Genomic DNA, 230686 nt, shown 5'->3' with positions numbered 1-230686 from the left:
GAAATACTTTAAAGGCTATATCCGACCCTCAGTAGAGTTCAGGAGTTATACCATAGCCAATGAATTTATTTCTGCGCAGCACAAGTACACCGTCTTCAGTATTGACTTAGGTTTGCTGTTGAAATACCCAACATATCCGAGAAATAAGTATAAAGCTGATCAAGTGCAATTAGAGCACGTTTTTGAAGGGAAAATCTACCGTGGAAGACCGTTTTATCGAAAACAAAACCCTCGATATGGCGAAAATAGAATTAGAAGAAAACCCCGAGGATACTCTTTCGCCAAACCGAAAAAAAAGAAGACGAAGAAAGGCAATTAAAGCCCCAATTTTTAGCCGCCAAAACCGATTATTTTTGGTATCTTGCTGCCTTAATTAATTAGACTTTTTAAGTTATTTATGGCAGAAGGAGATAACGAAACAATCATCCCGATTAACATAGAAGATGAGATGCGTGGTGCATACATCGACTACTCTATGTCGGTGATTATTTCAAGAGCATTACCTGACGTTCGAGATGGCCTTAAACCCGTACACAGAAGGGTTTTATACGGTATGTTGGACCTTGGGGTAAACTGGAACAAATCATATAAAAAATCAGCTAGAATTGTAGGAGAGGTCTTGGGTAAATATCACCCACATGGAGACTCTTCCGTTTACGACACCATGGTGCGTATGGCCCAAGAATGGTCCCTTCGTTACCCACTAGTCGACGGACAAGGAAACTTTGGTTCTGTAGATGGTGATTCACCCGCCGCGATGCGTTATACCGAGGCGCGTTTACGTAGAATTGCCGATGAGTTACTAACGGACATTAACAAGGATACAGTTGACTTTCAATTCAACTTTGATGACTCCTTAAAAGAACCAACAGTACTACCTGCTAAGTTGCCAAACTTGTTATTAAACGGTAGTTCAGGAATTGCAGTAGGTATGGCCACAAATATGGCACCACATAACCTGAGCGAGGTAGTAGATGGGATCAATGCCTACATTGATAATAAAGAAATAGAGATAGGGGAGTTAATGCAGCACATTACTGCGCCTGATTTCCCTACTGGTGGAACTATTTATGGCTACACAGGTGTAAAATCTGCCTTGGAGACGGGTAGAGGTAGAGTAGTATTACGTGCTAAAGCAGATATTGAAACTACCAAAACCGGACGCGAGCAGATTATCGTAACCGAAATCCCTTACCAAGTGAACAAAGCCAGCATGATCGAGAAGACTGCTGGATTGGTAAATGAGAAAAGAATCGAAGGTATATCTGATATTAGAGATGAATCTGATAGAAATGGTATGCGCATTGTCTATGAGTTAAAGAAAGACGCCATAGGCAATGTAGTCTTAAACAATTTGTTTAAGTATACCCAGTTACAATCTTCATTTAGTGTAAATAATGTAGCCTTAGTAAATGGGAGGCCATATACGCTTAACCTCAAAGACCTCATTAAGCACTTTGTGGATCACAGGCATGAGGTAGTGGTGAGAAGAACAGAGTATGAGTTAAAAGAAGCTCAGAAACGTGCCCACATTTTGGAGGGTTATTTAATAGCCCTAGATAATCTAGATGAGGTAATTAACCTGATTAGAAGCTCAAGAGACCCTGAAATTGCCAAGGCAGGATTAATAGAGAACTTTAAGCTTTCTGAAATTCAAGCTAAAGCGATTCTGGAAATGAGACTCCAGAGACTGACAGGTCTTGAAAGAGAGAAAATCCAGAAAGAGTACGACGAGATCATGCAATTGATCGCCCGCTTGGAAGAAATTCTTGCAAAAGAAGAGCTCAGAATGGGAATCATCAAAGACGAATTGATCGAGATTAAAGATCGTTATGGTGATGAGAGAAGAACGGATATTATTCACTCTGCGGAAGACTTTACGACAGAGGACATGATTCCAAACGAGGAAATGGTCATCACTATTTCTCACCAAGGATATATCAAAAGAACATTACTATCAGAATACAGAACACAAGGTAGAGGTGGTGTTGGTTCGAAAGGAGCAGGCTCCAAAGAGGACGATTTCACAGAATACCTCTTTATGGGTATGACGCATAACTACCTGCTGATCTTTACAGAGTTTGGTAAAGTGTTCTGGAAAAAGGTTTGGGAGCTGCCGGAAGGCAGTAAAACTTCTAAAGGTAGACCAGTACAAAACCTTATCAACATTGAACCAGGTGATAAAATCCGTGGTGTAATTAGTGTTGGCGACTTGAAAGACGAAGATTACGTGAATAACAATTACGTAATTATGTGTACTGAAAAAGGTACCATTAAGAAAACAAGTCTTGAGGCATATTCTAGACCTAGAACGAACGGTATTAATGCAATCACCATTAACGAAGGCGATCGTTTATTGGCCGTTAAGCTCACCAATGGCGATAATCACATCATTATTGGTAAACGATCAGGTAAAGTAGTTCACTTCCATGAAGATCAAACTAGGGCCATGGGTAGAACAGCCGCTGGAGTAAGAGGAGTAAGGTTAGAGGGCAATGATGATAGAGTAGTTGGCATGGTATGTGTAAACAGGGAAGACGCTAACCTACTAGTAGTGTCCGAAAAGGGCTATGGAAAGCGCTCTGCCATAGAAGACTACCGAATTACCAAAAGAGGAGGTAAGGGAGTCAAAACCATTAACATTACTGAAAAAACTGGTAACTTGGTTGCCATTAAAGAAGTTGTCGATACCGATGACCTTATGATTATCAACAAATCTGGTATAACAATCAGAATTTCTGTTGCAGGATTAAGAGTTATGGGGCGTGCAACTCAAGGAGTCCGAGTGATTCGTTTAAACGAAGGAGATGAGATTTCATCTGTTGAGAAAATTGAGCGAATAGAAGGAGAAGAGGAAGAATTAGAGACTCCAGCTAATACCGATGATTCGGGTGAATCATCTCAAGAAGACAAAAAAGAAGATTAAACTAGAGACTGAAACTCATGAAAAAGTTAGTATTTACCGTAGCACTATCAATTCTGGCAATGGGCGTTTATGCTCAGAAGAAAGTATTGAAAAGTGCAGAGAAAGCCTTGAGAAAAGGTGATTATGAACAAGCTGCGACCTTGGCTAAACAAGCCGCAGATAATGCAGAAACACAAGAAAATCCATCAGTATACACTGTATTGGGTAAAGTAAGCCTTCAAAATTACATCGCTGGTGGGTTTGATAACATTGCCGATGCTGAAGAAAGCTTAAAGCAATTCAACAAAGCGATTGAATTGTCTGACGAGAAAAACAAGGCTAAACTAATGGAGAACCCAATTTTTAATCCATTAGATCCAACAAAGCAAATTGATGGAGGAGAAGCTTACGGTTTGTTAGAGCACCATTTAACAATGGAAAGCAACAAAGCTCTCGACGAAGAGAATTTCGAGAAGGCACATCCGATGCTAAACTTGCTTTATGAAATGGACCCAACGCAAATTGAAAGAGCATTCTTTGCAGGATACTCTGCTCAAAACGCAGATCTCGATGAAGTTGCGTTGAAATTCTACAAGATTGTGATGAACCACGAAGGTGAGTTCGATAACAAAGAATATGCTTTAAAATCTGTGATCTCTATGTCTGCAGAAAGTAAAGACTATGATACTGCATTAGCCGCGATAAGAAAAGGTAAAGAGGCTTACCCAGATGATAAGTGGTACTCAACAAACGAAGTAAACCTATTATTGGAGTCAGATAGAATTGACGAAGCAATTTCAGGTTTAATGGATATTGTAAATGCTGGAGGAGCAGCGAAAGAGAATTACTACACCTTAGCATTCTTAATGCTGAATAAAGACGATTTTGTTCAAGCTGAGAAATATGCAAAAGTAGCCTTGGAAATGGATCCTAATTATTCTGAAGTATTCTACGTGTTAGGTTCTGCGATTTACAACCAAGCTGCTGATATCATGACGAACGCTAATACTGAAATTGATGATGACGCGAAATATGAAGCGTTGAAGAACCAAGCATTAGAGAAATTCAAAGAGTCAATGCCAATGTTCCAAAAGATGTTAGAGCTTGACGGTAATGATCTTTATGCATTAAGACCATTAAGTACTATCTACGACCAGTTAAAAATGACTGAGAAGAGAGATGAGTTACTTGACAAGATAGACAAATTAGAGGGCGGTAACTAAGCTAGAAAAATTTCAAAGTAAGGGATACAGATTGTGTCCCTTTTTTTATGCCTAAATGGAATGCCTAGAGTAGAGGATAGAGTAACAGTAAAGAAATTAGCGAATGATAATATTCAGACAATCTATTTTACATAATATTAATTATATAACTAATATAGTGTTTTGCGGCCACAGCGTGGTTTACATAAGATCAGTTATCGTCACTCCAGTGCGATAACGGTAATGATCTTATGTTAAAGCAAAACACGGCCAGCACCACCGCCCGCTGTGTCTGTTCCAGACAATGACCAGCCCTTCACATAAGATTTGCCAGGCAAAGCTGATGATCTATTTTCTTGTGTACGTCCTGTTGTAAAGATTGATTTCAAATATACGATGGTCGCGCGTTTCGCTTAATATCTTTATAGAGTGCAACGAATGCTTCACATTTCTCAGACATTGGTCCTGAATTATCATGATCAACCTCTAAAACATGCATGCTAATACGTAGCCCTTGTATAAGCCCTTATCCGGTGTGTTTCCAGCTGTAGCTTATTTTAGAAAGGTCATTATGAGCATCGCCGGTAACCTGTCTACCGACAGGCAGATCTCCTTAACGCAGTGCAGAGACTGTGTAAGACTGTAATGCTGTTCAGTAGCTTCTGTGAACGCTCAAGTGTACCTGTTGAAGATATGGTCGTCCCGAGACTTGGGGACGGACGCTGCCCCCTCAATTCCTTCATCCCACCCGCCTTGCTAAACGAATATTCTAATTAACATAATGTCTGAAGCATCATGTAAATTCCTCAATACTCAAACTATCTAATTCTGTCTTTATAATCTTAGCTCCAAGAGTAACTGCTAGTTCTTCAACTGCCTTTCCTGCGTACGGATCAACTATAAAAGCCGGTTTCTTCTCATAATCAAAATGTTCAATCAGCATTCGATTGATCTCTTCATCTTTTGCTCCATAGCCTATTATTACAAGGCTTTCCGATTCTTCTAGATTTTTTCTGAAATGGTCAAAAAGCCGATTGTAAAGCAAGGGCTCCTGATACCTCTCGATTTTAGATGTTGTTCCGGTTAAAAAATCAGCATGGTAGTTGACCCAACACTTTTCGTATTTAAGCGGTTTCCCATTTTCATCCATTAATTCCTTATAGAATTCACCAAAACCCACGCCATATCTAGTCTTCAAATATACTTCTGGCCTTAATACTCCATCGCTGGCTTCAGTGTAATATATTCCATAGTCACGACTACCATGAAGTTTGTAAAGGCGATACTTTGTGTTGTAACCTTCAGAATAGTAAGATAGCTTGACTAAATAAGATCGATCATCATGAAGCAATTTTCCATAATAATTAGATCCGATTTCCTGAAAACCGTCAGACAGTTCACCTTGAATCCAATCACTAACTGATAGCCTTTCAAAGTATAAGTCATGGTTCAAAGTATGGACATGAACAATTGACGTTTGCCCCCAAATTTCAAGACAATTAAGTATTCCAGTATAGCCTGTCAATGTGAATTTGCCTGCGTGTTCCTCATTGTCATGGTAGATCTTACCTTCACGGTCCTTAAGATAAAATCCTACCATTTGTGCATAAATTGACGGAGCATTGTTTAGAAGGCTATCAATTTCCTGATCCTCTCGAAGGAATTTTTTCCCGACTGCCTTTATGTTTTCATCTGAATATGCTTTTTCAACCAAGTAATCATAAAACTCCTCATAGTCGAAATACTTGACATTCTCACTGTAGAATTTGATCAGATCGCGTAAGAAGTCAAATGTAATTTCATAATGATTCCTATAGTTTTGAGTGATTTCCCCGACTAAAACTCCACTTGTGTGAAACGTAAATTCGGTTCCATCACAGGCTAAAATCATTTCGTTCAGTTCATTTCCGATTGGATAGCCTTTTGGAGCGGAGAAACCTGCTCCTAGTAATAAAGATACCGATTTTGACATACTTTAATTTCTTTTATAAAGTTGTGGAATGAATAAAACTCAACTCCCCTACTCATTCCTATTATCTATTGCCTCCTGAAGGTTAGTTAAGAAGTCTAGAAGGTTACATTGGTTATCTCTGACTTGTTTAAATTATACAATGAGTCATTCCAGACCCACATTTGTAGACTTAATCGTTCTTTAAATTTAGATTTGCCTTGATAGTATTTTGAATAACTTCCCAATCTTTCTTAGTGATATTTAGCAAGCCTAGATCTATTTGGCTTAAACTATTTTCTAAAGTATTTTCCGACATCAATTTATCTGTTCCAAATTTTGATTTTACAAAACCAGATAAACTACCATTGAGCTCTATATTTTGTTGAGTCCAGGTTAAGAATTGATATTTAGATTCTGTATCTAACGAGTTAATATAGCTTAATCGAGCCTCTGGGGACATGAAATGACTGGCCAGAACTGATGCCGGTAGAACTGCTCGAACTTCATTATTAGGGGGATTATTAAGCGGGCTAAACTTAAAAGTCGTAAAACTACCAACATTACTTCTACCAGGGTTTGATTGACAATTTTGATTAAATATTTCTAGCTCAAGAGCGCGTACCTTTTTATTGATGCTATTGAAGATGTCATCATAGACTAGTGCCAAGACCTCATATGCATTATAAAGCTCAAGAGCACTTATGAGACCACTACATGACTTTGACTCTATGTTTTTATTAGCTTCAGCAATCAAGGTTGTTGCCGTTACAATCAATTCATCCTTGTTCCTTTGTGCCTTTGATTCATAGCAAATCAGACCAATTAAAAGGAAAGAATAAAGCCATTTATTACTTTTTAATAATTTCATTAATATTTGTGGTTAGGTTATCTGTGTTAGTATCAAGACGCTCTTTATTTGGTGGGTTATTTGATAGATCCGAATCTGTTATACTATAACTATCTCTTGACGCAATCGCGATTACAATAATTGCACAGCCAAGGGTAGTAATAATCAATCCAGGTGAATTAGAGACCAAGTTGAATTTAAAGAATTCATTGCCGGCATCAAGACTACTCGCTTCAGTCTTTACTCTCCGAATAATTATCATTGCTCCTAAAATAGAAAGTACTGCCCCAACCATAAAACTCATATTATTCCTGGCTGAGTTTGAAATTAATACCCTTGTAGCATATATGTATCTCTGTTCAACTTGATATATTTCAGGCAGCTCACTCAATTTATCATTCAGCGGACTCTGTTTAGATAACTCTGTACTTATATTTGAAAGCGAATTATTGAGGTATATTGCAAGAAATATTAGGACCCCAATACTGACAATGTAAAGTAAGAGATCTTCTGTGTTAATCTTGGGAATTACCATATTACTGTATAAGAAGGTTTATTAATCATAAATTAAAAATATATCTTTTTAATTGTAATTAAATTGTGATTTATTCTTTTCCAGAAGTTTTTCTTGAACCTCACACCAGTCTATTTTGAATTTATTATCACATAGATTCCAGACGTGAATTCTACCTTCGTGTTACTTATTGAAAAAACTATAATCCTGAATATTGGACACAGCCACATCCCAAGTATTCGGGAGATCTGTTAAAACTCATCTATTTTCATGGTGCCAAGGAGATGGCCAAGTCACTAAAACTGGTTCATCATATTGCACTTTATCATTCGGATTATCCCCTCGAAGACATTGAAAAGAACTCTCTTTATGATGTGATTTCGTTGTCGAAGAGTTTGAAGCGGATTAAGGAGAGATAACTTCTTAAAGCTATTCTTGTAAGAGGGTGCTGAAAAGCACCTTCTAACTATTAAAACTGAATTAGTTTGATAAACTGATTTGAATATACTCCTTAGGACTTATGCCTGTCTTTTTCTTAAACAGTCGTGAGAAATATTGCGGGTATTCAAAGCCAAGACGATAAGCCGTTTCCGAAATAGAAGCATTGGGCGCCAAAAGCATGTTCTTGGCTTCATCTATCAGAAAAAGGTTGATTTGATCAATGGCCGTCTTGCCTGTTTCAGCCTTGATCGTATCACTCATGTAGCGATGACTGACTTCGAGTTTACCAGCCAGCCAGTCTACTGTTGGTATGCCCTTGTTGAGTAGTTCGCCAGCCTCAAAATAGTCATTCAAAATATCCTTAAACCTCGAAAGCATAGTTTGATTGATAGTCTTTCGATTCAGGAATTGCCTTTTGTAAAAACGGTCCGAATACTTCAGTAAGGTTTCCAGTTGAGAAAGAATGATCTCTTTGGAGAATTCATCCTGATTGTTCTGATATTCGGCTTCAACATTTTTGAAGATGGTCTTAAGTTGCTCTTCTTCCTTCGGAGAAAGGTGCAAGGCCTCATTAACTCGGTATTCAAAGAAATGGTACTTCTTGATTTGCTCGTGAAGTGCCGTGCCCTGAATAAAATCGGAATGGAAGCAAATATGATAGGCTTCTGAACTAAACACGAGTCCTTTAAAGATTAGACTTTGTCCAGGAGCGGTAAAGAGCAACGTTCCGTTAGTACAATCGTAATGAGTTCTTCCATAGACTAATTCGCCAGCGACAATATGCTTAAGGCTGATACTGTAAAAATCACATGTCAGGCTTATCTCCTCACCTGTCGTCTCATCACAATTTTGTGATTTATCTTCCTTCACTCTAGTGTGAGATGCGCTGAACAAAGGGTTCTCTGGTTCTGGCATTCCGTTATAGGCATGGAAGTCACTAATGCTATTGAAAGCTAAATTCTTCATGTTTGATCAAATTAATCATAATTTTGGAATCAGTTCGAGAGTTGAAGCTTCATGCTTTTTTCTATTGTAAGTCAACCTCATCAAAGGATAGATGATGTTGAGTTTTTTGAAATAAGCCTTGTTCACTTTTCGGTTGATTTCATCCAAGTCCTTAGGTACTACGCCATTGATTGGCACTACCATCTCTCCCGCTTTCATGGCTCCATCGGAGCTGTCAAGAAAGGCATGGTACCAACTTCGTTTCCCGAATTTATACTGACGCACAAAAAACCTGCCCTCGGTCTCAACTATGGTGATGTCAATAAACCGATGGTCACCACATCGAATTTGATGTACCCAGCGTTTATTTACTTCCTTTGCAATTTCTTGAATGGTCATTGTTACTTTATTCAAAAAAATAGAGGAGCCACATTGGCCCCTCTTCTTGAAAATATGATTAGTCCTTGTTGAAGAATTCTGCTACCGCATCAGTAGATGCTTTTACAGCCTCTGGTTTGAAATAGAATTGAACGTGGCTGAACTCTGGAAAAGTAAGAACTTCAGGATTATTTGTTAGCCTCTCGATCCAGTTAGTAGAGCAGATTGCTGTAGCTGCGTTTGGACTATAAATAACAAGAGTTGGCTGAGTGATCTTATCCGCGTAATGCTCTCCAATTGAAATTAGAGATTGCATACCTTGATCAGCGATATGCTCGTTAGTAAAGTTTTCAACTGTATTAGGACCTCTAAATCCATCTTTTCCATAGTAACTATATGTATCAGCAGCCATTGGCGTTCCAGTCGCAACAAACTCTTCTTCTGTCATACTGTCGTCTATGACATTAACCCAGTGATAATCTGGTTCGCCCGTTTCAAACATTTTTTGTTTGGAAGCATTCGAGGAAGCGATAATATAATTTGCAATATTTGGATCACCCCACTGGAAAGCGTCTGCTGCCATCATTCCAGAAACAGTCGCAAGCTTCTTAATTCTACGGTCTGTCACACAAGCTGAAGCTAGGATTGAACCACCTTGGCATACACCTAGCCCGTAAACCTCATCTACAAACGAAAGTGAAGTTAAATAAGAAACAGCATCCCAAGTGTTTTCAATCAGCCTAAACATGTATCGAGATTTCATGTGCTCACCTGGAAGGTGAGGCGATTCTCCCATGCCTATGAAATCAAAACCTAGGTATATAAATCCTCTCGCTGCCATCTCTGGTCCATAAGTTGCCGGAACTTGCTCTTTTACCTGTGGAAAAGGACTCGTACCAATAATGGCTTTGTATTTTTTATTTGAGTCAAAACCTTCCGGAAGGTATAAGTCACCCGCGAGGTCTAATCCGAAAGACTTGAATGTAACACTGTTTTTTCCTGCTTTTAAATTTTCCATTGTATTCAATTTTATCTGTTGCTGTTTGAATTATTAACTGTTACAAAGGAACAGCAATAGACCCTTTCGGGACGTATACATTTCGGTAGAAGACTTGCACATTTTGGAAACATGGATCATGGGGTAAGATGAAAGAATTAAAAGAAACTTGGCAGACCAAAATGCCACACACATGCGCCAGCAAAGCCATGCCTACATTGCATTTCGGCAGGCAGGCTGTGTCACATAAGTATGCCTGCTCACCCTACAAGCTGGCTAGTCGCTAAATTGATGTGCTAGATCAATTCTTAACGCTCCTCCCTCCTCCTGCTCGTATAATTGCGCCAGACGCTGCTTAGATTCCATGCCGTGAAGACGATTGCTGGTGGCAAGCTTTAGGCAATGAAAAGCCTGTGGGTGGCTACCTCTGCTGCCCCAAGGCTTCGGGGCCGAAGCTTTGTAACTCTGCATAGGGTGCGAGTGTGGCTGACAAAACTGAGTGTAGCTCATAGAATAGGAAATAAAAGAGGCGCAAAAAGCGCCTCTTTCAACCATCAAGAAATGGGTTAAAATAGGAATACCCACTTCTTTTACCTTAGAACAGTTTACTTCGATGCTTTGGCAGCAGATGCAACTTTATCTGCCATTTCTGTAACGTTCATTTTCATAAAGCCATGAAACTGATCCTTGGTCATGTTCGGGTTTTTCACAAACTCTTCATAATTCGTCCACCACACGATCTTCGACTTGTTGTAGCCTATATCTACCACCTTAAAAGTGTTGATCATTCCCTTTACTGGTGCCCCTTCTAATAAAGAATAAGTATAAGATCTGTTAGCATCATCGAAGCCAACTATTCGTTCTTTGAAATAACCTTTTCCATCAGGCGTCCAACACACTCGAATGCCTCCGATTCCCTTGTTTCCTTCCCAGTCTACTTTCGCAATGCTTGATGAGTATTTATCTATATCATCCATTTTCCTTAAGACCCTCCAAACCTCGTCAGCAGATTTATTTATCTCTTTACTGTGTATCATTTTGGCATCCATATTTTGAGCGTTAGTGCTAACGCTTACGCCTGTTAGCAGTAATACTGCCAGTACTATTGATTTAATCGTTTTCATATGATTTTTGTATTTAATTGATTTGATTCTAGTGTTTTTCTTTATTCGAAGAGCCCTTTAGCCAATGGTGCAAAAGGCTCATCTATTGCTGTGATAGCTAATTGATTGGACAGGTTAGAAAGCACTTTCACAGCTATATTGGTTACTACTTCAATTGCTTGCGCTTTCGAATATCCTTTTGCCAGAAAAGCGTTGAGAACATCGTCAGAAACCCTCCCTTGATTACGATAAATTGCCAATGCGAATGATCTAAGTGCATCGAACTTTTCATTAGAGATTTGTGATTCATTCCTGAGCGCAATCAAATCATCTTCAGCCGAACCAAAAAAAACTTCACCGGCCATCTGATGCCCCGAGGCACAATATTTACAGCGATTTTCTACCGCTATAGCCATTTGTATGATGTTATGCTCTTCGGCGGTCAACAAGCCATACTGGCTTAGCTGAGTCTGCGTAAGCCAATAAGCCCTTAAGGTAGCGGGTGATGCGCTCAACACTTTTGCCAGATTCGGTACAAAACCAAAATTCTCTTTGTACCAGTCAAATACTTCTTTTACTTCCTCGGGCTCATTGGATGCTTCATCCATTTTGAACCCTCTCACTGTTTCATTCATTGTTGTCTTTTCACGGCGATTTGACTATTCGAAAACAGTCCGCCTAGTTTTTTCAACCTTAGACTCAGACCTTCAGAAACTGTGACAATGTTTTGTGATCTTATATTAAGTCGTAACACATTTGACTCAAGTGCATCTAATTATAAAAACTAATTATGAGCCCTTTTTTGAAAGAGTACGAAGGAGATGAAGACGATGACACCTTAGTAAATGAGGCGAATTCAGGAAATAGAAAGGCACTGGAAAAGCTGTTATTAAAGCATCAACCTTACATCTATAATATTGCCTGGCGGATGGTTCGACAACCTGATGATGCCGCTGATCTTACACAAGAAGTCAACATAAAGGTCATTACAAAGCTCTCTGAATTTAGAGGAAAAAGTTCATTTCGAACCTGGCTATATCGCATTGTTACCAACCACTTTCTTATGTCACAAAGAAAACCCATGGAGGTAAAAATGACTGGGTTTGAATCGCATGCTAATGCATTAGCTGGATCTAAGAATGTAGAATTGACTCAGGAAGAAAAAGAAGAGAAGAAAGAAGTAATCAAGGAAGTTACTGCAGGCTGTATGAGCGGCATGTTGTTATGTCTGACACGAGAACAACGATTAGTATATATAATTGGAGATATGTTCCATGCGGATCATACGGTTGGTTCTGAAATACTCGAGATCTCAAAAAGTAATTTTCGACAGCGCCTCACAAGAGCCAGAAAGGACATGGCCAATTATATGGAGAATAAGTGTGGACTTGTTAACCCCGATAATCCTTGCCGCTGCCATAAAAAGGTGACTTTCACCCTAAAAAATAAAATTATAGACCATCGAAACCTTCTATTCAACAGAAAGGAGTATGTGGATTTTCATCATGAAGTAGTTCTTCCCAATGTAGGGAAGACAATAGACTTAATGGAGGATAAATACGATCAGCACCTTCGAAACCTACCATTCAAGAAGGATTTTGACAAAAAGAGCATAATAGACGATGTGGTCAATGACGATAAATTCAAATACTTGTTCAATTTAAATTAGTTGTAAGAACGATTAAGATTTTGACCAACGACTGTCACACCGTGACTTTGATTGAATCTAAGAGTAAAAATATTACTATGATCATCAATAAAAATATATCAGTAAATGCTCCAGCAGACAAAGTTTGGGAGTTGGTTTGGAATCAGTTTGGACAAGTAGGTGATTGGGCAAGTACCGTTAATCTATCCGAAGACAGAGAAGCCTTCGGGTCAGTCAAAGGCAGAACCTGTACATCGACATGGGGAGAAATTGATGAAATTGTCGAACGCGTTGACCCTGATAGCATGAGCTTCACCTATTACGCAGATGGACTACCTGCCATGATGAAGAAGGCTAGGTCAACTTGGAAAGTTATCACAAAGAATGGAGATACATCAACAATCTCAGCTCATATGGAAATCGAATTTGCAAGACTGCCTGGGTTCTTTTTGGGATGGATGATGAAACCCAAAATGCGCAAAGATATAGACCAGACTTTCAAAGATTTAAAACAATTTATCGAAACCGGTAAAAAGACAGAATCGAAAATTAAATCTGATCTCAAATTCTTTAAGAAACAGAAAAATGCTGCTTAATCACATGTGATGCAAGAGTTAGTGAATAAGTTTTATCCTTAAATAGCTTGTTCGCAATTAGAAACTGAGGATCTTTTAAATACTTAAAAAGCTGACTAGTTTGGGTTTCTTATAGTTTACCCTGCAATAGATACAGGGCAAACTGAGAACCTCTTGATATTATAAATTTATAAGTCAAGCGGTTTTTTCCTGATACCAGATACCCGTGGCGACTGTTTTTTCAACGTAATCTGAAAAATCAGTGGCCGACCTACCTAGCACTCGCTGTACATCATTGGAGACTTCCTGATTGTCCGGGTTGCCTAGGACTTCTTGGAACAAATAGCCAAACAACCATACATAAGAATCTGGTAAGCCTGCAGCCTTCATTTCCGCTTTGAACTCTTCAATGGAAATCGGAATGTATTGAATTTCTCGACCTATTCCCTCTGACATGACCTCTACCGCCTCTTTGAAAGTCATTTTTCGTGGACCCGTCACTGTAACTGTCTTTCCATTATAGCTGTCATCTACCAGTACTTTGGTAACCACTTCTCCAATGTCATCGGCATCCACAAACGGGATTTTTGCCTCGGGCATTGGTAGGGCCACTTGACCGGCCAATACAAAGTCTAAAAAGGATCCTTCGCTAAAGTTCTGATTGAACCATGAGGCCCTAACTAAGGTATAGTTGAGTCCTGAATTCGCGATAATTTTTTCGCAGGCTTCGGCCTCAGCCTCTCCTTTTCCCGATAAGAGTACTACTTTTTCGAGCCCTTCATTCAGAGCCGCCTCGGCCAAGGCAGTGATGGCTTCTTTCGCCCCAGGAACTGCTAGGTCTGGATAATAGACAATATAGGCTCGGTTCATTCCCTTTAGTGCAGGTGCAAAGGTGGAGAAATCGCCCCAATTAAAAGCGGGAGACCCATTTCTCGATCCTATGGTTACGTTATGACCCAATTGAGTGAGTCCTTTTACTACTCGGTGACCCGTTTTTCCGGTTCCTCCGATTACTAAGATGTTGTTTTTCATAATTGATTTACTATTTGAGTTTAGTGCCTTGGGCTCTATCGTTGTTTTCAGAGTCTGTGGCATATTATTAAGCATTTATTATTCTATAATTGGTAGTTGATCATAAAGACCAAAGTCTTCTGAGTAGAAGAACCATACTGTCGAATCAAATGAGAGTCTGAAGCCACATTCCCTAATCGGTTGTAGCGCAGAAAGGTGATGGCTGAAAGCTTCTCATTGATTGGAAATATGATTGAACCGCTGATTCCGTAAGACAATAAGCCAGACTCACTTTCAAATACAGCCAGATCGGTGTTTGAGGACTGCTCTTGATTTATTCCAAAGAAGGTATTGTTGAAATTTGAGCCTGCAAACCTAAGTTCCGGCCCAATGGAATAATAGATGGATTTTAACTTTGACTTAAGCGTACCTCTATACTCACTTTTTAGTTCACCAATTATTCCTTTGTGCCCCCCTACTCCTTGTCTTAATTCCAGCTTAGTGGCAATAGATTTTTTGGTGTACTCAATAAAGACTCCTGGTTCGATTGTGGCATCTATGTCACCGAAACCAATCAGATCATCGGTTTTGTTAGTGATACTTGATGGCAACGAGCCGTCTTCAAATCGACCAATATCAGATTTAAGTACCGGACCCATTCTCCAAGTATTGGTATTTATTAAATGATAACTCGCGCCTTCCAGAAGTGAGAAAAAGAATTTATTTCCATCCGTGGCTGTAAAATTTGGAAAGAGCAATATCCGTGATTCATCATCTCCCAGATAAGAAGGTATGATGGCCATCCCTAAACCCACCGAATATGTCCATTGATTTTTGGGCTTTTGTTGCGCCATCCCTTGACAATGAAGGAATAGCAGACTGAGTATAAGAAATGTGTTTTTCATATGATTGATTTATTTGAGTTTAATTTTTGTATTGAATATGGAGTGCTAGCAGTGTCATAATGAATGACAATACCGAGAAGAACATCCGATAGGAATGAAACCTGTTCCATTGGGACTCATAATAATCTCGGAAATCAGAAATTTCCGTACTCATGAGCTCCGCAATCTTCAGTGCCTCTAGCTCGTTGTTAAGTGGTACATTACCCATGCCCGTAACACCAAGTGTACCAATCAGGTATATCAATGTAGCGATGAGTAGGACACTAAACCCTGTTATACTGATAGGATATACAAAGTAGGTTGATAGCATTAAGGCGATAAGGCTTCCGAAAAAGACGATGAAGAAACTAGGGTTTAAAATCTCCTGATTAATGCTCTGCATCGTATTTAAATAGCTGAGGTCATCGATCTTTTGTGTACCCGGAATCACCGATACCGACCAACCAAAGAACAAACCTGCAGAGAGTCCTGTAAGCAAAAGCGATACGCTGATTAATGAGTTTTGAATTGATATTTCCATAATCATCTGCGTCTAGCTTCCCTTTGGTATATTCTCATTTGTAAAACCCTCCTGTAGATTGTTCTAGCCCCTATTAAGGCACTTGATTTTTTCAAGATTATAAAGGGATCCTTAACCTGTTGGCAGACTCGGCATTTCACCTCGAAAAGCTTTAATGCCTCTTTACTGGATGTTTCACCATACAAAAGAGTACCTGTGACACGGTTCGTAGAGGAATCTCCGAAAGAAGACTGCAATACAAAGCAGGCAATCAAAAAGCCTAGTGTCAGTATGAGTTTCGATAGCCGTTTCATACTACTCGATTAACGACTTTTCAAAAAGCGCTACTTTCTCGTCAAGCCTAGCTGCCAACTCCTGATTGGTAATACCAGTATTTGAGAAGTTGTCGTAGAATGATGGAAGAGAAAAATCTGCAACCACATTGCCTCCCATATAAGGGAAACCTGTCTTAGCAGTAGCCAGTACACTTGCCCCGCCTTGCCCGCCCGGGGAAGTAGCCATCAGAAGCATTGGCAAGTCTTTCCATACTTTTATATCTATTCTAGAAAGCCAGTCAATTAGGTTTTTAAATATAGCAGTGTAGCTCCCGTTGTGCTCGGCCAAAGAAATTATCAGCCCATTTGCACAGGCAATCTTCTCGGCAAACTGATGTGCGTCTTCCGGAATACCCAATTCATTTTCAGCATCTACACTGTAAAGAGGCAATACATAATCATTCAAATCAAGGGCCGCCACTGTAGCATCAGCTACTTTGCTGGCTGCGTGTATGGCCAATGTTTTGTTGATGGAGTTTCTGCTACTACTTGCTCCAAGTGCTATTATCTTTTTCATCTTTCTAAGCGTTTTATTAATTGAGTATCTAGTGCATATTTTCCACTGCCATTAATCAGAACGGCAACGGCAATTCCCACGATCAAAAGCGCGTACTCATAGCCTTCACCTGTCTTGTTTCCATACCAGTTCATGAAAAAGCCGTGTTCCAGGTGATTCGTAAAAATGATCCCTGTGAAGAGACCTGAGATGGCCAGAGACCATAGCCTACTTGCTAAGCCCAAGATCAAAGAAATGGATCCAAAGAACTCGATAAGGATCACTGCAAAGGCGACTATCCAAGGAAGCTGCATCTGATTGGTAAAGGCATCTATAGTGCCTGTAAATCCATAACCTCCGAACCAACCCAGCATTTTCTGAGCTCCGTGAGGAAATAGAACTATTCCTAGTGTAAGGCGAGCGGTTAGTGCTCCCCAATTACTTTCTGTGTTTAGAATTTTATTAATCATATTATTTATGGTTTATGGTTATTTGTGTTTAAAATTTTGCGAACGAACACGCCTAGTGAGGTGACGTGATTATCACCGAACTGATCAAAATCAATGGCTAGTCCATACTGTATGTTTTCATGGGCTAGTCCGGCCCTGATCTGCTGAAAGCTTCTGGTATGATGGGAGAATTGATCCCAATTAGCGAACATCTGTGTACTGAGCAGCAATTTCAAATCACCCTTTAATGATTTGGTCCATTGCATCTGCAAAAAAAGCTCACCATTGAGATAGCCCGTTTTTTCAGAATGAACCAATGTAGGAATTGCAGAGAGTACAAAATTGGTCCACTGTACCTTGTACAAAATGGATAGCCCTTCAGATAGGCCCGTTTCACTATTGTAATAAAGCCTGGACCCAACAGATATGCTTTGGTTGAGATTCCAGTAAAGTGTAGACTGAACACCTGCTTCATCAAAGATGATTTCTTCCTGCCGATGAAATTTCTGAAAGAAGGCCAGCGTGGCTATCGTAAACCTTTCATTTGAGACGAGAGGCCTGAATGAAAAAGAAGTGAAGTCCGTCTTGTCAGGTCCGGATGCCAGCTCCAGCTGACTGACTTGTGCATGGCCTCCATAGACAATGGTTAGCAATAGAAGGCTAAAAAGGGTGTTTCTCTTAAGCATGAAACAAAGAACCCTAGAAATATCACCTCGAAAAATAAACTAGTTTAAGAAAACAGCCAGGAGCTATTCGTCAGCGACCAATAGCAGTTGATCCTTCCAATAGGATCAAAAAAGGATCATAAATTCTTGCTGATTTTGCTTCTAATCATGCTTAAAAACTCAGGGGTAATACCGAGGTAGGCAGCCAAATCTTTTTGTTTAATACGATTGGCAATTTGAGGGTATTTGTTCAAAAAGATTTCATAGCGTTCTTCGGCAGTCAATGAAATACCCTGATTTGTTCTACTAATATAACTTACGAGGGAACGTTGGTATAAATTTCTATAAAAACGCTCAAACTTCGGTAGTTCTTCAAAAAGACGTTCGAAGTTTTGTTTGGAAAGCATTAAAAATTCAGAGTCTTCTAGTGCCTTGATAAAATAAGTAGAGGGTTGCCGAAGCATAAAACTCGCCATATCCCCCGTCCAGAAATCTTCAATGGCGAACATTGACACATGCTCCGCCCCATTATTGTCCACAGAATATACCTTTAAACAACCTTTGACCACAAAGTACTCATAATTTGTAATCTCACCAGGTTGTAAAATGAACTCTGTGCGTTTGGCATTTCCTTCTTTTAAGAATGATTTGAACAAGCCTTTTTCTTCATCAGTCAGGTCGATAAAACGAGCTACATTTTTATAAATTAAGTCGTAAGCGTTTGGCAGGTCTTGCATTGATTTAATTTAGAAAGATATTAACTCATTGACCAACAATTTTTTTATTGTGATTTATTGTTTGACATAGCAAGTCTAAGGCTTATCAGAAATGCTTGAATTGTCAATCGCGATTATTAAATAAATATTGCCATTGACATACGCCTACGCCAGCAGAGCCATGCCTACATTTCTTTTCGGCAGACAAGCAGTGTCACATGAGTGTGAATGCTCACCCTACTAGCTGGTTACTCGCTCAATTGATCTACCAGATCAATTCTTTACGTTCGTCATTCTTCCTTCCTGTATAAAAAAGTCAGCACCTACTAAATAAATGCTGACTCAATTCTTAAGGTATTAACTTCTTAATCTTGATCGGCTGAAGAACGATTAATCGCCTCTTTACCATTGTAAACCAGCCTTGTAGACCAAGGAATTGGATTTCTTAGGGCAAAATGTGCCATACAGCCATTTTCAGCTTCGTTAAGCAAGTCTTTGATATTCTCCTCAGGTTCTGGACTATCTATGATCACATGCGTCTCTACCATGTCACAACGGCCATCAGTCATGTAGCCATGCTCGCGCATATGCCCTAGGTTAGTCGCGAAAACTATTCGCTGTTCGAGTTTCAAACTGTCTACTTGGATTTTTCTAGCAGTAAGAATATCCGTAAGATGCGTCATTAAGCAAAAACCGATACCCGCTGAAAAGAAGGCCAATGGTGGCGGTGCCGTGTCCTCTCCTACAGGCGGCTGTTCATCACAATACAACTTAACGGGGCTAAATCCAGGAATATTGACAGAGACTACTCCTGTTTTGCTTTGCATATTGCCTGCCTCGGCACTTAGATTTACCTCAAATCGATAAGGTTCGGGATGACGTGCTTTAGCAAATTTAGTGGATTCGTATTGTGTTTTGGCAGGTTGCTCATCGCTCAGCTCACCAACATGATAGAATTTCTTTTCAGACATATGATTAGTGCTTTTAAAGGGCTAAATATCTATGCTTGATTCCTCTAATCCAAGATAAGATTGACATCTTAATGACACCTTCGAGAATCATTCATCAAGCATGAAATTGAATGAGATAAATATGATATGCTTTTAACATCCCAATAAAAAAGGCCCGTTTCAATTCAGAAACGAGCCTTTCTTTTTACGACTGTGATTTTACTCACTCCTCAATTTCTGTGCAGGATTGGCAGTAGCGGCTTTTCGTGCATGATAACCTGTCGTAAGCACTGTTACCAAACATGTGCCGATCAAAACCGATGAGAAAATGGTTACGCCCGGTGTAATGTGGAACTGGAAGTTCTCTAACCATTCATTCATGGAAATATAGCCCAAAATACAGGCAGGAATAGCAGCAATCACAATAAGGATTACAAAGTCTCTGATCAATAAATTCACTAATCCTTGAGTATTGGCACCAAGAACTTTTCTTATACTAATTTCTTTGGCACGTTGCTCGGCAGTGAAAGAAGCCAAGCCTAAGAGTCCCAAACAGGCAATCAAAATGGTCATCCCCGAGAAGCCCAAAAACAATTGACCTCGGATTTGATCGGCCTCGTAGTTCTCCATAAATTGTTCATCAAGGAAAACATATTCAAATGCAGTCGTTGGATATGTTCTCTCCCATGCCGCTTCAATAAAGTCTATCGTGGCATCAATATTACCGTTAATCTTAACTATTGCCGAAGGGTTAAGTCTGCTCGGCATAAACATTAAGGGTGTAATGGGATCATATAAAGATTCTTGATGAAAGTCCTTCACTACGCCAATCACCCTTGCTCCTGGCAAAGAATCATTTCCAGTTAGATTAATGCGTTTACCGACCGGATTGGTCCAATTCATCCTACGAACCATTGCTTCATTGACCATTACTGCCTGAGCGGTATCAGAAGGATAATCCAGAGAGAAATTTCTACCCTGAACGACTTCTACGCCTAAGGTCTCGAAGAATTCATAGTCCACGCTATAATTATCTAGACCGCGATCATCCATCGCACCCTCTTCAGTCTCAATAGAGAATACATTTTTAGAGTAGCCATTGCCTGGCGTCACCGCTGCTGAACCAGTACCACCGATATTGGGGTTTTGAAGTAGCTCATTTTTCAGGACGTTCCATTTTTCTACGTCTGCCCGACTCCTAAAGTCAATTTGCATCATCTGTTCCTTGTCGAAGCCCAGGTCTTTGTTTCGGACAAATTGCATTTGAGCATAAATGACGAATGTGCCGATCAACATGAACATTGAAATGGCAAACTGAAGTGTTACTAGGCCTTTCCTTAAGATTTTACTACCTGATTTTGCCGCGCCACCTTTGAGAACTGTCGCTGGTTGAAAAGACGATAAAAAGAATGCAGGATAGCTACCACCAATGATACCCGTGATAAAGACAATTCCTAAAACCGCCAAGACAACATTGGTTTCAAGCAAGGCTTCTACCTCCAGACTCGTTCCAACTAGGTTATTAATCGATGGCACAACGGCTATCATAATACCAACACTTAAAATCAACGATATTAGTGTAATCAAGATTGATTCTGTAAGAAACTGGCCGATCAACCCGCCTCTTTGAGCACCCATTACCTTTCTTAAACCCACTTCCATAGCCCGTTTGGTAGATCGCGCTGTGGCTAGATTCATATAATTAATACTGGCTATGATGATCAAGAAAATCGCTATAGCCGTAAAAATTTGAACATATTGGATGTCTCCGGCAGCGACAGGCTCGCCATCGAAGTCTGACTTCAAGTGGATGTCCCGTAATAGCACAGGAACCATTTTGACATTGATATTAATTGGTTTGAAAATAGGATCGAGGTATTTGGTTACGGTAGAATCTAGCTTGACTTGTAATGCAGCTTTACTTACACCTTCATTGACAAGAACGTAAGAGTAAACGCCCCATCCGCCCCAATTACCTTCTCTTCCTTGAAAAATTGTACTCCAAGAAATAAGGGCTTCAGCAATTAGGTGTGAACTTTTAGGCATATCCCTATAAACCCCAGTCACTTGTAAAGACATTTCCCTATTTCCGCCACTTTGGATCGTCTGACCAACAGGATTTTCCTCCTTGAAAATTTTCTTGGCCATGGATTCATTAATAACAATTGAATTAGGCGCGTCCAAAGCTGTTTTTGGATCTCCAGCAATAAAATCGTAATCGAATAAATCGAAAAGCGTTGAGTCGGCCGCATATACATTATCTTGAAAGTAGTCTACCTGGTTTAGGGTGAACCTTCGCCCTCCCTGACCGCTCAATCCAGAAAGCCGAGCGGCTTGCACCACCTCTGGGTTTTCATTTTTGATCGTGAAAGCCGCAGGAAATGTCATATTTGCCCATTTAAAGGCATTGTCTGGCTCCGTTATTTCCGTAGAGAGCCGATAAATACGATCTCCATTTGAATGTCCCTTATCGAAACTTGTTTCGTGAAAAATATAGAGTAAAATAATTAAGCTGGAGGCTATACCCACTGTAAGACCGATAATGTTTAGAGCAGTATAACCCGGTTGCCTCAGCAAACTTCTGAAAGCTACCTTAATGTAATTTTTGAGCATGAACGTTGTTGTTTTGTTTTTTGACGCTGTAAAACCGCAAATAGTTTCACCTTATAATAACTAAAGATAAGTAACCGATTACGAAAAAGCGTATAAGTAGTCTCACAATTATGAATCTTTAACTAAACGCCTCCCCAGACCCCTTTAGGATTTTCTGATACTCGATAGTTTTAACCATAGACATAAAATCGCAATGTCGCCGTACCGATTGTGACTTTATTTGAATCGTATAATCAATTCTGGATATGAGAAGTGTTTTTATTTTTTGCATCATGATCGCGGTTTCCCAACTCGCCAATAGTCAATCCACAGCATTTTTTAAGGATGTAACGAAAACCAATTTGCCCTACCAAGATTTGCAAAGATTATCTATGGATGCAGGAATTGCGGATTTTGATGGTGATGGTGACATGGACATTCTCATCGCCAATGAACATAGGCCTAATATTTTACTCATTAATGATGGTAAAGGTAATTTCACAAATGAAAGTATCTCTAGAATACCTCAGGTGAACCACGACAGTGAAGATATCGGCATAGCGGATTTTGATCTTGATGGTGACTTAGACATCATTGTGGTAAGCGAAGACGATCAAACAAACGAACTCTACTTAAATAATGGAGATGGTACTTTTTCCGATGCGGGAAGTCGTATTCCCGTTACTGGTACGTCAAACTCCGTCGTTATTTATGACCTAAACAGCGATGGTGCGCCTGATATTTTAATTGGGAATAATGGACAAAACAACGCTTTAATCAATAATGGTAATGGGCAATTCAAAGATGAAACTGCCCAAAGATTGGGACAATTTACTGATGTCACCCAAGACTTAACGCTTGCTGATATTGATAACGACGGAGATCAAGATCTTTTGATCGCGAATGAAGACGCAAACCGTATCATGATCAATGATGGCAATGGCTTTTTTAAAGATGAATCGCTTGAAAGACTCCCCTTGCGTAACACGCCAGAAGAAACGCGCGAAGTAGACGTTGCTGATATTGACGGTGATGGTGATTTAGATATGCTTTATGGCAACGTACAGGCTTTCGTGCCCAATGCAGTCCGTCAGAATAGATTACTCATTAATGATGGCAAGGGAAATTTCTCTGATATAACAAATACTCATTTACCTAAAGATGATAATCGGTGTTTTGGGGTGGCTTTCGAAGATGTAGATGCCGATGGCGATGCAGATATTATAACAGGCAATACAAATGGGCCTAGCTTTGCAGGTATGACACCGTTTAGTGTCTATTTAAATGACGGCAAGGGGAAGTTTACAGATAAAACAAGCACCATACTTCCAGAAAGCATTAAAGGACGCGGTTTTGACATCGATTTTGTTGATTTCAATGGGGATGGCGTTAAAGACTTGTTCTTAAGCAATCGCGGTTCTCAAGACTTTTTGCTTTTTGGAATAAAGCATGAGTAAGTAGCCTTTTATCCGATCGAAGTGTGAATCCGACCTCATTTAGAACTGTATAGTTGCATAACTACCAAATAGGTGACATATTGGTTAAATTTTTTTAAGATATGTTACAGCGCAAATTTGATAAAGTCGTCAAGCAATTTTTTCCAGATGCAAAAGACGCAAAGGATACTTCAATCCATTTTTTAGGTAGAATGCAAATTGAACATGAGCTTGATATTTCTCGAATTCTGATGGCAACGTCAGTCTGTTCAGATGATATCAATGTTCCTTCTACTACATTCTTCAACGTTCTATTTGGACCATTTATCATGGGAGGCTTAGGCGGTTTACCATTTGCTGGCCAAACTGGTATGACGGCATTTGCTCATCATATCCCTGACGAAGGAAGTGCATTTATTTTCTACGGTCCGCACATTGGAATCACACTAGAAGGAGAACTTGGTAAGATGTATCGTCCGCGTCAAGAAGATACCGGGAACTCTTGTGGAGCCTTGATGCTTGCTTTGGACAGACTTCAAGATGAAAATTACAAGCCGAAGATCAACGATGATGATTACCAGCAAATGAGGCTAGAAGATAGTTTGCTGCCATATAGAGAGCAAATTCTTGAAAGTAGTAATCAGGCAAAAGCCATTACAGAGGCTGCTTATGACATTATCAATAAAAGGATTCATAAGTACATAGCCGCTTGTAAGGATGAGTTTCATGTGAATAAGGTGACGCTTCTCGGCGGGATCATCATAAACACGGATTACGGTTTAGATGACTATTTCGACGCCAGAAACTTCGAAGTGATCGATTTAAGAAGCATATAGTCTTTTGACCGCTTCGGTGGAAAGCATAAACTTCACGCGGTGCTTATCGTTAGGTGTTTCAGCATAAGAGAATGGAAAAGATGGAAGGTATAATTACCGTAGTTGGATTCTTGGGAGCTGGAAAGACTACCCTGTTGAAACATTTGACGACTAGCGCTATTGCTAAAGGCTTGCAGCCCTATATTATTCTAAACGATTACGAAAACGCAGGTTTAGATGCTCAACAATTCTTAGAACAACTAAATCCGAGTTCTGTAAATGCCTTAAATGGTAGCTGTATATGTTGTTCGGGCATCGGGGAACTTCGAAATCTAATCAATAACGTTCCAAAGCGACCAGCAGGCATCACTTTAATTGAAGCGAATGGAACATCGGATGCATGTGCGCTCATGGGCTTTTTAGGTGTAGGTGTTGACAGTAGATTCCTATCTCCCATTCAAATTTCTGTTGTGGATGTCATGAATTGGCAGCGCCGAGGAGAGCATAATGTACTAGAAGCTAATCAAATTCAAGTATCATCGCTAGTTGTCTTAACGCATTTAGATGAATGCTCGAAAGAACGAAGGTTGATCGTGGAAAATGACATCAGACGATTCAATCCTCTGGCCAAAATCATCACCACGGACCAAATTAATGTTACCCTCCTTTCAAAATTAGAACCATCTGACAATCAGGCAGAAAAACTAGATCATCTCAAGGCGCATTGGTCGTCTAGTTCCACTGATTTACCCATTTTACCAAATAAGGAGAGCATATTTAGTATCTGTAATGCCTTGCCACGAAGCATACTACGCGTTAAAGGTTGTGCAAGATTGAAAGATGATGAAGGCTATACTTATTTTGAGCGTACCCCAGATGGAAAAGTAAGCATAAGGCCGTTTCACGGAATACCGACTACCGGTGCCAAATTGCTGACAGTCGGCCCTGGCAGTGATATAAAGCTTTTAAATAGTATTATTGAACACTCCTTAAAAGGGCAAGAAGTTTAGCTGGCTACCTCAATATCACTCGTCTATGACCTATTTGACCAGATCAAATAGCCTTTAGCCATTATAGAGAGTTAACTCGAATCCTAGAGCAGACAGTTGTTTATAATGGTCTAGAGTATTATAATTGCAACATTGTTGCACGTAATCACACTCCTTGAAACTACAAATCCAAACACTACCAAAGCCTGATCTTATTGGATCGCTTGTTAGTACGCTTTGTGCCATACACTGTATGATAACACCGTTCATATTTATCGCTAAAGCGGGTACTGAAATAGGTAGCATAGAACCTCCGTTTTGGTATCGAACATTTGATTATCTGTTCGTTGCCATTTCTTTATTAGCGGTATATTTCGCCACTCAAAACTCTAGCAAATCATGGATTAAAGTAGCGATGTGGGCGACCTTTAGCCTACTCTTTCTGGCTATTATGAATGAGAGCTTCGAGATATCGCACTTACCAGAAGCGAGTGTTTATGTGCCTGCACTCATACTCGCGGGCCTACATATTTACAATAAAAAGTACTGTCAATGTCAGGATGAAACCTGCTGTACAACAAATACTTAATCATGAAAGACGAGTTGCTCAATCAGATCGAAGATATTGGAAATAACCACCTTTCTACCAGTGTAGAAACTCCACTGAGACCAGATGCCTTTGATAAGCCTGATGACGTGAAGATTCAGAACATTCAGAAACACTTTATGGCCATTATGGATGAGCTGGGTCTTGATCTTAAAGATGATAGTCTGTCTGGCACCCCCTATCGTGTGGCAAAAATGTATGTCAAAGAACTATTCTACGGGTTAAATCCAGCCAACAAACCAAAATTATCTTCATTCGAAAACAAATACGGTTACGGCAAAATGCTAGTGGAAAGCAACATCACGATAGATTCTGCCTGTGAGCATCATTTCTTACCCATTACGGGTTTTGCTCATGTGGCTTATATTCCCAATGAACGAGTAATTGGTTTGTCTAAGATTAATAGACTAGTAGACTATTATGCACATAGGCCACAAGTTCAAGAAAGGCTTTGCCTACAGATAATGAAAGATTTACAGCAGGCCTTAAAAACTGAAAGCGTTCTAGTGATGATTGCTTCTAAACACTTGTGCGTCTCGTCTCGAGGAATTAAAGATAAGTCAAGCTATACCACCACAATCGAGTATGGCGGAGCCTTCAATGACATAGAAAGACGGAAAGAGTTTTTTAGTTGCTTAAACCAAGAGATTGATTAACAGAGGTGAAGTTTTTTTGATTGTTCAATAAAACGAACAGGTAATCACTCCTGTAACCCAAGTCCCCTGTTTAAGTCGATTATTGAGGCTTGAAAGCTAGTAACCAATAATTTATGGAATACCGTTCCCAGTAATCAAAGTCCAATTCGTATATTAATCGGATAAAGTTACCTCATGAAACCACTGCATTTTTTTAATTCAAAGCGTACAAACTCTACTTTTTTTACCTGTCTATTAGCAATCAGTCTTTTCCTTTTTGGCGGTTGTCAGCTTCAAGATAAAGAGAAGCCATTTCTAACAGGAGACGGCATGGGTATTAATGATGCTACCCTAATGGTGAAAGACTTAGAGTCAGCTATTAAGTATTATAAAGACACATTAGGCTTTACTATATACGGTAATGGAACCGCTGGAACATTCGACGAGTCGGTTAGCGCTTCTGTCAGCCTAGGAGATATGAGCTCGTTCCAAATAATGTCAATAAGTGATTCAGCCGATCAGCAAAAGGTACCTCAATTCATTGGGGATTATCTAGCTTCCAATCAAGGCGTGAGGTTGTTTTCAGTGAGTAGCTCATCGGTCGATTCTACGTTCAGTAGTTTGACGGCCCAAGGCTATGCCATGGATTCGGCAGTTTCTTATAGAACTAATTCACAACCTGCCCAAGGTTGGTCGAGAGATGATGGTGACCCACAACGTAGAAGCCTTGACTTTAATCGATCCTCACCACCGCAAAATCTGCCAAGATTTATTCAAAATACAAATAGTAACTACGCCGAATTACTCGACGATTGGAATACGTGGTATGTCTATACCCGTATGTTTAGCAATCATGCCAATGGAGTGGTAGGTATTTCTGCCTTAAAAATGGCGGTAAACGATTTGGAAGCTTCTACTGATCAATATACCAATATGGGTTTTGAAGAAGTCGAGCAAAACGATCAGCTGACTAAATACAGCCTATTCGATAATCAAGAGTTACACCTAGTTTCAAGCATTAGTAATCCAAAAGCTTTGGACTTTATCAGCAACCAAGGGGAAGGTATTTATGCCATTCAATTTGACGTAGTCAATCTAGATTCTACCTTCAACTATTTCGAAAAAGAACTCCCAGAGGATGCCATTATTCGTGATACAGATCGGATTACGATTCCTGCTGAATATGCTTTAGGTGTTCAACTCGAATTTGTAGCTGAGCCTGAGGCACAAGCCATTTTAGCTAGAACACTGATGCCAAGTCAAGAATTGGATACCCTCGCCATAAAGCATGCTGGAGAATTGTATACTAAATATTGCGCGCTCTGCCATGGTGATGAAAGACAAGGATATGCCGCTGATAACGCTCCTTCCCTCCGATCAAAATCTCTTTTGGCGACGAGTATGAATAATAATTTCATGCGGTACACCATTCAGTTTGGAAGAGCAAATACGGCCATGGCAGGATATTTAAAGGCCCAAGGCGGACCGCTAGACTATATTGAAATAGAATTATTACTCGAATACCTCAAACAAACTGCAGGAGTAACAGAAGCAATTGATGTATCAAGAGAACCAGTTATAGGAGATATTCCAAGAGGTGAAGGACTCTATAACCAAAACTGCGCTACCTGTCATGGAGTAAAAGGCGAAGGAGTATCCGCACCAGCTTTGGCTAACCCAATGTTACTAGCTACTGCCACAGATCATTTCTTGAGGTATGCCATTGCAGAAGGTCGTGATGGTACGCCGATGATTGCGTTTAAAGATAGTTTAAGTGATAATGATATCGATGCATTGACAGCATTCCTAAGAACACGAGCATCTGGCTGGGATATCCCTAGACTAGATACAGTAAGAGTACCAACTCCTGACGAGTATATCTTGAACCCTGATAGTGAAGCTCCAGAATTTAAGCTACGTGCTGGCCGATATGTATCCGCAGAACAGGTTAATCAAGCTTTAGCTGACGGTAAAAGAATGGTAATCTTAGATGCTAGATCAGAAGTAGCCTGGCGGCAGATGCATATTCCAGGCGCTGCACCAGTACCATATTATGAAGACCCTGAAAACTTTATTGATGATATTCCGAATGACGGTACCCAGATCGTAATCTATTGTGCCTGCCCGCATGCGGCCTCTGAACGTGTCCAAAGCACATTGAAACGTTATGGTTACGAGAATACAGCCATTATAGATGAGGGTATATTAGTTTGGGCTCAGATGGGTTTTCCAGTTAGAAATGGTACCTAATAATCGGTCCTTTCAAAACACTGCCGAACTACTTTTTTGCGGCTATCCTTGCCCTTGTCAAAAGCATGTGGCATAATCATATCGTTTAGAAGGTTCTCGTCTAATCCACAGTATCAGTTGTACTCACTAAACCTTATTTTCTTACGTGATTTCTGTTTAACGTAAGGTGTCAAGCTCTATTGGGAGTCATTATCATCATGGATGTACTTATGATAGAATGGTCTTAGTTTTGGCTCAAATTGTTCTCGGCAGTAAACTATTTATCGGCGATTTAACTTCACCGATTACGTATTAACTCAATAGCTTTACTCAAGGCATCTTCTTCTTTGGTCAAATAATCTGGCTGCACGCCCTTGCCTTCCCAGCTAGTATTAGTATCCGGTAAAAATGGAGCTGAAGTTGAAATGGCTATAATGAAATCTTCATTTACAGGAAAGTATGTATTCATGAACGCTCCACCAGACGTAGGTTGACCAATAGCTATGCACCTATTGTGACTTTTCAATGCAAAAACGAATGCTTCTGCTGCCGAAGCTGTCCCCTTATTTACTAGTACGTAGAGCGGCTTCAAGTATCGATTCTCAAGTAACCAACCCACTGTATACTCAATTTTCGGTTTACCATTTCTTGATCTAAACTCAAGTAATGGTTTATAGCCCTCTAAGAAATATGTCTCTAACACGGATCCGATGGTACTACCGCCTCCGCCGTTATTTCTTAAATCAATAATAAGTGCATCAGTATGTTCAACTAAAGCCATGGATGCATATAATTTTTTAAGGCTGCGGTCGGAAATATTGATTTGGTTCAACTTGATATAGCCAATGTTACCACTGAGAACATCTACTTTTTCAAACCCAAAGTTTGCGTTATAGGCATCCGAATCATTAAAGAAATTAGTTACCTCTTCCTCGGCTTCAATCTCTTCAGAATTCACCTTAAGTTGTTCAACTATCTTCTTGTTATTCCACGTGTACAAGTGATAATCATTACTAGACTCCCTTAGAGTTTTTGTCATAATAGAGTCTAACTGTTTAAGGGTCTTTGCCTGGTAAAACCTTCCCGCTCTCAAGTTTTTCAGAAAGTAATCAGCTATCTCGTAACCCTTTTCCTCTAATACATAATTATCTTCAATGAGTTTAGCTATGGTTTTAGACATATCGTCCACCATAGTTTTTGATGGTTTCTGCCCAAAGCTTGTTGTCGTACTCAGTACGCATATGAAAAAGATCAATATTGGCTTCATGGTTTTTGATATTTTAATTGTTGTAATTCTCTTGTAAGAGATGCTTAAATCTTGATTGATTCTCTTGGCTCAACACGCGTATATGACCTGGGGTATATCCCATATAAGATTTGACGAGCCTTATCATATGGCTTTGGTCAGAAAATCCACATGCAAATGCTATTTCAGCCATTGTTTTTTCTGTATTTAGAATCACTAGCACGGCACGTTTTATTTTAATCTTCCTTACATATTCAGAAATGGTTATGCCGATGGCTTTTGAAAAATATTTTGATATTGTTACCGGGTGAATCTTCAAAACAGATGAGAGCTCAGCTAATGAGGGAAATTCATTCCACCGATCATTTAAAACAGCTTTTATTTCATTTGCCCGTTTATCGTATTCCGTTGAGACTTGCCCTTGAAATGCCAATCTTAATTTTGACACTAGATCCTTAGGTTGCATAATCCTTTTCGTGATCAAGTCTAAATACATCTGGATAAGGTCAAGATTGACTAATTCATCAAGAGTAAAATTGTTTCGACTTATTTGATCGTTAAAAAAGCGGTCTTCAAGCTCCACAATCAGAACAACAGAATGCAGGTCTATTGGAATGTTTTGATGGGCCTCTCCTTTTTGATAACAGCGTATTTTACCGGGGGTTAATTCTTGAATATGCTTAGTGCTGACATCACGATAACTTCCAATTACAACCGTACAGATAAGCGTTTTATCATGAAAGTGCCAATCATTCGATAAGCAACTATCAAAGTGTATTATTGAAATAGTAAAATCATCGAATTTTTGTTTTTCAACGACCCGACCAGAAAATTCTTGACGAAGTTTTGCCCCCATTTATTGACCTTATTTTCATTTGATGGGGCTTGGACACCTAAGTCGAGCAAATGGTTACAAACAATTAAACTTTGTGGGGTAGAATCAGAGTTTAATTCGCATTATAGATGAGACTAATATTTTTGACAATACTTATAACTACATGTTAATCAATTATATAGATCAATGTCTCTTTAATTCGATAGGATCAAATTTTTATTTTTGATAAGGTTGATTAAATGGAGAACAGTAAGAAAACCTAGCAAACTGATAACCATTAATAACCCGTTTTTAGGTAGTTCGAGTGATAGACCGAATAATTCGGGTTTCATGAGCATTAGCGTAATGACCATAAAAAACAAAATGCTTAAACCTGTTAAAAGGTATAGCCGCTTTGCAATTTTCTTACTTTGCTTGGCTTCAAATTTTTGAAATAAGTCATCTGTAAAGCTGGAAGATGTTTCTAACCTACTCTCCTTGATTAATCGTTTGATCGGATCTTCACTCATAAGTCTTCAATTTCTTTACCAAGTTGTTTCTTTAGAATTACTGCTAAACTCTTTCTTGCTCGATGTAGCGTCACCTTAACCTTCGACTTACTAAACCTAGTTATTTCTTGAACCTCATCAATTTTTAATTCAGACAGATAGAATAACCTTAATACAAGCGCTTCATCTGGTTTCATAAGATTTAGGGCTTGAGTAATTATTCTATTTAAATCGTTTGAGTCGACTTCGTCTGTCGATTCTATTGCAGTTAGCGTTTCTTCCTGTGGTTGAGTAAAACTTTTATTCTTTGTTTTTCTTAATTCATTATATGATCTGTTGACAACAATACGATACAGCCAAGTATAAAAAGTAGACTGATACTTAAACGACTTTATCTTCTCATAAACCTTAATAAAAACCTCTTGAAGGACATCTTCAGCCACTGCTTGATTCTTCAAAATCGAGGTTGCCAAGGTCAGTGCATCATCTTTATATTTTTCGATTAGTTGTCTAAATGCAAAATGATCCTCTTCCTTAATTCTTTCAATTAGTAACCTATCATGTTCTTCGTTTGTCAAGCTAAATAGGTTTAACCTTACTAATACAAATCATTTTGCGCGTTCTAAATTTAAACTAAGTGTCTACCGACGTTGAATATCTTTTTAGTTTTTCCTAACACGGTATTTATATGGCAAATGTCTGAAATCTGAAAAACTAGGATAGAACGAAATTAGTCGCTGTAATATCCAGTTTATTGAAAGACTATTTGATGATATTAAACCATAGAAAACTAAGACCTTAGCCCATATGGCTAAGTATTAATTTCTTTTATTTCTAGTAGCTGCAAGTAAGCCAATAGATCCAGAAATCAGGACAATACCCCAGCCCAGCAAGTCCATCAAATTCTCACTTAAATTGAGAAGCGAAAGGCCAGCGGTTATCAATAAGCCAACACCTAAACCTAGGGCAACATAAGCGACATCTCGTTTTGAGATTTGAGAGTCGGACTTAGACTTTGCCAAGCCCTTCTCTACAAGCATTTTTTTAACCATAAAGGTATATTTGGCTATGAAGTAAGTAATGGCGACAAATCCACTTACGAGGATTAACCCTCCTACTAGTTCATTAAGCTCTTCCATTTGTTCTTTTCATCTTAAAATTGTTTCCCGAGAACACCCTCGAGCCCTTGAATTAATGGAATCATCTTTCCTGAATTTGTAAACAGCACAATTCCATATTCTTGATCAGGTACAAACATAGCATAAGACTGAAAATCATGATTGTTTCCAGTATGCAAATGCATGAGCCCGTTTCTTGTTTCTTTTTGAGCAAAACCTAAACCCCATCCAGTCTGACCTGTCTCCTTTCTCAATGGATTTGTTTCATCAAACTTATTTTGAGTTGCAAGCATTTCATCAAAACCATCAGCGGATAAACCCTCTCTTTTAAGCATAGCTTGTATAAATAGGGCATATTCAGAAGCCTCAGAATGAATACTTGAAAAGGCGTTGAATGTTTTACCACTCCATCCTCCTAGACCATTATCTGTAGGCTTTCCATTCTTATGGCCATATACCTTATGCTCAGCCAAATGATCGTTCCACAAAAATGAGGTATTCTTCATTTTTAATGGTTCTGTTACCTCTCCTTCAAATATAGCATTGAATTTTTCTCTCCATTGAACACCATTCTCTAATCCAATGATTGCTGCCAAGTATTGATAGGCCTCACCTGAATATAAGAAGTCGGTGCCGGGTTTGAATGGGATACTTATGATTTTACCTTGTGCATGATTAGGAAAACCAGTGCTATGCGATAGCACCATTCTTGGTGTGATAAGTTTATACCAGTCACGTGATGCGCTATCAATTGCCGGGTGATTCCAGTATTCATAAAGTGGCCTATCCAAGTCAATCATACCTTTTTCAACCATTTTCATGACAAAATAGGCGAAAATCGGTTTTGAAAGTGATGCGCCTTCAAATATGCTTGACTTACTAATTGGTGTTTCATTTTCAAGATTTTGGACCCCATATACTTGGTGGTGCACAATTTCATTATCGTTAATGATCGCAAGCGATAAACCTGGCATTTTAACTGAATCCAGCAGGAATTGAATTCGTTCATCTAGCACTTTAATGTCGACTTTATCTCCATTTACGTTTTTTATTGTTTGTGCCTGGCCTATCACCGCGACGACCGACAATAGGACTATAAATAATCTAGTTTTCATGACTTTTAAATTTTGAGTTTTAATTGACTTTTGTGAATTCACGGGGCTTTGACACAGGAGAGCAACAGAAGGTTACAAATGCGTATGATTTGACCTAGTACCACATTTTTTTTTATTACTAACACTCCTTATATTTAACTAACTACTTAGTTGATTATGTTGAAGAGGATACTATACGCATTTATTACTGTGTCAATCATGGGATGTAGTTTTTCAGAAAATGAAAACAGTATAGCAGCAACAAATGGCATATTGAAAGTCAAAATTGACTCAAAATCTCCCAAAACAGAATTTTCAAAACAAATAGCCACACTTAGTATTCTTGGGTTAGAGGAAACTGAACGTTCACTTTTAGACGGTATATCACGATTGATTCAAACGGAAGAAGATATTATTATTTTTGACGATCAACTATTAACAGGTTACAGGTTTAATAAACAAGGAAAGTTTCTTAATAGCATTAACTCGGTAGGCAAAGGGCCAAATGAATATGAGCAGATTACAGATGTTATTTACAGAAACAATAATATAGAAATATATAATGGACTCAGAGAGGAATTGCTCAGATACGATAAGTTTGGAGTGTTCCAAGATAAATTGCGTATCCCTTATACCCCAGATAGAATACTTTTCATTGAAAATCACTATCTACTCAGTAGAAGCAATAAGCCGTCATTAGATTCAATGAATTACCATCTGATATGGTTGGATGATAAAATGAACGAATTGAAAAGATCCAATCCATACGACAAGCCGAACCCTTTTCCACTACCGCTTTTTTTCAGTGATTTTAGAACATTTAAGAATAAAACTTTCTATAGTCTACCATTTAACGATACAATCTACGGTGTAAGCAATGGAACCGCCAAACCCCTTATTCATTTCGATTTTGGAGAGGACTGGTTATGGACGGAAGAACTACTAAATAAACAAGTGGCAAGCATGCGTACAGTTGCTCAAAAGAATGCACCATGGTGGATTTACAGCTGGTTAGTCAGCGATAGTCGTATAGAAGTCAGTTACTACATTGGTTTCGAAGAAATAAGAGATGGTTTTTTTAATCGAGAAACCAATAAATTCTATTTGTACAGCTATCCGTGGGAAATTCAAGACGCAGAACCTCCTCACCGATGGCTGGGATATGAAGGTGACCAAACATTGATGGCCATATCAACTGACGCTCTTGAATTGCTTTTAATGGAACTTGAAAGCGACAAATACAAGACTATAGGTTATTTGAGTCTAGAACAGATATTGAACTCAGAAAATCCGGTTGTCCTCAAAATTGAGTATGAGAACTAATAGATTCTGACTAAAAACTATTTTCAAAGAGAGATTCATTTTAAAGTAAATGATTCTTTATTTCGAGAATTTAGTCGATCTTAAGTCAGCAGAATGTAATTGTTTACATTCCATTTTTTGCACTGACACACATAATGGACTCAATAATGACCGAGTTTTTACTCGGTATTTTTTAGCAAGTATTCAGATTTGTGTGCGTGTCGTAAAACACAACCAATGAACCACACATGAGATTTAAGCTAATCTTGACACTTACCTTTACCTGCTTAGTTCTTGCACTCAAAAGTCAGACCATTGTAAAAGCCCGTTTACTGGATAAGACTAATGGAGATGCGGTACCTTTTGCCAATATCAAAACCTCTCCCAGAGAAGGCACTATAAGTGATGTAAACGGTTATTTCAAGCTCAATCTTCCTTCAGGCTATAGCGGTAATATTAGTATTAGTCATGTTTCTTATGAAACCATATTCTTGTCTATCAGTGACTTACAAAATCGCTCAAACATCTACTTAACGCCGCTAACTACAGATTTGGGTACTGTTGTAGTAAATGCCGAAGAAAACCCGGCAGATGCTGTTATCAGAAAAGCAATAGCAGCTAGAAATTCGAATGACCCCACCAGATTACGATCCTATCAGTACAATTCGTACAATAAATTTCTGTTTACCATTGAAGGTAAAGACGGGTTTCTTGATTCTATTAAACGAGTTACCACTGCAGAACAAAGGAGAAGTCTCGATGCCGAGACACAAGGTAAATTAGAGGTAGATTCAATTCAAGATGAACATCATCTATTCCTAAGTGAATCGGTCACCGAAAAGAAGTTTCTGAAGCCAAACCGGCATTATGAGAAGGTTTTAACCACAAAAACTTCCGGTTTTAAGGTGCCTTTCCTCACTACTTTAGCGACTTCCTTCCAACCATTTACATTCTATGAAGAAACCATTACAATTCTGAATTCAGATTTTGTAAATCCAGTTAGCCCTGGGACGTTTAGTCGTTATTATTTTGATTTAGTAGAAACCAGTCCAAACGGTACAGATTCATTATACGTCATCAAGTTCTCTCCCCTTAAAAACAGAGACAATTTGCTTAGCGGCATTTTGTACATAGAAAGTGGCAATCATGCAATTGAAAGGGTTATAGCAAAAGGTTCGTCGCCCATTTTAGAGACAGATTTTAATATTCGACAGCTTTATAAAAAGATCGATAATGCATGGTTCCCCGCTCAGCTCTATACAGATTTCTTACTTAACGAAACCGATGAACTGTTTTCCAATAAAAGGTTAAAAGTAATTTCTGACAGCTACATTTCTAACGTTCAAATAGCACCTAGTCTTAAGGCTAGTGACTTAAAGAAAGTAGCTATCGAATACGCGACAACAACAGAAATTGAAAGCGAAACTCTTTTAACTGAGTTTAGAAACGAAGTACTTACTCGCAAAGAAACACGAACATATGAGGTGCTCGATTCCATCATGTCACAGCCAAAGCTTACATGGATAAACAAGGCCTTAGAGGCCTTCGCAACATCATACTACCCTATCGGATGGGTCGATTTAGAATTGAAGCGAATATTGGCATTTAATGATTATGAAGGATTTCGGTTAGGAATTGGCTTAAGAACGAATGAAAAAGTATCAAAGTCAATTTCACTCGGTGGATATTGGGCTTATGGCCTTCGAGATAAAAACTTGAAATTTGGTGGGGACTTAACCTACATCTTTAACCAACCAGAAAGTTTTATTAAGCTCGCGTATATCAAGGACTTTTTTGAGCAAGGTCAAGAAAGATCACCTTACAAAAGAGTGTTTTTCCGAAACTATGTAAGCAGCCGCTTTAATAGCTACGAAGGTGTTAAAGCCACGATAAGCAAAATGATAAGTAGGCCACTTGTCTTCAATACATATATTTCAAACCAGACTGTTACAGCGCGCTATCCATACGCATTTGACAGCCCTAGTGATTTTGACCTTCAATCTCAATTTGATTTTACCGAAACTGGTGCACAGCTTACTTATCATCCCGCTAAATATGCGCGACTAGGAAACAGGTTCATCAAGTCATCGTCACAATACCCCTTCATTAAAATTAGTTATGCCAAAGGATGGTCGGACTTTTGGGACGGAGGGTTTGACTATCAAAGATTAGATTTCAACCTCGAAAATGAGTTCAAATATAGAGCAGGAGGCCGTCTTAAGTTTCAAATAAATGCAGGATACGTTGAAGGAGATGTGCCTTATCCCCTCTTATTTACAGGCCATGGAACGTCTACATCCGACTTCTTTGCTTTTGGATATTTCCAAACCATGCGTCCCTACGAATTCACATCAGATCAATATGTTAATATTTTTATTGGTCATACTTTTGGATCATACCTTTGGAAAAATACGATTTCGAGCCCGGTGATAGAGTTACACCAAAACATTGGTATTGGAAACCTTAGTTCAGCCGAAAGACATCGAGAAATTGATGTAAACATCCCTTCACAACCCTATTTGGAATCTGGAATAAAACTGAACCGAATCATTAACCTAGATTTGAATGACGCTAAATACAATATTAATATTGGTGTTTTCTATCGCTATGGGGTTCATGCACTAGATACCTTTGGTGACAACATCTTCTTTACACTCGATATTAATTAGGCCGTTTACCTTGTAATATCTCTGCTTTTAATCTGAACGGATTTCAAATCAATTGTAGATGAAAAAGGTCACTTGACGACCATTTTTGTCCGTTTCATCTGTTTTTTTCTACTTTATTAACAGATTAAAACACAAATTCGAATTAAAGAAATTGGTCTAGCTATGATTAGAACTGCACTCAAATTTCTCTTTTTAATTATTCCACTCTTGATTTTTGATTCCGTGCAAGGACAGACGGGCGGAATTGTTACGTACAAAAAAATCGTCGAATATGGTCTAGAACCAATTGGTCGTCCGCGATGGGATAACTTTATTAAAGACCTTCCAAAAACCGGGACATTCGCTTATACCCTTTCATTTAACAAAGAAGAATCGCTTTTCAAGGAAGATGTTGCACAACGTGAGGAAGCTGGTCCTATGCTCCAACGCGCTTTGAACGGACTTAATTCTCTAAACCCACCCAAAGAAATCGTCCTGGCGGTCTACCATAACCTAACAGACCAACAAAGATTAAGGCAAGTAGAATTTATGACTCGTGACTTTGTCGTTTATGAAGCGACAGATTTACCAGCATGGAAATTGACTACGGAGAAAAAACGAGTCCTGAATTATATTTGTACAGGAGCTCAATTGGAAACTGAAGATGGTATAATCACCGCTTGGTTTACCGTAGAAATCCCAATACCCTTTGGCCCAGATAATTTTCACGGATTGCCCGGCCTAATCTTAGGTATTGAAAAAGGCAATCAAATGCTTGTGCTTGCATCAGAAGTGGTCCTAAACGATCCTATTTCTATTAAAAAGCCCACTAAGGGAGAATATATGTCACAAATAGATTTTGCTCAAACTGTTGCTGATAAAGTGAAAGAATGGAAAGCCACCGGTGGTAGAGGCTCAGGCAGAGGCCGTGGTGGTAATTGATAAGACTAGAAGAAAAACCTGATGAAAACACGCTTTACATTATTCTTTTTATTGATCATTTCGGTAGGTCTTTTTGCTCAAAGTGAGTCAAGTGGAAAAATAACCTACGAGCAGATTACTACCTACGACTTTGGAGATTACAAAAGCGATCCACTGTGGGAAGCATGGCTAGCTGATCAACCAAAACAGGGTAAATATAGATACCTACTAAGCTTTGCCGGTAATACCGCTTTTTATGAAAAGGATCCCAACGACAATTTAAAAACGTCTGAGAAACTACAATCGGCTTTAAAAAAAGCTAACTGGGGAAAAGGCCCCAAACCTGAAATACAAAAAGTCTATTATGACTTTAATGAAGGCCTGCAAGTAGAACAAACAGAGTTCATGACCCGAAAATTTCAAGTAAGCTCAAGTATTGAGCCTTTGGCTTGGAAACTATCAGCCAAGAAGAAGAAAATACTTAATTATATATGCTTTGGGGCAGATACAGAAAAAGATGGTATTAAATACACGGCATGGTTTACTTCAGAAATACCAATTTCAGGAGGACCAGCTGGTTACATTGGTTTGCCTGGTTTAATACTAGCGATTGAAAAAAATGAGGAGGTTTTCATACTAGCTACTGATATCGATTTATCATATGAAAGTAAGGACCTAGGCGCCCAATTGGAAGATGGAAAAAAAATGAGCAAGGAAGCCTTTGACCAAATAGTAGCGGCAAAAACCGAAGAGTTCAAAGAGAATATGAAAAATAAGTCTAAAGCCGGCGCGAAAGGTTTTGGTGGCAAAGGTCAAGAATGAAGAAATCTCTCCTTATAGCAACTCTTTTAGGCTGTTTCATATATCAAGCACATGCACAGCAAGATCTGACAGGGCGAGTCTTAGATTCTGCCAGAAAGCCCCTCTCCTTTGCTACCGTGGTATTGTTGCAACCAACCGACTCTGTAATGAAATATTTCGGCGTTACCAATGACAAAGGAGTTTATCAAATGAAACGAGTTAAGTCTGGAGAATACTTGATACAGTTTTCTTTTACTGGCTTAAAGACCATTTATAAGCCGATAATCGTTCCGCTCGATAAACCTAATTTAGGAGATCAGCTACTTTTCATAGATCCTAAAGCGCTAGATGAGGTTATTGTAGAAGCTGAGTTAATTCCCATTAAGTTTAAAACTGATACGATTGAGTACAATGCCAACGCTTTTAAAACACGCGAAGGCGCCGCTGTAGAAGAACTATTAGAACAACTGCCAGGAGTAGAAGTAGACCAAGAAGGGAATATCAAAGCACAAGGTGAAGATGTTGTAAAAGTACTAGTAGATGGCAAAGAGTTTTTTGGAAATGATCCTAAAGTGGCCACAAAAAACCTTCCCGCTAAAGCGATCGATAAGGTACAAGTACTAGACCGAAAGACAGATCAAGCAGTATTTACAGGGATTGAAGATGGCGAACGTGAAAGAACAATCAACCTCTTGTTAAAAGCCGATCATAAAAAGGGATATTTTGGAGAGATAAAAGCCGGTGCGGGTACCAATAGTAGCTATACTGGAGAAACAAAGATTTACCGTTTTTCCGACAAGATTCAAACAGCCGTTTTAGGCTTGAAGAATAATATTAACCAATTCGGCTTCACCTATAAAGGAAATGATACATTCGGCCAAAATTCAAAAGGTATCAACGAATCATTTGCTGGAGGACTGAACCTTTCCTTGAATAAAACTAACGGTAACCGATACTTTGCTAGTTATTTAGGCAATAGTCGTAAGAAAAACCTCTTAGAAACAGCAGCAACACAAAATTTTCTTGAAACAGGAAATTACGATCAAACTTCAAGACTTACTGAAAGTGAGCGCGATCGGCCAAACGATATTGATTTTGGTGTCAGACATAAAATTGGAGATAACCAGTTAATCGTAATCGATGGAGATGTCACCATAGGTGCTAACCGAACTACGAGCCAAACCAGCGCTAACACTGCTCTGGGTACTATGGACCTCAATACATTTATAAACAATACTTTGAATACTGCGGATGAGTTCGCGTTGGTTTCTAATAACAGTTACTCTTTGAAAATAAAAGGAGATGACTTACAACTCGGCTTTAAATTTGGCATTAACTATACCGATAACGAAAACGCGCTAGATTGGACAAATATCACCACATTTTTCGAGCCTGAGATAGCTAATACAGTACATCAGTTGAGAACTGATCGTGTAGATCGCCTAAATGCTACTGCTAACCCTACACTTACTAAGAAAATAAATAACTACTGGTCGACGGACCTTGGCATTACAATTTCTTCAAACAAAAGAAACCTAAACAGAGAAGAAGGTACATTTAATGACCGGAATGAACTAGTTGGCATTAATATTCCGGCCTTCAACACCCTAGAAACGACACTTAAACCAACGTTTACATTACGCAGAGCCACTAGTAAATTCGTTGTTAATTTCTCGCTGGGCGCCAGAGGCACCCGCTTCGAAAAATCGCTCAGTAATACGATCGGCGAGTCGCCAGAATATTTATTCTTTACCCCAAGATTAATCTATCGGAATCAATATAGAAGCGGTAGAAGAATAGAATTTAGGTATAATACAAATGCTAACTTCCCAAGCCCCAATCAACTATTTCCAGTTGAGAACAACCTGAACCAAGTCAACATTTATCAAGGAAATTTCGATCTAAGACCAGAATTTAGTCATAATGTAAGCTTCTTATGGTCTGTTTTTGATGAGTTTTCTTTTACCTCCTTTTTTATCCGGGCTATGGGGAATTATACCAATAACAAAATCAATAACTCAGTCACTGTCAATGATCAATTGATTCAGACTACTACCCCTGTCAATACAGATGGACAAACACTGCTCGCTTTGAATGCTGAATTATCGGCCCCAATAAGATCTTTAGGGCTCAATTATAGTGTATCGGTTTTAGAAAATTGGACGAACGGATTTACCCTCGTTAACGGTCAGGAAAACGAAACAAGTACTTTCAATCATAGTCTCACAATGAGTTTTGAAAATAGAAGTAAGGAAAAGGTAAGAATCAACTTTGGCGGCACAATCAATTATACGCAGTATGACTTTTCCATCGCTGAAATATCAGATGATAACTTCTTCAATATCAGTTACTTTTCTAGTTTAAGATATACACCTACCAAAAAATGGAATTTTACGGCTAATGCTAACGTGACAAACTTTAATGCACAAAGTTTCGATGAATCAGTGACCATTCCGCTGATTTCTGCCAGTGTAAGCTATGGGTTTCTACAAGCCGAAAAAGCGACAATTGGCATCAGCACTTTTGACCTACTGAATAAGTATCAAGGTTTTCAGCGAATAAGTACGGGAAATTTCCTTTCTCAAACGGAATGGAATACAATTGGTCAATACTTTATGCTCACACTAGCCTATAGATTTAGATAACATGCGGCGCACAAAGGATTGGTCAGTAGCATTGATAGTAATCTCAGGAGTAATTATTACAGTATTATTGAATCTTGGTACTTTCAAGTGGGCCTTCTCAGACGACTTCACTACGCAGGGTATTATCTCGCAAAAACGTTTACAATTTGGCGTACTTTCGATTGTTACCCATTTCATCCTTTTCCAATTACTTGGAATATTTCATTTCCGATGGAAGGATCATTTAGCCAAAACGACTTGGCCACTTACCCTAAATGTCTCAATAATCATTTTATTGACATTGCTTCTTTTTTTCGGACTTACTTATATCCAAGACTTATATAGCAGCGAAAACTTCATTACCATCAAGAAAGAAATAGCGCTAGAATATTACATTTGGAATAACCTACCTATTGCCTTAATTGCTATAGCAGAGGCCTATTTCTTAATTTTATGGCGCAAATTAAGGCGGTCTGAAGTTGAAAAGATTCAGCTTAAAGAGGAGAAATCAAATGCAGAGTTAGCTGCCTTAAAAGAACAAATCAGCCCACATTTCTTCTTTAATACACTTAGCTCTTTGAGTAGTATTGTTAGAAACGAACATAAGGAAGCCGGCCTCGAATTTATCCAAGCTCTATCCAATACTTATCGATATACCTTAGCCAGTAAAAGAGAAGAATTGGTCAACTTAAATGCAGAATTAGATTTTGTAAAATCTTATTTGTTCGTTTTGAACAAACGTTTTGGTGAAAAGTTGAAGTGTCAGTTCGACGTGAGTGACGAACATCTATTAGAGAAAGTCCCTCCTATGTCTATTCAGTTACTGGTTGAAAATGCAACACAACATAATATCATCACAAAAGACAAACCTCTCACGATTAGTGTCTATAGTGATGGCAAAATGATTTGTGTTGAGAACAACTTACAAGAGAAACCCGCATCAGATGGTTTAGGTTTAGGGCTATCGAATCTAAAAGAACGCTATCGACTTATTGCTGAAAGAGATATTATTATCTTAAAAACTGAAGAAACGTTTAAGGTCAAAATTCCATTGTTGTGAAAGTATTGATCGTTGAAGACGAACAAGGTGGTGCGCAAAATCTTTGCGACATATTACTTTCTATTAATCAGGAAATAGAAATTCTTGCCATTGTAGAAAGTGTAAAAGAAAGTGTTGACTGGATAAAGTCGAACGTTAAACCAGACCTTGGTTTCTTTGATATTAGACTGGCAGACGGTGATTCGTTTGAAATTTTTGAGCAAATAGAAATCCATTTTCCCATAATATTCACTTCAGCCTACGACGAATATGCTTTAAAAGCCTTCAAAGTAAACAGTGTAGACTATCTGCTCAAACCGATCGAAAAGGAGGCTCTGAAGGCAGCCTTAGACAAATTCCACACGATTTATGCCAACAAAACTTCGACCTATCATGAGTTGTTAGCAACCATCACTGAATTACGGAAAACAGCGTCAAGGCGCTATAAACAAAACCTATTAGTCTATTATCGAGACCAAATCATTCCGCTTTCAATTTTAGATATCGCCTATTTTCAATTGGAAAACGAAATGGTTTATTGCTTAACACATCGAGGAGACAAGTATCAAATAGATCAAACTCTAGAGAGAATTAGTAGTCAAATCGATCCCGAACTTTTCTTTAGGGCCAATAGACAGTTTATCATATCGAGAAAATCGGTGCAATCGGCTTCACAACACTTTAACAGGAAGTTAAAAATCAAGTTGAGTCCAGCACCAAAGGAAGAACTTGCAATCAGTAAAACGAAGGCTGTTCCATTTAAGACTTGGCTCGAGTCCTAAAAAACCTCCTGCTTCAGAGTTATCCAAAACCTATATCTTCGCGCTAAAGAAATAACATGCTGAAAGCTGTAATATTTGATATGGATGGAGTCATTATTGACAGTGAACCGCTGCATCAAAAGGCATACTACGCCATGTTTAAAGAGGTTGGTATTGTCGTTTCCGATGAACTATATGATACATTGAGGGGCAAGTCGACCATTAATGTCTGTCGCGAACTGATCGAGATATTTCAGTTGAAGCATTCGGCCACAGAAATGGTGGCCATCAAGCGACAGCATTTCGATGTAATCTTCAAAACTGACAAAACATTTGACCTCATTAAAGGAGTCAGAAATATCATTGAGGACTACCACCAAAACGGTTTGACACTCGTTCTAGCATCTTCTGCTTCTATGCAGACCATCAACAGGATTTTCGATCGTTTTGATCTCAACAAATATTTCAAGGCCAAACTCAGTGGTGCCGATCTGAAGGCTTCAAAACCACATCCTGAAATCTTTGTCAAGGCTACTCAAGCCACAGGGTTTGAGCGTTCAGAATGTTTGGTGATAGAAGATGCCACAAATGGCATTGAAGCTGCTAAAAGCGCTGAGCTCTTTTGCATTGGTTTTGAGAGTATACATTCAAAAAACCAAGACTACCGTAAGGCAGACTTGGTTATCAAAAGTTTCGAAGAGATTTCTTTCAGCCGCATCAAGGACATTCTCTCTTAAGCACTCCTACTCTATTTGGAGTGTTTCCGCCGGGTTGGTTCTTGCCGCTTTCAACGAAATGTAACCCACTGTGAGCAACGTTAAAGTAAAAGTGACTAGAAGACCGAAGGCAAAGAGCTCCCAGCTCAACGATATTCTGTATTTGTAATTATCCAACCATACTTCCATGGCCTTGTAGGCTAGTGGGGCGCTGAGCAAAAAGGCTATGAAGGTAAGTACATAGAACCTTCGTGAGAAACTAAAGAGAATCTGACCGAATGAAGCACCCAATACTTTGCGAATTCCAATCTCCTTAGTTCTTTTCGTCGCCATAAAGGAAACCAAACCATATAGTCCTAGACAACCGATTATAATGGCAACTAGTGAGAAGATTCGAACACTCTTCAACATAATATCTTCGACGATGTAGCTATCAGTAATGTAGTCATCCACAGTACGGTATCGGAAAGCTCTAGTTGGAAAAACAGTCAACCAAGCTTCTTCCAAGGTTTTCAGGGCCGAAGGAAGATTACTTGAGGCGATCTTTAAATCCACACTGTTGACTTGTTCACACCATGGGAACATAATAAGAGGTTCGATTTCTAAGTCTAATCGATCTAAATGAAAATCTTTGGTTACGCCAACGATTCTTGCACGAGTACCATAGCAGTCTATCAACTTGCCGATCGCCTCTTGTGGGTTTTCTACAGAAAGTTCCTTTACAAACCTTTCGTTAACGATAAATGCCTCAATCGTATCATTGTATTCATCGGCGCGGAAATTTCTACCAGCCACTAGTTCTATATTATAATTGCTGATAAAACGATGATCTACAAACTTATTTCGTGATCTAATTTCTCCTTTTTCGTCATGACCTACTTCTCTGAAAGTAGTGCCATAACTACCGGCATCCATCGCCGGACCAGAACCGAAGTTATAAGAAATAACTTCTGGCATAGACTCAATTACTTGGGTCAATTGATCTACTTTGTTACGATCAGGCTGGTAAGCCGTAATCGTTAACATCTGCTCTTTATCAAAACCTAAGTCTTTGTTAATGAAATACTTCATTTGTACAGAGACCACGATAGTACCGATAATCATCAATTGGGTAATGCTAAATTGAGTCACTACCAATATTTGGCGCATATTTAAGCCAGACTTTTTAGCGGTTAAACCTGAAAATCCACTGCGTAATGCTTCCGAAGGCTTATAGGCGGATAATTTAATCGCTGGATAAATTCCAGCCAGTAAACTGATCCCGAAAATGAGCACTATACCGAATAACCAAGCCGATTGATCGATTTGCATGTTCATTTGTACAATCGTGAGCAAACCATTCCATCCTGTTAAGGCCAATTCAGTGATCCAAATAGCCAAAAAGAACGAGATTGTAGTTAGGAAGACTGTTTCTACCAAAAACTGCATAATTAACTGACCACGACTTCCGCCTAAAACCTTTCTAACACCAACTTCTTTAGAACGAGTGATCACTTGCGCCGTTTGAATATTGATAAAGTTGATGCAAGCCGAAAGCGCAATAAAAATGCTCAGTGCCCAAAAGGCTATCGCCATCGTAGGGTCGTTCGTATAGTTTCCAGAAAATCCCCACTGTGGATCATTATGGACATCTTTTAGGTTAATCAGGCTGTAAGTGCTGATCTCTGCATCATCTTTAGTTCGGTACTTATCCACCATTTGAGGAAAACGCGATTCAAAATCCTCTGGCTTTTGACCATCCTTCAAGACAATCCATGTCAAACCTGACGACAGGTTTCCCCAATTATCTCTATCCCAAGGGTTAATTCTATAGTAAGTTTCGGCAGTGGATAACAGTTGAAATGGAATATTGCTATTACTTGGTGGGTTATCGATGACACCTGTGATGTACACACGAATGGAATCGAAAAGCACAACCTCTTTGCCTAATATACCAGCCTCTTTGCCTACGTACTCTGGGTAATACTTCTCAACCATTTTGGTAGAAAGTACGAGTGAGTTTCGATCATCTAGGGCCGTTCGTTTGTTTCCAGCAATAAAATCGTAGTCGAAGTTTCTTAGAAAGGCACTATCAGCCATCAATAGCTTTCTACCTTCCTCAAACACCCGCTCAGCTCTAGTACCAGGGTTGATACTCACCAAGGTATTGCTAGGCCCAAAAGTCTGAATAACACTTTTTAACTCTGGATATTCAGTCCTCAACGACTTAGCTAACATAGACTGTGTAAGTCCAGTTTTTTGTAGGCCATTTGGATAATCTATGCTCAGATTGACTCGATATATTTGATCAACCAGTGGTTGGTTTGTGTCGAAGTTTTGTTCGTATCGCTCCTGTACATATAGAAATAGAAGACTACTGAGTCCAAGCGTAAGCGCTACAACGTTAATAGCAGAAGTGACTCTGTTTTTCCAGAGGTTACGAATGATGGAAAGAAAGAATGTCTTAGTCATAATAGTTTGCGTTTGACCATTAATAGGCTAAAGGCTTGCCATAAATCGTAACTAACTGATTATCTATTGCATATACTATATTTTCTAACAATCAAGGTCGAAAGTGATCGCATAAGTACATGCTACTGTTCCAACCTAGAACAGTAAATTACTATATTTATTTGTGGAAATACTCGCAATAGACGATGATGATTTAATGCTTCACACCATAAGCATGGTATTGGAAGATGCTTTCGGTGAAATTCAAACCTTGGAGCACCCAAATAGCGCTATCTCCTTACTAGAAACTTCGGATATAAAAGTAATTCTACTCGATCTCAACTTTGCCATTGGCGACTCAGATGGTGCGGAAGGTCTGGCATGGATCAAGAAATTTAAAGACCTAAAGCCTCATATCTCTATCATTGTACTGACAGCACATGGCTTCCTTGATGTTGCCGTTCAATCTCTAAAGCAAGGGGCGACGGACTTCTTAGAAAAACCCTTCTCTAATGAAAAACTTGTAGCCACTGTACAGGCAGGGCTAAATCTGGCTAAAACGCAGGAAGATTTAGCAGAAGTAACAGATAGCAGGAATTTACTTATCCATCAATCCAACCAGCTTGGGAGCATGATTGTAGGTCAGTCTACGGCCATGCAACATATGATGAAAATGGTTTCCAAAGTAGCCAATACAGAAGCTTCAGTACTCATTACTGGTCCACATGGTACAGGAAAAGAGATGCTCGCAAGGCTTATCCATCAACAATCTGCTAGGGCCGCGCAACCATTCATTAATGCAGACCTCAGTGCCATTTCCTCAGGTTTGTTTGAATCTACCCTATTTGGTCACATGCAAGGAGCATTTACCGATGCTACTGAAGACAAAACAGGCCTGATGGAAGGAGCCAATTTGGGTACGCTATTACTGGACGAAATTGGGAACCTACCCCTAGTCCTTCAAACCAAGATGCTTTCGGCATTACAAAACAGAGCGGTAAGTCGTGTGGGTGATCACAGGCCGAGAGCCATTGATATCCGTTTAATTAGCACCACCCACAAAACGCTTGAAGAACTTAGCGATACAAGTCAATTTCGGCAAGATCTCCTATTTAGAATTAACACGGTACACATTGACCTTCCACCACTCAGAAACAGACGTGAGGATATAAAATCGCTTGTAGATCACTTTCTACAGCACTTTAATCAGAAATATGAGCGAAAATTTAAACTCGATAAAACTCAGTTAAGATCATTGGAAGATTATCATTGGCCTGGAAATATTAGAGAGCTCAAAAATACAATTGAGCGAATGGTCATTATGGATAGCCATGAATCATTTAAGGGTGCCGATGAATCAGAAAAGAAAGCTGATAACCTTTATGAAGTAGAGAAACTGAAAATTGTAGAGGTAATGGAGCGACACGCGGGAAACATTACTCATGCAGCGAATGAGCTTGGTATCGGCAGAAATACACTCTATAGAAAATTAAAGAAGTATGACATTTAAAACGAGCTTCTTTTACGTATTCATACGCGTCATCATCATTGTTGGCCTAGCGATCGGTATGTGTTATTCATATCTCGAAACTGATTTATCCGTGACCCCCGTTATGTTTGCCATGCTTATTTTGATTATGTCCATTGAGATGACTTGGTATTTGAGAAAACAGGAAAGAAACTGGGCGAATTTTCTAAATGCCATCTCATTTGGAGACTATAGCAGAACTTATCAGAAACAAACCAATAGCAAAGACTTAGAAAAGGCCTACAACTTGATCACCGAGCGAATGGAATCTCTTCAAACCAATAAAGAGGCAGAATTCAGGCTTTTGCAGACCGTATTAAGGCATGTATCGGTAGCTGTAATTTGTTTTAAAGAGACCGGAGAAGTGGTTTTCAGCAACAAGGCCTTTAGCAAGCTGCTTGAAATCACCGATTTTATTCATATCGATAAATTTGAAGCAGACTATCCTCAAATCTATCAGGTATTTAAGAAAGGCGAAGGAATAAGTACCGAATGGATCGATCATAAAAACGGACAAAAACTTTTTGTCAAGAGTGAGTCTTTCAAACTAAAAGGAAAGCCTTATCGCTTGGTTTCTCTTGCCGATATACGAAGTTCTTTGGATGCCAAAGAGTTAGAAAGCTACCAAAAACTGATGCGCGTAATGACGCACGAGATTATGAACTCGACTACTCCTATCCTTTCTCTTATTCGAGTAGTCAACAAAAAACTGATCAAAGATGAAGCGCTAGAATCACTTGCTGAAAGAGATCAGAAAAACGTTGCTAAGAGTCTTGAAGCCATAGAGGTACGCACTGAGGGTATGCTCAAATTTGTGGAAGCTTATAAGCAAATCAATCGTCCAGTGGCACCTCACTTGGAACTCGTTCAAAGCAAAGAACTCCTTGATTCTTTGTCTTCACTTATGCAGCCTGAAGATGCCATATCCATCGTGTACGAAGACAATTTCAATGGTCCATTGAAGATAGACCGTCATTTGATGACTCAAGTGCTGATTAATTTGATTAAGAATGCGCTGGATGCTGTTAGAGCAGTGAATAATGCATCGATTTGGGTGAATGTCTCTAAAATCGATGAACGTATGTTGATTCAAGTAATTGATAATGGGGCTGGCGTGTCTGAAGATAGAGTACAGGAGATATTTGTTCCGTTTTATACGACCAAAGCAGATGGTTCAGGAATTGGCTTGGCGCTTTCTCGCAATATCGTCAGAGCGCATGGAGGTACACTAACTTATAGCAGAGATAGTGGTCTGACGAGGTTTGTGGTGGGGTTGGTAAAGGAAAACTAAGCTTGGGATTTAAAATTTTATAATAGATAATTGAGGTTCAGAGGTTAAAGTAACGCACATGAGATTGTACAAGAATAGTAATGTTAAAAAACCTCGTCTAATGACTTCGCCTTTAATATTCTTTCTTTAGAAGAATAACGAGGGCTCTGAGGAGCTTTTCCTTTAATTTTTCCAATCGAAACCTTTTTAACTTTTTCAGCAGGATCAGTAAAGGTCAATATATACTTATTCGTGTCTTTGTATTGATCAATTGATTTCACCTCTGCAATATGTGTTATTGCGGATATAGGAGCTACCTGATAAGCTGCTATATATTTGATCATCGGAATCATGGAAGAATTTAGACGAATGGCATACCAACAATCTTCACCAATGAATACCTCATTGAACCCATCTTCACGGGCTGGAACAACAATAGTATCAATATCCGTAATATTCACTTTTTCAGTGTCTTCCGATAAATCATTAAGGAAAGGCTCAAAATCATAAAGAATGTCACCTTTATCACTTTTAAACCTCTTAAGGGTAACCGTCTCCACAGGAAAACGAAAGCGACTAATTAATACGGTTTCTAGTTCCTCTCCTAGTTCATCAATAATCAGTAAAGCATTAAATGAATCCGGTTTGTGGATAATCGACTCAAGTAAATAATCCACATTTTCAAATCCATTTTCTTTGGCAAATAACTCGCATTTTCTCCATTCAACTTGTCGTTTCTGGAGCATCTCTTTGATTACATTTTTTACTTTAACCTTAGATGCTTCAAAAGAAAGAGAGAATTCTAAAATTTGAACTGCTATGTGTTTTAAATGCTGATGGCTAGTCAAATCATTTTCAACAACAAAGACTTTAGGATCCTTCTGATTTGTTAAGTCTATTAAATAGCCATCAGGGAGGTTATTGGTTTTTCCTCTTTTTCCAATCTTCTTTTTGTCATCGAGATAAATACGTTTAGAACCAAATAACTGTGACTTTACTTCATTCACTGCACTTTCAAGTTCAGCCTCATTTTCATAGGGAAGATGCGTGTATCTCTCTTCTTTATTCCAAAGCATGATTTGCTATTTAGTTCTCATTTTTTTTACTCAACTCCTTATTGCACTATAGGAGACAATGTTTCTGTAATCTTGGGTGTCTCTATCTTTGTTTCAATTCTGCCGATTTAGGGTCGTAATAATAATCTCTTAAACGACCTTGCTTTAATATCTCTACCAATTCATCAATGATAAATATGGGTACTAAAAACCACTCTTTGGCTTTTACAGGCTTGCCAAAACGATCTTTCATCTCAATATCAAGCCGGGCAGGGCTTAAAACCTTATGGATAATTTGCTCAAGCTTGACCCGGTTAATATTGGCAAGCTTATAAGTAGCTACTATCTCTACCTCTGCTAAAAGAAAAGTGGGATCATTTTTAGCGTTGACAACGCGTTTCTGAACCTCTCCACCCGTCACTCCTATCTTATGAACTATGTCTCTACTTTCCTTAATAGCCGGATGATTTGATAAACTGCGAAGCACATAGATAGTACCGCTTTCTTGATCATCAGCACTGTTTTCACCAGAAAAGAGTGGCCCGGAGTTAGCGCCAGTAATAAACCTGCTGGTTTCGTCCTTATACATGGCCCGAATAAGAGACCTTAATAAGATATTGCTTTCAGTGCCATTGGCATAAATCACCCTCAATCGTGCATCGTCTTCGCCATTAGGTGCCTTGATGGTTTCTCCTACCTCGGCTATATAGGCAATCTGCCCTCCAACAATAATAAATTGCTCCCGACCTAGTGTAGTTTTGGTAAAGCCGGCATCTTTTCTAAAGCGAATGGTTGGTCTCAAGCCATCAAACATATCCCTTTTAACAGCCTCAAATAGCGGCTTAAATTGCTCAAAATCTTCACAAGCAGTACGATTGGCTATTTCTTCTGCTGCCCGCTTTTCTGCGCGGGTTTTGACATGCTTCAGCTTCGTGATGGAGTTTTCCTGATCTTCTAAACCCAGCTGGGCAAGTAGCTCTTCATCATTCAGAGTAGCTTCCGTTTCAATATTCAGAGTAGCGCCAGCGTCTAACAGATTTTGATAGTCCATGGGCTGCACTAGTTCCCTGCATTCATCTAGTTTGCGAATTTGATCTAATCTTACCGCATAAAGCCTTTCAAAAATATCTTTCTCTTCACCATGCTCAGGCAGTTTGCCGTGATCTTCCACAAACTTTTGAATCTCTTCAAAGCCCGCAATAATCCGTTCTTCACGTGGCGTATGCTTTACCGCTTTTTTTACCTCAACCTCTACGCCCAATTCTACTAACAAAGCATCATCTTCTTCGGTAAGTGTCTTTTTCTTAGTCATTCGCTTCCTCCGATTTCAGCCTGGCAAGATAGGCTATCCCTTGAGCCATTCGTTGTTCCCATGGATCAGCCGATTTTATATCTGGCAATCTGTTTCTCTCTTTTTTAAACTTCAAGGCTCTTTTTGCCAACTCTCTGGCGTCCTCTAAAGACATATTAGGGTTTCGGGCTGAAATTACCTCAGCCATCGCTTTGAGACTTTGCTCAGTCATTGCCTTGGACAAAATAGAATAAGCCTCACTAAATGGATTAATACTATCTATCCAATCCACATCTAAGTCTCTCACATCCATAGCAAACTTACGTATGCCATCGATAAGCGCTGTGCTTCCTCTTCCTTCCAATTCAGAATCATTATTGAGTACTTCTTTCGCCTTTTGAGTCAGGTTTAAGGCTGCTATAGCATGTTGACGCACAGCTTCTCTATCTTCATCATCCAACTCAGGATATTTCTCTTTTATGATTTTACCCATTCTGATCTGCGTTAATTCCTCAGGCACAGTTTCTTCGTCAAACAAGCCTCTTTCAATAGTTTGCTTATCCTGGGCAAAAGCGGCAATTACTTCATTGAGATCTTCTTTGCAGATTCGCTGTGCATCTGCACTTTTGGGTTCTATGAGTCCTTTGACTTCAATATGGTACTCACCCATCTCTTCATTGAAAGCCATGTTACAAACGTCAGGATCGTAGCCTCTTTCACCATAGTCTAATAGAGGGTTAGCCTTATTTTCTGGCCTTTTAGGTATGAAATTGAATTTAGGAACAAGTACTTGCTCCATTAATAAACTTGCTGAAATAGCTTTAAGAGTATCGTTTACAGCATCTGTGACTGCTTCTTCGGACGCATCTGGCTCTGCAATAAGATTAGTGAAGCGAGAATGAGTCTTGTCCGGTGCGTCCCTTGTAGCTCGACCAATTATTTGTACAATCTCTGTTAGACTGGACCTATAGCCAACTGTAAGCGCATGTTCGCACCATATCCAATCAAAACCTTCTTTGGCCATGCCTAATGCAATAATGATATCAACATGATCAGGATTGTTCTTGGCTTCTGGCAATTTTAGCGCTGAGGAAACTCTATTTCGTTTAGTTGGCTCATCGTCTACTAGATCAGCCACTTTAATAACTTTTCCCTTAGTTGTTTTAATCAGATGAAAACCCGTTTCTGGGTCTATACCCTGCCATTCACCCATTTCATCCATAATATGGTTGACTTCTTTGATCTTGTCTCCCATGCTTTCACGAGAATTGACATTGGGTATATGTATTATCGTTTTCTCTTCTGGGTCAAGCACATTCAGAATATCTTCTGCATACGCTCCGCTGTAGAAAAAGTAACCAATATTTAAAGTTTTTAGATACTGGTAACCATTAAGCTGTTCATAATAAGTATAGGTAACTGTATCGAATCGAGCCTCGTCTTCGGGCATTAAAACGGGAATGGCATCGCCCCGAAAATAAGAACCCGTCATAGCTACGATATGAGCCTTATCTCTGGAAATAAATTGCTTTAACTGTGTACCTAGCACGTTGTCTTCATTAGCACTAACGTGATGAAACTCATCAATTGCAATCAATCGATTATCAAATGCCTCAACTCCAAAGCGCTCAATCGCAAATCGAAAAGTGGAATGAGTACATACCAAGACTTGGTCTTCACTATCCAGAAATGATTTGACAGCAGTTACTTTGCTACCATCTTCTCCGGGTGCATTACACAAGTTCCACTTCGGTACCACCTCCCAATCGTAGTAAAAACCAAACTTACTGAGAGGCTCATTCGTAAAACTTGATCCTATTGATTTTTCTGGAACAGCAATTATAGTCTGTTGAATTCCTTGGTTGTTAAGTTTGTCAAGTGCTATGAACATTAACGCCCTACTCTTACCAGAAGCCGGAGGTGATTTGATTAGAAGGTACTGCTCACCACGCTTTTCATAAGCTCTTTCCTGCATGGTTCTCATGCCCAATTCATTGGACTTGGTAGAGTTGCCGGTAGTTTTATAATTAACCGTAACTGATGGTATGGCTTTCTTCTGAGTCATGAACTTTTCTCTTTAGTGGTCATCTTGGTATAAAAATCGAATAGTTTTTCCAAGCGCTCGGTGTCGTTTTTGAATCTCCGCCCTATATAAATTCGTTCTAGCACTTCATCATTGCGTTCATGTGCCTGGCGCAAATCTTCAGGCATTTTTTCAGGATCATATAACTCCGCTATGGTAGCTGGAAAATGCCGTTCGCGAGCTATAAGTATTTCTTCCGCACAAGTGATTAAATCTTGTTTATTCTTTTCAGTTAAAGGAGGTACTGGAAAAGTGTTCCAGCCAAGAGTATTGGAATACGAAAAATCAGTCCGCATCCTTACACAAACAGTTCCTATCCAAACCCAATGTAAACGAGAAGCAATTAAGGCCATGTTCCAAAGTGGTGCATCGTATAATGCAAACGCCTTATTATGAACGATGGCATTGGATTTTATTACTCCTACTGGAAGGTAAGGTCGATTTTCCGAACTTACTATTGGCACCACTAGAAGTTGCTTTGTAGCTTCATACTGATCTCTAAATCTGTAAGGGGTCAAAGACAACTTCTGAGCTTGAATGTCCTTCTTTTTCTCCTTTCTGACTGCCTCTACTTTATTAATCCTATCTGAAATATCAGTGTGTAACATTGCATCATCCAACTGTGATTCCTTTATCCAAATACAGTATCTTGGATTGCAAGTAATAAACTCTCTAGATCCATATAAAGGACGGATAAACTCCTGTACTTCAGGGGTACGCTCAGATAATTTACGGGCTTCTGTAGAGGTAAGCATCAATTGATTTGCATAGTATGGATGATTGCCAAACTGCATTGCAGTGCGGTTGTCGGTTACCTTGCTTCTTGGAGTTACAAATACATTTTCCGATGCAACTAAATAGGCATTAATGTTATCAACCTTTTTTACTACCGTCTCTCCGTTATCATCTGATGTAAAAAGCATCCTATTGGACTTTCTTTTAGCCAGCCCGATGATAGACACCGTTACACCTGCATTGTAACTAGCAAGGTTAGACCACTTAAAGGATGGAAAAGCAAAAGAAATGGAAATATCATGCTTAAAGATTTCTGGCCATAAAGTAGACACTTGAATACCTTGACAAATTGAATTTGTGCTTACAAATGCAACTGATGCCTCAGCTCGTAAAATGAAATCAACCGCTTTGATGAACCAACCTGAAACATAATCCAGCAACAACGTTCTTACTCCTCTATCTGCGAAAACTCGCTTTAGCTCATCTTTTTGTAAGTCTGATTGATACTTCCTCCCAAGATAGGGTGGATTTCCACAGATAAATGTTTCTCCAGACTCGTTATTAAAATCCATTTGAGTTTGATCAAGAGGAGTACTGAAAAGGTCATCAGCATATAATTTAACCCCCGCACCTCCGACACCCATTAAATTAACCCAATCCAAACGAAGAGCATTTCCTCGAATTATCCAATTTTGAGCATCCAATGGAAGAAATTCTGCAAGAGCTAATTTTTGTCCTCTGTAAATAACATCACACTGATATTCCGCAATAATAAGAGCCAGTCGTGCTACTTCAGCTGAAAAATCTCTTAACTCAATTCCTCTGAAATTGGTCAACGGTATCTCAGTAGTTCGATTGAATTCTCCTCTCCTTATATTGATTTCATTTTCAATTTCACGAAGCTGCTTATAAGCAATCACTAAGAAGTTACCTGAGCCACAGGCAGGATCAAATACACGAATTCTCGAAATACGCTTTCTGAGGTTAAGTAATTTTCGTGGATTATCTCCAGCTTGCTCTAATTGAGTTCTTAAGTCATCCAGAAACAGTGGGTTAAGTACTTTAAGAATATTGGGAACCGAGGTATAGTGCATTCCCAAAGCACCACGCTCTTCTTCATCTGCCACGGCCTGGATCATAGAACCAAAAATATCTGGGTTGATCTTCTTCCAGTCGAGACTTCCTACATGCAGCAAATACGATCTGGCAATCTTAGTGAATTTGGGAGTTTCAGTTGACCCTGAAAACAAGTGGCCATTTACATAGGGAAATTTATTGGCCCAATTCTTAACATTCTTTTCCGAGCGATCTTCCTGTCTGATGTCCATTGCTCGAAATATTTCACCAATAATTTCATGAGTGTCAGAGGAGTCCGAAGTACTCATTTGCTTTACGGTATCCGTAAATAGGTCATCGTTATTGAAGATGCCCGTGTCCTCAGCAAAGAAGCAGAATATAAGTCTTGCTAAGAAGTGGTTCATACCCTGGCGTCTATCGGCCCTCGCCCATTCAGGGTTGTGTCTTAACAGTTCTATGTAGAGCTTATTGAGTCTACTTGTTGCCTTAATATCGAAGGCATTCTCTCGAATTTCTTTAACCGTACTAATGCCGGCTAGTGGAAGGAAAAACCCAAAGTGATTGTGAAATGTACTGTAAGCACAAACTACCGTTTCTCCACTGTTCAGGTCTTCGGCCTCAAACTCATTACCGTCTGTAGCCAAAACAAATTTGGCTTTGGCCTTTGTGGTAACAGAGCTTTGTTTTAGCTCTTTGATAGTTTCTAATACCTTGCCTTCACTACAAACAGCGATATGAATATTACTATGCTGCAGCACGCCCCCTTCTACATCAGACTTATTGTTATTGCCCGCTCTCAGGCGCTTGATCGTGGTAGGCTTATTACCAAAGGCTTCCAGAAAGGCGTAGGGGAATTCTGTCGGGTCAAAGTCTTGCTCCGCCAATAAAGATATAGCCTCTTCAATTTCTACTGCGTTCATGTAATACGGGTATGCAAAGAGTTTTTCCTTGATTTAAATTCTCTTAGCCAGAGTTTTGAATGCCTACATCCAAATCTACTCAAAACAAGAGATATTATTCTTGATATTGACTATAATCTAGGTTGTAATTTTGTATTTCTAAACAACTATGCATGAACCTCAACCACCAACTCTATCTACAAGAGATGTCCTCCAAGGAGTAAGATCATAACTCCGCTTTTTGCTCACCAAAAAGCATCCCATATTAAGCCATAAAGCGCTTAAAGCATCAATGCATGCCTCACTTGATTGAGACATCTATCTAGATAGACATACTGGTACTATGCAATGGGTCAGGAATTCTAGAACTGCTTTTACAATTGACATCCCATTCACAGCAGCGGATTAAAAATCTTTCTAAAGGGTGGTAGGGTGTTTTGGGTTTAAGTGTATCTGATGGTGTAATCAGATTATTTGACACGCAAAACACTTAAAAAATGCAAAAACCATCATCAAAAAGCTTCGCAAAATTCGCGTTAATCCCCATTGTTATTTTTAGCATCTGCATTTTGGCCTGCGACAATGAAGGCGGAACTGAACCGAAAGCACCCAGCAGCTCCATTAATAAGATTTTACCATTAGGCGCTTCCCGAGTTGAAGGCGACCGGCCAGCTTATGAAAGCTATCGATACGAATTATGGAGAATGTTGACTGAGGCTAACTTTACTTTTGATTTTATTGGAACAGAAACCGATAACGCCTCTTATCCTAGTTTTAACGGCCTTGCTTTTGACAGAGATCACGAAGGCAGAGGTGGCATTACCTCAGGTGGAATAAGGAGTGGTTTGAGCAACTGGCTCAATGAACTAGGCTCCTCTCCTGACATTGTTCTTTTTAGCTCGCCTGGTGGAAATGATGGCATCAATGATTATGAGGGTTCTTTTGCTAATATAAACGCAATCATTGATATGCTTCAAGCTAACAATCCTAATGTGACCATATTGATAGAGTTGACGGCTCCACCATTAGTTGCTGAACAATCTACAGAGTTTTTAACTTTTTATAACCGTGCCTTAACAGATATTGCTGCTTTGGCGCAATCAGAATCCACTGCAACTTCTAAAGTCATTGCTGTAGATATGAGAACAGGTTTTACTGACAATTTCCTAGCCGATGATGTGCACTACAACACAGCAGGTGGAAGATTCATTGCAGAACGATATTTTCAGCAATTAGAAAGCCTATTAGAGCGATAGTTCTTCGTTTTGAGTAAGTCTAAAATGAATAAAAAAGGACTGTAGTGATCATAAAACTATCGCTACAGTCCTTCCAAGACTAATTGCCCTTTTCCATTACTTCTGGACCGATTCTCTTTTTGTCCAGGTGTCGCACTCCCTCTTTCATCCATAACGGCGCCTCAGCATCCATCAAGTAATGGTCGAAATATTGCTTCATGCGAATCTGGAAGTCTTTCTGATTGGCGAGTTTACCCAAATGATGCGGTTCATCAGGATAGGAAAGCAGAATCACCTCTTTACCCAATCTTCTGGCAGTCGAATAGTATTCAAGGCCTTGTACCCAGTCCACTGCACCATCGGCAGTACCATGTAAAATCATAAATGGGGTATTGATATTCTGTGCATGATGAATTGGAGACTGACTTCGGTATAATTCCATATTGTCCCAAGGGCTTACCCCCATTCTTCCTTGAGACCATTCTAGTATTGGGCCGTTTAAATTGCCCGTACGTTTGTAGGCTACATTGTACATACTGATCAAGTTAGTAAGTGGAGCGCCAGTCACTACACAAGCAAACATATCGGTTTGTGTAACAATAAATGATGACTCGTAACCTCCCCAGCTATGTCCCTGTAAACCAATTCGTTCTGGGTCTGCACAACCCATGTCTATTACGGCATTGGCAGCACTTGTTACATCATCTAATGCTGAAGAACCTGGTAACCCCACGTCATAGACAATATCTGGCATTAAGACAAGGTATCCGTTGCTCGCATAAGTAGACATATGAGGTCTATCATCATAAGTTGGCATAGAATATTGGTGATGCCTTTGCGACATTCGTTCATAGAAATAGATGACCATGGGGTACTTTTTACCTTCCTCATAATCAGCTGGCAATGTCAAGGTGCCTTGCAATTTGTGACCACGTTTATCGGTATAGTCTACCAAGACTCTTTTTCCCCATTTGTATTCCGATTGTTGCGGATTGGCGTTAGTAACCTGCTTTGGTCTTTTAAATGATAAATCAGAGACCCAATAATCTGGAAAATCAACAAAAGTTTGCTCAGTGTAGATCACGCGATCGGCATACTTTGCTTTTACTGGTCTGCCGATCATTTTGTCCTCGTATCTTAGTGCTTTTGGTTTCTTACCCAGTTTTACCTCATAGAAACCAGACTTTTTGGACCATTCTCCATAGGCTGAAAGTAATATTGGCTTCGACATATCGAAACCTTTGGCTTCAGGATCTAATTGCACTGCTCTAAAACGAATGCTTTCTTCATTACCTAAGCCATTTGTTAGGTTTATTGCCTCGGTACCATTTAAAGAAATGGCCCAGAGATCGAATTTATTATTGACCAAGGCCCATTTTCCATCTTTAGACCAACCGCCTATTCCGTATGTAGGCTTTTCTGTGGGCTTATCGAATTCTGTATTTAGAAAGCTGACATCCGCCTTTTTCGTTAGGTTGATTGTCTCTCCGCTCTCGAAGTTATAAACCATTAATTCAGCATTGGTGGAGAATGTTGCCCATTGTCCATTTGGCGAAATACCCGAATAGAAATAGTTGCGTCTTTTGATCAATCGCTTTTCACCCGTCTTTGTGTCTATGCTGTAAAGGTCTTCGAAACCCCGCGGGTTATTGACATCATCGCGATATGGTTTATCTTCTCTACCAACAGCCCAATTGGTCATGAGGTTGAAATTCACATTGGGCATATCGGCATTCGCAAGCTGAAAGAAAGCCTTATTTGAAAGGTTCAAAACGGCCAAATATGTAGATCTTCTATCTCGATTTGCACGGACAATCTGGGTAGATTGAACTTGCTCATCCTTCCAATGCCAAACATCAACATTAGCTTTAAGTAAATCATCTTTTTTAGGTTCCTGTTGCTGCTCTTTTACATATAAGAAGATTTGCCCGTCAGATTCATGCCAAACAGGTGCGCCAAACTCACTTATCACCATTTCCTTCGGAAAGTTGGCTGCTGAGGCTTCATAAGTGTTTTTATTAGCCGTTGACATACCTGTGGTCAAACCTGTCGCCCAGAAAAGCGCATTATCACGCTGCATATTCCCTTTTTCCTTATTTCCGTATAAGCTCAACACCTTGTCCCCAGCCTTATTCCAAGCCATTTGCGAATAGCTGAATGCGCCAGTGTGCAAAGGCCATCTTCGATTTGCCTTCAAATCCATTACATATAGACCATTGCCAACGTCTCCATCGGCATCTACTAGGTAAGCTATCAGCGTACCAGCTTTGTTAAACGCATAGCTAGAAACGTTACCGATGTTTGCGGTCACACCTTCATACAAATACATTAATATCAGATCGCTTCCACTATGTTCTGCCTTTCTATCAGCGGGGTTTTTGTGAACCGCTATAACCTTGGAATCCTTAGAAAACCGGTAAGACTTAGCATTCTTTACTTCCTGAGCTTCATTTGAGTTCAAGTCGATTATATGCAGATCACTTACGACTGGTTTTTTACTTGCCCTAAGTTTTTCAGCTTCCTTTTTGGCAGGATCTACCAAATAGGCCAGCCACTTACTGTCGTCTGAAAAAGCGATTTGTTTGGCGTTGATTGCCGTTCGAATAGTGTCACCTTCGATTTTTCTTACATGCAGTTGAGCATCACCTTCATTAGGTGCATAGGCATAAGTCATCCAGGTGCCATTCGGAGAAATAATGGCATTTCTAATGCGGTTCCACTGTTTATAGTCTTCTAAACTCAGCGCTTTTTTCTCTTGGCCAAAAGCTATGGCTCCAACAAAGAAAAACAGTAAACTGAATTGAAATGAACGTAGGTTGATCGTTTTCATAGTAGCATTTATGATTTAGCATTTTTAGCCCCTTCTATAGGGTTATTTTCAATATACTATTTATGCCAATTGCACCATGATGGTCTTTTAGGAATGGCAAACTTGTTTTATGAATTCACGAAATGCGACCATTGGCATAATCGATTTCCGTCAAGCAGATAAGATTTTGTATTTTTCAATTCAACCTTATCTCATACCGATGAAAACTAAGCAATCTTACCTGCTCGCTTTCTTGAGCATTATTCTATTCTATTCTTCAGAAGATATTTCAGCCCAAAATACAGACCCGGTAGACCCAACATTCTATCAAGGTTATTCTTGGAGAAACATTGGCCCACAGCGCGGTGGGCGGTCTTTAGGAGCTGCTGGTAGCCCTGGCAGACCTAATGAATATTACTTTGGTGCTACAGGTGGTGGACTCTGGAAAACTACTGATGGTGGTAATGAGTGGTTCCCGGTGACAGATGGTCAAATAACTTCTTCTAGTATTGGTGCTGTAGCCGTGGCCGAAACCAACCCAGACATTGTATATATCGGCGGTGGTGAAACCCAGCTTCGTGGTAGTATTACGCAAGGTGACGGTGTTTACAAAACCACAGATGGCGGTAAAACTTGGAGACATCTAGGTTTAAAAGAAACTCAGGCCATTTCCAGAATCAGGGTTCACCCGACTAATCCGAATATAGTTTATGTGGCCGCACTTGGTCACGTCTATGGAGATAATGAGGAAAGAGGTGTCTTTAGATCAAAAGATGGCGGCAATACTTGGGAAAAGGTGCTTTACGTAAGCGATAAAGCTGGTGCGGCTGACTTAATCATTGATAAGACTAATCCTGATGTGCTCTATGCTTCAACTTGGCAGGTATACCGGAAAGCATGGAAAATGTGGGGCGGTGGACCTGATTGTAAGCTTTGGAAGTCTTTAGACGGTGGAGATACTTGGGTAGACTTGACAAAAAATCCTGGGATGCCCGAGGGCCCAATTGGGAAAATTGGTGTTACGGTTTCTCCAGTTGATCCGAATAGAGTTTGGGCAGTAGTAGAAGCTAATGAAGGCGGGATTTTCCGTTCTGATGATGCGGGTTGGACCTGGAAACGTGTGAATTCTGAAAGAAAACTAAGACAACGCGCTTTCTATTACTCAAGAATCTATGCCGATCCACAGGATAAGGATGTGGTTTATGGCCTGAATGTGAATTTTTGGAAGTCAACCGATGGTGGAGAAACCTTCGACATTAGAATTAGGCCTCCCCATGGCGATCACCATGACCTTTGGATAGACCCAAATGATCCGAATAGAATGATCAGTGCCAATGATGGTGGTGGTACCGTGACAATCAATGGCGGACAATCTTGGACAGAACAAGATTATACAACAACACAATTTTATCACGTCATGACCACTAGCGATGTACCATATCATGTCGCTGGTGCCCAACAAGATAATAGTACACTTGCTATGCCAAGCGACGGCTGGCGACATATGCTAGGTCGTGGCCCTGGCCATGGCTGGCACTATCCTGTAGGTGGTGGAGAAAGTGGCTGGATTACTCAGAGTCCTACCGATCCTGATGTTTTCTACGCTGGTAGTCAAGGCGCCTTACTCACCCGCTATAATCGAAAAACAGGACAAAGACGAGACATTCAGGTTTACCCTAGATTCTTTTCAGGCGAACCGTCAAGTGCCTTGCCAGAAAGGTGGCAATGGACCTTCCCTATCATGTTTTCTCCTAAAGATCCTTCTATCATGTACACTACCTCTCAGCATGTATGGAAAACCACCAATGATGGACAGACTTGGGAGAAAATCAGTCCAGATTTAACCTATGCAGATCCAGAAACGCTCGGCGAAACGGGGGGTATTATCACCAAGGATATGAACGGGCCAGAAATTTATGCTACTGTATTTGCCTTAGCACCTTCTAATCACGATGTAAATACCATTTGGGCTGGTTCGGATGATGGTAAAATGCACATCACAAGAAATGGCGGAAAAAGATGGACGGATATTACGCCGAAAGATTTACCGAAATATTCTCGAATTAGCATTATCGATGAAAGTAAGTTCAATCCTGGCACCCTTTATCTTGCTGCTAACCGTTACCAAGTAGATGATCGGGAACCTTATGTATTCAAGACAACTGATTATGGTAAAACTTGGACAAAAATAATCGATGGTATTGCTCCAGGCCATTTTGCAAGAGCTATTCGCGAAGATTTACAGAAACCAGGCCTGCTTTATTTAGCCACAGAACACGGCGTATATGTATCATTTAATGACGGTGCCAAATGGCAGTCATTACAACTTAACCTACCCGATACGCCGATTCGAGACCTTGTATTGAGAGATGATGACGTTGTATTAGGATCTCATGGACGCGGATTCTGGATTTTAGATGATATTCGACCATTTAGAGAAGCAGCAAAGATTAATGCAGAAAATAAGGTCACCCTTTTCAAACCAGCCAATCCTATTCGGGGCATCTATAATGCCACAATTCAATATTATCTGCCAGAACAAGCCGATAGTGTGAAAATAGAAATAATGGATGCTCAGGGTCAATTAATAAAATCCTTCACGGGAAACAAGCCCAATGGAAGAAGTAATATTCCTACAACGGCCAAGGGACTTAATACCTTCACTTGGGATTTAAGGTATCCTGGTGCAACTGTTTTTGATGGTATGATTATTTGGAGTGCCAGGCCACAAAGTGGACCAACTGCACCGATTGGTAACTATAAAGTGAGAATGACCCACGGCGGAGAAACATTCATGACTGATTTTGACATAGAAATGAATCCAAATCTGGAGGGTATCACTGCGGAAGACCTACAATTGCAATTTGATCTATGTGTAGATATTCGAGATAAAACATCTGAAGCCAATGAGGCGGTTATTCTGATCAGAAAAATTCGCAAACAAGCGACAGGGTTTGCCGCTGGAACAAATAGTCAAGTGAGCGCAGCGATTAGCAGCATGCTTGAAAAGTTAACGGTTATCGAAGAGGATTTGTACCAAGTGAAGAATCAGAGCCCTCAAGACCCATTGAACTTCCCGATCAAATTGAATAATAGGTTAGCGTCGTTAAGGAGAAGCGTTCAGGGTGGTCAGTCAAAACCTACTGATGCTGCTTATGTCGTATTCGATGAGTTAAAAAAGGAATTAAAGGGTCATTTAGATAAAATGGACGCTATTCTGAAGACTGATTTAAAGAAAGTCAATCAAATGCTTGCAAGCCAAAATAAGGCGATCAAAATAGATTAAATCATTCAAAAATCGGCCGAGCAACTGGCAATATTCAAGTCAGTTGCTCGGCCTTTTTATTACTCATTTCTTAAAGTGGTCACTGGGTTATTTGTAGCAGCTCTAATGGACTGATAACTCACCGTGAGGATGGTTATGGCCAAAGCGATTAGACCTGATAAGATATACGTCTCGGCCGATAATTCGATGCGATAAGCGAACCCTTCTAACCATAAAGACATAGCGTACCTACCCACAGGTATCGAAACTGCCAATGAAATTAGTACCAGCTTAGCGAAATCATTGGTCATCAATAGAAAAAGCTTGGCTACTGATGCCCCAAGCACTTTTCGAATACCTACCTCCTTCTTTCGCTGCTCTACAGCATAAGAAACTAGTCCAAAAAGCCCCATGCAGGAAATTATAATCGCTAAAACCGCAAAATAAGTAGAAAGCTTTTTTGTGCGTTCTTCTGCCACGTATAGCTCACTAAAATCTTGTTCCAGAAAACCATAATTAAAGGATTTACTAGGGAAAACCTCTCCCCATTTTTTCTCTACTGTTTTAATGACGTCTCCAGCATAAGCGTCTTCATATTTGATTAATGCCAACCCAAGATCCTTTCTATGCAAAATCACCAAAGGTTCAATTTCGGTATGAATTGATTTAAAATTAAAGTCCTTAATCACACCTACGATGCGTCTATCGCCATAGGCACTCATCGTTTTGCCAACTGGATCATCCATGCCCATGAGTGCTTTTGCCTTCTCGTTAATCAAAACCGCAGCGGTATCGGTGTACAGAAAGTCCCTGCCTTCTAAAATGGTCATATCCATTGTTTTCACATAGTTATGGTCCATACCCATAAAATGGATCAAAACGGTTTCATCTTGATTTTTACCTGGCCAATTAAATCCAGCAGAACTTGAATAGACACGGTTTGGATGACGATTTGAAACTCCAACACCAACAATTCCTGGTTGATTTCTTACCTCATCAGCAAATAACTGTGCCTTGGCAGGATCGACTGGCAAATACATTGTATTATCTCGGTCATAACCCAAATCTGCCCCTTGAATAAAGCTCAATTGTTTATAAACTGTCAGTGTTCCGATGATTAGAATTACAGAGATGGCAAACTGAAAAACAACTAAGACTTTCCTAAAACCAGCACCCTGCTTGACCGAAATCGACTGTGTATTTAGGGTTAAAATAGGTTTTATTGAACTTAAAAACAGCGCAGGATAACTCCCGGAAACTATCCCAGTAAAAAAAGCGACTCCGAAGATTCCCAACAGTATTAACCCTACAGAGCCATCCTGAGCTATCGCCACTAGGTCGAATTCCTTATTTGTTAGCGCATTGAAAGTAGGGAGCAAAAGTGCGACAACCCCAATAGATAGCATTACTGCAATTATAGACAGCAAGACAGACTCACTCAGAAACTGAAAGATCAACTGTTCTTTACGTGCACCGATAGTTTTTCTTAAACCAACTTCTTTTGCCCTTTTCTCCGATTTTGCGGTTGACAAGTTCATAAAGTTGATGCATGAAATAATCAATATGAAAATTGCAACAACAGAGAAAGTCTGAACATAAAGCAAGGTACCTTTACGCTGAACTTCAACTACAAAATCAACGGTACCTAAGTAAATATCTGTGAGGGGCTGAAGGTATATATCAACCACCGAACCCTCATTGTTCTTTTTAATATGGCCAATGACCTTATCATTGATATGCTCTAAATTGGTTCCTTCGCCCAGTTGGACATAAGTATAAAGCGTATTACTATCCCAGTTACTACCACGCTCTGGGTCTTCTGAGATAATCTTCTCAATGTTTACGATATAGTAGAAATCCAAATGCGAATTTTTGGGGACATCTGCGATTACGGCAGATACAATGAATTCTTCCCCGTCTAACTTGAGCCCTTTACCAATTGGATTTTGATCGGTAAAATACTTTTTAGCCAAAGTTTCGGTAAGAATTAAGGTGTTTAGATTCGCTTTGAAGTCTTTAACACTACCAGTCAAAACTTCGAAGCTAAACATATCGAAAAAGTCTTCGTCTACCCTAATTCCATCATATTCGATGATTTCACGCCCATCCTGTTCGAAGATAAAGTCCTCAAAAACTATTCTAGTGAATTTCTCTACCTCTGGATAATCTGTTTTCAAAGATGGACCCAATGCATACGGCGTAACGGCTACTGGAAATACAGGCTCACCTGCATAATATTGGTTCTCTACCACACGGTAAAGCTCATTTTTGTGTTCATGGAACTCGTCGAAACTTAGTTCATCATTTACGAATAAGCCAATGAGTAGTACAATGGAAAGACCGGCTGTAAGACCAAATACATTGACAAATGAATAGAATTTGTGCTTGACGAAATTCCTGAAGGCTATTTTAAGATAATTTTTGAGCATGGTGGTATTGATAAATTGATTGTTTGATATTGGTCTTTGACTCCTGTAAGCTTCTTGAGCCATGGGTTTAATATCCCCAAATTGCTCAACGGCATGATTAAAAGCGGCTTCCTCGCTTTTCCCATCCGCTATTAAATCATCAATATGATCTCGCAGATGTAACTCCATTTCTCGGATAGCCCCTTCATGAAATGCACGGTGCTTCCGAAATTCCTTTAACCAAAGTTTGATTGATCGTTCGAGATTAAAACTGCTCATTTCGATGGCGCTATTCCCCAAACCTGCTCTAGCAATGAGTTGACCTGTGTCCATTGCTGCTGCTCCAATAAGAGTTCTTGTTTCCCCTTTTCCGTGATATGATAGTATTTCCTTGGCCTTGAATTATCGGCCATTATCCACTCCGATCGAATGAACCCTTCCTTTTCGAGTTTATGCAAAACGGGGTAAAGCATTCCATCCGACCATTTCATAGTCCCATTTGATAACTCTTTGATCTTCTTGATGATTAAGTAGCCATAGCTACTCCCTTGTTTTAATACCCCAAGAATAATTGGTCTTGTTGAGGCTGCAGTGAGGTTTTTAGATATCATGATTTTCTATATACTTTGTTATTCTATGTATAGACTTTAGAAGGAAAGAATGGTTGCACAGCTATCGTAAAAAAAATGAAATCAACCAAAACGTCTTTTCAATAGCGCGTATTGGCGATTAAATTGTAGCTAATTGCTTATTATTGATCTATGAAAAAGTTAGCCTATAGTGCTATCGGTTTAGCAGGCGTTCTCGCCTTACTGATTTATGCCGAAAGTATATTAATCCCTTTAGTCTTCGGTGTAATTCTCTGGTACCTCGGTACTTCTATGAAACAACTCGCTAGAAAGATTCCAGTTGTTGGACAGAAGCTAAATACCACCATGGTTAACGTTCTCGTCTTTGTAATCTTGGTAGTCGGCTTTGCTGGTTTATCGAAATTGATTACCAGTAGTATTGATTCTTTATTAATCTCCTATGAAAGTTATAAAGTAAACATTAACAGTCTCTTAGATAAGGTCAATGAAACTTTCAGTATAAATATTCAAGAACAATTTAACACGGCACAAGAAGGCTTCGATTACGGCGATACCTTGAGTGGTATAGCAAGTTCTATTTCGGGTATTTTGGGAGATGCCATCATCATATTAGTCTATGCGGCGTTTATGTTTTCAGAAGAAGCTAGCTTCAAAAACAAGCTTACCAAAATGTTTACGACGCCAGATGAAGAGTCTCGTGCCATGAACATCTTAAACAGAATCAGCACTTCTTTCGGCGACTATATTAGGCTTAAAACCTATGTCAGTTTACTCACGGGAGTTGTTGGCTATGTGTTTTTAGCGATCATGGGTGTTGATTCGCCCTTTTTCTGGGCCCTGTTAATGTTCCTGTTAAATTATATCCCAACGATCGGGTCGCTTGTTGCCACACTCTTTCCGGCGGTATTTAGTCTCATGCAGTTTGGCGAATTCACCCCTTTCCTCATTATTCTTGTCGGTTTAGGTGTTATAGAATGGGTCATAGGAAATGTGATTGAGCCTAAAGTGATGGGTAATTCACTTAATCTAAGCCCATTAGTGACAATTTTAGCTTTGATCGTTTGGGGCCAAATTTGGGGTATAACGGGTATGCTTTTAAGTACACCAATTACAGTCGTTATGGTGATCGTGTTTTCTCAGTTTCCAAAAACTAAGCGTGTCGCGATCATGCTTTCTCAGAATGGAGATATTGAACCAGCGACTTAGTTTGGCTCTTGGTTGAAATTTAAATGCTCAAAGCGATTATCTCGTCGAAAAATAATCACCTTGAGCAAATAGACTGAAACTGTTCTTACCTCCTACTAAAAACTATCCGACAATAAGTTCCAATTGTTTACTGCATCTGAAATTTCATAACCTAGTCTTAGGCCTTCTTCACAATCCATACTTACGTGAACACCTAATGGTACCCTTGAAAAAGCATTTTCATAGGCCATATGTGAAAATGTAGAGAAGGTTCTTGGTTCACTTTGAAATTCCGTTCTTCCTTCATGGGTTCTATCCGTAAAGCTTGTAGCGTCGCCAAATGCATCGATAAATAGTCCTGCAGCTGCAGAAGCGAACGTAGAATGACCTGAAGGATAACCCGGAAAGCTAGGATTTGGCCAATCGACAAGCCTAAACAAATTAGTTTGGAAGTCTTCATCGATAAACTCGTGGATATAAACGTTTGGTCTCATGACCATGTAGTCATATTTGTATTTCCAAGCCGAAACTGCCGCATCATTTAATGAAAAACCAAGTTTTAAATACAGCGCAAGCGTTTCATCTAGAGACAAATCATATTGCACGATAAGCTGATTAGCGATGGCAAATTGCCTAGCCGGTGGGCTGATCATAAGGCCTTCCACATCATCACTCCAAAACTCTGCTATCCAAAGTTGTTCTCCCTGATCTGCTCTAGCGGCATTGTTTACCGTATAAACTTCCATCATCTGGGCATAGTAATCACTCCCCTCGTCTTCACTGTATTCAATTGGAGCTACGGTGGTAGTTTCATCTGGCTTTATGACAAAAGTCCTTACAGTTTCTCCCCAATAGGGGTATAAAGCACGCTCTGGCTCAGCCGAGTAAGTCCAGAATCCATCACCGGTCGGTGGTTCATATGACGTAGGTTGTGGATCTAATATTTGCTCCTCGGCGTCATCATCGCTTAGGCTGTAAGAGATGACTTGGTCTGCTACATAATTACCCCACTCCTGCGAAGCCAACAGCAACTCTTCTGAAACATCAGCTGAAAGTTGCCCCTCAATTTCGGTTTCAAGTACTTCGATCTCACTCGTCAAATTTTCAGGCACCTTGATCAGAAAGTGATCAATGGCTCTTGAAAAAGCAGTATTTAGGGCAATCTGGAAATTCACCTCATCTGCTCTTTCGCTATCTCTAATTCTTAGTCCTCTGAGTCTAGCGTCATTAGAAATGTAATTTTCCATTCCGGGAACAGCGGTCTCATAAGCCGTCAGGTAGATGTACGCAAGTGCTCTGGCCGAGCCATTAGGCCTTCCTTGTGAATATTGTTCTAGCCGTAACATTAAGTCCGTCCATTCATGAGCAATACCGTTGCCAGTTATAGAAATATCCTCGCTTTGAGAATCGTCAATTCCATCAATTATTTCTTCGTCATTGTTACAGCCTTGTATAACAAAAGCTAATGACATGATTAGGGAGAGTAAAGTTAATTTTGCCTTCTTCATTGTTCTTAGTTTTAGTGAAACATTGAACTTTTCCGTCTTAGTATTCAAGTCCAATACTTTTGATCATTGTTGTTGAGATGACGAAGTCTTATGGGATACACCCAACCCCCTCTTCGAATTATTTTGGAATTTGTATGATTAATAGATTTTCACTAAATCAGTATTGTGAATAGACTCACAGATAAATTTTAAACTCTGTTATGCGAAAAATTGACCAACTTTTAGGGGAATATGGCGAGAGCCATCAGACTAAGTTTAATCGAATTGTACACTATTTCTGCGTACCAGCGATATTTTTGAGCTTAATTGGCCTATTCGCAGGAATTGCTTTACCTGCGGCAGTTCAAGATATTCTTCCTGAAAGTTTTAGACCTTTTGCTCATGTAGGAAGTGTAATAATTGTACTGGGTCTGGTTTATTATCTAAGACTTTCAGTGATTTTGTTCTTGAGTATGCTCGTGTTTTCAACATTGGTTCTTTTGGCTATCCAACAGGTGGTCTTGTTAGATATAGCGCCTTTGTGGATCGTTATGTTGGCCATTTTTGTAATTGCTTGGATAGTACAATTCATTGGGCATAAACATGAGGGTAAAAAACCTTCCTTTCTAAAAGATGTACAGTTTTTAATGATCGGTCCCGCATGGACCATGAGTCATTTGTTCGATGCCTTGAAAATCAAATTTTAGGCTTTTTGACGCATAAAAAAACATCCTAAATCATGTTCATTAGGATGTTTCTGGATATTCTAAACTATTTATTTTTCTAGAACTCTCTGTAAGGAGAATTCAAAAATTCATTGGCTTCCTTTTCGTCAAAAAGAGACGTTTCATTATTCCAGTGCAGTTTTTTGTTCGGGAATCTACCGGCAATTACACCCAACAGAATGGTTTCTGTCAACCTAGCGGAATATGTAAAAGGCGCTGTGCACTCTCCTTTTCCAAGGCAGGCATCGACAAACTGATGATAATGCTTTTCACCTTCAGGTCCATAATCTCTTACTGGCTCACCCAAACGATCGGCCTTAGGTATGATGTTCATATCGATATCCTGATATTTACCCTTGACGATTAACCTTGGCAATTGCATAAAATGAGGCAATAAGAGTCTTCCTTTCTCACCTATAAACATGGCGCCTTGATCTGGTAGTGATTCTTTATCAGGTAAACGCAGGTCTTTGTGTTTTTTTGGCGCATCTACACCATCATACCAAACCCATTTCAAATATTTATCGGTGTATTTGGTCCCTGGGAATTTATAGGTAACCGTGTTATTTTCTGGAAAGCCAAAACCAGTTGGTTTACGGCACTTATTTTGGATAGTAAGCGGTATATCCAAGGCCAAGGCATTATAAGGTGTATCAAAAATGTGTACGCCCATATCTCCCAATGTACCACATCCGTAGTCTAAAATTTTACGCCAATTACCAGGGTGATACATGTTCTCCTTGTAAGCACGTTCTTTGGCTGTGCCCAACCATAAATCCCAATTCAAATGATCTGGTACTTGGTCAGCTCCTTCGGGAGCAGGGCCGTCGTAACCCCAGTTCTTTGGAGACCAAGCTCTTACCGTCTTTACTTTCCCTATGATCCCAGCTTGGATTAAAAGTGTGGCTAGTTTATAGTCATAAAACGAGTGAACTTGAATACCCATTTGCGTAATTAAGTTCTTTTCTTCAGCCATTTTTCGCATGGCGCGAGCTTCTGAAACATGATGTGTCAGTGGTTTTTGACAATAAACAGGTTTATTCATTTCCATAGCCATGATGGAGGCTGGTGCATGGGTATGATCTGGCGTAGATACGATTACCGCATCAATCTGATCGCCCATTTCCTTTAGCATTTCACGGTAATCTGCAAATACCTTAGCATTCGGGTGCCTTTTTTGTGCCACCGCAAGATTCTTAGCGTCTACATCACAGAGGGCAGTAACTTCCACTGCTTCGTGCGACGAAATAGACTTTAAATCTTCCATTCCCATACCTCCAACACCAATGTGGGCAGTTCTTAATTTGTCGGCCTTGGCGTATTTCCATATCGAAGTAGGTAAAACTGATGCTGAGGTAAGAATTGCTGCGCTTTTTAAGAATTCTCTCTTATTCATTTTTAGGAAGGTTTACAGTTTGCGGATTTTAATGTTCTTGAACCAAAGTGGGCTATCGTGATCTTGGAGTCCAATATACCCAGTTTTGAATTTGGCATAGTCAGGATAGTCTTTCCACTTACCAGCAGCTTTTCGCTCATACCAATCCTCTGTCCATGGCTTAAATGATAGCACTTTCTTTCCATTGAGCCAGTGTTCCACTAATTCTGGTGTAAACTTGATTCTTGTGGTATTCCATTCGCCAGCTGGTTTGACAATTTTCACCTTATTATCTGGCGTGTGCATGGCATAATCTGCCGCTGTTTTTTGCCATTCGGCTAATGTCGCATTATTGATTTCTTCCCATTGTAAGTCATCAAGCAATTGATATTCTGGAGAAACTTCTGGAGGACCTGAATAACCTTCTTTTAAATGATAAAAAACGCCACTATTGCCTCCAGGGGGTAGTTTCCACTCAAGATACAATTCGAAATTATCGAATTCTTCGGCACCGTAAATTATGTCTTTACCACCGCTATGCTCTGATTCTAGCTTTTTCTCTGTGTCAAAGGTCAGGGCACCATCTTTTATAACCCATTGTTCGGGTAATTTATCGCCATTATAAGCGCGCCAACCCTCTGTAGATGTGCCATCAAACAAATAGATCCAATCATCTTCCTGATTTTCCGAAGTGGCCTGACAGCCTAAAAAGCCTAATAAGGCAGCACTAAAAAAGGTGATTCCGAAGCGTTTAATCATTATTCTACTCATGTCTTCTATTTTTCAGCGTTGATAGGTGTTAATTCTAAATTTCTCCACCGCACTTTTATTCCACCACCATCATGTATTTGTAAGGCTACTGAACCCTTTCCTTGGCCGATTTTTTCATCTTCCAGTGTGATCATTTCTTTTCCGTTAAGCCATGTAGTAATCTGATCGCCTACTACTCTTATTTTCATTTTATTCCATTCGCCCATTTTTAAGGCCTTATCCTTTTCTGGTGCTGGCTGAATGAGCCAACCTCTACCATAAGATTCATAGATTCCTCCTGTATTACTGCCAGGTGGGGCAACTTCTACCTGCCAACCACTTACTTTAGTGCCCTCTACAGTACTCCTAATAAATACACCGCTATTGCCATTAGATTCTTGAAGAAACTCCAGGTTAAGTTCAAAATCATCGTAGAACTCGTTAGTAGAAAGGTATCCATATTGAGCACTGGGGCCGCTTTCGCAAACCAATTCACCATTTTCCACATACCATTTTTCCTCTCCATGATTAGTCCAGCCGTCAAGATTTTGACCATTAAAAAGTGTGATGGTATTTGACTGGGACATACAGCCCACTAGGGATATGGCTAACAGTACAATTAGCACTTCAAATTTCAATTTCATAGGACAGATTTTAAGCAATAATATTTAATGGGTCAGTAGTTTCCCAACTCCCACGCGTAAAGTCAGGGAATGCTTGGGGTGCACCTCCGTTTGCCACAGAAGCTTCACTTAATGGACTTACAGCACTCCAAAAACAACCTTCGTACATATTTTGGTCAAGCGGTAGACCATTTCTTAAGCACTCCACTATTCTATATACCATTAGGCCGTCCATTCCGCCGTGGCCACTTTCTCGCGTAACAGCGCTCAATCTTTTGTAGAGTGGATGATCGTACTTTTCATACATAGCAGCTAAGCCTTCTCCTTGTGCCCATTGATGGTGACTATTCGTTGCACCTTCTACGCCTCCTTCTAAAGCTACACGCGTTGGAAAACCAGCCAATGTGCCTTTAGTACCTTGAATGAGGTTATGCCTCGAATATGGACGCGGACTGGTCTCGTCCCACTGTACCATAATGGTGCGGCCAAGGTTTGTTTTGATAATAGAAGTGTTCAGGTCTCCTCCTTTATATTCTAGTTGGTTCCATTTATGATCCGATGGATAGTTCTTTTCGGCATACATGGCTCTTCCCATAGAAGGTGTAGAAAAAGAAACCAATGTCTTAAATGTATCATCAGTCCGGCCAAGGTTCATGTATTGCGCTACTGGACCTAAGCCGTGAGTCGGATAAAGATTTCCGTTTCGTTTTGCATAGTGATGGGTTCTCCATGAACCTGTTCCTCTTTCTTGTTCTTCCATCTGAAAGCGGAGTTCATGGATATAAGCTGCTTCGGCGTGTAACGGAGTACCGATTACCCCTAACCTGCACATATTTAGAAACATCAACTCATCGCGACTGTAGTTCACATTTTCCATCATCATGCAGTGCTTCTGCGTACTTTCAGAAGTGTTGACTATGTCCCACATTTCTTCAAGCGTTACGGCTATTGGCACCTCTACAAAAGCATGTGCACCTTTTTTCATGGCTTCAATAGCCATTGGCGCGTGATTTTTCCAATTGGTACAGATAAATACGACGTCTGGCTTTACTTCTTCCAGCATCACTTTCCATTTATCTTCACCTCCGAAGTATGTAGCGATATTGGTATGCCGCTGTCCTTTTCCTACGTCTTCGCAGTACTTCTTTTCCTTCATGACTAAATCCTCATAGAGGTCGGAAATTGCGACAATTTCGGTGCCTTCCAGTTTAGAAAGAAATCTCAAATGACCAGGTCCTCGGGCTCCAACACCAATGGATGCTACTCTGATGGTTTCCAATTTTGGTGCAGCAAAACCGCCCATATATTGTGCATTGGCTGCTCGTTCTTGTTGCTCATCGGAACAACTGGGTATGGTGGCCAGTGCGGCTATTCCAGCAGCGGATAGAGACGATTTCTTAATGAAACTTCTTCTATTCAGGTTCTTCATGTAGTCGTAAATTAAGGTCTTATAATTTAGTCATTCACTTGACATTTCTGCAAGTGTTGTTTTATGGCTGGGGCTGTTCAGCATCAAGATAGTCTTGTAGTTCACGTAACCGCTGCTCTACTTCGGCCTTCTTTATGTCGAAGACCTCATCCTGTTTGACATTATTGCTGTAATGCAACCAATGTTTCTTGGCTTTTTTGATGACACGAGCGGAAATATCGAATTCTTGATAATCCAGTAAATTCTCGGCGACTCTGGATACCTTAAACGAGCCAAAGAGATAGAGTTTGAATACGCTGACATAGTAATGACTGATATCATAGCTTTGCAGCGTAGAAACCAAATCACCTTTAATATCTTGGTTGTCTTGATGTTCGATCGCTTCCCACAAGGCAGCCAACGCCTCGTCATTATTGGACATTCCCGCTAAAGTTTTGGCTGCAATAAATCGATTCTCTGAATTTTCATGCTTCAAAAGATCAATCATTGCTCCCAGCACTTCTTGACCACCTGCTTTGACTAAGATATTTGAAGCCTCTAGACTTTCTTCGTCTACTTCATTAGAAAGTTTAGCAATTGCCTGTTCAACAGTCATAGTTAGTCTTGATTAATTCTTACTAATCTATGGAATTTGACTGGCTAACAGAGCCTATGGATTTATAAATCCGAAGCACGGAATTATAGGTATAAACTATTGGGTGCAAATGCGAAGATATTTTCGCTGAAAATGCCGACATGAAAAATCCGATCAAAATATCCGTACTTCTCCTATTCTGGACTTTATCAGCGTTTAGTCAAACTGAATCACAAATAGATTCGATCTTCTCCAACTGGGCTAATAATCCTAATACTCCGGGTGGATCGGCCGTTATTATTCATAAAGGTGAAGTCATATATAACAAAGCTTTTGGCCTCGCTAATATTGCCGAAAATCGCCCTAACACTACAAATACTGCTTTTCAACTGGCTGGAATGTCTAAGCAATTCACAGCATTTGCTACGTTTCTTTTAGCCGATAGAGGCGAAATAAAATTAACGGATGACATTCGAAAGTACCTCCCTGAGATGAGAGTTTATGATCACACGATCACTATCAATCACTTGTTATCTTCAACTAGTGGCTTGAATGATGTTTGGACTCTAAAATCATTAATGGGTTGGCGTCCGCAGGATCATTTTACCCACAGCGATGCTCTGCGTATTATTTCTGCGCAGAAAGATTTAGGGTTTATTCCTGGAGACGATCATTCAAATACTCAAACCGAAACTGTTCTTTTAGCTGAAATAGTAGCTAGGGTGTCAGGATTAAGTTTTGCTGAATTCTGTAATCAAGAGATTTTCGACCCGTTAGGCATGGATAATACTTTTGTTTTGGATACTATCGGCATGGTTATTCCCGATATGGCTACTTCCTATCAGCAGGTTGAAAATGGCTATAGTGAAGTTCAAAACGTTGATACGTTTATTGGTGCCATCAATGTATTTTCTTCTAGTACAGATTTGAGCTTATGGGAACTCAACATGCTTGATCCGAAAATAGGTAGCAAGGCCATATTCGATCAAATGAATAGCGCTGCTGTTATGAATAATGGTCAAACGATAGACCCGCCTCTTGGACGACATACCTTGGGGCAACAATTTCTCCATAAGGAAAGGGGAATTTTGAATATATATCAAACAGGGTCTATTGGTGGATACACTAGTTCAATATTCAAGTTTATCGATGATGAGTTCACAATTATTGTTCTCAGTAATGCTGGTGAGCCTTATACTGGCTATTTAGGCATGTTCACCTGCTATTTATTCCTCAAAGATTCCTTTTTAAACCCTGCAGAAATTGCCTTTGATGTACTAGAAACACTCGATTTATCTGAGCAAGAGCTTTCTTCCTATACTGGTGCGTATTGGGACAAACTTGGAGTCGTGGGTAGAGACATCAGCCTGATTAATGATACGCTTAGATATGTCAGGTCGGCAGAGAATTCAACAGCTTTGCTTCCTATAGCGCCGCATACTTTTCAAATGATGAGTGGTGGAGATGAAGCGATCATCTTTCGGTTTAATGTAGAGAATGAACAAAAGTCTATTGATTTAATGATCGGTGATAGTGCCCCTATTCTTTTGGAGGCATATGAACCAGTAGATGATCGAGAGGATTATTTGCATTCATTTAAAGGAACGTTTGTCTGTGAAGAACTGAATACTACTTACGAGTTCCTTGAAATTGATGGCCAACTGGTTGCTCAAAGTATACGCAATGGCAATGTTTCTTTCACACCCGTAAGTCAAAATCTTTTCGAAGGGTCTACTTGGGCTTTTGGATCTATTAAGTTTGAATTAAATGAGTCAGGACAAGTAACTGGTTTCCATTTATTTACCGACTATATTAGAGATTTATGGTTTAAGAAGGTTTAATCTATTTCTGGCCGACTGGAATATACGATCGGCTGCATTATTCAACTGTATTTTGGTGGAAATCAATTCAATCCTACACGACAAAAGCAGTTCTAGTGCTTGATCTTCAAACGTAATTCATCTTAATGGATGGATTACATAATGGAGATATAAGTAAAGTGTGCAAAACAAATGGCTTCCAAGGCCAAGTTATCTATTGGTTTTCATAACTTGCAGCTTGAACAAGGCAAAACGGTTAAATTTCAGATACCGCAATTCTCAAAGGTAATCGGGGCTTGTTCTTACAATCAATAGTTAATTTACTCAAGGTATTACTTGATATAGGGTCTGTGTTAACCCTGAACTTAAACTAAAACTAACACAGCCTTAAATACCAAAAACTAATTTATGCGATACGATACACTACAGACCAGTGCCTTTTATCCTTTGTGGAAAAAATACCGTCCTGTCATGTTAAAACTTATGGTGGATGCCGATAATGAGGCACAGCAATACCAGATGTCGAAACATGAGTTTACTGACCTTGCTCCAAAGAAAAACATTGTTTATTCATTCAAATTAGAAATGTTTCAAGGCGCTCCATTGGTAGCTCCAAAGACTTCTTTAGTGGCTCAGGATTTTATCGCTGTAATCAAACAATCCGCTAAGGCTAATGAGTTAATGCAGACTGCCACTTACGCTTTCGAGCTAGATAAGCAGTTTAATCTGAATGTTTCGATTTCTGAAAGAGTAGCACAGGAGGAGGATTCTTCAGAGGCAACCGAAGAATCTGAAAGCCCTGAAAACGAAAAAAGTACCGAAGAATAGTCTCCGGTACTTTAACCACATTGGAATGTGTGTCGTTATTTTTTAAAGGAATTATCGAATTACACGTACAGAAACGGCATTCATTCCCTTCATACCTTTTTCAAGTAAAAAACCAACCTTATCCCCTTCTTGTACAGGTTCAGTCAATCCATTGACGTGGACGAAGAATCTCTCTTGCGTACCATCTTGGTTGATAAAACCATAGCCTTTGGATTCGTTGAAGAATGAAACTTTCCCTCTTCGTTCGGCAGTCATATCTTCTTTTTCCTGCTTAGGAACCCCTATTTCAATACTTGAGGCTTTAATTTCTTTCTTTTTTGCTAGAGGATCTGGCGGAGTATCGGTGATGTTACCGAATTCATCTACATAGGCCATCATTTCGTCTAGCCCACCACCTGAGGCATTCGCTCTACGTTCCTCTTTTTTCATTTCTTTTTCTTTGCGCTTTTGCAAACGCTTTTTTTCTCTTTCTTTCTTTTGGAACGTGTTCTGCGATCTTGCCATTAATTAAATAAATGTTTTGGGTTTGTTTTTATAAAGGTAGCCAAAATGAGGCGATCCTCTCTTCTTTTCGGCTGAAAGATTTATAAAATCTATCAAAATCTAATTCCTATTTCCACTTTTGGCCCTGGTCGATATCTAGATATTAGTCTTTAATAATTTTCACTAATCCCCTTCCCAACCTGTCCGATTATAATTTATAAAGTGTACAAAGCCGAACGTATCTGTAGAACTGGTGATAGCCAAAACAGCCTATATAACAGGTAATTAATGATTACTGATTTTGGCAAAGCATTTGTTATACAGAAATAGATGTAATAAAATTTAGCTTATGAGAAGAAGTGATTTAGGCGAATTTGAAGAACTAGTTTTACTCAGTGTGGCGGTACTTACGCCTTCTGCTTACAGCGTGGCAGTAGCAGAACACTTGGAATTACAAACTGGCAAAACAATCACCACAGGTGCCGTTCACTCAGCCCTACAGCGACTTGAGAAAAAAGGTTATCTCGAATCTGCCATGGGAGAAGCTTCTAAAGCGCGTGGCGGAAGACGTAAACGATTGTTTACGGTTACTATGCTCGGCAGTAAAATGCTTCATAGTGTAAAAGACATTAGAGATAACCTTTGGAGCAGCATGGGACCTCAATCACTCCCTAACCTAAGTACTAATTAAAGATCATCAACTCAAACAACGCTATTCCATGAAAAACACGCCTCCTAAGTGGATGGATCGCATTATAGAATGGATTTGTCCAGATCATTTGTTAGAGGAAGTTATCGGTGATTTACACGAACGCTATTTATCATCAGAGAATCCTAAGGCTCAATTTCGCGCAAATGGGCGATATTTTAGAGAAGTACTCTACTACGCTAGAGTTACTGCATTTCGACGAAAAAATAAATCAAAACCATCTACCTATTTCTATACTATGCTCAACCATTATCTACTCACAGCACGTCGTAATTTATTTAGGAATAAAGCATTTTCATTTATTAATGTAATGGGCCTTGCTCTAGGCATCACTTCTTTTTTACTCATTATGCTTTGGGTTAATGATGAGCGGAGCATCGATAATTTCCATGAAAATCAGAAAAACCTGTACAGCCTGTACGTCACCAAAGAGTTGCAGGGTGAAGTAACTGGCAATTACTACATCAGTGAGTACGAATTCTACAACGACTTTGCTAATAACCCCCGAACTTTTGCTGATGAACTAAAGCCTGTCTTCCCTGAAATCAAATACATTAGTTCGTATGCTACTACATATGAATTGCCTTGGGGCTACCCTACTACCTTTAGGATAGGTGATGTATCCCATAAGCTCAAAGGAGCCATTGCTGGAGGTGATTTCTTTAAAATGTTTTCATATGATATCATTATTGGTGATGGCGAAAATGCTTTAACCGAAATCAATAGCGTAGTGATTTCTGAATATATGGCCTCACTGTATTTCGATTCACCACAAGAGGCGATCGGCCAAACGATTCGCTATGAAAACACACGTGATCTAATTATTAAGGCTGTTTTCAAAAATGTAGATGCCAAAAGCTCATTGAAATTTGATTATCTGATCAGCTGGGAGAATTTAAAGGATAACACAGGAGTTACTTCTGATAACAAATGGCCAACTTTTATTCAGTTAAAGGAAAATGTAAATCCAATTGAGTTTGAGAAAAAACTAGCTAAATACCATGAGCCATTTTATAATGAAAACTTCGGAAAACTTACTCTTGGCATTCAGCCCTATGGAGATCGGTATTTAAAGTCTGGTTTTGAAAACGGAAAACCTGTTAAGGGCAGAATAGAGTACGTGAGAATTTTTAGTGGTGTGGCCGTATTTATTCTAATTATTGCCTGCATCAATTTCACAAACCTAACCACGGCAAGGTCACTCAAACGCGCCAAAGAAGTTGGTGTTCGCAAAGTAATCGGTTCAACCAAATCCTATTTAATGGGTCAGTTTTTAGGGGAATCCATATTTCTAACTACGATTGCGACAGGATTGTCTTTAGTGGCTGTCAATTTGGTGCTTCCAGCGTTCAATGCATTTACTGATAAGGCTATGTATTTACCTTTTGACAGTCTTAAGGGTTGGTTATTTATTTTCGGCCTTATTTTGACTGCGGGTTTTCTATCGGGCTGTTATCCCGCACTTTTTCTCTCTTCGCTCAAGCCTTCCAAGGTGCTAAAAGGGTTGACTCGGTTTACTCGTTCTGCCCAGCTGTTAAGAAAAGGCTTAGCCGTATTCCAGTTTAGCCTGTCAATCCTACTTTTGATAGCCACATTAGTCGTATCAAAACAAACCAGTTATATCAAAAACGCGAACCTTGGGTACGACAAAGAAAATGTCATTTATGTACGTGTAGAGGGTGATTTAGTAGAAAAATATAAGATTTTTAAACAGGCGCTATTGACAAAACCTGGAATAGCCATGGTAGATAGAAGCAGTGAGGCACCACATGATATGGGTTTTGAAATTGCAGGCCCGTTTATTTGGGAAGGCATGGAAGAAGGAAGGCAAATGAGCTTTAAACCCACTTCTGTCGGCTATGATTTTTTAAAAATGATGAACCTTGAAGTTGTTGACGGTCGTGGTTTTGATAAAAATGTCCCTACTGATTCGGCTGCTTTTATGATTAATGAAACTGCGCTTGCCGAAATGGGTTTAGAGAGTCCTTTAGGCAAAAGAATTTCGGCCTGGGACAAGCAAGGACGCATTATCGGGATTCTTAAAGACTATCATACGCACTCTTTACATGAACCTATTAAACCATTGATAGTGGATGTGAAGGAGGATTTAACCTTTGGGATTATCATGATTAAATCCTTACCTGGGCAAACTACTACGGCGTTAAGGAGCTTGGAGGAGGTTTCTGCTGAAATAAACCCTAACTACCCGCTGAACTATCAGTTCATGGATTTGGAGTACGCTGCGCTTTATAAAAACGAGCAAGTCATCAGTAGTCTTTCCAATGTATTTGCAGTTTTAGCCATTTTGATCTCTTGTCTTGGGTTATTAGGACTGGCTATGTTTTCTGCTGAACAACGAATCAAAGAAATCGGTATTAGAAAAGTACTCGGTGCATCTGTTTCCAGCATTATAGGGTTATTCTCCAAAGACTTTATCCAGTTGGTTGGTTTATCATTTATCATCGCTATGCCTATCTCGCTTTATCTGATGCAGGAATGGCTTGCTAGTTTTGCCTACCGCATAGCACTGTCTTGGTGGATTTTTGCTTTAACGGGTGTTTTAGCCCTTTTGATTGCTTTCGGAACCGTGGCTTATCAAACTTTTAAAGCGGCTAAAACTAATCCTATCGATAACCTTAGGGTTGAGTAACTGAAGCTACGAAAATATCATTTGATCAGAACCTTAAAGCGTTTAACCTCGCCTTTTGTTCCTCTTATTAACATGAAGTTCACTCCCTTGGATAGCTTATGCGTGTTGATTCGAATGATATTTTGACCAGTGATTACAGCGGCCGAATAATTGAATAATGATCTGCCCATCACATCTACAATCTGGATATTATAGTTATCCGCTGTAGATGAGTTCACTTTGAGTTCAAGGGTTTCTCCTAGGTTTACTGGGTTTGGTGCCAGAACAAATTCACTTTCTTGATATTGCTTTTCTAGGGTAAGACTTACGATTTGTGAGTATTCGAAAGAGCCGTCTAAATCAAATTGCTTTAGGCGGTAGTAATTTATACCATTTATTGGATTTAAATCCATCAAAGAGTATTCATTTATCTCTCCGCTTTCTCCTTTACTTTGTACAATACCAACTACTTCAAACGCTGTTCCGTTATGACTCCGCTCTACCTGAAAGTGACTATTATGAAATTCAGCGGCAGTTTTCCAGTCTAGCATCACGCGATTACCATTCACTATCTGACCCTCGAAACTAATCAACTCTACCGGCAATGGTGTGTCATTTACATCTGCTGTTGCCAATGTGAAGTAATCTCCATCGTTAATAGCATTTACGCCCTCAAACTTATAGATATTATCACCTTCACTTACAGCATTAGAAATACTCGTAGCACCGTCACTAAATACACCGTCACTATCTACCAGTAATACTAAATCGGCCGCATCTACCTCTCCTAATCCCGTTAAATCAAAGCTAATATCTATGGCACCAACATCACCAACTTCGAAAATATCATCTGGACTTGTATCCCTAAGCTCTGATACTCGCCACTTCCTTTCGAACCTTATGGCAACACCAGCTGGTACATCGTTAGTTGACTCATGAAGGTCTATGCCATCATGGGCCCAGACTAAAAAATCTCCATTGTCTAAAGCTTGTGGATTATTGATTCTTACCATACCTGTTCCTTGACTATCGATATGGTAATCGTCATCACTGACTTTTCCAATGCCAGCTATATCAAAGACGAAATTTTCACCATCAGCCGTACCATGTTCATAAAGCTTAAGGGTTGGTGTTATTCCATATTTAATTTCTAAATAAACCCTCAATAAGTCTTGCTGAGCTGTATTGACGCCTTTATTGAAAGCGACAAACTCTAAAAAATCACCCGAATAATAATTGCTATAAACTGGACTATCTCCTTGATTATATCTGGAAGCTAATACAAAATTAGGTGCATCTTCAGTGGTGGGTCTATCAAAGCTTGCGTAAGTTGAATTTGATATGGTACCAATAGCACCACCTCTATTAGCTAACACCGAATACGATAAGTCTCTCTCCTTCCAGATATATTCATTTATTATAAAAGCGTCATATCTTTCATTATTAAGTACAGGAATATATTGACCGTATAGATCGAACCCGCGTTCAATACCTGGGCCAGCAGTTTTGAAATAGTCGATCTCATGCTCATTTCCAAATGAATACATAGAGGCGTTAACTGGAGTTGTAGAGGCATCCCTACTCACATGAAAAAAGGAAAAACTCTGTGAGTTAAAGTTAAGAAAACCGCTACTTTCTAAATAATTGTTAGCCGTCGCAGAAAATTGAACTGCCGGCCAACCATTGGCAGCATCCTCGATAAACTTTGGCTGCAAACTTACGGTACCTTGCGTCAAATCATTTCCATTTCCAGAGTCATCTGGCCATGCACTAACAAGACCCTGATCTTCAACTAATCCAATTAATGCTTCTGGTTTGAGCCAAAGTGCCATGGTATTTGTATTGCCTATGCCCCCTGGGCCTGAGTATCCAATCTTATCATCCAGAATGGTATAAGTATAAGTAGGAACAGTTCCAATAATAACGTCTTCTGATGATAGGCTGACGGAAAACGTCTCGTCAAGTTCATCTAAGGTGTCTTCTGAAATACTTACTGAAATGGTAGCTTCTGAGGCTCCAGCCGTAATTGTTAGCGTACCATCTGCGAGTTGAAAATCAACTCCTTGAGTTGCAGTGCCCCCCAGATCGACGGTGTAAGCGATCTCCACATCATCAGATACCGTTTGATCGAGTTTTACCGTTATTTCTAATTCGGTGACACTTTCTGAACCTTCCGCAGTACTCACTTCAAATTCAGCAATTGGCAAAGTGGCGCCTATTGTAAAAAAGGACCCATCTTGTATATCTTCAACTCCAGAAAAACGAATAACACCATTTCCGTCATCTATGCCATTGCTTATTTGAGTAGCTCCACTGGCAAAAGTGCCATCGTCATCAATTAACAGGTACAAATCGCTGACGGGGATGGTCCCAATTTCACTGATATCAAAACTTATATCAATAGCTCCAACGTCCACACTAGCACTAGCATTATCTTCATCCGGCGCAATGGTTTTCTCAATACTTGACCAAGTACGGGCTAATCTTTTATTGATTCCCGAGGGCAAATCAGTTGTTTCAAATGCCATTAGGTCACCATCATGTCCCCAAAGAAAGAATTCATTATCATTCAAATCTTGTGCATTGTTTATTCGAACTATGCCCGTTCCTTGTGCATCTAAATGCTTAGATAGATCAGAGGTGCGACCAATTCCAGCTAAATCAATTCCATAATTACTCCTGTAAACCCACTCGTCTCCTTCCCAATTACGATGTTTTGCAATCTGATAGTTGAGTAAAATATGCCGTTGAGCGTCATTGAGGTAAACATTATAAATGATCGCCTCCAAATATCCACTATCAAAAAAACCGAGATTATCATCAATATTGAGTTCTGCAGGAATGAGAACACCATCAACAACCTCTTGAGCAGACGCTCCGAATCTTGCTCCAAGCACATAATTTCCGCCTGCAGTTAAATCAGTGACATTTGACAGATTTTCGAATTCTTCATTTATTATTTTATTTCCAGTAATGGGCTCTTGGGAATTCGTACGAGTCAGTGTTAAAAGGTTGGTGATTCTATTATAGGCAAAGGCAGTATTATTATCCTGAAAACCAGGAAATATCGACAAGTTCTCGACTATGATACCATTAATTGAAATATCGACCGGATCGAGAAATTCGTCCACAACATAAAATTCAATCTCGTTGCTTGTTGCACTAGATCCGTATGAAAAATAAGGCACTATACTCGGTGTATAACCAGTAGTATTCAATATAGTATAACTATGCGTAGGGAAATCTGTAAAGTTTAGCTTAAGCATCCGATCATTTACTCCATCAAATTCAATTCTTGGTCGATTGTTCCTGGATTCTTCTGCTGTTCTAAATATTGGTTGAAAATCAGTATTACTTTGTGTTAGGTCGTTGCCGTTTCCTGAGGCATCTGGCCAAACGCTGACTCTATCCCCCCCTTCCAAGTTTAGATCTTCTGCACGGGCCCACAAGACAAGTGTTGTGGCATCGCCAACTCCTCCTGGACCAGTATAACCCAGCGGAGAATCGGTAATGGTATAGGTAAACTCACTTTGTCCTCCTAAGGAGAGGCTTGAACTGCCAGATAGTGCAATGATTATTGTTTCATCAGGTTCAACCAAGGCATCTTTATACACGCTAAAGGTGATAGTACCCGTTGTTGATCCCGCTGGTATAGTAATGGCACCATCTATTAAATCATGATCGGTATCATCTGCCGTGCTGCTTCCAGAAACTACATAGTCTATTTCAGAATCAGCTGGTATACTTTCAGAGAGGGAGATTTCAACTGTCACAATCTCGTCATCTTCTCCCCCAGTAGCTGAGGATGAAGTGAAATTCATATAGATATTCGAATCGTCATTAAGAATGGTATATGTGTATTCCACTGGTTGCGAGTTGCTCAAATTGGCACCAATAGGGTTAGAAAGTCGTACCACGATAGTTTCATCATTCTCAAATAAGAAATCTGAATTAACGGTAAAACTAATTGCCCCTTGTGTTTCTCCAGTGTTAAAGGTTAAAGTACCTTCGTTGAATGTATAATCGCTGTTTATAGTAGCCGTACCACCTATTACACTATAGTCTATACTGGTATTCGAATTTGCATTCGCTAAACTGAGGGTAACTGGAATGGTTACGTTTGCCACATCTTCATTGCCACTGGCAGCGCCTGTACCAAAGTAGATTTTTCTATCATCATCATTATCCAATATAGTTACCTCAAGGCTAGCATTAGTCCCTATCGTGAGTCCATCAGGTACGTTTTCTAATAATAAATTAAATATTTCGTCTGCTTCTACAAGTTGATCATCAGTGATGGTAATCGTTAATTCTGCAGTGGTATTCCCAGCTACAATGGTCAACTGGTTTTGTGGTAAAGAAAAATCATCAACTACAATTGCACTCCCATTAGCTGAACTCAACCCTATCAGAACATCCTCGGTCAGTGGTTGGCTAATTTCAATATCAATGGTTAAATCATTTCCCTCAAAAATATTGGCTTGCGTGACGGTAAATTGTACAGTATTTGGGATAACTAGAGACACAAATTCACCAGCTGTCAGGTTTACTTCGTTTACTCCGTAAATTGTGCCACTCATGAGGGTTAGGTCATATGTGACCCCATCCGTAAAGTCCTCATTTGTGGATACTATAAGCTGGTAATTTTCATAACCATTGGGTAATTGTGGGAGTTGGCTCACATCAATTTCAATGTTTACGTTACCCACTTCTCCGCTTTCATCTACTTGCCACGCTCTTGCTATTCGATAACTAAAAGTTGCATCAGATTCACTAACCCAATTCAGAACATCTTCATTATTATGTCCAAATAATAAGAATTCATTGTCATTGAGGTCAGTGGCGGAATTTACGCTAATGATACTATCAGACATAGCTTCGTTATGTACATTATTAGCATTTACTCTACCAATACCTGCTACATCATATCCGTAACTTCCCTGATAGTCATAATAGTCATTGCTTATACTAAGGCTATACTTGGCCGCTAGATAATTCTCGACTATAATTAGCTGGGCATCATTGAGATAAGTGTTATAGAGGATCACCTCTGCAAAATCTCCTTGGTGTGTTTGACTTGAGGAATAACCATCGTCTATGCTATCTTGCTCACCGGCAAGGGCCAAAGTTCCACCAGTGGTAATGGCTGACGCTGCCACTGTCCCATTAAAAGCTGAAGTTACTCCTCCATTTGCAAAGATAGAGAGCTGATCATCGCTATCTCTCCACCTTATATCCACCAAATTAAATTGGCCATTACTAACATTAACATTTGTCTCCAAGTTGGCTGAGGCTCTGTGAAACTTCAAGTTTTCGCTATTGAAAATTAGAAATCCATTACTATCCGCCCCGGTACCATATGAGTAAGATAAAATACCATCTCCATTATCTGAAGTCTTATTAACATAAATTGCGGTGATCGCGCTGGTAGGAAAAGTATTAAATACACTTTTAACTAACCTATCATGATTTCCACTAAATCTAACCACGGGTAGACCATTGATAACATTTGTTATATAATCCGGTAGTGTCGCATTCGTAGAGCCAGATTTAGATAAGTGATTACCATTTCCTGAGAAATCGTACCATAACTTCAATTCTGAGCCGTTTAGCACATTTGAGATACCATCGGCATTAACCCACAATACATTCGTAGACATGTCACCAACGCCACCGGGGCCAGTTTGCCCAAACAGGATGAACTGTGCTTTGAACAAAATCAAACAAATAATTATTCTCCTCAATTGTTGGGTATTCTGCCTGAAGTAGCCCGAAGACAAATGAATTGTCAGCGTCTTTTTCAGACCGTTTCACATAAACACTCATAATTATTCGCCAGCCACTATCAGGTTTTAACACCCTATTTTATTTCAAAAAAATGCTAGACCCTCTGTCTAGACTTGATCAATATTTTAGTTTTTATCCCTTCACCATTTGTTACAAACTATACTGCTTAGTTGGAAAATTGCTCATGCCTTATTAAAATCAGTATTTTGTACTATGCGTCTTTAAGAATTTTAAAAAGAGCTTCGTCCTATACCTAAGTGATAAGCAAAACCAGTTTAAACGGGCTTTTTATCAAAAAATAGTTTTGGGTAAGGTTTATAGTACAGTTGCAAGTAGCAAATCCGCCTGGTTCAGATCTGTGGTGTTAAAGAAGTTTAACTCCAAGTAATGCTATACAATGATAATGAATTTTAGCCTTTCTGTATGCGCCAAATTACATTTACGTACAATATTTTTTAATTTACATTATATATTTTGCTCCTCGCATACATTTAGAGGACCTTCCCCCCACAGTCATTATCTAATCAATAGCTTTAATAGCTTTGATCCAATAGCCGAATTGTAAAGGCTTATGATATAAACTCCTGAATTGAAATTTTTAGTATTTAACTCAATCACATTACTTCCAGGTTTAACTTCGCATTGATCATCCAATACAGTTACACCTTGACTATTTATCACCTTAATGTGCATGGTCTCCATAGAATTTGACAGGTAAGAGATGTTGACTACACTATTCAACTCCGCTGGATTGGGGTATAGCGTAATGGCGTAATCGTCCAAGTTTCTGCTCAAAGAAACGCTTGCTACTTTTGAGTATTCCGCTGCTCCACTGTTATCTACTTGTTTAAGGCGATAGTAATTTCGACCATTAGAGGCTTCAAGATCTGTATAGTTGTAATTGATTCGCTCTTCACTCAATGTGCTGCCAGGGATGGTGACAATGCTTTCAAAGACAATGCCGTCGGTGCTACGTTCCACATCGAAGTAACTGTTTTCCACTTCGGCAGTAGTGGCCCAATTCAGCTTTACGTTTCTTTTGTCTATTATCTCAGCCTCAAAAAACAATAACTCAACTGGAAGTGGTGTCTCATTGGTATTACGTGTTGCAAGGGTAAAATAACTATTATCGGGTATGACTACTTCGCTGAAACCATAATCACTTTCATTGAATGTTGTGGCTCCAGTAACCTCTGTTGCTCCTGAGGAAAAGTCGCCATCGCTATCGATCAGCAACACTAAATCTTCTGGCCTTACTGAACCCAAATTTGTGAGGTCAAAGTTTAAATCTACAGCACCAACATCTACTGTAGTTCCTGATATATCTACTTGACTCACCCTCCATACACGGTCAAGCCTACGGCTAATGTTCATTGGTACATTCAGACTTGCTGCTTTCAAGTCAGCATTATTATGACCCCAAATCAGAAATTCATTATCCCCAATACCTCTTGGGTTACCAATGCTTACTATGCCAGTTCCTTGCGCTTCCAAGTGCCTATCTGAAATACTGACTTGACCTATCCCTGCGACTTCAAAATCAAAGTCTCCATTCACACCATCGTCTTTGTCGTAAATATTATTCGCCGCTAGGGCTATATCATACTTGGCAGACAGGTAATTATTCACAATTATATTCTGCGTTTCATTGAGAAAGGTATTGTACATTATAATCTCTGTGAAAGTACCCTGATGAAATTCTGACGCCAGATAACCTGTATTTAAGCCATTTTGTCTTCCTCCAATAGACAGGCTCCCCCCTGAAGTCATGGCAGGTCCAGTTAAAGTTTGAGTGCTACCGTCACCATTTTTTTCAATCTTCAAACTACCATCTGATGATTGCCAACGAAGACCAGATATAGTAAATGCGTTATTATTTACGGCTACACTTGTAGTAACCTCTGTATTATTGATATAGGTTTTAAGGCTATTGCTATTGAAAATTAAAAACTCATTACTCAGGCCAGCACCACCGACTGAATAGGATAGTAATCCATCATCACTGTCCGAAGTGGCATTCACGTATAAAGCTGTAATAGCACTCGTTGGAAAATTCGAAAACGGATTTAATAGGAGTCGGTCATCGGCACCATCGAAAAGTACGCCTTTGTATCCATTAGCAGAAACTGTGGAAACGACTGGGCTATTGCCCGTTACCGACTGAGAAACATTGTTAGCATTTCCGGATAAGTCTATCCATTCTTCAATTTTACTAACATCACTGTCATGTTTTTCAAATGAATCTGGAACTAACCAAAGCACATTAGTAGTGCTATTACCAACTCCGCCTGGGCCAGTAATTCCTATTGTAGGGCTATCAATAATAGTTAGTGTGAAAGTGATATTACTTCCCAAAGTAGCATCCTCAGGACTTTCGAGGGTCATTACAACTGTTTCTTGTGACTCTTCTATCATATCATGAATGATAGGTAGTTCAATAAAAGCCTCCGTTTGCCCAGCTGGAATTGAGATTTCCGTGGTATTTTGCATGTAATCACTACCCGAAGTAGCCGTGCTGCCACCATAGTAAATATCTACGACTGTCTCGGCCCCTGAAACTTGGCTCAAACTTACCCCTATGCTAGCCGTACCTACCGTCTCATTCACAAAAGCTGAGGTACCGCTAAAGCTTACGGCAGGAATATTTCCATTATCATTGTCCACGATTAGATATCCTGCCTCAGCGGGACTTGCAGCGCTTTGAGGGTTTAGGTTTATGAATTCTATTCTATCATCACCGTTCAGTGTTGTATAGAAAGGCTCGGGCTGTTCATATAGTTGGTCATCTATAATAGTTACGGGAATTTGAGCTGTAGTAGCTCCTGCTAGTATAGTAATAGTACCAAAACCATCAATAGTACTATAACCATCAAGGGTATAGTCTTCACCATACGCTGCGATACTGAATACATCGTCGATTGTATAAGATAACTCTAAATCGAAACCAATTGCATATTCTAGCTTAACCTCAATGCTTGGAAATATTACGTTGGTTTCATTGGCAATGTAAATTTGAGGATTGAACCATAAGTCCACCTTATCATCATTTAAAATCGTATAGCTGATTTGATCATCTAGTGTTATAAAAGCGTTTGATACACTAACTGAAATATCTTCATCACCTTCTAATATACTGTCATCCACTATATCTAGCGTGAAAGTTCCTTCATTACTGTTGGCAGGTATAATTAACTTGTTGTTTGCAGCGCTAAGGTTATAGTCTGAGTTATCCGCAGTAACATTAGTAACATCTACCTCCAACGTAAATTCCTCGCTGCTCGTGAAATTAATAGAGACCGCGAATTCAAAGTCATCTGATTCGGCACCGCTTGCAGGACTTTCAGTCGTAATGGTTAAAGTTGGCGTGATATATCCAATGGATAAAAAACTACCATCGGCTAGTGTCAGGCCTTCAAACTTATACTCACTTCCTGCGTTGGAGTTTGACAAGTAAGTAGTGGTACCTGCACTAAAATCTCCATCAGCATCGACTAACAAAACATAACTTGTGCCTTCTGGTAAATCTGGAAGCCTTTCTGAATTAATAACAACGTCTACTGAACCCATTTCTCCTGTCTTATCCAAGCGCCAATCACGCAAGAGTTTGTTGGCAGCCGTACCGTCCCAGCTTAGCGCCCCATCATTATGACCAAATAATAGATAAGAACCATCTTGAGTTAAATTGGAAGGCTTCTCAATCCTTAAAATACTATCTGACATCGCTGCTTTGTGAATATTGTCAGCATCTACTCTTCCAATACCAGCTACATCGTGAGAATAATCTGCTTCATAGCTATATAGGTCAGTGTTAGGCGTAAGACCATACTTGGCCGCTAAGTAATTGTCGATAATTATACTTTGGGCTGTATTTAAATAAACATTGAATAGCATTACCTCTGCAAAATCTCCTTGATGTGTTTGCCCCGGGTCATAACCGTCGTCAAAGTCATCTTGCTCACCCGCCAGCGCAAATGATCCACCTGATGTAATGGCAGAAGCCGCCACTGCTTGTTCTATGGCAGAAGTTCCATTTAAGAATATAGAAAGGGAACCATCACTTTCTCTCCATCTTATATTCACTCGATTAAATTGATCGTTATTTGTGGCTACACCTGTTACGTAATCAGTTGCTCCCCGGTGAAACTTCAAGCTATTACTGTCATAGATGAGAAACTCATTACTGTTCCCCCCACTTATAGCATAGGATAAAATACCATCTCCCGAATCAGTAGTTTTATTAAGATAAATAGCCGTGATCGCGCTAGTCGGAAAAGTATTAAAGGCCCTTTTAACTAACCTATCGTTGTCTCCACTAAACCTGACCACCGGTAGCCCATTAATAACTCCTGTTCTATATGTAGGTAATTCTCCTTCGTTCGATTTGGAAGTGGATTGACCTAGATCGTTGTCGTTCCCTGAAAAATCATCCCACTGCTCTAAAATCCCATCACCTGCTATACCAGTAATCTCATCCGCTTTAACCCACAACACATTGGTGGCATGATCTCCCACACCACCGGGCCCTAAATAGCCTACAGATGGGCTATCTTCTATGGTATAGATCAGGTCAGTACTGACGATATCTTGGTCATTTGGATTGGCGGGTGAAACGGTGATTTCAAATGTTTCATCATTCTCGGCTTCATCATCTTGGTTCACGCTAACAAGAATGGGCACATTACCCTCAAAACCCGATGGTATCACAATCTCCATGCTTACTCCTTCATAATCCTCACCTGCTGTTGCAGTTTCGTCTGAAGAGGTAATATTTAAAGTGACATCAGTATTAGGGATATAGTTAAGGCTAACCTCAAAGTTGGCATCGTTACTTTCAGCATTAGACGTATTTACTTGCGTGATACTAAGGGTTGGGTCTATAATGCCAATGGCCAGGTAGTCTCCGTCTGCGACATCCAGCAGATAGGAATATACCGTTGCCAGACTGGAAGTAGGCTCATATACTTTAGCGCCACTACTAAAGTCTCCATCACTATCCACCATCAACACATAATCCGTATATCCTGAAGGCAACGCAGGCATTTGAGATGCATCTATTTTAAAAGTCATTTCTCCCAGTTCACCTGTTTCACTCACGCGCCATTCACGCGCTAAACGTTGCGAATTTGCATCATTATTGGCTGCCTCTGTCGCTGTCCAAGTAGTGAAATCACCATTATCGCTCCCTAGAATAAAATACTCGCCATCAGTATCAAGACCCGCCCCTGCTTCTATACCAATACCGCTTTCCGATACGGAAATTTCATGTTTATCCGTACTAGTTTCGCGCCCTACCCCTATCACATGATACTTGTGAGTAGCTTGGTGTGCATAATAATCATTGCTAATCACAAGGTTATACTTGGCTGCCAAGTAGTTATGTATGATTATTTGCTCAGCAGAATTTAACTTATCATCAAAAACTATCACCTCTGTAAAATCACCAGCGTGTGAAGTGGCTTGAGTTGGACTAGTACTTAAGCCACCCATGGTAAAACTACCATCCTCACTTATGGGAGAAGGTGTATAGGTCTCACTACTAAAATCATAATCATTGGAGCCAGAAGTAAAGGAACCATCAACCCAATATTCAATAGTAGAACCAGCGTCCGTTACATTCATCCCAATACCAGCTATATGAAATGTATTGTCGTTTAATGCACTGCCTAGACTATAAGCCGTTTGGTTTCTGGTGAATGCAAATTCCTGACTATTTTCAAATGTGTAATAGGCATCAGCATCACCTGAAACCTCATAATTAAAGAGCCTGTCATTACTGTCTGTCGTTTTATTGACATAAATGAGCGACAGGTCATTATTACTCCATAAACCATCACTTCTGGATAGTACCGCACGGGTCAAAAGATCATTTTCTGTATCATCAAACCTCACCGCAGGGAAACCGTTGACTACACCAGTCACATAAGTGGGATTGCGGTTTGTAGGTGGGTCTAGGGCATTTTCATTGCCTGAATTATCAGGCCAACTATTAATGTCCTCGTTATCAGTCAAACCTATAAGCTCATCCACCCGAAGCCATAATATATTGTTTTTATAATCGCCAACACCTCCCGGACCAGTTGACAAGAGTTTGGGAGCATCTAGAATTGTATATGTATAGATTGTATTTCCCCCTAAAGCAGCTTGAGACGGATTGCTTAACTCAAGTATAATGGTTTCATCACCCTCTTCTAGTTCATCATGTACGATTGATACATCGATAGAGGCCATAGTGCTACCAGCTGGAATCGTGAGCGTACCATTTTGTAACGTATAGTCTGTACCCTGAGTAGCGGTACCACCTGTTATTGTATAATCTACAGTAGCATTGACACCAGATATAGTGCTCATATTAACATCAATGGTCGCATCTGACGTTTCAAAATTACTATTTGTAGTATTCGTAAACCCTAAATTGGGTTGTTGACTATTACTATTATCGTAAATTCGATAGGCTATTCTACTTATATTTCCGACGGTAATTTCAGGATTAGCCTCTTGATCTATATCTAGGTAAAAAATTTCGTATTCATTAACACCACCTTCAAAAAGACCATCATCTTGAATTTGAACGGAAATTTCAGCCGTTGTAGCTCCTGCTGGAATGGTAATGTTTCCTAAACCAACTATGGTATAGTCATCGTCATACGCTGCGGTGCTTGAAGAAGCATAAATAGTGTATGAAACCTCTAAATCCGAAGTAAGAGATTGATTTGATTCGATTGCTATGCTTGGGTTAGCATTGTTATTGTTATCAGCTGTGTTTTCAAAACCAATATATTCATTAGCACCAAAGTCCACTATTACCTGATCGTCATTTAGAATTGTATAGCTGATTTCATCATCTTGTGCTATAATAGCGTTTGATACACTAATTAAAATCTCTTCATCTTCTTCTACTATGACATCATCCAATATATATAGTGTAAAAGTTGCTGTGCTACTATTTGCGGGGATCGTCAATAGGTTGTTGGCTGAGTTAAGCGTATAATCCGAATCATCGGCACTGCTACTAGAGACACCTACCTCAACTGTCACGTCATTACCGCTCGAAAAATTAAGAGATACATCGAATTCAAAATCATTCGCTTCGATTCCACTTGTTGGGTTATTAGTAGTAATGGTTATACTTGGCGTGATATATCCTATAGATAAATAGCTACCATCAGCAAGGGTCAGGCCTTCAAACTTATACTCATTTCCTGCATTAGAATTAGGAAAATAAGTAATGGCACCTGCGCTAAAGTCTCCATCAGCATCGACCAGTAAAACATACGTTTGGTCAACGTTTGATAAAGTTGGCAGATCGACAGTATTAATAACAACGTCTACTGAACCCATTTCTCCTGTCTTATCTAAGCGCCAATCACGCAAGAGTTTGTTGGCAGCCGTACCGTCCCAGCTTAGCGCCCCATCATTATGACCAAATAATAGATAAGAACCATCTTGAGTTAAATTGGAAGGCTTCTCAATCCTTAAAATACTATCCGACATCGCCGCCTTGTGAATATTGTCAGCATCTACTCTTCCAATACCAGCTACATCGTGAGGATGATCTGCTTCATAGCTATATAGGTCAGTGTTAGGCGTAAGACCATACTTGGCGGCTAAGTAATTGTCGATAATAATATTTTGAGCCGTATTTAAATAAACATTGTAGAGCATTACCTCTGCAAAATCTCCCTGATGTGTTTGACCTGGGTCATAACCATCGTCAACGTCATCTTGCTCACCCGCCAGCGCAAATGATCCACCCGGAATAATGGCAGAAGCCGCCACTGCTTGTTCTATGGCAGAAGTTCCATTTAAGAATATAGAAAGGGAACCATCACTATCTCTCCATCTTATATTCACTCGATTAAATTGATCGTTATTTGTGGCTACACCTGTTACGTATTCAGTTGCTCCCCGGTGAAACTTCAAGCTATTACTATCATAGATGAGAAAGTCGTTACTGTTCCCCCCACTTATAGCATAGGATAAAATACCATCTCCCGAATCAGTAGTTTTATTAAGATAAATAGCCGTGATCGCGCTAGTCGGAAAAGTATTAAAGGCCCTTTTAACTAACCTATCGTTGTCTCCACTAAACCTAACCACTGGTAGCCCATTAATAACTCCTGTTATGTACGCTGGAAAAGTTCTGGTGTTCAAGGTGGACGTGGATGCACCTAGATTGTTAGCGTTTCCAGAGAAATCATCCCACTGAGACAAATCATCGCCATTATTCAATGAAGTAATCTCATCAGCTTTAACCCATAATACATTCGTGGCATTATCTCCCACACCACCGGGTCCTAAATAGCCTACATAAGGACTATCTTCAATAGTATAGATCAGTACAGCACTACCAATATCTTGGTCATTTTCATTGGCGGGTGAAATGGTGATTTTGAATGTTTCATCGCTCTCAGCATCAGTATCTTGGTTCACGCTAATAACAAAAGGCACGCTACCCTCAAAACCCGATGGTATCACAACCTTTATATTGACCTGTTCATAATCTTCATCGGGTATTGCTGAGGATCCTTCTGAAGTAATGTTTAAAGTGACATCGGTACTGGGTATATAATTAAGGCTAACCTCAAAGTTGGCATCATTACTTTCAGCTCTAGACGTATTCAATTGTGTTATAATAACAGACGGCTCTAAAATACCAATGGCCAGGTAGTCTCCATCAGCGACATCTAGCGAATAGCTATATTCATTACCTGAAATGCTGCTCACCTCATATACTTTAGCGCCGCTACTAAAATCTCCATCACTATCCACCATCAACACATAATCCGTATATCCTGAAGGCAGCGCTGGCATTTGAGATACATCAAATCTAAAAGTCATAACTCCCAGTTCGCCTGTTTCGCTCACGCGCCATTCACGCGCTAAACGTTGAGAATTTGCATCATTATTGGCTGCCTCTGTCGCCGTCCATGTGGTGAAATCACCATCATCGCTACCAACAAAAAAATACTCGCCATCAGTATCAAGACCTGCTCCACTTATGATCGTTAAGCCACTTGGAGAAATAGACCCTGTATGCCTGTCTGCCGAGGTTTCTCGACCAACGCCTATTACATCATGTGAATGTGTACTTTGGTAGGCGTAATAATCATTGGTGATCGTAATGTTGTACTTAGCGGCCAAATAGTTATGTATGATTATTTGCTCGGCAGAATTTAACTCATGATCAAAAATTATCACCTCTGCAAAATCACCTGCATGTGAAGTGGCAGCAAGTTGACCAGAATTGAAAGCCCCTAATGTAAGGTCTCCGTTGTCTGGATTAAACCCAGGAAATTCTAATTCGATCGGTCGTGCTATACTATTAGACCGATCATCTATAAGTCTCCCATCTAGCCAAAATTCCATTCTTCGACGGTTGCTACTAGAGTATGCATCACCAGTTGACATACCAATACCAGCAATATGGAATCCATCAATATTTATTGCTTCTCCAATTGAATAATCAATCTCTTTCATCACAAAATTCAGATTAGCGCTATTCTTAAGTTCGTACCAGCCATTAGGATTAATAAGTCCGAGATTTTCATAGTGTAGAATGACGTCACCTATATCTGTCGTTTGGTTTACATAAACAATTGACAGCTCTTGAGTATTCCAAGTATCAGAATTCAACCTAGTCATTCCTAGTCTTTGCAAACGCTCATTATTCGCGTCATTGAAACGAATAATGGGTAAGCCGTTCAACACGTTTGAAATATAGATGGGTCTATGGGCGGCAATGGGTTGTGCCAAGTCATTGGCATTTCCAGATTTATCTGGCCAAGTGGCTACCGCTTCGTTGTTCAATAGGCCAGAAATGTCATCAGCACTTAACCAGAGTACATTGGTGGAACTACTACCAACGCCACCTGGACCAGTTTGCGCTATGACAAGCTTACATGATAGAAGAAAAATAAAGAAAAGTAGATACCTCTTTGCTGTTATACCAAACATTGCGTCACAGTAAATGTGTCGCAAGTGTAGTTTCGCGTAAATAAACGCGCCAGCGCCGAAAGCTCACCTGCAGCTACTACCGACCGAGAAAACCACAAGGGCTCAGTAGATAGAAACAATAGTCAAAGTTATTAATAAATTAATCTTCTCAACTACTAACCTCTAATTGACGCTACTCAAATATTGCTTGTAGTTTTTGGATAAATCTATTAAACTCAGTTTCGAAATTAGTCATTTGCAGTATGTTGGCAACACTTTTTTTGGTTTAATCGACAAACATCCTGTCATATTAGATAGCGTATCAAAAATCCTAGCGCCATTGTTAATCTGCTCCGATGGTTTACCTTATGATGACTTTGAATGTTTGGACCGATCGGCCGCTACCGTAAATCCTAAGAAAATACATGCCTTGATTTAGCCGATGAGTTTCAAAAGGAATTGAGTTTCTTCCTACTTGTAAATTTACTTTCCTTTCAGCCAGACTTAATCCTTGACTATCCAACACCTTAATGGAAATGGTTTGCTTGTCTTTAGAATAATATTCGATCTGGGCCTTAGCTCCTCTATTGATCGGGTTTGGGTAAAATTTAGGTGCTTGAAGTGCATTATCTTCAAAGTTGTCATAAAGAATGCTAACTATGCTTGAGTACTCAAATACTCCATTAAAATCGACTTGCTTCAAACGATAATAGCTTCTACCGACTAGCGGACTCTTATCTAGAAATTCATATTGATTTATGGCATCGCTCTGCCCCATTCCGGCAACAGTTCCGATTACTATAAAAGCAAATCCATCCTCACTTCTTTCAATATCAAAGTGGCTATTATCAACTTCAGAAGCTGTCGCCCAATTTAAGTCAATAGCATATTCATCTGTGACCCTCCCCGTAAATGAAAGCAATTCTACTGGCAATGGAGTTTGTTGTTTATCCAATGTGGCCAAAGTAAAATACATGTTATTGGATAACCCTGTGACACTCGCAAAGCGATAGGTATCACCACCATCATCTAATGCCCCGCTAACTTCAGTAGCCCCTGCGTTAAACGTACCATCAGAGTCTATCAGCAATACCAAATCCGATGGGGTTACACTTCCTAAGCCAGCTAAGTCAAAACTTATATCAATAGCACCCAAATCTACAGCAGCTCCCGAGCGATTGACCTCACTTACCCGCCAAACACGCTCCAAACGTCTAGATATCCCCATTGGAACATCTGTGCTCGTGGCTCTTAGTTCCGCATTATCATGGCCCCACAACAAAAACTCTTCGTCGTCCATATCTTGTGGATTGTTAATCCTGACAATACCAGAACCTTTAGCATCTGTATGTAAATCGGAAGAACCTATTCTACCAATGCCTGCTACTTCGTAATCAAAATCTCCATTGGCATTATCATCTTGATTGTAAACATTATTTGTGCTTAAGGCAACGTCATATTTCGCAGACAGATAATTCTGAACGATAATCACTTGTGCATCATTTAAGGCAAGATTATAGATGGCGACTTCTGCATAATCACCCAAATGATCTTGACTGGCATCATATCCGCTGTTTATACCATCTTGTTCTGCCCCAATAGCAAGTGCACCATTATTGGTGATTGAAGTACCGCTCTGAAAGCCAGTAGTAGTATAGGCCTCACTGCCATTTTTCCAGACAGAAACGTTTCCACTTGTCTGCCATGAAGCTGTCGATATGTTAAACGAGCCACCGTTGAATGCTACACCTGAATTAGTGTTTGAACCACCTCTAAAAAGGCTCAAACTATTGGTGCTAAATAATAGAAAGTCATTATCGCTAGCACTACTGGCATAGGATAATAAACCGTCATCGGAAGTTTCATTGGTTGCGTTAACCAAGATTGCGGTAATTTCACTCGATGGAAAATCTCCAAAGTTATCTTTTACTAAACGGCCATTGGACTGTTCGAAGCGTACTATCGGTTGACCATTTACAACGCTATTATAATGTCTAGGTGTAAATGCATTGTCTGATTGCGCTAGGTTATTTCCATTACCAGAGAAATCGGCCCAAGACGTTATGTCTGTACCATCAGAAACATCTGCTAATTCTTCAGGCCTAACCCAGAGAATATTACTACTTGATTGCCCTACACCACCCGGACCGGTAAACCCAATAACTGAATTATTTATAATAGTATAGGTAAAGGCCGTATTGGTACCCAAATCCGCATTACTTGGGGTAGAAAGATTGAGAATAAGCGTCTCTGCTAGTTCTTCTACTGAATCGTCTATAATTGTAGCGTTAATATTCGCCGTCGTACTGCCCTCAGGTATGGTAATAGTTCCTGCGGCTAATGTATAATCTACCCCAACTCCAGTAGCTGTACTGGCACCAGAAATAGTATAAGAAGCAGATGCATCTGCACCCGACACCGCATCAAGTTCTACCTGAATAGCTACTGATGTGACAGTTTCAGACCCAGAGGCCGACGTATTGCTGAACTGAATTTCTGGTGTAGCGTCGTCGTTCGTGATCGTATAAGTATGTGTAATCGCACCCGACCCTGCAAAAGGCATGGTGTTGTCTAGGTTGGCATTCACTGGATTCGATAATGTGATAATTATAGTCTCGTCAACTTCAAATAAACCATCATTATTTATCGTAATGTCAAAAGATCCAGTAGTGGTACCAGCCAAAAATGTGACGGTACCAGAGGCCAAGGTGTAGTCTGTGCCACCTCCCGTAGCAGTGCCACCAGTAACGGCATAGTCTACACTTGTAGGATTGGACATGTCTACCAAGCTGATTTCTAATGCCACATTAGCTGTCAGTATGGTTTCTGAACCGCTACTAGAAGCAACATCGAAGTACACTTTTCTAATTTGATCGTTATCCTCAATCGTGTAAGTAAACTCATCATTATCGCCAATATTTAAACCTGAAGAAGGATTGGCGAGGGTAATTAACAATGACTCATTGGATTCTTCATCCATATCGTCAGTCACCGTTAAACTGTATGTGGTGGTAGTATTTCCAGTAGTTATAGTCACTGTAGAACTACTCAATGCCACATAATCATCGCCTGTGGTTGTTGAAATATCGGAGGTCGTTACTTCAGCGGTTCTGTTAGTTGCTGGAATAAAGTTTAAAGACACTTCAATCGTAGGGCTCACACTTTCGGCACCTACATCAGTAGTTAGCGTATGCTCTATCACAGGCCGCACGGCTGCTATTGCCATATAATCTCCATCGTTGATGTCGTATCCATCGTAAGAGTATTCAGTCCCAGCAGAAAGTGTTAATTCATAAACACTTGCCCCACTGCTAAAATCCCCGTCACTATCAACCATTAAGGCGTAAACCGTATGATCGGCTGGTAAAGCAGGTAGATCATTTATGTCTATAACAATGTCAATATTTCCAACTGTACCCGTTTCATCAAACCGCCATTCACGCGCCAAACGCTGAATATTTACACCACTGTTTGGGGCCTCTGTAGTGGTCCAAGCTGTCGTGGCATCTCCAGCATCATGACCAAAGAGTAAATACTCCTGATTTGCATCAAGACCATCGGCACCTTCAACTCTTAAAATATCGTCAGACATAGCTTCGGTGTGCGTATTACTAGCATCTTCACGTCCAATTCCCGCTACATCATTGCCGTGAGTTGATTCATAGGCAAATCGATCATTTGAAATGGACAGCGCATACTTTGCCGCTAAATAGTTTGCGATAATAATCTGCTGGGCTTCATTTAAGTAAGTATTAAAAATCATCACCTCAGAAAAGTCACCAAAATGTGCCTGATTTGAGGCATAGCCGCCGTCTTGAGAGTCCTGTTCACCAGCTACAGCTAAACTACCGCCAGCTGTAATTGAAGTTCCTGTTCTAAAACCAGTCGTGGTGAAATCCTGACTACCATCTTTCCATACTTCCACACTTCCATCACTCCCTCTCCATGCGGCATTGGTAATATGAAAAGCGTTATCATTGAAGGAGACACCTGAAGAAATATTAGGCCCTCGGTATACATTCAAGCTTTCACTTCTAAAAAGTAGAAAGTCGTTGTTACTAGCAGAACTGGCATAAGACAATACGCCATCACCACTATCGGTGGTCTTATTTACGTAAATAGCCGTAATGGCGCTCGTCGCAAAACCTGAAAAGCTTGTCCTTCTTATCCTGCCATTGGTTTTATTAAAGCGAACCACTGGAAGTCCATTTATTTGCCCAGTTTGAAAAACAGGACTAAAGGAAGCGTCTGGTTGGGTTAATGTGTTACCATTTCCAGAGAAATCAGACCATGTCTGAACGTCTTGGCCATTTGATAAACCAGTAATTTCATCCGCCTTTAACCATAGGATGTTATTGGTATTTGAACCCACCCCTCCAGGTCCTGTTTGAGCAAACAGGCTAAGGTTAAATAGCAACATACAAGACAAGAAAAAGCCTCTTCTTGCCAATGGATTTGGGCACATGTTTAGGTAAATTATACCGTTAGAAAAGTACTGTATGTTGAGGTAGACAGCGGACTTGCTCTCGCCGGCAAATTTAATACACTTAAAACGGTTTACACCCTGCTATTATTTAAATAAAAACGCAAAGGTTTGCGTTGGCTAGAGTTGGTTCTTTTTTATTAAATCGGCAAACCAAAGGGCCGATGCCTTAGGAGTACGCACTAATGTCTTGTAATCCACGTAATTAAGCCCAAACCTGGAGCCATACCCGTGAGCCCACTCAAAGTTATCGAACATGCTCCAGGCAAAATAGCCTTTTAAATTTACCCCGTTAGAAATTGCTTCGTGGCAGCCTTCCAAGTAGCCCTTGTAGTAAGCTAAACGAGTATTTGAATCATCTACTTGCCCATTGACCATCTCATCATCGCAGGCAAATCCATTTTCGGTGATATAAATGGAAGGGTCGTTATAGCGATTAGCGATCCACTGGAGTAAATTCCTACATCCCCAAGGCACAACCGCCCAATCCATGGCAGTAAGTGTCCAATCAGGGTCTTGGGTTAAACTAACCCCTTGATCTTCTGAAATACCACCATTCCCCTTAATATTTGCCTGAGGATTTTCAGCTTCGTCTGCTGCATACATGGTCGTGTAGTGATTTAGGCCAAAGAAGTCAGATGAGCCCTTTACTAATCGCGACTCTTCCGCCGTGAACTCTGGTAATCTCTCTCCTAATCTTTCTTTCATGACTGCCGGATAGTCTCCGAAATACACTGGATCAGCAAACCACCCTAAAAAGAACTGTAAAGCTCTTTCTGCCGCTTCAACATCTTCTTTTTTATCAGTGAGTGGCTCCCTCCAATCGCAGTTATTGGTAATGCCGATCGCCCCATTTTGATGTGCATATTTTGTTCTATACAAATCGACCGCTTTCGCATGGGAAACTAATAAGTGATGCGCCGCCAAATAAGGCTCAGTATTCGATTTTCTGCCCGGTGCAAAAGCACCTTGACCATAACCTAGAATTGAAACAACCCATGGTTCGTTTAAGGTAATCCAGTTTTTAACACGATCGCCAAAACGGTCAAAGCATAAATCGGCATAATCTTTAAAATATTCGCTGATTTTTGGGTTTAACCAGCCATCTTCTTCCATCTGTAGGGCCAGTGGCAAATCCCAGTGATATAAAGTAACCCAAGGTTGAATATCATTGGCCAATAATTCATCGATTAAATCTGAATAAAAGGCTATGCCCTTCTCGTTGACTTTACCCTTTCCTTCTGGCATCACTCTAGGCCATGCGATCGAAAAGCGATAGGCTTTGAAACCTTGCGATTTCATAAGAGCTACATCTTCTTTAAACTTATGATAATGATCGATGCCAATATTTCCATTATCACCGTTTTTTATACGATTCGGAACGGTACAAAAGACATCCCATATAGACGGACCTTTTCCATCTAAATCATGCGCGCCTTCAATTTGATAAGACGAGGTGGCCGAACCCCAGATAAAGCCTTCAGGAAACTTTTTCATAGTCAAGTGTATAACACAAACTTATAAGTATGACAGCAATGCACGAAATGAATCTGTCATAAATACTTAATGATGTATTATTGACGTATCAAAAGTCTCCTGAAATAAGGTACGTGATCCAATTTAAGGGAATTTGTAATGGATAAAACTGATAGAAATTGGGCTGAAGTGACGGACGGAGAATTGACTTAACCTCCTGAAATGGCCTGCATAATATACAACTCATCTCCTGCTGATAATTTATCTGACAATGTCTCGCGATCGGTAATTAAATCTCCTCCTATGTATAAATTTACATGTTCGCGAACTCTTCCATTATCGTCAAGAATATAGCCCTTGATCCCAGCAAACTTAGCTTCTACCTCGCTGAGTGCACTTGCTACTGTGCCACCTTGAACTTTGAGCGGTACAAGTTCTGGGTAGAATCGCTTGAGGTTAGAAGTGAATTTTACAGTTGCCATTAAAAGAAAAAATCATCAATTCAGCCAAAATAGACTGAATTGATGATTCAAAGTTATTCGTTTTTCCGACTCAATTACCGAATCTTCTTCGGGAAAAACTCCTGTTCCCCTTGTCTGTATATGGTTTTGCTAATTTTCCCTCTCTTGTCCAATTCAAATTCAAATGAAGAATTCATGCTTTTATAGAAAAACTCGTTTTCACTTTCTGCATATAAACGAGCTGGACTTGAGCCATTTAGGGTCGTCATCAGGTAATTGCCGCGTCTGAAAATGCGCATCACTTGCCCTTTCCCAAAATCATATTTACCAATGTACTTTTTCAGCTCCGCTTTGGACAGTGGCATACTATCCTTTACTGGAATGCCTAAAATCAGTTTCTCGACGTCGGCCTTCAAGTCATTGAACCAAGAACCCCCACTGGAAGTCAGTAGAATCAATCCCATATCTAAATCAGGGTAAAACTCGAAGAAACTTCCAAAACCATCTACATCCCCACCATGCCCTAACTGCATAATACTATGATCGCTTGGGTTCTTACCTTCAAAAAAGCCATATCCATAGTTGGTAGTTTCCACCAATGGTTTTTTATCCGCAGTAAGAACTAAAGGCGTCACGATTCCATCTTTTTGATACTGTTGGAATGCTTCCATTTCAGCGATCAGCAGCTTAGATAAATCTGAAACTGTCGATAGCACTCCACCTGCTGGAATTGACATTCCCATTTCCCAAGCAGCCGTTTCGGCATTTCGCTTATGTACATGATATGGCGTAACCAAAGTACTTCTCACAGATTCTAAATCGCTGGTAGAAGCATTTAAGCCATAAGGTTTAAAAACATAACGCTGTAGCAGATTTTCATAAGATTCGCCTGTTTCCTTGGTCAGGATATAGCCGATGAGCGCAAAGCCAAAATTTGAATAACCAAAATTGCCGATCTGATCTTCTTTCAACTCCATATTTGATAGATCTTTGAAAAAGTTATCCTTTGTGTATCCGCCAATCATGGCTTGTCCATTTGGCGTAGGTGGAATGGAGGCACCATCATTGGGTAGGCCTGCGCGATGCTGCAAGACATCCTTTAATGTAATATTTGCGAAGGTCTTTGACTTTTGAGCACCAAGATCATCTTTCAGGAAATCGGAAATAGACCTGTCTAAATCCAGTTTACCTTCCAACGATAGACTATTGGCAATGATGGCCGTCATGGATTTAGTAAGCGAGGCGATCTGATATTGTGATTGACCATTTACTTTCTGACCACTTCCTCTTTTGTACTCCCCTCGTGAAATCGTGTGCTTTAATGCTCCGCCTTCAACTATGCCTACTATTACCGAAGGGATATCGAAGCCTTCAACGGCTTTGTCGATAAAAATTTCGACCCGATTTAGCGTTTCCTGGTCAATTGATTGAGCTTTCAAACCCGCACATAGACCGATTGATATAATGAGTATTCCAAGTTTTTTCATATTAAACTATTTGTTGTTTCCCGAAACTAACAAGCACACTACGGGCATTTAGATAAACTCGACCGACCGTGTATAACTACCCGTATTTAGGCTTTTGCATGTATCAAAATGAATTGATCATGCACTAACGTGTATTCATGGGTTGCAAACCATGATTGACCTACTTAGCAGCTGGTGTTCTACTAGAAGTGCTTATTTTGCCTGAACAGATGCAACAACTCGTAGATAAAATTTTAGCACGGCGTATAGTACAGCATGTATTATTTTGGGGCGTCATTTTCCTACTCTACACCCAGGTGTTTTTCTACACTGGTGTTTCTTTTTGGTTTGGGTTTATGCGAAACATAGTGCTTTTCCCCTCTATGATCGGCGCCACATACCTGTTTACCTACTATCAAGTGCCAAAGCTTTTACAGGAGAAAAAGTATTTTCAATTCGCTATTTCACTGATCGGCAGCGCTTACCTTTTCTTAGTCATTGCCCGATTATTAACAATTTATGTTTTTGAACCTGTATTAGGCATAGACCAACCGTTTGCAGATATGTGGGCGATAGTTTTAGTTTCCCCCGAGCGCCTAATAAGGAATTATTTAATGAGCATCTACTTAGCCCCGACCATTTTCTTTGCGATCAAACTCGTTAAAGCCAATTTTGAGGCGAAACAAAAGGCAGATGAACTAGAAAAGGAAAAGCAGCTCACGGAGATTAATTTTCTAAAAGCTCAGATTCACCCACACTTTTTATTCAACACCCTTAACAACCTTTATACACTTACGCTTCAAAAGTCTGACGAAGCACCTAAAACTGTTGTGAAGTTGTCTGAAATGTTAGATTATATGCTCTATCGATGCAATGACGACAAGGTATCTATCACAGATGAAATTAAGTTGATTAATAATTACATTGACTTAGAAAAACTTCGGTACGGCGATCGGCTTAATCTAGTGTATAAGGATTCTATCGATAGACCAGACACGATGGTTTCGCCCCTCATCATGCTTTCATTGATCGAAAATGCGTTCAAACATGGGGTTAGTGGCGCTATTAATGCTCCTTATGTTTTTATCGACCTAACGGTAGCAGTAGGTACTTTGACCCTAACTGTTGAAAACAGCAAAGCTCCAGTTGAACAAGCAGATCCAACGAATTATAAGTCGGGAATAGGTTTTTCCAATGTCAAAAGGCAACTTGACTTGATTTATCCAGATCAATATGAATTGGCAATTGATGAGACGCTATCGTCTTACAAGGTAGAATTAGAAATAAGAAATCTATGAAGATTGACTGTCTTATAGTAGATGATGAACCATTGGCCGTACAGCTTTTAACAGCCCATGTAAATCAGGTGCCGATGCTGAACTTGATTGGCACTTGTTCTAACGCTATAGAGGCCATGGAAAAGGTAAAAAGTGAACCTGTTGACCTTCTTTTTCTAGACATACAAATGCCTATGTTATCGGGCATCGATTTCTTAAAGTCATTAGACAATCCACCTAAAGTGATCTTTACTACAGCTTTTCGAGAGTATGCCATGAGTGGATATGAATTGGATATTGTTGATTATCTGCTCAAGCCCATCACTTTTGAACGCTTTTTCAAGGCCATAAACAAGTATCTAAAGCAAATAGACAATAACAGCCCTGCAAAAGCACACAGTCTTCCCATTGAAGAACCTAAACCGGAAGAATTTCTCTTTGTGAATGTGAACAAGAAACATGTCAAAGTAAACTTCCAAGAAATAGTATATATCGAAAGCTTGAAAGATTATATCAAAATTAACCTAGTAGATGGTTCGGTAATTACAAAGGATAAAATCAGTGACTTTGAAGCTAAATTATCAGGGCAATTTCTAAGGGTTCATCGCTCATATATTGTCAATAAGCAACATATCACGGCTTTTACGGCACAAGATATTGAATTAGGCCGACAAGAAATCCCAATTGGCGTTAGTTATAAGCGCATTGTTGATCATTGGCTTAAAAGCTAAATCCACTGCTGATCATTATGGGTGCGTTCGTGTTCTACCTCACCCGTGTGTTGCGTACTGGCCGGCTCAAATAACAGCACCCACACTTCTTCATTCGGTTTGGTATAAGGGTTGTGTTCTACGCCTTTAGGTACAATAATCATCTCCCCTTCTTTAACAACCTCTGTTTTGTCCCTAAACTCCATAAAAAGGGTCCCTTTGAAAACTTGAAAGTATTCATCCTCGTGTTCGTGGCTATGCCAAACAAAGCTCCCTTGTAATTTGGCCAGTTTAACTTGTTGACCATTTAACTCACCAATGATATGGGGTTTCCATTGATCAGTAAAAAGATCAAATTTTTGCCTAATGTTCACCGTCGATAAATCCATAAGTTAAAGTTACGAGAAAGAAATAGAGACTAATATTTAACCCTTACCAATTTAGTCAGGCCACAGTCGGTATTAATACAACTAGGATTTTGTCGCTTGGGGATTTGAGTTTTGGCAATTTCTTAACACCTTAGCCAAAGTGAGTACCCAAGATACCTGCCAAGAATCTGTATACAACGAGTTATTTCGAACCATAGCTCCACTACTCCGCAACTTTCTTTGTTTCAAGTATAAAAACGTTGAAGGTGCCGAAGATATGGTTCAAGAGGCATTTATGGTATTATGGAACAATTGCAAAAAGGTGATGCCAGATATGGCAAAAGCTTATGTATTTAGAGTTGCTCAAAATCAAATGCTGAAAATTGTTGACAAGGAGAAAGTCAAACAAAAGCACATCCCTTTTATTACAAAAACTACTGACCAAGAAGACCCGCAGTATAAAATGGAGTTCTCTGAATTTGACCTGAGAATACAACAGGCCATTGACAGGTTATCGGAAGGTCAGCGAGAGGTTTTCTTATTAAACAGGGTAGAAAAGAAAACATATAACGAGATAGCCGAACTTTTAGACGTAAGTGTAAAAGCCGTAGAAAAGCGCATGCACAAGGCTTTAGTTAAGATTAGAGAAATTCATAAAAATATATAGACTTGGTGGTAGGGTAAAAAACAGGCCAACGTATTTAAGTGTGTTGATAGTATAAATGAGCGAAGAATTAAACGATAGCGAAGACTTTTTAGCCAAATGGCTGGCGGGAGAATTAAGTCCTAAAGAAGAGTCAAAATTTCTTGCCTCAGCAGAAGGCCAAGAATATATGGCTATTGTCAATTCTGTCGAAAAAGTGGCCTTACCGACTTATGACGTTGAAGGCGAACTGGAAAGACTGAAAAACAAGCAAAAGCAGACTTTAAAGCCAACGGCCAAAGTCATCAAGTTTCCTCAAGTTTTTCGATACGCAGCTGCCGCAGTAATAATATTGGGGGCTTATTTAATTTATCAGGTCGCTCAACCCAAATATGAAGTTTACAAAACCATCGCTGGCCAAATAGAGACTATTGTGTTGCCAGATAAGTCTATTGTTACTTTAAACGCTAATTCTACGTTGAAATACAATCCAGATAAATTTGACGAAAACCGACATCTGGAACTTTCTGGAGAAGCCTTTTTTGAGGTGACCAAAGGCATCAACTTTGAAGTAGAAACAGACCAAGGCATAGTTAAAGTCCTGGGTACTTCATTCAACATTTGGAACCGAGAAAACTTACTGGATGTCATTTGTTATACAGGAAAAGTAAATGTTTCTGAAAAGTCTTATACGCAAGACTTAACTCCTGGAGATGGTGTAAGGCTAATAAATGGAAACTTTGATCGTTTATTAGATCAAAACCAACTGAATACTAGGCCTTTATGGATTACGGAAGGTATCACAACTTTAGATGCCGTTACCATGAAAGAAGCGTTAAATGAGCTCAGCAATATTTACGGTATTGAAATTATTTCAAATAAATCTCAAGAAGCGCTACCTTATACTGGAACATTTCCAAATACAGAATTAGAAACTGCCATAAGGCTAGTATTAGGAGCAAATAACATTGAATATACTTTCGATCAAGCCAACAAGAAACTGGTACTCACTGGTAACTAGTACATGCACAACAGCCCTGTGCATACTGTTACTAATGCTACCCAAACTGAGCCTTGGTCAAACTGATCGAGGCCCACTCGTTTCTAATAAACCGTTGAAACAAGTCCTTAATCAGCTTGAAAAGGAATTCTCTGTTTACTTTTCATTCAATCCAGAAGAGCTAAAAAGTAAACGCGTTAGCACAACTGGTGAGCATACCGATTTAGAATCAATTTTAACCGAATTACTGGATACTACTGACCTTACCTTCGAACAGGTAAATGGCAAATTTTATGTAATCAAGACTCCAGAGGCCAAATACGTCCATCTTTCTATCTTGGATAGTGAAAACGGAACTCCACTTCCCTATGCCACTGTGAGGCTAAAAGAGACCCTACTCGGGCAAGTAGCCAACGAAAAGGGAGAACTAAAGATCGTTTTATCGAATCCAAAGGATGCAATTCTTGAGGTTTCTTTCTTAGGCTTTGAAACGATAGAAATTCCGGTTGATAATATCATTTCCAATGCACCATATCAAGTGCAGATGAAACCTTCAGCATTGGGTTTGACTGATTTTGAAGTAAAGGAGTATATAAATGTTGGCATTGGCTCCGATCCAAAAGCCAATAGCTTTCGCGTGCTACCACAGGAAATGGAAATTTTACCGGGTCTCTCAGAAAGAGATGTCCTATTATCGGCACAAATCATTTCTGGCCTCACTTCAAACGATGAATCCGCTTCAGGCATCAATATTCGAGGAAGCGCCCCAGATAATACCATGCTGTACTGGAACAATATACCGGTCTACCATACCGCTCATTATTTTGGTAATGTATCAAGCTTTATCCCCTCTTCAACTGGAGCATTAGACATCTATAAAAATTATATCCCTGTAAGATATGGTGGCGCCACTGCTGGACTGATCTCCGTATCCTCAAGAAACGAAATTGATGGCAATCGAATCGCCGAAGCTAGTTTGAATATGACCCATGCCGATCTCTACGTCAAAGTCCCTTTTAAAAAGGATTTTGGCTCTTTAATGGTGGCCTTAAGGCGGTCTTATAACGATGCTGTGCCGACTTGGACGTTTAATTCCTATTCCACCAAATTATTTGGCAGCGAAACCGACGATGGTCTTGGTGTATTTCAAATAACGGATGACGAAAATGATTTTGAAAGTCAATTGAGTTTCTCTGATGTCAACGTTCGATGGGATTATCAACCGAGTGACAGATCTTTATTTAGTGCCAGTTTCGTCAACAATAGCAGTCGGTTTAATTATAGCGAAGAAGAGCTAATTGAAGACATCAATATTCAGCAACAGCACGACGTAAAAAGCTTCGGCTCTAACTTAGCATGGACTTACAGACTCAAAGATGATTTTTCAATGTCATCAAGCCTAAGCTACTCCCAGTATAATATGGCTTACCGCTTTAATAACTTGAGGGATCTAATTTTGCTCGGTGATGACGACGAGGTAAACCGCAGTAATGATTTGAACAACTTAGAATTTAGACTGAGTAATCATTGGCGGAGAAACGAGAAGGAAGTGATTGAATTTGGCTACCAAATGAATCACCTAGATGTGAAAAATAGAATCGATGCCTCAGACTTATTTGAAGAGGATGAAATCACCGATATTCGATCTATTGGTTTTGTACATGCCTTGTTTGTTGATTACAATTATCGGCCAAATGATAAGCTAGAGGCTGTTTTTAGCGGCCGAGTTACGAATGTTGGTACATTAGGAGAAGCTTTCTTTAGCCCACAGATCAAGCTTAACTATAGCCCAATTAAAGCTCTTGTTCTTAAATCCTCTTTCGGGATTTATCACCAGTACTTAAGCACAATTCAAGAATCTGAATTCACACTTTCCAATGCCGTCGAACAACACTGGTTGCTTTCTGACTTAAACGATGACGAAGATGAAATATCTACCGTTCCAATCATTTATAACCAGCAGTTGACCCTAGGTTTACTCTACAATTTAGATTCATGGCTTATAGACCTAGACTTTTATATTAAAGACATAGATGGGATTTTAGCTACTAACCAACGCTTTGGTTTTGAAAATGACGAGGCATTTGAACCCGGTTTCGAATTACTAAATGGTTTTGATTTGACCATTAGAAAAAGGTGGAAGTATTTCCGTACTTGGTTCAGTTATAATTTTCAAGATTCTAGAGTAGAGTTACCAGATATCTTTGAAGGCTCCTTCGCCTCTTCGTACAACATTCGACATCAGTTCAGGCTCTCAGGAACCTATAATGTCAAAAATTGGGAGTTTTCATTAGGTTATATCTACAAATCAGGACTACCTATTACCAATAAAAATAATCTCTTGGTTGTCGATTCTGAAGATAATGTAGTGCCATTAAATACCCCTGGCACATTCGATGAGGACGAAGACTACGATATTATTTTTTCGAGCCCTAACGATGCTAGAGCACCAGATTATCACCGTGTTGATGCCTCCATCTGGCATAAGTTTGCAGGAAAACCAAAAGGCATTAAGGGAGAAATAGGGCTTAGTTTTATCAACTTACTTAACCGAAGAAATATCTTTAATAGTACCTATTCCTTAGACTTCGATCGGAATGAAAACATCGCAATTTTAGAGCGGACTAAATTCTTTTTGGGCTTTACTCCAAATTTTAGCTTAAGGCTTTGGTTTTAATCGAAGCGATAGTTCTAGTCTCTTCTCATTAGAACCTTTGAAAAGTTATCGAGGCTTAAACACTTTTAGCTAATACATAAAAAAGAAGATGCTTCCAGTACTGTGGTTGCCTCTACAACATTTCCAACAGCACCTTCAACACCTTCTTCGGTCAGGTCAAACGCAATCAATCAAACACTACTCGCCTCCATCATCCTCATCGTCATCTTCATCATCTCCATCGTCGTCCTCATCATCTCCATCTTCGTCTTCGTCATCTACATATTCCCTTAAGAAGTTTCCGTCTACGTCAAATACTAGGATTTTGTCATTTGATAGTTCTATGTAATACTCGTTCGCTTCATCGTCAAACCAAGCTTCTTCGATCGTTTCACCCTGAAAATTGGTATTTACATAGTCTGTGATCGCCTGTCGCAAGTCGGCTACATCCACTTCATCGCAGTACTCCTCGAAATCAAGATCGAACTCTTCTATAAAATTACCTTGAAGGTCAAAAATCACCACCAAATCTGATTCTAGAACAATGATGTACTCTTGCTCTTCGCTATCAATAAAAGCTTCATTAATGGTATCATTAGCATAGTTCGCTGCTATATAATCCAAAATAGCTTGTGGTAAATTGTTCAGCTCAACTTCTTCTAGATCATCAAAATCGTCATAATCATCTTCCGTATATTGTTCAATAAAATTGCCGTCAGTATCAAAAATCAAGACGATTCCAGATTCTAATACGACAACATATTCTCCATCCTCAGCATTAAGACCAGCAATATCCACCGTATCATCGGCATGATTTGTAGTCAGGTAGTCTTGGATTGGTTGGGGCAAATCAGCAACTTCTACTTCTTCAAAATCATCTTCAAAATTGCTTACATAGCCATCTAAGTTAAAGGCAATAACAAACTGCTCGGAAGCATTGAAGACTAACACGGTATCATCACTCAAAAGCACGATGTATTCTCCTGTGCCAGTAAGCCACGTTTCCTCTATCATGTCGCCGCTATAGTTTTCGCTAACATATGTTTGAATCGCTTCAGGTGGCGTTGTCACCTCTTGCCATTCACTCATACCCGTAGTATCGTAATCGCTGGAATTAACGAACCTCAATCGTGAGGTAATATTGGCTCCACTTTGGTCTTCTTGCGGGACAATCTCTTGATCTTTATTATCACAAGAGACTAAAACAGCCATTACAACCATGACCATTAGCATAAAAAGGTTTTTAAATAATTTCATAGTTCAGTCATTAACATTTTTAAATTTTCAGACATATTCACTCGAATTATGAGCGATTTCGAGACTATATACAGGCCTTTCATTTTTACCCTACCCCCTCTGGACAAATTAATTCTGAAAATTACACATTAATACATGTTTATATTTTCATATATATTTATTTATACTTATTATTATTATTATATGTTATTTATTCAATAGTAGTAAGGACGGTGATGGCTGCTGTTTTCAATTAACAAGCAGGCAGTGCATTCTGGAGCTGAACTTTCTGGTGCGGCCGGACAAGGTTGGCGAAGAAAAAAGCTGAATTCGTCACTACTGGCAGAAATTCTGGTCGTATCAGATCGGGCTACCTCGAAATAACCGAAGACTTGTTTCTTAGGGTTATCGGGATAATATAAATTACCTTGAATGTTAGCCACCGTCTTATCGAATATAAAACCCGATAAATCTGCAATTTCCTGAAGCTGAGCCCAATAGTTATAAGCTTGTTCGTCTAGTGTTGTTTGAATCACCGAGTAGTAATAGATAAAGGCAAATCGCCCATCAATCTTAGTAGTTTTAAAGAGTTTACTCGGAATAACGTCGGCCGTCAAATCCCGCCCATTAAAAATCTTAATTTCCTGACCCGATATATCATTGCCTATATAGCAAGGCGGCGGCGGTGTGCCGCAACACTGCGGTGTTTCCAATGCGATATAACTTTCTAGAATATTCCATTTTAAGTAGAAGTCATTATTCGGTTCCAATATTTTAGTTTCTACAAAAAGCTGTGCTGCGCGATTGGCTTGCCGAAAACCCTGCTCTCCTATAAAGAAATCAATCAACTCAAACTTAAGCGACAAAGAATCCTTAGCGGCTAGCCCAGGCATAATCGCTGGTTCTGATACGATTTGTTCTCCGCTAGGTAAATCAATTACTACATGATAAGCAGAACCCTCCCTGGCGGAATCTGAATAACTCAACCTATAATCTCCCGGACTATCAACTTTTTCAAAATATCGACCCAAAAAACCATTGTCACTCATTAAAGAAATGGTCGCTCCACTGATGGGCTGTTGAGCACCGTCGGATCGGTCAGAGGTCAAAGAAAGAGATATCTCATTACCAGCCGTACCATCTGTAATTCTACCGTAAACTAATACAAACTGACTACTAGGGTCGCCCCCTAAATCGATCACTTCAGAACACGCGATGCATACGATCAGCAAGATTGCTGAGATTAGCTTAAAACCCTTTTTTACGTTGACTTTGACCTTCATCGTGTGTTGTTGCTATTGAATTTAGTGCATTTTAAGCTCATTTTATAACTCCTATTTAATTATTGTGGGTTACTCAAGTTTAAACCCCTAGATGATTAGATAACTATTATTTTTAGTTTGCTATATATTTTAGTTATTTGTACTAATGAAACGATCTGGGCACGCAGACCTCCCCTTGCACTATGGAACTGTTCCTCCTTGGCTTGCCAATAGAATGACTAAGCTCGGCCGAGCCATTACCGAATCAATTATCATAGAATATGGTCGCGCAGCTTTTATTAAAAGAATGAGCGATCCGCTTTGGTTTCAGTCTTTAGGAGCGGTAATGGGTATGGATTGGCATTCTTCTGGCATTACGACGTCTGTGATTGGTGCCTTAAAAAAAGCCATAAATCCTATATCAAAAGAATTAGGCTTATACGTTTGTGGCGGCCGAGGCAAATATTCGCGAGCGACACCTCAAGAACTTCTAAAAATAGCTTCACAAACAGGGCTGGATGGCAACGAACTGGTACGCTCAAGCCGCTTAAGCGCCAAAGTGGATAACACCGCTATACAGGATGGGTTTTCTATATATCTACACTCCTTCTTCCTCACACGAGAGGGAGAATGGTCGGTTGTACAGCAGGGAATGAATGGTGATACTGGTTATGCACGTCGGTATCACTGGCACTCTGAAGCTTTCAGCGACTTCTTAAATGAACCACATTCTGCCGTTATTGGATATAATCAGGGTGAAATCTTAAACTTAACAGCTCCTCAAGCACAAGCAACAAAAACCAGTATTTTAAATTTAACAAGAGAAAAGCCTGAACTCATCCAGAAAGTAGCCCAGCGCTATGTTATGATGCCCTCCCATCATGATGTAAAAGCAAAGGATATCGACCTCAAGAGATTGGGCGCGACTTTAGCCCTCGCGCATGACACTGATATCAGCCAATTCGACGAATTACTTTTATTAAAAGGCGTAGGCCCTCGCACGTTACAATCTTTAACCCTTGTGAGTGAGGTAATCCATGGAACACCGTCAAGATTTACCGATCCAGCACGGTTTTCATTTGCCCATGGTGGCAAAGATGGAAATCCATTTCCTGTGCCCTTAAAAGTGTATGATGAAACACTGTCCATTCTAAAAGTAAGTCTGGAAAAAGCCAAAATTGGCCATTCTGATAGAGTGAAGGCCATTAAAAACCTATCCAAAATCTCTCAGCGCATGGAAAAATCCTTTCAGGCTAATACAAATTTTGAGCAAGTGATAGCAAAAGAAAGGGCTGAGAGTCATAAATACGGCGGTATGACAGTATTAGGTAAGGCCAAAAAGCCATTAAACAATCGTCAGGAGCAACTTTCTCTTTTTTAGAAAAACACCCATCTCCTATTCACATCTTCTTATCGAATGATTATTACAGCTTATCGAAACAGATAATTGCTGCGGATTCATACTTCTACATTTGAATCGAACCAAAAATAAATACCGTTATGAGAAAGATATTGATCGTAGAAGACAATTACATGATGAGAGTGTTTTTACTCAACTACCTTGGAAAAACACACGAAGTGAAAGCGGTAGAAACACCTACAGAGGCACAAGCCTTAATCACTCAGGGTCAGCACTTTGACCTTATATTATGTGACTACCAAGAAGAAAATACCGAGGCGTGTCAAATTTTAAACACCCTAAACCTACAAATGGCTTGGTCTGGTACATCACTTTTTATTTTGACAGATGAAGACAAAAGCGATCAGCGTATCAATGCCTTACAGACAGGCGCAAAAGACACGCTGAGCAAGCCTTTTAACCCAAAAGAACTTACCCTCAGAATCAATTCATTGCTTAATCAAACTAATCAATTCACAGGCTTAAGAACCGTAGCCTAAAATTCTAAAAATATGAGCAAAGGATTATTAATGATGCTTATCTGCATGGCGATGCTGTCATGTGTAGAAAAGCCCGAAGTTGAAATTGATCAAGTACCTGAACAGGGAACCGATTTTGACTTTAGAACAACGACATCGACAAGTATTGATTTAACATTTTACGACAATACTAATCAGCCGATTAAAGGTATTAAGGCTAATATTTGGTCTACTCTGAATGGAGAGAAAAACGCGTTGATTTACACCACGCTTACTGATAGCCAAGGGAAAGCTTCTGGGCGCTTGGATTTACCAGCCCACTTTGGTGAAGTCATCATTGAGACAGCCTACATCGGCGTACCTAATTCAATTCACGTGCCTGTTATAAACGGCACGATTGAGATGATTTGCAAAGGAGGTTTAATCTCCACAAAAACAATTGATGCTTATAAATCCTCCAGATCAACTAGTGACGGAAGTTTCTCGATTAATAATGCAGTGGAAAGCTTCACCATAAACTACATGGGCGGCTATAACAACCAGGGAGTTCCAAACTATTTAGAAGCAGAAAGAGATCAGATTTCAAGTACTTTATTAGAATACATCAATGCTTCCCTGCCTGAAAAACAACCAGTACCAGAATTTCACCCTTCTTATTTAGCCAATGGCAAAAAGACAACCTTGGATATTGAGGAAGAATGCGATGTCTGGTTGACATTTGTACACGAAGGTGCTGGTTGGCGAAATGCTATGGCATTTTATACATACACAACAGGTACGCCACCTCAAAGCCTTGATGATATTGACGAAATCAATGTAATTTTTCCAAATCTATCCTATTCAGGATCAGGCGGAGGTCTTTCTTCTGGAGATAAAGTAAATATTGGACGCTTTACTGCAGGTACTTCCATCGGGCTCGTACTACTGGCCAATGGTTGGGATGGTAGCAATTCAGAAGACTATGAACACATTGTCTTTGGAGACAAGAACTTAAACCCTGAGCCTAACGACGACTTGAAACAGCATAATGTGCTGCTTTGGGACGCCGAAAATGAGCTATTTTTAGTTGGTTTCGAAGATGTAAGGCGAGACAACATCCCTTTTCATTGCGATCAGGATTTTAATGACGCCATTCTTTTTGTGACCTCAAACCCTGTGGAAGCCATTAATAAAGACAATGTAAGTCCCATAGACAGACCAGGAACGTTAGATACGGATGGTGATGGTATAAATGATATTTTGGATGAGTACCCTAATGACCCTAACCGGGCATATGATAGCTATTATCCCTCTTCTACCACCTACGGTACTTTTGCTTTTGAAGATAATTGGCCGAATTATGGGGACTATGATTTCAACGACCTCGTGATTGACTACCAGTTCAAGCACATCCTAAATGCAGACAACCAAGTGGTTGCTATGTCTCCAAAGTTTAAAATCAGAGCTGTCGGCGCAGGTTATAGAAACGGTTTTGGTTTCACAACAGACTTATTACCCTCGGATATCACAGCCGTAAATGGACAAAATTTAAGCTCGAATTATATCACCCTAAACAGTAATGGAACAGAAAGTGGGCAGACAAGGGCTACATTTATAATCACTGGAAATGTTCATGATCATTTCGATACAAATGGTTTCGTGAATACAGAAGATGGTTCTACATATCATGAACCAAGTGAGGTTTCAATCGAAATAACATTCCAAAGCCCAAAAACATATGCAGATATAGGCAGTGTCCCTTACAACCCATTCTTGATTATTTCTCAGAATCGTGGAAGAGAAGTTCACCTGCCAGGCTACGCACCGACTGATCTAGTTGACGCCACACTCTTTGGTACCCAAAACGATGATACTGATGTTTCAATAGGCCAATACTACAGGTCAAAAACAGATTTACCATGGGGTATTCATCTACCTGAAAGTTTTGATTACCCCAAAGAAAATTCGGATATTAGGTTAGGACATTTAAGGTTTGATGAATGGGCTAAAAGCTATGGATTCAGTTACATGGACTGGTACCGATCACAAACTGGATATAGAAATACAAGTCACCTGTACCAAAGAAGGTAATCTAAACTTCTGACTTAATTACTTACCGTAGACTCCACTTAATCCAAGTGGAGTTTTTTTATTGAATTCACTTCAATAAAAACAATTCATTTCACTCATATCCAATTAGTTATAAACGTATAATTAGTTATCTAATTTATCAGTTCATTGATCGACATAAGCCCTTCACTCATCTAATAGAACCGACACCTGTAACCATTCGAAATAGCTTTGTAATAGATAAAAGAAAGCTTATGAATAGTTCAAAATCATCTCAATTCGCCAAACGTACTATAGACATTTTTGTATCCGCACTATTGATCGTTTTACTGAGTCCACTACTCCTACTGATCATCATTGCTATCCGATTAGAATCGAAAGGCCCCGTGTTCTATTATGCCATGAGGGTGGGTCAGAATTACCACACATTTAAATTTTACAAATTCAGATCCATGAGAACAGATGCTGATCAAATGATTGATCAAATGAAGCATCTCAACCAGTATGATGCTGGTGAACAAGTTAATTGCGAACAACATGAACTAAATCGTCGCTTAATAACCAACATTGATAAATACAGAGTTGTCGTTGGGGACGAAGGCTATTCAAAGCTCGATGAATTTGAAGGGCACAAAGCCACGGACGAAAAAAATACTTTCGTCAAGTTTAAAAATGATCCAAGAATCACCAGAGTTGGAAGGTTCATTCGAAACACTAGTATAGACGAATTGCCTCAACTCTTTAATATTCTCATTGGTGATATGTCGTTGGTAGGCAATCGCCCACTCCCCTTATATGAAGCGGAAAAACTAACCAAAGACCAAAGTGTAGGCCGCTTTCTGGGTCCAGCTGGTCTAACAGGACTTTGGCAAGTAACAGAACGAGGTAAAGACAGTGCTGATCCAGAGCGCAGGATTCAGTTGGATATCGAATATGCCATGCACCACAATTTTTGGATGGATCTGAAAATCTTATTCAAAACTCCTCTTGCAGCTTTCCAGCACGAAAACGTTTAGTTATGAAGCCTTTCAACAATCTCTTAGAATCATTGACGCGAGATACTGGCGGTAAACGCTATTTACCATTTGTAGACGGTATCCGGTTTATAGCCATTATCCCTGTAGTGTTGCTTCATGCGACAGAACGCTTCGAAAGATACGTGCTCGCTCCTAGTTCAAACCTCGAAACGGAGCTTTCTTATATCATTAGCAGAGGCGCCATTGGGGTGATGATCTTTTTTACCCTTAGTGGATTTATTTTAAGCCTGCCATTTGCAAAACAACACAATCGATTTAGCTACAAAACCTATTTATCGAAAAGACTTACGCGGTTAGAACCGCCATACATATTTTGGATGACCATTTTTGGTTTAGTATTACTATTTAAGGAACAGATCGGTTTAGCAACACTCTTTAATCATTACATAGCCAGCATATTCTATGTGCATAATTTAAGCTATGGTGAGTTTTCCATTATAAATCCCGTAGCCTGGTCACTTGAAGTTGAAATTCAGTACTATTTATTCGCACCCTTTTTAGCACAACTCTATTTCAGTCAGAAAAACACTAAAATTCGCCGAACACTACTCTTATCCTTTACGGTGATTTTCATCATAGCGCAACATCAATTCGGATGGCAATATTTACCTACGAAAGCCTCAATCTTAGGGCAACTACAACATTTTCTGGTTGGCTTACTGATGGCAGATATATATGTGAATGAATCAGTATGGCACAACCGAAAAAGCATCAAGTGGGATCTTATTGGCTTTATAGCAATTCCAGTACTGATGTTTACCTGGACAGAAGAATTAGGTAAGTCATTGATTTTTATGGTCGCTATGTTTGGGTTCTTCACTGCCGCCTTTAAAGGTAGGATTATACATAAGCTTTTGACTTTCCGATGGATCGCGGTGATCGGTGGTATGTGCTACACCATATATCTAACCCACTTACCGCTACTCGAACTGACATATTCACTTATCGGAAGATTCGGTTACTCATCCCCCTATTGGGTTCAACTAACGATTAGCCTCATAATCGCCATTCCTATAGTCTTATTTAGCAGTATGATCTTTTACAAATACACAGAACAACCATTTATGAGCAGAAATGCTACAGTAAAGATCAAGCAATATTTCGCTAATAAATGGATGCTTTTTAAAGGTCATTTAATTACAAAATTCGACTAACCATGAAAGTATTTACAAACCAAATTGAACATGAGAGACCCGACAGTTTGACGGCAATTCAGATTAAGAATCAAAGATTTAACAAAGGCTTTTTTCTAGCCATGCTGTTGGCCCTACTACTCCTATCACAAGTAAGCAAAGCACAAGTATTGGATAACGTAGCCCTCGATAACATCAAACCCTTAGAAGAATTGCTCACTATAGCAGAGGGTAATATGGCTTCTATCGATAGGCTATCCACAAGTCAAGAGAAAGTGATGGAAGAAATCAGTGTCACAAAAAAGAAATGGCTCAGACACTTAGCCCTGACCGCTGGAGTGAATTATGGAAACGGAATCGTTTCTGACCAACTAACTGATGGCGCCACTGACAATAGATTTACTTATCTAACGCGTCAAAACATCACCTATAATGTAGGATTAAACCTGAGACTCCCTTTCACCGAGGTATCTTCAAGAAAACATGAGATAAAGATTCAAAAACTTGAAATAAAGCGCCTAGAAGGCATGAAACAAGAGCAAAGGGACTTTATCAGACAAGAAGTAGTACGCTTTTACAAGGAATTGAAATCATGCTTAAAAGCGGTTGAATTACAAACCGAGGTAGTTGAGGCGAACGAGGTTGCCCTTAAAATCGCCGAGAATTTCTTTAAAGCAGGAAAAACGCCAATGGAACAGTATCGCATGGCGGTAGATGCCTGCTATACATCAAAACTTGAGTACGAGAAATCTAAAAATGAAGCTTGGTATTGCATGAAAATACTTAGTGAATTAGTTGGTGAATCAATCTTAAAATAAACCCCATGTCATTACTAGAACTTATTCGTTTAATCGTTCGCTACTTCTGGCACATAGCTGGTACGGCCCTAGTGCTGACACTCTTAGTCTTCTTTAGCACTAAAAACGATAAGAAAGAGTACGCTACGCATACGCTGCTAAATACTGGACTGATTTCAGGATACAGCATCGAGAGCAGCAGCTCAGGCAGAATCGATTATGCCAAAACCAACAACGAGCTTGAAAACTTGATCAACTTAGCCTTGGCCTATGAAACACATAGAGAGCTTTCTGCCCGATTATTAGCCTACTTTTTATGGCAAGACTATCAAGGCGCACTAGACATTCTTCCTGAAAACGTATCAGATTACAGAAAATCAATCAAGGAACTACCAATCCAAGTCACGGAAAGGGAGAACGAGGAATCTCTCCTTTACCAGATCATCCAAATTCGAGATAAGGACAATGAGAATCCCGTCCATAAATTGATCAATTCTGAAAATGCATTCTTCGGATTAGACCAATTGGCCAATTTAAAGGTGTCACGTGAGGGAAACAGTGATATGATCAGAATGGAATATAGTTCAATAGATCCCATTTTGAGTCAAAAAACACTATCACTTCTCACCGATATATTTATCACACAGCAGAAAGCAAACAAAGAAGGCCAAACAGACTCTGTTATAGGTTTCTTCAAAGATGCAGTAGACAAATCTGACAGAAAGTTGAAGGGTGCTGAAGATGAATTATTAAAGTTTAGAGTAAATAATCAGATCATCAATTACTATGAACAAACGCGTTTCATCTCAGGAAACAAACAAGAACTAGATCGTCAATATCAAGAGGAATTAAAGATCCTAGCCGCATCAAAATCTGCATTGGCGAAAGTAGAAGCAGAAATCGTGGATAAGCAGATTATTCCTCAGCTTCAAAGTAAGATAGCATTTAACAGATCTGAGATTTCTAAGCAAACGGCTATGCTTACACAGTTAGAATTAGTCAATGATACTACGTTTGATGAAAGCAGATACATCAGAAAATCTAATCTCGGTGCTACGATCGATTCGCTAAAGACCGAAATGACAAGTATAGCTGACGAACTAATTCTAGTAAACCAGACTGCTGAAGGCGTTGAAACCAAAGACTTATTGACCAACTGGCTTAACCAAGTCATCATAAAAGAGGAGTCTTCGGCAAAGCTTGAGGTAATGGATATAAGAAAACGAGAGTACGAGATGATTTATGATCGTTTTGCACCGCTTGGCTCTACGCTAAAGAGATTAGAAAGAGAAATAGATGTGGCTGAGCGCGCTTATTTGGAAAACCTGCACAGTTATAATCAAGCTCGACTCCATAAATACAGCAGTATGATGTCGAGTAACTTAAAGGTAATTGATGCACCATATTACCCTGATAAACCATTAAAATCAAAAAGAATGATGATGGTGATATTGGCCTTCCTCGTTGGGCTAGTCTTACCCACAGGTATAATCATAGCCTTGGAGTTGATGGACAGCAGTTTAAAAAACCCTGAAAATGCCAGTGCACAAACCAAGCTGAAAATCGCTGGTGTACTCTCGAAACAACCAGCGCATCCAGATAAACATTTGGTAGATTTCCCTCAATTGAATAAGCAAGCACTAAACCTTTTGGTACAAGAATTAAGGGCAAAAACCAACGGTCAGGATGTTCCAAGGGAGGTAATTCTTTTAAGTACACAACACGGCGAAGGCAAGACCTTGCTATCAGAAAGTTTGAAGGCATATTTCGAGAAATTCTTATCGGCAAGCGACTTAAAAATTCCTGAATTCACTTTTAAAGAAATTGATGCAATTCTACATGAGCCCTATGCACAATCTGACTTACAAGGGGCAGCCATTCACTTATTGGTGGCTAGAGCCAACCGAAAGTGGACAGCTGCCGACAAGCATGCTGTGAAGGTATATTCTAAACTCGCAGGGCAAAAGCCCCTCCTATTTTTAAATGGTGTTTCCGTCGATGTCATGGAAGATATAATTGGTGAAGTACCTAAGCGAAGAACTTGGCTTAGAATGAAAATGAAGCAATTGTTGACCCAAGGTTTCAAACCAGCAACTATTTGAGCATGAATACTATCATCTGCCATTCATTTCCCGCCTGGGATACACCTTACATCAAATCTACTTTAGAGCTGATGACGCGGCTAACTAAGGAGAACCGGGTAATTTTGGTAGATTATCATTATACATGGAAAGATGTGTTTTTCAATCGCTATGCCCCGAAGAAAAGAGTGATGGGATTAGCCAACAAATGGAGAAATATCAAAACCAATTTTGGCACTATAGAAGTCTATAGTTCACCACCAGTATTACCAACTAACTGGATTAACAATCAAAGGGTTTTAAGATTATTCAATCGGATGAATGCATGGGTTTTAAAAAGAAGTATCCGATCTATTACCAAAAAAGTGAACCCTGAAAAAACTACATTAATCAATGCATTTAATCCTGAGTTCGGCCTATTAACTCAGCCTTACTGGAAGGCAAAAAAGACATTTTACTACTGTTATGATGAGATTTCTGGAACTACCTGGTCTGGAAAACATGGCCCTAGCTATGAAGAAGAGTTTATCAAAACTGCAGATGGGGTTATTTGTACAAGCCAACATTTAAAAGACCAAAAATCTAAATTGAACGAGAATTGTTATTTGGTTCCTAATGGCGTGAATCTCGACGTCTTCAAAACGGTAGTACCAAATAAAAAACGTAGCTATACCTTGGGTTATGCAGGAGCTATTGATGATCGGATAGACTTTAATTTGATTAGTCGACTTGCCCAATCCTTCCACTTGTATGAACACCACTTTTTCGGGCCGATCAAAACTAACCTTCCACAAATGCCAGCTAATGTTCACTTCCACGGAGCGATAAACCAAGAGTTACTACCTGAAAAATTGAACATGTTAGACGCGTGCCTGATTCCTTTTGTGAAAAATGAATTAACCAAAGCCATTTACCCCTTGAAAATCAACGAATATTTAGCGCTTGGTAAACCAGTGATTAGCACTGACTTTGCCGATCTATCTGATTTCGAAAAATTGATCAGCATAGCCGATGGCCCAGCAGAATTCATCGCTTTAACTCAAAAAGAAATCCAGTATAACAACAGGTTAAAGGGACAAAAACGCATTGAGTTCGCCAAAAAGAATTCTTGGCCCGATCGAGCACGCCAGTTTAACAAGGTGATCCACCAATCTGACTGAACCTACCACTAAACTTCACTTTCGAGCAGTTTAACTAACAAGCAAAATTTCGGCATTTAGGAAGTCTACCTTCATAATGTGAAACACCGCGATTTCAATATTGATATACTAGCCATACGCCAGGGAGCCCAGAAAATAAACTCAGGCTTCGGAATCCTTATTCTGTTAGTCATAATAGCCTTATCCTTTTTCGCGATCAAAGTGATGGGGCTTGCTGGAGGTTTGATTGTTTTGGCGCTACCAATTGCACTCACCTCACTTTCAATCATCTGGAAAAATCCAAAATACGGTGTTTGGGGAGCTCTAATTATGGGTTTTCTGTCTACTGGCTTAACAAGATACCTACCTGGTCCTTGGGGTTTAAGCATAGACATTTTGCTTGTACTTTCTTGGCTTGTCGTACTGCTAAACAAAGACGTAAGAGTAAAATGGAAGCATGTGAAGCAAGACATTGTTTGGCTTACGGTAATTTGGATGGGCTATATTCTTTTCCAATCAGTTAACCCAGCTGGAAATGGCTTAATCGCTTGGTTTTATGCGATGCGCGGTATTGGTTTTTACCAATTTCTGACCGTTCCATTAATCTTTCTGCTTTTCCGAAAACCAAAGGACATTCATCAGTTTATAAACTGCATATTACTACTATCTCTTTTGGGTACGATTTGGGGTTTTAAACAACAGATTTTAGGAGTAGATGCCGCGGAGTATCACTGGTTGTATGTAGAAGAGCATCATGAAGAACACATATTACATGGTGTATTAAGGGTCTTTTCCTACTACTCCGATGCGGGAGCCTTTGGTGCATCTCAAGCCATGATGGCCCTAGTATGTGGTATACTATTTATGGGGCCATTTATGAAAACTACCAAAACAAAATATCTAATCCTTGGGATTACATTTTTCCTTGGTTTTGCCATTTCTGGTACAAGAGGTGCGTTAATGGTGCCCTTAGCTGGAGGAATTGCATACCTTATTCTGGTCAAGAATTTCAAAATACTGGTCGCTGGGTTCAGCGCTATCATGATCGTGTTTTGTATCCTAAAGTATACCTTTCTGTTTCAAGGTGTAGAACAAGTACGCCGTATGCGCACCGCGCTAGACCCCAATAATAAATCTCTGAGTGTCCGGTTAGACAATCAAAAGACTTTCGGAAGGTACTTGGCTAACAAACCTTTTGGTGGTGGTGTAGGTACAGCAGGTTTTTGGGGGGCTAGGTTTAACCCAGAATCATTGATGGCCAATACGGCTACTGATAGTTGGTATGTGAAAATATGGGCAGAAACGGGAACCGTAGGTCTTACACTCCATTTAATCATTTTGGCTTACATTTTAGGCAAAGGAGGCCATCGTATTATGCGAATGAAAGACTCCAGAGAAAAGTCCCATGCGATTGCTTTTTATGCCGCGTTCGTTGGAGTGATTTTTGCCAGTTATGGCAATCAAGTATTAGGGCAAATGCCAACAGGGCCGATTACAAATATGATGATCCCTTTCATATTTATCCTCACCAGAAAGGCTAAATAGCCTTATTTCCATTTATCGATTATTCGTTACAGCCCACCTCCTAATTATAGTCAGCGATCGGAATAAGCCGATCTGCGCTGAATCAAAAACTAGATTTAAACTTATAAATAATGAGTTATGAGCACTATTACATTCATCATCGCAACAGTTATAATCGCCTACTTATCGGCTAGTGGCTGCTATCATCTATTACTCGCTGTGGCATCCAAAAGAAAAGCCAAACCCATCTGCAAATTTGATGGAAGGAAGAGAAAAATGTTGGTATTAGTTCCAGCCTATCAAGAAGACAGTGTCATTATAAGATCCACCAAACGTAACATGAATTTGAGGTACAAGTATCCTAAAACTCATTTCGATTATGTGGTGATCAGCGATGGCTTAAAGGAAAGTACCAACGACAAGCTTAGCGCTTTAGGCGCCGAGGTTTTAAAAGTAAACTTTGAAAAAAGCACTAAGGTGAAATCGCTACAGGCTGCCATAGCCAAGTATGAAAACGCCTATGAAGGTGTAATAATCTTGGACGCAGATAACGTGGTGAATATGAATTTGCTTTTCAAAGCGAGTCATTATTTAAGCTGTGGGTTTGATGCAATCCAAGGTCTGCGTGCTGCCGCTAATGCGCAAACATCAGTCGCCTTAATGGATGGTTTATCGGAGGCAGCCAATACCGAAATGTTGTGTAAGGGTGCTAATCGTTTGGGTTTTTCATCCAAACTATCAGGCTCAGGTATGGTCTTCGACTATCACCTGTTCAAGTCGCTCATCTTTCAACTAGAGGCAATTGGCGGATTCGACAAAGAGCTAGAGCTTGCACTCACGAAGCAAGGCGTGCATATTAAATACGCACAGGATATCATCGTATTTGATGAAAAAGTATCAAACACACAGGCTTTTGCCAAACAACGTGGAAGATGGCTACAAGCTCAATACAGCTTCTTCTTCAAATCACTTAAATCGGCATTACTATCCTTGAGCCAAGGGAATATGGATCATTTCCATAAAGTAATGCAGCTAGCCTTGCCCCCAAGAGTTTTAGCGCCAATGCTACTATTTTGCGCTATAGCATATGCTATTTTGATCAACTCATTGGCACTAACCACACTTTCTATTTTCGGTTTGAGCGCAACACTTACCTCCTATTTGATGGTCTTGCCAAGTCAGGAATTAGCAAAAAATACAATTACGATTTTGAGATCTATTCCAAAATTGACGTGGGGAGCTATTCGAGCAATCGGGTTTATGAAAGCTTCAAAAACTCAATTTCTACATACGCAACATAAACTAGTCAGCTCATGATTTTTCAAGGAATGCCGTGGCCATTGGTATTGCCAATTGCCCTAATGGCGCTGATCATAGGTGCTATGAACTCTAAAAAGGAAATGGCTAAAGCAAAAAAACTAAAAGCTAAACGAAAGAAAAGATGAACCAAAGTCAATTGAATATCTTACTGATTTGCAAAACACTTCCTTGGCAATTCAAAGGTGGAATTCAAACCCACACTTGGCAGTTGGCCAAGGCACTGACTGAGAAAGGACACCGTGTTTCAATACTTAGTGGCGGAGCGTATCGAAGCAAAGAGAGCCGTTTGGTAAAAGAGGGCATAGAAATAACTAGCCTGCCTTACTTTCCTGGTAGATACATAAAACCGATAAGTTATTTGGCTGAAGAATTCTCTTTCAACTGGACGGCGAAAAACTGGATACACGAAAACCATGAAGGTTTTGACATCATACATAGTCAAGGGCGAAGTGGATACCTCCTATTTTTAGTAAAAGAGGTGCATCACAAACTAGTCAACACGGTTCATGGGCTCATTGATCTTGAAAACCAGAACAGACCATGGTATGCCATTAATCGTAATCTACACACGACGGTTACCAAATGGATTGAAAAGCGGCTCCTCTATGCCACCAGACTTAACATTTCAGTAAGTAAATCGCTAAAGGATCAGGTGCAAAACCTACGTGTGAATAAACCTTTAGAGATTATACCAAATGGTGTTGCAGCAAAGCACATTACGGCTAAAGACGTCGCAAATACTGCGAAAAGGTTTCTCTTTATTGGTCGGCTTCACCCTGTTAAAGGCGTTAGTAAAATCGTTGAGCAAATGGCTTACGGTTCGAGTGATATTTCTTTAGACATCATCGGATTGGGTCATGAATTTGATAAAATCTCAGTTCTGATTAAGGAATATGGGCTCGAAAATCAGGTGAGGTTACTTGGTGAACGCTCTAATGAGGAGATTCATCGGCTTATCCCTAATTATCAAGCCCTAATACTTCCGAGTCATTATGAAACACAAGGTATAGTACTCCTAGAAGCCAATGCACATGCCATTCCTGTGATCGCTTCTGATATACCCGCTATAAGAGAAACTGTGACTGACAGACGCAATGGTATTCTATGTCAAGCGAACAAACCTCAAGAATTTATCAATGCCATGGAATTTATGGCCAAAAACCCATCCATTGCAGAGCGAATGGGACGCGTAGGACAGTCAAACGTATTGAAACAGTACACTTGGAGCCAGATCGCCGAAAACACAATCCAGGCTTACAATAAAATTGCAAGTTAATGTTAGAGCGAATTAGAAATAGTAAGTATTTACAGCACTCTATCTTTTCGTTTGGAGGCCAAATCGCCTTTTTGCTGTCAAATTTCTTGTTGTTTGTACTCTTGATAAATAAGATCAGCCAAGACCTTTATGGCATCTGGGCACTTTACATGACCATAGTTTCGATAGCCGATGCCATTCGACAAGGTATGGTGAATAATGGACTGGCGAGGCTTTTGATTAAATCACCCCAAAATAAGTCACTTGTCAACACTGGATTTTGCTTAAACTATGGACTCATTGTATTAATAAGCACTTCAGCATTCATCGCATCACTTCTCTGGCCAAACCCCTCAGCGTTAATAGAAATCTTGCCTCATCTATGGAAGACTCTGCTTATGTTGGGCACTATGCAATTCATTAGTACGCTTTGTCAAGCGAGTTTTCGGTTCAAGGATTACCTCATCGTGAATTTGATTTATTTGGGTTGCCTTGTTCTTTCTATTGTATTTCTAAATCAAACATCAGAGACTATAAGCTTAACAGAAGTCATAAAAGCTCAATTGGTATCCTTAGTATTACCCGTTGCTTACTTTCTATACAAAAGCGATTTATCTCTAAAAATCCCCAAGAAATCTGAATTCAAAAGACTACTTGACTTTGGCAAGTATTCAGCTGGCACAAACATGCTATCTATTCTATTTCATAAGGCGGATATACTTATGATCGCGTTTTTTCTAGATCCAGTTTCCGTAGCATTGTTTCATTTTGCAACAAAAATTACGAACTACGCCGAACTTCCCCTACATGCCTTGTCACAGGTCATTTATCCTAGGTTATCGGCAAGTTATCATACAAACAACTCCAACGATCTAAATAAAGAATATGGTCTAGCGATAATCAGGTTATTAGTATGCGTAATCCCAATAACCATTACAGTTATCATGTTCAACAGTCAAATCATAAACCTCTTATCATCAGGCGAATACATGGACTCTTCTCAACTCATTATAGTACTGAGTTTAGGCATTGTATTCAAGCCTTGGGGTAGAGTATTTGGGCTTACACTTGACGCAATCGGAAAGCCAAAAATCAACTTCAATATGTTAACAATTAGCTTGATGATTAACATCAGTGTCAATCTCTTGCTGATACCAATTTATGGAGTTATTGGGGCCGCGATCGCTACAACACTGAGCATTATTATCACGACCATTATTGGTCAATTTAGAATCAAACATTACGCTTCGATTAAACCAATTAAAGATGTTTGGCAGGCACTAAGAGGTCAAGGATCTAATTTAAAATCAATATCATGGAATTAACTTTTGGTACAGCGCAGGTATTCACTAGCACGAGACTTAAAAAGTACCCTGTTCTGGCGAATATTTTTAAGAGTACATTCGGCTATTCCAATATCGGGAACTATGCGCGTTTCACAGTTTTCAGGAAACTTGTGAATAGCATTGAATTACCTGAAAGCGGGAGCGTTTTGGATTTGGGAACCGGATATGGAGAATACGCCCTGAGCTTAGCCGAAGCATTGCCTAAAGCTAAACTGCATGCTTTAGACATCGATAAACAACGAATCAATACTGTTAAATCAGCCATTGATCGATTAGGTATCAACAACATTTCCACCTATAACTCCAGCGTTGAAGCAACGGATTTAGAGCAACTCGATTTTATATTCACAATAGACGTTTTCGAGCATATTTTACCTGAAGAAATGCCATTTTCAACTTGTTATGATAAACTCAAACCAGGTGGCTATTTCTTGGTGAAAATCCCTAACAAGGATCAAAAAACAATTCTTCCAGAACAATTATTTGAAGATCATCATGAGTGGCTCGAGGATGAACATATTGGTCAAATTTATGACCTGGAAGGCTTAAAAGCGCGTTTCAAGTCACATGGATTCAAAATTATTCACGCCTCTTACTCCGACGGTTGGCTTTCACGCTTTGGCTGGGAAGCAGCATATTTAGGGAAGAAAGCCGGGTTACTCGGCCAGCTTATCACCCTGCCTTTTGCCAAAGGATTAATTCACTTAGATAGAATCGTTCACCAAAATAAATGGGGGAACGCCATTCAAGTTATTGGACAAAAACCACAATCATGAATACGCCTAAAGTAAGCATTATCACGGTCAACTATAAGCAGCCTGGAGTCACTTGTGAATTACTAGATTCTATAAGAGAATTGACCTACCCTAACCTAGAAACGATTATTATCGATAATGGACAAATGGGAGATGATAGCCATATTTTCAGCATGTATCTACCCGATGTGAAAGTGATAAATGTGTCCGAGAATTCAGGCTTTGCCAAGGGCAATAATATAGGTCTGGAAGCTGCCAGTGGGGACTTTTTATTACTCTTAAACAATGACACTGAAATTGAAAATGGCCTAATTGAAGGCTTATTAGATACGCTTAAAGACCAGTCCATCGGTGCCGTAAGTCCGGTTATTAAATTCTTTGATAACCATGAGGTGCAGTTTGCGGGGTTTACAGAGATTAACCCTATTACAGGAAGAAACGAGATTATCCGCAAACCGTCTCAGACTAAACTATCAGACACTCCGTATATTCACGGTGCAGCCGTTATGATATCACGACGCGTGCTTGATGACTGCGGTGGTCTACCAGAAGACTACTTCCTTTATTACGAAGAGCTAGATTGGTCTAGAATCATAAGGTCTAAAGGGTATACTCTAAAGGTCTTGAACACGGTATCCATCTTGCATAAGGAGTCTGTTTCAACTGGAAAAAATAGTCCTTTAAAAGTCTATTACCAAACAAGAAACAGGGTGCATTTTATGCAAAAAGCTGGAAGCGGTTCATCAATTCTCTTCTCTGTTTATTTCATCCTCATCAGTCTACCAAAAAATCTAATCACGCATTTTATCAAAGGCGAAAAAGAGCACGCTAGGGCCTTTAAAAAGGCCTTTTCTCACAGTATCATGGAAAAAAGATTTGGATTTCAAATTTTCTAATTAACCCTGAAATCACACCAATTGACCCACTTAATCGGTCAGTAAACAGAATTGCAGAAAGTGGAGCCCTCCACAGATTACCTTGCTTGAAAGGATTTAATAAAGCCTTTTGCATAAACCTTAAAACTTAAAGACATGGAAATCATTTTCTGGATTGCTGCCTTTCTCATATGCTATCATTTTGTTGGGTATGGCCTATTGATCAGTTTTTTTAACAGCATCAAAAAAGCTCGGATCGCTCTTCCTACACTTTCTGACGACGATTTACCTGAAGTAACATTTGTTGTGGCTGCTTATAACGAGGAAGAGATTATCGAAGATAAAATCAGCAATACCTTGGCATTGTCTTACCCAAAAGATAAACTGAATATCCTCTTTGTAACTGACGGTTCCACCGATAGCGCCAATGAGCTCATTAGTAACCACCCTGAAATTCAGCTTGAATTCAAACCAACGAGGGCTGGTAAAATAGCTGCTGTTAATAGGGTAATGTCCTCAATCAGCACTGGAATCACCATATTTTCAGATGCCAATGTAATGATCAACAAGGATGGTCTAAGAAACTTAGTCAGTCATTTTCAGCGTAATTGCGTTGGGATAGTTTCTGGAGAGAAGAGAATCTTTGTTAAAGATTCGGATAATGCAGCTGGTACTGGAGAGGGTTTCTACTGGAAATATGAGTCTTTTTTGAAGAGAAACGACGCAGAATGGAACACATTAGTCGGCACAGCAGGTGAACTTTTCGCCATGAGAACTCATTTATACCAACCAATTGACGAAAGAACGCTTATTGAAGACTTTGTCTTGAGTATGTCTGTGGCTGCCAAGGGTTACAAAGTTGCCTATGAACCTAATGCGATTGCCTTAGAAACTGCATCGGCTTCGGTAGAAGAGGAACAAAAAAGGAAGATAAGAATTAGCGCTGGAGGAATTCAGGCTGTTTTAAAACTTGCCTATCTCTTAAACTTCTTTAAATATGGTCGGTTGACGTTTCAGTATGTGTCGCATAGGGTTTTAAGGTGGACAGTCATTCCAATAGCCATTCTAATGGTATTAGTCTTTAATTTTCTTTTAGCGGATGAGCATTGGGCTTACGAATTACTGTTGAGACTACAATTAATCTGTTACCTACTGGCTTTCGCAGGATATATTTTGAGAAATGCAGAGGTAAAACTCAAGTTTCTTCACACTCCCTATTACTTCCTTTTTATGCAAATATGCGTAGTGCTAGGCTGGTTTAAATATTTCAGCGGAAAGCAGAAAGTTACTTGGGAAAAAGCCAAAAGGGCTCAGATGGCCAGTGCCTAATTGAACGCAATAATTGACTACCCTACTGGAAAGGCGCTTAATTCAGCGTTAGGTTCTTTATCTGCATCTGGTCGGCCCAATAACTGAAGCGTTTTAGTATGCTGACCTAATGCACTCAGAAAGGTCGTATGGCTATAATATGGGACATTAAACTCCTCGGCTGTAGCCTTTACTATTTTAGAAAGCTTCCTGTAGTGTACATGGCAAATATTAGGAAACAAATGGTGTTCTACTTGGTAATTCAAACCACCAATTAGCCAAGAGAAAATTTTGCTTTTGGGTGCGTAGTTTGCCGTTGTTTCTAATTGATGCACTGCCCAGTTCTTCTCTATCTTACCGTCCTCGTCCATTTTAGGAAACTCCATATCTGGCATAATATGAGCTGTTTGGAAGACAGCGCTAATACAAATTCCCGTGATCATGTGCATGGCAATAAAAGCTGCAAAAACTACTAATGGATTTATAGGTAAGAAAATCATCGGTAGAATTAGGGCATAAACATAATAAGAGGCTTTCCACAAAGAGACCTGTAACATTTCGCGCCTATATTTACCCTTGCAACCGACAAGACCCATTTTCCAGTAACGATTTACGCGAATAAAATCCTTGGTCGTAATCCACGATATAGTGCTCAAGGAGTAAAAAAACCAAATATAGATATGCTGATATTTATGCACCTTCATCCACTTCCTATTTGGTGTAAACCTTAGAAAAGGCGGCGTATTTATATCGTCATCGGCTTCGTCGATATTCGTATAAGTATGATGCAAAACGTTATGTTGAATTTTCCATACGCCCGCATTGGCCCCTATAATATTCATTGAGTAACCTAAAAGTCTATTGACGGTACGGTTTTTTGAATAAGAACCGTGAATTGCATCATGCATGACCCCCATTCCAATACCGGCCATTCCTAATCCACTTATTAAGTAAAGGGTAAAGAGTAGCCAAACCTGCTGAACTACACCTACATTGATCAGCGTAATTGGAACAATAAACAACGAAAGCATCAAAATGGTCTTCAAAACCATACCAAGATTAGCCTGTTTGCTGATGTTATTATCGGTAAAGTAATTATTCACACGATTCTTCACGGTTTGTGAAAAATCTGGTCCTTGGTTTTTATTAAATTTTGGGTGCTTGATAGTCTTCTTTTTATTAGGGGATAATTCTATAAGATAATAATAAAATAGGTAGAATTAGGGCTTATTTGATTTATCTTCCCTAACCTATATCGCTTCATTGAATCAGTCTATCTCCTACGACCTCTGTTTCTTCTTGAGGAAGGATTGACACTAGATTGAGATCGACTACCGCCACTTCTTGCGCCTTTACGACCACCACCTTTTCTATTGCCACCATCGCCGCGGAACCCGCCTCTAGATCGGGATGGCTTGTTTCGTGAAGGTCTGCCCTCTTCATCTCGATTTACTCGGATGGCACGCCCTTCTACTTCAATAAACTCAAAGTGCTTGGCTAAATCATCGTCCTGCTTCTCTTCCATATTGAAGAAGCTACAGTTCTTTTGAATAGAGAAATCAGAAAAATGCTTTCTTCGAATACCCGTCACGTCAGAAAGAAAATGGATTAAATCGGCTTCGGTAATGCCATCCATCAACCCTACATTGATAAAGTAGCGGTTAAAACCATCTTTAGTCTGTGATTTACGCTCTTTTTGCTCCTTGCCATCACCGATATTAATATCGCCTTCTTCATCACCCTGAACCATTAAATGGTCAAGTTGAGTGGATATTAAACGCTTTAGTAAATCTTCTTTAGTGAGCCCCTCGAATTGACCGTGCAAACTGGCCAGTATTTCTTCCGATTGCTCGTCTACCTTGGTATTTAAAATTATGTTGGCCCAGTTATTAATTCGGCTCACTTTTAATTCATCAACCGTTGGGATCGTCACTTTTTCAAAGCTTACGTTAACCTTGCGCTCAATATCTGTGATTTTCCGTTTCTCGCGCGGGTTAATAAAGGCCATTGAGATTCCTTTTTTACCAGCACGCCCGGTTCTACCACTCCTATGTGTATAGCTCTCTAATTGATCTGGCAGTTTATGATGAAAGACGTGGGTTAAATCATTAACATCAATACCTCTTGCGGCAACGTCCGTTGCGATGAGCAGCTGCATAGAACGAGATTTGAATCGTTTCATGACAGTATCGCGTTGTCTTTGCGATAAATCTCCGTGTAATGCTTCCACAGCATAACCCAACTTAGACAATTGATCTGCTATTTCTTGGGTATCCATTTTTGTTCTACAGAACATAATGCCTTTCATGTCGGGCTGAATATCCATAAAACGCCTTATCGCAGACAGCTTATTATCCGTCTTCGTTACTACGTATTGGTGTGAGATATCTTTATTACTCTTTTGGTCAGCATCTACAGAAACCTCCAAAGGGTCTTTCATGTAGGTCTTAACCAAACGTCTGATTTCTTTCGGCATGGTGGCCGAAAACAACCAAGTAACCCGATTATCCAAAGTATGGCTCAAAATCTCATCGATATCCTCTTTGAAGCCCATATTCAACATTTCGTCAGCTTCGTCAAGCACTACATGTTGGACGTTTTCCAATTTGATCGCTTTTCGTTTGATCAAATCCAATAATCTACCGGGTGTGGCCACCACAATTTGGGTTGGTCTTTTTAGTGCTTTAATCTGGCGACTGATATCAGCACCACCGTAAACAACCTCTACATTTAAGCCCTTTTTACTTTTCGCAAATGTCACTAACTGCTGGGCAGTTTGCTGTCCAAGCTCTCTTGTAGGCGCCATGATCAACGCCTGCGTAGTCGAATCGTGCTCATTGATAATATCTACTAGTGGAAGACCAAAAGCAGCGGTTTTACCCGTTCCAGTTTGCGCTAAACCGATAAAATCTGTTGGATCGTTTTCCAACAGCATCGGGATCGCTTTTTCTTGAATGGGGGTTGGCTTTTCAAAACCTAATTGTTCTAAAACGCTACACGTGGACTCTGAAAGCCCTAATTGACTAAAATGACTCAAGGGAAATTAATAAGTGATTGGCAAAGGTAAGTAGATGATTCGGCATTCTGATTGTAAATCAGATATTTATAAAACGCTACTCAAAAACTCCCTTTTGGCGTAGATAGACCACTAACTACAACCCTGAATTAAAATGAAATAACTATAGCTTATTCAATCGCTTCATTAGTGCCTCTTTATTGGCTCTCGAGATCGGGATTACCTTATCCTCTATCAGCAGGTTAGATTCTTCAATGTCTACAATTTTGGATAGGTTGACTACATATGATCGGTGTACTTTGGCAAAGTTATATTGATCCAGCCGTTCTTGTACACGTTTCATAGTTGAGTGCACAATGTAGCCTTTCGCTAAAGTCTTGAAAAGCGCATAATCACCTTTCGCTTCAACATATAAAATATCGTCAATCTTAACCTTAATAAGTTTGGCATCGACTTTTAGGAAAAGGCTATTGTCAATGATTTTTGATACTCCGGGATTTTCCTGTGCCTTTTTTAATCTACCATAGGCAGACATTGCGATTTCTATCGCAGCATTTATGTCCTTGACACCATATGGCTTAACCAAATAGCCAAAAGGCCCTCTCTCCGATGCTCTGGCAACAGTAGCGTCATCGGCAAAGGCGGTTGTAAAAATAAATGGTATGTCAAACTGATCGTTTATCAACTCTGCTAGATCTACCCCATCGATGTCGCCACCAATTTGGATATCCAACAGCGCAATTTGAGGTGTGTGTTCATTGCAAAGCTGAATGGCGGTTTCAGCATCTTCAGCAATTCCGACTACTTCATGATCCAGAAGTTCCAATATATCTTGTACACTTTCGGCGATCATTGGATCGTCCTCTACTACCAGTACTTTTAATTTGGTCATACGCTTTATTTGATGTTAATATAAGCATAAGACAGGAAACTCAAATATTGGATTTCTTACTTATCTGGGATTTCAACTATAAACTCTGCCCCTTTATTCACCTCGCTAATAACCTCCACTTTTCCGCCGTGCATTTCAGTGAATTCTTTCACAATTGATAGTCCAAGGCCAGAACCCTGGATATTCTTCACATTGGTGGCACGGTAAAATGATTGAAAAAGACCTTTTTGATCCTTTTTTGGAATACCGATTCCGAAATCCTTCACATGAATTCTCGCTTTATCCAGTTCGTTGAAAACAAGCGTGACCTGTGGATCTTTTTTACCCGTAGAATACTTAGTAGCATTGGTTAAAAGATTCAAAACCACATGGTGTAGCAGTTGACGGTCAAACATTATAGGCCTTGGCACCCCTTGAATTTTAAAATTCATCACAGGGTTTTCATCAACTCTTTGCTTGTCTACAAGCTGTTGGCAGAATTCAACCAAGTCATTTTCCTTCTTCTTGATTTCTATCTTACCAGATTCAATTCTGCCCAACATAAGTATGTCGTTCATTAGACCAGTTACACGCCCCAGCTCTGATTCAATGCGATCAAAGTACTTGGCGTATTTCGGAAACTGGTCTGGTGCCGTTAACTCAAGTCTGTGGCTGATCAGGTCAGAATTTTGCTTAATCGTAGTGAGTGGTGTTCTAAATTCATGCGAGGTCATGGCTACGAACCTAGACTTTAACTCATTGACTTCCTTCTCTTTATTAAGCGCCTTTTCCATTTCTAGTCGAACTTCCTTTTGAATAGTAATATCACTTAAAAAGGCTGTAAAAGTCTGGACTCCTTTGGTTCTAACTGGGATAATAGCCAATTCGATCGGAAACTCTTCACCGTTCTTTCTTAAGGCTGAGATTTCAATTTTTTGATTCAATACAGGTCCTTCACCCGTGCGGAAGTAATGTTTCATTCCCCTATCGTGCGCTTCCCTGAAATTAGGTGGGATTATAGTTTCAGTCAGTGTGAGTCCAATTACTTCTTCGGCTTTATAACCAAAAATGACTTCGGCTTGCTTGTTCCATTCTGCTATTACGCCTTTGGCATCAATAGAAATAACTCCGTCAATGGCTGACTCCAGAATTGTTCTAAGCTTTTCTTCGCTATCTCTGAGTTCACCTTCTATTTGTAATTGCTTTTGATTCGCAATAGCATTCTTCAATCGGTTGGAGGCTAAATTAGCAACAGTCGTGAGAATCTCCAGATGAGCATCGCTAAAATAGTTCTTATCACTATGCTCAGAGTCAATAATCCCGATCACTTTGCCATCGGCAATTATCGGAACCGTTATTTCCGATTGTCTCTTGGCATCATCAACAATGTAGCGCGGGTCTTTTGTGGTATCCTTGATAATTTCTGCAACACCACTTTGTGCCACCGTACCTACAATACCCACTCCCATTTCAATCTCAATAGGATCTACGACTTGTCTATTTTTTGTGGATTTAGCACCATATGCAGCCAATTGAGTGAGTTTTCCAGTATCGTCATTCAAAACGTAAATCACACAGTCTTCAAAACCAAACTGGTCAATCACATTTTCCGCGATTTCCCAAGCGATTTCAAACAGCGTTTCATCATTCAAGAGCTTAGTAACAAAACCGTTAATCGCGCTTAAAAATTTCTGATTCTTGTGGAGCTTTTCATTTTGTTGCTCCAGTTGATTTCTAGCAAAAACGAGGGCCTCTTGATCTCTTTGCTTTTCCGTAATATCCATGTGGATACCAATCGATCCCACACGGTTGCCATCCACGTCAAATATTGGTGCACCAGAAATTAAGGCCCAAAGTTCATCACCATTTTTATGACGGAGTTTTAACTGATAAACCGATGCTACACCTTCAAGTCTCTGCTCATGCTGATTATCAATGACAGACCTCGTTGTTTCATCAACTAGTAAATCTGAGGCATGTTGCCCAACTAATTCTTCTTGAGAATACCCCGTTATTAAGCACATGGCTTCGTTAGCATAGATGATTTTCTCATCCAAATCCACTTCCATGAGCCCATACTGAAGGTTCTGGATAATCCCCCGATACTTTTCTTCCGATCGCTCTAGGGCTTTTTGTGTATCATGAACTATGGTGATATCACGTGCAATGGCCATCAGCCCAACTTGCGCTATCTCATCCTCGAGTAATTGCACATTTTGCCCTAACCAAACTTCTTTACCCTTTTTAGTGATTATCGGGAATTCGAGATAAGTAGAGTGAATTGACTCTTTTACCTGTTTTAAATAAAATGCTTGAACGCGATCTTCCCAGTCATCTCTTACCAATTCCAGATAGCTCATTTTTAAGCACTCGGCCTCAGAATATCCAGAAACTTCCGTCGCCTTTGGGTTGACATACGTGAATTGTCCATTCAAATCGATTTCATAGATCACATCCTGTGCGGCCTCTACTAATAATCGATATTTATCTGTAGCATACTTCTTTTGCAACTCTCGGTCCTCTCGTTTTGAAAAAGTAATATGGTATAAATCAGTTGAAGCATCAACTTTTGCAGAAAGTATAATATTCTCATACTCCGTGGTGAAAGAAGAAATGGATGAATTCTGAACCTGAGGAATTATTGCTTTTAGGATCAGTGGGCTGACCTTTTGACCTACGACGAGCTCCAAATCATTTTTCAAATGATTGGACAATAGGTTTTCTTCATGAAGAAAACCCTTCCTATCTATAGTAATAAATGGTCTAATATCCCTTGATTAAGCAAGACAAAAGAACGCAAGAGATAAGTCGCGAATTTTAAATTTCGATTAATGGCCGAAATCCTTAGATAACTGACAATAACTTTCGATGAATGACCAAATAATTCGATGAATGGAATTGGGTATTTAGAATAGCTCTACCTGAAGACCTTGGCTCACTTTAATTTTCGGCATTGCTGATCTTGATTTGCCTGAAACTACGGAGAGTCTAGACCTCTTTAATGGTCTATTCTGTTTCCGAGCCTTTGAATGGTTCAAGGCATGCTCTATCAAAGCTTCTTCCTTACTGACTAGCTGTTTAAGCCTATTCAAAGGATGCGTCAGTGGTGTTTCCGGGATTACATCCTCTAGTTTGTTCTCAATATCTCTTACAGAAGAAAGCGCCTTCTTTAGGCCAATTTCGTAGTTATCTGAGGTTTTATCAGCACTACTAGCCGCTATATTAGAAGGAATTTGAATAGCCAATAGGTTGATCTCCTTTATCAGACCTGCCAAATCTGTCTGAACACAAGTTTTCTTCAAATGGCTTGTCGTAGACATGATCTCAATCCCTTGCTCCATTATTTTTAAACTTCCAAAATCTCTCATCTTACTATTATCTATTCACTAATTTCTTGTCTTCTATAAAAACCTAATCAATCTCCGCCACCTGGGAAAGCGGAGATTGGCTGAAATCATTTCAGCTAGGTTTACCTAAACATTTAAAGAAGCCCCAGCAACTCTCCTTCTGATTTTGCTAAGGGCAGTGTTGTTAAATTTTCCCAAGTTTTAAACGGTGCCTTTCTTTTTAGCACGTGTATTCTAGTAACTCTAAAACTATTAGTATAAGGTTCATGCTCGTAATCCCTCACTGCATCCATAAACTGCAATGCCGTAAAACCAGTGCCAATATTTAGTGTAGGTTCGAACTGCTTATTTAGAAATGACAGCGATACCAATTCCTGAAACAACCTGAATCTCAACAGGTGGTAAACATCTACAAGAGATTGCTTATTGAGCACCTCTAAAAAGATATGCCGATCAACTCCATAAAAACCGAAGCCATTTAAGAATATCTCAAAGCCTTTTATTTGATTTAGCACCTCTTGTGATGCTTTTAGCAGCCTCTTTTCTCTTTCTTCTGGCTGAAAAAAAGAGACCAATCGTATATGTGCACAAGAGTTCTGACCTGGATAAGCACCATACTTACTGAAGAAGTCTCGCTTAAAAGACTTTACCTCTTTACTTATCTCAGCATAGGGCAAAACGATAAATAAATATTCGCTCAGATCGCTTTGATTAAATAATGAATGCCCCTTTTCTAAAATCATATTGTAAATATACTAATTATTTTAGTTTTCAAATACTACACAAGTTAGTTTTTGCTATTTATTTTAGTATTCAAGTAAATGGACTAGAAAAAGGCTATTAGGTAGGGTAAATGAGATCGAGCAGTATCTAATGACAAACCAAAACATTAAACATGAAAAAAATGGTCGGTATACTAATGATCGTAGGACTCTTCACATGTGCTTGCGATAATGAAGAAACTCAAAACGAAAATGAAACAACAAACCCAACCAATACGATCAGTTCGGATAAGATGCTTTTAGTGCTCTCTGCTCCTAGTATCAACGATGCTTACTATAGTTCGGCTTTGAACCTCATTGTAGACTTTCAAGTGAACTATGCCAAATCGATAATGGGTAATGATAATGTGGTCATCATAGTTGATCGCCAAACACGTCACTTATATGAAAATAGGTTGCCAAGTGACATACTTATTACAGCCGAGGTTTATGACATCTGGATGAGAGATTTTAGCACGGTAAATCCACAATCTCCAGTACAGTTCACTTATTCTTGGGCTTCTATGACTAAGAGGGAAAGTGAAGAAGTACAGAACAGTTTTAATCAATTTGCTAATACAATTGGCATTGAAAGGTCCAAAACTAATTTGATTATTGATGGTGGAAATTTGGTCGACAATTATAATGGGCGTGTAATCACGACAACGCGTTTCCTTGATGACAATAATTTAACCTATGCCGAAGGTGTAGCGGCACTTAAGCAGCAGTTAGGTGCCGCGGAGGTAGCCATAATAGTACCTGATGAGGAAGTTTTGGCTCATTCGGATGGAATGGTGAGTTGGTTTGACGATAACACGCTTCTGATCAATGATTATACTACTGACACTAACCTAAGATCACAGGTATTGAATGAACTTAGCAGCGCTTTCCCAGGAGTAAATCTAGTGGAGATACCCGTAGAGTATGCATCGAATTCTCCTGGTCAATGGGACGGCTTTGAATCGGCATGTGGAATTAATTTGAATGCCACGACTACTTATAATAACATTTACGTCCCTGTATTTAATATGCCCCATGAAGAAGAGGCATTAAGATTAATGGAAGCCAATACGACAAAAAACATTATTCGTGTTAATGCCGAGGGTGTTTGTGCCATGGGCGGAAGCGTTAGGTGTCTCACTTGGCAATTAACTGGTGATAATGCCGAAAAATTAATTTTAGCGGCTCGAAATCAATAGTATTTGCATGAGTTGGTTGTTTTTTGGAACTTCCTACTCATGTTAAAATCTAAAAATGTAGAGGATTATTTTGCTCCAGATGCGCCACAGGTGGAGCAAATGACCTATTTAAGAGCAATTCTCAAGGCTTTCCCGTTTGAGGAAACCGTAAAATGGGCATTTCCGGTTTATACTATTTCTGGCAAGAACATTATCGGACTTGGTGGATTTAAGGCCTACGCAGGCATCTGGTTTTTTCAGGGATGCTTCCTCAGAGATGAAGCGAATCAATTAGTCAATGCGCAAGAGGGAAAAACTCATGCCATGCGGCAGTGGCGCTTTCAGTCGGTGCAAGAAATCAAAGAAAACGAAGATTTAATCAAAGCCTATATTGAAGAAGCTATTGAAAACCATCATGCAGGCAAAGAATACAAGCCCCCTAAAAAGAGTCCCAAGCCATTGATTATCCCAACTGAGCTTCAATCAGTATTGGATAATAATCTAGCGCTAAAAGAAAGCTTTCAAGCCCATTCGCTGACTAACCAAAGGGATTTTGCTGAATACATTGCCATGGCAAAAAGAGATAATACGAAGCAATCTAGGTTAGAGAAAATCATTCCTATGATTCAAAATGGTATAGGTTTAAAAGATAAGTATAAGAAGTAATGAAAGCGCTGCTCTGCGAAAATTTCGGTTTACCAGAAACACTGAATATGGCTGAGGTTGATAAGCCGTCTCCCAACGAAAATCAGATACTAATAAAGGTCAAAGCATGCGGCATCAACTTTCCCGACAGCCTTATCATCCAAGATAAATATCAATTTAAACCTCGCCTTCCTTTTGCGCCTGGTGGAGAAGTTTCTGGGGTTGTAGATGCCGTTGGGAAAAATGTAAGTCACGTAAAACCGGGTGACAAGGTATTTGCGCTTACAATTTGGGGCGGACTCGCTGAATATGCACTGGCAGACAGTCATAAATGCTTGTTAATGCCAGAAAACATGGACTTTATAACGGCCGCAACTACCATGTACACCTGTGGTACATCCTTGCATGCCCTCAAACAAAGAGCCCAAATAAAACCAGGAGAAACACTTTTGGTCTTAGGTGCTGCGGGTGGCGTAGGATTGGCCGCTGTTCAGATCGGGAAACTTATAGGAGCAAAAGTGATTGCCGCCGCATCAACGGATGAGAAATTAGAAGTTTGCCAAAAGCTCGGCGCAGATGATACTATTAACTACACCAAGTCAGATCTAAGAACGGCCATAAAAGAATTGACCAATGAAAAAGGTGTAGATGTCGTATATGATCCGATCGGTGACAAATATTCAGAGCCCGCTGTCCGATCATTGGCTTGGCAAGGTCGGTATCTCGTCGTAGGATTTGCTGCCGGAGTACCATCAGCCATCAAACTAAACCTTCCTCTTTTAAAAGGAGCATCAATTGTGGGCGTATTTTGGGGTGCTTTTGCCCAAAAACAGCCTAAAGAAAGCATGCAGAACTTTAAACAAATACTGGGTTGGATTGATGAAAAGAAACTCCAACAGAATATCCATCAAGTCTATTCGCTAAAAGACGGTGGCCAAGCGATTAGAGATTTAATGAATAGAAAGGTTATCGGAAAAAATGTGGTGAAGATTAATTAGCCTTATTGCGCAATTAATTTTCGCAAAAGACACCAACTGGAAAATATAGTGGTTTAACGTAAACATCCATCATACCCTTTTTTACCAATTTCTGCTTGGCAAAATACTCTTGATACGCATCACTTTCTGGTGCATTAAAGATGACAACTTGCCCCTGATTTGCCTCAAATTTCAAAATGCCAAGAACCTTTAGCTCTTTAAACATTCTTTCAGCATCGCGCATGTGCCGTACCGTATGACTACTTGTTTGAGTACCAAAACCTGTATTATTATTCGTGTACCTGGCCAAATAGTAGCTTGTCATCCCTATATCCGCTTCATCTTCATCCCATAAGGTGCAAATCTCCCCTTTGGCCATATCAAAGGCCATAACTTCCAAATTAAACCTTCCAGCAGCTATCGCAGGATCAGAATTCAAAACAGCCTTAGTCTCTTCTACATTTGTGTCGAACAGAAATATTCCACCGCCGCCATCGAAAGGACCTGCTGCAATCATTTTCCTTTCCTTCACCAACCGACCAATATTTGCCATATGCCCAGCCTGAAGACTATCCACCTCCTTTTTAGGGAGTTCAGGACGATCCTGATTAGTATTTAGGAAGACAAACGTGTAACGTGCCTGATCTTGAGCAAAGGCACTCACAGACATCAGTAATAGCGCGGTGATTATTAACTTTTTCATTAGAAGTATAGTCGAATCTGAATTTAACAAATCTTACCGATAGCCACTCATTTAGTCAAAAATGAAACGATAAAAATCTTTTAAAACGACCAATCACAAAAGTATTTGACTGCCTTTCAAATCATATTCCAACCAGTAGGTATTATTCCTTAAATTAAGGCTGAACTATTACTAACAACATGCTTCGAAATAGAACCACCCTCATCATTATCTTCCTGATATCCTCTTGTACATTATGGGCTCAGCAGAGTTTGAATGACAAAATGGGCAATCAACGATTTAGATTTATTGGCCCTGAAGGAAACCGAACAATCGCCATTATTGGCGAACCTGGTAATCCGATGGTCAATTATATAGGAGCCGCTTCAGGCGGTTTATGGAAAACCGAGGATGGCGGTATAAACTGGAGACCTATTTTCGACGGACAAGATATTTCATCCATTGGATCGATCGATTTGGCTAAAACTGATCCAAAGCAAGTTTGGGTTGGCACAGGAGAGACATTTGTTATTCGTCCAGCTCATGCCATGGGCAACGGCATTTACTTCTCTCCCGATGCTGGCAGAACTTGGCAACATAAAGGCCTTGAAAAAACAGGAAGAATTGGTAGAGTAATCGTTCACCCGACAAACCCAAAAGTAGTTTATGCCGCCGCGCTCGGTCATACTTATGGACCTCAGCAAGACCGAGGTATCTACAGAACAAAAGATGGTGGAGATACTTGGGAAAGAATTCTGTTTGTAGATGAAGGTACAGGTGCAGCTGACCTGGCGATTGATCCGAAAAACCCTAACATTCTTTATGCTGGTATGTGGTCTGTACATATCAATTCGTGGGGACTTAATAGTGGCGGCCCAGGCGGAGGTGTTTACAAATCTACCGATGGTGGTGATACTTGGGAGCATTTAACATCTAAAGGGTTGCCAGGCGGTACAGAAAGACCCGTTGGTAAAACTGCCGTTGCTGTATCTTACTCTAACCCAAACGTGGTTTATGCACTTTTTGAAATCAACAGCCCAGAGCTTTGGAGATCTGATGACAAAGGTGAAACCTGGACATTAATGAGTCAAGATCACACTTGGAATGAAAGAGCGCCCTATTATACCAGAATTGCAGTTGGTACCGACAATCCAGATGAGGTCTACTCGATGAGTGTTCGATTTGTACAATCATTAGACGGAGGAAAAACAAGAAGCCCACGGCCACCAAGAGGCGGCGGCGACAATCACGACATGTGGATTGACCCTACTAACCCAGACCGAATGATGGTAGCTCACGATGGTGGGGCCAGTATTAGTTTAAATCACGGTAGGTCATTTCAGCGTGTGGTCTTGCCGATCGCTCAAATGTACCACGTCTCGGTGGATGATCAGATTCCTTATAATGTTATCGGTAATAGACAAGACGGCTGGTCTTATATGGGGCCAAGCAACTCGCTTCAAGGCTACATTCCATTAGGCCTTTGGAAAGGGGTTGGCGGTTGTGAAAGTGGCTTTGCAAAAGCTGATCCGAATGACAACAATATCATTTGGTCAGGTTGTTATGATGGTGGTTTAGAAAGACATGATTTACGCACAGGCTACTCTCGCGAAGTTCGAGTTTGGCCTGAGGCCGGTTACGGATGGGCCCCTGCCGATATGAAATACCGTTGGCACTGGAATTTCCCACTTAGTTTCTCTACGCATACCAAGCATCGCGTTTATGTAGGAAGCCAGTTTGTGCATCAATCTGATGATGGAGGTCAAAGTTGGCAAATCATCAGCCCTGACCTAACCTTAAATGACAAAAGCCATCAACAAAGCTCTGGCGGTGTGGCTATAGACAACTTAATGACCTTTGACGGTTCTACCCTATTTGCGATCGAAGAATCACCACTCGAAGCAGGTCTAATTTGGGTAGGCACGAATGATGGTCAAGTGCAGTTGACGAAAAATGGTGGCCAAGAATGGGTCAATTTAACGGCCAACATACCCGACTTACCCTCTTGGGGAACAATTGCCAACATTCATCCTTCAAAGTACAACGCAGGCACAGCTTATATTTCTGTAGACCTACACCAGATGGGAGATTTCGATGCTTACATCTACAAAACCAACGATTACGGACAATCTTGGACAAAGATATCGAATGGAATACCTAAGTCAGAATCTAGTTTTGTTCATGTGATAAAAGAAGACCCTAAAAGAGAAGGACTTCTATACGCCGGTATCGATAAGGGAATTTATGTCAGCCACAATGATGGCGGGTCTTGGGAAAGACTAAGACTTAACCTTCCTCCTGCTCCTGTTTACTGGATGGAAGTTCAAGAGCGATTCGATGACCTAGTCGTCGGCACATATGGACGTGGTTACTACATCTTAGACGATTTAGGTGCAGTTCGGAATATGGATAATTTAACCAATAAGGTTGAACTAGTCGATATTCGTGATACCTACAGGTTCAACGCACGCGAAAGCATTAAAACAGATGGAGCGAGTAACAATTCAGGACAAAATCCTCCAAATGGCGCTATTCTGAACTATTATTTACCAGAGAAAGTCGATGGGGAAATCAGTATAGAAATTAAAGATAAGAACGGTGAGGTTATCCGTACACTTCGAGCTAGAAATAACAAAGGCGTAAACCGAGCTGTATGGAATCTGAGGTATGAATCTACGTTTCGACCAAAATTAAGAGTGCAGCCTCCTGGCCGTCCATGGGTTCAGTTAAATGGCGAAGGTTGGAGACCATTAGTCCAGTGGGACCTTGACCTTAATGCTGGTCAATTAGGCCCTAGAGTAGCTCCAGGGACTTATGAAGCGCACCTAATTGTTAAAAATAAGGCTGGTGAAGTAGTAGAAAGCATGAGCAAGCCGCTCAAAGTGTTGAAAGACCCGATGGCCGAAGGAAGCCAAGCTGATATTGAGGAACAAGTTGCCTTTGCACTAGAGTTAAGAAACGCCATGAATTTGGCAGTTGTAAATATAAATGCGGTGGAAGTACTCCGAAAAGAACTTGAAGATATTATCGCGGAAGTGGGTGATAGAAGAACACAGAAAGAAGCGGTTAGACTAAAAGCACTAGCCGAAGAGGTAGCAGGAAAGCTTTATGATATTCATTTAACTGGAGCAAGAGAGGATGCCTTTAGATCACCGATTAAGCTTTATGGACGTTTGAGTGCATTGGCCAGTGATATAAATGGAAGTGGAATAGATTTCAAACCGACCGATCAGCAAGGAGAAGTAAAAGAGGTTCTAAGCGATCGTTTAGAAAATGCTATCACACAGTTCGATAAATTGATCAATCAGGACATTAAGAAGTTCAACAAGGCTTTAGAGCGTAAAAACAGAACGATTGAAATTGAAAAGACTGGTGGCGAACGTTAATTAAAACAACCTAAGTTTTTAGTAAAAACGATTGAGATACTTTGGGATGAAAGACAAACTGGTTGCTTACCTACCAAGCATACTGTCCATATTTGTGGCCGGGCTTCTTACCGGTAACTTTATGTACAATACCGACAGGTCTGAATTAGCCGCGTTAGAAGGCCTGACCTTCGAGGAAAAGTATAATTATCTTATGGAAGGGCAAGTCAATAGCCTGAACTATGACATATTCATAGGGATAATTCTTATCGGACTAATTGTAGGTTTTCACAAGCTACTGAAGTGGGGTTTTACAGCGTTATTTAACGAATTATCGAAAATCAGACCTGCAGAATAGCTGACTATTTTATGATGACCCCAAAACAATAGCACCACTATCAGGTGTTCTTTAGACTATGCTCTTATACGTACTTTTAGCTGTATTATTCATCATTACTGCCATCATTATCTTTATCAATTTCCACCCACAATTTGGTGGAAAAATCAACAAAGAATTGGCCACCCATTATTCAAAATCCACACAATGGAAAGGCAAAACCTTTGAAAACCAATCGGAAACGGTCATGGATATTAATCTAAAGACGCTGCCAGGGCTTTTAAAACAACAGTTTACGGGTAGAAAGTTAAGAAGCCCTGAAAAACCTCTTCCTGTTCTTCCATTTGATCCAGATAACTGGAATAAAGACCTAAGCAAACCGAAATTTATTTGGTATGGTCACTCTGTTTTACTCTTGCAGCTAAACGGCAAGAATTTGCTCATCGATCCTATGTTTGGGCCAAATGCAGCACCAATTGCCCCTTTTGCGGTGAAACGCTTTAGCGACGATACGCTCAAACTTATCGACAGCTTACCTCCTATTGATATGGTCTTAATGACACACGACCATTACGATCATTTAGATTATGCTAGCATTAAAAAGCTTAAGTCTAAAGTCACCCAATGGTATGTTGCCCTCGGTGTTTCAAGACACCTAGAAGCTTGGGGAATTTCAAGTAATCAGATTACGGAATTTGATTGGTGGGACAACAAGGAGTTTGATGGAATTAAGATAACATGTACGCCAAGCAGACATTTTTCAGGCCGAGGACTCACCGATAGGGCAAAAAGCCTTTGGGGAGGTTGGGTTTTCACTACTCAAACGCATAACATCTATTGGAGCGGAGATAGCGGTTACGATGAACACTTCAAAGAAGTTGGTGAAAAGTTAGGGCCATTTGATTGGGGCTTTATGGAATGTGGCCAGTACAATAAGCTCTGGCACCCAATTCATATGTTCCCTGAAGAAACTGTAGAATCGGCTATTGACTCAGGAGTAAAAACGGCTATACCAGTTCATTGGGCGGGTTTCCCCTTAGCACTGCATACATGGAAAGACCCTATTGAACGCTTTGTTAACTCAGCAAACGAAAAAGGCACCCAAATAAGCACACCAAAGTTGGGTGAAGTAGTCACTTTTGGCCAAGAGCCTACCGAAGATTGGTGGACTGACCTAAAATAGTCTTGTTAAGGCTATTTATTGACGAAAAATGGAATGTTTGCATGTGCAGTATGCTCATTGTTATCATCCACATAGATAAATAACCTGTAAGCCCCTTCTTCCATTGGCGCAGAGAAAGTAACATCAGAACCAGGCTCACTTTTGATTAAGCCCTCAATAACTTCAGGAACTTCTTCCGCATCGCCACCAGTGGCATTTGTAGTACTTTCCTTCATGATTTCCCAGCGATAGGTCAATGGATCTCCATCAGGATCAACCACATCGACCATAGCTTGATACGATTTGCCTGATTTTAACTTAATATTGTTTTCGGCTACTTGCGATTCCAATTTGAAATCATTGATTCGAGGTGTACGATTGTCTGGCCATTCTCCATTCCAAATATAGTGCATGGCATCGATTGACTCTGTTTCCCGACCATCAGGCATAAACATTCCAAACCACGTTGGCGTTCTCTCCTGTTTTTGCCCCCATAGGAATACATATGACCCAATTACTTGTTTCTTTTGCGACTCAATAGCTTTTCTAAAACGACTGCGGTAAAAATCGGCTTTCACCGAGCTATTATTCTCTAGTGGTGCACCCCACTCAGTATTACCAACTTCCCAATAACCAGTGGCACCCCATTCCGTAACCATCATTGGCCCTTCCCATCCTGATTTCTTTATTTGCTCAGGTAAAATCTCCACCTCGGCGTACATCTGAACGCTCAAAACATCTAAGTCTGGAGCCCTTTCCTTAATCAAGTCGACATATTCTTTATTCATACCAGCTAGTGAAGTAGTGGTCAAATGATTAGGGTCAACCTCATGAATCATTTTCGAAATCTCGTTCACAGCATCCCATACCTTAGGGTTTTCGGAGTGATGATTTAATTCATTTCCAATGCCCCAAATAATTAGGGCAGGATGATCTTTTAGTTCCATTACTTCACCTCGAATTCGTTCGAGCTGTGCTTTCACTGCAGCCTCATCATCATAATCAAAGCCCAATCGTTCTCGCCCTACATCAATACCCATGGTCACTTTTAGGCCGTATTTCAACGCATCATCCAATACCTCTTTGCCAGATCGCTGACCATTGTCGGTTCTCCAAGTCCTAAATGAATTGGCACCATGTGCAGCAAGCTTTGGGATGCTTCCAAACTCTAGTCCTGCTCCTTGAATGTAAAACGGCTCATCGTTTACGAAAAGCTGGTAGCCCTCAGCGGTTTGACGAATTTCTGATTTAGAAATATCAACGGTATCATCCTCCTGGTCCTTGGTGGCTTGGCACCCAAGAAAAATGATAGCAGTGAAAAGGATTAATAGTGATTTGAATGAAGGCTTAGATTTGAAAATCATGGGTTGGATTGAAGGTTCAAGTCCTTAATATCTCAAATTTTTAATAACTCCAGCCATCCAACCCTTTGAAAACGTTTGTTATCAAAGGGTTGACGTGTTATTGATGTATTCTTAATCAAATATTTGGCTCAATCGCTTTCCGATAGTATTTGTTAAGACAAACCGATAGACTTAATTTAATGAACTGAAATTCGAAAGCACTTATGTTTTGATTTATGAACGAATTCTTAATAAAGCTTAAACTAGCGCAGAATTTTAGAACCGAATTAAAAGTTAGTAAGAGTGAATTTCTAAAGGCTTTCAAAGCTTCAGTAGACCCTGGTAGTACTAGCTTAAACGCAGGTCCTTTTGACATTTTCAAGGCAAGTAAAAATGATTATGTGGGGCGCATTAATGACAATAATTTTAAAATAAAGAAACGAAGGAGATTCTTTGACGGCAACTTAGATCTAGCCGTTGCGACGGGTAAATTCTTTGAAAAAAACGATCATTTAGTCATAGAAGCAGAAATAAGCTCCTTTAGGAGTATGTTTATCGGTTATGGTATTTTGATAATTCTATTTTACCTAGTCTTGCTCGTTAGCTTTCCATTTAGCGGTGATGATTCAAATGAAAATAGATTTATGTTCCCCTTTCTCATTCTACATGGTCTATTCATGTTAGGTGTACCCTATATCTTGATGCGAAATAGTACCAAACGAATGATCCGAGACTTAGAAAAAGACTTTTACTACATGACGAAAGACTTAAATTAATATCTACTTCTTTTCTTCTTTAGGGAAGAAGTACTTGTCGTAGTAATTAAAAATTCTCTCCCACTGATCGTAATAGTCACTTTCTGTACTTGCCCAGCCCGCACCATGACCACCTTTCATGTAGTTGACCCAAGTAACGTCTTTTCCTAGCCTTCTAAGTGCATAGTACATTTCTCTTGAATTAGTGCCAGGCACATTCCAATCGCCTTCTCCTGATATTAAGAGGTGTGGTGTTTTCACACGATCGGCAAAAAAGACTGCTGATGTCTGGAAGTACTTCAATGGTTCGTCCCAAAATGAGCCTCCTATCCTATCCTGACCAACTTCTGCAGCCGCATAATTTCGTGTACCAATCTTTGGGCTATCGCCTAAAAAGCTAATGATATTCACCTTGCCTGAAATATTAATGGCCGCCGCAAAACGATCGGTTTGTGTAATGATTAAAGAGGAGGCATAACCTCCATAACTCGTACCTTGTATACCCACTTTATCATTGTCTACTTGACCATTTTCTACCAGTAAGTTGATCGCTGAGGTAGCACCTTTTAACCATGCTTCTCCTGGATAACCTTGTTCCAAATCAACGGACGGTCTTAAGCCAAAATAGCCTTGATTGGCCAAAAGATTCATGGAGGAACGATAGCCGTTATTAAAGAACGTTTCGTAAACTTCAAGTACTAAGGGGTACTTTTTATTTGGGTCATAATCCACTGGATAATAGAGTATTCCCTTCAACTCCTCCCCATCGGCGTCTCTGTAGGAAATAAGCTCAGAGTATGTCCATTTCTTATCGGCAACCCAAGGATTTAGGTCCGTTAACTGCGTCTCCGATTTAAAATCAAGCGTATTTGTAAATACATTATTCGGTCTGTCACCGTCTGATTTACTGTACACCACTTTATCGGAATCTCTGGCAAACCTCCAACTACTATAAAGGTTCTCATTGACGACTAAACTTTCAAACTTACCACTATCAATGTTGAAACGTTGGATTCCCCTCTGCCACCTGTCTTTTTCAGAATATGATACATATAGATACTTTCCATTATTCGACCACTTCACAACATTTCGGTTGGGGGCTACCTTTTTCTCCTCGTCAGTTTGTGGAAGTTCATATATCATCTTCAGGTTTTTTCCGTTCGAATTAATCGTCCACCACCCTTTCTTTGAACTGAGCAGAAGTTTATTGCCGCTTGGATTCCACCGAACCACCGAGAATTTCACAGGTTTTTCCTTTTTCTCATCTTCAAATGCCTTTCCTTTAGTAATATTTAGCGGTTCAATAGTACCAAAGGTGCTCAGTTTATCGACATAAACATTTCCAGAATCTACCCAAGCGAAGTTTCTTTCGTCTTCGTCCCACCAAAAACGTCGCCTTTTATCGCTTTTTCCATAAATGACTTCAGGCGCTGCATCCTTTTCAGTTAGCTTTAGAAAACTCAATTTGTACTCGGTGCCATCGTTTCTTTTATAACTAGTCTTAGTTCTGAAGTTTTCAGGATAAGACAGAAACTTACCTTCTCTGCTAATGCTTATTCCGCCATAGCTAGACTCAGGCAATAGATCCTCAACATTTCCAGATTTGACATTAATCTTTACGATTTCAGTCAGGCTTCCTGTAAGTCCAATTCGATCCCATTTCAAAAAATCATCGTTGCCATCATACACTACAATTGGTCCCTCAGTAGCCTCTTTATATTCAGCCATCGCTTTTTCAAACCAACCGACCTTTCTTACAGCGAGCACTATATCTGAACCATTTGGCATAACGTTAATACCAGAATTTGACGTAAGTATTCTAGAATCTTTAACTTTTACGTATTTGGTTCTCTTACTTTTAACTTCATAATAAGCTAAGACCAATTTGTCCTCTTGCTGTTGAAGAAAAAATAGGTTTTTTCCATCTTCATCCCAAGTCAAACTAGTTACTCGAACATCTTCTTTGAATACCTCGTTTTTTGCTCCCGAGTTTGTGTTTATAATCACTAATCTCCCCGCCCGCAAGTTGAGATAACTCGGATCTCTAAACCTAAAATGATCCGTACCGAAACGTGCTTTACCATCGGAAATAATTCCTGCTAGCAAGGTACCATCGTTACTGAGCGTTTGGCTTCCTAAAGACTTGACTCTAATGGCATCTTCTACTGTAAACGCTGTTTTCTGAGCGAATGACAGATTTATAAGAAGAAATAAAACAATGGTTGTTAAGACTAACTTTTTCATGATTGAAGATTTGAGGGCAAAATAAACAATCGATTCAAGATTTTACCATCTGATTTTACCACTGGCGAAAGTGATCACAGATATTTAAACAAAAGGTAATCAGAAACTAATCTCTTTTTAGTAAGCTTGCAGGAAGAAAATCAAGCAATATGAAATACCTAAGTCTATTCATCGCATTGTTCTTCCTTGGTAATAATGTAGCTCCGAAGGAAGCTTATTGGGGACAAATTGGACATAGAACTGTAGGCCATATTGCTGATGGTATGCTTTCAAAAAGGGCATCCAAAAATGTAAGAAGAGTGCTGGGAAATGAAACTTTAGCCGAAGTAAGCACATGGATGGACGAGATAAGATCCGACAATGCATATCGGTATGCCAACACATGGCATTATTGCACCATTCCTGACGGTATGACTTACGAAACTGCTCCAAAACAAAAAGGTGGTGATGTAATTTGGGCGATCGAGAAAATCATTGCTGAACTGAAGTCTGATACACTATCTCTGGCTGCTGAAGCTCAAAACCTTAAGTATTTAGTGCATTTAGTCGGTGATATTCATCAACCACTTCATGTTGGAAACGGTGAAGATCGTGGAGGCAATGACGTGAAAGTACAATGGTTTGGTAATGATACTAATCTTCATAGCGTGTGGGATACCCGCATGATTGATAGCAAGCAGTTCAGTTATACGGAATTGGCCGACTGGGTAAACCACCCGACTAAGGACGAGGTAACAACATGGCAAAGTGCCTCGGTACGGGATTGGGCCATGGAGTCGATGTCCTATCGAGATCAGGTATATACCATTCCGGAAAACGGTAGGTTGAGCTACCGTTACTCTTATGATAACTTCGATTTAGTTAAACAAAGAATTCTTCAAGCTGGCGTTCGCCTAGCAGGCGTGATTAATGAGGTTTACGACTAAGCTCCTCTTTTCTTCTTTACCTTTTTGAGGTACTTCTTGGGCAATTGAAATTCTGGTGTCTCTCCCATCCAGAAAACGCTAACGATCCACCAGCGATCACCGTCATTCAAAAGCTGTATACTATTGATCCCTCGCGCAAAAGGTTCTTTATCTTCTAGCGTTCTTCTAGACTCATAAGTACTGAAAACATGAGAAATCGTACCATATGACTCGATTTTTCGACTCACTTCAACTTCAAAAAAACCATTCTTTTCAAGACTCGCCCCTGCTTGATCGATATATTCTTGAACTGTCCAGACTCTGTAACTGACACCATTTTGTCCTTTCCCTGTTGGCATCAATCTACCTTCAGGAATAAACAGGCTTTTCATTCTATCCCAATCACGTTTTTCGCCTGCGGGACCAGATATTACGTCGTACAAAGCGGTTAAAATAGCGTCGGCAGATTTGACATCTTCAGGTTTTGCCTCTTGAGCAAAAAGTGATGTTGAAATTGTGAGACGAAGCGCTAATGCAAAAAAATTTCTCATGATTCTGAATTAAGTATTTCTAAAGATAGCCAGAAATCTATCATTGGCCTTTTTTGCCAAACCCATGAGAAATCTGTCCCCAGAAGTTCTTCGGAAACTTAGTTACTCCGGGAAACCCTAGCTTAATGGATTTACCACTAGACGGAATGTAAGCTGTCCCAAACAGATAGTCCCATACACTCAAGGTTAGCCCAAAATTCACACCTGTTCGGCGTTCTTTTGGTAAGTCATGTGCATGGTGCCACATATGCATATTGGGGTTATTAAAAATGTATTTCAAAGGCCCCAAATTCACTTTAATATTCGCGTGGTTCCAGTGACCAACAGCCAATGTAAACATATGCACGAAAAAGAAGTCGTCTATCCCAAAACCGATCATAGCTAGTGGTATATATTCGATTGTTCGATAAACGATAGTTTCCATCCAATGATACCTCAAATGTGCTGCAAAACCCATTTGTTCTACAGAGTGATGCACTTTGTGAAACCGCCAAAGAAACGGTACGGCATGTAGTAACCTATGGGTCCACCACTGAATAAAATCTCTAATTATAAACAGGGTAAACAGTTGGGCAAAAATAGTCCATGATCCAATTTCTATGGCCACTAGATTCGTCAAGCCAAATTGTCCTAGAAGGTTTGAAAAAGCATCAACTACAACCTCCGAAAGTGCATTAAAGATGATCAGGGAGAAAAGGAAAAAATTAAAGAACATATAGAAGGCATCCAGCCAAAAGTCCTTTCTAAACCGAGGTTGATCTTTACGCCAAGGCCTCAACCATTCCCAAGCCAAAAAGATCAACGAAACCGTGATTAATGCCCAGAAATAATTTTGCCACCATGGCTTATAGTCATACTGAAAAGTGATCTCTTGCCAAAGGTAGTTGGCATATCCCTGATAGGCACTTTCTATAATCTCCAAGTATCTATTCACAACCTTTTCCTTGATTTTCGACCACTAACATAATCAATTACCCACTTTGGGAATAGTCTTTTCTGATTTCAAGTGAATGTGTTTCCTTAAAACAAATGAAATATAGTCTAATGATAAAAAAACATAACCTGAAGAGAACCGCTAGCCTTTTCTTAGCGAGTGCCTTTCTGTTAACGCTCGGCCATGATGGTTTAGCGCAACGAAAGAAACGAAATCAAAAGGCTGATGCAGCTCCGGCGACCGAAAAGCCAGCTCCTCCGAAAAAGAAAGAAAAAACATACGCCTCACTGGTAAAAGGTATGAAAGCCGATGAAGGCCTTTTTACGGCCTATACTAAGGATGGCAAAATCATGTACGAAATTCCAAAGAGCGAACTTGGAAAAGATATGCTCTGGGTGACCAGACTGGTTTCAGCCCCTGAGAATTTCGGAGGTGGATTTGTTGCTTCAGGTTCTAAAATGATAGAGCAAGTAGTACGTTGGGAAGAAAGAGATGGCACGGTTTACCTCAAAAAAATGTCATTCAACAATGTTGCTGACAGTACCGATGCAATCTATAAATCTGTGGTAAATAACAACTTCGCCCCTATTATTGGATCATTCAAGGTGATGGGCCAACCAGAAGATTCTGCGGCCTATTTAGTGGATGTTACGAGATTCTTTACGGCAGACACAAGATCAATCAGCGCCATGTCTGGTCGTTTTAGAACCCAGTTTCAAGTACGTAGACTTGATGCTGAAAAAAGCTATACTGAATCTGTAAAATCATTTCCAGAGAATGTCGAAGTAAGACAAGTCATGACTTATGATGCTGGCAGACCACCTTCAAATGCCAGTGCAGGTTTGATCTCTATGCAAGTAGCGCAGTCTATGATCAAATTACCCGAAGTCCCAATGATGCCTCGCCTAGCCGATCAGCGTGTGGGTTGGTTTACTTTGGGTAATGTGAACTATAGTTCAGAAAAGCTAAAAGGTGACCAAGTTAGATTCCTTAAAAGATGGAGATTGGAACCGAAAGACCCTGCTGCCTATGCTAGAGGAGAATTAGTAGAGCCAGTTAAGCCGATCGTTTACTATTTAGACCCTGGAACACCAGAAAGATTTAAAAAGTGGTTCAAACTAGGTATAGAAGATTGGCAAGTGGCCTTTGAAGCTGCTGGATTCAAAAATGCAATTATTGCAAAAGACCCACCGACTAAAGAAGAAGACCCAGATTGGAGTCCAGAAGATACAAGATACTCTACTGTGAGATACATCGCGAATATGACGCGAAATGCTACAGGCCCTAGTACAGCGGATCCAAGAAGTGGTGAAATCATTGAAAGTGACATTATCTGGTATCATAATCACTTAAGATCTTATAGAAACTGGTATTTGATTCAAACAGGTGGCGCAAACCCGAAAGCTAGGACCCTTGATACACCAGAAGAGGATATCGGGGAAATGATGCGTGCCGTAATTGCACACGAAATTGGACATGCTTTAGGACTTCCTCATAACATGAAAGCAAGTTCTGCTTACCCAGTTGAATCACTGAGAGACCCTGATTTCACTCAAGAGTACGGTGTAGCCCCTACTATTATGGATTATGCTCGTGTGAATTACATTGCCCAGCCCGGTGACGGTGTAGAGCGATTTATTAGAAAAATAGGTCCTTACGATAAGTATGTAATCAATTGGGGATATCGTGTAATCCCTGGCGCTGACAGCCCAGAAGAAGAATCAAGCACGCTAGATCAATGGATTTTAGATAAAGCTGATGACCGAATGTATAGGTTTGGAAGCAGCAATGGATACAACCCAGAGTCGCAAACAGAAGATTTAGGAGATAATAGTGTATTGGCTAGTACTTATGGTATGATGAATCTAATGCGCGTTATTCCAAACCTATTGGATTGGACAACTACCGACGGGGAAGATTATACTGAAACGCGAGAGATTTATAACGAATCGATCGGCCAATGGAGAAGGTTTGTTGGGCATGTGGTCACGACTATCGGCGGCGTAACGGAAGATTTTAAGTCGTCAGATCAAGAAGGAGTTATCTATAACGTTGTACCAGAAAAACGACAAGTTGAAGCCATGGAGTGGATGCATAAGCACGCTTTTGCTACTCCGAAATGGTTGTTAGATGAAGACCTATTAAGAAAACTTGAAGGGTATGGAGCGGTAAATCGAATCAGAACTACTCAAGTATCTTACTTAAACCGTCTTTTAGATGCTACAAGAGCGCAAAGACTAATTGAAGCGGAAGCGTTCAAAGGAAGAAACACTTATACCATCTATCAACTCTTTGGAGATACGCGTAAAGGTTTGTTTAGCGAACTATCAAGTGGGGCTGTGATCGATACCTACAGAAGAAACCTTCAAAGAGCTTTTGTAGCAAGATTAGAGTTTATGATGAACAACGATTCTAATCAGTTCCAAGCCAGACAGGTAAGCATAGCTCAGTCTGATATACGTCCGGTAGTTAAAGCTGAATTAAAAACATTGCTCAGAGATGTGAATGGAGCTATGTCCAAATATTCAGATCGTGCAAGCCGATTACACTTAGAAGATTTGAAAGATCGAATTAACAACATTCTGGATCCAAAGTAATCCAATATAAACCATTTGTAAAAAGGCTCTTCGGAGCCTTTTTTTATGCCTTAAATCAGCGATTTTAAACAATCCGAAGATAAAATACGCCACAATCATGATCAGTTTGAGAATGTTAAACGGAAAGGAACGTACCCCCAAAATCAATATGGAACCACTCTCATATTTGGCTTTGAATTCAAGCTGCCTTTGAAGTATATTATGCACCAACTAATCTTAACTAAATAATAAATATGAAATCCTTTCGAATGTTACGTCTACACTTAGTGTTGCTACTATCATTCACAGTGTTGCATACATCTCTTGCGCAGAGCGATCCTTCAGGAAAATCTGCGGTTACTAGAACCTATGCAATTACGAATGCCACGGTGATCACAAAACCGGGTAGTGAATTGAAAGACGCTACTGTAGTAATTAGGGATGGTTTGATTGTCGGTGTTGGCCAAAACCAAACTATACCTTCAGATGCTGAAGTAATTGATGCAGCTGGACTTTTCGTTTATCCAGCCTTCATTGATGGATTGGCGAATACAGGTGCTAAACGACCTGAGAACTTACCACGTCCTCAAAACCTTTTCACACCAGACCCACCTAATGATTATGCTGGAATTACGCCTGAGAACAGTGTTCTTTCTCAACTAGACGTGACTAGCAATACGATTGGAAACATTCGAAAAATAGGATTCGCGATATCTCATACCGCGCCGTATGGAAGAATGCTACCAGGATCTGGTTCACTCATTTTATTGAAAGATGCCGAGCATATGGATGAGTTGGTGCTTGCAAAAGATGTTGCACTCTATGCACAGTTTGTCGGAGCTCCTGGTGCTTATCCTGGCAACATACTAGGTATCATGGCAAAATGGAGAAACTTATACAGAAACGCTGTTCAGCATAAAGACCACGTAGCTTTATATGCTGAAAACCCTTCTGGCCTCCCGCGCCCAGTAAATGACAGAGTAAGTTTAGCTTTCCACCCTGTCATAGATCAAAGCAAAGCAGTGATGTTCGATGTGAGCAGCATGCTTGATGTACGCAGAGCCATGAGGCTACAAAACGACCTAGGTTTCAAACTTATGGTGGCTGGAGTAGAGCAAGCTTGGGACATTATGGATGAATTAAAGGAAACTGGAACTCCTATTTTCCTTTCAATGGATTTACCTGATGCGCCAAAAGAAAACAAAGATGATGATAAGACTGATGAGGTAAAGGCACTAGAAGCGAAAAGAGCAGAGGCATATAAAACGTATGTTTCTCAGGCTGGTATGCTTCAGGAAGCTGGAATCAAGTTTGGATTTTCTACAAAAGGAACATCTAACAGCAAAATCAAGAAAAACCTAATGACAATGATTGAAAACGGGCTTAGCGAAGATGCTGCACTTGCGGCATTAACTACTAACCCTGCTTCAATGCTCGGCATAGATAACGTTACAGGAACAGTCGAGGCTGGTAAAATGGCCAATGTATTGGTTACAACAGCACCTTACTTCTCAAAAAATTCAGAGGTGAAAATGATGTTTGTTGATGGCGACAGACATGATTATGTAGTCAAAGAAAAGAAAAGTAAAGACGCCTCTGAAAAAGATGCAAAACCTTCACAAGCCACTGTAGACAACAGCGACCCTATTGCTGGAGAATGGTCATACGCATTGATAACTCCAGGTGGTGAGCAAAACGGTAAGCTTAAATTCACTAAACAAGGTGAAAAATATGAGGGAGTGATGACTTTTGAAGATGGAACTCCAGACACAGATTTGAACAATATCAACTTTAGAGAAGGCGTCTTGACATTTGATGTTGAACTCGATGCTGGTGGACAGGCTATTCAGTTAGTAGTTGAAGGGAAAGTTGAAGAGAAATCCATGGAAGGCAAGGCAAGCGCATCTTTCGCAGGTCAGAGCTTTCAGCTTGACATAAATGCTAATAAAGACGGCAAGTAATAAAGCTAAAGACAAGAATCATGAAAATTAAAAATATATTAACCATCGTCTTCGCACTGTTTAGCACAGTTGTTTTGGCCCAAGTGCCAAAAGGAGATTTATTGATTAAAGGAGGTACAGTTCTTACTGTTACCAATGGTGCGTTAGAAAATACTGACGTTCTCGTTCGAAATGGTAAGATTTCGAAAATAGGCAAAGGACTTCGTGCTCCTAGAGGAGTTGAGACGGTAGATGCCACTGGCAAATTTGTAATGCCGGGTATTATCGATGCGCATTCACATATTGCTGGTAGCGCCATTAACGAAGGTACGAGCCAGGTGACTTCTGAAGTAAGCATGGAGGATGTAGTCAACCCACTTGATGTATCTATTTATAGAGCACTTGCAGGTGGTGTAACTAGTATTCACTTGATGCACGGATCTGCCAATGTTATCGGTGGACAAAATGAGACGTTAAAACTTCGGTATGGTTTTACTAATCCAGATGACCTAAGATTTGAAGGAGCTCCTAGAACAATCAAATTTGCTTTAGGGGAAAACCCAACTCGTGGTGGTCGTGCTAGAGGTATTCAACCTCAAAGTCGAATGGGAGTTGAAAACATGTTGAGGAATTCATTTACACAAGCCGTTGAATACAAGAAGAAATGGGACGCTTATAAAGCCAACAAATCGGCTCGAAAAGTAGCGCCTGAGTATGACCTTAGACTACAAACTCTTGTTGACATTATGAACGGCGATGTCTTAGTGCATTGTCACTCTTATAGAGCAGATGAAATTTACATGCTTTTGAAAGTGTTTAGTGATTTCAATATCCCTAAGCTTACTTTTCAGCATGCCAACGAAGCCTATAAAGTAGCACCTGAATTAGCAGCATTTGGAGCCAATGCTTCAGTTTTTGCTGATTGGTGGGCTTATAAGTTAGAAGTGTACTACTCTACTGCCTATAACGCAGCCATTCTACATAATGCTGGTGTTAATACTTCAATCAACTCTGATTCAGGAGAATTGATCAGACACTTGTTTCACGAAGCTGCTAAAACGCAGAAATATGGTGATTTAACTGATGATCAAGCACTTGCAATGATCACTTTAAATCCTGCCAAACAATTAGGCATTGATGATAGAGTTGGATCTATTGAAGTTGGTAAAGATGCTGACATCGCTATTTTCGATAGTCACCCACTATCTGTCTATGCTGTTCCATTAATGACATTTGTAGATGGTGTAAAATATTTCGACAAGTCTGAAGATAGAAAAGACGTAAGATTATATATAAATCCAGAAGCAGCTATTGAAGACGTTATGATTTATGATCGACATGAAGATCACAGATGTCTTGAAGATGCTTTTTTGCTGACAATGGAAGATTTATTCTCCAATAAAAAATAAAGTAGGACATGAAAAATTTAAGAATATTATTCGCAGCACTCTTTATGTTGACTTTCGTTCCTCTTTTGTCTTTAGCACAGGAGGATGATCAGGTCTTAAGAGCGCGCAATGGCAAGTTTGCCCTAACCAATGCTAAAATCTTTACCGTAACTAATGGTATTATTGAAAATGGCACCATAGTTATTAATGGAGGCGTAATTGAAGCCGTTGGTGCTAATGTTACTATTCCAGATGATGCCGAAGTAATCGATTGTAAGGGAAGAGAAATTTACCCAGGAATGATCGATGGCGGAACGACTTTAGGTTTATCCGAAATCGGGAGCATTGCAGAGGCTAACGACACGCGAGAATTTGGTGCATTAACTCCACAAATGGAGGCACTTACAGCTGTAAATCCCAACTCTGTCGCAATTCCAGTGACCAGAGTTAGCGGTGTTACAACTGTTTGGACTATGCCAAGAGGTGGTGCTTTAGCTGGTACGGCTGCTGCTATCAACCTATTTGGTTATACACCTGACCAAATGTATGCTGGTGCAAAAGGAATTGTAATGAATTTTCCTTCAACTGGCAGAGGTCGTAGGTTTAGAAGACTTTCTGAAGCTGAAATTAAAAAGCGTCAAGAAAGAGCGCTAAAGCAAATAAACGAAGCTTGGGACAAAGCAGAACTTTATGCGAAAATTGAAAACTCGGATGAAGTTAGGTCATACCCAGAAATTGAGGCCTTAGTACCAGTAGTTAAAGGCGAAATGATGCTTTTTATTGAGGTGAATGCTGCTAAAGATATCCTTGCTACTATTGATTGGGTAAAAGAGCGCGGTTACAAAAAAGTAATCCTGACCGGTGTATCTGAGGGCTGGAGAGTTGCAGACAAAATTGCGGAATCAGGTTTATCCGTTATCACTGGACCAGTTCAAGCAATTCCTACACGTCAATCAGACGCATATGATGCTGCTTATGCAAATCCTGGCATCATGTCTAAAGCAGGTGTTAAAGTTGCTCTAAGAACGATGGAAGCTGAAAATGTGAGAAACCTACCATATCATGCGGGTTTTGCTGCTGCTTATGGTATGGGCCGTGAAGAGGCACTTAAAGCGATAACCATTAATGCAGCTGAAATCCTTGGTATTGGAGATCAAGTAGGCTCGATCGAAGTGGGCAAAAAAGCTAATATTTTTGTAGCAACTGGTGATCCATTTGAAACAGCTACTAAAATCACTGAACTATTTATAGATGGTTATAAAGTTCCGATGACTTCTCGTCAAATCAGACTTTACGATGAATTCTTGAATAGAACACCAGGTGTTGATAAGTCCAAAAAGGCCATCGACATCAAGAAGAAATAAAGCTTCTTCAACCTCAACCTAAGAAAAGGCGATTCGATTTGGATCGCCTTTTTATTTTTAGCCTGATCGATATCGCTTAAACTTTGTGATTAATGTTTTTAAGAACAATACAACTATTTTTGCAGAAACGGTGTTAGCCATCCTAGTTAGGAGAAAATCATGAAAAAAAGAGTAGTTGTTGGACTTTCTGGCGGAGTAGATTCCAGTGTAACAGCCCACTTGCTCATAGAGCAAGGTTATGACGTTATCGCTATGTTTATGCGTAACTGGGTTGACGACTCGGTGATCATTTCAGAAGAATGCCCGTGGGTAGAAGATAGCAATGATGCACTAGCCGTAGCGGAAAAATTGGGTATCCCCTTTCATGTGATCGATTTGAGTGCGCAGTATAAAGAGCGCATCGTCGATTATATGTTTAAGGAATATGAACAAGGCAGAACACCCAATCCAGATATCCTCTGCAACCGCGAAGTAAAATTTGACATTTTCTTAAAGGCTGCTTTAAAGCTAAAAGCAGATTATGTAGCTACAGGCCATTATGTCCAAAAAGATACCATCGAGGACAACGGAAAAACGGTACATCGCTTATTAGCTGGGGCTGATCCTAATAAAGATCAGAGCTACTTTCTGTGCCAATTAAACCAAGAGCAACTTGCTAAGGCCCTCTTCCCTATTGGACATTTACAAAAGTCTGAAGTAAGAGAAATTGCCCGAAAAGCTGATCTCATCACTGCGGAGAAAAAAGATTCACAAGGATTATGTTTTATTGGTAAGGTCAGGTTGCCTGACTTTTTACAACAACAACTCGCCCCAAAACAAGGCGAAATAAGAGAATTGGGTACTCAAGACACAAATTTTGACCCTTTTCATCGGCTTCAAAATCAGGAATTTAGGACGAAAAGAGATGAATTAGTAGCCCTTTCTACTCCTTACGAATACAAACCAACCGACGGTAAATTGGTTGGCGAACATAATGGTGCTCATTATTTCACCATTGGTCAACGAAAAGGCTTGGCGGTAGGCGGTACTCCTGAGCCCCTCTTTGTCATCGAAAAAGATACGACTAACAATGTTATCTATACCGGCCAAGGCGACGAGCACCCGGGTTTGTTAAGGCGTGGCTTATTTGTTCCGAATGAGGTAATCCACTGGGTTAGAGATGACTTGAAGATGGAAATCGGAGAATCACGTTCCTATATGGCGAGAATTCGGTACAGACAACCGTTAGAACCTGCTGAACTATATATGGAACCAGATGGTCTTTACGTTATTTTCAAAGACTATCAAAAAGGTATAGCGCCAGGACAATTTGTAGCTTGGTATGCCGAAAATGAACTTGTCGGTTCGGGAGAGATTTCATAATTGGCGGTGATGTATTGCTACCATCCATCAAATTCTAAAATCAATTAAACCTTCTGGCTAGTTGTTTGTCAAAAGCCATGTAAATACGAAATCATGAGAAAGACATTATTATTTATGAGTATGCTGCTTTTCGTTGGACTTGCGGCACACGCACAAAGAGGACAAGGCGGCCAACGTGGACAAAGAGGCCAGAGATTGGACCCTGAAGAAGCTGCAAAAACACAAGCAGAGAACTTCCAAGAGCAATTCGGCTTGTCAGATGAGCAATATAAAAAGACTTATGATGTGCTTTTAGCGACTAATAAGGAAAGAAACGAAAAGCTTCAAGAAATGAGGTCAAGTGGAAGTTTTGAAGGTATGCGAGAAGCTATCGCGGAGTTCCAAGAAAAAGCTGATAAGCAGCTAAAAGAAATTTTTAATGAAACTCAATGGACCGCTTACGAAAAGTGGAAAGAGGAAAGAGCATCACAACGCGGTGGTCGCCGTGGCGGTGGCCGTGGAGGCAACTAAACTTGCTTGTGTTTTTAGTTGAACAAAGAAGCCCCGACTGCAATCGGGGCTTCACTATTTTATAGGCTATTTAGTCTAATTACTCGTATCTCAAGGACTTCACGGGGTTTTCATTTGCCGCTTTTACAGCTTGCGTAGTGACGGTTACCAAAGCAATTAACAGCAGAACAATTGCCGGAAGAATAAATAGCACGACCGATAAATCGATTCTATATGCATAGCCACTCAACCATTCATTCAGTCCAAAGTAAGCCATCGGTGTAGCCAACAGAATGGAAATAGAAATCAGTTTTAAGAAGCTAGAGGAAAGCAACTTTATAATTGTCACCACACTTGCACCTAAAACTTTACGAATACCAATCTCTTTAACTCTTTGCTGAACTTCGTAGAGCACCAGACCAAACAAACCTAGAATAGCTACAAAAATGGTAATCCCTGCAAAGGCTGTAAATACAGTTCCAAATTGTTGATCGGCACGATACTGCTTTTCAAAATTTTCGTCTAAGAAGAAATAATCAAAATCGCTTTCTGGGTAAACTTGGCGATATGCACTCTCAATCTCACCTAGGATAGTCTTGTAAGCTTTGCCCGGATTATCTCCAGCATTGACCTTTATTGATGCATAATCAGATGCATATCCATACCGATCAAAGAACAATACCGTTGGGTCCACTTTCGTCTTTAGCGAATGGTGGTTATAGTCTGCAAAAACCCCAACGATTGATACTTGTGCCCCAAACCTGTTGATTTTCTGACCTATGGCCTCTTCGTTAGTAGCAAACCCAAATATTTTTCGGCTTGTTTCATTAATCATGATCCCATCATAGCCGCCACCGTCAGGAATTACATTTTCTATATTCGAATCGAAAGTTCTTCCTGCCAGAATTTCAAATTCAAAAGCTTTTGTAAAATCCTCATCTACTCTATAAAACGAGAAACTTACGCCTCTACCAGTTTTATTCACCAATTCGTAAAAACCAGTCGTGGTATTCATTTCAGTGGTTCCTTGACCAAAAACTGTCTCAGAAAATGCAACAGCTTGAACCTGAGCAATTCGGCTCAGTTCAGATTTGAATGTCTTTCTGTGCTCACTTTGAAGACTATCACCAGCAGACATTACTGGGTTTCGAACCACAATTGTCTGATCAATATTAACACCTAATGACTGTGAACGCATATGATTCACTTGCTGGTATATAGTGACCGTACCGGCCAAAAGAAGCATTGTAATCATAAACTGGAAGACTACTAATCCTTTACGCAGAATCAATCCACCTTTCGAATCTTTCAAGCGTCCGCTAATTACTGCTAACGGCCTATAGTTAGACAAAACCAATGCTGGATAAATACCCGATGCGAATGAGCCAATGAATAAAATCCCCAATACTTGCATTAAGGCCTGATTATTTTGGAATACATTAAAAGACAAGTCCAAATCAGCAAACTCATTGAATAGCGGCAATACGCCCTGGATACATGTAAGGGTTAACACTACGGCTAGAAAATTGAGCATAAATGACTCCAGTAAGAACTGCGTAATCAACGCGCCTTTGTTCGAACCCAATACCTTCCTTACCCCAACTTCTTTTCCCCTTTCCATAGCCCGAGCTGTTGAAAGGTTAATAAAGTTCACCCAAGCGATAATCAGAACAAACGCTGCTACCACTAAAAGGATATTTACTATCGACTGGCTACCATTAGTTTCTGCTTCATATGTTTTATCGGATTTTAAGTGAATATCTGTTAGCGGTTGAATGTCTAGACTATCCCCTCGCTCTAAAAATGGTTCCGTTCTTTCGAAATATGTTGCATTAAAACGCTTCTTGAAATCATTGTCCAAAGGAGTATTGGCCAAAATGTACATATACTCATTGTTACCCCCGAAGTTATCGTACTTACTTCCAAACTCTTCTACTGCTGTTTGATAGGAGACCAAAATATCAAACTTCAAGTGTGCATTCTCAGGTACATCTTTGATGACACCTGTAACTAGCATTGGAAGTTCGCCACCACCAGGTAACAATTTCACCATTTTACCCATCGGGTCTTCATCGCCAAAATAGCGCTCTGCAGTGCTTTCAGTAATGACAATGGTGTTTGCATCTTTTAGAGCAGTAGCTTTATTCCCTTGCTTCAAATCCCAGTCGAAAACTTCTAACCAAGAAGGTGTTGCAAAGAATACCCCATCCTCATTGAATGCTTTTTCACCATTTTTCAGAGACATTCGGCCGAACTTTCGAGCCATAGCAAACTCTTCAATTTCCGAGAACTCATTCTTCGCAAGTTTTCCCACAGCAGGGTAACATTGAGCATCTGCTATTTGGAAATCCTCTCCATTATAGATATCAACCGAAATCCGATAGATGTCATCTGCTCTACTATGAAACGTGTCGTAGCTCATCTCATACCTTGCATAGGTAAGAATTAAGAGACAGACCGTCATGCCCACGGTCAAACCGAGAATATTTATGAAGGTAAAAGACTTTCTTTTCTGAAAGTTTCTTAGTGCGACGGATATATGATTTTTAAACATGTTGTTTCGAATTTGTGTATGTGGCAGATGGCAATACTAGTACCAAATATACAACTCCCTCTTAATGAGGTATATAACAGATTTAGCAATCCTAAAATCGTATCATGATGACACACTTTCGTATCATCATGATACGGTTGAATCATTCGTATCGCAATGTTTCTGCTGGATTTGTGCGAATCGCTTTAACCACTTGATAACAAATCGTTACGAGCGTTAAAACGAACATCAACATAATCGGTAGTAGCAGTAAACTTGTAGAGATATTAATATGATTAGAAAAATTCAATAACCATTTGTCTACAAAGAAATAGCCAATAGGAACGGCCACTATTGACGCTAACAATATGAGTAATACATACTCTCTCGTCAGCAAATAGAAGATATGCTTCACTGGTGCACCTAAGATTTTTCTGATACCTATTTCTCTAGACCTTTGACTTATATTGTATAGTGACAGCCCAAATAAGCCTAATGATGTGATTACAATGGCCAATATGGCAAAGAATGAAAATATCTGACCAAAAAGTCGATCTGCCTTATATTGTCTGTCATAATATTCGTCTAAGAAGAAGTAATCGAAGTGGCTAGTCGCGAAGCTACTGTTAAAGACTGTCTGTACCCTTTCAACTGCTTCACTCATATCATCAGTATTCAGTTTTATCGAATAGAATTTATCTCGATTTACTTTTGTGTAAATATGTGGCTTGATATTCACCTTGAGGGACTCTTGGCTTATATCATTTAAGATCCCGATGAGTCGATAAGGAATTGTTTCATAAAAAATAGTTTTTCCAATCCAATCAGCCAGATTTTCTTCTCCCAATAGTTCTTTTGCAGTTTGATGACTTAAAACTACAGAAGCAGAATCTGCAAAGCCCTGTTCAAAACTTCGGCCATATAGGATATCTATCTCATATAAATCTGTAAAGTGTTCATCAATAGCGACATCCTTTGCATAAAGGGCTTTATCGTCGGCACCAGGGCCCAACGCAATCCAACGCATTCTAGAAATCTCATAACCTGGAATTTCAGAAGATGCACTTATACCTTTTACGTCACTCATTTGGCGTACGCCATTCATAAATGCCGCTTTACTTGATGCCCTACTCTCCATCTCCATAAAGGGCTTTTTAACCACCAGCGTACGATCGATATTCATGCCCAATGATTGATTTTGCATAAATGAAAGCTGCTTCTTAACAGCTAACGTTCCTACAATTAAGATCAAGGCTATGGCATATTGAAAAAGGGTCAGCCCACGTCTGAAAAGTAAACCAGATTTACTCACCTTACTTTTGCCGTTCAATACAACTGATACTTTTTGGTTGGAAAACAGTAGCGCAGGATATAGACCGAATAATACAGAACCAAGTGTAAACAAGCCAATAAACCCTAAGGTGGATATCAATGCCGCTGACCCAAAAAAGTCAATCGGTATGCCGATCAACCCTTGGAAGAAACCACGAGTTAGTTGCAATAGGGTCAACGAAAGTATGATCGCTATAAAATTCATGGTCAAAGATTCCACCAAGAATTGGCTCACGAGCTGCCTTTTAAAACCACCCATTACTTTTCTTATCCCTACTTCCTTCGCTCTATCCACTAATTTGGAACTGCTTAGGTTGATATAGTTTACCCATGCAATCACCATAATGAAAACACCAATGATGGATAGAAAACTGACAGTTTCTTTATTTCCGTTCGCCTGTATTTCATAGGAATGATGTGAGGTCAAATGGATATCCTGGATGTTTTGCAACTTCATTGTTAAGCCTTCATCGTGAAACCACGCGCCCTCTATCCCCACAAATAAATCATTGATTTTAGTCTCTAAAACTTCAGGAGACGTACCATCGATTGCTTTTACATAGGTATAGAAATTGCCCCAGTTATAGATATTGTCTATGTTCCAACTCGTTGGTAGAGATTTCATAGAACATAAAATCTCGAAAGGCATATGCGTATTTTCAGGTAAATCTTTGAAGACACCTGTTACTTTAAAATCTACTCCTAAATTCTTGAAATAAAGCACTTTACCCAATGCTGGATTATCCCCAAAAAAGAGTTGAGCATATTTCTCAGAGATGATCATCTCATTTGGGTTCTCTAAAGATGAGGTGGAGGCCGAACCCTCTTTCCAATCTAAGTCTATGATTTGCAGTGCATCATGATCAGCAAAAAAGCCCTTTGGAACATTATATGTTACAAACTGATTGTCATCATTCTTATTTGTGAAAGCAAATGACTGAAAAATAACATCATAACTAGCAAAACGCGCTACATGAGAAATTTCTGGTAGTCCTTCTTCCAGTGGAATCTTCATTCCAGAAAAAACTGAGGCTACTCCGTCATTTGGATCTTCATTTGCCTCTACCCTATAGATTCTGTAGATATTATCAGCGCCCGAATGGTACTGATCGAAGCTCCTCTCAAAACCAACATACTTGTAAATCAACAAGCACGCGACCATTGAAAGGGCCAAACCAATAACATTAACAAAGGAAAAAACCTTGTTTTTCGATAGTTGTCGAATAGCTAATCGTATGTTTTTTATAAGCATAATGAAGTTGTTTTATTCTTGTCTTAATGCGTCAATTGGGTTTCTATTTGCTGTTTTAATCGCAATTCCACCAGTGGTGAATACTGTTATAGCGATGACAATTAATACTGGTATTAAAAACATATAAGCCTTTAAGCTTATGGCAAATGTGTATGCGTTCAACCAAAGGTCTGAGGCATAGAACGCAACTGGTATAGCAATAAGAATGGAGATGACAGTAAGCCCAACGAAATTCCGAGCCACTGATATAACTAGAGATACTGAATGGGCACCCAATACTTTTCTGATTCCAATTTCTTTCTTTCGGAGTGAAACGGCATAAGATGCTAGGCCGAACAAACCTAAGCACGAAATACAGATTCCCAGAAGGGTGAAAAAATTGAATATTTTTCCAAAGGCCTTATCTTCTTTAAGCTGTCTATCAAAAAATTCGTCTAAGAAAAAGTAGCTGAATGGACTATTTGGATATGATTCTTTAAAGATAGATTCTACACTATCTATTAGCGTTGCATAATCGGTCCCAGTCAGTTTTAAATTGATGTAAGAGTCAGCTTGAGGAAAGTATTTATAGATGATTCTGTCATAGTCCGATTTAAAAGATTTCTGAAGATAATTCTCCACTACACCAATGACACGATATCTACTGTCTCCTTCAAAAACTAATTGATCTAAAGCCTCTTTTGGATCTGTAAATCCGAAATTAACAGCCGCTGCTCTACTGAGCATAACATTAGCAGTGTCAGAAACTAAATCTTGATCAAAATTTCTACCTGCTATCATTTCCAAAGAAAGATTCTCGATAAAATTATGGTCGATCCCCAAAAATGGAATTGAAGTAGCTTCATTAGGTGCAGAGGTAGCTAAACGAACATTGTTATTTACCCAGCTAATTTCAGCGCCTGGTACATTCGTGGAATTACTTACTTGAACTACGTTCTTATTATTGGTTAGCCTATTCTTAAAAGAATTGAGCTTTTCGATAGAATTGGCACCCGCAGTTGGCCCTTTAATAACTAGCACCTGCTCCGCGTCAAAACCCTTATCAGAATTTAGCATAAAGGAGATTTGACTTCTTACCACTAAGCTCCCAACTAAAAGGAAACATAGTATGGTAAACTGCAATACGACAAGACCTTTTTTGACTAGAGCTTCTAAACCAGACTTTGCCTTAAAACCTTTTAGCACTCTTAAAGCCTTCATTCTGGACATAACTAATGCCGGATAAAAACCAGAAAGTAGCGTGCCTATAGTTAATAGCATGGCTAACAATAAGCCCAATTCATTAGTCAAAACCGGAGCACTACCGATGTCTTTACCGAGAAGAGGAAGGAAGAATGGTAGGCTGACCTGCATGAGCGTAAACCCAATGGCAATGGCAATAACATTTAGTACAAATGATTCTACCAGAAACTGCCTAAAAAGATTCCATCTACTAGCCCCTATTACTTTTCGAACACCAACTTCCTGGCCTCTTTCAAGTGCTTGAGATGTAGACAAATTGATATAGTTGAAATAAGCTAATACCAAGATAAATGAGGCAATCCCAATGAGAATTCGCACAATTTTCGCATCACCTAATGGACCTACTTCAAACCTTAAATTAGAGGTTAGGTAAATGTCTTCTAATGGTTGTAATTGTAAGATAGGGTTGACACCACCCTCAATCAGAGCTGCATAAAATTCTTGTGTAAAGGCGGTTAACTTCTCATTAAACTCTTTTAAATCAGCTTCTGGCGATAATAAAAGATACGTTGGAAAAGCATTCCAACCACCGGAAGCACCAGCCCTACCCTGAGAGGCTTGATTAATGTTTTCGAAAGACATTAAAGCCTTAAAATCAAAATGTGTGTTAGGAGGTAAATTTTCGAAAACTCCAGTGACTTGATATAATTGGTTTTCCCAACCGTTGGCAAGGTTTAAAAATTCACCTACCACATCTGCCTTTCCAAAATAGTTGTAAGCCACTTCCTCCGAAAGAACAATCGAATTAATTGGTGTTAGCGCGGTTTTCTTATCACCATGAATAAAGTTGAATGAGAAAAGTTCAAAAAAGGAACTATCAGCATAAAACAGCCCTTCCTGAATGAATTGCTTATCGTCAAACGATATCACATTATTCATGTAATCAGCGGCATGTAACTTGGAATAGAGCTCTACTTCAGGAAATTCTTGTGCTAAAATAGGTCCAGTAACTGCCGTTAAACCAGCACTTTTATCATGATTATCTGCATAAATTCTATCGAACCTTACACGATAAATTCTGTCTCCTTTTTCATGAAACTTATCAAAGCTTCTTTCAAAAGAAACAAACTGATAAATGATTAAAAACGCAGCTAAACCGATCGCAAGCCCGAAAATATTAATAAACGAGAATAGCTTTTTTTTGGTCAGACTCCTTAATGCAGTTTTAAAATAATTCCGTAGCATAGTTCAATTGTTAATGGCTATTCTTGACGTAATGAGTTGATGGGATTTGACTTGGCTGTCTTGAAAGTCTGTCCAAAAATTATGAGCAGGCTCACTACGATCACACTGATTATTGGTATAACAAAGAACAGCACACCAATTTTGGTTTGATACTCAAAGCCCGAAAGCCATTCTGTAGCACCCCAATAAACCAGCGGTAAGCCTATACCACTCGCCAAGGCGATGAGTAAAATAAAGTCCTTAGACAGTAATTGAAGAATATTCGGGATAGTAGCGCCTAGAACTTTTCTAATTCCTATTTCTTTTGTCTTTTGGATGGCTGAATAACCCGCCAGACCAAATAATCCTAGACAGGCAATGAGAATAGCTAATACTGAAAACAAATTGAAAACGGACCCAAACTGTTTGTCAGCTTCATACTGACGCTCAAATCGGGAATCCATAAAGTTGTACTCAAAAATATCGTTTGGATAAAAGTCGTTGAAAGACTTTTCTAAATAAGCGATCGTTTCCTGTAGGTTTGAACCATCCACTCGAACGTGATACACGTCATTCCCACCACTCATAAATGGTACGATCATTATAGGCTCTATCGATTCCTTGAGCGATCTGTGATGAAAATCAGCTGTCACTCCTACGATCTCCCAATCTCTTCCGAAATAACTAATCTTAGTACCAACTGCATCTATTGGACTTTCAAATCCAAGCAGCTTTGTAGCCTTTTCGTTGAGAATGGTACCCTTAACCAAGTTAAAATCAGCATTGTGATCGGTTCTTACAAAGTTTCGACCAGCGAGTAACTCTACCTCATAAACCTCCAAGAAACCATAATTAGCGTGGATTCTATTGAGCATACGGCCCTCGCTTTCAGGACTAGTCCTCACATTAAAAGTTCTTGGTAATCTTTGTCCCAAGATCATACTAGAAGTTCCTACGCGTTGGACTCTTGGGTTCTCTTCAAGTTTATAAGCAAACTGATGAACCTTATCGACAAAAGTGCTATCGAATGTATTGAGCGATGGCGGCTCTACCGTAATTACACGATTCATATTAACACCCAAATCTTGATTTCTCATGAAATTGGTTTGTTGATAGACTAAAATCGTACCTGCTATAAGCGCAATTGATAAGGCGAATTGAAAAACAACCAATGTTTTTCTAAGCCGCTGTCCTTTAGAACTCTTACTAAATTCTCCCTTCAAAGATTGTGATGCCTGAAAACTAGAGAGAACGAAAGCTGGATAAATTCCAGATAAAATTGATCCTAAGATTAGGAAGCCAAGCATCCAGAAATACACTGGTAAACCATTCAACTCTAAATTTAAAAAACTTAAAAGGCTCAGGTCTCTTCCTACCAGTGTGTTAAAGAAGTTTTGGGATACCTGAACCAAGGTGACGGCTAAAACGAATGCAAGAAAATTGAGAATCAATGACTCTACTAAAAACTGATTGATTAGCTGCCCCTTGCTTGCCCCTACTACTTTTCTTACACCTACTTCTTTGGCACGCTGTAGTGATTTGGAAGTAGCCAAATTGATATAGTTAATCCAAGCCATGGCCAAAATAAATGCGGCCACTAGAATAAGCGTCCAAACCATGCTACCACTCGCCGTTGTATGGTTTTCATATTCGTAGTCCGAATAAAGATAAACGTCTTCAAGTGGCTGTAAATGAAACTTTTCAAAAGTTCCAGTTACTTGATCTCCTTTAAAATACTTTTGACTGAAATCTTCAAATTTAGCTTCTAGCGCAGCTACATCTGCCTTGTCATCTAATAAGATATAATGAAAATAGTCTGACCCATTCCAGCTAAACTCGGCATCTTGAAAAAAGTCAAATGTGGTTGCTCTTGAAAGAATAATTTGATATTGAAGGCTAGAATTTTCGGGAGCATCTTCGATCACCCCGACCAGTTCGTACTCCAGCCGACTAGAACCCATTTCTATAATCTTACCCAAGTGTTCTTCCCAACTTTCATTATCTCCAGGGAATAGTTTTTTCGCAGTACTCTCTGAAACAACCATTTTTCTTTTGGCATCGAAAACTGTTGCTGGATTTCCAGCCAAAACATCAAAAGAAAACACCTTGAAAAAACTCGGCTCAACCAGAATAGTGAAGGGTATTTTTACACTTTGCTGATTATGGGCTACTACATTTTGACCGAATGTGCTTAACGTGAAATAATCGACGATTTCAGGGTAATCTTCAAACATTTGCTTACCCACGGCTGAGTATGTAATCTGGCCTCTTTGAATCATTCTTTCCCCTTCGAACCTTTCATTCATGACGCGATAGATATTCGCCGAATTCTTGTGGAAACGATCCACATTGAGTTCATTAAAGGCATATTGGAGAATGAGCGTAGATGCCGTAATTCCGATAGACAGCCCCAAAATATTAATGAAGGAAAAAAGTCTATTTTTCTTGAGTGACCTAAGTGTTGTTTTGAAGTAATTTCTGAGCATGATAATTTGATTTAGTCGTTTCTAAGTACTTGTGCTGGATTTGTTCTTACTGACTTAATAGAATGGAACAATACAGTTCCTAATGCGATGAATAGTAGGACGAGCATGGCAATCATGAATAATTCCGGTGAAATATCTACATGGTATGCAAAGCCATCGAGCCAACTAGACATAAGTTGATAAGCAATAGGTATGGAGATAATAGCAGACACAATAATGAGCATTAAGGTCTGCCGATTGAGTAAATATGCAATCTCACCAAAATCGGCACCTAACACTTTACGAATACTAATCTCCTTAATGCGATTGGACATATTGATACCAGTCAATCCAAAAAGCCCAATACAGGCAATTAGAATACCTATAGTGGTAGATGACTGTATAATATGCTGCCAACGCCTACTGTCTTTATATCGATTTGCAAGAAAATCTTCCATAAACCGAACCTCTGCGAGTGGCTCACCAACTACCTCTTCATAAGCAGCTTTAACATCAGCAATTCCTTGATCTACATTGCCTCCCTTTAATTTCACGAAAAGTGAAGACAAATTGCTTGACTCTCTTAAATCGAAGCTTATAGGGTACATCGCTGTTTGAAGGGACTCAAAATGAAAGTCTTTTACTACACCTCCGATATACGAATTCATAGATTTAAACATGGCAGTATCGGCTTCTAATAAATCGAAATAAGTCTCATTCACATAGTTTTTTCCAACTACCAATTCTCCTTCTTTTGGAGCGGGAAACCCTTGACGATCCACGAATTGTATGTCAAGTGTTTGTAAAAAGTCTTCGTCCACTCCTACACGTCTAATTCTATGTTCTACGCCATTTAAAACCGTTATGCCAAAGCCGCTTCCACCAATGAAAATGCCGTTACTGTTTCCCGCGTGCTCTACAGCCGATGACTTTTCAAGTACCTGTTTTACTAAATGAGACTTACCCCATAAACCACCAACCATCACTACCTGATCTTTATCAAAGCCCAAATCCTTTTGATTGATATATTTAAACTGCTTTTGCATGACCAATGTGACAGAAATAAATACCAGGCATAGCGTGAATTGAAAAATCATCATTCCCTTGATCAATGCTGGACTTACACGGCTAGATGTTTGCCCTTTTAGACCTGAAATAACTTTAAACCGCGATAATACTTGAGCGGGATATCCGCCCGCAATAATTGAGATAAGTAACCCGAACAGCAGGCCATAACCTAGTAACATGATGTTTTCACTTACGCTTGGCTGAAGCGATTTGCTAGCGAAATCGTTGAACTTCGGTAAAAAGCCTTGCATCAATGTAAAACCGCCTATAACTGATAATAGAGTCAGCGCTATAGCTTCAATATAGAATTGAAACTTGAGCTGCGATACATTGGCACCCACCACTTTACGTACTGCAATTTCAACTCGACGACTTGCCGATGATGCAATGCTAATCGACAGGTAGTTAATACTCGCTATGATTAAAATTACTGCTGAGATAGCAATTAAGATGTACGAGTAAAGCGGAGATGATGACTTATAATACCGTATGGTCGGGTCTAGATAAACATCACTCACATTTTTAAGACCATATTCTTGCACAGGATTGTCAGCAGAAAGCTTTAGACGTTTACGCTGACCATCAAGGGTCTCAGCATTGTTTCGCTCTAACCAGATGTCTCTTACTTTAGTATTTACTGTAGCTATTTGCGAAGGGTCTTTCAGTTTAAAAAAGGCTGAAATAGCAAAGTAATTCCAGTCATCCGCATGCTCTTTATAGTAATAAGAGTTCTCTACCCGCAAGACCACATTAAAATTGAACATGGTATTATGTGGAAGGTCAATCACACCAGTAACAATGTATATCTTGTTGGGCTCGCCATTTGTAACCAAATCCTTACCAACTACATCGGTGGTACCATAATGCTTCATCGCGAATTCTGTGGTAATGACCGCACTACTCTGGTCATCCAATGCCACTTCCCCATCACCCTGTATAAAATCGAAACTAAAGTGATCGAAAAAATCAGCGTCCACATAATGCGCAGTTTCTCTAGACTTTTTGCCACTTTTCAAAGTTTCAATGCCAGAGTACTCCACTAGGATGATATTTTCCACCTCAGGTACTCTAGATTTGATCTCATTCAAAAAAGGTAGGTTAGTAGTGTATGACTTTTGGACGTCTTTCAGTGGTTCAACATCCCAAAATCCAGCCTCCATTTGAGGATTATCAGCTTTGTACTTGATGGCGTGAAACAAAAAGAGTTCATCACCGCTCTTGTGAAAATTGTCGTAACTGAACTCATCCTGGACGAATAAAAAAACAAGAAAACACATCATTAGCGATACCGAAAGACCAATAAAGTTGATGAATGAATAGAGCTTGTTTTTAACGTGAATCCTAAATGCTGCCTTGAAGTAGTTTTTAAACATTTTACTGTGGTTTATTAGCCGATGGCACACATTAATCCTAATTCCGTGCCTAAAACACAAACCACTGTTAATCTGATAGTTATATAATTCATTTGCCGTTCCTAACGAAATTTGTCTCATTGTGACACGAATACTTGTGTCAATATGAGACAATCGATAAATTAGTAACTACGAAACACTGAACAACTACAAAATGACTAAAGAGGACGCCAAAATTTTGGTACTGGATGATGATCAGGGAGTGCTTTACACTGCGAAAATGATCCTTAAGCAGCATTTTGAAACAGTAATCATAGAAAAAGACCCACTTAAGTTAGACTTCCTTTTAAATCAGCATAACTACGATGTAATAGTGCTGGATATGAATTTTTCATACGGCCTCACAAGTGGAAAAGAAGGTATTAAGCTACTTCGAAAGATATTGGCCAAAGATCCGAATGCACATGTGCTGATGAACACCGCCTACGGAGAAATTGATATCGCTGTAGAAGCGATGAAAGAAGGAGCTGTTGACTTTTTAGTTAAACCTTGGCAAAAAGAAAAGTTATTGGCCACTGTTCAGTCTATTTGCAAATTGAGTAAGACCAAAAAGCAGGTTCAGGAATTAAAGACTAGTCAAAAAATCGTCGTCAAAGATCAACAACGTGAGTTTGAGGATATCATTAGTGTCAGTCCCACCATGAAGCCTATTTTTGAGGCAATTAACAAGGTAGCCGAAACTGATGCGAACGTTTTAATCTTAGGTGAAAATGGTACGGGTAAAGAGTTAATTGCACGAGCCATTCATAATAGATCATTAAGAGCAGATGAGAATTTTATAAAAGTAGATTTAGGAGCAGTTTCCGAGACACTTTTTGAATCTGAACTATTCGGACATGTCAAAGGAGCTTTTACCGATGCTCGAGAAGATAGGCCGGGTAGATTTGAAATGGCCCATGGTGGAACTTTATTTCTTGACGAAATTGGTAACCTATCCTTGGCTATGCAGGCTAAACTTTTGACAGCACTCCAATTCAAACAGATATCAAGAGTTGGCTCGAATAAAGCGATCAATTTGGATACACGCTTAATCTGTGCTACCAATATGCCTTTGTACGATATGATTGTTGAAAGCGAATTTCGACAAGATTTACTCTATCGCATAAACACGGTCGAGATCAAGTTGCCACCATTACGTGATCGGATCGAAGATATAGAACCATTAGCCAGACATTTCCTTAAAATGTATGGCAAGAAGTATCGTAAAGAAAAAATGCGGTTGAATGATACTACGCTAAACAAACTAAAAAAATACTCGTGGCCAGGTAATGTCCGTGAATTGCAGCATGCCATAGAAAGGGCGGTTATTATGGCCAATTCTCCCCTATTAGCGCCGGAAGATTTCCTATTAATAGAAAGACCGACACAGAATGTCATTGCTACGGATAACTACAACATAGAGGAAATGGAGAAACAAGCCATCCAAAATGCAGTCAGAAATGCGGAAGGCAACCTTACAAAAGCGGCCCAAACTTTGGGACTAGGTAGAAGTACTCTTTATAGAAAGATGTCGAAATATGGACTCTAAAATTCAAAAGATTTTGCTAGCTTAGCCCTACCTAACCACCTCAACCGGATGAAAAGATTCACTACCTTAATTATCCTTCTGTTTCTATTGTCCCCATTAATGGGTCAAGAATCAATAGACGACATCGCTAAGCAAATCAGAGAAAGTCAACTTAAAGATGAAACCAGTGACTGGGTTCATTTTGGAACTTTTGATTACACCGTAAAAGGTGTAGACAATAAAACTACGAGTTATCTAAGGGTTGAAGAAAATACAACTGTTCGTATGTATTTACTGGCTAAAACAGATTGCTACATGTATTTCGACGTAAGAAACCAGAAAGAGTCATATGTCTTTGGTACAAACGATCCACTGAGTCTAGAAACCGATCTAAAGGGTTATAAAGCAGCTACTTCTATTTACACTACGGAAAAGGAATTTATGATGAATATCAATTATGGATTACGCTGGGGTTGTGAAAAAATGATTGATACCGAAATGAGACTCATCGTGTTTTACGTAAATAAAAATGCAGATGACTAATGGAGTATAGGTACTTCCGTCTCAATGTCATTGCGCGAATTTCCCTTATTATTCTTTTTGGTTACGGGGCTGTATATGTTGTTACGCAGACCCATTTTTGGCTAGTATCTTTTTGGCTCATACTTGCGCTGATCATCACCTTGATTAATCTCGTTAAGTATGTGGAGCGATCGAGACGAGAGTTGGCCAATTTCCTGTTGGCCATAAAACAACAAGACTTTAGTAATACCTATCACTATAAAAAGGAAAACGACCTGAACTATGCTTTTCATGAAATAAATGATGTGCTCAAGAAGCTGAGAAATGAAAAGGCCTCTAATCTCATTTATTTACAAACTGTGGTAGAACATGTCCGAGTCGCTCTTATTTGTTTCGATGAAAACATGAGGGTACAGCTTGTTAATGATGCCTCGAAAAAGCTTTTCAATAAACCGCTCATTACAAGCATCAAGGCCATTGAAAGAATCTCCCCTGAACTAGTCGACATCATTGAAAGAATAAATAGTGGGGAAAGGGAGCTTATAAAGCTTTCCCTAGGAGGCAGATTCGTTAACCTATCCATTCTTGCTACCGAGTTTAAACTGCAAGACGAATCTTTCAAGCTGGTGTCATTTCAAGATATAAAAAGTGAACTTGAAGCCAACGAACTAGAGTCTTGGCAGAAATTGATCCGTGTTTTGACACACGAAATAAAAAACTCGGTTATCCCGATCTCTACCCTTTCCGATGTCATCTTACAAATGGTTAAAGATGACGATGGCTCGACTGACCTGACTAAACTTGATGATGAAGGTGTGGAGGATTTAGTCGGAGGACTTGAGACTATTGAAGCAAGAAGTAAAGGCCTAGCGAATTTTGTTAAGACTTATGATCAGCTGACTAAAGTTCCAAAACCAAAATTAGAGCCAGTAAAAGTGGCCGGAATGCTGGATCGTGTTAAGAATCTCTTTAAAGCTGATGTTGACCAAAAGCGGCTACTTTTTCGAGTAGATTGCGAAAGTGATCTTGAAATATCCGCAGATGCAGACTTAATTGATCAAATTCTAATTAATCTGGTGAAAAATGCTTTTGAAGCCTTGCAGGACACTCCAAACCCTACAATTGAACTCACTGCACGACAGGAAAATGATGAGGTGGTTATCTTAGTGAAGGATAACGGATCGGGTATTCCTGAGGAGGTGATTGAAAACATCTTTGTGCCGTTTTATACTACAAAAGAAGCAGGATCAGGCATCGGCCTCTCATTATCTAGACAGATCATGAGACTACACAAAGGCAGCTTAGAAATGACCTCTACCCAAAAAACAGGCACCACCTTCGCCTTGAAATTCCGTTCCTAGTAACTCAAACCTTACTTCAAGACCGTTAACGATCGATCTGTACCTGAACTACAATCAAAAGAGGTTTTCGATAATAAAGGGAAACTCTAATATCCTATGCATCACTCCTGATTACCTCACCAATAAGGGTGACAAAGAAATATCAAATAAGTGATTCTAATTAAATCATGAACATCAACTAATAAACTTTCCCGAAGCGATCGAATGATGAATTTGCTATTGAAAAACACTTCAATCCTGCAAAGATCGGGGGCTTAGCATAAAGAAAAATCCAGAATGTCTTATGTTTGGCCTTCAGATTGTAAATAGAAATAAAAAGCACGTATTTCTATACGGGGAATTATAAAGGTTAAGCATTCAAAAAAAGAGATATGAATAGAAAAGGAGCAATCATGCTGTTTTTAGGTATACTAATCACGGCGAGTACATGGGCCGCTAAGCCCTACAAATACACGGTATATTTGACCAAGGCGGACAATGATAAAGTCCTAGTTGAGCTTACTACACCGAAGATTAAAAAAGGAGAAATAACATTCTACTTGCCGAAAATTGTCCCCGGAACCTATGCTATTGCCGATTATGGACGCATGATTTCGGAATTTAAAGCATTCGACAAAAAAGGTCGTGAATTAGAGACTGAAAGAATTGATAGTAATTCCTGGAAAATCAGCAATGCAAAAAAATTGAGGAAAATTACTTATCTCGTCGAGGACACTTACGATACTACACTGGAAGGTCCAGATATTTTCCAGCCAGCTGGGACCAATATTGAAGCGGACAAGAACTTTATTATCAACCCAAGCGGGTTCTTCGGCTATTTCGAGGGAATGAAAAAAGAACCTTTTGAAATTAGTTTCTTGAGAGATCAGAGTTTTTATGGCGCTACCGGTCTTAAAGCCGATCAAATTGGGGTTCAAAAATTATCTAAGCTAAACCAAGAAATAGTATCATCGTCAGATGCGGCAGTACTCGATAAGTTTACGGTAAAAGACTACGATCAACTTGTTGACTCGCCTTTAATGTATAGTAAACTAGATACTGCACTTGTTAAAGTAGCGAACACCGACGTTTTAGTGGCTAGCTACTCCCCTAACAAAAAAGTGACGGCTAAAGAAATCGCCGAGAGCATAGAAGAAGTATTGACAGCTCAGACTCAGTTTTTAGGCGGTAAGCTGCCGGTAGATAAATATGCTTTTATCTTCTACTTTACAGATCAACCTGTTACTTCTTATGGAGCCCTAGAGCATTCTTACAGCTCTTTTTACTACATGCCAGAGCAAACAATTGATCAAATGAGCCAACAGTTGAGAGACTTTGCTGCCCATGAGTTTTTCCATATTGTAACGCCGCTTAACATTCATTCAGAGGAAATTGGAAGCTTTGACTTCAACGATCCTAAAATGTCACGTCACTTATGGATGTACGAAGGTATGACGGAATACTTTGCGGGAAGTGTTCAAGTAAAGTACGGATTAGTGACCCCAGAAGAATACTTAGGGATGTTAAGTGAAAAAATGGTGACCGCTCAAAGATTTAAGGATGAGTTACCGTTTACTGAACTAAGTTTAGGGGCACTTGATGAATATGCCGATCAGTATTATAATGTCTACCAAAAAGGAGCCTTAATTGGTGCTGCACTAGATATAAAACTGAGAAGCCTCTCTGATGGGACGTATGGTGTTCAGAATATGATGGCAGATTTATCCGAAAAATATGGTAAAGATGTCTCATTTAAAGACGACCAACTTTTCGATGAAATTGTCGCTTTGACCTACCCTGAGGTTAAAGACTTTTTTGATACTTATGTAGCTGGTAAAACACCACTGCCATACGAAGAGATATTCGAACAAGTGGGCGTGGAAGTTGTAAAAGATGGTTTCACGCAGCAGCACACGATCGTCATTAGTGGTCAAAACGTAGGCGTAGCACAATACGACGGCAAGCAAGTATTAGCGGTCTCTGATATCACCAAAATGGATGCAGTAGGCCAAGCCTTGAAGTTTGAGAATGGTGACATCATCATGAAGATGAATGGCAAAGATCTCATTTTCGGTCCAGAAATAAACAACTTTCTCAATGAACAAATAGGCATCATATCAACTGGCCTTGAAGAAATGACTTTCACTGTATTAAGAGATGTTGATGGAGAGAAAAAGGAGATAAAGCTCAGTACGCCCAATGTTAAGGTTGACGTACCGACGCCTTTTACACTTAGATTCGTAGAAAATGCGTCTGCAGAACAGCTAAAGCTCAGAGGTTATTGGCTAGAAAAAGCCAATAAATAAAAGACAATATTTAAAAGAAAAGGACTGGATGTAGATTCAGTCCTTTTTTGTTTAAACATACTTGTTCCCAGATATTAAGAATCACAATGTATTAGAGGTAGATCAAATGCAAAAGCCATATGGCTAGATTATCAAAACTGGTCTAATTACATGGAGGTTAAAAAGTGAATTACTAAATTATGGTTCAACCCATTGATTTATGAGCTCAACATCTAACGAAACTTCCAGAAGAAAATTTATTAAGAACCTAGGCTTAGCTGGTACGGCATTTACAATAGTTCCTCGACATGTTTTAGGAAAAGGATTTACGGCCCCTTCCGATACGCTTTACATTGCTGGTATCGGTGCTGGAGGTAAAGGAACTAGTGATTTAGCCAGTTTCGCTCAAAGTCCGAATGTCAAAATAGCCTACCTGTGTGATGTAGATCAGCGGACAACAAAGCAATCAGTTGAAAACTTTCCTGATGCACCGATGTACAAGGATTATAGGAAGATGCTTGAAGAAAATAAAGATAGCATTGATGCCGTATCCGTGTCTACTCCAGACCATATGCACGCCGTTCAGGCAATGGCTGCCATGGAATTGGGTAAACATGTTTATGTACAAAAACCATTGACACACGACATTGCTGAAGCTCGGCAATTGACTGAAGCCGCTCGAAAATATAAAGTGGTGACGCAAATGGGTAATCAAGGAGCTTCTGGTGACGGTGTTAGGAAAATGAAAGAGTATTACGACGCTGGATTGATCGGGGAAGTACATACTGTTAAATGTTGGACAAACCGCGCTATTTGGCCAATGGCCCTAGAAACACCTACTACTAAAGATCCTATTCCGAAAGAACTCGATTGGGACCTATGGCTAGGTACAGCCGAAAAGCGTGATTACAATAAAGCTTATCTACCGTTTGATTGGCGAGGTTGGTCAGATTTTGGCACAGGTGCTTTGGGAGATATGGCCTGCCATATTATGGACCCTGTCTATCGAATTCTGCCAATACTATACCCAGATCAGGTAGAATGTAGTGTGGCAGATGCTTTTAAGGCAAATTTCCAAACCGTGAGCTACCCAAAAAGCTTTCCCACGGCAAGTAAAATACACTTGAATTACCCTAGAACTGACGGTAAAGGAAACATTAAGGTGTCTTGGATGGATGGCGGACTTAGACCTGAAAGACCTGAAGAATTAGGTGATGATGAGGCCTTTGGTAACTGGGATGGTGGTGTACTCTTTATAGGCACTAAAGGTAAGCTTCTAGCTGATTGCTACGGAGCCAACCCAAGATTGCTTCCACTATCTTTAAACGAGCAAGTTACAGTAAAAGAAACCGTTGCTAGAGTTCCTGAGGGGCATTATATACAATGGGTAAATGCCTGTATGGCTGGATTTGGAAATGCTTACACCAGTTCGTCATTCGATTATGCTGGTCCATTTACGGAAAGTCTACTGATCGGAAACCTGGCGCTAAAAGCTTATTTTGAAGTCGACCCTAAGGCGAAAAATCAAGGCTTCTGGGGAGGAACGAAATATCATGGCAGAAAGAGGCTACAATGGGATGCAGCCAACATGAGAGTAACCAACTTCGAGGAAGCCAATAAGTACGTGAAAAGAGAATATAGAACGGGTTGGTAGACCTTCTCAAAATTTTGACCTAATCAGAAAGACATCGGATTACCGATGTCTTTTTTTGTACCAGCATTTATCTTTTTATCTAGTAATCCTATTGCTGGTCTATCTAATTTACCAGCTGAAACCCTTAGGAATGAGTGAGCTAGAATATAAGAGCTCCTACTCTATCTTAGAGTCTAAGGCGCGTTAAATTTATATTACTTTATATTTATATATGTTGTTTTATTAATATATAAAAAGAGCAACCTAAGTTGCTCCCTTCATCTACATATAATCAACTAAAAAAAGATTCAACTAAAAGACTCTTGAAATATTGAATCCAAAATGGATATCTCCATTAAAGAAATCACCAGTAGTTTCAGTGATAAATGCTCTTTCTGCCATTGATCTAGCATTGGTGAAATTCAAGTGGAAAACATGTCCCCCTGTTTCTATTTCTAACCCAATACCTATGGCATCGTTAAACTGACTATCCAATTCATCAGTTAAGCGGTAAAAGTACTCAGCATTCAGTGCTATTCTTTGTGACAACTTCATACGTCCACCAAAGCCAAGCGCGAAAATGTCGTTAGCCTGATTTTCTAAAATCTTATTTCTGTGAACAAAGGTTGGCGAGATTTGAACTGAAAACTTCTCGTTCAACTTGCGCGCCACCAAAATTTGATGTGTATATGACACCTTAGACGCGAAATCGTCATCTTCGAAATCAAAATTATCCGCCGTTCTAATGGCTATACTACTTAAGCCTGTAACTGTAAATGGCATATTAACTTTACCAGTCGACTGCCTTAACAGATTATATTTAACGAATCCGTCGTAGACTTTCTGCAATGAATTACGGCCTATGCCGGCAGTAATACCATCGGTAAGACCATATTCTAAAGAAAAGCGTACGTTCGCGGCATCTAAACCAAAAAACTCCTTAATTCCGCTATTTACCCTTCCAAACCTGTGAGAAATCAGAAATTCTAACTCTGACTTTTTACGCGTTACCACAGTATGTCCATTTATTAACCGTTGACCTTTAAAAGTGGCAATTGCATAGTCAGTTTGTTCTCCTTGTTCTTCATTCAAGAGATCCAATAAATCATCTTGCGCGTAGGCACTAAATGTACATGCGAGTATAAAGGCTGTAAATATTAACTTCTTCATTTCCATCTATTTATAAACTTCGTAATTGAATGAAGCAGTTACTTCAACAACTTCTGCTATATTTCTCACTACCACTTTTGGGATTGAGATTTCATGATCTTTTACGCGAACGTTAAAGATTAACTCACCGCTCAATTGGCTATTGGCCACAGTTAAGGTGGCTTTCGTAGACAATGGCTTCTTTACCCCGTGAATAGATATCTCACCAGTCACATCTACTTCATAAGCGCCATCTACCATATTCTTCAGCCCATCAGGAACCTCAAATTTTCCCTTAAAAGTTGATTTAGGGTATTTTCCGGATTCCATATAGTTCTCATTGAAATGCTCTTGCATGAGTTTCTTTTCAAACTCAAACCCTTTCATGAGCATATCTACTGCGACTTCACCTTTATCGAGGTCCACAATGCTCAATACCTTGCCATTATGTGCCTCAATGTCTTCCAAAGGTGCTGATGAAAAAAACTTTACATGCCCTGTTCTAGTCAAATACCTCTTCTGTGCACTCACAGATAAGGTGATAAGAAACATTGTTAGTGCTAAAAAAATTCTTGAAACTTTCATTAGTTAATAATTGATATGTATTTCTTAATTGTTGATTATAATTCCTCTGATCAGTAGTACATCAAGTAAAAAACCGATGCATTCTGCCCGCAGTGTGATGGTTTCATTCACCCTAATTTGTGCCAACTCTTCCTCTCCTAGTTGAGATTCCATAGTACACTTTATCACACCGAAACCTGAAGTCTTCAAACTTATCACTGGTAAACTCCCTTCTGACGTTTCTACCTCACTTACTTCACCCGTTACCTCTACAATTTTATTCAGGTACTTATTATTGGAAGTTTGCTCATCTGCATCGAAATCGTTGTATAATCTTTCAGCTGTTACAGCTACATCTGCCGTTAACCTCTTCATTGAAGGCGCAGTTCTTAAAAAATTATTCCAAACGAAATAGGCTGCTACTAAACCAACGATTCCGACGATTATTAAAATTGATTTCTTCTTCATGGTATGGCTTTTAATTACCCTGTGCGCCGTCGTTTACCCAGCAAACAATATCCGCTATCTGCTCATTAGATAAGCTACCGTTTCCTGAAGGAGGCATGGTTCGTGCACTCGTTCTAGCTCTAATTCGAGCAGCTCGACCAGTTATATTCGCATCTACTCTAAAATCTGGCGATTGCGAACCATCATGACATCCAGAGGTAGCACAATTGGCTTGCACCAAAGTTCTTATCTCCCCGAAGGTCACCGTAGAGGCTATTTCACTTCTCACTTCAACTTCACACCCACTAGCATCTCTTACCGTAACTGTATATTCACCTGGAGCAAGACTACCAAAGTTCGCGTCTGCTTGAAAAGCACCATCATCCAGCTTATACTCGTATGGAGCGACACCATCTGAAGCCGTGATTTGTATTGTGCCATCAGGGTTGTTGCAATCACTTGGTGTTACAGAAGCCAAAGCATTCACTCCATCTTGATTCCTCACTTGAGCGTTGATTAAAAGATTACAGCCTAAGTCAATATCTGTTACAGTAACTGTGTATGTACCTGCTACAAGATTCTGAAAAAGTGAAGATGTTTGTGATGTTTCTCCAGCTAACTGAAAGGAATAATTTCCTGAACCGCCTGCCACGTTAATGGTAAAACCACCATCGCTTTGTCCGCAATTCGCATCAACTTCATTGGCAATCGTAACATTCAAGGTAGTACTACAGTCCACCGTTCCAGGTAATGGTTCTTGTTCTGAAGTACAGGCCCAAATTAAGGCAAGACTAAAAAATATGATACAAGGTATCTTTAAGTATTTCATGAACTCTTCTTTTGGTCAATTGTCTACTATACAGGGTGTAATTAAAAAAGGCTGCTTAATCAGGAATAAAAGTGAGACCAGGCTATTAAACACACCCTTAACCACCTTTATATCAGAACTTTATTAAATGATAAAAGAATTAAAATTTTAGACGCAGGTTGATAGAGATACAAACCAACACACTAGAACAAGACTCTTGTTGAGCTTAAAAGAAAACGTTTTGAAAGAAAATCCAGGCCATCCAGCCAGAGACTATCAACTTCAATATAACGCCAACTAAAAATCCGACAAAGGCTCCAAACGCTGCTCTTAATGCCTCTTTATTTGTTGCTTTACCTGTACTCATTTCACCGAGGAACGCCCCAATGAATGGACCTAAAATTATCCCTAAGGGACCAAAAAAAAGACCAACGATCAAACCGATCGTACTACCCCAGACCCCGCGTTTTGTTCCACCAAACTTTTTCGTGCCATAAACAGGCACTACATAGTCTAAAGCCGTAACACCTGCCGCTATTAGACCCCACATCCAAAGTGTGTCAGAATCAAAGGGAGATTTCTCTGTAAACTCAAGTAACAGTAATCCGACGAAGCTAACTGGTGGACCTGGAATTATTGGTAAGAAGCAGCCCAGAATTCCAACGATAATACAAACTGAACCGAGAATAATGAGTAAAATATCCATTCACTATTGTTTTTGACCGAGATTAAAGATGCCTAAATTTCGTTGATTAAAAAATATGGATCTCAGAAAACAATTCTTAAAAGAGCACTCAAAAGAGAACACAGCACTTATAGTCAGGTATATTCAAAAGAACCCTGAATATGTCAATGAATTGATGGATATATTCTTACATGAGAGTTATCGCTTAGTACAACGTTCGGCTTGGGTTGTTGGAGATTTAGGCAGAGCAAATCCGGATCTTATACAACCATTTATTCCCGAATTGATTGCCAACTTAAGTACGCCCAACCTACATGTGGCCTCAAAAAGAAATACAATGCGTTTTTTAGAGGAAACTACGATTGATGAGGCTTACTGGGGAGAACTTTATGATATAGCCTTAAGGTTTCTGACCAATAACGATGAGCCTATTGCTGTAAAGGCCTTTTCCATGACCGTTGCCTTTAATATTGTCAAGCAGATTCCTGAGCTAAAAAAGGAGTTGGGGATTGTAATAGAAGATCTACTGCCCTATGGCTCCCCTGGTATTAAAAGTAGAGGTCGGAAAATTCTTCTGGCACTTCAAAAGCTTTAAACTATCGCTCAGCTTTGTATTTGGCCTTCACCTTTTCTGGGAAATACTTCTTAAGTTTTTTGACCTTAGGAATAGCCACGTTAATGATGTATGGATTCCCTGGATTCAGTTCATAGTAATCTTGATGATAATCTTCTGCCAACCAGAACTTGTCATAGGGTTGTACTTCCGTAACTATTTTCTTGTCGTACTTACCAGATTTATCGAGTTTGGCAATCGTAGCTTCGACAGCTTTTTTCTGAGCATCGTCATGATAGTAAACAGCTGTTCTATATTGTTTACCAACATCTGGTCCTTGACGATTCAATTCAGTCGGGTTGTGAGTTGCAAAGAAAATATCTAATAGCTCTTGATACGTGATTACCTTAGGGTCATAATAAATTTGAATACCCTCTGCATGCGTTGTTTTACCGTAGCTCACTTGGTAATAAGTCGGGTTTTCCTCTTTACCTCCTGTGTACCCAGAAACAACATTATTGACACCTTCTACACGTTCGAAAACGGCTTCAGTACACCAGAAACACCCTCCAGCAAAAGTAGCAATAGCTTCTCCATCCTGTAGGTTATTTAAAACAACGAGTTCCGATTTACCGTCACTGGCGCATGATGCCATGGACAAGTTCAAAACTGCTGAAACCATAATAGAATAGAATAATTGCATAGCCTTCTTTGTTAATTTGCTTTACCTAACGCCTTGTTTAGGAAAAGGTTTTTAAAGATCGTCAGCTAGAATGCTTTTAAGATCAGCCGGAGAATATTTGACTGATTTAAGTGTTTTATTGTCGGCTGATCGGTAGACTAAAAAGTGTCCATCAGATTCCTCTATGTAGCTCTCGGTTCCATCCTTGTCCATGTAATGCTGCCGTGTTGCCTCAGCTTCTTCCATGCTTTTACACGTTTTGCTCATGTTCGATCGTTGTACTTCTTCAAAAAGAGCTTTGAATTTATCACCAAGCCCAAACTCTAGGATTGCACCCGAAAGAACGTACTGAATATCCGCTAAAGCATCAGCAACTTCAACTAGATCATTAGCTTCAATAGCCTCTTCAAGTTCCTTCAATTCTTCCGCAATCAATGAAACGCGCAGTTTGCAACGGTCTTCTGAAGGTATCTGAGGAGATTCTAAAATTGGATGTTTAAAGGTCTTGTGAAACTCTGCAACGCTATTAAGTGGTTTCGGTTCTTCCATAATTCAAAAAAAAAGCCTGATAAATCAGGCCAATGTTAGTGAAATATTTTGTTCTCCTGAATTACTTCAGGTCTTTTTTAAATTTTGGTGGTTCTTCGCCTTCTGGAACAAATATCAGCGCAGCCGAATTGAGGCAATATCGCTTTCCTGTAGGGGCAGGACCATCATCAAATACGTGCCCAAGATGGGATCCACTTTTACTATCAACAACCTCCCACCTTACCATTCCAAAAGTTGTGTCTTTTACAAGTTTAATGGCGTCATCTGATATTGGGTTCCAAAAACTCGGCCAGCCAGAGTAAGAGTTATACTTAGTTTCAGAGCTAAAAATTGGCTGAAGCGATGCAGCAGAGTAATAAGTCCCTTTTTCGTAAAACTTATTCAATTTACCTGTTCCAGCTCTTTCTGTTCCACGCTCTCTGAGTATGTAATACTGCTCAGGAGTTAGCCGTTTCTTCCATTCTTCCTCTGAAAGCTGAATTTCATACTTTTCTTTATCCTGAACATCCTGTTGGGCTACAGCTTTATTCCCTTTTAGGGTAATAAAACTAGTGGCTAGTATGATCACTAAACCAGATAGTAAAATAACCTTCGTCTTCATTTGATTGCTTTTTTTGCTAACCCTATGTACGATAAAAAGGTTTATTCAGATTTAAAAAGTTAAAATAATTGTCTCTTCAAGGAAGTCTTGCCGACAATTGTATTTGAAACATCGCTGTTTGCTGGACTGCTTACAGGGTGAAAGTGGATTTGAGCAGAAGAAGCCTTTTTCCATGGCTTTACTAATATCTTAGCCTTAGCGATCATTTCTTCTTTCTTCAACATTCGCTCAGCATGCAAAGGTAAACTCTCGTTAAAAAGCACAACGGAGGACCCTTTAGGGCTAACAACTCTTTTTATTTCTGCAGCTGATTGATTCTGAGTATCCTTCTCATACTCATTAATCAAATCAAATGAAATCATAAAATCAACTGCGTCTTCGGCAAAAGGGAGTGCTACCGGTTCGCAAAGAACAACTTTGGTACCTTGCTTTAAATCTTCTTTTACAGCTTTCAGTCGCTCTAGATCAAAATCAGCATGGTAATACTCATCGTAATTGGTGTTAAAGACCATGTTATGGACGTCATCCACATTATTGGAAGCAACACTTAAGAATACAGAACCAGACTTAGTGATCTGCTTTTTAAATTGGGCAATAGTTTCAGAATCGAGCGATGGTAAGCAGTTGCTAGTTTGCAACTCTTCGACTTCTTTTTCGCTGTTGAAGCCATATTCCTTTTCAAAACTTACAATTAATGCCTCTGAAACCCTTTTTAAATAGTTTTCGGTTCTATTCTTAGTAACAATAGCTGTTTCTTTTTTCAGGTAAAGTATATTATCCTGAACTGGGTAAATATAAGTTTGATGCTCGGTGACTAATGCACTTTTTAACGGCTGCTGTACTTGTACTCCAGGATAAAAGAAAAGCTCGTTATTGTTAATTTTCTTATTAACAACAACGAGCTCTGCTTCGGTTAAATACCTTAGACTTCTTCCTGTGAAAGGACAAATTAGAAAAGTACTAGCAGTGTTTTGAGTCATTTTTGCAAGTCTTGTATGATATACAGCTTGCAACCCAATAACCCTACCAAATAATTAAAATTTATTTTTCGGCCTTAAAAGCACTCTTTGATTAGTTTCAGTTCCCGATTTGGGAATCTTAACCCAAATGGAATTCAAATGGCAGTTTATTGACTGCCTTATTCTGAAACTTCTAATTTCTTGTGTCCTGCCATAAGCGTGCTTGCAAAAATCAATTCCTTGCTCACATCACTTACGTTATCCACGTATTTTCTGAATCTTTGTGAAGTCTTTTTCGACCTTTCTTGAATGGACTCTTCAGCGTACTTCAAGATTTTACCTCCTAATTCTTTTGTCTTTTTCATGAATTTTTAGTCTACGGTTAATAACCAAATTAGGTATAAGATGTTTATGATGACTTACCTTTTAACCAATAATCCTTCCAACGGAAAATATTGTTTACGGTTGGTAAGATTTTCGTTTTTATAACAACCAACTCTCCATTTACCCCAATCTTATTTGTATCAAAAAACCATAATTTCTCTCTTGTCAACATACTGATTAATTATCCTATGCACGTCGGGATTATCAGGATAGCTTTTCACCAAATTCTTAACATCATCCAAGGAATTTCCAGTTAACTCCTCGTCAAAAAAACCAAAACCACGGTATAGTCCCTCTTCTACAAGCACCACGCTTCGTTCTCCTATTGTACGTCCTTCGCCAAATAAACAATAGGTATCTTTTACCTCATTGATGGATGCTAAGGCATTTTTAAAGCGTTCTTTTAACGCTTCCTGGTCCGAAGCTGCAAATGAATAACCGAAGTATTTCATCATAGAAGCGGGTAAGCTGCACAGTTCTGGGTCCAAACCATGTTCTTTCACAAATTGAATCAAAAACGTGCGCGCTTTATCAAATGATGTGAATGACTTTAGCGGGATGTGACCCTTTTGTACTTTCCCAATCGAAAGCCGATGATAACCTCGAGAATCTTCGTAATGGTAGATCCCATATTTTCTAGAAGGGTATTTCTGGGCTTTATTGAACGGTGGAAATAGTCTCTTGATCTCAAATGATTCTAACAGGAAAGCGATCATCTCGTCACCACACAATTCAAAGGTAATATCTCGAATTTGATCTTTCAGTCCCTGCTTATAAATGACGTCAGTAGAAGAAAAATGATTTCTAACCCGACCTTTTATATTATTTGCCTTACCAACGTAAAGTACTTTACCGTGCTCATCATGAAAATAATAAACACCCGTAAGTTCTGGTAGGTTGGCAAAAGTCTCTTTAGGCAAATTCGGTGGCAAGTCGGACTCCTTTGAATTCTTCTTCAAAAACTCTTTTATCTGGCCTGAATCATTCTGAATTAATAAATCCATTAACTCCGCCGTAGCACGGGCATCCCCCATCGCTCTGTGTCTAGCAGCATTTTCTATCTGAAAATGATCGGCAAGTCGACCAAGGCTGTATGATTTTAGACCTGGGAATATTTTTCGGCTGAGTCGCACAGTACACAATTTTGGTAAATTGAGCGTGCCACCAAGTTCTACAAATTCCTTTTTGATGAAAGAGTAATCGAAGTTGACATTGTGTGCCACAAAAATATTACCTTCTAAAAGCTGATGAATATCTTTGGCTACCTCGTAAAACTTAGGAGCGTTCATCACCATCTCATTAGAAATACCAGTGAGTGATGTAATACCCATAGGAATACCACATTCTGGATTGATCAATGTCTGGTATTCATCCACCACACGCTGTCCATCGTGGATAAGAATGGCAATTTCCGTGATCTTACCATAGGCCGCCGCGCTTCCCGTCGTTTCTATGTCAACAATAGCGTACATGGAAATGAATTTAGAAAAACTATTGAGCTTTTCTATATGATTTTAGACTACTCGTTCAAAGAAATTTGAATTACATATTAATATTATATCATATATTAATATGTAATTATTTTTCTACTTATTTCTGCCCAGCTGATTGATGATCAAACTAAATACAACTACGAGTATACAACCCAACGCATTATACCATAGAAAGCCCATGGTAAAGACCCCAGCAGCATCAATTGTATTGAGATAATGGATCAGGATAATCGCTGCTTGACTTAACAATGCACCTATAAAAACAGCATTTGAGCTTACCTTCTTAAAAAAGAAAGCGACCACGAATATTCCGAGTACTGTTGGATAGAACAACGATCCAATGAGATTTACTGCCTCAATTAGATTATCAAAGAGACTTAATGTAGACGCCACTATAATGGCCAGAATCCCCCATCCTAAAGTAAACAGTTTCGAATATTTTAGATAATGATCATCTGACGCTCCTTGGTTAACTCGCCGTTTATAAAAGTCTATGGTAGTGGTACTCCCAAGCGCATTGAGTTCTGATGATGTTGATGACATAGCAGCCGAAAAGATTACGGCAAATAATAATCCTACTATACCGATCGGCATGTTTTTAAGCACAAAATCCATAAAGATATAGTCAGTATCTTTGGTTTCAGCACCAGGCACTGCTTTACCCACTAGTTCTATTGCTCTTTTTCTTAAAGTATCAGATTCTGCCTGTAACTCATTGACACGAATCGTGGCTTGATCGATTGCCTCCTCATTGCCAGACCTCACCGCTTCATTCAAACCTTCCACAGCCGCTAGTTTCTCTGAGAAAACATCAGCGTACTCTCCTTCATATTGCCTGAAGTCATCCGCTTGATCGGTTTGGTAGACTTCCTCTTTTAACGTTTCATTAAAAAAGATCGGCGGTTGATTGTATTGGTAGAACACAAATACCATTGCGCCTATAAATAGGATGATAAACTGCATTGGTACTTTAAGCAAACCATTCATCATAAGGCCTAAACGGCTTTCAGATAGTGATTTGCCTGATAGATATCGTTGAACTTGGGACTGATCTGTTCCAAAATAGGATAGGAATAAAAAGACGGCTCCGGTCATACCTGACCAAAAGCTGTATTTATTTTTTAGATCGAAAGTGAAATCAACGACGTTTAGTTTTCCCATTTTACCTGCTACATGTAGGGCATCTGTCACTTTAACTCCACTTGGTAAAGAGTTGAGCACAAGAATACCAGCAAGGATCATCCCTCCCATCATCACAGCCATTTGCGTCTTTTGTGTTTGGGTAACCGCCTTGGTCCCCCCTGACACCGTGTATATGATGACAAGCACACCGATTACGATATTGGTAGCTCTTAAGTCCCAATCGAGTAAAGACGAGAGTATGATAGACGGTGCGTAAATAGTAATTCCAGCGGCAAGGCCCCTTTGTACAAGGAATATGAAGGCTGCTAACATACGCGTCTTCATATCGAATCGAGACTCTAGGTATTCGTAGGCTGTATAAACTTTTAATTTGTAATAGATCGGCAGGAAGAAAACTGAAATAATAATCATGGCTAACGGTAGTCCGAAATAGAATTGGACAAATCCCATTCCTTCTGTGTATGCCTGTCCAGGGGTCGATAAAAATGTAATCGCGCTAGCTTGAGTCGCCATAATTGACAAGCCAATGGCCCACCATTTTACATCATCTCCTCCTCTTAAATAGCTATTAATATCGTTATCACTTCTTGTTTTCCAAACCCCATAGGCTACTATGGATACAAGAGTACCAAAAAGTACAATCCAGTCTATAGTGCTCATGAATAGTAGTTTGTGAATAGATAAAACAATAACACCATGATGCCTAAAACAAACATGACAAGCCAATACATCTTAGACCATGTGTTGAAAAAAGGAGGTTTATCTTCTTGAATTTCCTCTTTGTCTTGGATCATTTGTTGTCGGTTTCTACTGATTTCAAGGCTGTGTTCTTAGGTCTTTCTTTGCCTAAAGAAATCATATTAGTAAAAATTCTAAACGCTCCTGGTACGCCAGCTGGTAATTCTCTAAACCAAGAATAACCAGTATAGACGAAATGACCTTCGCCATATTCTGCTACTAGTAAACCACCGTTTTTAGGAGTTTCACCAGGATCGTTGCTTGAAAGTATTGGTGTGTATTTATCATCCCATCTATTTGGAAAATAGAGGCCACGTTCTTGTACCCAACCCTCAAAATCCTTCTGGGTAATTTTATTCGGTCCGTTAATAATTGGATGGTCAGGGGCCAAAATCGTAACTGGTGCTTCTTCTACAGTTACCCGATCTCTTGAAATTTGAAACGGATATGGCCCAATATCTGGTTGATTTCTCATAGAGGTATTGTACTGTGTAATCACTGTACCGCCAGTTTTTACATATTCCATCAACCGCGGTTGTATTACACTCATTCGCTCAATTGTATTGTAGGCTCTCACACCCACAATTACTGCGTCAAAGGGCTCGAGGTTTTCAGCTGTGATATTATTTGGGTCTAGTACTGTCACTGTATAGCCTACTTGCTCCAAACTCTCAGGAATGGCATCTCCAGACCCCATGATGTACCCGACATATTGATTCGATCGGTTAATCTCAGCACGTACTACCTTAGTATTACTTTTAGGGAAAATGGTCTGAATCGGAATGTGATCATATTCAATAACCTTCAATCCTCGGTCATAGCTTTTACCATTATAAGTAGCCTGAACTCCAATGTAAGCTTCTTCTGGATTGCTAGGTGGCAAAACGCTAAACTCCGCTGAAAACTCTTGATTTTTTTCTTTTAGATCGTAGGAAACAAATGCGGGATTAGACTTCCAGCCTGCTGGCAAATTTAAACGAACGGCACCTTTGACATTCGTTCTACCCGACTTGACGACCACATTGACTGTCTTTGGTTCGTTATTCGGAAATACTAAAACGCTTTCTTTTATATCGGCCATTACGGGCGGTGTAATCACAAAAGGTCTGTAAAACTCGCCTTTTACTCTATCATTTCTTTTATAAACCAAGTCAGTCGCATACTCGTAAGGTTTTCCGTCAATTTCTAATTTGAAATGAGCGGTAATCATACCTGGGTTTTCAGCTAAACCTATAAGTTCTTGATCGTTCACCTGATACATGCCCAACGAAGCTTCATCTACTAACCAGAAAGGCTGAGAGTACTCCATATCTGGCGTGATACGAATTGAATCATTGGCACGAAGCCTTTTGTTATTGACAAGCGACTTATCTATTCTAATTGTCTTTTTAATGGACGGAATTTCAATAGAAAGAATTTTGGCATTGACATCGGATCGATTGATGGCTTCATAGTAAATAGGCACCATTTCTCCTGGTACGGCACTATAAGTTGTTGCTGCTACTTCTAAATAAAGCCCCATAGCAGATTTAATGACCAAGTCTAGCTCTTTTAACTTAACATTCTTCCAGTATTCGTCTTTTAGGTTGACGATTGCACTTCTTGCTTGTAAGAGTGTTGGTACGATCGCGGCAGGATTCTCTAAATTATATGCTTGATTGGCTTGGCTAATCAGTTTACCGATAGCTTCTCCTCCCTTTACTCTACTCCAAGTCTGATCGATTTTTTCGAAGACATCATTTTTCGGTGCTTCACCTTTCCAAAGTTTTAAGTATTCTCTTAACTCTCCTCTATTACCTGTACTACCAAAACCCTGAGACTTATGTTGACTTCTACTAATTGCCGATATTTCGTCATATGACTTACCTAAAAGCGGATTATAAGCACCTAGATCTAGCTCATAATAGCCTTCCTGATCTGAAAACGATCCACTATTATTACCTCTAAAGTTGTACGTATTCCAGTAAAGTCCTTTTGGTTGCCAAGGTTCTACATACTTTAATTGTTCAGGGTATGCGTTTGGATCATTCGCCAAATCAAATGCTTCAATGGCCAGTAACGATGAGGCCGTATGGTGTCCATGCATTCTACCACCCGGTACTCTGGCGGAGTCAAAGCGCGTAATCATAATGTCGGGTCTGAACCTTCTAACATTCCAAACTACATCAGCAAGCGCGTCATCTTTATCCCAAGTGTTGAAAGTTTCGTCGGGATTTTTAGAGAAACCAAAGTCATTTGTTCTGGTAAAAAACTGCTCTCCACCATCTCTTCTTCTGGCGGCTAAAAGCTCTTGCGTCCTAATGATACCGAGATATTCTCTTATTTCAGTACCAACCAAATTCTGACCACCATCACCTCTGGTCATCGCCATATATGCGGTTCTAAGATTTTTCTCATTGGCCATGTACCCTATGAGTCTAGTATTTTCATCATCGGGATGTGCCGCTACGTATAAGACAGATCCAAGCACCTCCAATTTATTTAAGGCTTGCTTAATCTCAGCGGCGTTTAGCTTAACAGGTGCCTGACTAAAAGACTTAAGGCTGAAAGTCGATAAGATCAGTAAGGCGAGAATCTTAATTTGAAATTTCATAGGTTTTACTGTACAGATGGATTTTAGTACGCATGCGAATATAGTAAGTTGTATTTAGTGTACGGAAGTCACTTTTGTGAGCGGTTAAATAAAAAAGGGCCGCTACTCCTAGCGACCCCTGGATCAAAACTCAAAACAACAATGTTTTTATCTTCTATATAAAACGGTATTACAAAAGTCTGTTCTACCATTGGAGTAAGTATCATCAACCGAGTAGGTTAAAAAAACATCTCCATTTTCTAATCTCCCTGTTCCCTCTACGACAAAGCCATCGACTACTTGTCTCGGGATGGTTATATTTCTTCCATTTACTTCAGCATACACTTCAATACCCTGTGCATAAAAGTTTCTAATGTAAATGGCATTACTAAAGTCATCAGAATCTCTTAAAATCCTCATGTCGAAAAACGACAATTGATCATAAGTTTCACTGTATTCTTCTGCTTCATATCGACCGACAAAATTGTCTCTGTTGTCGAATGGTACTTCAATTATTGTTAAGTCACAGCTTGATAATAAGACTAAGACCGATACTATGAGTAAACCTTTTTTCATGTTGACCTCCTTTTTTGGTTGATGCTTCACTACATTTCCAAAATGATGCCAAAAATGAAATCATAGATTTTTATGGTTTGATATTTGCTGCAAAAGGAAACAGAAAATACACTCATTTGAACCCCAAAAGCACCTTTTTAAGTTTTTCACTCATTTTAGGAATTTCCATTCTATGGGGTTGTGATCAAAAAGAGCGTAAAGTCTCTATTGATGAAAACACGGTAATATCTTATCTCGACAATAATAGTTTTGCCCTTTCTACAAGTGATTCTAAGCCTTTTGACCTATCTCCACTCGATGATTCTTTCAAAAGGAAGCGAATCATTCTATTAGGTGAAGTTCATGGAAGTCAGATCAATGAAAAGCTAGACTTAGAAATCTTCAAATACCTTTATCAAAAGCATGGCGTCAGGCACTATTTGGGAGAAAGTGGCTATGGAATGGGCTTGCTGATCAATGAGTATATACAAACTGGTGATGAACAGCTCCTAAAGTCAATTTTCCAATTGTGGTCAGGTACTTTCAGCGGTACTCAACAAAACTATGAGCGGATCAAAGCGCTAAGGGCTTTTAACGTTAGTTTACCTTCTTATGCGAAATTCAAATACGTTGGAATTGACTTAGAGCAGCAATTTGGTGCGGGTTTCTTGGCCATCAAGAGATTTTTATTCGACGATCTGAATTATTATGATAAATCGATTCGGCAAGCCTTGGCCTCTTTCGTAAGTTTTCAAAACAACAACTTCAACAGTGTAAACGCCTACTGTCAATACTTTTTACAACAAATTCGAAAAGAAAGCTTGGTGGAAAGTTATAAGAGGGCTTTTGGCAAACACTATCAGGAAGTGGAGTTGATTCTTGAAAACATGATTATGCGGCATGCCTTACACCAAAACCCAAAAAGCTATATCGCTAAACGTGAAAATCAAATTACTGAGAATTTAGACTTCATTATGAATCAAGATCCCATCGGTAATTTTTACGGCAAATGGGGTGCTTTTCACATCTGGAAAAACAATGTCGGAAATCAACCCAGTAGCTTTATCAAACTGGCGATTAAAAGAGGTGTAATCAATAAAGATGACGTCTTAAGCATTCCCATTTTTTATTCTAATAGCTACTATGCTGATAAAAACAGTGATTTTAGGTCAACCTCAATCTCTTCTATGGCTTTTCCAGAGAATTTGACCTCTAATGAAACCTCCTCAATAAAATTCTATCGGTTAAACGAAGAAAGTTCACCTTTCCTAGAACACATGCTGCTAATAGAAGGCGAAGAAGGTGTTGTTACTGATTATTTCACTGAATTCATTAAAATCAGTGGTTCTAAGGCAGCTACTAGATTGATCTTTTGATTACTTCTTCCAGTTTTTCAGGCTCTTCATTTGTTCCTCATATGGTATACCTTGATTAATCCAAGGCTCGGCTTCTTCTCCTTTGAGATAGTGCCCAAACCATTTTAAAATGCGGTATTGATAGTCTGAGCTATTCTTTTCGGCACGTAAACCATGCCCCTCGTTGGCATAAACCAACAAAACAAACTGTTTTCTTGCACGTCTCGCAGCATTGTAATACTCAATACCCTGGCGCCAATCGACATTCTTGTCATTATCACCCACTTCAAAGAGTAGCGGCGTATTCAGCTTTTCTACGTTAAAAATGGACGAGTTTCTTACATAACCTTCTACATCCTCATAAATAGGGACGACCATCCGTTCTTGGCTAACCTCGAAATGTTCGTTTTCAGGTGCGCCACCGAAGGCCCAGGCAATCATTCCCGCCATGCTGGTTAAATTAGTCAGCCCTGCTCCTGCAACGCTTGCCGCAAAAATATCCGTTTGTGTTACTGCAAAACCAGCCTGATAGCCGCCCCATGAGTGCCCCACAAGGCCTACTCTCTTCTCATCGACAATTCCCTTATCCACTACTGCTTTTACTGCAGCTTCCATGGTTCTAACGGATGAAATACCTGGATCTCCAGCATCGAATACAATATCTGGTCTGAGTACGAAATAGCCATTTTGCGTAAACACAGTACGACTGTAATAACTTGTCTGCGATGGCAAACTATAGGAATGCAAACCATCCGACAGAAGCTCATAGATGTAGGTGATCATAGGATACTTTTTACCTGGCTCGTAGTTCGCAGGATAATATAAGGCACCCTGAAGTTTCTTACCATTGGCATTTGTATACTCAACAAGTTCAGCTTTTCCCCAAGCGAAATCCTTTTGAAATGGATTTGTTTCTGACACTTGCTTTGCGTTCTTAAAGCTTTTAGAAGCGACAAAAAAGTCGGGTGAGTCACTAAATGTTTCTGAGCTGTAGGCATATACGTCAGCATGCTCAGCCTTATTCAAACGGCTCAGCCTTGCATCTTCCCAGATCAATTGCTCTAGTTCTTTTCCAGGTATGACTCTAGCATAACCAGACTTTTTGGACTTGTAACCAAATGTGCTTAGGTACATCGGTTCATTTTGGTCAATAAAATCTTCGAACTCAAGAAATGTATATCGATGTCTTATCTCATCTGATTTGCCATTTGTAAGCCTCCTATTATTCTTACCATTTACTGAGAGCTGCCAAACATCATATTTTGAATTAACAAAGAAAGAGTTTCCGCTTTTTTCCCAAGCTATTATACCATATGGCCGTCTTTTCGGTGTTGGATGATCATCATCATAATTCAGAAAGATTGCTTCACCGTTTGTTAGCCTCACGTGCTCTTTCTTCTTTAAATTATAGATATAGTAATCATCCCCTTTTACATACGGAACATCTTCACCATTAGGGCTAATTGATCCAAGTGAATTGACATCAGTGAGTATTTTTGTATTTGATCCAGTAACAATATCTACTAAGTACATATCTCTACTAGCCCTGCCGAACATGGCTTCTTTTTCATAGGGCGTAGCATCTACTCCTAAAAGAATTGGATGATCGGTTTGTATGTTAACAGATTCGACGAGTTCATTTTCTAACTGGACGAATTTCTTTTTACCGATATGCCAAACAGACATAAATTGATTATCCCTTCTTCTAGAAGCAGATAATTCTTGTTCTGGAATCACTTTTACATCCTTACTATGCCAAATCTGGAGTGCGGGTGCTTCATCTGTCAGATCTTGGTAAGTTTCTTTCTCCTCGCCATCTTTTTTGTCTTTTTTTGCAGGCTCTTGTTCCCACTGTTTTATAGCAAAGAACAAGTAATCACCATTGTCTGACCAGGTCAAAGATCTTGCGGTAATTACTTTATGGTGCTCAGGAAAGCTTTCAAATTGGCCTTGATCAAATACAGTTTTAGTTTCCTTTTTTGAATTTAAATTCTGCCAGACCAAAACATGCTGACTTTCTTCTTTATAGCCGTCCTCTTTAAAGCTCCTAAATATGGCCAAATCATTGCTTCCTTCTCGCCATTTTAACCCGCTATATGTTGCGGCCTTACTGTCCAGCACGTTGAGAGTACCGCTTAAGGGGTCAAAAAGCTGAACTCCATTTCCTGCTTGCCCATCGGCATCGATTGTCATAGCTACCCAGCTGCTTTCATCTTTCCAGTCATAGCCTGCTACATTTCCAAAATTGAATTCTTGACCAGTTTCTAGGTTTCTTATGACAAGATCACTGCCTTTACTTTTTTTACCCTTCGTTGGGTAACGTTTCATCGCCAAAAACTTACCATCATCAGTAAAACTGAATCCGCTAACGTCTTTAACTTCTAAGCTATCAGACCCTGTCAAATTCATCAGCCTGAATGTACTTCTTAGTGGCGTTTTGCTTTTTTCTCTAGCTTCTGCCGACGGGTTCTCGAAATAGCCAAGCCATTTACTATTTGCAGAAAATTGCGCCCTAGAGCCTTCTGACAGTACTTTGAGCGTATTTGTCTTGAGGTTATGAAGTCTTATTTCGTTCTTCTTGTTATTTCTTCTGATTTCATAAAAAAACCAATTTCCATCGGGTGAAAAAACACTCCTAAAACCAAGACTTTCCCATTGTTCGTAATCACGAACCGTGAGTGTTTTTTTACTATCCTGGGCAATGGACTGGGAAAAACATAAGATAAGAACCGAAACAAAAAATAGGGTAAGTCGCCTACTAGGCTTTGAAAAAGATGGCATAAAGCATGAGTTTTTGGTTGGAAGTGAATTTACTACCTATTTCTCATACTTCACAAGCGCTAGACTTGTGGAAAACCTGACTTTAATCGATTATGCAATATTTGTATAGACAGCCTGAACGTCATCGTCGTCTTCAAGCTTATCCAGCATTTTCTCTATTTCTTCTAACTGCTCATCAGAAAACTCAACTGGTGTTGTTGGGAAGCGTTTCAGGTTGGCACTTTTTACATCAATTTTAAGTCCTTCCAAGGCTGCCTGTAACGAACCGAAATTAGTGTAGTCACCGTAAACGGAAACCGTATTGATTTCTTCCCCTTGCTCGTTCTCCTCTAACTCTTCTTCTATTTCTTCTAAACCAGCGTCAATCAATTCAAACTCTAGCTCTTCTAAATCCATCTCATCAGTTTTTTCGAATTCAAAAACTGCTTTTCGTGTAAACATGTATTCTAAAGAACCCGTAGGAACTAACGCGCCTTCGGCTTTATTGAAATAAGACCTTACGTTGGCAACCGTACGGTTTTGATTGTCTGTAGCACATTCCACAAAGACTAATACACCATGAGGACCCTTACCCTCGTAGTTCATTTCTACATAGGCTTCAACGTCCTTACTGGTCGCCCTTTTGATTGCCCCGTCGATATTATCTTTGGGCATATTTTGAGCCTTTGCGTTTTGAATTGCTGTTCTCAACGCCGCATTCATATCAGGATCAGGTCCGCCCTCTTTGGCTGCCATAGTGATGGCTTTACCTAGTTTTGGAAAAACGCGAGACATCATGCCCCATCGTTTTAATTTTCTACCCTTCCGAAATTCGAATGCTCTTCCCATAGTGGTCTAATTTACTAAAGCTTCAAAATTAAAAAGTCTTTGATATGAGGGGAATTATTTATCCTCTTTTTTCTGCCGCGGGTCTACATAGGATTGTGTCACCATGGGACCTACTTTCATACCGCCAAGCAAATGCAAATGGATGTGAAACACAGATTGCCCAGAATCTTCATTGGTGTTGATAGAAAGTCGGTATCCTGTTTCTGAGATTTTGTATTCTTTGGCTAAATCACGTGCTACTTTATACATTTTTCCTATCAAATGTAGGTCTTCGTCCTTCAGATCAGCTATCGTTGGAATACGCTTTTTCGGTACTATTAAGAAATGAACAGGTGTTTGACGTCTAAGCGGAACGAAAGCGATTATTTCACTGTCTTTGTAAACTACTTCTGCCGGTAGTTCTCCATCCCAAATCTTCTGGAAAGGAGATTTAACCGCGAGTTTCTTCGCCTTCTCTAGCTCATATGCCTTAGATTGTGCGAACCCCTGAAAACTTAAGGATAGAAAAATTAATGGAATTGTTATTCTGAGCATAATACGCCAAACGTTGATTCTGGTGCCAAGTTAAAAAAAGCCCCAACGAGTTGGGGCTTCTAATTCTAAAACACTATGGGTCAGGACTATATAATAGTACTTAGTCCTAGTTTAATATTGTCTTGGGCACAGGATTCCTCTCCATCGGCTATGCAATTGGCAATAAAATCACCAACACGATCGGTCCCGTAACCTTCTTTTTTAGATAGGTCTTCAGTGACCATACCGATCTTTAAGGAAGAGTTAACTGCATTTCTAACTTCTATCGCTTCATTGACCAAACCTAAATGATCAAGCATCATGGCAGCAGAAAGTATAGTAGCTAGTGGATTTGCGATGTTTTTCCCAGCCGCTTGCGGATAAGAACCATGAATCGGCTCGAACATAGCCGTTTTATCACCAACAGATGCAGATGGCAACAAGCCCAACGATCCACCGATCACACTAGCTTCATCCGAAATAATATCGCCAAACATATTTTCAGTTAGGATTACATCGAAGTGTTTTGGGTTCTGGATCATTTGCATGGCCGCATTATCCACAAACATGCAATCCAGCTCAATTTCTGGATATTCATTCGCAATCAATGTCACTCTTTCTCTCCATAATCGTGAAGTTTCCAGCACGTTGGCCTTATCTACCAAGGTTACTTTCTTAGACCGATGTTGAGCAGCTTGAAAAGCTAGGTGTGCAATGCGGTCTACTTCAAAATTCTCATAAGTACAGTGGTCATATGCACCGTCTTTTGTGCGGCCTTTTTCTCCAAAGTAAATGCCCCCAGTAAGCTCTCTGTATACTACTAAGTCTACCCCTAAAACCTTTTCTGTTTTCAGCGGAGACATGTGAATTAAGCTATCATAAGCTGTCACAGGTCTAATATTGGCAAAAAGGCCTAAGCTTTTTCTTAATTTCAATAAGCCTTGTTCTGGTCGAACTTTTGCCGAAGGGTCATTGTCATATTTCGGATGACCGATAGCGCCAAAGAGGAATGCATCTGACTCTTCACATATTTTCAAAGTATGATCTGGCAGTGGATCACCTGAATTATCAATAGCAACTGCACCAACATCGCCATAAGCATACTCAAAGGTATGTCCGAAGCGCTCTGCGACGGCATCCAGTACTTTTCGTGCTTCAGCGACTACCTCAGGACCAATTCCGTCACCCGGTAGCATTCCTATCTTCTTCTTTACTCCCATCTTTTTAGAAATTCCGTTTTACTACGTTTTTATGCTTATTTCCGAATATTAAATAACAACAGAGGCCGATTCATATGCGGCTATTTCGTCCTTTAGGTTCACCAGATAGTCTATATCATCATAACCATTGATCAAGCACTCTTTTTTGTAAGGATTTACTTCGAATGACTCCTCTAGATCATTAAATCTAATCTTTTGTGCTGCTAAATCGACACTGATCTTAGTCGTCGGATTGGCCGTTATGGCATCTAACAAAGCCTTTAGAAATGTCTCACTTACCTGTACTGGCAAAAGGCCATTATTTAATGCATTTCCTTTAAAAATATCGGCAAAGAAACTCGACACGATCACTTTGAATCCATAATCATATAATGACCAAGCCGCATGTTCCCGAGACGAGCCACAACCGAAGTTTCGGCCAGACACTAATATTTCACCCATATAACTTGGATTGTTTAAGACGAAATCCGCTTTTGGTGTATTGTCAGGATTGTACCGCCAATCTCTGAACAGATTATCCCCAAACCCTTCTCGAGAGGTCGCTTTCAGAAACCTCGCTGGAATAATCTGATCAGTATCAATATCCTCTATGGCTAATGGTACGGCAGTGGAAACCACCTTTTCGAACTTATCCATCTTAATTCAAGTGTTTAGTTATATCCACAATTCTACCTTCTATAGCAGTCACGGCGGCCACTAACGGACTCGCTAAAAGGGTTCGTGCCCCTGGGCCTTGCCTCCCCTCAAAATTTCTGTTTGAGGTCGATACGCAATATTCTCCGGTAGGCACTTTATCTTCATTCATTCCCAAGCAAGCTGAACAACCAGGTTCTCTCAGTTCAAAACCAGCCTCTAGTAATACTTGATCAAGTCCTTCGGCTATAGCTTGTTTTTCTACCTGCTTAGAACCTGGAACAATCATCGCAGAGACATTTTCGGCTTTCTTCTTACCTTTCACGTAATCGGCAACAATTCTTAAATCTTCAATTCTCGAATTCGTACAACTGCCAATAAACACATGGTTAATGGGTTTGCCTAAAAGTGATTCTCCTGGCTTAAATCCCATGTAATCCAACGACTTATTATAACTTTCTACGCTCCCCTCGCCTAAATGGCTCGGTACAGCTTTAGTGATTTTAATTCCCATACCGGGGTTAGTACCGTAGGTAATCATGGGTTCTATGTCCGTTGCATCGAAGTGATATTCTTTGTCAAAAACAGCATCTGCATCCGTATGGAGTGTTTTCCAATACTCAACAGCTGATTCGAACGCTTCGCCTTTTGGTGCAAACTCTCTTCCTTGAATGTAGTCGAATGTGGTTTGGTCTGGTGCAATCATGCCTCCTCTAGCCCCCATTTCTATGCTCATATTACAAATCGTCATGCGCGCTTCCATGGAAAGCCTTTCGATTGTAGAACCGGCGTATTCTATAAAGTATCCCGTTCCTCCAGCTGCAGTCAATTGCGCTATGATGTAGAGGATAATATCCTTGGCTAAAACGCCTTTGTTCAATTCCCCATCAACAGTAACCCTCATGGTTTTAGGGCGACTTTGCAATAGACACTGGCTCGCCATAACCTGCGCAACTTGACTGGTACCAATACCAAATGCCACAGCGCCAAAGGCCCCATGGGTAGACGTATGACTGTCTCCGCACACCATGGTTCTACCCGGTAATGTGATTCCTAATTCAGGGCCTATCACGTGAACAATTCCTTGAAAAGGATGGCCTAGACCATATAATTCCACATTATGCTTTTCACAGTTGGCTAAAAGCGTATCTACTTGGTGTCTTGATAATGCCTCCTTAATTGGTAAATGCTGATCTTTTGTTGGAATATTATGATCGGGTGTTGCGACCATTTTCTCCTTTCTGAATAGCGAAAGACCGCGTTTTTCTAACTCAGAAAATGCTTGAGGACTTGTGACTTCATGTATCAAATGCCGATCGATATATAATACATCTATATCACCTACCAAGCTTTTAACTACATGGGCATCCCATACCTTATCGAATAATGTCTTTCCCATAGTTATACGGCTACTTTAAGTCTATTCGCGGCAATTTCATGCAGATCATCATCTAGCACCTCTTTCTTAGCATCTGCAGTATCTAAAAAGCTCTTGTAAACGATATCTAATTCGTCTCTGGTCAGTTCATACCCAATATTTTTCATGCGATAAGCCAGAGCTGCTCTTCCACTTCTGGCCGTAAGCACAATGGAAGAATGATCTACACCCACCTCTTTTGGATCTATTATCTCGTAGGTCTCACGTTTTTTAATAACACCATCTTGGTGTATACCAGAAGAGTGGGCAAAAGCATTTGCACCTACTATTGCCTTGTTTGGCTGTACGGGAACACGCATTGTTTCGGATACATATTTTGAAATGGCATTTAATTGCCTTGAATCAACGCCAGTGGTTTTATTCAAAAGTGGATGTTGCTTCAAAACCATCACCACCTCTTCTAAAGCGGTGTTTCCTGCTCTTTCGCCGATTCCGTTGATCGTACATTCGATTTGTGTGGCTCCATTAATCACCCCAGAAATGGAGTTGGCCGTAGCCATACCAAGATCATTGTGACAATGCGTTGAAAGGGTTACATTATGAACTCCCTTCACGTTTTCCTTTAGGAATTTAATCTTCGCACCATATTCCTCAGGTAAACAGTACCCTGTGGTGTCTGGAATATTCAAGACCGTGGCACCGGCTTGAACTGCCTTCTCACAAATAAAGGCTAGAAACTCATTATCGGTTCTACCAGCGTCTTCGGCATAAAACTCAACATCTTCAACATACCTTTTAGCCAATGCGACTGCGGAAACCGCTCTTTCTACTATTTTTTCAGGTGTTGAATTAAGTTTAAACCGAATATGTGATTCAGATGTACCGATTCCCGTATGAATTCTTGGTCTGACCGCTTTCTGTAATGATTCGGCTGCCGTAATGATATCTTTTTCAACAGCCCTACTAAGGCCGCAGACCACAGCGTCTCTAACTACAGATGCTATTGCCGCTACAGATTCGAAATCTCCTGGGCTTGAGATAGGAAAACCTGCCTCAATTACATCTACACCTAAGGCTTCAAGTCGCTTGGCGACTTCAACCTTCTCTTTGGTATTTAACTTACATCCAGGCACTTGCTCACCGTCTCTGAGCGTTGTGTCGAAGATTTGTATTTTTTGATTTGACATCGTTTATTTGATCAGTCTTCAGTATTTCTATAATCGCTTTTTACAGAATAATTGAATTTAGACTGACCCAGAATTGATACCATATGAGAACTTGATTCTTATACTATTTCTAAAACAGGCTTTTCATTTTTCAAACCATTATTAATCAGTTACTTACGTAGTTTCACTTTACAATGGCAAACATTAAAAGCGATCCATTATTTGACCTTATAAAATCTCTGAATCAGACGGAGAAAAGACACTTTCGCTTGTTTGTTAAAAGAAGTGGAAATGCAGATGATCTGAAGTTTGTAAAGCTCTTCGATGCTATGGATAGCATTAAATCTTACGATGATCAAAATATTTTAAAGCGTGTTTCGAGCATAAAAAAGAGTCAATTTTCGAATCAAAAAGCACACTTATATCGGCAAATATTAGCTAGTCTTCGGCACTATCATATTGGTCAAAACATAGATATCCAGCTTAGAGAAAACATGGACCATGCTAAAGTCTTGTATAACAAAGGCTTTTATAAGCAGGCACTTAAGATGCTGGGTAAAACCAAGGTGATGGCTCAAGAAACCAAGCATTTTACCATCGCCCTGGAAGTGTTGGAATTCGAAAAGCTCATTGAATCAGAGTATATCACTAGGAGTATAGAGAATAGAGCCGAAGAACTTACCATTGAGGTCAATACAACGGCTAATCGGGTCAATTCGGCTAATCAGCTTTCCAACTTATCGCTCAACTTATACAGCCTATTTCTTAAAAACGGATATGCAAAAACAAAAACGGCCTTTGAAGAAGTTCGAACCTATTTCGACGAAAACTTACCCATAACAAGCGTCGATGGGCTCTCCTTTTACGAGAAACTTTATTACCATCAGGCTCATGTGTGGTTTAATAAAATCACCCAAAACTTTCCTAATGCCTACAAACATGCGAAGGCTTGGGTCGAACTTTTTAAGGCCGATGAAGACATGGCTAAAAAGCAGCCGGTATTGTTTATTAAGGGTTACAGAAACTTATTAGCAGCATTATTTCAATTACAATATTATACTCAATTCTGTATCGTTTTAGATGAAGTGGAAGCCTTAAGCCAAGATAAACAGATTGTAAAGGACTTAAACTCTGAAGTACTGATTTTTAAGTTTTTATACATATCGAAAATCAATAAATGCTTTATGGAAGGTCAATTCGAAAAAGGGATTGATCTTATTCCAGAAATCTTGGAGAAGTTGAAACTTTATGAAGGTAAAATCGACCCAGAAAGGGTGTTAATGTTTTACTACAAATTTGCTTCCCTCTACTTTGGAAATGATAATTACAGGAAAACGATATTCTACTTAAATCAAATCGTTTACTTCAAAGATGTAAAGCTGAGAGAAGACATTCACTGCTTTGCGAGAATCCTGAATCTAATCGCTCACTTTGAAGATGGGCAAGACTTTCAACTAGAATATCAAATCAAGTCCACCTTTCAGTTTATCGGTAGAATGAATGATCAACAGGCTGTGCAGCGTGAAATCATCCAATTCCTCCGGAAAACGGGAAAAATCAAGCCCAGTGAGTTAAAAAGTGAGTTTATACAACTTCACAGTCGTCTAGAAAAGCTAAATGAAGACCTATATGAGCGTCGCCCTTTCCTCTATCTCGATATTCTTTCTTACCTCCAAAGCAGAATTGAAGGTCGTCCAGTAAAAGAAGTGGTCAAGGAAAAGTTTAAGGCTTTGCGATGACCAAATACCGATTTTAAATCTTTTCGGTATTTGGTTTCAGCATTACACCAGTTCTTTTTCTTTGATTTCAGGCGCATTTTCCGGCCTTAAGGCTCTTACAGCTTTTCCAGCCCTCCACATTTCAGAGTTATGCAGTTCGTCCAGTTCTTCCTGAAGTTTCTCCCGGTAGTCTGTCTGTGAATTGGAATCAATACTCCTTTGTGCCTCTGTGCCCGCCACTACTGAAGCATATAATTCTTCAAAAACAGGTTTTGTAGCTGCATGAAATTTATCCTTCCAATCTAGGGCTCCTCGTTGTGCTGTAGTAGAGCAATTAGCGTACATCCAGTCCATTCCATTTTCAGCTACAAGTGGATACAAGGATTGCGTAGCTTCCTCCACTGTTTCATTGAAAGCTTCCGACGGAGAATGACCATTGGCTCTTAAAACTTCATATTGTGCCATAAAAAGGCCTTGAATAGCCCCCATAAGCGTACCTCGCTCACCTGTAAGGTCAGAGGTAACTTCTTTAATAAATGTCGTTTCAAACAAATAGCCAGAACCAACACCAATGCCTAATGCTACAATTCTGTCCTTAGCTTTTCCTGTAGCATCTTGATGGATAGCAAAAGATGAATTCAGGCCTTTCCCCTCTAAAAATAATCTCCGCAAACTTGTACCCGATCCCTTCGGTGCTACTAATGCCACGTCAACATCTGCTGGTGGTATAATACCCGTTTTTTCAGCGTATGCCACTCCAAAACCATGTGAAAAGTAAAGCATCTTACCTGCAGTCAAATGCTTCTTGACTACTGGCCATAATTGAATTTGAGCAGCATCTGAAAGCAGATAACAAATAATTGATGCTCTTTCCAGCGCTTCTTCAATCGGAAAAAGGCTTATGCCTGGCTCCCAACCATCCGCGATCGCTTTATCCCACGTCTTGGATTCTTGTCGCTGCCCTACAATGACCTTAATGCCGTTGTCCTGTAAATTCAATGACTGGCCTGGACCTTGTACCCCATAACCTATGATGGCCACGGTCTCATTTGCCAATACTTCTTGTGCTTTTGCTAGTGGAAATTCATCTCTTGTGATGACATTTTCTTCTACTCCACCAAAGTTGATTAAAGCCATAATATGCTGTTTAAAAGTTTATCTTTCTTTCTGTAATTCTATTTTTGGTCGGATTACAGATACTCTGCCCGACCGTACAAATTCCTTCAAACCCAGAGGTCTTAAAAACTCCAGCAACTCCTGTGTTTCTTCTTTATGCCCTGTTTTCTCGATAATCATATATTCCGGCTCCATGGAGAGAATACGCGCATGAGAATCGCGGATTAGTCTTTCGACCAAATTATTTTCTGAAGCCTTCTCAGTAGATAGTTTATAAAGCGCTATCTCTTGAAAAACTGTCTCTTCATCGAGATGATAGACTGCTTGAATAACTTCGACTTGCTTCTCGATTTGTTTGACGATTTTCTGAACGAGCTCTTCCTCGGCCTTCACTACCACTGTAAATCGAAAAACGCTTTCTTGTTCTGATTCTGAGGTGTTTAGACTCTCAATACTCAAATGTCTTTTAGTAAAAATAGACGTAATTCTATGCAGTAAACCAATGCTGTTTTCGGAAAATATCGATATGGTAAATGACTGGATCACGTTAGGCAAGTCTTATATCTGATACTGATGCACCAGAAGGCACCATTGGAAACACGTTATCCTCTTTTCCTACTTTCACCTCAAGCAAATAGCTCCCTTCGTGAGCGAACATTGCCTTCAATGCGTTCGATAAGTCTTCTCGCTTTTCAACGGTGGCTCCTTTGATACCGTACCCCTCGCCTATTTTGATAAAATCGGGGTTCATAAGTTCAGTACTAGAGTAGCGCTTATCGAAAAACAGTTGTTGCCACTGCCGAACCATTCCTAAAAAGTTGTTATTAAGAATAACAATCTTTATGGCGGCTTGGGTCTGGAAAACGGTACCTAGCTCTTGAATGGTCATTTGAAAACCACCATCACCTATCACTGCAATAACCTCTCGCGAAGGTGCACCAAGTTTAGCCCCAATAGCCGCTGGTAAACAAAATCCCATTGTCCCCAACCCACCAGAAGTAATGTTACTTTTCGACTGATTGAATCTAGTGTAACGACAGGCCATCATTTGGTGCTGCCCTACATCCGTTACTAAAACGGCGTCACCATCAGTAATTTGATTGATTTGATCGACAACCTCTCCCATTTTCAACGGTCCCTCCACAGGTGATAACTCGTCTTTTACGACTTGCTCCGCTTCGATGGCATTCAATACTCTAAATTTCTCCAGCCACTCGCGATGACTTTTTAACAGAACGTGTTTTGTTAGTTCTGAAAGTGTCTCTTTACAATCGCCGAGTACCGGTATTTCAACTTTTACATTTTTATTAATCTCCGCTGGATCAATATCTAAATGGATAATTCTTGCTTGCTTCGCATATTTCTCCAAGTTGCCTGTTACTCGATCATCGAACCGCATGCCGATTGCGATCAGCACGTCACATTCATTGGTTAGTTTATTCGGGCCATAATTACCGTGCATACCTAGCATACCTACATTCAATGGGTGCTCAGTTGGTAAGGCGGATAGTCCTAAAATGGTCCAAGCAGCCGGTATTCCGGTTTTTTCGATAAAACTTTTAAACTCTTGTTCAGCATTACCTAGAATGACGCCTTGCCCAAAAAGGACGAATGGTTTTTGTGCTAGATTAATTAAATCTGCAGCAGCTTTGACCTGATTCAAATTGAGACTAGGGATCGGCTGATAACTTCTTATGGTACGGCAAGGTGAATAGCTAAATTCAAAGTCTTGAAATTGAGCATCCTTAGTAATGTCTATAAGAACCGGGCCAGGTCTACCTGATTTTGCAATGTAAAACGCCTTCGCTATAGCTTCTGGTAATTCTTCTGCCTTTGTTACTTGAAAATTCCATTTGGTCACAGGCATTGAAATACTGATGATATCAGTTTCTTGAAATGCATCTGATCCCAGTAACTGGGAGCCTACCTGTCCAGTAATGCAAACTAACGGTGTGGAATCGACCATTGCATCCGCTATGCCTGTAATCAGGTTAGTTGCGCCAGGTCCTGAAGTGGCCAAAACTACCCCGACTTCTCCTGTTGCGCGAGCAAACCCCTGTGCTGCATGTACAGCACCTTGTTCATGCCGCGTGAGCACATGATGTACCTCGGTCTGAAAATCAAATAGGGCATCATAAACTGGCATAATAGCTCCACCAGGGTAACCAAAAACTATGTTTACTTTTTCGGCTATGAGCGACTTTATAAGAGCTTTGGCACCTGAGGTCTTTTCTTTAGTAGATACTAATGGGGTAAGCACTGATTCCATATCTTCCTTAATTATCCGTTACACAACCTTCCGAAGCGGAGGATACATTCTTAGCATACTTTTTTAAAACGCCAGCTTTCACTTTTAAAGCGGGGCGTTTCCAAAGTGCCTTTCTCTTTTTGAGTACTTCTTCTGATACTCCCAACGTGATTTCGTTGTTCACTGCATCGATAATGATTGGATCATTGTTTTCAACCAGTGCGATGACTCCACCTGCCTGAGCTTCTGGGGTTACATGACCGACAACAAAACCATGACTTCCTCCAGAAAAGCGTCCATCAGTTATCAGTGCTACGGATTTACCTAAACCTGCTCCCATAATTGCAGCTGTAGGCTTGAGCATTTCTGGCATTCCTGGGGCTCCTTTTGGGCCTTCGTACCGAATTACGATCACGTGCCCCGGTTTTACAGCACCACTGCCAATTCCTTCAATGGCAGAAAATTCATCATCGAATACGATAGCTTTTCCCTCGAAACGCTCACCTTCTTTACCTGTAATTTTAGCAACGGAGCCTTCGGAGGCAAGATTTCCAAATAGCATTTGTAAGTGACCAGTGGGTTTAATCGGCTGATCTATGGGCCTAAGCAGCTTAGTTTCTAGGTTAATTGGGTCTACTGTGGATAGGTTTTCGGCTATGGTTTCCCCTGTAACGGTCATACATTCCCCATGAAGCATATCATGGTCGAGCATGAAGCGCATAACGGCTGGGGCGCCACCTGCTTCATGTAAATCTTCCATCAAATATTGGCCACTTGGTTTTAGATCGGCCAGAAATGGAGTGTTATCAGAAAGCGTTTGAAAGTCTTTTAGGCTAAGATCGATGTCTACACTTTTGGCTATCGCGATTAGGTGCATTACTGCGTTGGTAGAACCACCGAGGACTATGATCAGCCTGATGGCATTTTCGAAGGATTTCTTTGTGAGTATATCTCTCGGTTTTAAATCGAGCTCAAGTAGTTTTCGAACCGCACGCCCTACTTTGGCACATTCTTCTTCTTTATCAAGACTTATCGCTGGGTTTGAGGCACTATAAGGCAATGACATGCCTAATGCTTCAATAGCCGATGACATGGTATTAGCCGTATACATTCCACCACATGCGCCTGCACCTGGACACGAGTTCTTGATAATCCCTTGGTAATCCTCATCCGATATATTTCCAGCAAACTTTTCACCCAAAGCCTCAAAAGACGAAACGATATTGAGCTTTTTCCCTTTATAGCATCCTGAGGCGATAGTGCCACCATAAACCATTAACGAGGGTCTATTTAGCCTTCCCATCGCCATTAGAGCGCCCGGCATATTCTTGTCGCAGCCGACTACGGTTACCAAGCCATCGTAATAATGGGCTCCTGCAACAGCTTCGATCGAATCTGCAATTATTTCTCTAGAAACGAGCGAATAGCGCATTCCTTCTGTCCCGTTAGATATGCCATCACTAACGCCTATGGTATTATATATCAAACCCACTAGATCGGCCGCAACGACTCCTTTTTTGACTTCTTTTGCGAGATCGTTTAGGTGCATGTTACAAGTATTGCCTTCATAGCCTGTACTAACAATGCCCACTTGAGCCTTTTGCATATCAGCTTCTGTTAGGCCAATACCATATAGCATGGCCTGCGATGCGGGCTGTGTTGGATCTTGGGTTAGTCTTTTGCTGTATCTATTCAACTCCATATTTTGGATATTCAATAGATAAACTTATCGACACAGTTTGAGCTGATTTAATTTATTTTTGGTGTGAGTACAATCTCCGATTGAATAATTAAGAATGTATCATGCTGTTAATCAGATTATTACAGGAAGCCCATCTACACTCTTAAGCTAAGAATACAATCGATTTCTATTGGCGCTATCTCGGCCTTTAATCGACGATAAACTTATATCCTACCCCTCTTATATTCAAGATGCTAAGCCTGGGTTCGTCTTTAAGGTACTTTCTAAGTCTAGAGATAAAAACGTCAAGACTGCGTGAGTTGAAAAAGGAGTCATCGCCCCAAACCGCTAATAATAATGACTCTTTTGTGACCGTTTGGTTTTGTTGCATACAGAGCGCCTGAAGTAAATGAGATTCCTTAGCCGTTAAGCTTCGGACATTGCTTCCATTTTCTAGGGTAAATTTTCGGCTATCAAAAACGAAGCTTCCTAGGTAAAATACTTTGTCTTCAGTCTTTATTTCATTCGTTAGTAATCGTGTTTCACTCAACATCACTTTCATACGAATGAGTAATTCTTGGATACTGAAAGGCTTTCTGAGATAATCGTTCCCTCCAGACTCAAATCCTTCGATTACGTCTTTGACTTGAACCTTAGCAGTTAAAAAGATGATAGGGACATTCTTGTTGGTTGTTCTTATCGCCTTTGCTACATCATAACCATTCACCTTAGGCATCATCACATCTAAAATGATGAGATCTGGTGTTTCCAAGTTGAATCTTTCAATGGCCGATTGTCCATCAGTAACATGGGTAACTTGGTACCCCTGTTCTTCCAAATTATCTTTCACCAACATAGCTAGGGAAAGCTCATCTTCAACTAATAATATTTTAGACATTGGTGGTACTTAACAAGGGTTTAAAACTATTGAAAAAATCGAACCGGATTCAGATGAACTTTTCAGCCTTAAATCTCCTCCCATTTTATTCATAATGGTTTTAGATTGATATAGACCGATCCCCATTCCTTTGACATCGTGCACCCCATTTTGGCTCACGCGATGGAACTTCTCGAAGATTTTATCTTGATCTTCTCGTGGAATTCCTATGCCATTATCTTTTACATCCACTGCTACTTTATCCCCAGTATGGACATTGATTTCTATCTCTTTAGGAGTTCGGTTAGAGTATTTTAATGCATTATCGATCAGGTTGTAGAAGACATTATTTAATCGATAAACATCAGCTTTTACCTCAATATTGCTGAATGGGGCAACCTTGAAGTGAATCTCCCCTTTGCTTTTTACTGAGTAATAGTCGATCACTTCATTGATGAGGGCTTTCAGATCGACATTAGTCATCTTTAAACTAACTACCCCAGGATTGTGTAGACTGACTTGTAATACATTTTGCAGAAGGCCCGAGATTCTGCTGAGCTCCATTTTTGATATTTTCAAATAGTCTCTGGCTTTCTCCTTATTATCAAGAACATGGTACCGATCGAGGCTCTCCAAACTCACATGTAAAGTTGAAATCGGTGTGAGGAGTTCATGGGTCACATTATCGATAAAGTCATCCTTAGTTTGAGCCAAAATACGTTGCTTTTTAATCATGTCGGTTAAAAACCAGAAACTAAAGACTACCAGTAGCACAACGAATAATGAAGCCACGATCAACGATGATGATCTTTGCACGATGGCCCAAAATGGCTTGGGAATAAGCACAGCTATCTGACGCTGATCTCCCCTGTCTTTCAATTTGAAAAAGTTGGAAATATACGCTTTTTCATCATTAAGCTCATAAGTACTGTCTTCCTCAATAAATACCAATTCATAATCGGCTTGAATGGCGTAGTTATCAAAATTATCCACTAAAAGACTGTCTAACAATCTGATATTGGCCGATAAGGTGTCAGTATAATTCTCATAGCGGTCGTCAATCGGCCTATTTACACTAAAGTATACCGTCTGTTTGCCAATGCGTTTAAGTTTATTGAAGGCTTTGTTGAATAAAAACTCCTTCGTGAGCGTATCAGGATCGTATTTTGTAATAAAATTGTGTTTCAAAAATAAATCTCCAGAAATAGGATCTACCAGACTCACAGATGGGTTAATACCGTTCCCAAAATCATATTCAATTTTAACCAAATTGGTATCAAGTAAGTCGAACTTATGAAGTTCGAACCGCCGTTCCTCCCAATCTTGCTTTACATCATCAATGATCAGCTCCAGAGAGGCATTCACGTCATTTTGAAAACTTGTTTTATTACTTTGAAAGTTAGCCTTTAAAAAATAAGCCTGAATCGCCAGCATACTAATCAATGAGATCGTAGTCAGTGGAATGGTTACCGATTGCTTCTTTATCATAATCGAATATATGTGGCTTTTTTGGCTCCCAATAATCCATTAACAAACATTTACAATAGTTAAGTCTCAGTTTAACACCCCGAAAAAAGCTGTACGCTAGGTTTGTTAAAAAAAATGATATGAAACTTAAAGCCATAATTATTCTCGCACTTATTCTCGTTTCAGGTTTGCTCAGAGGCCAAGCACTTACGGTTGGCGATAATATAGACCATCTGGAAGAACTCGAAGTTGATTTGATTGGACCCAAAAATGGAAAAACTACAAATGGTTTTCCCAAAAAGAAAGTGATTCTAATTGATTTCTGGGCGACATGGTGTGGATCGTGTATTGTGAACATGCCTCACTTAGATTCTCTACAAAAGGAGTTTAAAGATGATTTACTAGTCCTTGCCGTCAGTACTGAGGATAAGGCAAGGTTAGAGCGGTTCGCGGCAAAGAGACCATATAGTTTTATGTATGCCCGAGATAGAGAGCATAAAATGAGTGATTATTTCCCATATAGGATGCTTCCTCATTCTGTGTTAATAGATGTAGACGGCACTGTAGTAGCGATTACCAACCCTTCAAATATCAATAAGGAGGTTATCAAAAAAGTCATTAACAAGGAGAAAATAGACTTACCCCTAAAGGTTGATAACACAGCTTTTGATTATGCGGCTGACTACTTTAACCTTCCAGCAGATGCCATAGAAACCTTCGATATTCAGCCTTATAACCCAAACATCCCTGGGTTCACGAAATACAATAAAGACGGGCGACGCATTTCTATGCACAATACCACGATTACAGGTATGTATCGTCAGGCCTTTGATATGAGTTCTTTTCGATTGGAATTACAAATAGATGAGGCCAAAGTGGACTGGAAGAATACCGACAACCGATATAATTTGGATATTCTGGTTGCTCCCGAAGACGCTGGTAGGTTAAACGAAATCTTTCAAGAAAAACTACTTTCTACATTAGACATAAAGGCTAAAACTAAGAAGAAGGAAATGGAAGTAATTGTTGTTTCTAAAATTGACTCTATCCCCTTTCCATTAGAAAAAGCTGGAACTGACGTTAAAAATCTCAATTCTAGAGGAGATAGGTTTATATCCAATAGATCATCGATGGATGACTTTACTAAATATTTGGAAGATCAAGGTACTTTGGGAAAACCAGTAGTCAATGAAACTGGTATTGATGGACTATTTGTTTTTGATTTCTCTTATGACCCTGAAAATCCTCAATCATTTCATGATGCCATCAAAAAAATGGGCATTAAGATGAAAAAGGAAATGAGAGAAATAGACATTTTAGTGATTTACGAAGAGGACTAAAAATAACAAGAAAACCACATAAAAGGCCTTACATCTTAATGGTATGAGGCCTTTTTATTTCTCACTAGTCAGGAGATTAATTCGTGGTAGTTGTCACTGTAGTTACAATCATAGTCGTGGTTATGGCGATCATAATTGCTGCTTGTACTTCTCGAATGCTTTTATTGATGGCATTGGATATTTTCACATCCTGCGTCACTTCTTTGATCTTCTTTTTAACCGCTTTATAATCTTCCTTATCTCTGAACGCCTCTCGCGTGAGATCAGAAATATCTATCAGACTCAATAGCATTATATCTCTTGCTTCGGATTTCTCGCCTAAAAGCATCACTCCTTTCAGACGTTCACGTACCTTATTTTCAGGGTTAAGGTTGCTGGTAGGGTATTTATTGGAAGGAATTATCCAAAGTATTTTGTGCTCTTCCTTTTTCAAGATACCCTTATTCATCAGGCGTTTGAGCGTATCTTCTTTAAGCTCATTGGCCATTTTGGCAAGCTTTGTAATGAGCTTTTTAATTTTAATCGGTTCTGTGCTGGTTTTAAGTAACTCGATCACTTTATTAAGCGCTACTTCTTTCTCCAAAGCACTATCAATCAACCTGACATAATCCCCTTCTACAGCAATCTTTTCTCGTAAGGCTAGTTCCAATAGAATCGCTCCACCAAAACCATAATGTAGGTGTGTCGAATCAATAACAAATTTTCCTTTGTCGTCGTCTAAAGCGATTAAGAGGAACTCCTCTAATAAATCCAAATCCATATACCAAATCTAAGTAAACAAGCGAGTGGTCAGGTTTGATAAAGGTCGGTTATTTTTCTCAGAGGTTCAATGGATTGCCATAAAACCCTTCAGCGGCAATTAAAAATGCATTTGACCCCTCTTTGAATTTAGTTGTTCAAGGTGTTGCCTTGTTATCAAAAAAATAGGCTTAACTTTTAAGAATGGAGCATAAGCCAAAATCAATACGACCATTTATTGGTGCAAAGGACTTTAAGGAGTCGAGTACATTTTATAAGGAGCTGGGGTTCAAGGAAATTCCTATCTCTCATAACATGTCGTATTTCGAAGTGCATGAAGGTTATGGCTTTTACTTACAAGATGCCTACGTTAAGGACTGGGTAGATAATACGATGCTATTTCTAGAAGTTGACAGTGTAGAAAGATATCAGTCAGAATTAATCAAGCTTGATCTTCACAACAAGTATCAGCGCGTCAAGCTGTCTTCAATCGTAAAAAATGATTGGGGTGATGAAATTTTCCTGCATGATCCATCTGGAATCTTGTGGCACTTTGGAGAATTCCATTAAGACATTGTTAGGCTTTTCTCCTATCGTTCGATGGGTAGTTTTTTGCGCTGCCAATCACGAATTCCACCCTTCATATCGTAGGCTTCTTTAAAACCCATTTGCTTTAACAATTTCAGCGTTGAAGCACTTCTACCTCCCACAGCGCAGTAAACAGCGACAGGCTTACCCTTATCAAGCTTATCTAAAAGGTTTTTAAAATCGGGTTTATAATAATCTATAAGTAGCGCCTTGGCCAAATGGCCTGATTGGAATTCATGTTTTGTTCTTACATCAACGATTTGGACGTCCTTTTTTTCCGAAATCAAGTTTTGAAACTCCTGAACTGTCACTGCTTTAGCTATACTCCCAGCTTGCTCAAGGTTTGTAGAGCAAGCTGAAAGTACAAATAACATGAAGAAATGAATTCTGATCACGTCAATAAATTGCCATCATCGTCCCATGTGGCTATGTCGTTTCGTTTTGACTGATCTACACATTTTGCCAGCCACTCTGGTTCATAATCAACATCGTGCTGGTCAAGTACATCTTGCGGAACGCCGTCCCAATAATTTGGACTATTACCTTTATAGCCTAAATCCTTCACTCCAAGTTCCGATGTGTAATATCCAGTGAGCACTAAATTCCTCATTCGCGTAAAGAAACGTTCTCCTGCCATTAAATCTGGAGCCGTTTTTCCTGGGTAGGCGATTGTATCTGCAATAGCTTTTTGCTGATCCACGGAAAGCTTTTTAAACTCAAGGTTATACAATTTAAAAGAGTGGTTATCTAACCATGCCAAACCTCCCCTAATGGGCAACTGCTGGCGTGGCATATCCTTCACAATAAATTCAATGAAAACGGGCACTTCAGCATCATTTGCCCCACCGATTTCAGCTGTTGGAGGAAGAATAATATCACAAAGCGAAGCGATCGTTTCTAATTCATGTTCATTTAAAAACGTTTCTGCCAATACTTCTTCGTCATGCTTTTGTTCTGGAACTGTACGCCCATATCCCGGTAAACTAGGTTTATCCGCTACCTCAGCGGTATTTTCGGTATCAGGCGCACAACCAGTAACTAAAAGTCCACCAGCTACAGAACCTACTAATAATCCTTTTAATGAATCTCTTCTATCCATGACAATTAGATTTTACGTTTTTTGACTTGATCTACTAGGTAATCGGATGCCCTCCAAGCTAAAGCGAGGATTGTCCAAGTTGGGTTTTTATCTGCTTGCGAAACAAATGGTCCTGCATCCATCACAAACACGTTTTCACAATCATGCAACTGGTTGTATTTGTTCGTCACAGACGTTCTAGGATCGTTACCCATTCTCGTTGTTCCTACTTCGTGAATAATTTCTCCTGGCGCCGTAAGACCATAATTTCGATCTGCTCCTGGCTTATCTCCGAGGAGAATACCACCCGTCGCGGTCAACACTTCTTCAAAGGTATCTTGCATGTGCTTGGCTTGCTTCACCTCGTTATCCGTCCATTTGTAATTGAACTTAAGTACTGGTATACCCCATTGGTCTACCACATCATTGTCAATTTCACAATAGTTATCCTTCTGAGGGACACTTTCACCCCTTCCAGAGACGCCAACTACAGCTCCGTAGTACCTTTTTATATCTTTTCTAAGGGTATCACCATAGCCACCGATATTTCCGCCTACAATCTTATTCAGGTTATTTGGGTTAAAACCGAAACCATAGCTCGGCATACCCATTCCACCCCAAACTTCGATGTGATAGCCACGAGGGAAATCTAGTTTAGCATCATTTAGCCACCATGGCGTATAAACATGCATTCCACCGACACCATCTTCGTTGTAAATCTTTCTATCCATCAATTCTGGAATGAAAACCGATCTACTCGCACCAGTAGAATCGTGTAGATACCTACCGACCATTCCACTACTGTTTCCTAGTCCGTCTTGATGTACTGAGCTTTTAGAGTTTAGCAGTATTCGCGCAGTAGAACATGCCGATGCTGCCATTACAACTACCTTAGCTTTAAGGTGATACGACTTCCTATCTAATTTATTAATGTAAGTAACTCCAGTGGCTTTTCCTTCTTTATCAGTCGTCACTTCGCTCACCATGGCTTCAGTGAAAAGCTCAATTCTACCACCGTTTTTCTGTGCTGGGAAAATCAAACATGTCCCTGATGAGAAATCAGCGTAAGCAGAACATGCTCTATTACATTGGCCACAATAGAAGCAGCTTCCTCTTTCATTATTGATCCTTTTGGTCAAGATAGACAGACGGGATGGAATTACTGGAATACCAGCTTTCCTAGCTCCTTTGACATAATACAGCTCATGGAGCCTCGGTTTTGGAGGTGGTAAGAAAAAGCCGTCGGGCTCATTCTTAATGTTTTCTTTACTTCCAAATACACCGATCAATTTATCTACTTTATCATAGTAAGGTTTCACGTCTTCATATCCGATCGGCCAGTTGTCGCCTAATCCATCAACGCTTTTGCGTTTGAAATCAAGCGGCCCAAATCGAAGTGATATTCTACCCCAGTGGTTGGTTCTCCCTCCTAACATTCGAGATCTAAACCATGCAAATCTAGTTCCGGGGGCTTCAGTGTAAGGTTCTCCTTCTAGGTTCCAACCGCCATAAGCAGCATCAAAATCTCCAAAAGATCTTCTGTCAGAACTTGCGCCTCGTCTTGGCGACTCCCAAGGCCACCTGAGTTGATTTCTATATTGATCCTGTTTAGGATCAAAGAATGGTCCAGCTTCCAATACAGCAACGTCGAATCCAGCTTCTGAGAGAATTTTTGTGGCCATACCGCCACCAGCTCCTGAGCCGACTATGACAACGTCGTATGTCTTGGATGATTCAATAATTTGCATAGTGTTAATCTATTTGTGAAATGGCATTTCGGATTGCTCCAATCGTTTTCTTTAATGCCTGGTCTGTTTGTAATTTATTTAGTTCTTCATTAAAAGGTTCTGCTCTTACAGGTCCATCGTAGCCTATTTCTACTAAGGCACTCAAGAATTCCTTTGTGGAGACTACACCGCTAGTAGCAGGCAATTCTCTCTCCCAGTCCAATTGTTCATCTGCTGATCTCCCCGCTTTAGCGTCATTTAAATCGACTGTTATGATTTGGTCTGGGTTCAAATTGAGGATATCGGCCTTTGTTTCACCCGCACAATACCAATGGAAAGCGTCTAATTGATAGCCAACATTTCCTTGGTTGATTCCATCAATAAGCTCTGAAAGTTCGGCCATGGACCTTATAAAAGAGTACTTATCCCTAGCCATCAAAGTCTTAGGGCCAACATATTCTAAACCCAACTTTATTCCCGAGTCATCAAGCACTTTTGCAACTTCTTTTAGTCGCAGGGCATGCCGATCGAAATTCTTTCTGTAAGTAAGCTCATCATGTGTTGGCATTATCCATGTAGACATACGTGAAGCTCCAACTTCAGCCAGTGTTTTCGCAGACTTATCTAGTTGTTTTAGATCATTTCGAAATTGCTGTTCTGATGCCCTAAACTGCACAGGTAAATTGGCAGTACCCCAAGATATCTCGCTGCCTGCCATTTGATCGATTAGCTGACTTTTTTGCCCAATGTCATACCGCGCTAGTTGATCAGGAAATGGCACAATCGCTTCAAAGCCATATTTTACGGCCATTTCTAAAAGTTCTTTTTGGCTCAATTTGACACCAATGGCCCCAGGGTTGAGACATATCTTAAATTTGCGAGAATCACTTCCGAAAAAAGCAGATAATGATGATGGGTAGAGCGCTGCGGCACTGAGTAGTGTGGCTTTAGTCAAAAACGCTCTTCTACCAAAATCGATCATTCCCAAAAGATAAATAAATCAGCTGAGAATAAAGACAAATCTTATTCTAAGAATGGAATAAATTGGAAACGATTGCTGACTTAATTTCTTTCGGTAAACGAGTTTAGAGTGAGAACATTTCTTCAGATCAAAAAGAGCTTATTTAAACTGCTTTAGGTCAGCGACAAAGAGCTTATTCTCAATTTCAGGATGGAAAACGATCATCCTGTCATCAGGGGTGAGCGTGAATTTTTGAAACCAATCAGGTAGAGACAGTTTCGCTAATAATTTACCATCCAAGTTAAACACTAGTAACAGCGGGTCGGCTTGAGGTATAGCTTCCAAGTTCCCTCTGGAAGTCATTGCTACCTTTTTATACAAATTCTCTTCGTATTGTGTCACTATATAATCTCCTCCTATTTTAACCCGTCCTTGATAACGATATAAGTCTAACCCATTTCCTACGCTTCTATCATTCTTATCTGGAATTACTTTTGATATCTGTTCGTTCTTACCCCTAAATTCGATATCGCTAAACGTATTATTTTCTAAATCAAAGAGCCTTAATAGCGGGAAATTTCCATACGCTTTAATCAAAAAATGGCCATCTTCCGAATAATCAGATAACCCAGTATATAAATGATGTTTGGCCGTTGTCGGAAAGTCAGGATATAAATCTGGATAGTCTCCAAAATCTCCCATTTCCTCATTTGAATTGTTATTGCCCTCCCTGATATTGAACGTAACAAAGTCCTTGGGGCTAAACATTATCGAAGCGGCCAGTGTATTTTCATCTAACATAAAACCACTGTTAATAATACCAGCCTCAGACGGCACTCTGAATTCTTTAGATACCTCTAGACTAACCTTATCATTGCTCTTTTGAATGTCAAAAAGACGAACATATTTCCGCCCCTGTACTATTAATTGTCCCTTACGTATGCCAAAACCAGATCTGTTAAACATCTGAAATTCTCCAGGGCCACCTCCTTTACTAGTAAATCCTCCGGTAAACTGTCCATCAGAAAGCCTATAAGATTTCACAGGAGGCACTTCTTTATCATTTAAAACAAAAATATGTTCCCCGTCAGTAGCCCAAGCGTGCACCTGAAATATTTGGCCATTAATGTCAATTGGCTTCAGTAGCTTTTCTAGTTCATAGACTTTTTCGAATTCATGAATATCAATAGCATCATTATTCTTTTGCGCAAAAAGCGATGTAGATAATGAAATACAGAAAACAGTGAGTGTAAGAAATGGGTGTCGCATGTGATTCATTTTGTAATACAACTTAAATAGGACTTGCTGTATTATCAATTTCGGATCAATTCTTTGTAGCGAAGTGTTATAAACAGTAAATGAATCGGAGAATGAGGCATAAAAAAAGGCAGTTACTTGCGTAACTGCCTGATTTTAAAGAGCCTCCTATCGGGATCGAACCAATGACCTACTGATTACAAGTCAGTTGCTCTACCATCTGAGCTAAGGAGGCTTCTTAGGTGCTTTTCGTTCAAAGCGAGTGCAAATATAGAAGTGTCATTTATAATTGCAAAGGTGTTTTGACCAATTTTTTTAAACTTTTTTAAACACCTTGACGATCAAATACTTCTTAGAACTTTGAGTTGCTTTTTAAGGACTTGAATCTCTTTTTCCGCTGTCTCAATTTTTACATCAAACTCTTCTTTCAGCTTATCTGCTGTCTTTGAGTTGGCAAAGAAGGCCAAGTTATTGTTCCATAATGAGATATTGTCCTCAAGTTCATTAATCTTACGTCTTAGTGCTCCTTCTTTCTTCTGTAGCCTTCTATCTGCTCCGTCACCTCGACCGCCTCCTGAAAGCTCAGCTTTGAGCAACAGGGTTTCTGCCTCTGATTCGTCTAATTTTAAACCATCAATGTAAGACTTCACTACCTCTTTAAATTTCGCATCCATCGCTTTTATAGCATTTCTTGGTACGAATCCTAGCTCATTATAAGTGGAAATAAGGGTCATTAACTCTTGCTCGCTTGCGCCTTCCCCTCCAGCTTTCTCAGCTATTTCTTTCAGAACAGCCTCCTTTTTCTCTTGGTTTTCTACATAATTGGCTTCCGCAAGATTGTGTTCTTTGCGCTTATTATTGAAAAAGGTATCACAGGCTTCTTTAAACCTTGCATACACCGCATTTCTCTGCTTCTCAGGAACGGGACCAACTTCTTTCCATCTACTTTGAAGTTGCTTTAACTTTTCGGCTGTTTTATCCCATTCTGTACTATCCTGTAAGGCTATCGCTTCATTGATCAGTTCTTCTTTCTTTTCTAGATTAACTTTTCTCAAAGATTCTAGCTGCTTGAAGAATTCGTTCTTTTTAGCAAAGAAACCTTTAAATGCCGACCAGAATGCCCTATTCATCTCCTTGGCCTTTTCCCTCGGCACACCACCGATTGCTTCCCAAGACTTCTGAACATTCAAGATTTCTTTAGTCTTTGCATTCCAATCATTGATACGGTCTGATGTAAAGCTCGTAAACTCCGCTAATTGCGAGATTAGTTCTTGCTTCTTGACAAGGTTTTCCTTTAAATCTCCTTTCAGGTGCTCTAGAAATTCTTTTCGTTTTCTGTAAACGACATCTGATGCTGCTTTAAAACGCTGCCAAAGGGCTTCTTGAACTTCTCTCGGAACAGCACCTACTTTTTTGTACTCTTCATGGAGTTCGTTCAGCTGAATTACCGCGTCTTTTACATTATCCATTGCTCCCAATGCCTCAGCTTTCTCGCACAAGACAATTTTAGCGGCGTGGTTCTTTTTCCGGTCAAGGTCTTTTAGTTCAAAGAGAATATGACGGTTGTGATAGAACCTATCCAATAATGCGTTGTAATTAGCCCAAAGTGTTTTACTCTGCTGGCTTGGTACTGGCCCAATAGCTTTCCAAACTTCTTGTATTTCTTTGATGGGTTTTATGCTGGTCGTAGGGTTTTCTCCATCGACTAGCTCTCTTAATTGCTCTAGAATTTCTTGCTTCTTTTCAAGGTTTCTAGTCTTGTTGGCCTCTCTTTCTTTGTAGTAAGCCGATTTTCGATCTCTAATCTGTCTTAATGAAGCATCAAATCGATTAAAAAGGGAGTCATGCCTAAATTCAAAATCTTCCGCTGTACCACCGTCGGCTATGTAACGCTCCTCAGCTTCCTTTCTGATTACGTCTTCCATGCCCTTAAATAGTGTCTCTGTTCCAGACACAATTTGGTCAATATGATTGAAATTATTGAGTTGGGTGGCCCCTTCAATAGCTTCGACGAGTTCCTCTCGCGAAAATGTAGTGTAATCTGGAAGTTCAAAATTATCTTCTTCAGTAGGCTCACTTTCCTCTTCCGTGGTCTCCGTTTCTTCGCTTGCCTTTGGCGTTTCCTCCGATTCCACAGTATCATCGTTTGAAGATTCAGTCGCTGCAGTATTTTCTTCTTCTACTTCAGCCTTAGGTTCGGCTTTAGCAATTGGTGATGGTTCCTTTGTTTCTATCGCGGTTTCCTCTGCCGTCTCTGATTGGCTTTCTTCTACTGCTTGTGGTTCAGCTTCCTGAGTTTCAACTGGTGTTTCTTCTTCAACAGAGATGTTAGATTCGGCGGTAGAAACTTCTTCTACCTCAGCTTCTTCTTCAATTATGTCTTCCGTTTCGGCAGCAACAGCAGGCTCCTCTTCGTGAGCTACTGGCGTAGCGTCACTTTCATTTGCTGTTTCTGTTTCCTGAACCTCCGTTTGAGCTTGCTTTTCTGTGTCCTTATTGTTCTGTTCTTCACTCATATCTCTATATTCTATCGGCTTTTAACCGCACCGTTACAAATTCAAATTTAGTAAAAGTATTAATTCAACCGAGGGTCCACCGGGTAATTCGAAAACACCCGATACTTACCTCCCATTCCCTCTAAAATTGACTTCCACAGCATATCTGATTCCATATCTAAAACCTCTTCTGCCGTGGCTCTTTTCTTTATAAACCAAGATTGCCTGTCTAGCTCTTTTCTTAATTGCCCTTTTTCCCAACCTGAATAACCTAGATAAAACTGAATGTCGTTTTCGTCGATTAGGTTTGAGTTTAAAAGGAATTTTATCTGTTCAAAATCGCCACTCCAAAACAGACCATCGTTGAGCTCTACCGCTCCTTCCACTTTCTCTTGGTTCAGTCTATGAATAAAATGTAGCGTATTTTGTTCGACAGGTCCGCCAATATTTAAATAAGCTGGCGCATTAATCTCATCTGACAAAACATCGTCCAACTTCAAATCCGACAACTTATTCATGACCAGACCAAAGGTTCCTTCCTCATTATGTTCACAAATGAGTATCACCGTTCTTTCGAAATTTGGATCGTTTAAGAACGGTTCTGAAATCAGGAAATCACCTGGTTCAGGATCTGGCAAATCTTTATCGTATTCAAACATAAACTTGTTTACAAGGAAATTATAAAGGCATTTTTACTTTGCCTAACGAATTAGAAAAACTTTCGTGTGTTTCCGTGTTATATTTGAGGACAATAAGGAAAGCAGCATGACTCAATCGATTGCGGATTTAAGAAAAGAATATACCAAGGCTTCATTGGACATTGATTCGGTAGACAAAAACCCATTGGTTCAGTTTGAAAAATGGTTTTCAGAAGCGCAGAATGGCGAATTATTGGAACCAAACGCCATGGTTCTCTCCACGGTCGATCAATCGGGCTTACCGTTTCAGCGCACCGTCCTTATGAAAGCGCTCGCCACAGACGGCATTGTTTTCTACACTAACTATGGTAGTAGAAAAGCGAAACAAATTGAGTCAAACCATCAGGTTTCCGTGCTTTTCCCTTGGTACGCCATGGAAAGACAAGTATGCATCCAAGGCGTTGTTGAAAAAGTAAGCACTCAAGAGTCATTGAAATATTTTAGCAGTAGGCCACATGGTAGCCAGCTTGGTGCTTGGGTATCTGAGCAAAGCCAAGTAATTAGCTCTAGAAGCATCTTGGAAATGAAGCTTGCTGAAATGAAAAGAAAATTCAAGGAGGGAAAGGTCCCTTTACCTGATTTCTGGGGTGGTTATAGGATCAAACCCATGAGTGTTGAGTTTTGGCAAGGTAGACAGAGTCGTTTACACGATCGGCTTATCTATACTAAAAAGGAGGCTAACGACTGGGTAATTGATCGATTAGCGCCTTAAATCAAATCAAAGACAGTGTTGATTCCGATTTTACGGTCTACTGTAAAGCCTTCTCCATAGGTTACCCCTATCTCATGTCCATAATGAATCCCTCTCGACTCCACCATTTTCATAAACTGTGGCGATGAAATGTATGTTTCAGGCTCTCCACTGTTAGGGTCGTGAAACTGTGATTTAAAGGCAAAAATGGATTTCATTCTGGTTTCCCATGTAGCTGTAACGTCTACAATAAAATCAGGCTCATGCGGAATGCTTTGGATGTAATAATAGACGGCTCTTGGTCTCCATGGTTCTTGTTCCACACCGTCCAGAGTAGTTTTAACATTGACTAAACCTGCTAAAAAACACGCTTGACGTGATAATTGAGATGCTTTCCCATGGTCTGGGTGCCGATCGTCTATTGCATTTGCTAAAACAATATCGGGTCTATACTTCCTGATCATTTTAACAACTTCTAACTGGTGTGCTTCATCGTTTACGAAGAAGCCATCTCTGAATCCCAAGTTTTCTCTAGCCGACAGTCCAAGTATTTCTGCAGAAGCCGCTGCTTCTTTCATACGCAACTCTGGCGTACCTCTAGTACCTAATTCTCCTTTAGTAAAGTCTACAATACCTGCCTTCTTTCCATCACGTACCGCTTTTACCAAAGTACCTGCACAAGACAGTTCAACATCATCAGGATGGGCCGCTAGAGCCAAAATATCAAGTTTAAGCATGTCGACTTGTTTGTATAAAAAAGCCACGACTACTGCCGTGGCTTAAATCTTTCAATGTTTTGTTTAGGCTAAAGACTCTTCTGAAGCCATTTCAAATTCTTTAGCTGCAAGAAACCTTTCTGCATCTAGGGCGCCCATACATCCTGTTCCAGCGGCTGTTACTGCTTGTCTGTAAACTTTATCTGCCGCGTCACCAGTTGCAAATACTCCTTCCACATTTGTGTGAGATGTACCTGGTTTTACTTCTAAATAGCCAGTTTCGTCCATATCTAACCAGCCTTTGAAAATATCTGTGTTTGGTTTGTGACCTATGGCAACGAAGAATCCACTGACTTCAATTTCCTTCTTTTCGCCTGTTTTATTGTTCACCAGTCTTGCTCCAGTCACACCAACTACGTCTTCTCCAAGAATTTCTTCAGTTTCAGTATTCCAAAGCACTTCTATGTTAGGTGTATTCTTTACTCGTTCTTGCATGATCTTAGAAGCTCTCATTTCGTCTCTCCTCACGATCATATAAACTTTCGGACATAAGTTCGCTAAGTAAGTTGCTTCTTCGGCAGCCGTATCTCCTGCACCAACCACTGCTACAGA

General features: G+C 39.8%; 174 protein-coding genes, 1 tRNA gene and 1 pseudogene (2 of these 176 only partly in view). 75 read left to right on the top strand and 101 right to left on the bottom strand.

Going from position 1 to position 230686, the window contains the following annotated elements:
• From BFP71_RS14340 to BFP71_RS14330, 3 genes are all read left to right on the top strand, one after another.
• Window positions 1-319, top strand: partial view of a hypothetical protein gene (locus BFP71_RS14340; protein ID WP_069836135.1) — the 3' portion only. Its footprint begins 845 nt before the window's first position; only the last 319 of its 1164 coding nucleotides appear in the window; its start codon lies beyond the left edge, outside the window; it ends in the stop codon at window positions 317-319.
• 78 nt (window positions 320-397) lie between these two features.
• Window positions 398-2926 carry a DNA gyrase subunit A gene (gene gyrA, locus BFP71_RS14335; RefSeq protein ID WP_069836134.1) on the top strand — a complete coding sequence of 843 codons (2529 nt, stop codon included), beginning with the start codon at window positions 398-400 and terminating at the stop codon, window positions 2924-2926.
• 17 nt (window positions 2927-2943) lie between these two features.
• Window positions 2944-4128, top strand: a complete 1185-nt coding sequence (locus BFP71_RS14330; RefSeq protein ID WP_069836133.1) for a tetratricopeptide repeat protein — start codon at window positions 2944-2946, stop codon at window positions 4126-4128.
• Between the two features lie 772 nt (window positions 4129-4900).
• On the opposite strand, the gene BFP71_RS14325 is transcribed toward BFP71_RS14330, so the two are convergent.
• From BFP71_RS14325 to BFP71_RS14285, 8 genes are all read right to left on the bottom strand, one after another.
• Window positions 4901-6079 (bottom strand): hypothetical protein, encoded by a 1179-nt coding sequence (locus tag BFP71_RS14325; protein WP_069836132.1) that lies wholly within the window; start codon window positions 6077-6079, stop codon window positions 4901-4903.
• Window positions 6080-6248: 169 nt separating this feature from the next.
• Complete coding sequence (locus tag BFP71_RS14320) at window positions 6249-6926, bottom strand: hypothetical protein (protein WP_069836131.1); 678 nt, start codon at window positions 6924-6926, stop codon at window positions 6249-6251.
• Complete coding sequence (locus tag BFP71_RS14315) at window positions 6907-7440, bottom strand: hypothetical protein (RefSeq protein WP_069836130.1); 534 nt, start codon at window positions 7438-7440, stop codon at window positions 6907-6909. Before BFP71_RS14315 ends, BFP71_RS14320 begins: the two co-directional genes overlap by 20 nt.
• A gap of 459 nt (window positions 7441-7899) precedes the next feature.
• A complete protein-coding gene (locus BFP71_RS14310) occupies window positions 7900-8826 on the bottom strand; it encodes a helix-turn-helix domain-containing protein (protein ID WP_069836129.1) in 927 nt (308 codons plus the stop codon).
• A gap of 15 nt (window positions 8827-8841) precedes the next feature.
• Window positions 8842-9204: a hypothetical protein gene (locus BFP71_RS14305; protein ID WP_069836128.1), complete on the bottom strand. Its 363-nt coding sequence runs from the start codon at window positions 9202-9204 to the stop codon at window positions 8842-8844.
• A 58-nt stretch (window positions 9205-9262) separates the two neighbouring features.
• Entirely contained in the window at window positions 9263-10201 is a 939-nt protein-coding gene (locus BFP71_RS14300) for an alpha/beta hydrolase (protein WP_069836127.1), read from the bottom strand.
• A 584-nt stretch (window positions 10202-10785) separates the two neighbouring features.
• On the bottom strand, window positions 10786-11304 hold the full coding sequence (locus BFP71_RS14290; protein WP_069836125.1) for an SRPBCC family protein: 519 nt from the start codon (window positions 11302-11304) through the stop codon (window positions 10786-10788).
• Between the two features lie 41 nt (window positions 11305-11345).
• On the bottom strand, window positions 11346-11918 hold the full coding sequence (locus BFP71_RS14285) for a carboxymuconolactone decarboxylase family protein (RefSeq protein ID WP_069836124.1): 573 nt from the start codon (window positions 11916-11918) through the stop codon (window positions 11346-11348).
• A 155-nt stretch (window positions 11919-12073) separates the two neighbouring features.
• Between BFP71_RS14285 and BFP71_RS14280 the strand changes: the two genes are divergently transcribed.
• Both BFP71_RS14280 and BFP71_RS14275 read left to right on the top strand, forming a co-directional pair.
• Window positions 12074-12952, top strand: a complete 879-nt coding sequence (locus tag BFP71_RS14280) for an RNA polymerase sigma factor (protein WP_069836123.1) — start codon at window positions 12074-12076, stop codon at window positions 12950-12952.
• A gap of 77 nt (window positions 12953-13029) precedes the next feature.
• Complete coding sequence (locus tag BFP71_RS14275; RefSeq protein ID WP_069836122.1) at window positions 13030-13527, top strand: SRPBCC family protein; 498 nt, start codon at window positions 13030-13032, stop codon at window positions 13525-13527.
• Window positions 13528-13701: 174 nt separating this feature from the next.
• Here BFP71_RS14275 and BFP71_RS14270 read toward each other — a convergent pair whose 3' ends face one another.
• From BFP71_RS14270 to BFP71_RS14225, 9 genes are all read right to left on the bottom strand, one after another.
• Window positions 13702-14538, bottom strand: coding sequence for an NmrA family NAD(P)-binding protein (locus BFP71_RS14270; protein WP_069837095.1), 837 nt, complete (start codon window positions 14536-14538; stop codon window positions 13702-13704).
• An 83-nt stretch (window positions 14539-14621) separates the two neighbouring features.
• Window positions 14622-15422, bottom strand: a complete 801-nt coding sequence (locus BFP71_RS14265) for a MipA/OmpV family protein (RefSeq protein WP_088125051.1) — start codon at window positions 15420-15422, stop codon at window positions 14622-14624.
• A 19-nt stretch (window positions 15423-15441) separates the two neighbouring features.
• Entirely contained in the window at window positions 15442-15942 is a 501-nt protein-coding gene (locus BFP71_RS14260; protein ID WP_069837094.1) for an anthrone oxygenase family protein, read from the bottom strand.
• A 294-nt stretch (window positions 15943-16236) separates the two neighbouring features.
• Window positions 16237-16773 carry an NADPH-dependent FMN reductase gene (locus BFP71_RS14250; protein WP_069836119.1) on the bottom strand — a complete coding sequence of 179 codons (537 nt, stop codon included), beginning with the start codon at window positions 16771-16773 and terminating at the stop codon, window positions 16237-16239.
• Complete coding sequence (locus tag BFP71_RS14245) at window positions 16770-17222, bottom strand: DoxX family protein (RefSeq protein WP_069836118.1); 453 nt, start codon at window positions 17220-17222, stop codon at window positions 16770-16772. Before BFP71_RS14245 ends, BFP71_RS14250 begins: the two co-directional genes overlap by 4 nt.
• 5 nt (window positions 17223-17227) lie before the next feature.
• Window positions 17228-17887, bottom strand: a complete 660-nt coding sequence (locus tag BFP71_RS14240; protein ID WP_069836117.1) for a hypothetical protein — start codon at window positions 17885-17887, stop codon at window positions 17228-17230.
• A 116-nt stretch (window positions 17888-18003) separates the two neighbouring features.
• Window positions 18004-18603, bottom strand: a complete 600-nt coding sequence (locus BFP71_RS14235) for a Crp/Fnr family transcriptional regulator (protein ID WP_069836116.1) — start codon at window positions 18601-18603, stop codon at window positions 18004-18006.
• Window positions 18604-18947: 344 nt separating this feature from the next.
• Window positions 18948-19553, bottom strand: a complete 606-nt coding sequence (locus tag BFP71_RS14230) for an OsmC family protein (RefSeq protein ID WP_069836115.1) — start codon at window positions 19551-19553, stop codon at window positions 18948-18950.
• A gap of 198 nt (window positions 19554-19751) precedes the next feature.
• On the bottom strand, window positions 19752-22145 hold the full coding sequence (locus BFP71_RS14225) for an ABC transporter permease (protein WP_069836114.1): 2394 nt from the start codon (window positions 22143-22145) through the stop codon (window positions 19752-19754).
• Between the two features lie 272 nt (window positions 22146-22417).
• Between BFP71_RS14225 and BFP71_RS14220 the strand changes: the two genes are divergently transcribed.
• From BFP71_RS14220 to BFP71_RS19175, 6 genes are all read left to right on the top strand, one after another.
• Window positions 22418-23581, top strand: coding sequence for an FG-GAP repeat domain-containing protein (locus BFP71_RS14220; RefSeq protein ID WP_069836113.1), 1164 nt, complete (start codon window positions 22418-22420; stop codon window positions 23579-23581).
• 101 nt (window positions 23582-23682) lie between these two features.
• The gene (locus BFP71_RS14215; RefSeq protein ID WP_069836112.1) at window positions 23683-24396 is read left to right on the top strand and encodes a hypothetical protein; all 714 of its coding nucleotides are present in this window, start codon (window positions 23683-23685) and stop codon (window positions 24394-24396) included.
• Between the two features lie 71 nt (window positions 24397-24467).
• Window positions 24468-25385 (top strand): GTP-binding protein, encoded by a 918-nt coding sequence (locus BFP71_RS14210; RefSeq protein WP_222843488.1) that lies wholly within the window; start codon window positions 24468-24470, stop codon window positions 25383-25385.
• A 154-nt stretch (window positions 25386-25539) separates the two neighbouring features.
• Complete coding sequence (locus tag BFP71_RS14205) at window positions 25540-25953, top strand: MerC domain-containing protein (protein ID WP_141719772.1); 414 nt, start codon at window positions 25540-25542, stop codon at window positions 25951-25953.
• 2 nt (window positions 25954-25955) lie between these two features.
• Window positions 25956-26627 (top strand): GTP cyclohydrolase I FolE, encoded by a 672-nt coding sequence (gene folE / locus BFP71_RS14200; protein WP_069836111.1) that lies wholly within the window; start codon window positions 25956-25958, stop codon window positions 26625-26627.
• 174 nt (window positions 26628-26801) lie between these two features.
• Window positions 26802-28856: a c-type cytochrome gene (locus tag BFP71_RS19175; RefSeq protein ID WP_088125048.1), complete on the top strand. Its 2055-nt coding sequence runs from the start codon at window positions 26802-26804 to the stop codon at window positions 28854-28856.
• A 277-nt stretch (window positions 28857-29133) separates the two neighbouring features.
• Here the strand turns inward: BFP71_RS19175 and BFP71_RS14190 are convergent, their stop codons facing one another.
• The 6 genes from BFP71_RS14190 to BFP71_RS14165 form a co-directional block, all read right to left on the bottom strand.
• A complete protein-coding gene (locus BFP71_RS14190; RefSeq protein WP_088125047.1) occupies window positions 29134-30102 on the bottom strand; it encodes a S41 family peptidase in 969 nt (322 codons plus the stop codon).
• A gap of 13 nt (window positions 30103-30115) precedes the next feature.
• Window positions 30116-30937 (bottom strand): helix-turn-helix domain-containing protein, encoded by an 822-nt coding sequence (locus tag BFP71_RS14185; RefSeq protein ID WP_069836109.1) that lies wholly within the window; start codon window positions 30935-30937, stop codon window positions 30116-30118.
• Between the two features lie 173 nt (window positions 30938-31110).
• Window positions 31111-31425, bottom strand: a complete 315-nt coding sequence (locus BFP71_RS14180; protein WP_069836108.1) for a hypothetical protein — start codon at window positions 31423-31425, stop codon at window positions 31111-31113.
• Window positions 31422-31982: an RNA polymerase sigma factor gene (locus BFP71_RS14175; protein WP_069836107.1), complete on the bottom strand. Its 561-nt coding sequence runs from the start codon at window positions 31980-31982 to the stop codon at window positions 31422-31424. The genes BFP71_RS14180 and BFP71_RS14175 overlap by 4 nt, the downstream gene beginning before the upstream one ends.
• A 240-nt stretch (window positions 31983-32222) precedes the next feature.
• Window positions 32223-32543, bottom strand: coding sequence for a hypothetical protein (locus BFP71_RS14170; RefSeq protein WP_069836106.1), 321 nt, complete (start codon window positions 32541-32543; stop codon window positions 32223-32225).
• A 14-nt stretch (window positions 32544-32557) separates the two neighbouring features.
• The gene (locus BFP71_RS14165) at window positions 32558-33637 is read right to left on the bottom strand and encodes a serine hydrolase domain-containing protein (RefSeq protein ID WP_088125148.1); all 1080 of its coding nucleotides are present in this window, start codon (window positions 33635-33637) and stop codon (window positions 32558-32560) included.
• A 156-nt stretch (window positions 33638-33793) separates the two neighbouring features.
• Between BFP71_RS14165 and BFP71_RS14160 the strand changes: the two genes are divergently transcribed.
• The 8 genes from BFP71_RS14160 to BFP71_RS14125 all read left to right on the top strand — a co-directional run bounded on the left by BFP71_RS14160 (window position 33794) and on the right by BFP71_RS14125 (window position 44449).
• Window positions 33794-34939, top strand: coding sequence for a 6-bladed beta-propeller (locus BFP71_RS14160; protein ID WP_088125046.1), 1146 nt, complete (start codon window positions 33794-33796; stop codon window positions 34937-34939).
• Between the two features lie 227 nt (window positions 34940-35166).
• Entirely contained in the window at window positions 35167-37587 is a 2421-nt protein-coding gene (locus BFP71_RS14155) for a DUF5686 family protein (protein WP_069836104.1), read from the top strand.
• Between the two features lie 162 nt (window positions 37588-37749).
• The gene (locus BFP71_RS14150) at window positions 37750-38508 is read left to right on the top strand and encodes a GLPGLI family protein (protein ID WP_069836103.1); all 759 of its coding nucleotides are present in this window, start codon (window positions 37750-37752) and stop codon (window positions 38506-38508) included.
• Window positions 38509-38529: 21 nt separating this feature from the next.
• Window positions 38530-39309 (top strand): GLPGLI family protein, encoded by a 780-nt coding sequence (locus BFP71_RS14145; protein ID WP_069836102.1) that lies wholly within the window; start codon window positions 38530-38532, stop codon window positions 39307-39309.
• Window positions 39306-41933 carry an outer membrane beta-barrel protein gene (locus BFP71_RS14140; protein ID WP_069836101.1) on the top strand — a complete coding sequence of 876 codons (2628 nt, stop codon included), beginning with the start codon at window positions 39306-39308 and terminating at the stop codon, window positions 41931-41933. Before BFP71_RS14145 ends, BFP71_RS14140 begins: the two co-directional genes overlap by 4 nt.
• A 1-nt stretch (window position 41934) precedes the next feature.
• A complete protein-coding gene (locus BFP71_RS14135; RefSeq protein ID WP_069836100.1) occupies window positions 41935-42972 on the top strand; it encodes a sensor histidine kinase in 1038 nt (345 codons plus the stop codon).
• Window positions 42969-43733 (top strand): LytR/AlgR family response regulator transcription factor, encoded by a 765-nt coding sequence (locus BFP71_RS14130; RefSeq protein ID WP_069836099.1) that lies wholly within the window; start codon window positions 42969-42971, stop codon window positions 43731-43733. The genes BFP71_RS14135 and BFP71_RS14130 overlap by 4 nt, the downstream gene beginning before the upstream one ends.
• Before the next feature lie 56 nt (window positions 43734-43789).
• On the top strand, window positions 43790-44449 hold the full coding sequence (locus BFP71_RS14125) for an HAD family hydrolase (RefSeq protein ID WP_069836098.1): 660 nt from the start codon (window positions 43790-43792) through the stop codon (window positions 44447-44449).
• A 6-nt stretch (window positions 44450-44455) separates the two neighbouring features.
• Here BFP71_RS14125 and BFP71_RS14120 read toward each other — a convergent pair whose 3' ends face one another.
• A complete protein-coding gene (locus tag BFP71_RS14120; protein WP_069836097.1) occupies window positions 44456-46879 on the bottom strand; it encodes an FtsX-like permease family protein in 2424 nt (807 codons plus the stop codon).
• A 163-nt stretch (window positions 46880-47042) separates the two neighbouring features.
• Between BFP71_RS14120 and BFP71_RS14115 the strand changes: the two genes are divergently transcribed.
• Both BFP71_RS14115 and BFP71_RS14110 read left to right on the top strand, forming a co-directional pair.
• On the top strand, window positions 47043-48368 hold the full coding sequence (locus BFP71_RS14115; protein WP_069836096.1) for a sigma-54-dependent transcriptional regulator: 1326 nt from the start codon (window positions 47043-47045) through the stop codon (window positions 48366-48368).
• Entirely contained in the window at window positions 48358-49677 is a 1320-nt protein-coding gene (locus tag BFP71_RS14110; RefSeq protein ID WP_088125044.1) for a sensor histidine kinase, read from the top strand. Before BFP71_RS14115 ends, BFP71_RS14110 begins: the two co-directional genes overlap by 11 nt.
• Before the next feature lie 83 nt (window positions 49678-49760).
• Here BFP71_RS14110 and BFP71_RS14105 read toward each other — a convergent pair whose 3' ends face one another.
• The 4 genes from BFP71_RS14105 to BFP71_RS14090 all read right to left on the bottom strand — a co-directional run bounded on the left by BFP71_RS14105 (window position 49761) and on the right by BFP71_RS14090 (window position 56817).
• Entirely contained in the window at window positions 49761-50732 is a 972-nt protein-coding gene (locus BFP71_RS14105) for a hypothetical protein (protein WP_069836094.1), read from the bottom strand.
• A gap of 82 nt (window positions 50733-50814) precedes the next feature.
• Window positions 50815-52023 carry a GIY-YIG nuclease family protein gene (locus tag BFP71_RS14100; protein WP_069836093.1) on the bottom strand — a complete coding sequence of 403 codons (1209 nt, stop codon included), beginning with the start codon at window positions 52021-52023 and terminating at the stop codon, window positions 50815-50817.
• Window positions 52016-54067 carry a DEAD/DEAH box helicase gene (locus tag BFP71_RS14095; protein WP_069836092.1) on the bottom strand — a complete coding sequence of 684 codons (2052 nt, stop codon included), beginning with the start codon at window positions 54065-54067 and terminating at the stop codon, window positions 52016-52018. The genes BFP71_RS14100 and BFP71_RS14095 overlap by 8 nt, the downstream gene beginning before the upstream one ends.
• The gene (locus tag BFP71_RS14090) at window positions 54064-56817 is read right to left on the bottom strand and encodes a class I SAM-dependent DNA methyltransferase (protein ID WP_069836091.1); all 2754 of its coding nucleotides are present in this window, start codon (window positions 56815-56817) and stop codon (window positions 54064-54066) included. Before BFP71_RS14090 ends, BFP71_RS14095 begins: the two co-directional genes overlap by 4 nt.
• A gap of 476 nt (window positions 56818-57293) precedes the next feature.
• Here BFP71_RS14090 and BFP71_RS14085 point away from each other — a divergent pair, with 476 nt between their 5' ends.
• Window positions 57294-58052: an SGNH/GDSL hydrolase family protein gene (locus BFP71_RS14085; RefSeq protein ID WP_069836090.1), complete on the top strand. Its 759-nt coding sequence runs from the start codon at window positions 57294-57296 to the stop codon at window positions 58050-58052.
• A 79-nt stretch (window positions 58053-58131) separates the two neighbouring features.
• On the opposite strand, the gene BFP71_RS14080 is transcribed toward BFP71_RS14085, so the two are convergent.
• Window positions 58132-60861: a S9 family peptidase gene (locus BFP71_RS14080; protein WP_088125043.1), complete on the bottom strand. Its 2730-nt coding sequence runs from the start codon at window positions 60859-60861 to the stop codon at window positions 58132-58134.
• A 109-nt stretch (window positions 60862-60970) separates the two neighbouring features.
• Between BFP71_RS14080 and BFP71_RS14075 the strand changes: the two genes are divergently transcribed.
• Window positions 60971-64126 carry a VPS10 domain-containing protein gene (locus BFP71_RS14075; RefSeq protein ID WP_245701850.1) on the top strand — a complete coding sequence of 1052 codons (3156 nt, stop codon included), beginning with the start codon at window positions 60971-60973 and terminating at the stop codon, window positions 64124-64126.
• Between the two features lie 59 nt (window positions 64127-64185).
• Here BFP71_RS14075 and BFP71_RS14070 read toward each other — a convergent pair whose 3' ends face one another.
• Window positions 64186-66846, bottom strand: coding sequence for an FtsX-like permease family protein (locus BFP71_RS14070; protein WP_088125042.1), 2661 nt, complete (start codon window positions 66844-66846; stop codon window positions 64186-64188).
• Complete coding sequence (locus tag BFP71_RS14065; RefSeq protein WP_176723372.1) at window positions 66789-67124, bottom strand: PadR family transcriptional regulator; 336 nt, start codon at window positions 67122-67124, stop codon at window positions 66789-66791. Before BFP71_RS14065 ends, BFP71_RS14070 begins: the two co-directional genes overlap by 58 nt.
• A gap of 150 nt (window positions 67125-67274) precedes the next feature.
• Between BFP71_RS14065 and BFP71_RS14060 the strand changes: the two genes are divergently transcribed.
• Window positions 67275-68309, top strand: a complete 1035-nt coding sequence (locus tag BFP71_RS14060; protein WP_069836088.1) for an AI-2E family transporter — start codon at window positions 67275-67277, stop codon at window positions 68307-68309.
• A 95-nt stretch (window positions 68310-68404) separates the two neighbouring features.
• On the opposite strand, the gene BFP71_RS14055 is transcribed toward BFP71_RS14060, so the two are convergent.
• Complete coding sequence (locus BFP71_RS14055; RefSeq protein ID WP_141719771.1) at window positions 68405-69796, bottom strand: vanadium-dependent haloperoxidase; 1392 nt, start codon at window positions 69794-69796, stop codon at window positions 68405-68407.
• Between the two features lie 200 nt (window positions 69797-69996).
• On the opposite strand from BFP71_RS14055, the gene BFP71_RS14050 reads away from it, so the two are divergent.
• The gene (locus BFP71_RS14050; RefSeq protein WP_069836086.1) at window positions 69997-70482 is read left to right on the top strand and encodes an Mpo1 family 2-hydroxy fatty acid dioxygenase; all 486 of its coding nucleotides are present in this window, start codon (window positions 69997-69999) and stop codon (window positions 70480-70482) included.
• 76 nt (window positions 70483-70558) lie between these two features.
• Here BFP71_RS14050 and BFP71_RS14045 read toward each other — a convergent pair whose 3' ends face one another.
• The 5 genes from BFP71_RS14045 to BFP71_RS14025 all read right to left on the bottom strand — a co-directional run bounded on the left by BFP71_RS14045 (window position 70559) and on the right by BFP71_RS14025 (window position 75272).
• Complete coding sequence (locus tag BFP71_RS14045) at window positions 70559-71896, bottom strand: Gfo/Idh/MocA family protein (protein WP_069836085.1); 1338 nt, start codon at window positions 71894-71896, stop codon at window positions 70559-70561.
• A 12-nt stretch (window positions 71897-71908) separates the two neighbouring features.
• A complete protein-coding gene (locus BFP71_RS14040; RefSeq protein ID WP_222843487.1) occupies window positions 71909-72646 on the bottom strand; it encodes a 3-keto-disaccharide hydrolase in 738 nt (245 codons plus the stop codon).
• A 5-nt stretch (window positions 72647-72651) separates the two neighbouring features.
• A complete protein-coding gene (locus BFP71_RS14035; RefSeq protein ID WP_069836084.1) occupies window positions 72652-73269 on the bottom strand; it encodes a 3-keto-disaccharide hydrolase in 618 nt (205 codons plus the stop codon).
• Between the two features lie 10 nt (window positions 73270-73279).
• Window positions 73280-74677 carry a Gfo/Idh/MocA family protein gene (locus BFP71_RS14030; RefSeq protein WP_069836083.1) on the bottom strand — a complete coding sequence of 466 codons (1398 nt, stop codon included), beginning with the start codon at window positions 74675-74677 and terminating at the stop codon, window positions 73280-73282.
• Window positions 74678-74738: 61 nt separating this feature from the next.
• Window positions 74739-75272, bottom strand: coding sequence for a HEAT repeat domain-containing protein (locus tag BFP71_RS14025; protein WP_069836082.1), 534 nt, complete (start codon window positions 75270-75272; stop codon window positions 74739-74741).
• A 140-nt stretch (window positions 75273-75412) separates the two neighbouring features.
• On the opposite strand from BFP71_RS14025, the gene BFP71_RS14020 reads away from it, so the two are divergent.
• Both BFP71_RS14020 and BFP71_RS14015 read left to right on the top strand, forming a co-directional pair.
• A complete protein-coding gene (locus BFP71_RS14020) occupies window positions 75413-77092 on the top strand; it encodes a serine hydrolase domain-containing protein (RefSeq protein ID WP_069836081.1) in 1680 nt (559 codons plus the stop codon).
• 387 nt (window positions 77093-77479) lie between these two features.
• Entirely contained in the window at window positions 77480-77899 is a 420-nt protein-coding gene (locus BFP71_RS14015) for a hypothetical protein (RefSeq protein ID WP_141719770.1), read from the top strand.
• Between the two features lie 51 nt (window positions 77900-77950).
• Here the strand turns inward: BFP71_RS14015 and BFP71_RS14010 are convergent, their stop codons facing one another.
• A complete protein-coding gene (locus tag BFP71_RS14010; protein WP_069836079.1) occupies window positions 77951-78403 on the bottom strand; it encodes a cold-shock protein in 453 nt (150 codons plus the stop codon).
• 328 nt (window positions 78404-78731) lie between these two features.
• Between BFP71_RS14010 and BFP71_RS14005 the strand changes: the two genes are divergently transcribed.
• Complete coding sequence (locus tag BFP71_RS14005; protein ID WP_069836078.1) at window positions 78732-79073, top strand: PadR family transcriptional regulator; 342 nt, start codon at window positions 78732-78734, stop codon at window positions 79071-79073.
• 28 nt (window positions 79074-79101) lie between these two features.
• A complete protein-coding gene (locus tag BFP71_RS14000) occupies window positions 79102-81741 on the top strand; it encodes an FtsX-like permease family protein (RefSeq protein WP_088125040.1) in 2640 nt (879 codons plus the stop codon).
• 17 nt (window positions 81742-81758) lie between these two features.
• Here the strand turns inward: BFP71_RS14000 and BFP71_RS13995 are convergent, their stop codons facing one another.
• The 6 genes from BFP71_RS13995 to BFP71_RS13970 all read right to left on the bottom strand — a co-directional run bounded on the left by BFP71_RS13995 (window position 81759) and on the right by BFP71_RS13970 (window position 105347).
• Window positions 81759-87443 (bottom strand): Calx-beta domain-containing protein, encoded by a 5685-nt coding sequence (locus tag BFP71_RS13995; RefSeq protein ID WP_176723371.1) that lies wholly within the window; start codon window positions 87441-87443, stop codon window positions 81759-81761.
• Between the two features lie 580 nt (window positions 87444-88023).
• On the bottom strand, window positions 88024-97461 hold the full coding sequence (locus BFP71_RS13990; protein ID WP_069836076.1) for a Calx-beta domain-containing protein: 9438 nt from the start codon (window positions 97459-97461) through the stop codon (window positions 88024-88026).
• Window positions 97462-97801: 340 nt separating this feature from the next.
• On the bottom strand, window positions 97802-101905 hold the full coding sequence (locus BFP71_RS13985) for a Calx-beta domain-containing protein (RefSeq protein WP_088125039.1): 4104 nt from the start codon (window positions 101903-101905) through the stop codon (window positions 97802-97804).
• 138 nt (window positions 101906-102043) lie between these two features.
• Window positions 102044-103420, bottom strand: coding sequence for a GH1 family beta-glucosidase (locus BFP71_RS13980; RefSeq protein ID WP_088125038.1), 1377 nt, complete (start codon window positions 103418-103420; stop codon window positions 102044-102046).
• Window positions 103421-103608: 188 nt separating this feature from the next.
• On the bottom strand, window positions 103609-103881 hold the full coding sequence (locus BFP71_RS13975) for a MoaD/ThiS family protein (protein WP_069836073.1): 273 nt from the start codon (window positions 103879-103881) through the stop codon (window positions 103609-103611).
• A 74-nt stretch (window positions 103882-103955) separates the two neighbouring features.
• Window positions 103956-105347 carry a serine hydrolase gene (locus tag BFP71_RS13970; protein WP_069836072.1) on the bottom strand — a complete coding sequence of 464 codons (1392 nt, stop codon included), beginning with the start codon at window positions 105345-105347 and terminating at the stop codon, window positions 103956-103958.
• A 155-nt stretch (window positions 105348-105502) separates the two neighbouring features.
• On the opposite strand from BFP71_RS13970, the gene BFP71_RS13965 reads away from it, so the two are divergent.
• Both BFP71_RS13965 and BFP71_RS13960 read left to right on the top strand, forming a co-directional pair.
• Window positions 105503-106624, top strand: coding sequence for a sensor histidine kinase (locus BFP71_RS13965; protein ID WP_141719766.1), 1122 nt, complete (start codon window positions 105503-105505; stop codon window positions 106622-106624).
• On the top strand, window positions 106621-107334 hold the full coding sequence (locus BFP71_RS13960; RefSeq protein ID WP_069836070.1) for a LytR/AlgR family response regulator transcription factor: 714 nt from the start codon (window positions 106621-106623) through the stop codon (window positions 107332-107334). Before BFP71_RS13965 ends, BFP71_RS13960 begins: the two co-directional genes overlap by 4 nt.
• Here BFP71_RS13960 and BFP71_RS13955 read toward each other — a convergent pair.
• The gene (locus BFP71_RS13955; RefSeq protein WP_069836069.1) at window positions 107331-107702 is read right to left on the bottom strand and encodes a cupin domain-containing protein; all 372 of its coding nucleotides are present in this window, start codon (window positions 107700-107702) and stop codon (window positions 107331-107333) included. The two genes, BFP71_RS13960 and BFP71_RS13955, sit on opposite strands and share 4 nt — an antisense overlap.
• A 139-nt stretch (window positions 107703-107841) precedes the next feature.
• Between BFP71_RS13955 and BFP71_RS13950 the strand changes: the two genes are divergently transcribed.
• The 3 genes from BFP71_RS13950 to BFP71_RS13940 are packed head-to-tail and all read left to right on the top strand — an operon-like array spanning window position 107842 to window position 112001.
• Entirely contained in the window at window positions 107842-108348 is a 507-nt protein-coding gene (locus BFP71_RS13950; protein WP_069836068.1) for an RNA polymerase sigma factor, read from the top strand.
• A gap of 55 nt (window positions 108349-108403) precedes the next feature.
• Window positions 108404-109345, top strand: a complete 942-nt coding sequence (locus tag BFP71_RS13945; protein ID WP_069836067.1) for a FecR family protein — start codon at window positions 108404-108406, stop codon at window positions 109343-109345.
• A gap of 34 nt (window positions 109346-109379) precedes the next feature.
• Window positions 109380-112001 carry a carboxypeptidase-like regulatory domain-containing protein gene (locus BFP71_RS13940; RefSeq protein WP_069836066.1) on the top strand — a complete coding sequence of 874 codons (2622 nt, stop codon included), beginning with the start codon at window positions 109380-109382 and terminating at the stop codon, window positions 111999-112001.
• 177 nt (window positions 112002-112178) lie between these two features.
• Here the strand turns inward: BFP71_RS13940 and BFP71_RS13935 are convergent, their stop codons facing one another.
• Window positions 112179-113237, bottom strand: coding sequence for a PepSY-like domain-containing protein (locus BFP71_RS13935; protein WP_069836065.1), 1059 nt, complete (start codon window positions 113235-113237; stop codon window positions 112179-112181).
• A 194-nt stretch (window positions 113238-113431) separates the two neighbouring features.
• Window positions 113432-114499: a DUF4249 domain-containing protein gene (locus BFP71_RS13930; RefSeq protein WP_069836064.1), complete on the bottom strand. Its 1068-nt coding sequence runs from the start codon at window positions 114497-114499 to the stop codon at window positions 113432-113434.
• A gap of 145 nt (window positions 114500-114644) precedes the next feature.
• Between BFP71_RS13930 and BFP71_RS13925 the strand changes: the two genes are divergently transcribed.
• The 16 genes and pseudogenes from BFP71_RS13925 (at window position 114645) to BFP71_RS13855 (ending at window position 132996) form a co-directional block, all read left to right on the top strand.
• Window positions 114645-115859, top strand: coding sequence for a DUF763 domain-containing protein (locus tag BFP71_RS13925; protein WP_069836063.1), 1215 nt, complete (start codon window positions 114645-114647; stop codon window positions 115857-115859).
• Window positions 115860-115978: 119 nt separating this feature from the next.
• Complete coding sequence (locus tag BFP71_RS13920; RefSeq protein WP_069836062.1) at window positions 115979-116377, top strand: response regulator; 399 nt, start codon at window positions 115979-115981, stop codon at window positions 116375-116377.
• A gap of 12 nt (window positions 116378-116389) precedes the next feature.
• A complete protein-coding gene (locus tag BFP71_RS13915) occupies window positions 116390-118426 on the top strand; it encodes an LruC domain-containing protein (protein ID WP_088125037.1) in 2037 nt (678 codons plus the stop codon).
• Window positions 118427-118689: 263 nt separating this feature from the next.
• A pseudogene (locus tag BFP71_RS13910) lies at window positions 118690-119421 on the top strand (sugar transferase); the annotation flags it as partial.
• Window positions 119422-119423: 2 nt separating this feature from the next.
• Window positions 119424-120596, top strand: a complete 1173-nt coding sequence (locus tag BFP71_RS13905) for an acyltransferase family protein (RefSeq protein WP_069836059.1) — start codon at window positions 119424-119426, stop codon at window positions 120594-120596.
• A 2-nt stretch (window positions 120597-120598) separates the two neighbouring features.
• A complete protein-coding gene (locus BFP71_RS13900; RefSeq protein WP_069836058.1) occupies window positions 120599-121393 on the top strand; it encodes a TolC family protein in 795 nt (264 codons plus the stop codon).
• Window positions 121394-121398: 5 nt separating this feature from the next.
• Window positions 121399-123474 (top strand): GumC family protein, encoded by a 2076-nt coding sequence (locus BFP71_RS13895; protein WP_069836057.1) that lies wholly within the window; start codon window positions 121399-121401, stop codon window positions 123472-123474.
• 2 nt (window positions 123475-123476) lie between these two features.
• Window positions 123477-124613, top strand: coding sequence for a glycosyltransferase (locus tag BFP71_RS13890; RefSeq protein ID WP_069836056.1), 1137 nt, complete (start codon window positions 123477-123479; stop codon window positions 124611-124613).
• Window positions 124614-124691: 78 nt separating this feature from the next.
• Complete coding sequence (locus tag BFP71_RS13885; protein WP_088125036.1) at window positions 124692-126137, top strand: O-antigen ligase family protein; 1446 nt, start codon at window positions 124692-124694, stop codon at window positions 126135-126137.
• Between the two features lie 117 nt (window positions 126138-126254).
• Complete coding sequence (locus BFP71_RS13880; RefSeq protein WP_069836055.1) at window positions 126255-127433, top strand: glycosyltransferase; 1179 nt, start codon at window positions 126255-126257, stop codon at window positions 127431-127433.
• The gene (locus BFP71_RS19480; protein ID WP_262501527.1) at window positions 127430-127561 is read left to right on the top strand and encodes a hypothetical protein; all 132 of its coding nucleotides are present in this window, start codon (window positions 127430-127432) and stop codon (window positions 127559-127561) included. Before BFP71_RS13880 ends, BFP71_RS19480 begins: the two co-directional genes overlap by 4 nt.
• The gene (locus tag BFP71_RS13875) at window positions 127558-128712 is read left to right on the top strand and encodes a glycosyltransferase family 4 protein (RefSeq protein WP_069836054.1); all 1155 of its coding nucleotides are present in this window, start codon (window positions 127558-127560) and stop codon (window positions 128710-128712) included. Before BFP71_RS19480 ends, BFP71_RS13875 begins: the two co-directional genes overlap by 4 nt.
• Window positions 128712-130016, top strand: a complete 1305-nt coding sequence (locus tag BFP71_RS13870) for an oligosaccharide flippase family protein (protein ID WP_069836053.1) — start codon at window positions 128712-128714, stop codon at window positions 130014-130016. The genes BFP71_RS13875 and BFP71_RS13870 overlap by 1 nt, the downstream gene beginning before the upstream one ends.
• Window positions 130007-130813 (top strand): class I SAM-dependent methyltransferase, encoded by an 807-nt coding sequence (locus tag BFP71_RS13865; protein WP_069836052.1) that lies wholly within the window; start codon window positions 130007-130009, stop codon window positions 130811-130813. Before BFP71_RS13870 ends, BFP71_RS13865 begins: the two co-directional genes overlap by 10 nt.
• Entirely contained in the window at window positions 130810-131688 is an 879-nt protein-coding gene (locus tag BFP71_RS13860) for a glycosyltransferase family 2 protein (protein ID WP_069836051.1), read from the top strand. The genes BFP71_RS13865 and BFP71_RS13860 overlap by 4 nt, the downstream gene beginning before the upstream one ends.
• 135 nt (window positions 131689-131823) lie before the next feature.
• Window positions 131824-132996 (top strand): glycosyltransferase family 2 protein, encoded by a 1173-nt coding sequence (locus BFP71_RS13855; RefSeq protein ID WP_069836050.1) that lies wholly within the window; start codon window positions 131824-131826, stop codon window positions 132994-132996.
• Between the two features lie 17 nt (window positions 132997-133013).
• Here BFP71_RS13855 and BFP71_RS13850 read toward each other — a convergent pair whose 3' ends face one another.
• From BFP71_RS13850 to BFP71_RS13825, 6 genes are all read right to left on the bottom strand, one after another.
• Window positions 133014-134090 (bottom strand): fatty acid desaturase family protein, encoded by a 1077-nt coding sequence (locus BFP71_RS13850; RefSeq protein ID WP_245701849.1) that lies wholly within the window; start codon window positions 134088-134090, stop codon window positions 133014-133016.
• A 158-nt stretch (window positions 134091-134248) separates the two neighbouring features.
• Window positions 134249-136012: a DEAD/DEAH box helicase gene (locus BFP71_RS13845; RefSeq protein ID WP_069836048.1), complete on the bottom strand. Its 1764-nt coding sequence runs from the start codon at window positions 136010-136012 to the stop codon at window positions 134249-134251.
• A 142-nt stretch (window positions 136013-136154) separates the two neighbouring features.
• Window positions 136155-136883, bottom strand: a complete 729-nt coding sequence (locus tag BFP71_RS13840) for a LytR/AlgR family response regulator transcription factor (RefSeq protein WP_069836047.1) — start codon at window positions 136881-136883, stop codon at window positions 136155-136157.
• A gap of 56 nt (window positions 136884-136939) precedes the next feature.
• Entirely contained in the window at window positions 136940-139552 is a 2613-nt protein-coding gene (locus BFP71_RS13835) for a PAS domain S-box protein (protein WP_176723370.1), read from the bottom strand.
• 216 nt (window positions 139553-139768) lie between these two features.
• Window positions 139769-140230, bottom strand: coding sequence for a hypothetical protein (locus tag BFP71_RS13830; RefSeq protein ID WP_069836045.1), 462 nt, complete (start codon window positions 140228-140230; stop codon window positions 139769-139771).
• A 113-nt stretch (window positions 140231-140343) separates the two neighbouring features.
• Window positions 140344-140952 carry a 2'-5' RNA ligase family protein gene (locus BFP71_RS13825; RefSeq protein WP_069836044.1) on the bottom strand — a complete coding sequence of 203 codons (609 nt, stop codon included), beginning with the start codon at window positions 140950-140952 and terminating at the stop codon, window positions 140344-140346.
• A gap of 152 nt (window positions 140953-141104) precedes the next feature.
• Here BFP71_RS13825 and BFP71_RS13820 point away from each other — a divergent pair, with 152 nt between their 5' ends.
• The 3 genes from BFP71_RS13820 to BFP71_RS13810 are packed head-to-tail and all read left to right on the top strand — an operon-like array spanning window position 141105 to window position 143791.
• Entirely contained in the window at window positions 141105-142169 is a 1065-nt protein-coding gene (locus BFP71_RS13820; protein ID WP_088125033.1) for an agmatine deiminase family protein, read from the top strand.
• A gap of 39 nt (window positions 142170-142208) precedes the next feature.
• Entirely contained in the window at window positions 142209-142814 is a 606-nt protein-coding gene (locus tag BFP71_RS13815) for a YdeI/OmpD-associated family protein (RefSeq protein WP_069836043.1), read from the top strand.
• Window positions 142814-143791 (top strand): NADPH:quinone oxidoreductase family protein, encoded by a 978-nt coding sequence (locus BFP71_RS13810; RefSeq protein ID WP_069836042.1) that lies wholly within the window; start codon window positions 142814-142816, stop codon window positions 143789-143791. Before BFP71_RS13815 ends, BFP71_RS13810 begins: the two co-directional genes overlap by 1 nt.
• Window positions 143792-143804: 13 nt before the next feature.
• On the opposite strand, the gene BFP71_RS13805 is transcribed toward BFP71_RS13810, so the two are convergent.
• Window positions 143805-144473 carry a YciI family protein gene (locus BFP71_RS13805; RefSeq protein WP_069836041.1) on the bottom strand — a complete coding sequence of 223 codons (669 nt, stop codon included), beginning with the start codon at window positions 144471-144473 and terminating at the stop codon, window positions 143805-143807.
• A 179-nt stretch (window positions 144474-144652) separates the two neighbouring features.
• Between BFP71_RS13805 and BFP71_RS13800 the strand changes: the two genes are divergently transcribed.
• Genes BFP71_RS13800 through BFP71_RS13790 form a run of 3 tightly spaced genes read left to right on the top strand, consistent with a single transcriptional unit; the run spans window position 144653 to window position 149337 of the window.
• The gene (locus BFP71_RS13800) at window positions 144653-147838 is read left to right on the top strand and encodes a WD40/YVTN/BNR-like repeat-containing protein (RefSeq protein WP_069836040.1); all 3186 of its coding nucleotides are present in this window, start codon (window positions 144653-144655) and stop codon (window positions 147836-147838) included.
• 46 nt (window positions 147839-147884) lie between these two features.
• Window positions 147885-148175, top strand: a complete 291-nt coding sequence (locus BFP71_RS13795) for a hypothetical protein (RefSeq protein ID WP_069836039.1) — start codon at window positions 147885-147887, stop codon at window positions 148173-148175.
• A 58-nt stretch (window positions 148176-148233) separates the two neighbouring features.
• The gene (locus BFP71_RS13790; RefSeq protein WP_069836038.1) at window positions 148234-149337 is read left to right on the top strand and encodes an MBL fold metallo-hydrolase; all 1104 of its coding nucleotides are present in this window, start codon (window positions 148234-148236) and stop codon (window positions 149335-149337) included.
• 11 nt (window positions 149338-149348) lie between these two features.
• Here BFP71_RS13790 and BFP71_RS13785 read toward each other — a convergent pair whose 3' ends face one another.
• On the bottom strand, window positions 149349-150680 hold the full coding sequence (locus tag BFP71_RS13785) for a glycoside hydrolase family 2 TIM barrel-domain containing protein (protein ID WP_069836037.1): 1332 nt from the start codon (window positions 150678-150680) through the stop codon (window positions 149349-149351).
• 215 nt (window positions 150681-150895) lie between these two features.
• Here BFP71_RS13785 and BFP71_RS13780 point away from each other — a divergent pair, with 215 nt between their 5' ends.
• Window positions 150896-151435, top strand: a complete 540-nt coding sequence (locus BFP71_RS13780) for a hypothetical protein (RefSeq protein WP_069836036.1) — start codon at window positions 150896-150898, stop codon at window positions 151433-151435.
• Window positions 151436-151438: 3 nt separating this feature from the next.
• Here BFP71_RS13780 and BFP71_RS13775 read toward each other — a convergent pair whose 3' ends face one another.
• A complete protein-coding gene (locus BFP71_RS13775) occupies window positions 151439-153658 on the bottom strand; it encodes an alpha/beta hydrolase family protein (protein WP_069836035.1) in 2220 nt (739 codons plus the stop codon).
• A 149-nt stretch (window positions 153659-153807) separates the two neighbouring features.
• On the opposite strand from BFP71_RS13775, the gene BFP71_RS13770 reads away from it, so the two are divergent.
• Window positions 153808-154584: a S1/P1 nuclease gene (locus BFP71_RS13770; protein ID WP_069836034.1), complete on the top strand. Its 777-nt coding sequence runs from the start codon at window positions 153808-153810 to the stop codon at window positions 154582-154584.
• Here the strand turns inward: BFP71_RS13770 and BFP71_RS13765 are convergent.
• Window positions 154581-155114, bottom strand: coding sequence for a hypothetical protein (locus BFP71_RS13765; protein ID WP_069836033.1), 534 nt, complete (start codon window positions 155112-155114; stop codon window positions 154581-154583). The genes BFP71_RS13770 and BFP71_RS13765 overlap by 4 nt on opposite strands.
• 40 nt (window positions 155115-155154) lie before the next feature.
• Entirely contained in the window at window positions 155155-156048 is an 894-nt protein-coding gene (locus BFP71_RS13760; protein WP_069836032.1) for a sterol desaturase family protein, read from the bottom strand.
• A gap of 110 nt (window positions 156049-156158) precedes the next feature.
• Here BFP71_RS13760 and BFP71_RS13755 point away from each other — a divergent pair, with 110 nt between their 5' ends.
• The 6 genes from BFP71_RS13755 to BFP71_RS13730 all read left to right on the top strand — a co-directional run bounded on the left by BFP71_RS13755 (window position 156159) and on the right by BFP71_RS13730 (window position 165188).
• A complete protein-coding gene (locus BFP71_RS13755; protein ID WP_069837082.1) occupies window positions 156159-158645 on the top strand; it encodes a zinc-dependent metalloprotease in 2487 nt (828 codons plus the stop codon).
• Window positions 158646-158893: 248 nt separating this feature from the next.
• Window positions 158894-160585: an amidohydrolase family protein gene (locus tag BFP71_RS13750; protein ID WP_176723369.1), complete on the top strand. Its 1692-nt coding sequence runs from the start codon at window positions 158894-158896 to the stop codon at window positions 160583-160585.
• A 20-nt stretch (window positions 160586-160605) separates the two neighbouring features.
• Window positions 160606-161973, top strand: coding sequence for an amidohydrolase (locus BFP71_RS13745; protein WP_069836030.1), 1368 nt, complete (start codon window positions 160606-160608; stop codon window positions 161971-161973).
• Window positions 161974-161981: 8 nt separating this feature from the next.
• Complete coding sequence (locus BFP71_RS13740) at window positions 161982-163316, top strand: amidohydrolase family protein (protein ID WP_069836029.1); 1335 nt, start codon at window positions 161982-161984, stop codon at window positions 163314-163316.
• Window positions 163317-163475: 159 nt separating this feature from the next.
• Entirely contained in the window at window positions 163476-164678 is a 1203-nt protein-coding gene (gene mnmA / locus BFP71_RS13735; protein ID WP_069836028.1) for a tRNA 2-thiouridine(34) synthase MnmA, read from the top strand.
• 93 nt (window positions 164679-164771) lie between these two features.
• Window positions 164772-165188 carry a hypothetical protein gene (locus BFP71_RS13730; RefSeq protein WP_141719764.1) on the top strand — a complete coding sequence of 139 codons (417 nt, stop codon included), beginning with the start codon at window positions 164772-164774 and terminating at the stop codon, window positions 165186-165188.
• Window positions 165189-165267: 79 nt separating this feature from the next.
• On the opposite strand, the gene BFP71_RS13725 is transcribed toward BFP71_RS13730, so the two are convergent.
• From BFP71_RS13725 to BFP71_RS13705, 5 genes are all read right to left on the bottom strand, one after another.
• A complete protein-coding gene (locus tag BFP71_RS13725; protein ID WP_069836026.1) occupies window positions 165268-167721 on the bottom strand; it encodes an ABC transporter permease in 2454 nt (817 codons plus the stop codon).
• Window positions 167722-167863: 142 nt separating this feature from the next.
• Window positions 167864-170284 (bottom strand): ABC transporter permease, encoded by a 2421-nt coding sequence (locus tag BFP71_RS13720; protein ID WP_069836025.1) that lies wholly within the window; start codon window positions 170282-170284, stop codon window positions 167864-167866.
• Window positions 170285-170296: 12 nt separating this feature from the next.
• On the bottom strand, window positions 170297-172711 hold the full coding sequence (locus BFP71_RS13715) for an ABC transporter permease (RefSeq protein ID WP_069836024.1): 2415 nt from the start codon (window positions 172709-172711) through the stop codon (window positions 170297-170299).
• A 17-nt stretch (window positions 172712-172728) separates the two neighbouring features.
• Window positions 172729-175176: an ABC transporter permease gene (locus BFP71_RS13710; RefSeq protein ID WP_069836023.1), complete on the bottom strand. Its 2448-nt coding sequence runs from the start codon at window positions 175174-175176 to the stop codon at window positions 172729-172731.
• A gap of 11 nt (window positions 175177-175187) precedes the next feature.
• The gene (locus tag BFP71_RS13705; protein WP_069836022.1) at window positions 175188-177596 is read right to left on the bottom strand and encodes an ABC transporter permease; all 2409 of its coding nucleotides are present in this window, start codon (window positions 177594-177596) and stop codon (window positions 175188-175190) included.
• Window positions 177597-177789: 193 nt separating this feature from the next.
• On the opposite strand from BFP71_RS13705, the gene BFP71_RS13700 reads away from it, so the two are divergent.
• From BFP71_RS13700 to BFP71_RS13680, 5 genes are all read left to right on the top strand, one after another.
• The gene (locus tag BFP71_RS13700; RefSeq protein ID WP_069836021.1) at window positions 177790-179163 is read left to right on the top strand and encodes a sigma-54-dependent transcriptional regulator; all 1374 of its coding nucleotides are present in this window, start codon (window positions 177790-177792) and stop codon (window positions 179161-179163) included.
• A gap of 48 nt (window positions 179164-179211) precedes the next feature.
• Window positions 179212-179685, top strand: coding sequence for a hypothetical protein (locus BFP71_RS13695; RefSeq protein WP_069836020.1), 474 nt, complete (start codon window positions 179212-179214; stop codon window positions 179683-179685).
• The gene (locus BFP71_RS13690; RefSeq protein WP_069836019.1) at window positions 179685-181025 is read left to right on the top strand and encodes a sensor histidine kinase; all 1341 of its coding nucleotides are present in this window, start codon (window positions 179685-179687) and stop codon (window positions 181023-181025) included. The genes BFP71_RS13695 and BFP71_RS13690 overlap by 1 nt, the downstream gene beginning before the upstream one ends.
• A gap of 371 nt (window positions 181026-181396) precedes the next feature.
• Window positions 181397-183310: a M61 family metallopeptidase gene (locus BFP71_RS13685; protein WP_069836018.1), complete on the top strand. Its 1914-nt coding sequence runs from the start codon at window positions 181397-181399 to the stop codon at window positions 183308-183310.
• A 199-nt stretch (window positions 183311-183509) separates the two neighbouring features.
• Window positions 183510-184943 carry a Gfo/Idh/MocA family protein gene (locus tag BFP71_RS13680; RefSeq protein ID WP_069836017.1) on the top strand — a complete coding sequence of 478 codons (1434 nt, stop codon included), beginning with the start codon at window positions 183510-183512 and terminating at the stop codon, window positions 184941-184943.
• A gap of 291 nt (window positions 184944-185234) precedes the next feature.
• Here the strand turns inward: BFP71_RS13680 and BFP71_RS13675 are convergent, their stop codons facing one another.
• The 5 genes from BFP71_RS13675 to BFP71_RS13655 form a co-directional block, all read right to left on the bottom strand.
• Window positions 185235-186092, bottom strand: coding sequence for a DUF5777 family beta-barrel protein (locus BFP71_RS13675; RefSeq protein ID WP_069837081.1), 858 nt, complete (start codon window positions 186090-186092; stop codon window positions 185235-185237).
• A 6-nt stretch (window positions 186093-186098) separates the two neighbouring features.
• Window positions 186099-186656 carry a YceI family protein gene (locus tag BFP71_RS13670; RefSeq protein WP_069836016.1) on the bottom strand — a complete coding sequence of 186 codons (558 nt, stop codon included), beginning with the start codon at window positions 186654-186656 and terminating at the stop codon, window positions 186099-186101.
• A gap of 24 nt (window positions 186657-186680) precedes the next feature.
• A complete protein-coding gene (locus BFP71_RS13665; protein WP_069836015.1) occupies window positions 186681-187103 on the bottom strand; it encodes an OB-fold protein in 423 nt (140 codons plus the stop codon).
• Between the two features lie 10 nt (window positions 187104-187113).
• Entirely contained in the window at window positions 187114-187911 is a 798-nt protein-coding gene (locus BFP71_RS13660; RefSeq protein ID WP_069836014.1) for a SprB repeat-containing protein, read from the bottom strand.
• Window positions 187912-188116: 205 nt separating this feature from the next.
• Window positions 188117-188596, bottom strand: coding sequence for a DUF456 domain-containing protein (locus BFP71_RS13655; protein WP_069836013.1), 480 nt, complete (start codon window positions 188594-188596; stop codon window positions 188117-188119).
• Window positions 188597-188651: 55 nt separating this feature from the next.
• Here BFP71_RS13655 and BFP71_RS13650 point away from each other — a divergent pair, with 55 nt between their 5' ends.
• Window positions 188652-189170 carry a hypothetical protein gene (locus tag BFP71_RS13650; protein WP_069836012.1) on the top strand — a complete coding sequence of 173 codons (519 nt, stop codon included), beginning with the start codon at window positions 188652-188654 and terminating at the stop codon, window positions 189168-189170.
• 1 nt (window position 189171) lies between these two features.
• On the opposite strand, the gene msrA is transcribed toward BFP71_RS13650, so the two are convergent.
• From msrA to BFP71_RS13605, 9 genes are all read right to left on the bottom strand, one after another.
• Entirely contained in the window at window positions 189172-189831 is a 660-nt protein-coding gene (msrA, locus tag BFP71_RS13645; protein WP_245701848.1) for a peptide-methionine (S)-S-oxide reductase MsrA, read from the bottom strand.
• A gap of 51 nt (window positions 189832-189882) precedes the next feature.
• On the bottom strand, window positions 189883-190359 hold the full coding sequence (locus BFP71_RS13640; RefSeq protein WP_069836011.1) for a pyrophosphohydrolase domain-containing protein: 477 nt from the start codon (window positions 190357-190359) through the stop codon (window positions 189883-189885).
• A 61-nt stretch (window positions 190360-190420) separates the two neighbouring features.
• Window positions 190421-190960 (bottom strand): peptide-methionine (R)-S-oxide reductase MsrB, encoded by a 540-nt coding sequence (gene msrB, locus BFP71_RS13635; RefSeq protein WP_069836010.1) that lies wholly within the window; start codon window positions 190958-190960, stop codon window positions 190421-190423.
• 59 nt (window positions 190961-191019) lie between these two features.
• Window positions 191020-191940, bottom strand: coding sequence for a methyltransferase domain-containing protein (locus BFP71_RS13630; protein ID WP_069836009.1), 921 nt, complete (start codon window positions 191938-191940; stop codon window positions 191020-191022).
• A 158-nt stretch (window positions 191941-192098) separates the two neighbouring features.
• Window positions 192099-192284, bottom strand: coding sequence for a hypothetical protein (locus tag BFP71_RS13625; protein WP_069836008.1), 186 nt, complete (start codon window positions 192282-192284; stop codon window positions 192099-192101).
• Between the two features lie 159 nt (window positions 192285-192443).
• Complete coding sequence (locus BFP71_RS13620) at window positions 192444-193775, bottom strand: exonuclease domain-containing protein (RefSeq protein WP_069836007.1); 1332 nt, start codon at window positions 193773-193775, stop codon at window positions 192444-192446.
• A gap of 114 nt (window positions 193776-193889) precedes the next feature.
• A complete protein-coding gene (locus tag BFP71_RS13615) occupies window positions 193890-195599 on the bottom strand; it encodes a sodium:solute symporter (RefSeq protein WP_069836006.1) in 1710 nt (569 codons plus the stop codon).
• A gap of 130 nt (window positions 195600-195729) precedes the next feature.
• The gene (locus BFP71_RS13610) at window positions 195730-198270 is read right to left on the bottom strand and encodes a PIG-L family deacetylase (RefSeq protein WP_069836005.1); all 2541 of its coding nucleotides are present in this window, start codon (window positions 198268-198270) and stop codon (window positions 195730-195732) included.
• A gap of 147 nt (window positions 198271-198417) precedes the next feature.
• Window positions 198418-198825, bottom strand: coding sequence for a hypothetical protein (locus BFP71_RS13605; RefSeq protein ID WP_069836004.1), 408 nt, complete (start codon window positions 198823-198825; stop codon window positions 198418-198420).
• A gap of 77 nt (window positions 198826-198902) precedes the next feature.
• Here BFP71_RS13605 and BFP71_RS13600 point away from each other — a divergent pair, with 77 nt between their 5' ends.
• Window positions 198903-200180: a TraB/GumN family protein gene (locus BFP71_RS13600; protein ID WP_176723368.1), complete on the top strand. Its 1278-nt coding sequence runs from the start codon at window positions 198903-198905 to the stop codon at window positions 200178-200180.
• On the opposite strand, the gene BFP71_RS13595 is transcribed toward BFP71_RS13600, so the two are convergent.
• From BFP71_RS13595 to BFP71_RS13565, 7 genes are all read right to left on the bottom strand, one after another.
• The gene (locus BFP71_RS13595; RefSeq protein ID WP_069836002.1) at window positions 200181-202940 is read right to left on the bottom strand and encodes an alpha/beta hydrolase family protein; all 2760 of its coding nucleotides are present in this window, start codon (window positions 202938-202940) and stop codon (window positions 200181-200183) included.
• A 90-nt stretch (window positions 202941-203030) separates the two neighbouring features.
• Window positions 203031-203768 (bottom strand): YebC/PmpR family DNA-binding transcriptional regulator, encoded by a 738-nt coding sequence (locus BFP71_RS13590; protein ID WP_069836001.1) that lies wholly within the window; start codon window positions 203766-203768, stop codon window positions 203031-203033.
• Between the two features lie 54 nt (window positions 203769-203822).
• Window positions 203823-204302 carry a histidine triad nucleotide-binding protein gene (locus BFP71_RS13585; protein ID WP_088125029.1) on the bottom strand — a complete coding sequence of 160 codons (480 nt, stop codon included), beginning with the start codon at window positions 204300-204302 and terminating at the stop codon, window positions 203823-203825.
• 86 nt (window positions 204303-204388) lie between these two features.
• Window positions 204389-205501, bottom strand: coding sequence for a 3-isopropylmalate dehydrogenase (leuB, locus tag BFP71_RS13580; protein ID WP_069836000.1), 1113 nt, complete (start codon window positions 205499-205501; stop codon window positions 204389-204391).
• Between the two features lie 48 nt (window positions 205502-205549).
• On the bottom strand, window positions 205550-206137 hold the full coding sequence (leuD, locus tag BFP71_RS13575; protein WP_069835999.1) for a 3-isopropylmalate dehydratase small subunit: 588 nt from the start codon (window positions 206135-206137) through the stop codon (window positions 205550-205552).
• A gap of 1 nt (window position 206138) precedes the next feature.
• Complete coding sequence (gene leuC, locus BFP71_RS13570) at window positions 206139-207533, bottom strand: 3-isopropylmalate dehydratase large subunit (protein ID WP_069835998.1); 1395 nt, start codon at window positions 207531-207533, stop codon at window positions 206139-206141.
• 2 nt (window positions 207534-207535) lie between these two features.
• On the bottom strand, window positions 207536-208699 hold the full coding sequence (locus BFP71_RS13565) for a 2-isopropylmalate synthase (RefSeq protein WP_069835997.1): 1164 nt from the start codon (window positions 208697-208699) through the stop codon (window positions 207536-207538).
• A 173-nt stretch (window positions 208700-208872) separates the two neighbouring features.
• Here BFP71_RS13565 and BFP71_RS13560 point away from each other — a divergent pair, with 173 nt between their 5' ends.
• The gene (locus tag BFP71_RS13560) at window positions 208873-210417 is read left to right on the top strand and encodes a hypothetical protein (protein WP_069835996.1); all 1545 of its coding nucleotides are present in this window, start codon (window positions 208873-208875) and stop codon (window positions 210415-210417) included.
• Between the two features lie 42 nt (window positions 210418-210459).
• Here BFP71_RS13560 and ilvC read toward each other — a convergent pair whose 3' ends face one another.
• From ilvC to BFP71_RS13530, 6 genes are all read right to left on the bottom strand, one after another.
• A complete protein-coding gene (gene ilvC, locus BFP71_RS13555; RefSeq protein WP_069835995.1) occupies window positions 210460-211533 on the bottom strand; it encodes a ketol-acid reductoisomerase in 1074 nt (357 codons plus the stop codon).
• A gap of 18 nt (window positions 211534-211551) precedes the next feature.
• A complete protein-coding gene (ilvN, locus tag BFP71_RS13550; RefSeq protein WP_069835994.1) occupies window positions 211552-212058 on the bottom strand; it encodes an acetolactate synthase small subunit in 507 nt (168 codons plus the stop codon).
• 1 nt (window position 212059) lies between these two features.
• Window positions 212060-213781: a biosynthetic-type acetolactate synthase large subunit gene (gene ilvB / locus BFP71_RS13545; RefSeq protein WP_069835993.1), complete on the bottom strand. Its 1722-nt coding sequence runs from the start codon at window positions 213779-213781 to the stop codon at window positions 212060-212062.
• Window positions 213782-213788: 7 nt separating this feature from the next.
• Window positions 213789-215462: a dihydroxy-acid dehydratase gene (gene ilvD / locus BFP71_RS13540; protein ID WP_069835992.1), complete on the bottom strand. Its 1674-nt coding sequence runs from the start codon at window positions 215460-215462 to the stop codon at window positions 213789-213791.
• Between the two features lie 187 nt (window positions 215463-215649).
• On the bottom strand, window positions 215650-216339 hold the full coding sequence (locus tag BFP71_RS13535; protein ID WP_069835991.1) for a response regulator transcription factor: 690 nt from the start codon (window positions 216337-216339) through the stop codon (window positions 215650-215652).
• Between the two features lie 9 nt (window positions 216340-216348).
• Entirely contained in the window at window positions 216349-217806 is a 1458-nt protein-coding gene (locus BFP71_RS13530) for a sensor histidine kinase (protein ID WP_069835990.1), read from the bottom strand.
• A 119-nt stretch (window positions 217807-217925) separates the two neighbouring features.
• Between BFP71_RS13530 and BFP71_RS13525 the strand changes: the two genes are divergently transcribed.
• Window positions 217926-219125 (top strand): redoxin domain-containing protein, encoded by a 1200-nt coding sequence (locus BFP71_RS13525; RefSeq protein ID WP_069835989.1) that lies wholly within the window; start codon window positions 217926-217928, stop codon window positions 219123-219125.
• A 76-nt stretch (window positions 219126-219201) separates the two neighbouring features.
• Here BFP71_RS13525 and BFP71_RS13520 read toward each other — a convergent pair whose 3' ends face one another.
• Window positions 219202-219885, bottom strand: coding sequence for a GOLPH3/VPS74 family protein (locus BFP71_RS13520; RefSeq protein WP_069835988.1), 684 nt, complete (start codon window positions 219883-219885; stop codon window positions 219202-219204).
• A 182-nt stretch (window positions 219886-220067) separates the two neighbouring features.
• Between BFP71_RS13520 and BFP71_RS13515 the strand changes: the two genes are divergently transcribed.
• Complete coding sequence (locus BFP71_RS13515) at window positions 220068-220433, top strand: VOC family protein (RefSeq protein ID WP_069835987.1); 366 nt, start codon at window positions 220068-220070, stop codon at window positions 220431-220433.
• A 20-nt stretch (window positions 220434-220453) separates the two neighbouring features.
• Here the strand turns inward: BFP71_RS13515 and BFP71_RS13510 are convergent, their stop codons facing one another.
• From BFP71_RS13510 to BFP71_RS13475, 8 genes are all read right to left on the bottom strand, one after another.
• Complete coding sequence (locus BFP71_RS13510; RefSeq protein WP_069835986.1) at window positions 220454-220825, bottom strand: rhodanese-like domain-containing protein; 372 nt, start codon at window positions 220823-220825, stop codon at window positions 220454-220456.
• Window positions 220826-220842: 17 nt separating this feature from the next.
• Window positions 220843-221550: a gluconate 2-dehydrogenase subunit 3 family protein gene (locus BFP71_RS13505; RefSeq protein ID WP_069835985.1), complete on the bottom strand. Its 708-nt coding sequence runs from the start codon at window positions 221548-221550 to the stop codon at window positions 220843-220845.
• Window positions 221551-221555: 5 nt separating this feature from the next.
• Window positions 221556-223277, bottom strand: a complete 1722-nt coding sequence (locus BFP71_RS13500) for a GMC family oxidoreductase (RefSeq protein WP_069835984.1) — start codon at window positions 223275-223277, stop codon at window positions 221556-221558.
• A 4-nt stretch (window positions 223278-223281) separates the two neighbouring features.
• On the bottom strand, window positions 223282-224238 hold the full coding sequence (locus BFP71_RS13495) for a sugar phosphate isomerase/epimerase family protein (RefSeq protein WP_069835983.1): 957 nt from the start codon (window positions 224236-224238) through the stop codon (window positions 223282-223284).
• Between the two features lie 138 nt (window positions 224239-224376).
• The gene (locus BFP71_RS13490) at window positions 224377-225486 is read right to left on the bottom strand and encodes a BF3164 family lipoprotein (protein WP_176723367.1); all 1110 of its coding nucleotides are present in this window, start codon (window positions 225484-225486) and stop codon (window positions 224377-224379) included.
• A gap of 150 nt (window positions 225487-225636) precedes the next feature.
• A tRNA-Thr gene (locus tag BFP71_RS13485) sits at window positions 225637-225709 on the bottom strand.
• 106 nt (window positions 225710-225815) lie between these two features.
• Window positions 225816-227990, bottom strand: coding sequence for a DUF349 domain-containing protein (locus BFP71_RS13480; RefSeq protein ID WP_088125028.1), 2175 nt, complete (start codon window positions 227988-227990; stop codon window positions 225816-225818).
• 59 nt (window positions 227991-228049) lie between these two features.
• A complete protein-coding gene (locus BFP71_RS13475) occupies window positions 228050-228628 on the bottom strand; it encodes a YqgE/AlgH family protein (protein ID WP_069835981.1) in 579 nt (192 codons plus the stop codon).
• 106 nt (window positions 228629-228734) lie between these two features.
• Here BFP71_RS13475 and pdxH point away from each other — a divergent pair, with 106 nt between their 5' ends.
• Window positions 228735-229379: a pyridoxamine 5'-phosphate oxidase gene (gene pdxH / locus BFP71_RS13470; protein WP_069835980.1), complete on the top strand. Its 645-nt coding sequence runs from the start codon at window positions 228735-228737 to the stop codon at window positions 229377-229379.
• Here the strand turns inward: pdxH and bshB1 are convergent.
• Both bshB1 and trxB read right to left on the bottom strand, forming a co-directional pair.
• Complete coding sequence (bshB1, locus tag BFP71_RS13465; protein ID WP_069835979.1) at window positions 229376-230095, bottom strand: bacillithiol biosynthesis deacetylase BshB1; 720 nt, start codon at window positions 230093-230095, stop codon at window positions 229376-229378. The genes pdxH and bshB1 overlap by 4 nt on opposite strands.
• 63 nt (window positions 230096-230158) lie before the next feature.
• A protein-coding gene (trxB, locus tag BFP71_RS13460; protein ID WP_069835978.1) for a thioredoxin-disulfide reductase crosses the window boundary here: on the bottom strand, window positions 230159-230686 show its 3' portion. It continues 441 nt past the right edge of the window; only the last 528 of its 969 coding nucleotides appear in the window; its start codon lies off the right edge, out of view; it ends in the stop codon at window positions 230159-230161.

The sequence above is a fragment of the Roseivirga misakiensis genome, from assembly GCF_001747105.1.
Taxonomy (GTDB): domain Bacteria; phylum Bacteroidota; class Bacteroidia; order Cytophagales; family Cyclobacteriaceae; genus Roseivirga; species Roseivirga misakiensis.
This window is presented reverse-complemented; position numbering and strand designations above follow the sequence as displayed.

What these genes read in the sequence shown, in the direction of transcription:
- BFP71_RS13705 (WP_069836022.1), bottom strand. Translation starts at nt 177,596, where the DNA reads ATGTTTAAAAACTACTTCAAGGCAGCATTTAGGATTCACGTTAAAAAC.
- gyrA (WP_069836134.1), top strand. Translation starts at nt 398, where the DNA reads ATGGCAGAAGGAGATAACGAAACAATCATCCCGATTAACATAGAAGAT.
- BFP71_RS13895 (WP_069836057.1), top strand. Translation starts at nt 121,399, where the DNA reads ATGTCATTACTAGAACTTATTCGTTTAATCGTTCGCTACTTCTGGCAC.
- BFP71_RS13625 (WP_069836008.1), bottom strand. Translation starts at nt 192,284, where the DNA reads ATGAAAAAGACAAAAGAATTAGGAGGTAAAATCTTGAAGTACGCTGAA.
- BFP71_RS13725 (WP_069836026.1), bottom strand. Translation starts at nt 167,721, where the DNA reads ATGTTTAAAAATCATATATCCGTCGCACTAAGAAACTTTCAGAAAAGA.
- BFP71_RS14140 (WP_069836101.1), top strand. Translation starts at nt 39,306, where the DNA reads ATGAAGAAATCTCTCCTTATAGCAACTCTTTTAGGCTGTTTCATATAT.
- BFP71_RS14105 (WP_069836094.1), bottom strand. Translation starts at nt 50,732, where the DNA reads ATGCTTTGGAATAAAGAAGAGAGATACACGCATCTTCCCTATGAAAAT.
- BFP71_RS13840 (WP_069836047.1), bottom strand. Translation starts at nt 136,883, where the DNA reads ATGACCAAATTAAAAGTACTGGTAGTAGAGGACGATCCAATGATCGCC.
- BFP71_RS14280 (WP_069836123.1), top strand. Translation starts at nt 12,074, where the DNA reads ATGAGCCCTTTTTTGAAAGAGTACGAAGGAGATGAAGACGATGACACC.
- BFP71_RS13525 (WP_069835989.1), top strand. Translation starts at nt 217,926, where the DNA reads ATGAAACTTAAAGCCATAATTATTCTCGCACTTATTCTCGTTTCAGGT.
- BFP71_RS13690 (WP_069836019.1), top strand. Translation starts at nt 179,685, where the DNA reads ATGGAGTATAGGTACTTCCGTCTCAATGTCATTGCGCGAATTTCCCTT.
- BFP71_RS13585 (WP_088125029.1), bottom strand. Translation starts at nt 204,302, where the DNA reads ATGCTCAGAATAACAATTCCATTAATTTTTCTATCCTTAAGTTTTCAG.
- BFP71_RS14040 (WP_222843487.1), bottom strand. Translation starts at nt 72,646, where the DNA reads ATGAGTAGAATAATGATTAAACGCTTCGGAATCACCTTTTTTAGTGCT.
- BFP71_RS13745 (WP_069836030.1), top strand. Translation starts at nt 160,606, where the DNA reads ATGAAAATTAAAAATATATTAACCATCGTCTTCGCACTGTTTAGCACA.
- BFP71_RS13940 (WP_069836066.1), top strand. Translation starts at nt 109,380, where the DNA reads ATGCTACCCAAACTGAGCCTTGGTCAAACTGATCGAGGCCCACTCGTT.
- BFP71_RS13720 (WP_069836025.1), bottom strand. Translation starts at nt 170,284, where the DNA reads ATGCTTATAAAAAACATACGATTAGCTATTCGACAACTATCGAAAAAC.
- BFP71_RS13640 (WP_069836011.1), bottom strand. Translation starts at nt 190,359, where the DNA reads ATGGAAGAACCGAAACCACTTAATAGCGTTGCAGAGTTTCACAAGACC.
- BFP71_RS13565 (WP_069835997.1), bottom strand. Translation starts at nt 208,699, where the DNA reads ATGTCAAATCAAAAAATACAAATCTTCGACACAACGCTCAGAGACGGT.
- BFP71_RS13530 (WP_069835990.1), bottom strand. Translation starts at nt 217,806, where the DNA reads ATGATAAAGAAGCAATCGGTAACCATTCCACTGACTACGATCTCATTG.
- BFP71_RS14220 (WP_069836113.1), top strand. Translation starts at nt 22,418, where the DNA reads ATGATCGCGGTTTCCCAACTCGCCAATAGTCAATCCACAGCATTTTTT.
- msrB (WP_069836010.1), bottom strand. Translation starts at nt 190,960, where the DNA reads ATGAAGACGAAGGTTATTTTACTATCTGGTTTAGTGATCATACTAGCC.
- BFP71_RS13930 (WP_069836064.1), bottom strand. Translation starts at nt 114,499, where the DNA reads ATGAAGGTCAAAGTCAACGTAAAAAAGGGTTTTAAGCTAATCTCAGCA.
- BFP71_RS14100 (WP_069836093.1), bottom strand. Translation starts at nt 52,023, where the DNA reads ATGACTAAGAAAAAGACACTTACCGAAGAAGATGATGCTTTGTTAGTA.
- BFP71_RS14265 (WP_088125051.1), bottom strand. Translation starts at nt 15,422, where the DNA reads ATGAAAAACACATTTCTTATACTCAGTCTGCTATTCCTTCATTGTCAA.
- BFP71_RS13985 (WP_088125039.1), bottom strand. Translation starts at nt 101,905, where the DNA reads ATGTGCCCAAATCCATTGGCAAGAAGAGGCTTTTTCTTGTCTTGTATG.
- BFP71_RS13655 (WP_069836013.1), bottom strand. Translation starts at nt 188,596, where the DNA reads ATGGATATTTTACTCATTATTCTCGGTTCAGTTTGTATTATCGTTGGA.
- BFP71_RS13795 (WP_069836039.1), top strand. Translation starts at nt 147,885, where the DNA reads ATGAAAGACAAACTGGTTGCTTACCTACCAAGCATACTGTCCATATTT.
- BFP71_RS13500 (WP_069835984.1), bottom strand. Translation starts at nt 223,277, where the DNA reads ATGCAAATTATTGAATCATCCAAGACATACGACGTTGTCATAGTCGGC.
- BFP71_RS13610 (WP_069836005.1), bottom strand. Translation starts at nt 198,270, where the DNA reads ATGAAATTTCAAATTAAGATTCTCGCCTTACTGATCTTATCGACTTTC.
- BFP71_RS14080 (WP_088125043.1), bottom strand. Translation starts at nt 60,861, where the DNA reads ATGAAAACGATCAACCTACGTTCATTTCAATTCAGTTTACTGTTTTTC.
- BFP71_RS19480 (WP_262501527.1), top strand. Translation starts at nt 127,430, where the DNA reads ATGATTTTTCAAGGAATGCCGTGGCCATTGGTATTGCCAATTGCCCTA.
- BFP71_RS13905 (WP_069836059.1), top strand. Translation starts at nt 119,424, where the DNA reads ATGAAGCCTTTCAACAATCTCTTAGAATCATTGACGCGAGATACTGGC.
- BFP71_RS13870 (WP_069836053.1), top strand. Translation starts at nt 128,712, where the DNA reads ATGTTAGAGCGAATTAGAAATAGTAAGTATTTACAGCACTCTATCTTT.
- BFP71_RS13990 (WP_069836076.1), bottom strand. Translation starts at nt 97,461, where the DNA reads ATGTTTGGTATAACAGCAAAGAGGTATCTACTTTTCTTTATTTTTCTT.
- BFP71_RS14010 (WP_069836079.1), bottom strand. Translation starts at nt 78,403, where the DNA reads ATGGCAAGATCGCAGAACACGTTCCAAAAGAAAGAAAGAGAAAAAAAG.
- BFP71_RS13605 (WP_069836004.1), bottom strand. Translation starts at nt 198,825, where the DNA reads ATGAAAAAAGGTTTACTCATAGTATCGGTCTTAGTCTTATTATCAAGC.
- BFP71_RS14160 (WP_088125046.1), top strand. Translation starts at nt 33,794, where the DNA reads ATGTTGAAGAGGATACTATACGCATTTATTACTGTGTCAATCATGGGA.
- BFP71_RS13695 (WP_069836020.1), top strand. Translation starts at nt 179,212, where the DNA reads ATGAAAAGATTCACTACCTTAATTATCCTTCTGTTTCTATTGTCCCCA.
- BFP71_RS14185 (WP_069836109.1), bottom strand. Translation starts at nt 30,937, where the DNA reads ATGGGGGCAAAACTTCGTCAAGAATTTTCTGGTCGGGTCGTTGAAAAA.
- BFP71_RS13815 (WP_069836043.1), top strand. Translation starts at nt 142,209, where the DNA reads ATGTTAAAATCTAAAAATGTAGAGGATTATTTTGCTCCAGATGCGCCA.
- BFP71_RS14030 (WP_069836083.1), bottom strand. Translation starts at nt 74,677, where the DNA reads ATGAAGAACCTGAATAGAAGAAGTTTCATTAAGAAATCGTCTCTATCC.
- BFP71_RS13700 (WP_069836021.1), top strand. Translation starts at nt 177,790, where the DNA reads ATGACTAAAGAGGACGCCAAAATTTTGGTACTGGATGATGATCAGGGA.
- pdxH (WP_069835980.1), top strand. Translation starts at nt 228,735, where the DNA reads ATGACTCAATCGATTGCGGATTTAAGAAAAGAATATACCAAGGCTTCA.
- BFP71_RS13740 (WP_069836029.1), top strand. Translation starts at nt 161,982, where the DNA reads ATGAAAAATTTAAGAATATTATTCGCAGCACTCTTTATGTTGACTTTC.
- mnmA (WP_069836028.1), top strand. Translation starts at nt 163,476, where the DNA reads ATGAAAAAAAGAGTAGTTGTTGGACTTTCTGGCGGAGTAGATTCCAGT.
- BFP71_RS13590 (WP_069836001.1), bottom strand. Translation starts at nt 203,768, where the DNA reads ATGGGAAGAGCATTCGAATTTCGGAAGGGTAGAAAATTAAAACGATGG.
- BFP71_RS14170 (WP_069836106.1), bottom strand. Translation starts at nt 32,543, where the DNA reads ATGGAAGAGCTTAATGAACTAGTAGGAGGGTTAATCCTCGTAAGTGGA.
- BFP71_RS13900 (WP_069836058.1), top strand. Translation starts at nt 120,599, where the DNA reads ATGAAAGTATTTACAAACCAAATTGAACATGAGAGACCCGACAGTTTG.
- BFP71_RS14275 (WP_069836122.1), top strand. Translation starts at nt 13,030, where the DNA reads ATGATCATCAATAAAAATATATCAGTAAATGCTCCAGCAGACAAAGTT.
- BFP71_RS13630 (WP_069836009.1), bottom strand. Translation starts at nt 191,940, where the DNA reads ATGACTCAAAACACTGCTAGTACTTTTCTAATTTGTCCTTTCACAGGA.
- BFP71_RS14145 (WP_069836102.1), top strand. Translation starts at nt 38,530, where the DNA reads ATGAAAACACGCTTTACATTATTCTTTTTATTGATCATTTCGGTAGGT.
- BFP71_RS13880 (WP_069836055.1), top strand. Translation starts at nt 126,255, where the DNA reads ATGAGCACTATTACATTCATCATCGCAACAGTTATAATCGCCTACTTA.
- BFP71_RS13765 (WP_069836033.1), bottom strand. Translation starts at nt 155,114, where the DNA reads ATGAGAAATTTTTTTGCATTAGCGCTTCGTCTCACAATTTCAACATCA.
- BFP71_RS13750 (WP_176723369.1), top strand. Translation starts at nt 158,894, where the DNA reads ATGTTACGTCTACACTTAGTGTTGCTACTATCATTCACAGTGTTGCAT.
- BFP71_RS13865 (WP_069836052.1), top strand. Translation starts at nt 130,007, where the DNA reads ATGGAATTAACTTTTGGTACAGCGCAGGTATTCACTAGCACGAGACTT.
- BFP71_RS14095 (WP_069836092.1), bottom strand. Translation starts at nt 54,067, where the DNA reads ATGACTCAGAAGAAAGCCATACCATCAGTTACGGTTAATTATAAAACT.
- BFP71_RS13710 (WP_069836023.1), bottom strand. Translation starts at nt 175,176, where the DNA reads ATGCTCAGAAATTACTTCAAAACAACACTTAGGTCACTCAAGAAAAAT.
- BFP71_RS14300 (WP_069836127.1), bottom strand. Translation starts at nt 10,201, where the DNA reads ATGGAAAATTTAAAAGCAGGAAAAAACAGTGTTACATTCAAGTCTTTC.
- BFP71_RS13975 (WP_069836073.1), bottom strand. Translation starts at nt 103,881, where the DNA reads ATGGCAACTGTAAAATTCACTTCTAACCTCAAGCGATTCTACCCAGAA.
- BFP71_RS14150 (WP_069836103.1), top strand. Translation starts at nt 37,750, where the DNA reads ATGATTAGAACTGCACTCAAATTTCTCTTTTTAATTATTCCACTCTTG.
- BFP71_RS14250 (WP_069836119.1), bottom strand. Translation starts at nt 16,773, where the DNA reads ATGAAAAAGATAATAGCACTTGGAGCAAGTAGTAGCAGAAACTCCATC.
- BFP71_RS13535 (WP_069835991.1), bottom strand. Translation starts at nt 216,339, where the DNA reads ATGTCTAAAATATTATTAGTTGAAGATGAGCTTTCCCTAGCTATGTTG.
- BFP71_RS13715 (WP_069836024.1), bottom strand. Translation starts at nt 172,711, where the DNA reads ATGCTACGGAATTATTTTAAAACTGCATTAAGGAGTCTGACCAAAAAA.
- BFP71_RS13800 (WP_069836040.1), top strand. Translation starts at nt 144,653, where the DNA reads ATGCTTCGAAATAGAACCACCCTCATCATTATCTTCCTGATATCCTCT.
- BFP71_RS14000 (WP_088125040.1), top strand. Translation starts at nt 79,102, where the DNA reads ATGAAAAACACGCCTCCTAAGTGGATGGATCGCATTATAGAATGGATT.
- ilvD (WP_069835992.1), bottom strand. Translation starts at nt 215,462, where the DNA reads ATGGAGTTGAATAGATACAGCAAAAGACTAACCCAAGATCCAACACAG.
- BFP71_RS13810 (WP_069836042.1), top strand. Translation starts at nt 142,814, where the DNA reads ATGAAAGCGCTGCTCTGCGAAAATTTCGGTTTACCAGAAACACTGAAT.
- BFP71_RS13675 (WP_069837081.1), bottom strand. Translation starts at nt 186,092, where the DNA reads ATGAAGAAGTTAATATTTACAGCCTTTATACTCGCATGTACATTTAGT.
- msrA (WP_245701848.1), bottom strand. Translation starts at nt 189,831, where the DNA reads ATGCAATTATTCTATTCTATTATGGTTTCAGCAGTTTTGAACTTGTCC.
- BFP71_RS13595 (WP_069836002.1), bottom strand. Translation starts at nt 202,940, where the DNA reads ATGCCATCTTTTTCAAAGCCTAGTAGGCGACTTACCCTATTTTTTGTT.
- BFP71_RS13825 (WP_069836044.1), bottom strand. Translation starts at nt 140,952, where the DNA reads ATGATTTTAGAAAAGGGGCATTCATTATTTAATCAAAGCGATCTGAGC.
- BFP71_RS13980 (WP_088125038.1), bottom strand. Translation starts at nt 103,420, where the DNA reads ATGAAAAAGTTTCCTGAAGGCTTTATCTGGGGTTCGGCCACCTCGTCT.
- BFP71_RS14320 (WP_069836131.1), bottom strand. Translation starts at nt 6,926, where the DNA reads ATGAAATTATTAAAAAGTAATAAATGGCTTTATTCTTTCCTTTTAATT.
- BFP71_RS13770 (WP_069836034.1), top strand. Translation starts at nt 153,808, where the DNA reads ATGAAATACCTAAGTCTATTCATCGCATTGTTCTTCCTTGGTAATAAT.
- leuD (WP_069835999.1), bottom strand. Translation starts at nt 206,137, where the DNA reads ATGGATAAGTTCGAAAAGGTGGTTTCCACTGCCGTACCATTAGCCATA.
- BFP71_RS14085 (WP_069836090.1), top strand. Translation starts at nt 57,294, where the DNA reads ATGCAAAAACCATCATCAAAAAGCTTCGCAAAATTCGCGTTAATCCCC.
- BFP71_RS13670 (WP_069836016.1), bottom strand. Translation starts at nt 186,656, where the DNA reads ATGAAAGTTTCAAGAATTTTTTTAGCACTAACAATGTTTCTTATCACC.
- BFP71_RS13650 (WP_069836012.1), top strand. Translation starts at nt 188,652, where the DNA reads ATGGATCTCAGAAAACAATTCTTAAAAGAGCACTCAAAAGAGAACACA.
- BFP71_RS14315 (WP_069836130.1), bottom strand. Translation starts at nt 7,440, where the DNA reads ATGGTAATTCCCAAGATTAACACAGAAGATCTCTTACTTTACATTGTC.
- BFP71_RS13920 (WP_069836062.1), top strand. Translation starts at nt 115,979, where the DNA reads ATGAGAAAGATATTGATCGTAGAAGACAATTACATGATGAGAGTGTTT.
- BFP71_RS13510 (WP_069835986.1), bottom strand. Translation starts at nt 220,825, where the DNA reads ATGTTATTTGTACTTTCAGCTTGCTCTACAAACCTTGAGCAAGCTGGG.
- BFP71_RS13680 (WP_069836017.1), top strand. Translation starts at nt 183,510, where the DNA reads ATGAGCTCAACATCTAACGAAACTTCCAGAAGAAAATTTATTAAGAAC.
- BFP71_RS14260 (WP_069837094.1), bottom strand. Translation starts at nt 15,942, where the DNA reads ATGGAAATATCAATTCAAAACTCATTAATCAGCGTATCGCTTTTGCTT.
- BFP71_RS14330 (WP_069836133.1), top strand. Translation starts at nt 2,944, where the DNA reads ATGAAAAAGTTAGTATTTACCGTAGCACTATCAATTCTGGCAATGGGC.
- BFP71_RS13855 (WP_069836050.1), top strand. Translation starts at nt 131,824, where the DNA reads ATGGAAATCATTTTCTGGATTGCTGCCTTTCTCATATGCTATCATTTT.
- BFP71_RS13935 (WP_069836065.1), bottom strand. Translation starts at nt 113,237, where the DNA reads ATGAAATTATTTAAAAACCTTTTTATGCTAATGGTCATGGTTGTAATG.
- BFP71_RS14025 (WP_069836082.1), bottom strand. Translation starts at nt 75,272, where the DNA reads ATGACTGTTGAACAGGCAATTGCTAAACTTTCTAATGAAGTAGACGAA.
- BFP71_RS19175 (WP_088125048.1), top strand. Translation starts at nt 26,802, where the DNA reads ATGAAACCACTGCATTTTTTTAATTCAAAGCGTACAAACTCTACTTTT.
- BFP71_RS14305 (WP_069836128.1), bottom strand. Translation starts at nt 9,204, where the DNA reads ATGACCATTCAAGAAATTGCAAAGGAAGTAAATAAACGCTGGGTACAT.
- BFP71_RS13480 (WP_088125028.1), bottom strand. Translation starts at nt 227,990, where the DNA reads ATGAGTGAAGAACAGAACAATAAGGACACAGAAAAGCAAGCTCAAACG.
- BFP71_RS14045 (WP_069836085.1), bottom strand. Translation starts at nt 71,896, where the DNA reads ATGAATAAGAGAGAATTCTTAAAAAGCGCAGCAATTCTTACCTCAGCA.
- BFP71_RS14310 (WP_069836129.1), bottom strand. Translation starts at nt 8,826, where the DNA reads ATGAAGAATTTAGCTTTCAATAGCATTAGTGACTTCCATGCCTATAAC.
- BFP71_RS13945 (WP_069836067.1), top strand. Translation starts at nt 108,404, where the DNA reads ATGAGCGAAGAATTAAACGATAGCGAAGACTTTTTAGCCAAATGGCTG.
- BFP71_RS13925 (WP_069836063.1), top strand. Translation starts at nt 114,645, where the DNA reads ATGAAACGATCTGGGCACGCAGACCTCCCCTTGCACTATGGAACTGTT.
- BFP71_RS13490 (WP_176723367.1), bottom strand. Translation starts at nt 225,486, where the DNA reads ATGCGACACCCATTTCTTACACTCACTGTTTTCTGTATTTCATTATCT.
- BFP71_RS13620 (WP_069836007.1), bottom strand. Translation starts at nt 193,775, where the DNA reads ATGTACGCTATTGTTGACATAGAAACGACGGGAAGCGCGGCGGCCTAT.
- BFP71_RS14240 (WP_069836117.1), bottom strand. Translation starts at nt 17,887, where the DNA reads ATGCTTAAGAGAAACACCCTTTTTAGCCTTCTATTGCTAACCATTGTC.
- BFP71_RS13475 (WP_069835981.1), bottom strand. Translation starts at nt 228,628, where the DNA reads ATGTTTGAATACGATAAAGATTTGCCAGATCCTGAACCAGGTGATTTC.
- leuC (WP_069835998.1), bottom strand. Translation starts at nt 207,533, where the DNA reads ATGGGAAAGACATTATTCGATAAGGTATGGGATGCCCATGTAGTTAAA.
- BFP71_RS13785 (WP_069836037.1), bottom strand. Translation starts at nt 150,680, where the DNA reads ATGATTTTCAAATCTAAGCCTTCATTCAAATCACTATTAATCCTTTTC.
- BFP71_RS13805 (WP_069836041.1), bottom strand. Translation starts at nt 144,473, where the DNA reads ATGAAAAAGTTAATAATCACCGCGCTATTACTGATGTCTGTGAGTGCC.
- BFP71_RS14225 (WP_069836114.1), bottom strand. Translation starts at nt 22,145, where the DNA reads ATGCTCAAAAATTACATTAAGGTAGCTTTCAGAAGTTTGCTGAGGCAA.
- BFP71_RS13780 (WP_069836036.1), top strand. Translation starts at nt 150,896, where the DNA reads ATGAACGAATTCTTAATAAAGCTTAAACTAGCGCAGAATTTTAGAACC.
- BFP71_RS14110 (WP_088125044.1), top strand. Translation starts at nt 48,358, where the DNA reads ATGACATTTAAAACGAGCTTCTTTTACGTATTCATACGCGTCATCATC.
- BFP71_RS13560 (WP_069835996.1), top strand. Translation starts at nt 208,873, where the DNA reads ATGGCAAACATTAAAAGCGATCCATTATTTGACCTTATAAAATCTCTG.
- bshB1 (WP_069835979.1), bottom strand. Translation starts at nt 230,095, where the DNA reads ATGCTTAAACTTGATATTTTGGCTCTAGCGGCCCATCCTGATGATGTT.
- BFP71_RS13615 (WP_069836006.1), bottom strand. Translation starts at nt 195,599, where the DNA reads ATGAGCACTATAGACTGGATTGTACTTTTTGGTACTCTTGTATCCATA.
- BFP71_RS14050 (WP_069836086.1), top strand. Translation starts at nt 69,997, where the DNA reads ATGCGAAAAATTGACCAACTTTTAGGGGAATATGGCGAGAGCCATCAG.
- BFP71_RS13890 (WP_069836056.1), top strand. Translation starts at nt 123,477, where the DNA reads ATGAATACTATCATCTGCCATTCATTTCCCGCCTGGGATACACCTTAC.
- BFP71_RS14245 (WP_069836118.1), bottom strand. Translation starts at nt 17,222, where the DNA reads ATGATTAATAAAATTCTAAACACAGAAAGTAATTGGGGAGCACTAACC.
- BFP71_RS13660 (WP_069836014.1), bottom strand. Translation starts at nt 187,911, where the DNA reads ATGAAATACTTAAAGATACCTTGTATCATATTTTTTAGTCTTGCCTTA.
- BFP71_RS13515 (WP_069835987.1), top strand. Translation starts at nt 220,068, where the DNA reads ATGGAGCATAAGCCAAAATCAATACGACCATTTATTGGTGCAAAGGAC.
- BFP71_RS14075 (WP_245701850.1), top strand. Translation starts at nt 60,971, where the DNA reads ATGAATTCACGAAATGCGACCATTGGCATAATCGATTTCCGTCAAGCA.
- BFP71_RS13790 (WP_069836038.1), top strand. Translation starts at nt 148,234, where the DNA reads ATGCTCTTATACGTACTTTTAGCTGTATTATTCATCATTACTGCCATC.
- BFP71_RS14215 (WP_069836112.1), top strand. Translation starts at nt 23,683, where the DNA reads ATGTTACAGCGCAAATTTGATAAAGTCGTCAAGCAATTTTTTCCAGAT.
- BFP71_RS14090 (WP_069836091.1), bottom strand. Translation starts at nt 56,817, where the DNA reads ATGAACGCAGTAGAAATTGAAGAGGCTATATCTTTATTGGCGGAGCAA.
- BFP71_RS14235 (WP_069836116.1), bottom strand. Translation starts at nt 18,603, where the DNA reads ATGCAAGACCTGCCAAACGCTTACGACTTAATTTATAAAAATGTAGCT.
- ilvC (WP_069835995.1), bottom strand. Translation starts at nt 211,533, where the DNA reads ATGGCTTTAATCAACTTTGGTGGAGTAGAAGAAAATGTCATCACAAGA.
- BFP71_RS14325 (WP_069836132.1), bottom strand. Translation starts at nt 6,079, where the DNA reads ATGTCAAAATCGGTATCTTTATTACTAGGAGCAGGTTTCTCCGCTCCA.
- BFP71_RS13955 (WP_069836069.1), bottom strand. Translation starts at nt 107,702, where the DNA reads ATGGATTTATCGACGGTGAACATTAGGCAAAAATTTGATCTTTTTACT.
- BFP71_RS14065 (WP_176723372.1), bottom strand. Translation starts at nt 67,124, where the DNA reads ATGATATCTAAAAACCTCACTGCAGCCTCAACAAGACCAATTATTCTT.
- BFP71_RS14285 (WP_069836124.1), bottom strand. Translation starts at nt 11,918, where the DNA reads ATGAATGAAACAGTGAGAGGGTTCAAAATGGATGAAGCATCCAATGAG.
- BFP71_RS13915 (WP_088125037.1), top strand. Translation starts at nt 116,390, where the DNA reads ATGAGCAAAGGATTATTAATGATGCTTATCTGCATGGCGATGCTGTCA.
- BFP71_RS14210 (WP_222843488.1), top strand. Translation starts at nt 24,468, where the DNA reads ATGGAAAAGATGGAAGGTATAATTACCGTAGTTGGATTCTTGGGAGCT.
- BFP71_RS13755 (WP_069837082.1), top strand. Translation starts at nt 156,159, where the DNA reads ATGATAAAAAAACATAACCTGAAGAGAACCGCTAGCCTTTTCTTAGCG.
- ilvB (WP_069835993.1), bottom strand. Translation starts at nt 213,781, where the DNA reads ATGGAATCAGTGCTTACCCCATTAGTATCTACTAAAGAAAAGACCTCA.
- BFP71_RS14180 (WP_069836108.1), bottom strand. Translation starts at nt 31,425, where the DNA reads ATGAGTGAAGATCCGATCAAACGATTAATCAAGGAGAGTAGGTTAGAA.
- BFP71_RS14035 (WP_069836084.1), bottom strand. Translation starts at nt 73,269, where the DNA reads ATGAAATTGAAATTTGAAGTGCTAATTGTACTGTTAGCCATATCCCTA.
- BFP71_RS13875 (WP_069836054.1), top strand. Translation starts at nt 127,558, where the DNA reads ATGAACCAAAGTCAATTGAATATCTTACTGATTTGCAAAACACTTCCT.
- BFP71_RS14190 (WP_088125047.1), bottom strand. Translation starts at nt 30,102, where the DNA reads ATGAAGCCAATATTGATCTTTTTCATATGCGTACTGAGTACGACAACA.
- BFP71_RS14020 (WP_069836081.1), top strand. Translation starts at nt 75,413, where the DNA reads ATGAAAAATCCGATCAAAATATCCGTACTTCTCCTATTCTGGACTTTA.
- BFP71_RS14155 (WP_069836104.1), top strand. Translation starts at nt 35,167, where the DNA reads ATGAGATTTAAGCTAATCTTGACACTTACCTTTACCTGCTTAGTTCTT.
- BFP71_RS14230 (WP_069836115.1), bottom strand. Translation starts at nt 19,553, where the DNA reads ATGTCTGAAAAGAAATTCTATCATGTTGGTGAGCTGAGCGATGAGCAA.
- BFP71_RS14125 (WP_069836098.1), top strand. Translation starts at nt 43,790, where the DNA reads ATGCTGAAAGCTGTAATATTTGATATGGATGGAGTCATTATTGACAGT.
- folE (WP_069836111.1), top strand. Translation starts at nt 25,956, where the DNA reads ATGAAAGACGAGTTGCTCAATCAGATCGAAGATATTGGAAATAACCAC.
- BFP71_RS13820 (WP_088125033.1), top strand. Translation starts at nt 141,105, where the DNA reads ATGAAAAAAATGGTCGGTATACTAATGATCGTAGGACTCTTCACATGT.
- BFP71_RS14120 (WP_069836097.1), bottom strand. Translation starts at nt 46,879, where the DNA reads ATGACTAAGACATTCTTTCTTTCCATCATTCGTAACCTCTGGAAAAAC.
- BFP71_RS13520 (WP_069835988.1), bottom strand. Translation starts at nt 219,885, where the DNA reads ATGGATTTGGATTTATTAGAGGAGTTCCTCTTAATCGCTTTAGACGAC.
- BFP71_RS14060 (WP_069836088.1), top strand. Translation starts at nt 67,275, where the DNA reads ATGAAAAAGTTAGCCTATAGTGCTATCGGTTTAGCAGGCGTTCTCGCC.
- BFP71_RS14135 (WP_069836100.1), top strand. Translation starts at nt 41,935, where the DNA reads ATGCGGCGCACAAAGGATTGGTCAGTAGCATTGATAGTAATCTCAGGA.
- BFP71_RS13775 (WP_069836035.1), bottom strand. Translation starts at nt 153,658, where the DNA reads ATGAAAAAGTTAGTCTTAACAACCATTGTTTTATTTCTTCTTATAAAT.
- leuB (WP_069836000.1), bottom strand. Translation starts at nt 205,501, where the DNA reads ATGGGAGTAAAGAAGAAGATAGGAATGCTACCGGGTGACGGAATTGGT.
- BFP71_RS13730 (WP_141719764.1), top strand. Translation starts at nt 164,772, where the DNA reads ATGAGAAAGACATTATTATTTATGAGTATGCTGCTTTTCGTTGGACTT.
- BFP71_RS13960 (WP_069836070.1), top strand. Translation starts at nt 106,621, where the DNA reads ATGAAGATTGACTGTCTTATAGTAGATGATGAACCATTGGCCGTACAG.
- BFP71_RS13970 (WP_069836072.1), bottom strand. Translation starts at nt 105,347, where the DNA reads ATGAAAAAACTTGGAATACTCATTATATCAATCGGTCTATGTGCGGGT.
- BFP71_RS13505 (WP_069835985.1), bottom strand. Translation starts at nt 221,550, where the DNA reads ATGGATAGAAGAGATTCATTAAAAGGATTATTAGTAGGTTCTGTAGCT.
- BFP71_RS14005 (WP_069836078.1), top strand. Translation starts at nt 78,732, where the DNA reads ATGAGAAGAAGTGATTTAGGCGAATTTGAAGAACTAGTTTTACTCAGT.
- BFP71_RS13665 (WP_069836015.1), bottom strand. Translation starts at nt 187,103, where the DNA reads ATGAAGAAGAAATCAATTTTAATAATCGTCGGAATCGTTGGTTTAGTA.
- BFP71_RS13860 (WP_069836051.1), top strand. Translation starts at nt 130,810, where the DNA reads ATGAATACGCCTAAAGTAAGCATTATCACGGTCAACTATAAGCAGCCT.
- BFP71_RS14070 (WP_088125042.1), bottom strand. Translation starts at nt 66,846, where the DNA reads ATGGACACAGGTCAACTCATTGCTAGAGCAGGTTTGGGGAATAGCGCC.
- BFP71_RS14165 (WP_088125148.1), bottom strand. Translation starts at nt 33,637, where the DNA reads ATGAAAACTAGATTATTTATAGTCCTATTGTCGGTCGTCGCGGTGATA.
- BFP71_RS13830 (WP_069836045.1), bottom strand. Translation starts at nt 140,230, where the DNA reads ATGAGAGATTTTGGAAGTTTAAAAATAATGGAGCAAGGGATTGAGATC.
- BFP71_RS14055 (WP_141719771.1), bottom strand. Translation starts at nt 69,796, where the DNA reads ATGAAGAAGGCAAAATTAACTTTACTCTCCCTAATCATGTCATTAGCT.
- BFP71_RS14270 (WP_069837095.1), bottom strand. Translation starts at nt 14,538, where the DNA reads ATGAAAAACAACATCTTAGTAATCGGAGGAACCGGAAAAACGGGTCAC.
- BFP71_RS13495 (WP_069835983.1), bottom strand. Translation starts at nt 224,238, where the DNA reads ATGATCGATTTTGGTAGAAGAGCGTTTTTGACTAAAGCCACACTACTC.
- BFP71_RS14015 (WP_141719770.1), top strand. Translation starts at nt 77,480, where the DNA reads ATGCGATACGATACACTACAGACCAGTGCCTTTTATCCTTTGTGGAAA.
- BFP71_RS13685 (WP_069836018.1), top strand. Translation starts at nt 181,397, where the DNA reads ATGAATAGAAAAGGAGCAATCATGCTGTTTTTAGGTATACTAATCACG.
- BFP71_RS14290 (WP_069836125.1), bottom strand. Translation starts at nt 11,304, where the DNA reads ATGAAAACGATTAAATCAATAGTACTGGCAGTATTACTGCTAACAGGC.